General features: G+C 57.1%; 154 protein-coding genes, 2 tRNA genes and 1 pseudogene (1 of these 157 only partly in view). 85 read left to right on the top strand and 72 right to left on the bottom strand.

Going from position 1 to position 163,961, the window contains the following annotated elements; genetic code table 11:
* From AB5Y82_RS12515 to AB5Y82_RS12450, 14 genes are all read left to right on the top strand, one after another.
* A partial coding sequence (locus AB5Y82_RS12515; RefSeq protein WP_368174036.1) for a DUF932 domain-containing protein occupies positions 1 to 729 on the top strand: 729 nt, incomplete at its 5' end.
* 94 nt (positions 730 to 823) lie between these two features.
* Positions 824 to 1,813, top strand: a complete 990-nt coding sequence (locus AB5Y82_RS12510; RefSeq protein ID WP_368174035.1) for a YqaJ viral recombinase family protein — start codon at positions 824 to 826, stop codon at positions 1,811 to 1,813.
* Complete coding sequence (locus AB5Y82_RS12505; RefSeq protein WP_368174034.1) at positions 1,810 to 2,793, top strand: hypothetical protein; 984 nt, start codon at positions 1,810 to 1,812, stop codon at positions 2,791 to 2,793. The genes AB5Y82_RS12510 and AB5Y82_RS12505 overlap by 4 nt, the downstream gene beginning before the upstream one ends.
* A 289-nt stretch (positions 2,794 to 3,082) precedes the next feature.
* Entirely contained in the window at positions 3,083 to 3,634 is a 552-nt protein-coding gene (locus tag AB5Y82_RS12500; RefSeq protein ID WP_368174033.1) for a recombinase family protein, read from the top strand.
* Between the two features lie 68 nt (positions 3,635 to 3,702).
* Positions 3,703 to 4,038, top strand: a complete 336-nt coding sequence (locus AB5Y82_RS12495; RefSeq protein ID WP_101531667.1) for a hypothetical protein — start codon at positions 3,703 to 3,705, stop codon at positions 4,036 to 4,038.
* Positions 4,039 to 4,090: 52 nt separating this feature from the next.
* Entirely contained in the window at positions 4,091 to 5,254 is a 1,164-nt protein-coding gene (locus AB5Y82_RS12490) for a hypothetical protein (protein WP_368174032.1), read from the top strand.
* 41 nt (positions 5,255 to 5,295) lie between these two features.
* Positions 5,296 to 5,745, top strand: a complete 450-nt coding sequence (locus AB5Y82_RS12485; RefSeq protein ID WP_368174031.1) for a hypothetical protein — start codon at positions 5,296 to 5,298, stop codon at positions 5,743 to 5,745.
* Between the two features lie 83 nt (positions 5,746 to 5,828).
* Entirely contained in the window at positions 5,829 to 6,176 is a 348-nt protein-coding gene (locus AB5Y82_RS12480; protein ID WP_368174030.1) for a YkvA family protein, read from the top strand.
* A gap of 19 nt (positions 6,177 to 6,195) precedes the next feature.
* Complete coding sequence (locus AB5Y82_RS12475) at positions 6,196 to 6,621, top strand: DUF2787 domain-containing protein (RefSeq protein WP_368174029.1); 426 nt, start codon at positions 6,196 to 6,198, stop codon at positions 6,619 to 6,621.
* 9 nt (positions 6,622 to 6,630) lie between these two features.
* Positions 6,631 to 7,041 carry a hypothetical protein gene (locus AB5Y82_RS12470; RefSeq protein WP_368174028.1) on the top strand — a complete coding sequence of 137 codons (411 nt, stop codon included), beginning with the start codon at positions 6,631 to 6,633 and terminating at the stop codon, positions 7,039 to 7,041.
* A complete protein-coding gene (locus AB5Y82_RS12465; protein ID WP_368174027.1) occupies positions 7,034 to 7,291 on the top strand; it encodes a hypothetical protein in 258 nt (85 codons plus the stop codon). Before AB5Y82_RS12470 ends, AB5Y82_RS12465 begins: the two co-directional genes overlap by 8 nt.
* Positions 7,292 to 7,402: 111 nt before the next feature.
* Complete coding sequence (gene radC / locus AB5Y82_RS12460; protein WP_368174026.1) at positions 7,403 to 7,900, top strand: DNA repair protein RadC; 498 nt, start codon at positions 7,403 to 7,405, stop codon at positions 7,898 to 7,900.
* A 27-nt stretch (positions 7,901 to 7,927) separates the two neighbouring features.
* The gene (locus tag AB5Y82_RS12455; RefSeq protein ID WP_368174025.1) at positions 7,928 to 8,167 is read left to right on the top strand and encodes an L-rhamnose mutarotase; all 240 of its coding nucleotides are present in this window, start codon (positions 7,928 to 7,930) and stop codon (positions 8,165 to 8,167) included.
* Positions 8,168 to 8,509: 342 nt separating this feature from the next.
* Positions 8,510 to 8,767: a hypothetical protein gene (locus AB5Y82_RS12450; protein ID WP_368174024.1), complete on the top strand. Its 258-nt coding sequence runs from the start codon at positions 8,510 to 8,512 to the stop codon at positions 8,765 to 8,767.
* 99 nt (positions 8,768 to 8,866) lie between these two features.
* On the opposite strand, the gene AB5Y82_RS12445 is transcribed toward AB5Y82_RS12450, so the two are convergent.
* From AB5Y82_RS12445 to AB5Y82_RS12425, 5 genes are all read right to left on the bottom strand, one after another.
* Positions 8,867 to 9,451, bottom strand: a complete 585-nt coding sequence (locus AB5Y82_RS12445) for a hypothetical protein (RefSeq protein WP_368174023.1) — start codon at positions 9,449 to 9,451, stop codon at positions 8,867 to 8,869.
* Between the two features lie 186 nt (positions 9,452 to 9,637).
* Complete coding sequence (locus AB5Y82_RS12440; RefSeq protein ID WP_368174022.1) at positions 9,638 to 11,302, bottom strand: DUF2357 domain-containing protein; 1,665 nt, start codon at positions 11,300 to 11,302, stop codon at positions 9,638 to 9,640.
* Positions 11,303 to 11,305: 3 nt separating this feature from the next.
* Positions 11,306 to 12,985 (bottom strand): McrB family protein, encoded by a 1,680-nt coding sequence (locus tag AB5Y82_RS12435; RefSeq protein WP_368174021.1) that lies wholly within the window; start codon positions 12,983 to 12,985, stop codon positions 11,306 to 11,308.
* Positions 12,951 to 14,456 carry a DNA cytosine methyltransferase gene (locus AB5Y82_RS12430; RefSeq protein WP_368174020.1) on the bottom strand — a complete coding sequence of 502 codons (1,506 nt, stop codon included), beginning with the start codon at positions 14,454 to 14,456 and terminating at the stop codon, positions 12,951 to 12,953. The genes AB5Y82_RS12435 and AB5Y82_RS12430 overlap by 35 nt, the downstream gene beginning before the upstream one ends.
* The gene (locus tag AB5Y82_RS12425) at positions 14,453 to 14,617 is read right to left on the bottom strand and encodes a hypothetical protein (RefSeq protein WP_368174019.1); all 165 of its coding nucleotides are present in this window, start codon (positions 14,615 to 14,617) and stop codon (positions 14,453 to 14,455) included. The genes AB5Y82_RS12430 and AB5Y82_RS12425 overlap by 4 nt, the downstream gene beginning before the upstream one ends.
* An 851-nt stretch (positions 14,618 to 15,468) precedes the next feature.
* On the opposite strand from AB5Y82_RS12425, the pseudogene AB5Y82_RS12420 reads away from it, so the two are divergent.
* A pseudogene (locus AB5Y82_RS12420) lies at positions 15,469 to 15,875 on the top strand (ATP-binding protein); the annotation flags it as partial.
* 56 nt (positions 15,876 to 15,931) lie between these two features.
* On the opposite strand, the gene AB5Y82_RS12415 reads toward AB5Y82_RS12420, so the two are convergent.
* Positions 15,932 to 17,176, bottom strand: coding sequence for a hypothetical protein (locus tag AB5Y82_RS12415; RefSeq protein WP_368174018.1), 1,245 nt, complete (start codon positions 17,174 to 17,176; stop codon positions 15,932 to 15,934).
* A gap of 381 nt (positions 17,177 to 17,557) precedes the next feature.
* Between AB5Y82_RS12415 and AB5Y82_RS12410 the strand changes: the two genes are divergently transcribed.
* Positions 17,558 to 18,484, top strand: coding sequence for a WYL domain-containing protein (locus tag AB5Y82_RS12410; RefSeq protein ID WP_368174017.1), 927 nt, complete (start codon positions 17,558 to 17,560; stop codon positions 18,482 to 18,484).
* 35 nt (positions 18,485 to 18,519) lie between these two features.
* Here the strand turns inward: AB5Y82_RS12410 and AB5Y82_RS12405 are convergent, their stop codons facing one another.
* Positions 18,520 to 18,708: a DUF3283 family protein gene (locus AB5Y82_RS12405; RefSeq protein ID WP_010634570.1), complete on the bottom strand. Its 189-nt coding sequence runs from the start codon at positions 18,706 to 18,708 to the stop codon at positions 18,520 to 18,522.
* A gap of 115 nt (positions 18,709 to 18,823) precedes the next feature.
* On the opposite strand from AB5Y82_RS12405, the gene umuD reads away from it, so the two are divergent.
* The 7 genes from umuD (at position 18,824) to AB5Y82_RS12370 (ending at position 27,306) form a co-directional block, all read left to right on the top strand.
* A complete protein-coding gene (gene umuD / locus AB5Y82_RS12400) occupies positions 18,824 to 19,267 on the top strand; it encodes a translesion error-prone DNA polymerase V autoproteolytic subunit (protein WP_024945037.1) in 444 nt (147 codons plus the stop codon).
* On the top strand, positions 19,248 to 20,507 hold the full coding sequence (umuC, locus tag AB5Y82_RS12395; protein ID WP_368174016.1) for a translesion error-prone DNA polymerase V subunit UmuC: 1,260 nt from the start codon (positions 19,248 to 19,250) through the stop codon (positions 20,505 to 20,507). Before umuD ends, umuC begins: the two co-directional genes overlap by 20 nt.
* A 651-nt stretch (positions 20,508 to 21,158) precedes the next feature.
* Positions 21,159 to 22,133, top strand: coding sequence for an autoinducer 2 ABC transporter substrate-binding protein (locus tag AB5Y82_RS12390; RefSeq protein WP_368174015.1), 975 nt, complete (start codon positions 21,159 to 21,161; stop codon positions 22,131 to 22,133).
* Between the two features lie 97 nt (positions 22,134 to 22,230).
* The gene (locus tag AB5Y82_RS12385; RefSeq protein ID WP_368174014.1) at positions 22,231 to 23,727 is read left to right on the top strand and encodes a sugar ABC transporter ATP-binding protein; all 1,497 of its coding nucleotides are present in this window, start codon (positions 22,231 to 22,233) and stop codon (positions 23,725 to 23,727) included.
* Positions 23,720 to 24,703: an ABC transporter permease gene (locus AB5Y82_RS12380; protein ID WP_368174013.1), complete on the top strand. Its 984-nt coding sequence runs from the start codon at positions 23,720 to 23,722 to the stop codon at positions 24,701 to 24,703. The genes AB5Y82_RS12385 and AB5Y82_RS12380 overlap by 8 nt, the downstream gene beginning before the upstream one ends.
* Positions 24,703 to 25,662, top strand: coding sequence for an ABC transporter permease (locus tag AB5Y82_RS12375; RefSeq protein ID WP_368174012.1), 960 nt, complete (start codon positions 24,703 to 24,705; stop codon positions 25,660 to 25,662). Before AB5Y82_RS12380 ends, AB5Y82_RS12375 begins: the two co-directional genes overlap by 1 nt.
* A 9-nt stretch (positions 25,663 to 25,671) precedes the next feature.
* Entirely contained in the window at positions 25,672 to 27,306 is a 1,635-nt protein-coding gene (locus tag AB5Y82_RS12370) for an FGGY-family carbohydrate kinase (protein WP_368174011.1), read from the top strand.
* A gap of 194 nt (positions 27,307 to 27,500) precedes the next feature.
* Here the strand turns inward: AB5Y82_RS12370 and AB5Y82_RS12365 are convergent, their stop codons facing one another.
* The 3 genes from AB5Y82_RS12365 to AB5Y82_RS12355 form a co-directional block, all read right to left on the bottom strand.
* Positions 27,501 to 28,478 carry a Fic family protein gene (locus AB5Y82_RS12365; RefSeq protein ID WP_368174010.1) on the bottom strand — a complete coding sequence of 326 codons (978 nt, stop codon included), beginning with the start codon at positions 28,476 to 28,478 and terminating at the stop codon, positions 27,501 to 27,503.
* 173 nt (positions 28,479 to 28,651) lie between these two features.
* Positions 28,652 to 29,335 carry an inovirus Gp2 family protein gene (locus AB5Y82_RS12360; RefSeq protein WP_368174009.1) on the bottom strand — a complete coding sequence of 228 codons (684 nt, stop codon included), beginning with the start codon at positions 29,333 to 29,335 and terminating at the stop codon, positions 28,652 to 28,654.
* A gap of 503 nt (positions 29,336 to 29,838) precedes the next feature.
* On the bottom strand, positions 29,839 to 30,015 hold the full coding sequence (locus AB5Y82_RS12355; RefSeq protein WP_270797021.1) for an AlpA family transcriptional regulator: 177 nt from the start codon (positions 30,013 to 30,015) through the stop codon (positions 29,839 to 29,841).
* A 298-nt stretch (positions 30,016 to 30,313) separates the two neighbouring features.
* Here AB5Y82_RS12355 and AB5Y82_RS12350 point away from each other — a divergent pair, with 298 nt between their 5' ends.
* Entirely contained in the window at positions 30,314 to 31,282 is a 969-nt protein-coding gene (locus AB5Y82_RS12350) for a hypothetical protein (protein ID WP_368174008.1), read from the top strand.
* Positions 31,283 to 31,340: 58 nt separating this feature from the next.
* On the opposite strand, the gene AB5Y82_RS12345 is transcribed toward AB5Y82_RS12350, so the two are convergent.
* The gene (locus AB5Y82_RS12345) at positions 31,341 to 32,666 is read right to left on the bottom strand and encodes a tyrosine-type recombinase/integrase (protein ID WP_368174007.1); all 1,326 of its coding nucleotides are present in this window, start codon (positions 32,664 to 32,666) and stop codon (positions 31,341 to 31,343) included.
* A 388-nt stretch (positions 32,667 to 33,054) separates the two neighbouring features.
* Between AB5Y82_RS12345 and AB5Y82_RS12340 the strand changes: the two genes are divergently transcribed.
* The 4 genes from AB5Y82_RS12340 (at position 33,055) to AB5Y82_RS12325 (ending at position 38,861) form a co-directional block, all read left to right on the top strand.
* Positions 33,055 to 33,939, top strand: a complete 885-nt coding sequence (locus tag AB5Y82_RS12340; RefSeq protein WP_150995875.1) for a DMT family transporter — start codon at positions 33,055 to 33,057, stop codon at positions 33,937 to 33,939.
* Positions 33,940 to 34,044: 105 nt separating this feature from the next.
* Positions 34,045 to 35,982, top strand: coding sequence for a methyl-accepting chemotaxis protein (locus AB5Y82_RS12335; protein WP_368174006.1), 1,938 nt, complete (start codon positions 34,045 to 34,047; stop codon positions 35,980 to 35,982).
* Between the two features lie 503 nt (positions 35,983 to 36,485).
* Entirely contained in the window at positions 36,486 to 37,892 is a 1,407-nt protein-coding gene (locus AB5Y82_RS12330; RefSeq protein ID WP_040068554.1) for an OprD family outer membrane porin, read from the top strand.
* Between the two features lie 141 nt (positions 37,893 to 38,033).
* Positions 38,034 to 38,861, top strand: a complete 828-nt coding sequence (locus AB5Y82_RS12325; RefSeq protein WP_368174005.1) for an SDR family oxidoreductase — start codon at positions 38,034 to 38,036, stop codon at positions 38,859 to 38,861.
* Between the two features lie 91 nt (positions 38,862 to 38,952).
* Here AB5Y82_RS12325 and AB5Y82_RS12320 read toward each other — a convergent pair whose 3' ends face one another.
* Entirely contained in the window at positions 38,953 to 39,285 is a 333-nt protein-coding gene (locus AB5Y82_RS12320; RefSeq protein WP_368174004.1) for a DUF1904 family protein, read from the bottom strand.
* A gap of 88 nt (positions 39,286 to 39,373) precedes the next feature.
* Here AB5Y82_RS12320 and AB5Y82_RS12315 point away from each other — a divergent pair, with 88 nt between their 5' ends.
* From AB5Y82_RS12315 to AB5Y82_RS12300, 4 genes are all read left to right on the top strand, one after another.
* On the top strand, positions 39,374 to 40,261 hold the full coding sequence (locus AB5Y82_RS12315) for a TraB/GumN family protein (protein WP_368174003.1): 888 nt from the start codon (positions 39,374 to 39,376) through the stop codon (positions 40,259 to 40,261).
* A 136-nt stretch (positions 40,262 to 40,397) separates the two neighbouring features.
* Complete coding sequence (locus AB5Y82_RS12310; protein ID WP_005338733.1) at positions 40,398 to 40,577, top strand: DUF3149 domain-containing protein; 180 nt, start codon at positions 40,398 to 40,400, stop codon at positions 40,575 to 40,577.
* 187 nt (positions 40,578 to 40,764) lie between these two features.
* Complete coding sequence (gene smrA, locus AB5Y82_RS12305) at positions 40,765 to 41,346, top strand: DNA endonuclease SmrA (RefSeq protein WP_368174002.1); 582 nt, start codon at positions 40,765 to 40,767, stop codon at positions 41,344 to 41,346.
* 138 nt (positions 41,347 to 41,484) lie between these two features.
* Positions 41,485 to 42,963, top strand: a complete 1,479-nt coding sequence (locus AB5Y82_RS12300) for a carboxypeptidase M32 (protein ID WP_368174001.1) — start codon at positions 41,485 to 41,487, stop codon at positions 42,961 to 42,963.
* 106 nt (positions 42,964 to 43,069) lie between these two features.
* On the opposite strand, the gene AB5Y82_RS12295 is transcribed toward AB5Y82_RS12300, so the two are convergent.
* The 6 genes from AB5Y82_RS12295 to AB5Y82_RS12270 form a co-directional block, all read right to left on the bottom strand.
* Positions 43,070 to 43,471 carry a VOC family protein gene (locus AB5Y82_RS12295; RefSeq protein WP_005343580.1) on the bottom strand — a complete coding sequence of 134 codons (402 nt, stop codon included), beginning with the start codon at positions 43,469 to 43,471 and terminating at the stop codon, positions 43,070 to 43,072.
* Between the two features lie 94 nt (positions 43,472 to 43,565).
* On the bottom strand, positions 43,566 to 45,185 hold the full coding sequence (locus AB5Y82_RS12290) for a hypothetical protein (RefSeq protein ID WP_368174000.1): 1,620 nt from the start codon (positions 45,183 to 45,185) through the stop codon (positions 43,566 to 43,568).
* On the bottom strand, positions 45,182 to 45,742 hold the full coding sequence (locus tag AB5Y82_RS12285) for a PilW family protein (protein ID WP_204484026.1): 561 nt from the start codon (positions 45,740 to 45,742) through the stop codon (positions 45,182 to 45,184). The genes AB5Y82_RS12290 and AB5Y82_RS12285 overlap by 4 nt, the downstream gene beginning before the upstream one ends.
* Positions 45,736 to 46,128 carry a prepilin-type N-terminal cleavage/methylation domain-containing protein gene (locus AB5Y82_RS12280; RefSeq protein ID WP_204484027.1) on the bottom strand — a complete coding sequence of 131 codons (393 nt, stop codon included), beginning with the start codon at positions 46,126 to 46,128 and terminating at the stop codon, positions 45,736 to 45,738. Before AB5Y82_RS12280 ends, AB5Y82_RS12285 begins: the two co-directional genes overlap by 7 nt.
* Positions 46,125 to 46,544, bottom strand: coding sequence for a GspH/FimT family pseudopilin (locus AB5Y82_RS12275; protein ID WP_005338751.1), 420 nt, complete (start codon positions 46,542 to 46,544; stop codon positions 46,125 to 46,127). Before AB5Y82_RS12275 ends, AB5Y82_RS12280 begins: the two co-directional genes overlap by 4 nt.
* A 1-nt stretch (position 46,545) precedes the next feature.
* Positions 46,546 to 46,935 (bottom strand): type IV pilin protein, encoded by a 390-nt coding sequence (locus AB5Y82_RS12270; protein WP_005343572.1) that lies wholly within the window; start codon positions 46,933 to 46,935, stop codon positions 46,546 to 46,548.
* 411 nt (positions 46,936 to 47,346) lie between these two features.
* On the opposite strand from AB5Y82_RS12270, the gene AB5Y82_RS12265 reads away from it, so the two are divergent.
* Both AB5Y82_RS12265 and AB5Y82_RS12260 read left to right on the top strand, forming a co-directional pair.
* Positions 47,347 to 48,891 carry an AlkA N-terminal domain-containing protein gene (locus AB5Y82_RS12265; RefSeq protein WP_368173999.1) on the top strand — a complete coding sequence of 515 codons (1,545 nt, stop codon included), beginning with the start codon at positions 47,347 to 47,349 and terminating at the stop codon, positions 48,889 to 48,891.
* Complete coding sequence (locus AB5Y82_RS12260; RefSeq protein ID WP_139461154.1) at positions 48,888 to 49,361, top strand: methylated-DNA--[protein]-cysteine S-methyltransferase; 474 nt, start codon at positions 48,888 to 48,890, stop codon at positions 49,359 to 49,361. The genes AB5Y82_RS12265 and AB5Y82_RS12260 overlap by 4 nt, the downstream gene beginning before the upstream one ends.
* A 66-nt stretch (positions 49,362 to 49,427) precedes the next feature.
* Here the strand turns inward: AB5Y82_RS12260 and AB5Y82_RS12255 are convergent, their stop codons facing one another.
* From AB5Y82_RS12255 to AB5Y82_RS12245, 3 genes are all read right to left on the bottom strand, one after another.
* A complete protein-coding gene (locus tag AB5Y82_RS12255; protein WP_368173998.1) occupies positions 49,428 to 51,287 on the bottom strand; it encodes a U32 family peptidase in 1,860 nt (619 codons plus the stop codon).
* Between the two features lie 97 nt (positions 51,288 to 51,384).
* The gene (locus AB5Y82_RS12250) at positions 51,385 to 51,993 is read right to left on the bottom strand and encodes a LysE family translocator (protein WP_236292127.1); all 609 of its coding nucleotides are present in this window, start codon (positions 51,991 to 51,993) and stop codon (positions 51,385 to 51,387) included.
* A 128-nt stretch (positions 51,994 to 52,121) separates the two neighbouring features.
* Positions 52,122 to 53,063, bottom strand: a complete 942-nt coding sequence (locus tag AB5Y82_RS12245) for a LysR family transcriptional regulator (protein ID WP_236292129.1) — start codon at positions 53,061 to 53,063, stop codon at positions 52,122 to 52,124.
* 226 nt (positions 53,064 to 53,289) lie between these two features.
* Here AB5Y82_RS12245 and AB5Y82_RS12240 point away from each other — a divergent pair, with 226 nt between their 5' ends.
* The 11 genes from AB5Y82_RS12240 (at position 53,290) to AB5Y82_RS12190 (ending at position 65,523) form a co-directional block, all read left to right on the top strand.
* A complete protein-coding gene (locus AB5Y82_RS12240; protein ID WP_201937368.1) occupies positions 53,290 to 54,378 on the top strand; it encodes a ketoacyl-ACP synthase III in 1,089 nt (362 codons plus the stop codon).
* Between the two features lie 253 nt (positions 54,379 to 54,631).
* Positions 54,632 to 55,846, top strand: a complete 1,215-nt coding sequence (locus tag AB5Y82_RS12235; protein WP_139439992.1) for a methyl-accepting chemotaxis protein — start codon at positions 54,632 to 54,634, stop codon at positions 55,844 to 55,846.
* A gap of 9 nt (positions 55,847 to 55,855) precedes the next feature.
* A complete protein-coding gene (locus tag AB5Y82_RS12230) occupies positions 55,856 to 56,224 on the top strand; it encodes a response regulator (RefSeq protein ID WP_005338778.1) in 369 nt (122 codons plus the stop codon).
* A 13-nt stretch (positions 56,225 to 56,237) separates the two neighbouring features.
* Positions 56,238 to 56,564 carry an STAS domain-containing protein gene (locus tag AB5Y82_RS12225; protein WP_005358513.1) on the top strand — a complete coding sequence of 109 codons (327 nt, stop codon included), beginning with the start codon at positions 56,238 to 56,240 and terminating at the stop codon, positions 56,562 to 56,564.
* Between the two features lie 22 nt (positions 56,565 to 56,586).
* Positions 56,587 to 58,797 (top strand): chemotaxis protein CheA, encoded by a 2,211-nt coding sequence (locus tag AB5Y82_RS12220; protein ID WP_368173997.1) that lies wholly within the window; start codon positions 56,587 to 56,589, stop codon positions 58,795 to 58,797.
* Between the two features lie 10 nt (positions 58,798 to 58,807).
* Complete coding sequence (locus AB5Y82_RS12215; protein WP_368173996.1) at positions 58,808 to 60,733, top strand: methyl-accepting chemotaxis protein; 1,926 nt, start codon at positions 58,808 to 58,810, stop codon at positions 60,731 to 60,733.
* Positions 60,734 to 60,745: 12 nt separating this feature from the next.
* Positions 60,746 to 61,315 (top strand): chemotaxis protein CheW, encoded by a 570-nt coding sequence (locus AB5Y82_RS12210; protein ID WP_111899904.1) that lies wholly within the window; start codon positions 60,746 to 60,748, stop codon positions 61,313 to 61,315.
* A 43-nt stretch (positions 61,316 to 61,358) separates the two neighbouring features.
* Positions 61,359 to 63,113 (top strand): methyl-accepting chemotaxis protein, encoded by a 1,755-nt coding sequence (locus AB5Y82_RS12205; RefSeq protein ID WP_111899903.1) that lies wholly within the window; start codon positions 61,359 to 61,361, stop codon positions 63,111 to 63,113.
* A gap of 56 nt (positions 63,114 to 63,169) precedes the next feature.
* A complete protein-coding gene (locus AB5Y82_RS12200) occupies positions 63,170 to 63,973 on the top strand; it encodes a protein-glutamate O-methyltransferase CheR (protein ID WP_040068586.1) in 804 nt (267 codons plus the stop codon).
* A 3-nt stretch (positions 63,974 to 63,976) separates the two neighbouring features.
* Positions 63,977 to 64,468: a chemoreceptor glutamine deamidase CheD gene (cheD, locus tag AB5Y82_RS12195; protein ID WP_058059429.1), complete on the top strand. Its 492-nt coding sequence runs from the start codon at positions 63,977 to 63,979 to the stop codon at positions 64,466 to 64,468.
* Complete coding sequence (locus tag AB5Y82_RS12190; RefSeq protein ID WP_111899902.1) at positions 64,465 to 65,523, top strand: chemotaxis response regulator protein-glutamate methylesterase; 1,059 nt, start codon at positions 64,465 to 64,467, stop codon at positions 65,521 to 65,523. Before cheD ends, AB5Y82_RS12190 begins: the two co-directional genes overlap by 4 nt.
* Positions 65,524 to 65,621: 98 nt before the next feature.
* Here the strand turns inward: AB5Y82_RS12190 and pnp are convergent, their stop codons facing one another.
* From pnp to rlmE, 15 genes are all read right to left on the bottom strand, one after another.
* A complete protein-coding gene (gene pnp, locus AB5Y82_RS12185) occupies positions 65,622 to 67,769 on the bottom strand; it encodes a polyribonucleotide nucleotidyltransferase (RefSeq protein WP_040068589.1) in 2,148 nt (715 codons plus the stop codon).
* 167 nt (positions 67,770 to 67,936) lie between these two features.
* On the bottom strand, positions 67,937 to 68,206 hold the full coding sequence (rpsO, locus tag AB5Y82_RS12180) for a 30S ribosomal protein S15 (RefSeq protein WP_005338797.1): 270 nt from the start codon (positions 68,204 to 68,206) through the stop codon (positions 67,937 to 67,939).
* A 144-nt stretch (positions 68,207 to 68,350) separates the two neighbouring features.
* On the bottom strand, positions 68,351 to 69,301 hold the full coding sequence (gene truB / locus AB5Y82_RS12175) for a tRNA pseudouridine(55) synthase TruB (protein WP_368173995.1): 951 nt from the start codon (positions 69,299 to 69,301) through the stop codon (positions 68,351 to 68,353).
* Between the two features lies 1 nt (position 69,302).
* A complete protein-coding gene (gene rbfA / locus AB5Y82_RS12170; RefSeq protein WP_005338799.1) occupies positions 69,303 to 69,740 on the bottom strand; it encodes a 30S ribosome-binding factor RbfA in 438 nt (145 codons plus the stop codon).
* 55 nt (positions 69,741 to 69,795) lie between these two features.
* Positions 69,796 to 72,489: a translation initiation factor IF-2 gene (gene infB / locus AB5Y82_RS12165; RefSeq protein ID WP_005338806.1), complete on the bottom strand. Its 2,694-nt coding sequence runs from the start codon at positions 72,487 to 72,489 to the stop codon at positions 69,796 to 69,798.
* Positions 72,490 to 72,509: 20 nt separating this feature from the next.
* Positions 72,510 to 74,012 (bottom strand): transcription termination factor NusA, encoded by a 1,503-nt coding sequence (gene nusA, locus AB5Y82_RS12160; RefSeq protein WP_005338808.1) that lies wholly within the window; start codon positions 74,010 to 74,012, stop codon positions 72,510 to 72,512.
* 14 nt (positions 74,013 to 74,026) lie between these two features.
* Positions 74,027 to 74,485, bottom strand: a complete 459-nt coding sequence (gene rimP, locus AB5Y82_RS12155; RefSeq protein WP_005338809.1) for a ribosome maturation factor RimP — start codon at positions 74,483 to 74,485, stop codon at positions 74,027 to 74,029.
* 166 nt (positions 74,486 to 74,651) lie between these two features.
* Positions 74,652 to 74,728 (bottom strand) — tRNA-Met (locus AB5Y82_RS12150).
* A gap of 92 nt (positions 74,729 to 74,820) precedes the next feature.
* Positions 74,821 to 74,905, bottom strand: a tRNA-Leu gene (locus tag AB5Y82_RS12145).
* Between the two features lie 7 nt (positions 74,906 to 74,912).
* Positions 74,913 to 75,239 (bottom strand): preprotein translocase subunit SecG, encoded by a 327-nt coding sequence (gene secG / locus AB5Y82_RS12140; protein WP_005338811.1) that lies wholly within the window; start codon positions 75,237 to 75,239, stop codon positions 74,913 to 74,915.
* Complete coding sequence (tpiA, locus tag AB5Y82_RS12135) at positions 75,240 to 76,004, bottom strand: triose-phosphate isomerase (RefSeq protein ID WP_043822828.1); 765 nt, start codon at positions 76,002 to 76,004, stop codon at positions 75,240 to 75,242.
* A 131-nt stretch (positions 76,005 to 76,135) separates the two neighbouring features.
* A complete protein-coding gene (gene glmM / locus AB5Y82_RS12130) occupies positions 76,136 to 77,470 on the bottom strand; it encodes a phosphoglucosamine mutase (protein WP_005338823.1) in 1,335 nt (444 codons plus the stop codon).
* Positions 77,471 to 77,485: 15 nt separating this feature from the next.
* Positions 77,486 to 78,331, bottom strand: a complete 846-nt coding sequence (folP, locus tag AB5Y82_RS12125) for a dihydropteroate synthase (protein ID WP_159143102.1) — start codon at positions 78,329 to 78,331, stop codon at positions 77,486 to 77,488.
* A gap of 59 nt (positions 78,332 to 78,390) precedes the next feature.
* Positions 78,391 to 80,337 carry an ATP-dependent zinc metalloprotease FtsH gene (ftsH, locus tag AB5Y82_RS12120; RefSeq protein WP_201955140.1) on the bottom strand — a complete coding sequence of 649 codons (1,947 nt, stop codon included), beginning with the start codon at positions 80,335 to 80,337 and terminating at the stop codon, positions 78,391 to 78,393.
* Positions 80,338 to 80,382: 45 nt separating this feature from the next.
* Positions 80,383 to 81,012 carry a 23S rRNA (uridine(2552)-2'-O)-methyltransferase RlmE gene (rlmE, locus tag AB5Y82_RS12115; RefSeq protein WP_005338828.1) on the bottom strand — a complete coding sequence of 210 codons (630 nt, stop codon included), beginning with the start codon at positions 81,010 to 81,012 and terminating at the stop codon, positions 80,383 to 80,385.
* Positions 81,013 to 81,109: 97 nt separating this feature from the next.
* Here rlmE and yhbY point away from each other — a divergent pair, with 97 nt between their 5' ends.
* Positions 81,110 to 81,406 carry a ribosome assembly RNA-binding protein YhbY gene (gene yhbY, locus AB5Y82_RS12110; RefSeq protein WP_005338829.1) on the top strand — a complete coding sequence of 99 codons (297 nt, stop codon included), beginning with the start codon at positions 81,110 to 81,112 and terminating at the stop codon, positions 81,404 to 81,406.
* A 103-nt stretch (positions 81,407 to 81,509) separates the two neighbouring features.
* Positions 81,510 to 82,091 carry a PilZ domain-containing protein gene (locus AB5Y82_RS12105; protein WP_236348438.1) on the top strand — a complete coding sequence of 194 codons (582 nt, stop codon included), beginning with the start codon at positions 81,510 to 81,512 and terminating at the stop codon, positions 82,089 to 82,091.
* 76 nt (positions 82,092 to 82,167) lie between these two features.
* Here AB5Y82_RS12105 and greA read toward each other — a convergent pair whose 3' ends face one another.
* The 3 genes from greA to pomA all read right to left on the bottom strand — a co-directional run bounded on the left by greA (position 82,168) and on the right by pomA (position 84,458).
* Positions 82,168 to 82,644 carry a transcription elongation factor GreA gene (gene greA, locus AB5Y82_RS12100; RefSeq protein ID WP_005343528.1) on the bottom strand — a complete coding sequence of 159 codons (477 nt, stop codon included), beginning with the start codon at positions 82,642 to 82,644 and terminating at the stop codon, positions 82,168 to 82,170.
* A gap of 156 nt (positions 82,645 to 82,800) precedes the next feature.
* On the bottom strand, positions 82,801 to 83,694 hold the full coding sequence (locus tag AB5Y82_RS12095; protein WP_368173994.1) for a flagellar motor protein MotB: 894 nt from the start codon (positions 83,692 to 83,694) through the stop codon (positions 82,801 to 82,803).
* A 5-nt stretch (positions 83,695 to 83,699) separates the two neighbouring features.
* Positions 83,700 to 84,458 (bottom strand): flagellar motor protein PomA, encoded by a 759-nt coding sequence (pomA, locus tag AB5Y82_RS12090; RefSeq protein WP_005338837.1) that lies wholly within the window; start codon positions 84,456 to 84,458, stop codon positions 83,700 to 83,702.
* A gap of 211 nt (positions 84,459 to 84,669) precedes the next feature.
* Between pomA and xseB the strand changes: the two genes are divergently transcribed.
* The 3 genes from xseB to dxs are packed head-to-tail and all read left to right on the top strand — an operon-like array spanning position 84,670 to position 87,702.
* Entirely contained in the window at positions 84,670 to 84,921 is a 252-nt protein-coding gene (gene xseB / locus AB5Y82_RS12085) for an exodeoxyribonuclease VII small subunit (protein ID WP_005338838.1), read from the top strand.
* A complete protein-coding gene (gene ispA, locus AB5Y82_RS12080; protein ID WP_042080637.1) occupies positions 84,922 to 85,812 on the top strand; it encodes a (2E,6E)-farnesyl diphosphate synthase in 891 nt (296 codons plus the stop codon).
* A gap of 21 nt (positions 85,813 to 85,833) precedes the next feature.
* Complete coding sequence (gene dxs, locus AB5Y82_RS12075) at positions 85,834 to 87,702, top strand: 1-deoxy-D-xylulose-5-phosphate synthase (RefSeq protein ID WP_368173993.1); 1,869 nt, start codon at positions 85,834 to 85,836, stop codon at positions 87,700 to 87,702.
* 132 nt (positions 87,703 to 87,834) lie between these two features.
* On the opposite strand, the gene ushA is transcribed toward dxs, so the two are convergent.
* Positions 87,835 to 89,559 (bottom strand): bifunctional UDP-sugar hydrolase/5'-nucleotidase UshA, encoded by a 1,725-nt coding sequence (ushA, locus tag AB5Y82_RS12070; protein WP_005335278.1) that lies wholly within the window; start codon positions 89,557 to 89,559, stop codon positions 87,835 to 87,837.
* Between the two features lie 268 nt (positions 89,560 to 89,827).
* Here ushA and AB5Y82_RS12065 point away from each other — a divergent pair, with 268 nt between their 5' ends.
* From AB5Y82_RS12065 to AB5Y82_RS12055, 3 genes are all read left to right on the top strand, one after another.
* On the top strand, positions 89,828 to 90,172 hold the full coding sequence (locus AB5Y82_RS12065; RefSeq protein WP_064338659.1) for a DUF2956 domain-containing protein: 345 nt from the start codon (positions 89,828 to 89,830) through the stop codon (positions 90,170 to 90,172).
* A gap of 143 nt (positions 90,173 to 90,315) precedes the next feature.
* On the top strand, positions 90,316 to 90,651 hold the full coding sequence (locus AB5Y82_RS12060; RefSeq protein WP_005335280.1) for a hypothetical protein: 336 nt from the start codon (positions 90,316 to 90,318) through the stop codon (positions 90,649 to 90,651).
* Between the two features lie 113 nt (positions 90,652 to 90,764).
* On the top strand, positions 90,765 to 91,634 hold the full coding sequence (locus tag AB5Y82_RS12055) for a hypothetical protein (protein ID WP_111899895.1): 870 nt from the start codon (positions 90,765 to 90,767) through the stop codon (positions 91,632 to 91,634).
* 54 nt (positions 91,635 to 91,688) lie between these two features.
* Here the strand turns inward: AB5Y82_RS12055 and AB5Y82_RS12050 are convergent, their stop codons facing one another.
* Positions 91,689 to 93,095, bottom strand: a complete 1,407-nt coding sequence (locus tag AB5Y82_RS12050; protein WP_368173992.1) for a sigma-54-dependent transcriptional regulator — start codon at positions 93,093 to 93,095, stop codon at positions 91,689 to 91,691.
* Between the two features lie 151 nt (positions 93,096 to 93,246).
* Entirely contained in the window at positions 93,247 to 94,050 is an 804-nt protein-coding gene (gene fkpA / locus AB5Y82_RS12045) for an FKBP-type peptidyl-prolyl cis-trans isomerase (protein WP_005335283.1), read from the bottom strand.
* Positions 94,051 to 94,168: 118 nt separating this feature from the next.
* Here fkpA and AB5Y82_RS12040 point away from each other — a divergent pair, with 118 nt between their 5' ends.
* Both AB5Y82_RS12040 and AB5Y82_RS12035 read left to right on the top strand, forming a co-directional pair.
* A complete protein-coding gene (locus AB5Y82_RS12040) occupies positions 94,169 to 95,137 on the top strand; it encodes a vegetatible incompatibility protein HET-E-1 (protein ID WP_043820853.1) in 969 nt (322 codons plus the stop codon).
* Positions 95,138 to 95,151: 14 nt separating this feature from the next.
* Positions 95,152 to 95,367 carry a SlyX family protein gene (locus AB5Y82_RS12035; protein ID WP_005335285.1) on the top strand — a complete coding sequence of 72 codons (216 nt, stop codon included), beginning with the start codon at positions 95,152 to 95,154 and terminating at the stop codon, positions 95,365 to 95,367.
* Between the two features lie 126 nt (positions 95,368 to 95,493).
* Here AB5Y82_RS12035 and AB5Y82_RS12030 read toward each other — a convergent pair whose 3' ends face one another.
* The 13 genes from AB5Y82_RS12030 to glyA form a co-directional block, all read right to left on the bottom strand.
* Entirely contained in the window at positions 95,494 to 96,435 is a 942-nt protein-coding gene (locus tag AB5Y82_RS12030) for an ABC transporter permease (protein ID WP_019445927.1), read from the bottom strand.
* 4 nt (positions 96,436 to 96,439) lie between these two features.
* Positions 96,440 to 97,414 (bottom strand): ABC transporter permease, encoded by a 975-nt coding sequence (locus AB5Y82_RS12025; protein ID WP_042080630.1) that lies wholly within the window; start codon positions 97,412 to 97,414, stop codon positions 96,440 to 96,442.
* A 100-nt stretch (positions 97,415 to 97,514) separates the two neighbouring features.
* Positions 97,515 to 99,071, bottom strand: a complete 1,557-nt coding sequence (locus tag AB5Y82_RS12020) for an ABC transporter substrate-binding protein (protein ID WP_368173991.1) — start codon at positions 99,069 to 99,071, stop codon at positions 97,515 to 97,517.
* Between the two features lie 70 nt (positions 99,072 to 99,141).
* Positions 99,142 to 100,866 carry an ABC transporter ATP-binding protein gene (locus tag AB5Y82_RS12015; RefSeq protein ID WP_005358467.1) on the bottom strand — a complete coding sequence of 575 codons (1,725 nt, stop codon included), beginning with the start codon at positions 100,864 to 100,866 and terminating at the stop codon, positions 99,142 to 99,144.
* A 487-nt stretch (positions 100,867 to 101,353) separates the two neighbouring features.
* Complete coding sequence (locus tag AB5Y82_RS12010; protein ID WP_368173990.1) at positions 101,354 to 101,848, bottom strand: phosphatidylglycerophosphatase A; 495 nt, start codon at positions 101,846 to 101,848, stop codon at positions 101,354 to 101,356.
* Entirely contained in the window at positions 101,845 to 102,804 is a 960-nt protein-coding gene (gene thiL / locus AB5Y82_RS12005) for a thiamine-phosphate kinase (RefSeq protein WP_368173989.1), read from the bottom strand. Before thiL ends, AB5Y82_RS12010 begins: the two co-directional genes overlap by 4 nt.
* Positions 102,805 to 102,861: 57 nt before the next feature.
* Positions 102,862 to 103,275, bottom strand: a complete 414-nt coding sequence (nusB, locus tag AB5Y82_RS12000; protein ID WP_005343514.1) for a transcription antitermination factor NusB — start codon at positions 103,273 to 103,275, stop codon at positions 102,862 to 102,864.
* A 14-nt stretch (positions 103,276 to 103,289) separates the two neighbouring features.
* The gene (gene ribE / locus AB5Y82_RS11995) at positions 103,290 to 103,760 is read right to left on the bottom strand and encodes a 6,7-dimethyl-8-ribityllumazine synthase (RefSeq protein WP_005338866.1); all 471 of its coding nucleotides are present in this window, start codon (positions 103,758 to 103,760) and stop codon (positions 103,290 to 103,292) included.
* Between the two features lie 276 nt (positions 103,761 to 104,036).
* Positions 104,037 to 105,146 (bottom strand): bifunctional 3,4-dihydroxy-2-butanone-4-phosphate synthase/GTP cyclohydrolase II, encoded by a 1,110-nt coding sequence (gene ribBA, locus AB5Y82_RS11990; protein ID WP_005358461.1) that lies wholly within the window; start codon positions 105,144 to 105,146, stop codon positions 104,037 to 104,039.
* A 149-nt stretch (positions 105,147 to 105,295) separates the two neighbouring features.
* Complete coding sequence (locus AB5Y82_RS11985; RefSeq protein ID WP_111899892.1) at positions 105,296 to 105,949, bottom strand: riboflavin synthase; 654 nt, start codon at positions 105,947 to 105,949, stop codon at positions 105,296 to 105,298.
* A 55-nt stretch (positions 105,950 to 106,004) separates the two neighbouring features.
* Positions 106,005 to 107,114 carry a bifunctional diaminohydroxyphosphoribosylaminopyrimidine deaminase/5-amino-6-(5-phosphoribosylamino)uracil reductase RibD gene (gene ribD / locus AB5Y82_RS11980; RefSeq protein ID WP_111899891.1) on the bottom strand — a complete coding sequence of 370 codons (1,110 nt, stop codon included), beginning with the start codon at positions 107,112 to 107,114 and terminating at the stop codon, positions 106,005 to 106,007.
* Between the two features lie 97 nt (positions 107,115 to 107,211).
* Entirely contained in the window at positions 107,212 to 107,661 is a 450-nt protein-coding gene (nrdR, locus tag AB5Y82_RS11975) for a transcriptional regulator NrdR (RefSeq protein ID WP_005338880.1), read from the bottom strand.
* A 150-nt stretch (positions 107,662 to 107,811) separates the two neighbouring features.
* Positions 107,812 to 109,065 carry a serine hydroxymethyltransferase gene (glyA, locus tag AB5Y82_RS11970; RefSeq protein ID WP_005338884.1) on the bottom strand — a complete coding sequence of 418 codons (1,254 nt, stop codon included), beginning with the start codon at positions 109,063 to 109,065 and terminating at the stop codon, positions 107,812 to 107,814.
* 324 nt (positions 109,066 to 109,389) lie between these two features.
* On the opposite strand from glyA, the gene AB5Y82_RS11965 reads away from it, so the two are divergent.
* Positions 109,390 to 109,674, top strand: coding sequence for a hypothetical protein (locus tag AB5Y82_RS11965; protein WP_111899890.1), 285 nt, complete (start codon positions 109,390 to 109,392; stop codon positions 109,672 to 109,674).
* A gap of 51 nt (positions 109,675 to 109,725) precedes the next feature.
* Here AB5Y82_RS11965 and torS read toward each other — a convergent pair whose 3' ends face one another.
* Positions 109,726 to 112,551 (bottom strand): TMAO reductase system sensor histidine kinase/response regulator TorS, encoded by a 2,826-nt coding sequence (gene torS / locus AB5Y82_RS11960; RefSeq protein ID WP_368173988.1) that lies wholly within the window; start codon positions 112,549 to 112,551, stop codon positions 109,726 to 109,728.
* A 70-nt stretch (positions 112,552 to 112,621) separates the two neighbouring features.
* On the opposite strand from torS, the gene torT reads away from it, so the two are divergent.
* Together torT and AB5Y82_RS11950 are read left to right on the top strand one after the other, a co-directional pair.
* A complete protein-coding gene (gene torT / locus AB5Y82_RS11955; RefSeq protein ID WP_368173987.1) occupies positions 112,622 to 113,668 on the top strand; it encodes a TMAO reductase system periplasmic protein TorT in 1,047 nt (348 codons plus the stop codon).
* A 37-nt stretch (positions 113,669 to 113,705) separates the two neighbouring features.
* Positions 113,706 to 114,110 carry a GFA family protein gene (locus AB5Y82_RS11950; RefSeq protein WP_040095811.1) on the top strand — a complete coding sequence of 135 codons (405 nt, stop codon included), beginning with the start codon at positions 113,706 to 113,708 and terminating at the stop codon, positions 114,108 to 114,110.
* Between the two features lie 35 nt (positions 114,111 to 114,145).
* On the opposite strand, the gene torR is transcribed toward AB5Y82_RS11950, so the two are convergent.
* The gene (gene torR, locus AB5Y82_RS11945; protein WP_108542599.1) at positions 114,146 to 114,859 is read right to left on the bottom strand and encodes a two-component system response regulator TorR; all 714 of its coding nucleotides are present in this window, start codon (positions 114,857 to 114,859) and stop codon (positions 114,146 to 114,148) included.
* Between the two features lie 145 nt (positions 114,860 to 115,004).
* On the opposite strand from torR, the gene torC reads away from it, so the two are divergent.
* The 5 genes from torC (at position 115,005) to AB5Y82_RS11920 (ending at position 122,432) form a co-directional block, all read left to right on the top strand.
* Positions 115,005 to 116,171 carry a pentaheme c-type cytochrome TorC gene (gene torC / locus AB5Y82_RS11940; RefSeq protein ID WP_083243727.1) on the top strand — a complete coding sequence of 389 codons (1,167 nt, stop codon included), beginning with the start codon at positions 115,005 to 115,007 and terminating at the stop codon, positions 116,169 to 116,171.
* Between the two features lie 27 nt (positions 116,172 to 116,198).
* Positions 116,199 to 118,691, top strand: coding sequence for a trimethylamine-N-oxide reductase TorA (torA, locus tag AB5Y82_RS11935; protein WP_107682549.1), 2,493 nt, complete (start codon positions 116,199 to 116,201; stop codon positions 118,689 to 118,691).
* A gap of 99 nt (positions 118,692 to 118,790) precedes the next feature.
* A complete protein-coding gene (torD, locus tag AB5Y82_RS11930; RefSeq protein ID WP_005358423.1) occupies positions 118,791 to 119,459 on the top strand; it encodes a molecular chaperone TorD in 669 nt (222 codons plus the stop codon).
* Positions 119,460 to 119,466: 7 nt separating this feature from the next.
* Positions 119,467 to 119,835, top strand: a complete 369-nt coding sequence (locus tag AB5Y82_RS11925) for a hypothetical protein (RefSeq protein WP_042080620.1) — start codon at positions 119,467 to 119,469, stop codon at positions 119,833 to 119,835.
* Positions 119,836 to 120,023: 188 nt separating this feature from the next.
* Positions 120,024 to 122,432, top strand: coding sequence for an EAL domain-containing protein (locus tag AB5Y82_RS11920; protein ID WP_228023491.1), 2,409 nt, complete (start codon positions 120,024 to 120,026; stop codon positions 122,430 to 122,432).
* A 57-nt stretch (positions 122,433 to 122,489) separates the two neighbouring features.
* On the opposite strand, the gene AB5Y82_RS11915 is transcribed toward AB5Y82_RS11920, so the two are convergent.
* Positions 122,490 to 122,771, bottom strand: a complete 282-nt coding sequence (locus AB5Y82_RS11915) for a hypothetical protein (protein WP_231719491.1) — start codon at positions 122,769 to 122,771, stop codon at positions 122,490 to 122,492.
* A 168-nt stretch (positions 122,772 to 122,939) separates the two neighbouring features.
* On the opposite strand from AB5Y82_RS11915, the gene acs reads away from it, so the two are divergent.
* From acs to AB5Y82_RS11880, 7 genes are all read left to right on the top strand, one after another.
* Positions 122,940 to 124,886, top strand: coding sequence for an acetate--CoA ligase (gene acs, locus AB5Y82_RS11910; RefSeq protein WP_368173986.1), 1,947 nt, complete (start codon positions 122,940 to 122,942; stop codon positions 124,884 to 124,886).
* Between the two features lie 288 nt (positions 124,887 to 125,174).
* Positions 125,175 to 125,624, top strand: coding sequence for a type II 3-dehydroquinate dehydratase (aroQ, locus tag AB5Y82_RS11905; RefSeq protein ID WP_005338907.1), 450 nt, complete (start codon positions 125,175 to 125,177; stop codon positions 125,622 to 125,624).
* A 36-nt stretch (positions 125,625 to 125,660) separates the two neighbouring features.
* Positions 125,661 to 126,119 (top strand): acetyl-CoA carboxylase biotin carboxyl carrier protein, encoded by a 459-nt coding sequence (accB, locus tag AB5Y82_RS11900; RefSeq protein ID WP_005338908.1) that lies wholly within the window; start codon positions 125,661 to 125,663, stop codon positions 126,117 to 126,119.
* Positions 126,120 to 126,134: 15 nt separating this feature from the next.
* Positions 126,135 to 127,475, top strand: a complete 1,341-nt coding sequence (accC, locus tag AB5Y82_RS11895) for an acetyl-CoA carboxylase biotin carboxylase subunit (protein WP_005338910.1) — start codon at positions 126,135 to 126,137, stop codon at positions 127,473 to 127,475.
* Between the two features lie 207 nt (positions 127,476 to 127,682).
* The gene (locus tag AB5Y82_RS11890) at positions 127,683 to 127,946 is read left to right on the top strand and encodes a YhdT family protein (RefSeq protein WP_111899885.1); all 264 of its coding nucleotides are present in this window, start codon (positions 127,683 to 127,685) and stop codon (positions 127,944 to 127,946) included.
* The gene (panF, locus tag AB5Y82_RS11885) at positions 127,936 to 129,393 is read left to right on the top strand and encodes a sodium/pantothenate symporter (RefSeq protein WP_368173985.1); all 1,458 of its coding nucleotides are present in this window, start codon (positions 127,936 to 127,938) and stop codon (positions 129,391 to 129,393) included. The genes AB5Y82_RS11890 and panF overlap by 11 nt, the downstream gene beginning before the upstream one ends.
* Positions 129,394 to 129,482: 89 nt before the next feature.
* A complete protein-coding gene (locus tag AB5Y82_RS11880; protein WP_120414876.1) occupies positions 129,483 to 130,910 on the top strand; it encodes a PTS transporter subunit EIIC in 1,428 nt (475 codons plus the stop codon).
* 1 nt (position 130,911) lies between these two features.
* Here the strand turns inward: AB5Y82_RS11880 and AB5Y82_RS11875 are convergent, their stop codons facing one another.
* Positions 130,912 to 131,784 carry a LysR family transcriptional regulator gene (locus AB5Y82_RS11875; RefSeq protein WP_162504381.1) on the bottom strand — a complete coding sequence of 291 codons (873 nt, stop codon included), beginning with the start codon at positions 131,782 to 131,784 and terminating at the stop codon, positions 130,912 to 130,914.
* Positions 131,785 to 131,884: 100 nt separating this feature from the next.
* On the opposite strand from AB5Y82_RS11875, the gene AB5Y82_RS11870 reads away from it, so the two are divergent.
* The 4 genes from AB5Y82_RS11870 (at position 131,885) to AB5Y82_RS11855 (ending at position 136,117) form a co-directional block, all read left to right on the top strand.
* Positions 131,885 to 132,901, top strand: coding sequence for a zinc-binding alcohol dehydrogenase family protein (locus AB5Y82_RS11870; RefSeq protein ID WP_323924042.1), 1,017 nt, complete (start codon positions 131,885 to 131,887; stop codon positions 132,899 to 132,901).
* 536 nt (positions 132,902 to 133,437) lie between these two features.
* A complete protein-coding gene (gene prmA / locus AB5Y82_RS11865) occupies positions 133,438 to 134,316 on the top strand; it encodes a 50S ribosomal protein L11 methyltransferase (RefSeq protein ID WP_323924043.1) in 879 nt (292 codons plus the stop codon).
* Between the two features lie 202 nt (positions 134,317 to 134,518).
* Positions 134,519 to 135,496, top strand: a complete 978-nt coding sequence (locus AB5Y82_RS11860; RefSeq protein WP_368173984.1) for a D-2-hydroxyacid dehydrogenase family protein — start codon at positions 134,519 to 134,521, stop codon at positions 135,494 to 135,496.
* Positions 135,497 to 135,562: 66 nt separating this feature from the next.
* A complete protein-coding gene (locus AB5Y82_RS11855; RefSeq protein ID WP_368173983.1) occupies positions 135,563 to 136,117 on the top strand; it encodes a sugar O-acetyltransferase in 555 nt (184 codons plus the stop codon).
* Positions 136,118 to 136,498: 381 nt separating this feature from the next.
* Here AB5Y82_RS11855 and AB5Y82_RS11850 read toward each other — a convergent pair whose 3' ends face one another.
* Together AB5Y82_RS11850 and AB5Y82_RS11845 are read right to left on the bottom strand one after the other, a co-directional pair.
* Positions 136,499 to 137,047, bottom strand: coding sequence for an NAD(P)H nitroreductase (locus AB5Y82_RS11850; RefSeq protein WP_005338924.1), 549 nt, complete (start codon positions 137,045 to 137,047; stop codon positions 136,499 to 136,501).
* A gap of 114 nt (positions 137,048 to 137,161) precedes the next feature.
* Complete coding sequence (locus AB5Y82_RS11845) at positions 137,162 to 139,201, bottom strand: FAD-dependent oxidoreductase (protein ID WP_368173982.1); 2,040 nt, start codon at positions 139,199 to 139,201, stop codon at positions 137,162 to 137,164.
* 208 nt (positions 139,202 to 139,409) lie between these two features.
* Here AB5Y82_RS11845 and sppA point away from each other — a divergent pair, with 208 nt between their 5' ends.
* On the top strand, positions 139,410 to 141,254 hold the full coding sequence (sppA, locus tag AB5Y82_RS11840; protein ID WP_368173981.1) for a signal peptide peptidase SppA: 1,845 nt from the start codon (positions 139,410 to 139,412) through the stop codon (positions 141,252 to 141,254).
* A 91-nt stretch (positions 141,255 to 141,345) separates the two neighbouring features.
* On the opposite strand, the gene AB5Y82_RS11835 is transcribed toward sppA, so the two are convergent.
* The 8 genes from AB5Y82_RS11835 to AB5Y82_RS11800 all read right to left on the bottom strand — a co-directional run bounded on the left by AB5Y82_RS11835 (position 141,346) and on the right by AB5Y82_RS11800 (position 150,569).
* Positions 141,346 to 142,266: a L,D-transpeptidase family protein gene (locus AB5Y82_RS11835; protein WP_005338927.1), complete on the bottom strand. Its 921-nt coding sequence runs from the start codon at positions 142,264 to 142,266 to the stop codon at positions 141,346 to 141,348.
* A 511-nt stretch (positions 142,267 to 142,777) separates the two neighbouring features.
* The gene (locus tag AB5Y82_RS11830; protein WP_111901747.1) at positions 142,778 to 144,019 is read right to left on the bottom strand and encodes a lipopolysaccharide assembly protein LapB; all 1,242 of its coding nucleotides are present in this window, start codon (positions 144,017 to 144,019) and stop codon (positions 142,778 to 142,780) included.
* An 11-nt stretch (positions 144,020 to 144,030) separates the two neighbouring features.
* Complete coding sequence (locus tag AB5Y82_RS11825) at positions 144,031 to 144,666, bottom strand: energy transducer TonB (RefSeq protein WP_005343441.1); 636 nt, start codon at positions 144,664 to 144,666, stop codon at positions 144,031 to 144,033.
* A gap of 16 nt (positions 144,667 to 144,682) precedes the next feature.
* Positions 144,683 to 145,090, bottom strand: coding sequence for a biopolymer transporter ExbD (locus AB5Y82_RS11820; RefSeq protein WP_005338933.1), 408 nt, complete (start codon positions 145,088 to 145,090; stop codon positions 144,683 to 144,685).
* A 67-nt stretch (positions 145,091 to 145,157) separates the two neighbouring features.
* Positions 145,158 to 145,685, bottom strand: a complete 528-nt coding sequence (locus AB5Y82_RS11815; RefSeq protein WP_005338936.1) for a MotA/TolQ/ExbB proton channel family protein — start codon at positions 145,683 to 145,685, stop codon at positions 145,158 to 145,160.
* A gap of 10 nt (positions 145,686 to 145,695) precedes the next feature.
* Positions 145,696 to 147,069 (bottom strand): MotA/TolQ/ExbB proton channel family protein, encoded by a 1,374-nt coding sequence (locus tag AB5Y82_RS11810; protein ID WP_005338937.1) that lies wholly within the window; start codon positions 147,067 to 147,069, stop codon positions 145,696 to 145,698.
* The gene (locus AB5Y82_RS11805) at positions 147,066 to 147,830 is read right to left on the bottom strand and encodes a DUF3450 domain-containing protein (protein WP_069526538.1); all 765 of its coding nucleotides are present in this window, start codon (positions 147,828 to 147,830) and stop codon (positions 147,066 to 147,068) included. Before AB5Y82_RS11805 ends, AB5Y82_RS11810 begins: the two co-directional genes overlap by 4 nt.
* 108 nt (positions 147,831 to 147,938) lie before the next feature.
* Positions 147,939 to 150,569, bottom strand: a complete 2,631-nt coding sequence (locus AB5Y82_RS11800) for a TonB-dependent receptor (RefSeq protein ID WP_368173980.1) — start codon at positions 150,567 to 150,569, stop codon at positions 147,939 to 147,941.
* Between the two features lie 739 nt (positions 150,570 to 151,308).
* Here AB5Y82_RS11800 and AB5Y82_RS11795 point away from each other — a divergent pair.
* From AB5Y82_RS11795 to AB5Y82_RS11775, 5 genes are all read left to right on the top strand, one after another.
* Positions 151,309 to 152,334 carry an ABC transporter permease subunit gene (locus AB5Y82_RS11795; protein ID WP_031227629.1) on the top strand — a complete coding sequence of 342 codons (1,026 nt, stop codon included), beginning with the start codon at positions 151,309 to 151,311 and terminating at the stop codon, positions 152,332 to 152,334.
* Positions 152,335 to 152,443: 109 nt separating this feature from the next.
* The gene (locus AB5Y82_RS11790) at positions 152,444 to 153,487 is read left to right on the top strand and encodes an ABC transporter permease (RefSeq protein ID WP_111901611.1); all 1,044 of its coding nucleotides are present in this window, start codon (positions 152,444 to 152,446) and stop codon (positions 153,485 to 153,487) included.
* A 151-nt stretch (positions 153,488 to 153,638) separates the two neighbouring features.
* Positions 153,639 to 155,456, top strand: a complete 1,818-nt coding sequence (locus AB5Y82_RS11785) for an extracellular solute-binding protein (protein WP_368173979.1) — start codon at positions 153,639 to 153,641, stop codon at positions 155,454 to 155,456.
* Between the two features lie 31 nt (positions 155,457 to 155,487).
* Positions 155,488 to 156,546, top strand: a complete 1,059-nt coding sequence (locus tag AB5Y82_RS11780; protein ID WP_111901613.1) for an ABC transporter ATP-binding protein — start codon at positions 155,488 to 155,490, stop codon at positions 156,544 to 156,546.
* Positions 156,543 to 157,589, top strand: coding sequence for an ABC transporter ATP-binding protein (locus AB5Y82_RS11775; RefSeq protein WP_111901614.1), 1,047 nt, complete (start codon positions 156,543 to 156,545; stop codon positions 157,587 to 157,589). The genes AB5Y82_RS11780 and AB5Y82_RS11775 overlap by 4 nt, the downstream gene beginning before the upstream one ends.
* 101 nt (positions 157,590 to 157,690) lie before the next feature.
* Here AB5Y82_RS11775 and AB5Y82_RS11770 read toward each other — a convergent pair whose 3' ends face one another.
* A complete protein-coding gene (locus tag AB5Y82_RS11770; protein ID WP_005349421.1) occupies positions 157,691 to 158,302 on the bottom strand; it encodes a YitT family protein in 612 nt (203 codons plus the stop codon).
* Positions 158,303 to 158,545: 243 nt separating this feature from the next.
* On the opposite strand from AB5Y82_RS11770, the gene AB5Y82_RS11765 reads away from it, so the two are divergent.
* The 5 genes from AB5Y82_RS11765 (at position 158,546) to AB5Y82_RS11745 (ending at position 163,057) form a co-directional block, all read left to right on the top strand.
* Positions 158,546 to 159,925 (top strand): UDP-glucose/GDP-mannose dehydrogenase family protein, encoded by a 1,380-nt coding sequence (locus tag AB5Y82_RS11765; RefSeq protein ID WP_111901616.1) that lies wholly within the window; start codon positions 158,546 to 158,548, stop codon positions 159,923 to 159,925.
* Entirely contained in the window at positions 159,922 to 160,935 is a 1,014-nt protein-coding gene (locus AB5Y82_RS11760) for an NAD-dependent epimerase (RefSeq protein WP_111901617.1), read from the top strand. The genes AB5Y82_RS11765 and AB5Y82_RS11760 overlap by 4 nt, the downstream gene beginning before the upstream one ends.
* 110 nt (positions 160,936 to 161,045) lie before the next feature.
* Positions 161,046 to 161,651 (top strand): DUF2076 domain-containing protein, encoded by a 606-nt coding sequence (locus tag AB5Y82_RS11755; RefSeq protein WP_111901618.1) that lies wholly within the window; start codon positions 161,046 to 161,048, stop codon positions 161,649 to 161,651.
* 204 nt (positions 161,652 to 161,855) lie between these two features.
* The gene (locus AB5Y82_RS11750) at positions 161,856 to 162,044 is read left to right on the top strand and encodes a hypothetical protein (RefSeq protein ID WP_111901619.1); all 189 of its coding nucleotides are present in this window, start codon (positions 161,856 to 161,858) and stop codon (positions 162,042 to 162,044) included.
* A 155-nt stretch (positions 162,045 to 162,199) separates the two neighbouring features.
* The gene (locus tag AB5Y82_RS11745; protein WP_368173978.1) at positions 162,200 to 163,057 is read left to right on the top strand and encodes a lytic transglycosylase domain-containing protein; all 858 of its coding nucleotides are present in this window, start codon (positions 162,200 to 162,202) and stop codon (positions 163,055 to 163,057) included.
* An 8-nt stretch (positions 163,058 to 163,065) separates the two neighbouring features.
* On the opposite strand, the gene AB5Y82_RS11740 is transcribed toward AB5Y82_RS11745, so the two are convergent.
* Both AB5Y82_RS11740 and AB5Y82_RS11735 read right to left on the bottom strand, forming a co-directional pair.
* A complete protein-coding gene (locus AB5Y82_RS11740; protein WP_368173977.1) occupies positions 163,066 to 163,629 on the bottom strand; it encodes a YgjV family protein in 564 nt (187 codons plus the stop codon).
* A gap of 57 nt (positions 163,630 to 163,686) precedes the next feature.
* Positions 163,687 to 163,961: the end of a Crp/Fnr family transcriptional regulator gene (locus AB5Y82_RS11735; RefSeq protein ID WP_368173976.1), read on the bottom strand. 301 nt of this gene lie beyond the right edge of the window; only the last 275 of its 576 coding nucleotides appear in the window; its start codon lies off the right edge, out of view; its stop codon occupies positions 163,687 to 163,689.

Raw genomic sequence — 163,961 nt, 5'->3', positions numbered from 1 at the left:
CCTCTGTCGGTGGTCTCAAGCCGCTACAACGTGGTACAGCCTCACGAGGTGCTGCACTTCTATCAAGACCTAGTGGAAGCCGGTGGCTTTGAGCTAGAAACCGCAGGCTCGCTCAAAGGTGGCCGCAAACTGTGGGCACTGGCTAAGACCGGCCAGGATCTAAAACTCAAAGGTAATGACTTGGTAAAATCCTATCTGCTGCTGGCAACCAGCTGCGACGGCACGCTCTGCACCACGGCGCAGTTCACTTCGCTTCGTGTGGTGTGCAATAACACCTTGCAGATGGCACTGCGCGGCGCTACCGGCGCCATCAAGGTGCCCCACTCCACTCAGTTCGATGCCGCTGCCGTCAAAGAGTCGCTTGGGCTCGGGCTCTCCCATTGGGATGAGTTCAAAGTCCAGAGCAAGGCACTGGCACAGCGGCCCGTGGCCCCTGAAGAGGCGCTACGCTTTTTCAGCGACTTGCTGGCGCAACCGCTGGACGAGGAGAACATTATCCTCACCAAGCCGGTACAACGGCTGCATGAGCTCTATCAAGGCGCAGGCATGGGCTCAGAACTTGCGAGCTCCCGCAATACAGCCTGGGGGCTGGTCAATGCGGTCACCGAATACGTGGATCACCACCGTCGTGCCCGCAGCCAAGATCACCGGCTCGATTCCGCTTGGTTCGGTCAGGGGGCCCAACTCAAATCCCAAGCCCTGAATCAGGCACTCACTCTGCTGCAGTAATTCCTCGTCCCCATTCAAACCGCATAACGACCTCACCCGGACTGGCACAAGCCAATCCGGGCGTCGCCATTTATGCCGTCAACAAGGACTAGTCATGAAAGCAAAAGCCAAATACGGCCAAGCCCTGCGGCTGGCCTCTACTACCCAATTAACCCGCGAGCAGTGGCTCGCTATCCGCAAACTCGGCATTGGCTCCTCCGATGCCGCCGTGGCAGTGGGGCTCTCTCCCTACAAATGTCCGCTCAGCCTGTGGTTGGAGAAGACTGGTCGTAAGGAGCCGGAAGATATCTCCCACAAAGAAGCGGTGCTGTGGGGCATTGAGCTAGAGCCGGTCTTGGCGCAGGTCTATGCCAAACGCACCGGCTACAAGGTGCGCCGGGTCAATGCGGTGCTGCAACACCCCGAGCATCCTTTCATGCTCGCCAACCTCGACCGGGAGGTAATCGGCCATCCCGATGGGCCGGGCATTCTGGAGATCAAGACCGCCAGCTATCACAGCGCCCCCCAGTGGGAGGAAGGGGTGCCGGTGGCTTACCAGTGTCAGGTACTGCATCAACTGGCCGTCACCGGCCATGCCTGGGCCGAAGTGGCAGTGCTGATCGGCGGCCAGGATTTTCGGATTTATCGCATCGAGCGCGATGAGGAGAAGATCCAGGATCTCACCGAGCGGGAAGCGCAGTTCTGGCAGATGGTGCAACAAGATCAGCAACCTGAACCTGACGGCTCCAGCGATGCCGCCCATGCCCTGAGTTGGCTCTTTCCCCGCGATGATGGTCAGACGCTGGATCTCTCGGATTCTCCCGAGTTCAACCAGCTGTTTGGGGAGCTACTGCGCTTACGTCAGCAAAAGGAAGCTGTCGAGCAACAAGAGTCACAACTCAAACAGCGGCTGCAAGCCACCTTGGGTGAAGCGACAGCCGGGTTGTTTGCCGATGGCAAGATCACCTGGAAGCGCAGTAAAGACCGGCTAGCACCGGATCTGGATAAGCTCGGTCAGGATCATCCCGACCTGCTCACCCGTTACGTCAAACCGGTACCCGGCGTGCGCCGTTTCACCATTCAACCCTTGAGGCAAACACCATGATCAAAGGACTGGCGATCACCCCGCCCGTGATCGGGCGGATCTGCATCGGCAAGCTGGTGCAAAAACAGGATAAGTGGGTGCCGGAGAAGGACGACAGCTTCACCCTCACCACCCAGGTACAACAAAAAGGGGGATGGTTGCTCCATCCCCTGCATCAACACTACTCATCGCAAAAGAATAACCAAGGGCAGGAGCAGACCAAGATCCGCGCCATTCCGGTGCGGGTGCTGTTCAACGACAGCGACTTGAATCTACGGGCGGAATACAGCGCGTTTGACCGGCAAACCGGCAGGCCGCTCTGTGTCGGGAATGGGGAGGTGGCAAGACGTGTAGGGGCACAAGGCATGGAGGAGGTCAGCTGCCCTGGACCTGAGCGCTGCGCCTTTGCAGGCCAACAGGGTTGCAAGCTGTACGGACGACTGAACCTGTTTGTGGAGGGGCAAGGGGATGAGTTGGGTAGCTTTATCTTCCGCACCACCGGCTACAACTCGGTGCGCACTCTGGCTGCTCGGCTGAAGTACCTGGAGGCTTTGAGCGGGGGCCATACCCGCTATCTGCCGCTCACCCTACGGTTGCGGGCCAAGAGCACTACCCAGTCCTACCGCACACCGGTCTACTACGTGGATTTGACCTTGCGGGAAGAAACCAACCTGACTGAGGCAGTCAGGCAAGCACTGGAGGCCGCCCGGCGTGATCAAGAGGCGGGGCTCGCCATCGACCAGATGGAGCAGGCCGCTCGCGACCTGCTGCGCAATGGCCAATTTGAGGATATCGATGAAGAGGTGCCGATGCTGCTGGAGGAGTTCTATCCCGAAGCCAAGAGCGACGAGACGGAAAATGGTCTCAATGGCGCTGTGGCGACAACAGCACTTAACGCCCCGCTAGGCCAAGCGACCAGAGCACCGCAGAAACCGCAACCACGAAGGAGCCCACTCACCAACAAATTGGGGAAAGGGACCCCATCCCCTTCCCCCGGTTAACTGCTGATGTCCCTCTGGAATGGGCAAGCGGTTCTACTGAATCATGAGGCCCTCCCTATAGGGCCCAGTTCACGACTTCCAGTCCGATTGCATTAGCAAATCGATATCCACGGCAATCACAGAACGGCTCATTACTGGATCCAACTGCTGGCGCTGGGTCAATAGCTCAGGCCCTAGTGACATGCACGAATACGCACTAAAAAGGCACTGTTTTCAAGTCAATAGGGTTGGTTTCAGGCTTTTGACTTGTGCCGTCATTGTACCCTGCCCTATTGACCAGGAGGAGACCATGGCACTGGTGGGTTATGCACGCGTGAGTACCGTCGGGCAGAGCCTGGACACCCAGCTTCAGGCACTGGCTGAGTGCAGCACGATTTTTCAGGAGAAAGTCAGTGGGGCAAGGGACGACCGCCCCCAATTGGCCCTGTTACTGAACTTTGTACGTGAAGGGGATGTGGTGTTGGTCACCAAGCTGGATCGCTTGGCCCGCAACACCCGTCACCTGTTGGAGATCTCGGAATACCTGCAAAGCAAGCAGGTAGCACTGAGGATCTTGAATCTGGGGATCAATACCTCGACCCCTACCGGCAAGCTGATGCTCACCATGATTGGTGCTATAGCCACCTTCGAGCGGGAGCTGATGCTGGAGCGGCAGGCGGAGGGCATTGAGTTGGCCAAACAACGTGGCGTGTACAAAGGCCGCAAACCTACCGCGATGGCAAGAGGAGAAGAAGTGCTGGCTCTTGCCGACCGGGGACTTGCCAAAACAGAGATAGCAAGACAAACGGGGATCAGCCTCTCCAGTGTGCAACGCATTCTCAAAACCGCCGCGACGAGTTAAAGCACAAGCCCCCAGCCGCAGTATTTGAGCTGGGGGCTCTATCACTCACCAAGGAGCAATGACCTTCGATGGAAATACTGCAATATGATGATTTTCGTACCGAAAAAATAGCAGCCCTTATTAATACCCGAAGCACCTTTGAGATTGTGGGTGTCTCCGGAAACATGGGCAGTACCGTTCGAATTCTTGAGACAACGATAGAATCAGCCGGATTGAAATGCAGGGTATACACCCAAGGGCGTATTGCCGCAGCAGGAGCAACATTTTTAGGTGGCGCAACCGGGGTTGCAGGTATGTTCGCAACCCTTGGTATCGCAGCGCATAACCTGGCTACGTATAACCCTGACTATGAAATAGTGAAACATGTCGTGGATGGTTCCATCAGCGTGCGTTACAAAAAATAACCATCATTCAGACCGTTCTTTTTAAGATGAAGAACGTTGGGGAGTAATAAAAATGAATAAACTTTTAATTTCGTCAGTCACCGCATTGCTGTGTAGCAACGCTTTGGCCTATGGTGAGGCAGGCCAATGGTCGAGTAGAAAAACACAGGATGGCATGGAGTATGCTGCTGTGATTGATGACCAGAATAAGCTCATCATCTCTTGCGATAAAAATGGTAAAGATATCGCTATGTATGCCACGATTGAAGGTGTCCAAGTTGGCACTGATGTATACGATAGAACCTTTGATATAAAAACCAGCGAATCGTATTACTTCACACCTTACGTGATAAATGGAGATAGCAGCATATCGAATTTCTTTAAGTTATGGGATGAAATAAGATCCGGGCATTCTATTATGTTGGACCAACGTGGCCCCGAATTGCCAACAGCAAATGCCAGTCAAGTTTTGCCAGCACGTGACAGCAGTGAATTCATCTGCTTGACGAAAGGGATAAAAAAGAAAAACTATCAGGCGCCCGCCCAAGTTACACATACCAAAGTGGGTAATGAACATCGCTACTCGGTTGTCGCTGACGATAAGCATGCGTTGTACTTCTCTTGTGACAACACCAATAAAATGACCATGCGAGCAATCCTGGATGGTGACAAGTATGACGTTGAAAAGGATTCGTTTTACGTCAGTGTCGGAGACAAGGCTGAACCTGCAAGCGTAATAACCAACAACAAGACGTACCTTGATAAATTTTGGGATGACTTGCGTGAAAATAAAACCCTTTATCTCATCTCTCAACCAGACAATATTACCTACGTGCTGACCCCACAGGGGGGAGCCTCTGCACTACCTGACAGAACATCTTCAGATTTTACCTGCCTCACTGCTGATACCATCTCACATAAAAAGAATGATGCACTGTTAGCCCAGCAGGGGCCGACAACAGCCTCCACATTTTCGGTCAATGTGCGGCCAATTATCCCCAACAAGGGGTTGCCATCAAAAGTAATAACTGTTGTTTCTCACAGCGACCGGGTGAAGATAACGAAAGCTGTCGTTAACAGAGGCCAGTGTCAAGTAAAGTCAATTTCCCCATTACCTCTAACGTTAGCTTTTGGTAAGGAACTCATGCTTTACACGGGCTATGACTGCAACGTGTTAGAATTGAATTTATCAACTACCAATGGTGATGTGGAATACCAGTTCCAACCACAAAATTAATCTGTACGTTGTGTTTAACAAAAATGAGTGAGGCTTGGAATATGAAATGGTTAATTGTATTGCCTGGTTTGCTTATTTCATCCAGCGTAGCCTTTGCCTATGGCGAGGCCGGACGCTGGAACAGTGGCTGGGGTCAGGGCACCAGCGAATACACGGCGGTGGTCAACGAGCAGAACCATCTCTATATCGCCTGTAGTGACACCCGCAAGGTCAGCATGACGGCCACCGTGCAGGGCAAGGAGTTCGGCTCTTATGCTGGGCAGGCTTTCTCCATCATCGTCGATGGCAACCAATACGATGCGCCCTATGAGACCGAGTCCCGTGTCGGTGAGAACAATTTCTTCGACATGTGGGGCAAGCTGCGCAAGGCCAAGTCGATCAGAATTTTGACGGCTGACGGCAAGCAGCTCGCACTGCCGACCCAAGAGGTGGCATCAGTTCTGCCCGCCACCAATACCCCCGAGTTTGACTGCTTGATGTGGGACCAATAGGTCACGCCCATTCCCATCCAAGAGGAGGCATTTGCCTCCTCTTTTTATTTCTGCCATTCACCCACTCTTGAAGGAGACGCACTATGCCCCCCTGCATTCCCCCTGAATGCGAGCCGTTCGATCACCAAGGCTTTTGGCACAAACTCTGGGCCTTTGCCAAACGTGCCGGTCGGCCCTTTATCGAGACCTGCCTGTTGCTCTACTACACCAGCCAAAAGGATGATCTGCCGCTTTGGGCCAAGCTCCTGATTTACAGTGCGCTGGCCTACTTTATATCGCCCATTGATGCGATCCCGGATGTGTTGCCGATGGGACTCACCGATGACATCGCGGTACTGAGTGCAGCTCTCGCCAGCATTGCCGCCTTTATTGATGAACAGATCCGTGCCCGTGTGGCCAAAAAATTGCGCGAGCTGTTCGACCAAGATTAACCCCCACAAGGAGTACACCATGACCATTCCCTTTTTCCGGGAGGGCTTTGCCCTGCCCGTTACCCAAGCTTTGCTGGTTCTGCTCAACCAAGAAGTCGCTAAAACCGAGCTCGACATCGAGCGCTTAACCCAACTGACCTTCAACTTTCGTAACCCCGGCTGCAGCGCCGAGCTAGGTGGCGTACACCCGGTCGAGATCCGCCTGATCCGTGGACTAGATGGCTGGCTATTCGATTACGTCACCGACTTCAGTTATCAAGGGCTGGGGCAGGATGCCGAGCTCTGCAAAGAGCTCGATTTCAACTTCCTCGATGGGGAACACACCATGTTGGGCTGGGGACCGTTGCGACTGGCCGAAGCGCGGGAGTTGTTCGATATCTGGCAAAGCAACTTCATTGCATACTGCCGGTTGGAATGCTTCAGCGTCACGGTCGCAGGAGATTAGGAGGATACAATGATCCAAGAATTAGCGCTTTCCCACTACTCCCGTCAGTGGCTGGGACACGTCGCGGCGGGCGCCAAGTTAACCCCCACCCGAAGTAGTCAGCGATGGCTGCTCCACCTGACACCGGATAGTCCACACATCCGCACAGTCACCCTGCAGGTCCGTTGGTCAGGCGTGCAGTGGCAACTGCTCACCATCAGCAATGCCGAGGACTGGCACACCATGAGCCAGCCGAGAGATGAGATCTGCATCGACCCCAAACGTCGCTGTTTCTGGCGCAGTCAGGCAGGCCCCGTGCCACTCACCGACCAACCTCGCGTGCTTGCAAGCTTCTTGGCTGACCTGCAGCGCATCTGCACCCATCGCGGCTATGTCGTGGAGAGTGACCCCATCGCCGACAAGGAGAGCGAAGATGATTAACGCCGTGATCGCCATCGAGCTGGAGGCTTATCTTGAGCACGATGGTCAGATTGAAGCCGTGCATGACCGAGGCCAACCGGTGGACGGTTACGCCCTCTACCTGCGCTATGAAAACGAACGGGGTGACGCACTGGCGCAATGGCTGTGCGACCACACGGATCACCGCTTGCTAACCCAGTTAGGCACCTTGCTCGCCACCAGTTACTACATTCCGCTATACGACCACACCCCGCACACCTTGGCGGCCTGAACACAGCCAACCAAGCCTGCGGTCCACCCCCATTCAGTAACCCATTAACCAAATAGCTCGCCTCCCCTGCCGCACCCCACGCGGTGGGGCGATGGCGTATGGAGCCTAATCATGTTGCATCACAAACTGATCGCCGGGGAGCAACCCGGCACCTATCGGGTAACTGACCTTGTCACCGACAATGACCTGCTCACCATCGCCCAAGCTGTTACCCGCCAGAAATTGGCCAAGGGAGAAGCTATTACCGACAAACACTTGGCTCAGCAGGCACTACAAACCCTGTTGCAGAGCAGAGAGCATGAAGTATTTGCCATACTGTTCTTGGACAACCAGCATCGGGTCCTGGCATATGAGGAGCTGTTTCGCGGCACACTCAGCAGTGCCTCCGTCTACCCACGGGAAGTTGTTAAACGTGCGTTGGCGCTCAATGCAGCAGCTCTGATGCTGGTGCATAACCACCCCTCCGGCCACCCGGAACCCAGTAGAGCGGATATCGAGATCACCCAACGATTGCAAAGCGCCTTGGCACTGGTGGATATCCGGATTTTAGATCATCTGGTCGTCGGTACTGAGGGAGTGGTGTCGCTGGCAGAACGAGGCAATTTGTAACTGCCACATCGGTCAGGTGGCCCGCTCATGGAGGAAGAAGGCATGGCCAGCAGTGAGCTCTACAACGGCTTACCATCATTAGGAGTACACAGAAAATGGGATCAACTATTTGCCTATGTAGAAATTGAGAGCGAAGCGCACTGGAATGCAGTCGCCGATACCGCCATCTGCAAGCAGTGGTGGGCCTATATGAAAGAGATCATGCCCTCCAACCCGGACAACAGCCCGGTCAGCCACGAGCTGGTTGAGGTGTTCCATCTGGCGTAAATACTTGTTGAGATAGTTTGAGCAGGCCGCTGGCCTGCTTCCCGCTAAAAACGTGCATGCACAGAGGTAGTCATTTATTAATCTATAGTTGATGCATTGTTGGTGGGACATACTCACCAACAATAAAACACATGAGTATAACCCACATAGGCTTATAATAAGCAAAACCCAATGAGCACGTGATGTGTCAATTAGATTTAAGTTATAATCCTTAGGATGTCATTCTTTAACCAAAACTAATTATTCACACTATAAAACCAGCAGCATACATAAACTTGACTTTATGTTTAAGACGGTATAGCGTATTAAAAGTCATGAAAAATTAACACTCGAGAGTTAAATATGTACAACTCTGACCACGCTACCACACTAAGCTCAAAATTTACAATGATTGGGTTATCCGCAGATTGGATTTTTCAAACATGGTTAATACTTGGAACTGTTGAAAAAGGAATTGTTATATTTGAAAATGAAGACAACTCTAATTATGAACTCATCGAATTTTACTATAAAGGAGAGGAGCGGATTGAAATAACACTGTTGTCTGGCTCACTAAATCAAATAATGCAACACATCAAGAAACTAAAAGCATTGCCTTAAATAACTTCTTTACCAGACTACATTAGGCCAAGAAGTAGTTTACATGGAAGTATTTCAATATATTCCATGCAAAAAAGCCTCTGACTCTGAGTGGAGTAGTTAGGTTATAGCATCTATAAGTTCGACTGAACTGACTACAGTTGGTTTAATCTCACTCAGAGAAGCATGTATGTCTTGGCTTACAGGTTTGGGATAAATCTGCCGCCCCGAGTTTAAAGCACGGTTGGAACGGACGACATACCATGCTTGCATTCTAATATCCCAGCTACGAACCTCACAAAACTGTTTCCAATCGAATTCCACTATGCGCTCTAATGTAAAATCTTCATGAATTATCACAATAAGGATAAACTCAAATAACTGCCGTTCTTTATTGGATTTATCTGGGTATATTGTCCCAGATTTTTTTGCCCTTTGTAGGGTCTTAATAGAATACCTATTTCCTTCACGAGAAATTGCATCTATGTTTTTTGTACCTCGAGGAGATGGAGCTAAAACAGGAAGATCTGTGCGTTCTTTAAAGAGATTAATAGCGATTTTTTCACCGATTTCGCCGACATTGAAGTTCAACCCACGGCTTCTTGCCTCACTTGCAACTGCTGCATGCAGCGCTAGAAGCTTGATATCATCAAGGCCTTTCAAGTCTACTGAAATTTCAGTTAGCAAATTGCTATTTTTTTTCATGTTCCCTCACAACTCCAAAGATATTGTTCTTCTTATCGCCCTCTGATTGTAGGGCTACTTTAAATTTATAGATTGTGGACCTGCAAGTCCTGAGGCTATATTTTCATGCATTCATAGCCGATGGTTTGATATCACCTCCTACAGATCCGGCTCATACTGAAGTAATTCTTTACCTGAATCAGTAAATCAGTTATCAGAACTCCTAGCAGCATCGGCAACAATCGCTTTCAAGCTGCTTCTCAATTCATCACAGCTCATTCCTGGACGTAGGGTGATAGCACCGAAGCGGAACTTGTCCCTGTACTGAGGATGAAAAAATCGCCCTGGTACAGGGGTAGTCTTAAAATCAGATCTAGTGACGGGAGCATACGGCGTTAGTAGGTAGGCGGCCGTAACAATCCCTTCGACTTCGCCACTCTTAGCCTCTTGTACTAACGCGTCACGATATGTGTGAATAGAAGTCAACGCGTCATTCAGACCATCATTAATCCGGTACTTCGCATCTAGGACTATGACCTGCTTCCCAAGACTGCCGAAATCACTACCGGCAAGAACCATGTCAGGTACCATAACTCTACTGAAGCTACCTTCACCGCTTGGCTCTATCCAGTACTCACGGTATTGACGTTGAAAACACAGGGTCTTATCAGGACCGACAGACACAATTACTGCACCTGCGGATATGGTTACACCACCAACAGCATCAGTTACGAACAAATTGCCTAAATCAACACCAGTTGAACCGTACTCTTGAATAGCTGCTCTAAGAAGGCGTAGAAAGCACCATAGTTCGTACAGTTCATACGTTCTTGCCAATGGCATCTGTAAGAAATCGCCGAAAAGGGCTGCGAGGCCCAAGTTCATATCTTGCCATAAACGGTAGAAGCGGTGGTAAACAGGGTCATTGCGAAACAACGAAGACATCTGCAGCATTCCCGGACTGTCGCTAACCTCTGTCATAAAACCTGAGCTAGCAGCATCGTTTAACTGGCGCGCAATATGTCGTGTACGGACCGCCCAACTACCAGCGGTAGTGAGCATATCTGGATCTTCGTTACGGCTTATCTTTGCAAGTACATCTGCAACACTTGACAACCAAGCTGCCCACGACCGTAGGCATGTTTTGATCTGCCTGTGCTCCGGGATATCTACGCTGTTACACCGTTTCTGTGTTGTAATCTGTGCAGGCAATCGTCCTCGGAGCACTGCTGGCAATCGTGACGGCTGGTTGGATTCCATCCGAACAAGTCCAGTGCGGAACGACTTGATAATTTCCGGCCCTGTAGCACGTACCGCGCGGTGAGAAGGTACTGTGATCTGTTCTGCACGCAGGAAATGCCTAGGTGAGCGGTTGATTGTCGCAATAGTCTGCGTGATATCCTCAGCTCGCGAGCGCAGGAACTCTAGTCGGGCTAGAGGAGGTGGCTTATTCCCAGGCTGGCGGGCGACGCTCTTACGAAAAGCACTCAGTGAGAAAAGCGCAAAGGTGTCTTCTAATACCTCACGCACCATTGCGTCAAAGTCGTTACGAGTGAGTTTACGAAGATCCGGGTCTGTTGTGATCTCGAATCGGCGTATTCCGATACCGGAAAGCCTTAACGCTACTTGCACAGTTCCAGCATGAAAACCCGGTGCCCAGCGCCAACGCGCAACGCGTGGCTGGCGCGAACGCAAAGCCTCAACAGGGACATCATCAATCAAGAGATCGGCTGCAAGAGCATCATCGCAATCGCGTAGCTCAAACAGATAGGAAGAAGCCTCCCTGATTGAGCCACTAGGAATGACATCCTGTTTAGGCCAGACCTGCCATTCAGACTCCCCATTTTCTCCCTGTATATATAGCGCAGTCATTTATCAACGCATCGCCTGAAAGGAGCCATATTCATCCAGGTCATTCAGTAGCCTCTGGATATACTTCTGTGCATGTGGGAGCCCCTTACAAGCCTTTTCTAGGGCATTGAGTAGTGGACGTTGACGCTCTGCTCCACGTAACTTGACCAGGACCTTTTGTACCAGCAACTGGTCAGTAACGCTGTCAGCCTGATTTTGCAAGTGCTTGGCATCGAAGGCATGGTATCGCACAAACTCCTCAATTACTCGGTAACCAAACCCTAAGCCATAGTTCTCTAAGAGACCGTGGATTTCGGCTAGTTTTGGTTTGGAAGCATTTATTGCAATCTGTAACTCTGGATGGCGGGCTGCCAATGAATCCATAAAACCAATTACGTTTACCGTTGACATATCGATCACAGAAGCCCGATCAAGTACTTTATCGCTGACTGGGTTGGTTGTCTCATCGATGTTAATTGTACCGATAATAAACAAGTTAGAGGGTAACGGAATCTCGGCACGGACACTGGCGCCAGTGGTTCCCTCCAGCGGTACACCATTAGAGTGCAGTTGCAAAGATCCACCAGTCTCGATGGCAGACAATATGTCCGACAAATAGTATTCAACACGTGCAAGATTCATCTCATCGAGAATGACAAATACTGGAGAATCTCGGTGGGCTGTTGCAACTAATACAGCTTCCAAAAAAGTCGGCACAACATATCGGTTCGTCAAGACATCGTAATAGCCCGTCAATCCCGTGGGGTCGGTCCATTCTGGACGAACCGGACACTCGAAAAGTAGTGGATCAGAAGCTGTATTTGTACTCAAACCATGTACTGCACGAGCATACTTTAGTGCCAGTTGAGTTTTTCCAGTACCTGAGAGCCCCGACAAGATCACGAAATGCTTGTGGTCCAGGAAATTCAGAGCGGCATGAAATCTCCGGACCTCTCTATTTGGATAGTACCCACCAAGAGCCCTGATAGAATCTTCGATTTCGCTGATTGGAATTGCTGCCGGCAGACGACACATCTTCTGGCTGAGTGTTGCAGTATCAGTCCATACGGGGAGTTCGTGTATTTTTTCCCTACCAACCAAGCTACCCAACCAACCTATGAACTCACGGGCAAGAAGGCTACGCCTTGCGGACGCCGTCGGCGGATACAGCGCAACAACAATTTTGTCTGGTTCAGTGGAGGGCCCGAAAGGTGTGAGGTCGAAAGCCAAACTATCCCAAAATTTGGCGTTTCGCAGCCAAAGGCGTCCATCTCTTGCCAGATAGATCGGCACGAGATTGTTCCTGGCGCTGTACTTGATCGTGGTATCAGGCGATTCTGACGACTCGTCACTATCTACAGCAACCTCTAGAGCAAGCTCCGAACCATCCCCCACACTTTTTGTAATCGTGCCGAGACATTTCATCTCTGCCAGACGCTTCAGGAAGTTAGCTTTGTCCTTGCGAACCAGAACAGCAAAATAAACCTCATCTTCCGGGGGAAACCGAAGAACACAGCCAAATATTAGGGCTTCGACATCTTCTTTGACATTATCCAGATTGACAACCCCAAGCTGGATACCGCCCTCGACGACCTTCGCGCTGTTCGACACACCAAACAGCTCTCTTGGTCGAACGGCCTTTGACGTACCGAAGTCCTTCTGGACAGCTTCAAGAAATTGTCGTTGCCGCTCGACAAGATTCATCTGTCATATCCTTTTGTGTAATTGCTTGCTTGATAGTCTGCATCATGTGGGTAGCTAGAGCCTTTGCTAACAGAGGCGGAACTGCATTTCCGATCTGTTTAAACGCTGGATTCATCGTGCCGCTGAAACGAAAACCATCAGGAAAAGACTGAAGCCGTGCAGCTTCACGTACGGAAATTGTTCGTGCCTGCTTGCTATCGTAATGGATATGGCTATACCCATCTTTACCCAAATGGGCCAACAGTGTACGCGCTGGTTGATCACGCCACATCTTTCGCCATTTGTTAGGGAACTTCGTTGCATCATAAGGCGGTACTATCGAGTTCTTCAGGCTAAGATACTCTTTTGATCCCTCCTCTAAGTGTTCCCCTCTGGCTTGCGCAAAAGCTAGGCGCTCCTGAAACAGGTCGATAGCATGCGCATACGCTTCCGGATACTGATCGCCTGGATTCATACGGGCAAATAGTTCGTAGTCCCGCGGCAAATAACGGATAACATGGTCCGTCAATCCGTCTTGAGGTGCTTCATGACTAGGCCAAGTGCGCATCAGTTCTGCGTATGCTGAAGGCTTCCTGTTACTGTAATCGATTGGTTTGTCAAATCGCCGCGCACCACGGGAAATCTTTCCAGCAGCTAGTAGCTCTCTAGCATTGATTGCAGGCAAGTCTTGTAGAGCCTCCTCAGCCGTCACTGCTGGGGGAAGGTCAGGACTTGCAGATGGGGGAGCAACGTAAGAATGAGCATTATCATCCAAGCTACGCAGTGACTTCAGAGCTACAGATCGAGATCCTTCATAACCAGGGGGGAGTATCAACCAGTGGCTTGGAGAAGGGAACGAAACTGTCACCCCCAACTCACGGCGGTATGCGATCAGGAACATTCGTTCCCGCATCTGTGGGACGCCGTAGAATGCTGCGTTAAGTAATGTGTAGGCACAGACATAGCCTTTGGCTTCCAGAACCTCGCAGGTTTCTTCGGCAATGTTCTGCCCACCGTGGTTAAGAATGTCAGGCACATTTTCCATAAGCACTGCAAGTGGCTGAAAAGCATCTACATATTCCAGATACTTCTTGTAGAGTTGCGCACGTGGATCATGAATAAATGCTTCTGGGTGTTCTTCTATTTCACGCAGCTTTGATCTGCCGACGCGAGCAAATGCTTGGCAAGGAGGCCCACCAACAACAACGTCAAAAGCATCTTCAACATTACCCAGCTCAAGCCGATGACATAATTCAACTGGAGTCGTCTTTGTTATGTCGATCGGTTGACAATGAGCATCCGCACCACCATGGAAATTCAGACCATGGGATCTCGCAGCATCAGGGTCAAACTCAACAGCGCCCCGCATCTCAAAGCCGGCAGATTCAAAGCCTAATGAGATACCACCACAGCCAGAGAAAAGATCGAGTACACGAGGCTTATCTGAAGCTTGAAGACGTGCCAGTTTACGGAGAATAACATCTTTATTCATGAACCATGACCCTGCCGTGCAGACGGACGAAAAGTGAGCTCCAAACGCCCCTCGCTTTCATCTAGGAAACGCTGCACCGCCATGCGGATGATCCATGCGGACGATACCTGATTTGCATCAGCCAGAGCTTGTATCTGAAAATGCACGTCCTCAGGTAGCATGACTGAAGTCCTGACGCTTTTGCGATCAGACGTAATAGGGGAACGAGCCATAAATTTGAAACCTATAGTAGAAGTGGTGTCATTGTGCACCAAATTACATATAATTACACCAACAGGTTAATGTTGTTTAGTACATTGCGTCACAGCATAGCGTCCATAACGGGGCACGTTTGACAGACAACGTTCTGAATCGCCCCAGGTAGCGCAGAATACACCACTGTATATTAATACAGTCTTTTTTGCCATAGTCCGCCACAGCACCGATGCAGCACTCGCAGAACTTCCCCCTGTATATCACCTCTGCCACTAGTCAGTTATCTCTAAATCTGTTGATCAGCGCGCAAAAATGACTAGGTTTCCGGGGTTTTCAGCGTCTAATTTTGCCCCCCCTGAGAGTGTGCAACTATCCGCTCTTTGGATCGGAGAACCTGGAGTGTTAATCATGGAAACCGTATTGAAGATCCGGTGTATGTACTAGGTGGACGGCCAGTCCATCAGCGCCATCACTAAAGTCACAGGGCTATCTCGCAATACCGTTCGCAAGTACCTTCGCCAACCGTCCTCCGAACCGCCCAAATATCGACGCCAGCAGCCTGCCAGACCCAAGCTCGGCGAGTTCGAGCCGACTCTGACCCAGTGGCTGGACCTCGATGCCAAGCGGCCCAAGCGACAAACCGTTGTGCAAGACAACTCTACAACGCCTTGACTACCGGGGCGCCTACGACAGCGTCCAGCGCTTCGCCCGTGACTATAAACAGCTGCCGGCCAACGTGGCCGCCTTTGTCCCTCTGACATTCGCGGCTGGTGAGGCCTATCAGTTTGACTGGAGCGAGGAAGAGGTGAAGAGCAGCGGAACCGGGACGGGTCAAACCCACCTAGCCATCGCCCTGGGACTCAATACCGTACGCAGGGCAAACGAGTGAGTTTCTACGGCGTGGTGGTTCTGGTCAACCAACTGGAACAGGAAAAGGCATCAGGCAAAGCTGGGCAGCTTGCCAACCGGCGGGTCAATATTGATGCGGTGGTCCTAGACGAACTGGGCTACCTGCCGTTTGCCGAAAGCGGTGGAGCCCAGCTGTTTCACCTGCTCTGCAAGTTGTACGAGCGCACCAACCTGAGCTTCAGCAAATGGGGCTAGGTATTTACGGATTAGAAAATGACAACAGCGATGCTGGATAGGATCACCTATCACTGCGAAATCATCGAGACGGGAAATGATTCGTACCGCGTCAAACAGAGGATGAAATCAGCCAGCTAACCCTGGTCAATTTTGGACGCTGATCCCTGGTCATTTTTCGATGCTGATTGACAGGGTTATTTACATATCTCACACCACCAGCCATTCGGGCCGTTGCCTCTATCTCCCCCACAGTGAGGGCAGGAACCCGGTTTGATAGAGGAGTACCACTGGCGTTGCATGTCGCTCACGGGTTGCGGACTAGCAACGGGGTTGGTCTGTTTCTGGGGAGTGCTGTTTACATTTGCGCCACCTCGCATGCTGGCGTAGGAATACCGTGTAGACGCTTCTGCCTTTTCTGTTCTTGCCATTCGTTTCGCACGAGATCTGATGCAAACCTCGCGATAGCAGTAGCCGTCAGCATCAAGACGTTGGTGCTGTAGTTGGCAATTACGACACGCGGTCGGCGTAGATCGTGGATACTGCCCCCCATTGCTGGTCTTGTCGCTGTCTTGCGCAGCCCGTGCGGCATAGTCCCGTGCTCTCTGGGCGGCGCGCTCCTGTTCAGCCAATCTCATCTGAGCCGTAATCGCCGCTTGGTGCTCGCGTTGCATCCTTTGCTTTACCTCAAATTGACGCCGCGCTTCCTCCAGTTGTTCTTGTTTTAGTTGCTGCAGTCTGGCTTTCTCCTCTGCTTCTTGCCGTCGCTGTTCGGCAAGCTGCTCCAGGGCGATCAGCGCCATCTCCTCGCGTGGGTGATAGAGCCAATGTAGACAGTTGGGATTTTCGCTGAGAATCGTCAGCATCAAAGTCGTCGTGTCCATCCCTGCCGGGCGAGACTTATCGAACATCCGGTCGCCAAATTGGTTATAACGAACAGCCAAAACGCCTGTTTTAGGGTGTTTGGCAATGAATCGCCCCAGCCACAGCGGGTACAATCCTACAGGCTCGTGCGCGGCAGGAAAGTGTAAGGCAAGGTGGAAGTCTGGTCGGGACATCAACTGAAATAGCCCTGCCGGAACACCATGGGTCTCTGCTTGCGGAACAAATTGAACGCCAATGTCAGCATGGGCCTTAGCAACCAGTTCCTTGACCCCATCAAACGAGGTGTAATGGGCAGGGGTATTGAGCTTCACTACACTTTCCAGCTTAGAGAGCAGCATCAACCGAACACTGGTTTCAAAGGCGTAGAAGCATTTTTCCTTGCTGTCACGGTAATGCGCGAAGCAGTGGCGGTTTTGCTCACCTTTTCTGGCAACGAGCAATCCTTTACAACTGGGACAATGACAACCGGCTGCAAGTCCTCTTTCAACATCATCGACCGAGACAATTGCACCGGTCTCGGTCTTAATTGCGAAGGGTATTTTATTCTGAAAGTCCATCAATCGGTCACCTGAATAAGCTCAACCTTCATTTCTGGTAAGCCGCAGAATAGAGTGGCAACGTCCTCTGCCTTATCCCTTTACCTGCCCCCTTTGAATCTCCACCACGTTCATCTGCTTGGTACCCTTGCACTAAATAAATACACCTAATCGTACTACACCATCCCGAAAGCCTTGAGGTATAGGGCCTGGCGGCAAAGCCTGGCATGACCTTGTGATTGTGAGAGCAACCGAAGTTGAGCTGCACTTCGGCAATATGCTGGTAGAACGTGGTACAGACAGCACCATCTTTTTTCATCACACTGTGATTAATTCAGTATATGTCGCCTGTATACTCATGCCGATACTGGTTACATACACATGTCGCATTTTGGAGCACATATGACCCCCAGAGAGCTCACTTGGGATCAGACCCTACGCTTTCGCCTGCTAGAGATCGTGTTGCAATGGGAAGGTCGGCTGACCACCAATCACCTAATGACAGCCTTCAATATCGGCCGCCAGCAAGCATCACGGGATATCAATCACTACCTGACCTACTACTCACCAGAAGGGTTGATCTATGACCGAAGCCTGAAGGGATACAAGCCCACCGAGCAATTCGTGCCGCGATTTAGTGAAGGAAAAGTAGATGAGTACCTGATGCTATTACATCGTGAAAAACAGCACCAACGCCAACATGAAGCGGGGCTGTTGACCCTGCCGCTGATGGATTTGCGCTACGGCCATATCGAGATCTTGGATGTACCCAACCGCCATATCGACCCCAAGATTGTGCGGGGTCTGGTGCAAGCGGCTCGCGGTCAGTTGCGGGTCGATGTCGATTACGTATCCCTCAGCTCAGAGGAGCAAAGCGGCCGCAATATCGTGCCCCATACCCTGGTCTATGACGGGATCCGCTGGCACGTGCGCGCTTACTGCGAGAAGAAAGGGGTATATCTGGATTTTGTGATGAGCCGGTTTCGTGGGGAACCAGAGCTACTTGATACCTCTCCTCACGGCCGAGATCAGGATCTTGAGTGGAACACTCAAGCCACTGCGGTGGTCATACCCAATCCAACCCTCAGCGCAGGACAACAGGCCATCATTGCCAGTGACTATGCCATGCCAGATGGCAAGCTGCTGCTCAACCAGCGCATCCCTTTGATGCATTACGCGCTGGAGCGCATGCAAGTGAGCTATAACGGCGATCATGAACAGCATCCGCTGCTCTACCCGCTGGTGCTGGCAAACCGGGACGAGTTGGTAGCCAAGGGCTGCATCTTCAAGCTCCGAAGCCCGGATTCGCGCGAGAGTAAAGGAACTTAAGGTGTTCCCAAAATAAAAACAGGGCTACAAGAAGGCTAGCCCCGTTTGTACCTACTTACTTGCTCAAGAAAGTAGCTGCCCAGCTCACCCTTATGCTGGCTTGCTTCGCTTTCTGCGCTGGCCAAGTAACCGTTGCGCTCCTTCCATACCGCATACGCGGCGGCCTTCTCGACCTCGACCCGTTCTTGCTGCTCTTTCGGTAGGGCACACAGATTGTGACTCATACTGACCTCTTTGTTATTTGTTGGCGCCATGGTACGCCATCACTGGCATGCGGGACTTGCGCTGGTTCAAAGGTGGTGCGCTATAATGGCTGTATATAAATACAGGTGTTTTGCCATGAAGCTGTTAACCCCAGACCCATCACCCGCCGAGGTGACCATCCCGCTGTTCTTGCACCGCGCCTCTTGCGGCTTTCCCAGCCCAGCCAGCGACTATCTGGAAGGGAAGTTGGACCTCAACACCCACTGCGTGCCGCACCCTGCAGCAACCTTCTATCTGCGTGCCGAGGGGGAGAGCATGACCGGGGTCGGCATCTTTCCCGGTGACTTGCTGGTGGTCGATAAGAGCCTCACCCCGCGCCATGGTGATGTGGTGATTGCACTACTCGATGGCGGCTTCACGGTAAAGACCTTGCAGCTCAAGCCGAGGTTGCGGCTGTTGCCAGCCAATCCGGCGTTCGCGCCTATCGACCCTTGTATGAGCCTCTCCCTGGAGTTGTTCGGAGTGGTCACCCATGTGATTGGCAATCTGAGGCAGCGTGATGGCTATAGCGCTCGTTGATGTAAACAACTTCTACGCTAGCTGTGAGCGGCTGTTTCGCCCTGAGCTGCGTGGCCGCCCGATCGTGGTGCTCTCCAACAACGATGGATGCGTGGTGTCGCGCAGCCCCGAAGCCAAGGCGCTGGGTATCAAGATGGCCGGGCCCTACTTCAAGATCCGCGAGCAGTTCGAGGCGCATGGCGGTGTGGCATTCAGCTCCAACTACGCGCTCTATGGAGACATGTCTGGCAGGGTGATGAGCACGTTGGAGACCATGGCCCCCGAGCTGGAGGTCTACTCCATCGATGAAGCATTCCTGTCACTGTCGGAGTCGTTTGCCGGGGACCTGACAGCCTATGGACAACAGATCCGGCAGCGAGTGTGGCAGTGGACCGGCCTAACGGTAGGGGTTGGGATCGGCCCCACCAAGACCCTCGCCAAGCTGGCCAACTATGCAGCCAAGAAGTGGCCTGCCACTGGCGGCGTCGTGGACTTGCGTGACGAGCTGCGCCGCGCCCGGCTGATGGCTATCACCCCGGTGGACGAGGTGTGGGGCATAGGACGGCGCTTGGGAGCCAAGTTGGTGGCACAAGGCATCAACACCGTGGCTGACCTGGTGGCTAGCGACGCCAAAGGGTTACGTGCCCAATACGGCGTGGTGGTCGAGCGGATCGTACAGGAGCTGCGTGGCCTGCCTTGCGCAGAGCTGACCGTTGAATCGGCGGCGAAGCTGCAGATCCTCTCGAGCCGTTCCTTTGGTGAGCGCGTGACTGACCGTGGAGAAATGGCCCAAGCGTTGTCGGGCTTTATGGCTCGCGCAGCCGAGAAGCTGCGGGCCGAGGGGATGTGTTGCCAGCGGGTGTACCTGTTCGTGCGAACCAGCCCCTTTGACGAACGAGCGTCTTACTACAGTGAGCAGGCTGGCGTCCGGCTGGTCTGCCCTAGCGATGATACCCGGTTGCTGCTGCAGCAAGTGAACGTGCTGCTACCGCAGATTTGGCGCGACGGTTACCGCTATCAGAAGGGGGGCGTCATGCTGAGTGAGTTCACCCCCAAGGGGCAGCAACAGGCCGATCTGTTTGCCCCGTCCTCCGCTCAATCAGATGCGCTGATGGCAGTGATGGACCAGATCAAAGCCAAGGGATTGGGGCGCGTAGGCTTTGCCAGCCAAGGTACGGGGTCGCCTGAGTGGATGATGCGACAAGAGCACCTGAGCCCCTGCTACACCACCCGCTGGGAGGACCTGCCGGTAGCGAGATAGTCCCTGAGTTCGCAGACCTGAGGTTGAGTCAACCCAAGTGATGACACTAGGTTGCTGTAGATCAAAACCGTCGCTTGCCATAAACGCATCCTCAGTTCAGCCGGGATGCCTGATTCACCAAGGGTGCCATTACATTAACCGCTCACCTCGAAAGATCCCCCTAAAGATAAACCACGTTGAGCAGGCTGACTCGACATTAGTTCCGTAATTTAATTACGCAATATAAAAACAACATCGACTAAATACCTCACCCCAAGCCACTGCTTTATAGGTGACAAATAAAAAATAATATCTTAACACCTCTGATTAATATGCTTTATTTGTGACGGATGTTCAATTTTTAACATTTTACAGCGATTGAACTCACTGCAACTTACTGATTCTGGTTAGTGACAAAAAACACACGTTAAGGTGGTGTGATTTATTTGCATCTAAATTGCTTCTCTTTAGCGCGCTTTTAGTGGTTAACTTACCACATTACTCAATAGAAACGAAAAATTAACAATATCAGTTACATAAATAAACGTTTTTGTGCGTAGCTCACAGTTTTTAAGCGATGGAGGGATTTCGTATATTGCAAATTTTATATTGGCACAGCTAGGTAGGATGAATACCAGCACTCTCCCCCTACGTCCAAAAAGGTGAGCCAAGGTGAAACATTCCATTTTCAAAGTCGGTGCACTCTCTCTGGCAATGCTATCTGCCGGCGTGATGGCCAAAGAGTACGAGATCGTTAACGTAGTGAAGGTGTCCGGGATCCCATGGTTCAACCAGATGAACAAAGGGATTGAGCTGGCGGCTAATGACTTAGGGGTGAATGCCCGTCAAGTAGGACCTTCAACGCCAGATCCTGCTCAGCAGGTAAAAATAATTGAAGATTTAATTGCCAAAGGTGTTGATGCAATCACTGTCGTCCCTAACGACGTTACAGTATTAGAACCTGTATTTAAGAAAGCTCGAGAAAAAGGGATTGTAGTATTAACTCACGAGTCTCCTGATAAGCACAACGCCGACTGGGACATCGAGACCTTGGACAACACCGTATATGCCAAGGCAACAATGGATGAACTAGCCAAGCATATGGGTAAAAAAGGAGGCTATGTAGTGTATGTCGGCTCCTTGACTGTACCACTGCATAACAACTGGGCAGACCTCGCCATTGCGTACCAGAAACAGGTTTATCCTGAGATGCATGAAGTGACTAGCCGTATGCCTGTCGCCGAAAGTGTGGATGCTTCTTATGCCACGACTAATGACTTAATGAAAGCTCACCCAGATATGAAGGGGATTGTTTCTTACGGTTCTTTAGGGCTGATCGGTGCCGGTGAGGCGCTCAAAAAGAAACGCGCCAAAGATAAGATAAGCGCGGTAGGTATCTTGATGCCAAGCCAAGCGGCTCCTTATCTGATCCGTGGGGAAATTGATAAAGGTTTCTTATGGGATCCTGCAGATGCTGGTTATGCATTAGTTTCCGTTGCCAAAATGATACTTGATGGTAAAGAAATTAAAGGTGGGCTAGAAATCCAGAATCTGGGCAAGGCTGAAGTAAACGCAGAGACTAAAGTCATCAAATTTAACAAGATCTTAGAAGTAGATAAAACTAACGCAAGCAGCTTGGGATTCTAAGTCCACTATCCCTTATGGTGAGTCAGTATAACTCTACACCTGACTCACCATTTTTAGAGGCCTGTGGCCGCACATCTGGTTACCTGGCAGGATATTTATGTCCAACGAATTCATTACCCTCAAAAACGTCTCAAAACATTTTGGTTCTGTAAAAGCTCTGAGCAATGTAAATATCAGCTTCAATCGTGGCGAAGTACACTGTTTGGCAGGAAAAAATGGCTGTGGCAAGAGCACTCTATTCAAGGTTATCTCTGGCGTTCACGCGCCAGAAAAAGGCGCCAGTATAATTATCGAGGGTAAGTCATACAGTCGTCTAACTCCCCAAGAGTCGCTCGAACATGGGGTTCAGGTTATTTATCAAGATCTATCTCTTTTCCCGAACCTTACTGTATTTGAGAACATCGCTATGCAGGACCACATTCCGTGGTACAAGGGGTTTGTCAGTACAGTTCGGCTAAAGGAGATTGCCAAACGCGCAATGAAAATAGTGGGGGTTGACCTGCCACTGGATAAACGGGTGGAACAACTCTCTATCGCACAGTGCCAGTTGGTCGCCATCTGTCGTGCCATGGCTGCTGATGCAAAACTTGTGATCATGGATGAACCTACCGCCTCACTGACCCGTAGCGAAGTGAACAACCTTATAAAGGTTGTGGTGGATCTTAAATCCAGAGGGATTACCGTCGTTTTTGTAAGCCACAAGCTCGATGAGGTGATGGAGATCTCTGATCGAATTACAGTTATCCGTGATGGCGAAACTGTTGGGACCTTCGGTGCTGATGAGGTGAATAGCGATGAATTGGCTTTTCTGATGACTGGCCAACGCTTCGAGTTTACGCCTATAGGTGACTTCACTGCCAAAGCAGATGACAGTGATATCCGTCTATCAACAAACCAACTGTCAAAAAAAGGGCAATATCACAATATCGATCTCACATTGCGCGCAGGGGAAATCGTCTCTATTACCGGCCTTTTAGGCTCGGGGCGTAGCGAACTGTGTCTCTCACTATTTGGCATGACTCGTCCTGATAGTGGCACTATTGCCGTCAACGGAGAACCGGTTTGTTTCAACAACAACCGGGATGCAATTGCCAAGGGGATCGGCTATGTGTCCGAAGATCGTATGTCTACAGGACTGGTGATGGCCCAAAGCATCGCCGATAATACCACTGCAACAGTTCTATCCAAGCTATCAAACAACGGTTTACTAGATCATGACAAAGCCAAATCCTTGGTCAGTAGACTCATCACTTCCCTGGCGATTAAAGTCGCAGATCCCGCACTGCCTGTTACCAGCCTTTCTGGCGGGAATGCACAGCGTATCGCTATTGCTAAGTGGATTGCTGCAGATCCTCAGATACTGATCTTGGATTCACCGACAGTCGGTGTCGATATCGCTAATAAGGAGAGTATCTATCAAATTGCCAAAGATCTGGCTGCTCAAGGCATGGCAATACTAATGGTCAGCGATGAAATTCCCGAGGTTTATTACAACAGCCACAGAGTTATTGTGATGAAAGAAGGTTATTTTACTCATGAGTTTAAACCCTCCTGCTGTACCGAATTAGAAATTATGGAGGCGGTTAATGCTTAATATTAAAAATTATATCAAGCACCACGAGTTTTATCTGGCACTGCTGATCATTGTGTTGATTATTGGCCTGAGTGCCACGACAACAGACTTTATGACTCTGGGTAATATTTTTGATATGACGGTCAGCTCAGCCATTCTTTGCATCATGGCTTGTGGATTGTTTGTTGTTTTGATCGCAGGAGGAATTGATATTTCTTTCCCTGCAACTGCAGCTATTTCCCAGTATGTGATGGCCAGCTATATCCTCGCCAATGGCGGAAATTTCGTTATAGCCTTTGCTATCGCAGCAGCAGTTGGGATAGCGCTGGGCATCCTTAACGCGACCTTAGTTTATCGGCTCAAGGTCCCCGCAATTATCATCACTATAGCAATGCTAAATGTCTATTTTGGTTTGCTGATTTACTTCAGTAATGGCGAATGGCTCTATGGTTTTCCAGACTGGTTTATGGAAGGGGCTGAAGTGCTTAGTTTTAGCGGTAGTGATGGCTATGATTATGGACTTAACCTCCCAATCATGGTGCTGCTTGCCTCCGTAGCATTGACCTCTTTGCTTATGAATAAAACCCGAATTGGTCGCCAGATCTATGCGATGGGTGGTAATAGTGATGCGGCTGGTCGCGTTGGCATCAATTTGTTCGGTCTTAATTTGTTTGTCTATGGCTATATGGGCGCCTTGGCTGGCATTGCTGCTGTGGTACAGACCCAAATTACGCAGTCAGTAGCACCTAACTCGCTAATGGGGTTTGAGTTAACTGTATTGGCCGCAGTGGTATTGGGTGGGGCCAGCATGACTGGCGGAAAAGGCTCCTTGCTCGGCGTTATCCTGGGCGTGGCATTGCTGGCGATCCTCAAGAATGGGTTAACGCTCTTGGGTGTACCTTCCTACTGGCATACGGTGGTCACAGGTCTAATCATCCTTTTGAGTATCAGCATTACTGCACTGAATGAACAACAGCAAGCGAAGCAGGAGGCTTGATGTACACGCTAATTAATACCTTAAAACTGCCGACTGACAGAAACATCCGCTACTTACTGGTGATCATGGTTGCCATTCTGGTTCTGATGGCTGTTAGTTCAGGTAGTGCCTTTTTTTCCTTGGCAAATCTACAGTCCATGTCATCCCAAATGCCACTGCTGGGCATACTGGCACTGGCTATGATGGTGTGTATGCTGACCGGAGGGATCAACCTCTCAATTATCGCAACCACGAATGCTTGCGCATTAGTGATGGCCAGCGTAATCACCCAAAGCCCAGACAGCTATTTAGTACTGATAACCGCACTGGCTGCAGGTTTCGCTACCGCGGTTGTAGTAGGACTGGCCAATGGTTTCCTGATTGCCTATGTGGGCGTCTCTCCTATCCTTGCCACTCTGGGCATGATGACCTTTATCAACGGCCTGAACGTGCTGATCTCCGGAGGCAGCGTGATCTCCGGATTCCCTGATGCTTTGTTGGCACTGGGCAATGGAAATGTGCTCGGGGTTCCCATGCCACTGGTGTTGTTTGGCCTGTTTGCCTTGGGACTGTGGGCAATGCTGGAACACACCCCTCTGGGCAGGGCGATTTATCTGATCGGCTCCAATGAAAAAGCCAGCCGCTTTTCCGGCATCAATACCCAAAAATCCCTGATGTATGTCTATATGGTCTCTTCGATCCTGTGCTGGGTGGCAGCCCTGATCATGATGGCCAAGTTTAACTCTGCCAAAGCAGGCTATGGCGAATCATACCTGCTAGTCGCCATCCTTGCCTCCGTACTGGGGGGGATCAATCCAGATGGGGGATTTGGTCGCATTATCGGCATCAGCCTGGCCTTGGCTGTATTACAGACTCTCGAGAGTGGTCTCAACCTGCTTGGGGTGTCCAGTTATCTGACCATGGCACTGTGGGGGGGCATCCTCATTCTTTTCATCGCCCTGCAAAAGTACAAAGCATAGGAACCAATTATGAGCAGTTTTTTTATCGGTGTGGACGTCGGCAGCGGCAGTGCTCGGGCTGGAGTATTTGATATTTATGGCCGTAAGGTGGGTGAGGCTAAACGCAATATTCAGATCTTCAAACCCAAGGCTAATTTCGTTGAACAGTCGTCCGATGATATTTGGCAATGTGTCTGTATGGCAGTGCGTGACGCAGTCTCCCAAGCCAACATTGAACCTATTCAGGTCAAAGGAGTTGGTTTCGATGCCACTTGCTCCCTGGTAGTCCTGGACCAGCAAGGCCATCCACTGACAGTAAGTCCTACTGGTCGTCGCGAACAGAACATCATTATGTGGATGGATCATCGTGCCATCGCTCAAGCTGACCGAATCAACGCCGGTGAGCACTCGGTACTTGCCTTCGTCGGGAATACCATCTCCCCCGAAATGCAGACACCAAAGTTGTTGTGGCTGAAAGAAAATATGTCATCCACTTGGTCAAAGGCTGGCTATTTCTTCGATCTGCCCGATTTTCTCACTTGGAAGGCCACTGGCGATAATAGTCGCTCCTTATGCTCAACAGTATGCAAATGGACCTACAGAGGGCATGAAGGAAAATGGGATAAAGGATTCTTTGAATCTATCGGCCTAGCGGATTTGCTACAACATGACGCCCGTTCCATTGGCTCTGACATTCTTCCTATGGGACAGCCCGTGGGTAACGGCCTGACACGACAGGCGGCCCAAGAGTTGGGGCTGGTGATCGGCACCCGGGTTGGCACCTCCATCATTGATGCTCATGCTGGTGGTATCGGCGTTTTGGGGGCTGCTGGAATGACTGGGGAGGCTGCTGACTTTAATAAACGTCTGGCATTGATCGGGGGCACCTCTTCTTGCCACATGGCAGTATCTAAAACGGCACGTTTTATCGACGGTATTTGGGGTGCCTATTACAGTGCAATGATCCCGGGTTATTGGCTCAATGAGGGCGGTCAGTCTGCTACCGGTGCGCTCATCGACCACATGATTACCGCTCATCCCTATCATGAGCAGGCCCTCACACAAGCCGAAGCCGCAGGCCTAACTATCTATGAACTGTTGAATGACCAACTGCTTAGTCTTGCTGGCAACAAGGAGGACATTGCCTTCCTGACCAAGGACCGCCATGTCTTGCCCTATTTCCATGGAAACCGCTCACCCCGAGCTAACCCGCATCTGACGGGGTCCATGACGGGGTTAACCATGAACCGGACTCTCGAGGATATGGCATTGCAATATCTGGCCACCATTCAAGCCATTGCCTTAGGTACACGACACATCATTGAAGTCAAAAATGCAGCTGGGTACGAGATCGATACCATCATGGGTTGCGGTGGTGGCACCAAAAACCCGGTATTCATCCAAGAGCACGCAAATGCGACTGGCTGTGCCATGTTGCTACCTGAAGAAAGTGAAGCTGTATTGTTGGGCTCAGCCATGTTGGGGGCTGTTGCGGCAGGCTTTTATACCGATATCCCTGACGCTATGAATGGAATGAGCCGTATCGGCAAGACCGTTACGCCGCAGGCTACCAAGATCAAGCGTTATTACGATGCCAAGTACAGCGTGTTCCAGCAGATGTATGAAGATGATCGTCACTATAAATCGATGATGGCCGACTTCTGAGGAACACCCACGTAAAGCTAAGCAGCAAAGCGGTATCAGCCGCTTTGCTGTTTTTATGCTGATGACTCTGTCACCGTCGATAACAGATTGGTACCGAGTGAAATCTATATCACCGTCATCCATACCATCGGCAGGCAGGGAAGACCTGCCGGTGGAGAGGTAGTCCTGAGTCGGTTAGTTGCGGGGCTAGGTGGTTACACATCAGGATCCAATACTTCCCAACGTCCGTTCTTACGCGGCCCAACAAAACGTAATCGCCCGTCTTTGACCAGCATGGCAACAGCTCTCTCCACGGTACTGGTCGATTTGCCAATCCGCTCTGCGACTTGCTTGAGCGTTATGGTCGGCTCAGCCGTCAGTTCCGCCAAGATGGCATGGGGGGTTTTGAGCCGCTTTTCTACCTGCGTTTCAACCTTCATTTCTACCCGCATTTTCTCCTGATGAGGTGATACTGCTGCAGGTTGAATCGCAATCGCTTGGGCCAGCGCATCGCGCAGTGCTTCCAGTAAAAAGAGGATGAACTCGGTACAATCACTGCGACTATCAGCCTGACTTAGCTGCTGATAGTAGTGATCTTGCCGTGCCTTAATGACCGTCTCCACGGGTAAGAATGCCATTACAGGCTGCCAGCGGTTCAAGGTCACCGTCTGCCATAAACGTCCCATCCGACCATTTCCATCCGCAAAGGGATGAATAAACTCCAACTCATAATGCAAGGCACAGGAAGCGATCAGCGGATGAGCCTCGGTCTCAGCCAGCCAAGTCAATAGCTGTCCCATCAGACGAGGGACCTGGTTCGCAGGGGGAGCCATATGTACTAACTGCTCGCCTCGATAGATACCTACACCACCGCTACGCCAGTGACCCGCATCATCACAGAGTCCACGCATCAGGAGTCTGTGAGCACCGAGTAGATCATCAGCGGAAGCCGGATCCCAATCAGGAATTGCTTCATAGGCCGCAAACGCATTACGGACCTCTTGGATTTCCCGTGGAAGCCCAAGCACCGTCCTCCCCTCAATCACTGCCGTCACCTGCTCGACACTCAGGGTATTGTGCTCTATAGCCAGCGAGGCTTGGATGGTGCGGATCCGGTTCTCTCGACGCAGCATCGGCACCTGGGAGCTCTGAGCAAACCGCCACTGCCCCACCAACTCGGCGATCTCAGCCACTCGACTCAGCAGACGTGGGTCAGGGTGAAGGGAGGTGACAGGCTGCCATGGGTTACTCCAACTAATGCGATAACAAATGAAGGATTAGCTTAACAGATCCGGGAGTAGATTCTCCCGAATTGAATTTAAATGGCCAAGCATCCCCGCTAGGGCCAGTGAATTAAGTGTGAACATTACCTTATCAATTGACTACGCCCAAAATTACGGCTGTTTCGTACTTTCGTGCGTAATTTAAATAAATACGCGGTCCTCTCCAAGAATTTATAAAATTTCTCATTGTGTAGGTCAGCATCTCGGCGATCAAATCGATACTCTGCATCATCAGGGAAATGTACCAAAGACGCATAATCAGGGTATGCGAGCCTCAAGGCACTACACCAAGCTTTACGGATACGCATAGCCATGTTATCTCCATCGAGATTAGAGTAGTCCCCAAGATGTCCGTAATCATCTCGATTAAATAGTAGCACCACGTGATAATGAGGATACTGGCTTGTTACTTGCTCCTTCACCCAGATAAATCCCAAGAAGAATGGTTTACCCGTCTTACCCTTACGGTGACGTGCCGCCTGTATTTGGCTTTTTAGTGAAGCTATAAATCGCTTAATAACCTTTTCCTCCTCTACCTCCGGTGGAAAACTTGTCGGCATGTCCGGATCATCCATAACTGGTATCTGGGGAAAGCGTAGGTCAACACGCACTGCAAACACTCGTGGGTGTTTATTCAAGAAGTTAGCAATTACCTCCACGGATGTTTTCAACTGTTCAAAAGATATTGAACCATACTTAGCCTCAGCCACAACTCGTAAGTTTTCTAGCTCGTCGGCTATTAAATGATACCCGACTTTTGATTTCATATAAGTTCCTATAGCACGCATGGAATACCTATACCCGTTGGTTAGATACTCAGGTGACTTCACTTATCCTAATTAATGAGGATTGCTACGTAAAACTTTACGGACAACTGATACTGTTCTCTCTTATCAAACCACTAGGTTGATATACCAACCTGCATTTAGCACTCTGTGCATTACATATACTTTGCTATGCAGAACAATACAGCCAATGGCTTATATCTGATGTACAAGCCTGATGTGCATCTGATTGGTATACACGATGTGTATATATCACATATTCTCGTTCACATACCCTGTGATACACTCTGATGGTGTATCACTCTCACCCTCGATATATCTCCTGCCCCCTCTACCTTGTTATACACCTTGTGTGTATATGTAATACTATTACCGAACTGAGCGACATTCTAAATCGCCGAGAAAAGCTTGGTTATTTTCGATAAGCGCTCGATAATGCCGAGCATTAAGACAAAGAATTTACTCTGAACTTAGCTCGATACCTCCTATCTGGAAGATGCCTTCAAATCAATCCATTCAATTACTTCACACAGCTTCCAAGCGACCGCACGAGGCCCTAAAGGAATGGCACCTGGAAATTCCCCTTTACTCATCAAGCGATAAATAGTCGCTTTGGATAACGTCGTAATTTCCGTGACTTCTTTGAGTTTTATTAGTTTCACTTTTTTGGTCCAGCTATTTGCTCATAGCTGGACCAGCGATGTTAAAAATTACAAACCACGCTTCACACATTACGCTCCAACAACTGACAAGGTGCATACATGGCATGTGATCATGCCAACCAAATTTAGGTCCAGCCCATTAATAATGGCGCTTCCATCTCATAAACCCCAGTGCTAACATGGCATCACGCCAACATAAGACCACAACAAACACTTGAAAAACGCTACTAAAAAACACACACTAATGCACTAATAAAACCACGATAATAACTACAATGTAGATCAGAGGTAATGTTCCATGGCTGTTACTGAATATGGTGTTGATATAAAAGTTTTAAAGAAATTAGATAGTCCTATTTTTGTGGATTATCTCTGGTATAGAACAGGACAAATTAATCATGCATCACCTGCAGACACTCCACCACACCCCATGTTAATGAAGTATTTAGCGCGCGCTTGCAAAGAACCTAGCGCTGACGTATTTATGCGTAACTACAATCCAAGAGATGAAAATCCTTTTGAGCTTCAAAGGTGGATATGTACTTTAGAAAACGAATTTCATGAAAAATGTCTTACAGAAAAAAATTTTGACTGGCTAGAAAATAAAAACACTCGGTTAAATTGCTTCATATGGAGACTAATTAGTCACATTACTATACGAGATGATAGCAGAGACCAAATATTAGATAAAAACTATGACTTTGTTATCCACCAATCATTGGTTGATGAAAACATAAAAATTCACACCAGCATGGATAGCAAAAAAAACAGCAACGTAAGCATGCAGAATATAATATCAACCATCAATAGACTCCCTTGCAATAAAGCAGCAAAAGAAAAGCTAGCACGAGCTATATCTGGATTTTCTGAATCAATAATGAAAAATGATGAAATTACAGCTTGGTTTAAAAAACACAATAAAGACAAAGTTTCATGGTTACACCATTACCTAGAACATAAAAGAATAGATTACACACCACTAGTGCTAAATAGCACTGCGGCTCAAAAAGATGATCTCATTTCATTTTTTGATGTTTTAAGCGTCGTCAATATAGACAGGTACAAACTTCTAGTTTCCAACATCAAAAAGGCATGGAGCCAAAAAGTATATCGCGATAAAAATTTAGAGAAAAAACAATACAGTATTAACATGAGCAAAGACATAGGCGATATTCTTGACGAACTAAGCCAAGTAGAAAACAAAAATAAAAATGCTATCATAGAAGAATTGATTAGAGAAGCATACGCAAAACAGTGTTCAATATAAATAAAATGGACTAAATGATAAAATCATTTAGTCCATCACTCAACATTATCATAGCCACTTACTTTCTATTAAAACTCAACTTCACAACGTTATTGAATACTGTTTCAGCAACAGGCTCTTGCATCACCTCATCAGCTACCAGTCTCCCCCAATTAATCCAGACAAGTCGGGTTTTCTCGGCATGACGTGAGCGGTGATAAGTTCTAATAAGTTTGTTAATGGGTGTGTGATTCAAGCAAAGCTCAATTACCCTTTCCTCAGTATCCAGTCTTTCCGCCCAGTTAGTTGCAGCACTTCGACGTAAATCATGAATAGTAAATGGCTCCATATCAGATAGAGAGCGAGCAATGAATCGTCTTAGTGCTCGTGTAATTGAATCGACTAATATTGGCTCTATTTCATCTGTTTTTGGCCGATCTGATTCAAATACAAAATCACCATTGGAATACTGTCCCTGAACTTCAATTACTGATCTTGCTTGAGGAGAAATAAAGACTGTATGAGCTCTACCATTTTTCGTTTCTGGAATGGTCCATATATCATCTTTGATCTGTGAAAAACGCATATTGGCGACTTCACTACGCCGACATCCGGTCAGTATCAATAGCTTGATCGCATTCGCTGCAGGCAGAGAAATAGTGGCATGGCGAGAAACGCCCCGTCCCCCAGCAGCCAGGCTGCCGCCGCTCCCCAAGTCCTCATCAATGGCCTTCCATAACCTGCGCAATTCGGGGACAGTCAGCCAACGCTCTCTTGGAGCCCCTGCGCTGGCGCCAAAATCTTTTGGCCGTAATAGCCTTGCCGGGTTAGCTTCAATCAGGCAGTGAACCACCGCATAATCCAACATCTGATTCAGCGTTCCCAACCCCTTACGGGTTTCGTCTTTTGTTGCGCGCCTAGTTATCTCTAACGCTTGTGCCAAGTGGGCACGAGTCAGATCGATTAAGCGAATATTGCCCAGGGTCTTCTTGAGATGACGATTCCAACGATCCTGATGACATTGGAGGGTTTTGGGTTTGACGACCTGAGCAACACGTTGCGCATCGAGCCATCGTCCGAGTAACTCATCCATCGTCAGAGCCGTTTCATTTTTAGCCTTTTCTTGTGCCGCAAACTTGGTGGGGTCAATGCCCCGCTTCACAAGCTGCACGGCTTTCCCATGCTCCTCTCTAGCTTTAGCCAGAGTCAGGGCAGGATAACTCCCCAGCAACAATTCGCCTTCACTACCACCAATCTTGAAGCGATATACAAAACGCTTGAGGCCACTTTCACGGATTTCTATTTTGAGCCCACCACCATGCTTCGATTGAATCGCATAGCGCTTAACTTTAACACCTTCAACTGGCTTGAGTGACGAGACCTCCAAGTCTTTACTTATCGCCATCCGTACCCCTCCTCGTACCCCTCCAACGCAGTGCATTGGAGTGAGACTTCATGAAACCACTGGATACAAACATATTAAGTAACATGCTGTTTTTAATCAAAATATAATCTCAGATAAAACCAACTGATTCTATATGAAACTAATAACATCTAGACTCCTAAGGGACAGGCCACTGGTTCGACTCCAGTCGGGAGCGCCATATAAAACAAGGGGTTAGCATCGCCATGATGCTAACCCCTTGGTCGTTTTTGGCGACAATGAATCCGACCATCCAACCGTAATGACCCTCTCCTTTCTGCGTTCAGAGCATGCGCTCTCTCTGATAGACTGCTTCTCTTTGGCTTGTCTTTGAGGCCAAGCCCTGTTTCATCTTGCAAAGGAGTGTTGGATGTCCGGATGTTCCTGGTGGGATAGGTCCACCGGTTTTGCACTGCTGACCATTGTGCTGTGGGCCTCGCTGGCGGCGCTGACGTCACGGGTCACCAGCGTGTCACCACTGGTGCTGGTCGGGCTGGTGCTGTTTTTCTGCGGGGTTGGGGCTTTGCCGTTTTGGCGCCAATGGCGCGCTCGTCCTATTACCTGGCTGGTGACGGTTACGGCATTGCTGCTCTACCATCTGCTGCTCTTTATGAGCTTTCGCCATGCCCCGGTGCTGGAGGCCAACCTCATCAACTACCTCTGGCCGCTCTGCATCATTCTGTTCACCCCGCTGTTGTTGCCCGGCCATCCACTCCATGCCCATCACCTGCTGGCTGGCGCCTTTGGTCTGGCGGGTTCCATGCTGGTGATGGTCGATGGCGAGCTGCAACTGCAGCAGGCCTATCTGCCGGGATACCTGTTGGCGCTCGGTGCAGCTGTCGTCTGGGGAGCCTACTCGGTATTATCACGCCGTCTGCCGCCAGCCCCCGCCGTGGTCACTGCGGCAGCCTGTCTGCCCGCGGGTTTGCTGGCGCTGCTGCTTGCCCGTCTGCTGGAGGGGCCCCTGCCGCTCGCGCAGATCCCCACCAGTGACTGGAGCCTCATCATTGGGCTGGCGCTGGGCCCTATGGGGGCGGCCTTTGTGACCTGGTATCTGGCACTGCGAGACGGCGATCCACGCCGGATCGGTGCCCTTGCCTACCTGACACCGCTGCTGAGTACCTTGCTGCTGGTGTTGCTCAATGGAGAAACGCTGACTTCGCGCCATCTGCTGGCCGGTGCACTTATCATGGGAGGCGCCCTGCTCGGTATGCTTGGCCAACGCAACAGCGCTCAGGTATCCCCAGCCAGTTAAGCCGGCAAGATAGGACCACCTGACCATGCTGTCATAAAAACGCCATCATCCCTGTTTAGGCTCTGGCCACGCTCCCCCATGGTCTGTGCTGACAGGAATTACCCCGTGAAAATCGCCCATTACGCCACCCTCTCCTCCCTTGTTTTGTTACTGGTCGCGGGAGGACAGGCGCTGGCCCTCTACCACGGCTGGCAACAGCTTGCCCGTACCAATCAGGCCCAGCATCAGCACGAGACGCTGCAACAACTGGTGACAGTGACCCTGCAAAACAGCCTGCGTGACTACCTCAACAGCGGCGATCCACAGCAACTGACCGCTGCGGAGAAGATCCGCCAGCAAGCGCTTTCCTCGCTGACCACTCAGGATGATGCCGTGGCGGCCCCGCTCAGGCAGCAACTCGAACAGATGGGGCAGCGCATCGCACACGACTATCAGGCCGCAGGCAAGCTCTCGGGCAACAGCCAGCTGCTGCTGCAAAATGCGGAGAGTGAGCTGGGCAGCCAGGCCATGGCGCTGATCCGCTATGGGGAGCAAGGCGCCAGCGCGGAACAATCTACCGCGGCACAGCAATATCGCCGCGGTGCGGCCGAAATCCTGGCGGGCCTGCCGCGCCTCGCCCATTTGCGCCAAAGCTATATGGAGCAGGGCAATGAGAAGCTGCTCGAAGGGATCCGCTTTGAGCTGGAGGCACTGCAAAAACAGGCGCAAGCGCTGCAAGCCTTGCCGCTGATCGGCCTGTATGAAGAGGCGCCCGCCGATGAGTTCACGCTGGGGGAGCCGGTACGCAAGGAGCTGGGAGATCAACCGCGCAGCGAATTACGCTCACTGCTGGGCCGCTATCCGCAGGAGCTGGCCAACAGCCGCACGGCGCTACAACAGCAACAGGCTGGCCGCCAGACCGTGCAGCAAGACATCATGGCCATGTTGCAAGCGACCAGACAGATGGGGGAACAACTTGCCCGCGAACGGCAAGCCGTCAATCAGGAGCTGGCCACCATCCTCGGTACGCTGGCGCTTTGCCTGGTGATAGTCGCCCTGCTGTTTGCGCTGGTGCAACGACGTTGGCTGCTCACCCCCTTGTTGCGACTGCGCGGAGCTTTTATGCAACTCGATCAGACGGGGCAGGCCGAGCCGTTGCCTACCGGGCGCGATCGCAACGAGCTGGCCGATATTGTTGCCAGCTACAATCGGCTGATCGGTCGCCTGCAACTGGACCAACAACAAAAAGAGGGGCAGCTGTCAGCGGTATCCCTCAGTCTGCAAGGGATGGTCAGTCAGGTTGACGAGATCCACCACAGCACCCGCACTACCGAACAGGTGGTCGACGAGAGCGGCCAGATGATGGATGAGCTGAACCAGCTGGCCGGAGAGGTCCATCAGGTCGCCGCCGACATCGCCCAGCATGCCCACCATAACGAACAGGCGATGAGCCAGAGCGAAGATCTGGTGGGGAGCATGCTACACGCCACTCATCAGACAGGACTGGCGATTGACGAGAGCGATGAGGCGCTGCAAGCCCTCACCCGCTCGGTTGCCGATGTGACGGCCATTGTCGATGTGATCGGTCATATCGCTCAGCAAACCAACTTGCTGGCCCTCAACGCCGCCATCGAAGCGGCCCGCGCAGGGGAACAGGGACGCGGTTTTGCCGTGGTTGCCGATGAAGTGCGCCACCTCTCGGCCAATACCCAGCAATCCCTCAACCAGATCACCGATATTCTGGGGCGCCTGACCCAATCTGGTGAACAACTTGGCACTGTACTGAACCGGATCACCAGCGAATCAAGCCGCCAGCGGGCGCAGGCGGAACAACTGCGCCAGACTACCCAGGCAGTGAGGGAGATCGCCCGCAACACCGCAGTGATCGCCCTGCAGGGGGCCGACAACGCCAAAAGTCAGGAACACAAACTGGCCAGTTTTGCCGATCTGATCGCCCGTATCCATCAGCATGCCCGTCAGGTGAGTCAGCTCTCGGTGCAGGTCTCCTCCCATATCCACCATCAGGCGCAGCAGATCCCCCGCATCCTCGGCCAGCAAGGCTGACCCCTATTCGCCCCACATCTTTGCCAGATCACTTTCCCTCGACCAGAGGGAAAGTTTTTTTGTAGCACAAAATTATCTGTTATCGGCAGGTTAACTGACACCTCTTCCCCCGTACCGGATGAAAACCCGCACTGGCGCTGGCCGCAGCCTCAAGAAAACGCTCTCATCACCGTGATACCTGCCATGAGGCTGTTTACGACCTTGCCCATGATTATTTGCACTCGGTCATACTTTTGAAACGTTGAGGGAACTTTTCATTGATATTTCGCACCGCGAACGTACTCTTGGGGTTGTCCGATAGCCAAGAATCGGAACATAAAAAAACAACATGTGATGATCAGGACTGCCAACTACAGATGTGCCAAGACATCCGGGTTTGCAGGTAGCCAAGACAAGATTTTTTGCCCTTCGGGGCTTTGATTGCAATGCCAATACCGAGCGGTAGGCCCGATGCCAACTGCCGGAAAAAAAAAGCTAAGTCCATAAAATCAGGAGCAATAAAAATGGAAAAAGTGATCTTCAAGCGCGCCGCTTTGAGTGCCGCTGTGGTAGCCGCTCTGGTCGCCCCCGGTATGGCGTTGGCAGCTCAGGATATGATGAGCCCGGAATACGGCCAGTCCTATGAAACCTTCGTTAAAGACTCCAAACTGACCGGCGGTCTGTTCTACTTCCAGCGTGATCGTCAGCGCATCCAAGGTGGCGCTACTGGCGATGGAAAATATCATTCCAATCTTAGCCATGGTACCGCTCAAGCCGCACTGAACTTTAACTCGGGTTATGCGTGGAACTTTATCGGTCTGGATCTGGGTGGATTTGGTGCCTACGATCTCTCCATCGATGAAAGTAATGGTGTTAACGAAGAAAACGAGTTCAGCTTCATTGGCAGACAATGGGGCGAAAAAATGGATAATTTATCCGAAAATGGATTTAGCTTGTCTAATGCCGCGCTTAAGTTCAATTTTGGTAACACTGGCGTCACCGCAAAAGGTGGTTATACCCAGCTTTACGTTCCCGGAGTGATCGGTGTTAACTGGTCCTATCAACCAGGTACCTATCGTGGTGGCCAAGTCGAAGGCAACTTTGGCGGTCTCTACCTTACTTACGCAATTGCCGATGAATACAAGGCACCGTGGTTTAAAGAGACTGCTGGTTTCTCTAAAAAGACTATGTATGCGGGCAGTTCAGCATTTAGCGATGAAAACAGCATCGACTATATCCACGGTTTAGCTGCTCGTTATACCTTCGAAAATGGCACTGCCGTGACTGGTTCCTTCGGTCAGTCCGAAGGCTATATGGACAGCTACCACTTCAAACTGGCTCACAAGTTTGACGTGCTAGGCGGCCTCTCCACCAGTTATCAATTCTACGGCTCTGAAACCGAAAACAATGACTACGATGGGCTGGCATGGCAGCAAGCTTTGACTGCTGCATGGAACTACGCCCAATATGGCTTCCGCTTGGAAGGGCTGTGGACCAAAGCGGAAGGGGCTTTAGGTAACTACCTGCCTCGCTTGACTACAGGTTACGCAAACTCTCAAGGCGCCAACGAAATTTGGTGGGATTCCCGCTCTGACTGGAACAACCACAACGAGAAGGCATTGTTCGCCGGCGTAACACGTTCTCTGGATGATCTTGTAGGCGCGCCAGGCTGGGCAGTTGGTGTATCCGGTGCCTATGGTTGGGATGCTGAGAATCCCACTACAGGTCTGAAAAATGGGGAAGAGTGGGCTGCCAACTTCGATGTCATGTACACCGTACAAGATGGCAAGTTGAAAGGCACCCTGTTCAAACTGCACTTCACCGACTATAACAACAAGCAAGATGAACTGGGTAGCTGGGCTTATCCCAACATGTTTACCTCCGAGCGTGACGTCAAGTTCCACATAATTGCTCCGTTTACCATCATGTAATCAGGCAATACGATGTCAGCAAACCGGGCCACTTGGCCCGGTTTTCTTTTTGCCGGTTGGCAAGCTAACATGCGAGCCGGATAAGAATTTTACCCGCTCACCTGCCCACACGCTTTTGTCAGCAGTCACAAGGACGCCATCATGCCCCGTTTTGTTCTGATCACCGGTTGTTCCAGCGGTATTGGCCTCGCCGCCGCACAGGCGCTCGGGCAGCACGGTTTTACCGTGATCGCCTCGGCGCGCAAGGCGGAAGATGTGGCCCGTTTGCAGCAACAGGGATTGCTGGCAGTTCAGCTGGATCTGGCGGACCCTGCTTCCATCGAACTGGGGGCCAGTGCGGCGCTCCATCTGGCAGGCGGGCGCCTCTATGGCCTGTTCAACAATGGCGCTTATGGCCAACCCGGGGCGCTGGAAGATCTGCCCACCGAGGCGCTCAGGGAACAATTCAATACCAACCTGTTTGGCTGGCACCATCTGATCCGTCAGGTGCTGCCTCCGATGCTGGAAGCCAAAGAGGGGCGGATAGTGCAGAACAGCTCGGTTCTGGGACTGGTTGCCATGAAGTATCGCGGCGCCTACAACGCCAGCAAATTTGCGCTGGAAGGTTATAGCGACACTCTGCGCCTCGAACTGGCGGGTAGCGGGGTACATATCAGCCTGATTGAACCGGGCCCCATCGATACCTGTTTTCGTGCCAATGCCCGCAGCGCCTTCTTGCGGCACATCGATCCGGCCCAGAGCCGTCATCAGTCGGCCTACCGCCAAACCCTGACGCGGCTGGAAAAAGAGGGGGCCACCAGCGGCTTTACCCTCCCGAGCGAAGCCTGCATCCCGCCGCTGCTCCATGCGCTGACCCACGCCCATCCCAAGGCACGCTATCCGGTGACCACGCCAACCCGGCTGTTTGCCTTCTTGCGACGGGTATTGCCCACTCGCTGGCTCGATAAACTGCTGGCCAAATCGGCCTGATCCCGTGATGGGCGACAAGCATCCTGCCGCCCAGTTTGAGTTAGCTGTATAGCGGCGTAATCCAATCCGCCAACCTTGTTTGTCCCTCTTTTCAATAGTGCTCGCCATTGCTGTAGTAGGCACTCTTGACCAGAGGGATCACCTGCACCACCACATAGGTCTGCTCCCCCAGCACTAGTTTCAAATGGCGCGTGATAAGGCGCGCGGCGGCGTCCTGCATCTCCTGCGGCCGCTCGAACCAGTGCAGCTCGACAAACGGAAAACCCGTCTCTGGCTCACCGTTGCGTATCCAGCAGCTATCAATCCGCTCCATGGTGACAAACTCCGGCTTGCCGCCGGTCAGCTCGCAAAGCTCGGCCAGCAGCGGGCCGCTCACCTGTTGCAGGGTCTCGAGCGTCACGGCGCGAAAACGAAGATGGGGCATGGCAAACCTCTTGGTTATCTGAAATGAGGACTTATCATAGGGGTTATTGTCTGCAAGAGAAGTCACCCGGCGCACATTAAGGATCTCCATGAGTTTTCATCGCACCCTCTTTGTCTTCCTGCTCTGCCTGCTGCTACCGCTGCACGCCTTTGCCGATCCCGCCTTCTATCGGGTGAGCAAGGGCAACCAGCAACACTGGCTGCTGGGCTCCATCCATGCGGGCAAACCAGCCCTCTATCCGCTACCCGAGCCAGTGGAGCGTGCCTGGCTGCAGAGTCGCGCACTGGTGATGGAGGTGGACATGAACAGCATCACGCCGGATCAGTGGCAACAGACCGGCTCCCTCACCCGACTGGTGGATGGCAAACCGCTCAAGGAGCATCTGCCTGCCGAGCTCTATCAACGCACCCTGATGGCGGGCGCCCGCTATGGCATCGACGAGGCGACCCTCGCCACCCTGCGCCCATGGTTTGCCGCCATTACCCTGACCCAGGCCGCCATGGCCCGCTCCGACTTCAAGAGTGAACTCGGGATAGACCAGCACTTTGCCGTCCGGGCCGCCAAAGAGGGCAAACCGGTAGTGGGTTTTGAAACCCTGCTGGAGCAGCTCGGTTATCTGGCCAGCGTGGGTGACAACCAGACCCTGATGCTCGCCAGCACCCTGGATGAGCTACCGATGCTGGAGAGTGGTTTCGCCGCCGTGATGAAGGCGTGGCAGCAGGGAGATGAGGCGACGCTGATCAATCTGCTCAAGGAGGAGATGGCTCCCCCCGCGCTACAGAACTGGATGGAGCAGACCCTGCTGGCCGAGCGCAACCACAACTGGCTGAAGAAATGGTCCACCCTGCCCAACGAGAGCTTTATCGTGGTAGGCGCCCTGCACCTTTACGGCGAACAGGGGTTGCTGACGTTGCTGGAGCAGCAGGGGTGGCGCATTACCCCGCTCACCACACCGGGCCCTGTGCAGGCTCGGTAGCAAGGAGTCCAGTGAGAACGATCACAGAACGCGCTGGTTATTAAACAACCTGCAAGGGAGTTGATCGGGATCATCCCGGACGGGGCAAAGAGGTATTTATCATGCCTGTCATCAACCGGGTGACAGGAGCAATAAAATGGACTTTTGGCTGGACCTGATGTTTGGCAACAGCGTGGGATTGATGTCGATGCTGGTGATTATCGGCACCTTCTTGCTCATCAGCTCTTACGCGGCCTACTTCATCTACAAGGTGATGCACTCGCAACCGCCTCATTCACAGCAACCCCATTCTCAACAGCCCAAAGAGGGAAAATAATCCTCTGACCACAGGCGGCAGCTCACACTGACCGCCTGTGCTGTTTTATGGTTCGCGACTGTGCTTCCCGGGCCAGACTGCACCAGTGTCCATGCTGGTCGCCCCTTATCCCCTGCCCCTTTCCCCGTTTTCTGTGCCGGTTGCGGCCGTTATAATGGCCCCCACTTTTTCTTATGGGGAGCCTGCCGTGTCTCATAACGACGAACTCTCGCTATTCATGAATGAAGTGGCCGACGTGCGGCCCATTCGCAGCAACAACATCCATCCCCATGCGGCCAAATCCGCCCCGACCGAGGCGCAGCTCGCTCGCCGCCAGGCTGCCACTGCCGAACAACTCGCCCTCGACCACCTCACCATGGAGGCCATCGAGATGCTAGATCCGCACGAAATCGTCGGCTTCAAGCGTGATGGGGTGCAGGAGGGGGTCTACAAGAAGCTGCGGCTCGGCAAATACGAGCTGCAGGCAAGCCTGGACTTGCACCAGAAAACCCTCAACGAAGCGCGCCAGACGCTGGTGCAGTTCATTGCGGATTGTGAAGTCCGGGATATCCGCTGCCTGTTGATCCTGCACGGCAAGGGGGAGCGCAGCACCCCGCGCGCCCTGCTGAAAAGCTATGTCAGCGCCTGGTTGCCGCAACTGCCCGCCGTCATGGCGATCCACAGCGCAGAGCGTCGCCACGGCGGCAGCGGTGCTCTATACGTGCTGCTGCGCAAAAGCGAACGCAAAAAAGCGGAAAACCGCGAGCGGCACCAGAAGCGGCTCGGCTAATCCGCCTCTCGCCCCCACGTCTTTTGCCCGCCAGCATGAAGGTGGTCAACTATACAGCGGTGGTGTTAGCATCGAACGGCCCCGATCATGCCAGGTACGGGGCGGCATACCATCAGGGACGATAACAAGGACAATCCCATGTCATATCAAAAGCTTGAACAACATCAGCAGCAGATCCACCGCTTTAGCCACCTCGCCGCCATCTGCGGCTGGGATCAGGCGGCCATGATGCCGGAAGGGGGCAACGATGCCCGCGCCGAAGCGATGGCCGAACTCGGTCTGCTGATCCACCAGAAGCGCACCGCTCCCGAGCTGGGCGACTGGATTGCCAAGGCCGAGAGTGAGCCGCTCGATGAAGTTCAACTCGCCAACCTCCGTGAGATCAAGCGCCAGTGGCAAGATGCCAGCCTGCTGCCCGGTGAGCTGGTCGAAGCGCTGTCGCTCGCTGGCAGCAAGTGCGAGCACGCCTGGCGCAGCCAGCGCAAGAACAACGACTGGGCCGGTTTTGCCCCCAATCTCGAGGAGGTGGTGAAACTCTCCCGTGAAGTGGCGCAATTACGGGCCGATGCGCTTGGCGTGCGCCCCTACGACGCCATGCTGGCCCTCTATGAGCCGGGCATGACCAGCGCGCGGCTCGATCAGATCTTCGGCGATCTGGCCAGCTGGCTGCCGGCTCTTATCCAGACCGTGAGTGAACAGCAGAAGGGCGATGCCCTGCTACTGCCGCAAGGCCCCTTCCCTATCCCCACCCAGCAGGCGCTCGGTCAGGAGGTAATGGGGCTGCTCGGCTTTGATTTCGCCCACGGTCGCCTCGATGTGAGCAGCCACCCCTTCTGTGGCGGCGTGCCGACCGACGTTCGGATCACTACCCGCTATAACGAGCAGGAGTTTGTCTCCAGCCTGATGGGCATAGTGCACGAGACCGGTCACGCCCGTTACGAGCAGGGGCTGCCGCGCCATCTGCTGGGTCAGCCGGTGGCCGAAGCGCGCTCCATGGCGATCCACGAGAGTCAGAGCCTGTTTTGCGAGATGCAGCTGGGGCATCATCCGGCCTTCCTCGCGCTGCTGGCACCACGCATTCGTCACCACTTCGGCGAACAGGCGGCGTTTGCGCCGGACAATCTGGCCAAGCTCTACAGCCGGGTCGAGCCGGGCTTTATCCGGGTCGATGCGGACGAGGTGACCTATCCGGCCCACGTTATCCTGCGCTACGAGCTGGAGCGCGATCTGGTGGAAGGGAAGATCGAGGTGGCCGACATCCCCGAGCTGTGGGATGCCAAGATGCAGCAGTGGCTGGGGCTCTCCACCAAGGGCAACTACCGCAATGGCTGCATGCAGGATATTCACTGGACCGACGGCTCGTTCGGCTACTTCCCGAGCTACACCCTGGGCGCCATGTATGCCGCCCAGCTGCGCTTTGCCCTCGAGAAAGAGCTGGGCAGCATGGGTGAGGTGATCGCGGCGGGCCGCCTGCCGGAGATCTTCGGCTGGCTCGGACGCAACATCTGGTCACAGGGGAGCCTGCACAGCACCGACGAGCTGGTGCGCCGCGCCACCGGTGAAGCGCTCAACCCGCACTGGCTGCGCCAGCATCTGGAACAGCGCTACCTGAAGTAATGAGCGCAGTAAGCTAACAGCAGAACGGGGCCCTTTTTAGTTGACCACTACAGGGCCCCGTTTTTATGGCGATCACCGTCACAGCAATGCTGAACAAAGAGAGGATTCAGAGAGGATCAGGGGAACCCAGCAACTCGCGCAGTTGCAGGATATTGCCCTCCGGGTCGAAGGCGTTGCGCACCACAAAGCCGGGCCCCGTCCACTGCTGTGGCAGCAAACCGCCGCCGAGATCCGCCGCCTTCGCTTCTGCCCAGGCGAGGCTGGAGACGGTGAAGAACAGCTTGATGGCCCCCTCTTCCCGCAATTCCGGCGGCCGCTTGATAACAACTTGCCCGGCATAAGGCTCGGGAATGGCGTGGATCAGCAGCTGGATATCGCTGTTTTCCAGCACCACCAACTGCTCATCCTGACTGCAGACCACCATCTGCAGCAGGGTACGGTAAAAGTGGGTCAGCAGGCCCGGATCCTTGGCATAGATCAGGGCACCGGCGCGAGCGGGGCCTGGCATGAAACACTCCTCAACAGTGAACGGCTGGGTGGACAGATCTCCACCTTCTCACAGTTGCGCGCCCCGTTCGATCCTTTTTAGCGGCTCGCCAGCCTCACTGCACAAAGTGCCACTGCCGCAGTGCCAGCGTTGGAGGCGGCCCCTGATCCTCCCCCAGATCTGCCATGCCCAGCGCCTCGTCATAGTGCACCCCGCCCGCACCGCTCTCGGTCAAGTGTTTTGCACGCACCGCCCCGTACAGACCGCCACTTCCGCTGATCTTCATCTCGGTGAGCGGGGCATAGAGGGCGGCATAGAGCGGGGTATTGCCCGACAGCTTGATCCCATCCTTGCCGCTATACGCGGAATAGATGGAGATAGCGGGCGTACCGCCAGCGGTCAGCCCCTGCTTGACTGCCGTCACCTCGGCACCGGCCCCGAGATCAACCTTGCCGCTGACGATCAGGGTCAGACTGCTCCCCTCGCTCACCGTCAACTTGTTGCTGCCAGTCATGGTGAAATCCTTGTCGATCAGCAGCACCACATCCCCCTTGATGGTGAGACTGGCATCGGCCCCCATATTGAGGCTGTCGAGCTTGTAAACGGTCTGCTCCTTGCCAAACAGCTCCCCCTTGCCGGGTAGCGGTAGCCCGGGCTTGTGCTGGTTGCTGCTGGTGACCGAGCCAGTGGCAGGATCCGTGGTCAGCACCATCTGCTGGGTGGCGCCCAGCGTCAACGGGCCATTCAGCGGCAGATTGGCCAGCTTGGGAGAGTTCGGCAGCGCGGTCACATTGAGCGGGTCACACACCTGCCCGGCCACAGGTGGCAACCTGGGATCGTTGCGGTACTCGGGATCCAGATACTTCTGATTCTCCTGATCTTTAAAAAAACCAGCACCACCATAACTGAGTTTGCCGCTGTCGATGCTGGTACCCCAGTCCATGGAAACATTGCCATTGACCGCCACCTGACCACCGATGCGCCCCCCTTTCAGGGTCAAACTACCGCCACCTTTCACATTGCCGGAGACCCGGACAATCTTGTCCGAAGAGGGGGAGATAATGACGTCACTCCCGGCATTCACGTTGCCTGAGATGGGAGAAGATCCGTTCAGGGTCACGGAGCCGGTCGCCCGTACATCGCCCCAAATTGGCGAATTGCCGTCGAGCACTACATTGGCCTTGTCACTGACGGTCGCCACCTTGGCATTCTGGTTAATGTTGGTGCCGCCATATTTGCCCTTGCGCGAATCGTAGCTGTCGATAAAACCGCTACCGGAAAGGCTTAGCCCTTCGCATGCCACCACCGAATCCTGAAAGATGAGATTGCCGGGCTCGCGCTTGAGGGTAAACAGGGCGTTGAGGCTGGCATTGCCCTCCAGATAGCGGCCATGGCTCTGCAACGCCAGCTTGCTGCCTGTGGAGGCATCCAGCTGATCGATGCTGAAGCGGCTGCCCGCCATGGCTCCTTCCCCCTTGCCAGGCACCTTCTGCACCAGTTGCTCCCACTCTATCCGCGGTTCGGCGCCAAGCGCCTGATGCAGGGCACGATAACTCTCGTTCATCCCCTGCTCGGCACTGAGCTGCGCATTGATCTTCTTGTGAAAATTGCCGCTCAGGCGAGTCTGCAACTGGTTCTCCTGAATGCTGGTAAACACCAGCAGACTCGACAGCAGGCTCACCACCAGCACCACCAGCAGTACGGCTCCCCGCTGCCCCTGCAATCCCTTGTTCATCCCGCTCCCCCTGCAGTGGCGTTGGCACCGGATGTGGCCAACGCTGCTGCCCAGACCGCCTTGCGGCGGGCCACCTGCACCTCTACTCCCGGTGCCAGATAGCTCGGCAGCCCTTCGGGCAAGATGCGGATATTGACCAGTGCACCCTGCTGGCCGAATTCAAGATCCTGAAGATGGGCCAGCAACAGGCGCGGGCCATCTCCGTCATCGCAACTGAGTACCGGCGGAGTGAAGCGGTACTGCTCGGTAAAATCGGCGGTTTTCTGGTTGCCAAGGCAGGAGAGCACCTGACTGCCACCTTCCACCTTGAAAGCCAGCGTCAGACGATCAGGGGTGACGGCTATCAGCTGATCCGCCTGCTTGATGCTGTTGGTAAAGGTGAGGGTGGCAAAGCGCAGCACTTCGTTCGCCTGCTCCAACGCCTTGCTCTGCTCGACCGTGCTCTTGATCGGGGCGTAACCGGCAAAAATCGCCAGCATCAGCATCAGACCGAGCACCATGGAGATCATCAGCTCGACGAGACTGACGCCTCGTTGCCGTGAAAGGACGCTTAGCATAAAGGCGGAAATCCTGCGTTCAGCTCCACCCGCTTGGCGCCGGAGACCCGCTCATCCTGCCACTCGATAGCGACCACAAAGTTGTCGCTATAACGGTTCGGTAGCACCAGCCGGTGGCCATCCTGCAGGGTGAAGCGGGCAAGAAAATCGGCTTGGGTGAACCGCTCGGGCTTGCGCTGCACTTCACACAGCGAGCTCCAGATCTGCTCCACGCTGTTGCTCGCCTCGATCGTGGCCAGCGTGCTCTGCAAGCTGTAATGCGCCTGCTGCAACGAGACCATCTGCCCCTTGGCGAGACCGAGAAACACCATCACAGCCAACACCATGGAGACCATGATCTCCACCAGATTGAAGCCTTGCTGGCGGGCAAGTGCGGCGTATCTCATGAGCAGCTCCCTTGCAGCAGCTGGCCGCTCGGGGCCACGCAGAGCACCCGCTGCTCACCGAGGCGATTGGCCAGAATGATCTCGGCGTGGCTGCTGCTGCCGGTTGGCGCGATCTGGATGGGGTCAAACGGCTTGATCACCACTCCGCCAGCAGGTGCTGCCGCCTGACGCAGCAACTTGCTGTCAGCCATCACCTCCCAGCCACCGTTCTCGGTGCCCTGCAATACCACCGGCAGGGTCAGCTTGACCGCTTCGCTGCGGGCAAAGCGGTAGGCAGACGCGAGTTCGGTCGCACTGCGATCGAGCCGTTCGGCCGCAAGGCGCTGACTCATGGAGGGCAACCCGACCAGTAGCAAGATGGCGGCTATGCCGACCGTGATCATCAACTCAATCAGGGTAAATCCGCGCACATTCATCTTATGATCCCCAGCAGTCATGGCGATTGGCCGCGCGATAACCGGTCTGATCGAGGGTCAGAGTGCCGCACTCATCCTGTTGTCGCGTCGTTGGAATGGCTTTGAGCAGGTAGTCGCCAGCATCTTGCTGGCTGTAGCTGAACTGGTAGAAATCCGTGTTGGAAGGGGTGGCAAACGTGTCGGGATAACGTCCCTGTTGGGTATAGATACGTTCGAGGGCGAGCGCCTGCTCCAGCAATTGCTGCTGCGCTTCGTAACGACGTCCCTGTTGCAGATAACCCTGATACGCTGGCAACGCGATGGCCGCGAGAATGCTGACAACCGTCATGGCGATCAACAACTCGATCAGACTAAAGCCTCGGCAATGGGGCCATGCCTTACAGTCGTTCACTTATCATCCTTGGCAAGTGTTGTTGTTATTGGTCGGCCTAAGGCCGCAGATGTGATGACTTAATAATCATCAAAAATTAACTGACTCGATTGAACAACACAAAATCGCCACACTCAACGTAAAAAAGATAGTTATGTGATCTGTTATTAATTTTTAAGCAGTTTTCGCCGCCACTAATCTCGCTAAGAAAATAAAGCTAGGCCAATCGTGCCTCCGACCCGTCCGTTATGCCCCCTTCTGTCGAGCCGCGATACATGAATAACAGCGTGACGAAGAGTGAAACCCGGCCGTGCAATGAAAGAGCAAAATAACCTTTGGCCAATTTTTGCTATCTCTGTCCGTTTCTGGCTAGTCATGGCCCCCGAGCCCCCTTACTCTCTTGCCATCTATTCCAGCAAAGCCGCCAACACCATGAATGCAAAGCCAAGCCCTGAGTCGTCACCGGATGAGGTGATCAACACCCTCAGCCGCGAACAGTGTCACGCCGCACGGCTCGCCCGCGACGCTCGTTTTGATGGCCGCTTCTTTACCGGCGTGCTCTCGACCGGCATCTACTGCCGGCCAGTCTGCCCGGCACGGCCACCGCACGAGCACAATGTGCGCTACTTCCAAAGCGCCGCGGCCGCCGAGCAGTATGGGCTGCGACCCTGCATGCGCTGCCGCCCCGAGCTGGCCCCCGCCGCCCGTGGCGATCTGCCGGTTGAACTGGCACGTCTGCTGGCGCGCATCGATCGCGGCGAGCTGGCTGACGGCACGCTCGCCGCACTGGCCGCTGAGGCCGGGATCAGCGAACGCACCCTGCGCCGCCAGTTCGAACAGCACCTCGGCGCCTCGCCAAAACAGGTGGAGCAGACGCGCCGCTTGCTGCTCGCAAAAAGGCTGCTGACCGAAACCGGGCTGCCCATTACCGACATCGCGTTTGCCGCCGGTTTTGCCAGCATCCGCCGCTTCAATGACGCTTGGCTCAACGCCTACGGGCTGGCCCCACGCACCCTGCGCCAGCAGGAGCAGCACGGTGACGCGCCAGAGCACATGAGCGATCAGCCGCGCGGCGCAACCCTGACGCTGCAACTGCCCTACCGCCCTCCGTATGACGTGGCGGCCATGCTGGCGTTCTACCGGCTGCGGGCAATCCCGGGGCTGGAGCGGGTAGATGGCGAGGTGTATGAGCGGCGCTATCGGGTCGGCGATCAGGTCGCGCTGGTCCGCATCGCGCAGGGCAAGGGGTACAGCCTGCAGCTCACCGTCCATGACCTGCCGCTCGCTGCGCTGCCCGATCTACTCTATCGGGTGCGTCGGATGTGGGATCTCGATGCCGACATGCAGCGGATCGGTGATCTGCTCGGTCAGGATCCGCTGCTCGCCCGCTTGCAGGCGCGCTGGCCCGGCGTACGGCTGCCGGGAGGCTGGGACGAATACGAGGTGATGCTGCGCGCCATCGTCGGCCAGCAGGTCTCGGTCAAGGGGGCCATCACCATACTCGGGCGACTGGTGGCGCGCACCGAGGCGCAATTCGGGGTGGCGCAACTACCGACTCCCGCCCAGTTGTGCGAACTCGATCTCGACGGCATCGGCATGCCCGGCAGCCGTATTCGTACCCTGCGGGGAGTGGCGAAGGCACTGGCCAGCGGTGAGCTGACCCTCACGACAGCCAGTGATGAGCAGTTGCTGGCGCTGCCGGGCATAGGCCCCTGGACGGTCGCTTACTGGCGGCTGCGTTGCGGGCTGGATACCGATGCCTTCCCCGCCTCCGATCTGGTGCTGCAAAAGGCACTCGGCGGCGGCACCAAGCTGCCGGTGAAAGAGGTGTTAACCCAAAGTGCGGCGTGGCAGCCGTGGCGCAGCTATGCGGCCAGCTGGCTGTGGCACGCCATGAGTGAAGCGCCCGATTTGCTGCTCCGTGCTACCGGCAATGAACAACAGCCAGACACCCAACAACAGGAGATAACACCATGATCCGCTACGATATTCTGCCGACCCGCTGCGGCGATCTGCTGGTCGCCATCAATGAATCCGGTCTGGTGCACGTGGACTTTGTGGCGGGCCTGCGGGCACTGCCCGATATGAGTGGCTGGCAGCAAGATCACGAAGCGCTGGCTCCCTTCCTCGCCGAATTTGACGCCTATTTTGCCGGTCGCTTGCAGCGCTTCTCCCTGCCCCTTGCCGCCCGTGGCACCGCCTTTCAGCAGGCGGTATGGCAAGCGTTGTGCGACATCCCCTACGGCGAGACCCGCAGCTACAGCGATATCGCTCGCACCATCGGCAAACCCGATGCGGTGCGGGCAGTGGGCGCGGCGAATGGCCGCAATCCGCTCTCGATCATCGTCCCCTGCCATCGGGTGATCGGCCAAAACGGCAGCCTGACCGGCTATGCGGGGGGATTGGAGATTAAAAAGGCACTGCTGGCGCTGGAGAGGGGCAATTAAAGGAGGGTAGGCAGAGAACCTGCGATAAAAATTGCCCCTTTCCTGACTGAGAAAGGGGCTCATTGATCAGCGTTTCAGGCTGCCCATCACATGCATTTCGCAGCGGTTGCAGTCAAAACGCAGGCGGAAGGTGTCCTTACCCATCTTGAGCTCCAGCGGCTCGGCCTTGAGACCTGGCACCTCGTTCGGGCAGAGGTTCTGGCTATAGCGGATGCAATGCTTGGTGATCATCAGCACCACTTCCCGCTCCTCCTTGTTCGCCTCATAGGCGGGAGCAATCCGCTCCACCCCGTGTTCGCGGAAGAACTGCTCGGCCGCGCTGTTCAGCACATTGCCAAGGTAGGAGAGACGGTGCTGGGGATAGTTGATATCCCGCAGGGCGATACGTCGCTCGGGGCGCTGGTAGCTGGCCACGCGAGCCGCCTCCAGCGCGGCGATGCCGTCCCGGCGCAAACCGTTGAGCTGTGATGCGGCGATAAATAGCGGCCTCGTTACTACCAACTCAATCTTGCGCGCCACAAACAGGGTATTGCCGAGTTTGCCAAGCTGATCCCGCGCCTGTTGCAGCGCCCGCCCCGGGTTGTCAGCAGGCTGCTTGTCGCAAGGCAGGGTCACCGCAATGCTGATGCCCTGCTCGTCGGTGAGCGTGAGGATCACACCCTCATCGCATTCTGCCAGCACCATATCGACCCGGATGCGGCGATCCGCGCTCGCCTTCTCCAGCATCTTGCTGAACGCCTGATCGTGGTTGCGGTAGATTTCTGTCCCCACCTTTAGCCCTGGCATGCGTTCAGACAGGAGTAACTGCTTACCTTCGACCTTGTTGAGGCGCATCCCCACCAGCTCGTTGTTCGGCTTGAAGAAGCCCAAACCGTCGCCGTTGTTGAGGGTGACCTGTTTGCCGTCGATCTCGATACCGTCACGGGTCACCTTGGTGACACGCCCCAGCGGTTCGCCCACATATTTCGGGCTTTTGGTGGAGTCGATCCCCTGCTGGCGGCCATGGAGGAAGTAGTCGGTGCTGCCGCGGTTGAAGCTCTTCTTGGGGTCAGGCGTGAAGCTGTAGCTGCAACGACCCGCAGAGGCGGCTACCAGATCGGAGCGGCTATCCAGAATGGCGTCCAGCTTCTGGCGATACCAGGCGGTGACGTTCTTGACGTAGTCGAGCCCCTTGAGACGCCCTTCAATTTTGAAGGAGCGGATCCCCGCCTCGATCAAGGCCTCCAGGTTGTCGGTCTGATCCATATCCTTGAGCGACAGCAGGTGGCTGTCGGCCACCAGCACTTCACCGTCCGGCTTTTGCAGCGAGCAGGGCAAGCGACAGAGCTGGGCACACTCGCCACGGTTGGCACTGCGGCCGGTACGGGCATGGCTGATGTTGCACTGGCCGCTGTAGGAGACGCAGAGCGCGCCGTGGATAAAGAACTCCAGCTGCACATTGGTCGCAGCACTGATCTCGCGGATCTGCGCAAGAGACAGTTCGCGCGCCAGCACCACCTGAGAGAAACCCACATCCTGCAGAAACTTCACCTTCTCCGGCGTGCGGTTGTCGGTCTGAGTACTGGCATGGAGCGCGATGGGAGGCAAATCCAGCGCCAGCAGTCCCATATCCTGCACGATGAGCGCATCGGCACCGGCTTCGTAGATCTGGTGGGTCAGCCGCCGGGCCTGCTCCAGCTCGTGATCGTGCAGCAGGGTGTTGAAGGCGACAAAGACCTGGGCGCCGAAACGGTGGGCGTGACGTGCCAGCGCTTCGATATCCTCGATGGAGTTGCCCGCCGCACTGCGGGCGCCAAAGGCAGGGCCGCCCATGTAGACGGCATCGGCACCATGGTTGATGGCCTCGATGCCGTAGGCGAGGTTCTTGGCCGGAGCCAGCAGCTCCAACCGGTTGTTGTGGCTTAACGGGTGCTTGTTCTGGTGCATGGTCTCGGGATCAGGGCGGACAGCAAATGGGCGCTACTCTAGCCCATTCACCACCCGCGTGCCTTGATCCCGCTTAAGGTATCCGCAAAATGCAGGATTAGATAACCACCTTGAGCGCCAGCCCGAGCAGCACCAAGCCGCTCACCTTATCGATCACATAGGATTTGGCTTTGAGCCACGCCAGCACCGGCCCGCGCGAGAGCACCAGTGCCACCAGCACGTACCAGACGGCATCGATCCCGCCCGCGGTGAGCATCATGATGCCCCCTTCGCTCCAGCCGGTATCGGCCCGCACAAACTGGCTGAACAGGGCGATGAAGAAGACCGCCAGCTGGGGGTTAAGGAAGGCCACCATAAAACCTTCAAAGGCCCCTTGCCGACCACGCAGCTGGTGAACTTCTTCACTCGCGTCACCACTGGCTGGTTTTGCCAGCAGGGCTTTCACCCCAAGCCAGGCAAGAAACACAGCACCGCCGTAGCGGATCAGATCAAACAGGATAGGGGTCTGGGTGATCAGAATGGAGAGGCCAAGCGCGGTCACCAGAGCATAGATACCAACCCCGAGGCCGTGTCCGAGCGCGGTGGCGACGCCGTGCCCTTGCCCGCCCTGCACCGTGTTGCGGATGATCAGCGCCAGACTCGGCCCCGGGCTGATGGCGCCCATCACGCAGATTGCGGCCAGTGCCAGCCAACTCGTCAGTTCCATGCATTTCCTCTTTATATGCTCGATATGATGACCTGCATTCAGGGTACGGGCTGAGCCATTATGCCAGTAGTGAAAGTTATGAATAGATTCCATAACCAATGGCTATGGCACCACACAACTGACTGCGGCTAACCGCGGAGATCGAGCAGCTTGCGACTCTCGCCGACGGTACGTTGCAGGTGATCCCGCAGGAATGGGTAGGCCAGCTCGCGAAACCAGCGGTGGGCCGGATCCTGATGGTGGCGCTGGTGCCACAGCAGATGATACTGCTGGTCGCGGGTCGCAAAGGGCAGATCGACAAAGGTGAGCTCAAGGCCGCAGGAAAGCTGCCAGGCGATATGAGCCGGGGTGGTCATCAGGCAATCGGTGCGCAGCAACACCTCCACTGCCGCCTGAAAGAAGGGGACTCTGGCAAACCAGCGCCGACTCAGTCCCTGCGGCGCCAATACCTGCTCCACCGGGCTGTCCTTGTCACCACCGCCACTCACCTGCAGGTGAGGCCAGGCGAGATAGTCATCGAGACTCAGCGCCTTGCCTGCCAGCGGATGGTGACATCCCATCAGCACCGCCAGCCGATCTTCCCCCTGATGCAGACCACGGATCTGCTCCGGTACCAGCTCGGTGATGGTGGAGACCAGATCGAGCTCGGACTGCCACAACTGCGGCAGCTGACGCTTGTCCCACAGGCTGTACTCCAGCGCCGCCAACGGCGCCTCTTTGGCGAGCGCGGCACAGATATCGGGCAGGATATGCTGGGCCACATAATCGGAGGAGGCGAGCCGAAATACCCGCTCGCAGCGGCTTGGGTCAAATCCGGGCGCCTCGTAGAGCCGCTCCAGCGCATCGAGAGAATCCGCCAGCTGGGCGGCCAACAGTTCGGCCCGTGGCGTCAGCAGCCAGCGTTGCCCCTCCCGCACCAGCAACTCGTCGTCAAACTCGCTGCGCAACTGGGCAAGCTGCTTGCTGATGGAGGGCTGACTCAGGTGCAACAGCTCGGCGGCGCGGCTGATATTGCGGGTCTCCAGCAGCACCTTGAGGGTCGGCAACAAGTTGAGATTGGCTCTGAGCAAGGAGATACCCTCATCGGTGGCGAAATGCCTATCTTAGGGCAGAGGAGTCCCGCGCTTTAAGCGAAATTTCCTGCCATGTTCAGCGCGTTGCGGCCCTTTGCGACCAGATGGCACAGCGGATCCCCCCGCACATAACCATGACCACAAGATGACAGTGGTTGTCTCGTACGGCATAATTGCACGATTTTCCGCCCGCGGGCGATCCACTTTGAGAAGCGGTAACAAGATGAAATACGCCAATATCACCGGCTGGGGCAAATGCCTGCCTCCCTCCGTGCTGACCAACGATGACCTCAGCACCATCATGGATACGTCAGACGAGTGGATCTATCCGCGCACCGGCATCAAGGCCCGCCGGATCTCCCATGTCAGCACCTCGGATCTCGCCACCCTGGCCGGTCGCCGCGCGCTGGCCTGCGCCGGTCTGGAAGCGAGCGATCTCGATGGCATCATCCTGGCCACCGCCACCCCGGACAACCTGCTGCCAAGCGCCGCCTCTGCGGTGCAGAAGAAGCTCGGGGCCGTCAACGCCGCCGTGTTTGATCTCAACGCTGCCTGCACTGGTTTCGTCTATTCCCTCTCCGTCGCCACCTCGCTGGTGCAGACCGGCATGATGAAGAAGGTGCTGGTGATCGGCGCCGAACGCCTCACCTACTTGCTGGATTGGGCGCGCCGCGATACCGCCGTGCTGTTTGGCGATGGTGCCGGAGCCGTGGTGATCGAGGCAAGCGAGCAGGAGTGTGGCCTGATCGCCAACAAGCTGGGCTGCGACAGCGAAGCGCGGGAGATCCTGCACGTACCGAACTTCGGTACCGATCGGGTGCGTTTTGCCGACATCGATGGGCTGTTCACCTTCAACTTCGAAGGGCCGGAGATCTTCAAACGCGCCGTGCGCGGCATGGGTGAAGCCACCAACACTGTGCTGGCGCAGGCCGGTATCGCGCCGGAGCAGGTCGACTTGATCGTTCCCCATCAGGCCAATATCCGCATCATCGAGACCCTCGCCAAGCGGATGAATGCGCCGATGGAGAAGGTGATGGTCAACATCGAAAACTACGGCAACACCTCCGCAGCCACTGTGCCCATCGCCCTGTGCGAAGCGCTGGAGCAGGGCCGCGTCAAGCCGAACTCTTATCTGCTGACCGCCGCTTTCGGTGCCGGCCTGACCTGGGGGGCCGCCATCATCAAGTGGGGCGATCGCGTCACCCCTATCAAGGCGTGCGATGCCGAACTGCCCCCGTGTGACAAGAGCGCGCTGGAACTGATTGCCCACGCCGTGGAAGGTTGCCAGAAGGCCCACGCCAACGAGGCTTGATCCTCATCAGGAGCCTGAATCCTCAGGCTCCTTCTCTCCTTTTCATCCCCACCTGGCTCTTCCCCCCATTTCGCAAGCCGCTTGATACGGCAATCGCTGATACAAACAACTCCGATTTGCAGCCAATTAATTTTTTTCCGCTAACCTTATTGTGCCAACTATAAATAAAGAAAAGAGCGTCAAGGGGCACCATGACTGTTTCGGTCCCGCGCCTTTACCTCTTACCAAATAATTGCACAGGGATAAGCTACGTATGGCACAACACAAAAGTGGCGTGAACACACCGCTTTGGGAACCGGTTTGCTGGATTTGCTGCATCGGGCTTGCTCTGCTCAGCTGCCTGTTGCTGCAGCTCGCCGATGCGCTGTCACCTCTCTACCTGCTGCTCAATGTGCTGGTTGGTATTGCCGCCGCGCTCTGGACATCGAGTCACTTCCACCAGCACACACTCCGACATCGTGCAGGAGAGGAACAAACCATCGCGACCGATCCTCTCGCCCACTCCATCATCGGGCTCGAACAGGTGTGCGAGAAGGCTCTACCTATCTGGTCCCAGCAAATTGAAAGCTCTCGTCAACAAACCGAAGCCGCGATGATTGACCTGACCCAACGCTTCAGCGGCTTGGCCAACAAGCTAGAGGAAGCAGTCAATGCTTCTCATCTGGCAGCCGGAGAACTGGGTGATGCCAATTCCCGTGGCATGGCTGGAGTCTTGAGCGAGAGCCAGCAGCAACTCAATGAGGTAGTGGCCATCCTGCACTCCGCCCAGGCCAATCGGGACGCCATGCTGGGTGAGATAAAAAGCCTGACCACCTACACCATAGAGCTCAACACCATGGCCATGGATGTGGCCAAAATCGCCTCCCAGACCAACCTGCTGGCCCTCAACGCAGCCATTGAAGCAGCTCGTGCAGGGGAAGCAGGTCGTGGCTTTGCTGTGGTCGCTGATGAAGTGCGCAACCTCTCCCGCCTCTCCAGCGAAACCGCCCAGAAGATGACCGACAAGGTTGATACCATCAATACTGCTATCGGCCGCGCCTTCCAGATTGCCGAAAATGCTGCCGCACGGGATCACGCCTCGGCGCTCAATTCGGAGCAGACAATTGAGCAGGTACTGGCCCGTTTTCGCCATGCCACTGACAGCCTGGCGGAATCCGCCTCCCTGCTGCAAAACGAGAGCACCGATATCCATCGCGAAATCTCCAGCGTCATTGTCTCGCTGCAATTTCAAGACAGGGTCAGCCAGATCCTCAGCCACGTCAGACAAAACATGGAGAGCCTCTCCAGCCATCTGGTTGCTTCGGAGCAGAGCAGCAATGCGACAGGGCCAATCCAGATCGATGCCAATCGCTGGCTGGCAGAGATGGAGCTCTCATACGCTACCGACGAACAGCGCAATATTCACCATGGTCGCACCACCCGTTCTGTAAACGCGCAACCAAGCAGCGCCGACATCACATTTTTCTAGGAGAGAGATATGGGCAAAACGATCCTGATCGTGGATGACTCGGCAACTATTCGCCAAGTCGTGGGCATGACCCTCAAGGGCGCCGGTTATGAGGTCATGGAAGCCTCTGACGGCAAAGATGCGCTCAACAAACTAGATGGCAAGAAGATCAACCTGATCATCAGTGACGTCAATATGCCGAACATGGATGGCATCACCTTCGTCAAAGAGGCCAAAAAGCTGGCCAACTACAAATTTACCCCTGTCATCATGCTGACCACCGAGTCTCAGGACAGCAAGAAGCAGGAGGGACAAGCTGCAGGAGCCAAGGCCTGGGTGGTCAAACCCTTCCAGCCCGAACAGATGCTGGCCGCAGTCGCCAAGCTCATCATGCCGTGATCCGGAGCACATCATGCAACTACAGAGTGAGCTACTCGACAACAAGGTAGTGGTGACCATGCCGGACGAGATCACCATTTATACAGTCAGCGAGCTGAAAGATGCCCTCTCGCCCTTATTGCATCAGGGGAACGAACTGGAGCTGAATTTGGCGGCGGTATCCGAGATAGACAGCGCAGGGCTGCAATTGCTGCTGGCCGCGAAGAAAACCGCTCTGCAGCAAGGCTCCTCCCTGGCGCTGGTCTGGCACAGCCATGTTGTGCTTGAACTGCTGGAGCTCTGCCAGCTCTCGGCCTTTTTTGGCGACCCCACCCTCATCACCCATGGCGAACGGCCCTGAGCTACCATGACAAGGAGTCACCGTGAGCATCGATCTTGATCAGGCTTTACAAACCTATATCGCCGAGGCACGCGAGTTGCTTGAAGAGATGGAGTCAGCCCTTCTATCACTGGAATCTGACCCTGACAATAGCGAGCTGATTGGTGCCATCTTCCGTGCTGCTCATACCATCAAAGGGTCGGCTGGCCTGTTTGGTCTGCAACCCATCGTCGGGTTTACCCATATCGTCGAGGATCTGCTAGACCAGATCCGCAATCAGCAGCTCACCGTCACCTCTCCTCTGATCAAGGATCTGCTGGAGAGCTGTGACCATATCCAGACGCTCATCAGTGTCGTTGCAGAACAGGGCAGCACGTTAAGCGAGGGCGATGCCAACCAGGATGAACGGCTGAGGCTCACCCTCACCCGTCATCAGTGCGTCCCCCATGCCACGCTGCCAGATACTGTACATACGCCGGAACCCAAGATCGAAAAAGAGGGAGGGATTACCAGCTCCGCCTCCCTGTGGCATATCTCACTGCGTTTTGGTCCCGATGTACTGCGCAATGGCATGGATCCGGCCGCATTTCTGCGCTATCTCGGCACACTAGGAACCATATGCTCGGTGGAGACCATCCATCAGGCGCTACCGGATTGGGAACAGTTCGATCCGGTGAATTGCTACCTCGGCTACGAGATAGACTTCGACTCGCAGGCAGACAAGACGGCCATCAGCGATGTCTTTGAATTTGTCAGAGATGACTGTCAGATCACCATCTTGCCGCCCCACAGCAAGATCGCCGAGTTCATCAACCTGATCGAGTCGCTACCGGAAGATAGCACCATGCTGGGCCAGTTGTTGGTCAACACCGGCGCCCTCACCGCAGAGGAGTTAGCCAGCGGTCTGCAGGCACAACAAGCGACCTCGGCAGAACAAGCGCCCAAACTCGGGGAGATCCTGATTGCGCAGGGTGCTGTCAACGAAGCCGTCGTCGATGCCGCCCTGAAAAAACAGAACCAGACCAAGGAGAGCAAGAGCAAAGAGGGCCGTTACGTCAGGGTGCATGCCGACAAGCTGGACGATCTGATCAATCTGGTCGGGGAGTTGGTAGTCGCCAGTTCAGGAGCCAATCTGCTGGCCCAACGCACCCGCGAAAGCCAACTGCAGGAAGCCACCTCGGTCATTGCCATGCTGGTGGAAGAGATCCGCGACAGTGCACTGCGCCTGCGAATGGTGCCTATCGGCGATACCTTCAACCGCTTCCAGCGGGTGGTGCGCGATGTCAGTCAGGAACTGAACAAGGATATCACTCTGGTGATCTCCGGAGCCGAGACCGAACTGGACAAATCGGTGGTAGAGAAGATCGGCGATCCGCTGATGCATCTGGTCAGAAACTCGATGGATCACGGCATCGAATCGGCAGAGCAACGGCTGCTGGCAGGCAAATCCCCCCGTGGCACCCTGAATCTTAATGCCTATCACGACTCCAACAGTATCGTCATCGAAATTCGGGATGATGGAGCTGGTCTCAACAAAGCCAGGATCCAGCAAAAAGCCATCGAGCGCGGTCTGATCAGCCCAACCACCACGCTGACTGATCAGGAGATATACAACCTGATCTTCGAGCCGGGATTCTCTACCGCCGAGGCGATAACCAACCTCTCCGGTCGCGGGGTGGGCATGGATGTCGTCAAACGTAACATCACTGCCCTGCGCGGCACGGTCGATCTGGACAGCATCCCGGGAAAAGGAACCCGTGTGCAGATCCGCCTGCCGCTTACCCTTGCCATCATCGACGGCTTCCTGGTGCGAGTCTGCGATACCCACTACGTCATTCCCCTCGATATGGTGATCGAGTGCGTTGAATTGACCCAGAGTGCACTGGCCGATACCCAAGGTCGTAATTACATCAATTTGCGTGGCGAGGTGCTGCCCTTTATCCGCCTGCAACACTACTTCGATACCAATGGCAGCAAGGGGCGGCGCGAGAACATTGTCGTGGTCAGCCACGCAGGCAAAAAATCCGGACTGGTGGTGGATGAACTGCTGGGAGAATTCCAGACCGTCATCAAACCGTTGGGAAAATTGTTCCAGCGCCTGCAGGGCATCAGTGGCTCAACCATTCTGGGGGGGGGAGAGGTCGCCCTGATCCTCGACATTCCTTCGCTGATCCAGCACGCAATAACTCAGGAATCCTGTCAGCTCAACAGGTTGACAGTGTCGCGCAACCTGCCTCAATCCAGCATCAACTGAGGGGACCATCATGTTAAAAAATTCCACCATCAAATTGCGTCTTATTGTACTGCTCTGCATGCTCTGCCTGCTGCTGCTGGCCGTTGGCAGCCTCGGGTTATACAACATGCAGAGCAGTAATACCGGGTTGCAGCGCGTTTACAACGACAGGGTGGTTCCCCTCAAGCAGCTGAAGACCATCTCCGACAGCTATGCCGTCTCGATCATCGACAACCTCAACAAGGCCAATGCGGGGCTGATCCCGGCAGAAGAGGCTTTGAAGCAGATACAACAGGCCCAGCAGACAATCAAAAACGAGTGGCATCACTACCAGTCCACCACCCTCACACCGGATGAACAACGCTTGTCAGCCGAGGCGACAACCCTGTTCAACGCGGCCGATACCGATATTGGCAAGCTGGAGAAATACCTCGCCACCCAGCACGGCATGATTACTGGCATGCTGAACACTTTTGACGGTGCCCTCTATGGCTCCATCGACCCGATAGGCAACAAAATCACCGAGCTGGTCAACCTGCAGCTCAATGTGGCCAAGTCGGAATATACCGCAGCGCAATCCTGGTATGACGTCATGCTGATAACCATGGCGGTGGTTATCGCGGTCGGCATCGCACTCGCAGCCTGGTTTGGCACCTTGCTGATCAAAAGCATCATCACCCCCATCGAACAGGCTCTGCGCGTGGCCAATAGTCTGGCCGATGGCAATCTGGATGTATCGATCCGGATAGAGTCCAACGATGAAGCGGGTCAGCTCTTGATGGCGATGGATAACATGGTCAAGAAACTGGGTGCCTTGATCACGGATATCGAGACCTTGGTCACCGCAGCTGTCGAACAGGGCGACTTCAGCCACAAGATTGCGCTGGAGGATCGTCAGGGATATATCAAGCGGGTATCCGAGCTGCTGAATCGCCTCTCCCATGTGACAGATACCAGCCTGGAAGATGTGATGCGCATCGCCACCGCGCTCTCCAAGGGGGACCTGACCCAACGGATCGATGAGCCCTACCCAGGAATTTTTGGCCAGACCAAAGACGGCCTCAACCGGACCATAACAGCGCTGACCAATATCATCGAAGAGGTACGCAACGCCGCCGACAACCTGACCAATGCCTCCAATCAGGTGAGCAACACGGCGCAGGCATTGAGCCAGGCCACCAGCGAGCAAGCCGCCAGCGTTGAAGAGACCAGCGCCTCTATCGAGCAGATGAGCGCCAGCATCAATCAGAACACCGAGAACGCCAAGATCACCGACAGCATGGCCAGCAACTCGGTACTGGAGGCCACCGAAGGGGGCCAATCCGTTCAACAAACGGTGACCGCCATGCAGCAAATCGCCAAGAAAGTCAGCATCATCGACGACATTGCCTACCAGACCAACCTGCTTGCCCTCAACGCCGCCATCGAGGCGGCTCGCGCCGGAGAGCATGGCAAAGGCTTCGCGGTGGTTGCTGCCGAGGTGAGAAAACTGGCAGAGCGCAGCCAGATCGCAGCACAAGAGATTGGTGAGCTCTCCTCCGACAGCGTCAGCAAGGCAGAGCGGGCTGGCAACCTGCTGGAGAGGATCGTCCCCTCCATTCGCAAGACCTCTGACCTGGTACAAGAGATCAATGCCGCCTCAGGCGAACAGGCCAGTGCAGCCAACCAGATCAGTCTGGCCATGAACCAGCTTAATCAGGTGACACAGCAGAATGCAGCCAGCAGCGAGGAGCTGGCAGCCACGGCCGAAGAGATGAGTTCACAAGCCAGCGAACTGCAGCAAACCATGGCCTTTTTTGCTCTGGAGAAAAGTGCACAGCTCAACACCAGGCCCCATGAAACCGGCCACAAGGGCATGCCTCCCAGAGGCAGTTTCATCGCCCCTCCACAACGGGCCAGCCAGCCCAATCAACCATCATCCCATTCCATTGATGACGCGGATTTTGTCCGCTTTTAACCGGAGGCGACCATGCATACATCCACCGACATCACGGTGCCATCAGCGGCCGCTGACGAGAGTAGTGGCGATGCCCAGTACCTGACATTTCTGATCAACAACGAGATGTTCGCCATCAATATTCTGGGGGTCAAAGAGATCATCGAATACGGCAATATCACTCCGGTTCCTATGATGCCGGGTTTTATTCGCGGCGTAATCAACCTCAGAGGAGCGGTAGTGTCGGTCGTAGACTTGAATGCCCGCTTTGGCAATGCACCTTCGGTCATCACTCGCCGCAGTTGCATCGTCATTATTGAGGGAATGGCCCCGCAGGGCGATGAACCTGTAGGTCAGGATATTGGCGTTGTGGTGGATTCCGTATCGGAAGTACTGGGTATCCCACAAGCAGATATCGAGCCCCCACCCAGTTTTGGTGCCCGCATCCGGGCCGATTTCATCAGCGGCATGGGCAAGGTCAACGGCAAATTCGTCATCCTCATCGATACCGGGAAAGTGTTGTCACTCGATGAGATGGCTCAACTCAGCGAACTGGCCCAGCCACAGGCAAGGTTGCCACAAGGCAACCTGCAACCCTCCTGAACAGGCCTCCATACACCACGACATGCAGCATAAGGAAACGCTCATGACCCAATCACTCTTAGGAAAACTCTTCGGAGACAATACCACCGAAGTGAGGCAGCGGACCCAGTTACTCGACGCAATCGGCCAGCTGCAACACGCAGTCCTGGCAGAGCAGGTTCCAGCACCACTCGATCTTTCCGGTATGGACAGTCCCTTCCGTGAAGTAGGACATGCCATCAACGAGGTGGTCACCTTGCTCAGCGACAAGCTGGAACAGAGCCGCAACGACATTAAAAAGAGCCAGGTGCTGCTCCATGAGAACCAGCTGGTTCGCAAAGCACTCGACTGCGCCAGCACCAACGTGATGATTGCCGATACCAACCTCGACATTATCTATATGAACGAAGCAGTGACCGGCATGCTCAATCAGGCTGAGACCGACATCAAGAAAGAGCTATACAGCTTCAACGCCAATCAGCTGATGGGCGCCAACATCGACAGCTTTCATAAAAATCCCGGCCATCAGCGCGCCATGCTGGCCAAACTCAACAGCACCTACCGCACCCAGATACAGCTGGGGGGGCGCACCTTCTCCCTGATCGCCAATCCGGTCTTCAACGATACCGGTGAACGGTTGGGGTCCGTGGTCGAATGGGCCGACAGAACCAAGGAGGTGATGATAGAGAAAGAGATGTCCGACATCGTGCAGGCCGTGATTAATGGCGAGCTGCACCGCAGGATGGAACTTGCTGGCAAGAGCGGCTTCTTTCAGGCGATGGGAGAAGGGATCAACCAGATTGCCGAAGTGATCGACAGCACCCTCAACGACGTCATCCGGGTCGTGCAATGTTTGGCAAAAGGTGATCTGACCCAACAGATTGAGGCGGACTACCCTGGCGTGTTTGGCACCACCAAGGATGCGCTCAACAAGACCATCGCTTCGCTCACCAACATCGTCACCGAAGTGCGCGGCGCCTCTGACAACCTCTCCAGTGCCGCCGAGCAGGTAAGCGCGACCGCCCAGTCGATCAGCCAATCCAGCAGTGAACAAGCCTCCAGCATGGAGGAGACCAGCGCTTCCATCGAGCAGATGAGCGCCAGCATCAACCAGAATACCGACAATGCCCAGGTCACCGATGGCATGGCCAGCAAAGCAGCCAAAGAGGCCGTAGAGGGAGGAGAAGCGGTCAAACTGACAGTGGATGCAATGAAACAGATCGCCAGACGGATTGGCATCATCGATGACATCGCCTACCAGACCAATCTGCTGGCACTCAACGCGGCTATCGAAGCGGCGCGGGCAGGCGATCACGGCAAAGGCTTTGCCGTAGTGGCGGCAGAAGTGCGCAAACTGGCCGAACGCAGCCAGGTGGCAGCACAGGAGATTGGCGAGCTGGCCTCCAGCAGTGTCGAGATGGCGGAAAAAGCAGGTCGCCTGCTCGATCAAATGGTGCCCTCAATCAACAAGACCTCGGATCTGGTTCAGGAGATCAGTGCCGCTTCGGTTGAGCAATCCACCGGTGTCAGCCAGATCAATCAGGCCATGAACCAGCTGAGTCAGGTTACCCAGCAGAACGCCTCTTGCAGCGAAGAGCTGGCTGCCACAGCAGAAGAGATGAGCAGCCAGGCTGAACAGCTGCAGCTGGCCATGGAGTTCTTTACCCTGGAGGCCCACACCAAAGAAGGTAAAGCAGCCACCTCGCATCTTCACCCCAATACCCGAGGTCGCTTTATGAACGAGAGCACGGCCAACAGTCGGGAACGAGCCGCCACAGTCCAACGCCCCACGGGCGATGGCGATTTTGTCCGGTTCTAGTCACGGGAGAGGCGTTGCCTCTCCCATCTCCGACAACACAGGTAGAGGGATAGTTTTTGTATCAAACCCAGCTGCATGATGATGAGTTCTCCCGTTTCCAACGCTGGCTTCATCAAACGGCGGGGATAGAGCTGTCTCCTGCCAAGAAGGCGCTGGTAGCCAGCCGCCTGGCGAAACGCCTCTGCCACTATGAGCTGGATAGTTATGACGACTATTTCCAACTCATCATGAACGATCGCAGCAGCGAACTGCAGCTGGCGCTTGATCTCCTTACCACCAACGAAACCTACTTTTTCAGGGAGCCCAAACACTTCGAGTTTCTGACGCGGGAGATAGTCTCAGCGCTCCCGCCCGAGCAACCACTGCGGGTCTGGAGCGCTGCCAGCTCATCCGGCGAGGAGCCCTACAGTCTGGCCATGACCCTCGCGGAAAAACGCAGCACCTTCAACTGGGAGATCCTGGCCTCCGATATCTCGTCCAGGGTGCTGGAACAGGCGATGAGCGGTCGCTACCCCATCGAGCGGGCGCAAAATATTCCACTGCCCTTTTTGATGAAATATTGCCTCAAGGGTGTGGGCCTGCAGGAGGGCATCTTCATCATCGATCGCAAGTTGCGGGACAAGGTGCAGTTCATGCAGATCAACCTCAATCAGGATCTACCGGACATCGGCATGTTTGACGTCATCTTCATCAGAAACGTGATGATCTACTTCAACAAGGAGACCAAAGGGCAAGTATTGCAGCGGCTGGTACCCAGACTCAAACCCGGTGGCTACCTGCTGGTGAGCCACGCCGAGAGCCTGCATGGCCTGCACCACGGCCTGCAGCTTGTCTCGCCTTCCATCTATCAGAAGAGATAAGTCATGACTCGGGAGGTGATCCTGCAACCGGGAGAGCTCTTTTTTGGCAAGGAGGATGTGGTGGTCAGAACCGTACTGGGCTCCTGTATTGCCATCACCTTGTGGCATCCGGAGCAGAAACAGGGAGGAATGTGTCACTACATGCTGCCAAGTCGGCGCAATCCCTCTGCCAAGCTGGATGGGCGCTATGCCGATGAGGCCCTCGCCTTGCTGCTGCAAGCGGCCAGTCACTATCCCGCCCCCATCCATGAATATGAGGCCAAGTTGTTCGGGGGTGGCAACATGTTTACCGAGCCTCAATACGCACAGAGCGACAACAATGTCGCCACCAAAAATATTCAGGCAGCCTGGCAGCTGACCCGACACCTTGGCCTTGATATCAAGGCTCATCATCTTGGCCATAGCGGCCACCGAAGCTTGCTCTTTGAGCTCAGCAACGGCAGTGTCTGGCTCCGCCATCATCGTCTGCCACATCAACGGGAGTCGCGAGAATGAAGCAGATCCGGGTCATGCTGGTGGATGATTCCGCCGTGGTCAGACAGGTATTGCAAGCGGTGCTGGAGCAGGAGCCTGATATCCGGGTGATCGCCACAGCATCGGATCCCCTGTTTGCCCAGGAAAAACTGAAGAAAGAGTGGCCTGACGTCATCGTGCTCGATGTGGAGATGCCCCGTATGGATGGCATCACCTTTCTCACCAAGATCATGGCAGAGCATCCAACCCCGGTGGTGATCTGCTCCTCCCTCACCGAAAAGGGGGCCGAGACAACCTTGCAGGCAATGGCTGCCGGCGCAGTGGACATCATCACCAAGCCGACCATGGGGATAAAAAGCTTTCTGCAAGAATCTGCCCACGACCTGGCTATGGCGGTACGTGCTGCGGCCCAGGCCAATCTCAAGCGCGTGGGCAAGCCATCCTCTGTGCCGGTCAGCACCAAACTCAACGCAGATGCCATGCTGGCGCCCAACCAGCACGCCATGGCACAAACCACCGAGCGGCTCATCGCCATCGGCACCTCGACCGGCGGCACCCAGGCGCTGGAAGCCGTGCTGACAGCCTTGCCCCGAGTCAGCCCCGGCATTGTCATCGTGCAGCACATGCCAGAGAAATTTACCGCCATGTTTGCAGAACGCCTGAACGGGGTCTGCCAGATAGAAGTGCGGGAGGCGAAGAACAATGACCGGGTGATCCCGGGTCTGGCGCTGATTGCCCCCGGAGGCAAGCATATGCTGCTCAAACGCAGCGGTGCCTACTATCACGTCGAGGTAGTCGACGGGCCGCTTATCAACCGCCATCGCCCTTCGGTGGATGTGCTGTTTCGCTCCGTCGCCAAATATGCCGGCAAGAATGCCACCGGCATCATCATGACCGGCATGGGGGATGACGGTGCCCGGGGATTGCGCGAGATGCTGGATGCGGGTGCCAACACCTATGCCCAGGATGAGGCATCCTGCGTGGTCTTTGGCATGCCCAAGGAGGCGATCAAGCTGGGAGCCGCCCGACATGTGCTCCCCTTACAAGAGATGCAGTACGCCATCCTCGGCAAGTAATCCCTTATCGCGCGTTTTGCCCATAAAAAAGTCCGGCTCCCATTGGGGAGCCGGACTTTTTACATCAACCGGAACCAATCCGGTATCAGGCGAGTAGATTACTCTGCAGCAGGCGCTTCTTCAGCGGCCGGAGCGGCGTCAACAGCAGGTGCAGCTGCTTCGGTCGGGGCGTTCGCTTCCTTGATGGAGAGACGTACACGGCCCTGACGGTCCACTTCCAGTACCTTCACCTTGACCACGTCACCGATTGTCAGGTGGTCAGCCACGTTCTGCACGCGAGCGTCGGTGATCTGGGAGATGTGTACCAGACCATCTTTGCCCGGCAGAATGTTGACGAATGCACCGAAATCGGCCAGACGAACAACTTTACCTTCATAGATGCGGTTCACTTCGATCTCGGCGGTGATGGCCTCGATGCGACGGATCGCTTCCATGGCGGCTTCGTTGGCCACGGCGGAGATACGTACAGTACCGTCATCATCCAGCTCGATGTTGGTGCCGGTCTCTTCGGTCAGCGCACGGATCACGGAACCACCCTTACCGATCACGTCCTTGATCTTCTCAGGATTGATCTTGATGGTGTGGATACGCGGTGCAAAATCGGAGATCTGGGCACGGGGAGCCTGGATAGCTTCATCCATCACTTTCAGGATGTGCAGACGAGCGCCACGAGCTTGCTTCAGCGCAATCTCCATGATCTCTTTGGTGATGCCTTCGATCTTAATGTCCATCTGCAGCGCGGTCACACCTTCGGTGGTACCGGCTACTTTGAAGTCCATGTCGCCCAGGTGATCTTCGTCACCCAGGATGTCGGACAGCACGACGAAACCTTCTTCTTCCTTCACCAGACCCATGGCGATACCGGCAACGGAGGCCTTGATCGGCACACCGGCATCCATCAGCGCCAGAGAGGAACCACAGACAGACGCCATGGATGAGGAACCGTTGGATTCGGTAATTTCAGAGACCACGCGCACCACGTACGGGAACTCGGCGGCGCTCGGCATCACGGCAGCAACGCCGCGCTTGGCCAGACGGCCGTGACCGATTTCACGACGCTTCGGGCTACCCATCATGCCGGTCTCACCGACACAGTATGGCGGGAAGTTGTAGTGCAGCATGAAGCGATCGGCACGGTTGCCGGTCAGCTCGTCGATGTTCTGGGCATCACGCTCGGTACCCAGAGTGGCGACCACGATGGCCTGAGTTTCACCACGGGTGAACAGGGCAGAGCCGTGAGCACGGGGCAGAATACCGGTACCTACGCTCAGGGCGCGGATCATTTCCGGATCGCGACCATCGATACGCGGCTCACCACGTACTACGCGACCACGAACGATGCGGCTTTCCAGGCTGTGGAACTCTTCGCCGATCTTCTTGGCATCTTCTTCCACGCCGGAAGCGATAACTTGCTCAACCACACGACCCTTGATGGCCGCGATGGTTTCGTAACGAACTGCCTTCTCGGTGATGCGGTAGGCTTCACCCAGTTCGGCGCTCGCCAGCTCGGCAACCTTGGCTTTCAGCGCTTCGTTGACGGCAGGCGGAGTCCAGTCCCACGGCTTGGTGCCGACAGCAGCGGCAAACTCGTTGATCGCATTGATCACGGTCTGCATCTGCTCGTGACCATATACCACGGCGCCCAGCATTACCTCTTCGGAAAGGATGGCCGCTTCGGACTCAACCATCAGTACCGCGTTGGCAGTACCGGCAACCACCAGATCCAAGTCGCTCTGCGGCAGTTCGGTGGTGGTCGGGTTCAGCACATACTGACCGTTCATGTAACCCACGCGAGCAGCACCGATCGGGCCGCCAAACGGGATACCGGAGATGGCCAGTGCAGCAGAGGCACCGATCATGGCAACGATGTCGGGGGATACGGCCGGATTCACGGACATTACGGTCGCAACGACCTGAACCTCATTGAGGAAGCCTTCCGGGAACAGCGGACGAATAGGACGGTCGATCAGACGGGAGATGAGGGTCTCGCCTTCGCTCGGACGGCCTTCACGACGGAAGAAACCACCCGGGATACGACCAGCAGCATAGGTACGCTCCTGGTAGTTGACGGTCAGCGGGAAGAAATCACGGCCGTGATCGGCCTCTTTCTTGCCGACTACGGTCACAAATACGCAGGTATCGTCCATGCTGACCATAACGGCCGCAGTGGCTTGACGGGCCATCACACCGGTCTCCAGAGTGACGGTGTGTTGACCGTACTGGAATGACTTTACAATAGGATTCACGTGAATTTCCTTTTTACAATTTGGCTCTTTAAATTCGCGCACAAGTATACTTGATTCGATGCAAAAGGTAAGCGGCGACGTGAATTCTGTGAGGCAGGCAACGGCTTGAAGAGCAATAAAAAAGGGGAACCTGACGGTTCCCCTTTTTCGCGAAATCTGATGGTCGATTAACGACGCAGACCCAGCTTGGCGATCAGAGCAGCATAACGCTCGGAATCTTTACGCTTCAGGTAGTCCAGCAGCTTACGACGCTGGGAAACCATGCGCAGCAGACCGCGACGACCGTGGTGGTCCTTGGAGTGCTCTTTGAAGTGACCTTGCAGATGGTTGATCTGGGCAGTCAGCAGGGCAACTTGCACTTCGGGGGAACCGGTGTCGTTGGCGCAACGAGCGTTGTCAGCAACGATTTGAGCTTTGATCTCAGCATTTAGAGACATGGTAATACTCCAGTAGAGTGTTTAAAGGTTCACAGCCAATCTCTAATTCAGCCGTGAAATGAGGGCGGTATCATAATCGTCCCCGCCCCTTTTCGCAACGATAAAGAGGCGAAACGGGAAAGACGCGCTGATACCGCCTGAGGATCACTCCTCGTCGTGATAACGCACCAGTCGCTTGGGAGCGACGCGGCCATCATCATCAATCTCGCCAACCCCGATGAACTCGCGCTCCGGGCCGACCGTCATGCGAACCTGACCGCTTTGCGGCGCACCTGCCACCTGCACGGCCTGGCCCTGATTCACATAGGCAGCCACAACCGCCAGCATGTTCACCTCGGGCAAGCTTGCTACGGCGGTGTCCATCGGCAGCAACAAAGGATCCAGCTGCTCGCGCGGCGGGATGCTCTCGGCCTTGGCCTGCTCGAAGATGCACTCGAGTTGCTCCAGAGTCAGCATCCGTTCATACGGATAGCTGGCCACCTGGGTACGGCGCAGCTGAGTCACGTGGGCACCACAGCCCAGCACTTCCCCCAGATCATCCACCAGAGAGCGTATGTAGGTGCCCTTGCTGCAGTGCACTTCAAGGCGCACTTCATCACCTTCAAAGCTCAGCAGTTTGAGCTCGAATACGGTGATGGGACGGGCTTCTCGCTCGATCTCGATGCCTTCGCGGGCATATTCGTAGAGCGGACGGCCGTTGTGCTTGAGCGCGGAGTACATGGAGGGCACCTGCATGATGGGGCCACGGAACTGGTCCAGCGCCTCGATCAGGGTACCGACAGCCACGTTCACCGGACGAGTAGAGACAACCTCACCATCGGAGTCGCTGGTGTTGGTGCGCTCGCCCAGTTTGGCGGTCACCTCATAGCGCTTCTCCGCTTCCAGCAGATACTGGGAGAACTTGGTGGCCTCGCCGAGGCAGATCGGCAGCATGCCGGTCGCCAGCGGATCCAGTGCGCCGGTGTGACCGGCCTTGGCGGCGTTGTAGATGCGCTTGACCTTCTGCAACACATCGTTGGAGGTCAGGCCGGTCGGCTTGTCCAGCAGCAGAATGCCGTGCACATCACGGCCCTTGAAACGACGTCTTCGGGTCATCTCAGGCTTTATCCTCAGTCGTGTCATCCGGTGCGGATTCAGCTTCTTCGTCACGGCCGGATTCGGCCATGCGACGCTTGTCTTCACGCACAGTGTTGGTCACCAGGTTGGAGAGACGCATCCCCTCGACCAGGGTCTGGTCGTAGTAGAAACGCAGCTCGGGCACCACGCGCAGACGCATGGCACTGCCCAGCAGACTACGGATATATCCGGCTGCTTCGGTCAGACCCTGCAAGCCTTCCTTGATGCGCTCGGCATCATTTTCCAGCTGCAAGAAGGTGACGTAAATCTTGGCATAGTTGAGGTCACGGGACACTTCCACATCGGAAACGGTCACCATGCCGATGCGCGGGTCTTTCACCTCGCGCTGCAGGATCAGCGCAATTTCACGCTGGATCTGCTGTCCGACCCGACGGGTCCGGCTGAATTCTCTGGCCATATTCTATCCTGCGATAAAAGGGGGCCGCGGCCCCCTATTTTGTCTAACTCTCGGCTTACAGAGTCCGTTGGATTTCAACAGTCTCGTAAACTTCGATCTGGTCGCCTTCGCGCACGTCGTTGTAGTTCTTGACCGCGATACCACACTCGTAGCCGTTGCGAACTTCGTTGACGTCATCCTTGAAGCGGCGCAGGGATTCCAGCTCACCTTCATAGATAACCACGTTGTCACGCAGAACGCGGATACGGTTGGAACGCTTGACCACACCTTCGGTAACCATACAGCCGGCAACGGCGCCGAACTTCGGAGACTTGAAGACGCTACGCACTTCAGCCAGACCGATGATTTCCTGACGATACTCAGGGGCCAGCTTGCCGCTCATGGCCTGCTTCACTTCGTCGATCAGGTCATAGATGACGGAGTAGTAACGCAGATCCAGGCTCTCGGATTCGATGACCTTGCGCGCAGATGCGTCGGCACGGACGTTGAAACCAACCAGGATGGCGCTGGAAGCAGCAGCCAGGGTCGCGTCGGTTTCGGTGATACCACCTACGCCGGAACCCACGATCTTCACCTTCACTTCGTCGGTGGAGAGTTTGACCAGCGCATCGCAGATCGCTTCCACAGAACCTTGTACGTCGGCCTTGATCACCACGTTCACTTCGGACACTTCGCCCTCGGTCATGTTGGCGAACATGTTTTCCAGCTTGGCCTTCTGCTGGCGAGCCAGCTTGACTTCGCGGAACTTGCCCTGACGATAGAGCGCCACTTCACGGGCTTTCTTCTCGTCACGGACAACGGTGGCTTCGTCACCGGCAGAGGGAACGCCGGACAGACCCAGGATTTCCACCGGCAGGGACGGACCCGCTTCCTTGATCTCGCGACCCAATTCGTCACGCATGGCGCGAACACGGCCGTACTCGAGACCACACAGAACGATGTCGCCCTGACGCAGGGTACCTTCTTGTACCAGTACGGTAGCAACCGGACCACGACCTTTATCCAGGAAGGATTCGATCACGACGCCGTTGGCCATGCCGTCAACCACCGCTTTCAGCTCCAGTACTTCAGCCTGGATCAGGATGGCTTCCAGCAGGTCGTCGATGCCTTCGCCAGACTTGGCGGATACGTGCACGAATTGGCAGTCTCCACCCCAATCTTCGGACATGACGTTGTAACGGGCCAGTTCGGTCTTGACGCGATCCGGATCCGCTTCCGGCTTGTCGATCTTGTTGACTGCAACAACCAGCGGTACACCGGCCGCCTTGGCGTGCTGGATAGCTTCGATGGTTTGCGGCATTACGCCGTCGTCAGCTGCAACAACCAGAACAACGATATCGGTCGCCTTGGCACCACGAGCACGCATGGAGGTAAACGCCGCGTGACCCGGAGTATCCAGGAAGGTGATCATGCCACTGTCAGTCTGGACGTGGTAAGCACCGATATGCTGGGTAATACCACCGGCTTCGCCAGCAGCAACCTTGGCTTTACGAATGTAGTCGAGCAGCGAGGTCTTACCGTGGTCAACGTGACCCATGATGGTAACGACCGGTGCGCGCGGCTTGGCTTCGGAGGTCTCGTCACGATCGGACAGTACCGCCTCTTCCAGCTCGTTCTCACGACGCAGCACAACCTTGTGACCCATCTCCTCGGCGACCAGCTGAGCGGTCTCCTGGTCGATCACCTGGTTGATGGTGGCCATGGCACCCATCTTCATCATCACCTTGATGACTTCAACGCCCTTGACGGCCATCTTGTTGGCCAGCTCGGCCACAGTGATGGTCTCGCCGATGACGACGTCGCGGTTCACCACGGCAGCCGGCTTGTTGAAGCCGTGCTTCATGGCGTTCGGCATGGCGACCTTGCCGCGCTTGCCTTTGCGGGCACGCGGGTTGCGAGAGTCGCGATCATCTTCACGACGACCGGCTTTCTTCGGTGCCTTGGCAGCTGCGGCAGTGCGGCGGCTGGTCTCTTCTTTCCGATCCAACTCGTCTTCTGCGGCTTGCGCATGCTTGTTGGTGGTCAGATGGTAGTCGCTGCTCTCTTTGGCGCGAGCGGCCTCTTCTTCAGCCCAGCGGGCTGCGTTCTGTTCCGCCATGAGACGAGCCTCTTCGGCTTTCTTCGCGGCGAGTTCTTCAGCTTTTTTCAAAGCTGTTTGTTCCTGTTGGCGCTTCAGTTCTTCTGCTTCGCGCTTGGCCATCTTTTCTGCCTCTTGCTGAGCTGTGCTACTGGCTGCTTTGGCGGGCTGTGAAGCCTGTCGAGCCTTTGATTGTGCCTCGATCCGCGCCTTTTCCTCAGCTTCACGACGAGCTTGCTCAGCCTCACGGCGAGCCTTCTCTTCAGCTTCGAGGCGAGCCTTCTCTTCGGCCTCGCGACGAGCTTTTTCTTCTGCTTCCAAACGCGCTGTTTCCTCGGCTTCCGCCTGACGCTGTTCATCTTCCAGCGCCGAGCGTCTTACATAGGTGCGAGACTTGCGCACTTCTACCTGCACTTCCTTGTTCTTGCCGCCAGTCCCCTGAACACTGATGGTGCTCTTGGTCTTGCGCTGCAAGGTCATGCGGGCAGGAGCGGCGACCTCGTCACCTCCATGCTGTTTCTTCAGGTGTGCCAGCAGAGCCTGTTTCTCAGACTCGCTGACCATGTCGTCGGCCTTGCTCTTGCTGATACCGGCATCGACAAACTGCTGGAGAAGACGATCAACCGGTGTGTCGATGTCAGTGGCAAGTTGTTTGACTGATACTTCTGCCATTCATTTTCCTCCGTTTGATCTTACTCGGACTGCTCTTCTCCGAACCAACAGATATTGCGAGCAGCCATAATGAGCTCACCTGCCTTCTCGGCAGTCAGCCCTTCAATATCAGCAAGGTCATCGATACCTTGCTCAGCCAAATCTTCCAGGGTGCCCACGCCACGGCCCGCCAGAGCGTAAGCCAGTTCGCGGCTCAGACCGTTCAGATTGAGCAGCTCTTCGGACGGCTCAACACCATCGAAAGACTCTTCTTTGGCCAGTGCCTTGGTAGTGAGGGCATCTTTGGCGCGCTTGCGCAGCTCTTCGACCATGTCTTCATCCAGACCGTCGATAGCCAGCAGCTCGTTGACCGGTACAAAGGCGATCTCTTCCAGAGTAGAGAAGCCCTCTTCCATCAGCAGACCGGCGAAATCGTCGTCGATATCCAGAGTGCTGGTGAACAGGTTCATGATGCGGTCGTTTTCGGCCTGGTGCTTGGCACGCATGTCCTCAACAGTCATCACGTTCAGCTCCCACCCGGTCAGCTGGGAGGCCAGACGCACGTTCTGACCATTGCGACCGATGGCCTGAGCCAGGTTGGCAGCTTCCACGGCGATATCCATGGTGTGGTTGTCTTCATCAACGATGATGGAGGCCACATCGGCAGGTGCCATGGCATTGATCACGTACTGGGCCGGGTTGTCATCGTACAGCACGATGTCGGCACGCTCACCGCTCAGCTCGGCGGAGACTGCTTGCACACGGGCACCACGCATACCGATACAGGCACCGATCGGGTCGATACGACGATCGTTGGTCTTCACCGCGATCTTGGCGCGGGAACCCGGATCACGGGCAGCGCCCATGATTTCGATCATCTCTTCACCGATCTCCGGTACTTCGATACGGAACAGCTCTTTCAGGAAGTCCGGGCTGGAACGGCTGACAAACAGCTGGGAACCACGGGCTTCCGGGCGTACTGCGTAGAGCAGGCCACGGACACGGTCGCCCGGGCGGAAGGTTTCACGCGGCAGCATGTCATCACGGAAGATCACGGCTTCAGCATTGCTGCCCAGATCCAGGATGACGTTGTCGCGGTTGCTCTTCTTGACCACACCACTGATGATGGTGCCTTCTTTATCTTTAAACTGATCAACTACTTGTGAACGCTCGGCTTCGCGCACTTTCTGCACGATAACCTGCTTGGCGGTCTGGGTAGTGATACGGTCGAAGGTCACAGAGTCGATCTGGTCTTCAACATACTCACCGATCTGGATTTCCGGCTGATCAATTTGTGCCGCTTCCAGGGTGATTTCAGCATAGGGGTTCTCCATCGCGGCTTGATCCGCAATGACTACCCAGCGGCGATAAGTGTCGTAGTCACCGGTCTTGCGATCGATTTCGACCCGAACTTCAATCTCGCCTTCATATTTCTTCTTGGTCGCAGTCGCCAGCGCGGTTTCCAGAGCCTGGAAGATCTTCTCGCGGGGTACCGCTTTCTCGTTGGATACTGCGTCAACGACCAGCAAAATCTCTTTATTCATATCCGATAGCCTCGTTAACCAAAGTTCGGCACTATGTTCGCTTTTTGGATATTGGTGAAAGCCAACACGTCGTCCTTACCATCTACTGTCAGGGTGATCATGTCGCCTTGCACAGCTTTGATTACGCCTTTGAACTTGCGGCGGTTGTTTGTTGCCATCCGAAGCGTTACCGCCGCCTCTTGGCCAACGTATTTTTCGAAATGGGCAACCTTGAACAGGGGACGATCCAGGCCTGGGGAGGACACCTCGAGGTAGTACTCCTCGGTGATGGGATCTTCGACGTCCATGATGGCGCCAACCTGATGGCTGACCTCAGCACAGTTCTCGACAGTCACACCCTGCTCGCCGTCGATATAGACACGCAAGGTGGAGTGTTTACCCGCACGGATAAACTCAATACCCCAAAGTTCAAAACCCAAGGCAACGACCGGAGCCTCGAGCAGATCGGTCAAACGTTGTTCCAACGTAGCCAAAGTCACCCTCCGAAAAACAAAAAAAGGGCATAAAGCCCAGATAGATATCGATTCAGAGTAAATTGCACATAACAAAAAGCCCCGATGTCAAATCGGGGCTTGGCGCTTTACCCTGATTGTCGCCTCGCAGCGACCGCCTTCCTGAGCGTAGGAAATGCGTGAAATTTGGTTGCGGGGGCCGGATTTGAACCGACGACCTTCGGGTTATGAGCCCGACGAGCTACCATGCTGCTCCACCCCGCGTCCGAAATCGTGCGAGATTATAGCCACTTCACTCTCTCGATACAAGACTGATTGGCTATAATACACTCGGTTTCCCGAGCTCACTGCTTAATTGGTGCCGTGGGCGGGACTCGAACCCGCACACCCTAGAGCACTACCCCCTCAAGATAGCGTGTCTACCAATTCCACCACCACGGCAAAACTCTTACTCGGGAACGTCAGTATCTTTCTTCACTGGCGCTTTGGTCTGCTCAACCTGTTGGGTTTGTTGCAGATTTTCCCATTCACTACCCTGCTTTACCTTGTTGCTGGACATAGATCCGAGCACCAGGCTGATAACGAAAAAGAGAGTAGCCAAAATTGCTGTTGTTCGGGTCAGGAAACTGCCTGAACCACCGGAGCCGAATACTGTGTTCGATGCCCCTGCGCCGAAGGAGGCGCCCATATCAGCCCCTTTACCTTGCTGAATCATCACCAGACCAATCAGAGCCAGTGAAACCAGCAGATAAACGACTAAAAGAATCTCGTACATTTAACTTGCACCCTTTGCCGCTTCAACAATTCCTAAAAACGCATCGCTATCGAGGCTTGCTCCGCCAATCAGTCCGCCATCGATGTCGGGCTGTGCAAACAAATCTCTCGCGTTGCTCGGCGTTACGCTCCCACCATAGATGATTCTAACTTTCTCACCTATTACCGGAGTATCCTCCGCCAAGCGACCGCGTATAAAGGAATGAACCTCTTGTGCCTGCTCGGGTGTGGCGCATTTACCTGTACCTACAGCCCAAATCGGCTCGTAGGCGATGATAGCATTATCGAAAGCCATCGCGCCATTTTTCTCTATGACGATATCCAGCTCTTCAGCGATTACCTCGAAGGCTCTTCTCGCCTGCCTAGCCGCACCTGATTCACCTAAACAGAGGATGGGAATCAAGCCTGCCGCTCTGGCTGCCGCAAACTTCTCTGCGACGATAAAACTAGTCTCACCAAATAGACGCCTGCGCTCGGAGTGCCCTACCAATACGTAACGACACCCAGCCTCAACCAGCATCTGACACGAGATTTCTCCAGTGTAAGCGCCAGTAGCGTGCTGACTCACATTCTGAGCCCCCAACTTTATTACTTTCTGCTCATTGAGCAGTGAAGCGCTAAAGTCGAGATGCACATGGGAAGGACAGAGAACCACATCTACTTTTCCGTCAACGCCGTTTAGGCACTGACTCGTAAACTGCTCTAACTGCGACCTACTACCGTGCAACTTCCAGTTGGCTGCTACAAACGGCTTGCGATGTCCCATCGGCAACTCCCTTGCGAAAGCGGGGCTGATAATATCCAGAGGATGCTCAGCTGACAAGTGCTATTTTTAAATTTTTGAATCGTTTGAACAAGATACAACCAGGGCGGCTAAAAAGCCGCCCTGGTTGTTCATTAAAACGCCGATTCAACCTGCTTGGCGATGCGCTGAGCCATGTCACGTACCTGCTGTTCATGCTCCCCTTCGACCATGACCCGGATCAGCGGTTCGGTACCTGATTTACGCAACAGTACGCGACCACGACCAGCAAGCTCCTGTTCCACCTTGGCAACCTCAGCCATGACAGCATCAGCGGCCAGCGGATCCTTGCCTTCGGCAAAGCGAACATTCACCAGCACCTGCGGGAACTTGCTCATGCCGGAGCGCAGCTTGGCAAGCGGCATCTCGGCACTGCGCATGGCGGTAAGTACCTGCAAGGCGGCCACGATGCCATCACCCGTAGTGGTTTGATCAAGACAGATAATGTGGCCGGAGTTCTCGCCACCGATGCGCCAGCCCTTCTCTTCCATCATCTCCAGCACATAGCGGTCACCCACCTTGGCACGGGCAAACGGAATACCCAGGGTTTGCAGCGCCAGCTCCAGACCCATGTTGGCCATCAGGGTGCCGACGACACCGCCTTTGAGTCGACCATTGCGCAGGGCATCGCGCGCGATGATATAGAGCACTTCATCACCGTCGATGAGATAGCCGGTATGGTCAACCATGATCAGACGGTCGCCGTCACCATCAAAGGCAACCCCCAGATCGGCCTTGCACTCCAGTACCTTGGCAACCAGAGCGTCAGGTGCAGTCGAACCGACACCATCGTTGATGTTGAGACCATCCGGGGCGCAGCCCATGGTGATCACTTCGGCACCCAGCTCGCGGAAAACCGACGGCGCAATGTGGTAAGTAGCGCCGTGGCCACAGTCGACCACCATTTTCACCCCATCCAGATTCATGTGGGAAGGGAAGGTGCTCTTGCAGAATTCGATATAACGACCGGCGGCATCATCAATGCGCACCGCTTTGCCTAGTTCGGCAGACTCGACACACTTGAGCTCGTGATCCAGCTCGGCTTCGATAGCCAACTCGACATCATCGGGCAGCTTGGTGCCATCGGCGGAGAAAAACTTGATACCGTTGTCGTAGAAGGGGTTGTGGGAAGCGCTGATGACAATGCCAGCTTCGGCACGGAAAGTGCGAGTCAGGTAGGCAACCGCCGGCGTGGGCATGGGCCCCATCAGAATGGCTTTAAGGCCTGCCGCGGAGAGCCCCGCTTCCAGCGCGGATTCCAGCATGTAACCGGAGATGCGGGTATCTTTGCCAATCAGCACCTTTTTGGTGCCCTTCTTGGAGAGCACTTTGCCGGCAGCCCAACCCAATTTCATTACAAAATCAGGGGTGATCGGGTATTCGCCAACCTTGCCGCGCACACCATCGGTACCGAAATACTTTCTTGCCATTGTCTGTTCTCTTTTTTATCTGGAAATGAAATCTTGTCCCGTCATGGCCTGCCAGCCAACCCGCAACGCATCCATGGTCTCCCGCACATCGTGAACCCTGATGATCCTGGCTCCGTGCTGCATGCCGATAAGGGCACAAGCCAGACTGCCAGCAAGACGTTCACCCACAGGGCAGTTCAGCAGGTTGCCTATCATAGACTTTCGCGACATTCCCACCAAGAGCGGAAGACCGTAGTCAAGCAACGCTCGCTGGGCGGCCAGCAGCTGATAGTTGTGTGCCAGCGTCTTGCCAAAACCGTAGCCCGGATCCAGCAACAGCTCTTCACGCCGGATCCCGACCGCCAGACAAGCCGCAATGCGCTCATCAAAAAAGGCGCGAACCTCCCCGACCAGATCGTCATAGTGGGGCTCGACCTGCATGGTTCTCGGCTGCCCCTGCATATGCATCAGACAGACCGGAACCCGCGCTTCGGCCGCGGCCTGCAGTGCTCCAGGTGCTTGCAGTGCCCGCACATCGTTGATCAGATGGGCACCCGCCTTGCAACCCTCCCGCATCACAGCCGCTTTGGAGGTATCGAGGGAGATCATCACATCCAGCTCACGGACCATCTGCTCCACAACAGGAATGACCCTGTCCAGCTCCTCCTGCTCGTTCACATCGGGCGCACCAGGGCGGGTTGACTCGCCACCGATGTCGATGAGGGTCGCACCGTCAGAGACCATCTGGCGCGCATGGGCCATTGCCCGTTCAAACTGGTTGAAATTACCGCCATCGGAGAAGGAGTCGGGCGTCACATTGAGGATCCCCATCACATGGGGACGATCGAGGGAGAGGCTGAGCCCCTTGCTGGTTAACTGCATTTTCACATCCATCTGATAAAGAAAAACCCCGGGCAAGCCCGGGGTTTGGATAGTCACGATTATTTGGCCGGAGCGTCGTTGGCTTTGTCGATAGTGACATCCGCCACCGGTGCAGCCTCATCGGCAGACTTGGCCTCGGCAGCCACAGTGGAACCGCCTTGCGGGGTATCACCGTGCTCGTCATGCCAGTTGCTCGGAGCACGTACCTCGCGACGCGCCATCAGATCATCGATCTGTTTGGCGTCAATGGTCTCGTACTTCATCAGCGCATCTTTCATGCTGTGCAACACGTCCATGTTATCCAGCAGGATCTGCTTGGAACGGGCGTAGTTGCGGTCGATGACCTGCTTGACCTCGGCATCGATCACGCGAGCGGTATCGTCGGACATATGCTTGGCCTTGGCCATGCTGCGACCGAGGAACACCTCGCCATCTTCTTCCGCGTAGAGCATCGGGCCGAGACGCTCGGACATACCCCACTGGGTCACCATCTTGCGGGCGATGTCGGTGGCACGCTCGATATCGTTGGATGCACCAGTCGATACCTTCTCGGCACCGTAGATCAGCTCTTCTGCCAGGCGACCGCCATACAGGCTGGAGATCATTGACTCCAGATGCTGCTTGGAGTGGCTCCAGCGATCCTGCTCCGGCAGATACATGGTCACACCCAGCGCACGACCGCGCGGAATGATGGAGACCTTGTAAACCGGGTCATGGTCAGGAACGAGACGACCAATGATGGCGTGACCAGCTTCATGATACGCAGTCATCTCTTTTTCGGACTCTTTCATCACCATGGAGCGGCGTTCCGCACCCATCATGATCTTGTCCTTGGCCTTCTCGAACTCAGCCATGGAGACCACTCGGCGGCTCTCGCGGGCAGAGAAGAGGGCTGCTTCGTTGACCAGGTTGGCCAAATCCGCACCGGAGAAACCGGGGGTACCACGGGCAATCAGCGCCGGATTGACATCATCTGCCAACGGAACTTTGCGCATGTGCACTTTCAGGATCTGCTCGCGACCACGGACATCCGGCAGACCGACCACAACCTGACGGTCGAAACGGCCCGGACGCAGCAGTGCCGGATCCAGTACGTCAGGACGGTTGGTGGCTGCGATGACGATGATGCCTTCATTGCCTTCAAAACCATCCATCTCGACCAGCATCTGGTTAAGGGTCTGCTCACGTTCATCGTGACCACCACCCAGACCGGCGCCACGCTGGCGACCGACCGCATCAATTTCGTCGATGAAGATGATGCAGGGAGAAGATTTCTTGGCCTGTTCGAACATGTCACGCACCCGGGAGGCACCAACACCGACGAACATCTCCACGAAATCGGAACCTGAGATGGTGAAGAACGGCACCTTGGCCTCGCCCGCAATAGCCTTGGCCAGCAAGGTCTTACCGGTACCGGGAGGACCAACCAGCAGCACACCGGTCGGGATCTTGCCACCCAGTTTCTGGAATTTGCTCGGGTCGCGCAGATAGTCGACCAGCTCCTTCACCTCTTCCTTGGCTTCATCACAACCTGCAACGTCAGCAAAGGTAGTCTTGATCTGATCTTCGCTCATCAGGCGAGCCTTGCTCTTGCCGAACGACATGGCACCTTTGCCACCGCCGCCCTGCATCTGACGCATGAAGAAGACCCAGACACCGATCAGCAGCAGCATCGGGAACCAGGAGATGAAGATAGAGGTCAACAGAGACGGCTCTTCCGGCTTCTCGCCCATCACTTTGACATTATGATTGAGCATGTCGTTGAGCAGCTGGGGATCCGGCGCAGGGATTATGGTGGTGAATCGTTCACCAGTACGCTTGACGCCATTAATGACCTTACCGTCCATCCGCACTTCACGGATCTGCTCTTGGGTCACCTCTTTAACGAAGCTGGAATAGTCCAGCTGGCGACTGGTGGTATCGCTGGGGCTGAAGCTATTGAACACCGACATCAAAACGACGGCGATGACCAGCCACAGGATTAAGTTTTTCGCCATGTCACTCAAATCAGTAACCTCGCAGACTGACAGTTAACGATGAAGGTTAGGGTACTACAGTTTAAAACCGGTAGCCACAATGTAGACTTCCCGTGATCTGGCGCGGGATGAGTCTGGTTTACGAATTTTGACGGCGGAGAAAAGTTTACGAATTTCATTGAGATAGGCATCAAAGCCCTCTCCCTGAAACACCTTCACTACGAAACTGCCGTCACTACGCAATACCTGATTGCACATGTCCAGCGCCAGCTCGACCAGATACATGGCGCGAGCCTGATCCACCTGCTGGGTACCGCTCATGTTGGGCGCCATATCAGACATCACGACATCGACCTTGTCGGGGCCCACTCGTTCCAGCAAGGCGCCGAGTACAGTTTCCTCCCGAAAGTCCCCTTGCAGGAAATCGACACCAGCAATGGGATCCATCGGCAAAATGTCACATGCGATGACGCGACCCGAATCACCAACCTGTTCAACCGCGAACTGGGACCAACCACCGGGGGCTGCACCCAAATCCACTACGGTCATGCCATGTTTCAGCAAGCGATCCTTGCCCTGGATCTCGTCAATCTTGAAAACAGCACGAGAACGCAGGCCCATTTTCTGGGCTTTTTTGACGTATTGATCGTCGAAATGTTCTTTTAACCAGCGAGTTGAACTGGGGGAACGTTTTTTCTGGGTCATGATAATCGACTTTAAAAAACCACAAGGGTTATTAGTATTAAGGGCTAAGTGGGGGTAGAATACGCCCCTTTCAACCCTGACTTATGAAGAAATTGCGATGATTCTCAACAATAAACAGAAACAGTACCTCAAGGGCCTTGCCCATAGCCTCAAGCCTGTCGTCCTGCTGGGTCAGCATGGTCTGACCGAAGGTGTACTGGCCGAGATCGATCTGGCACTGAACCATCACGAGCTGATCAAGGTTAAGGTTGCCTCTGAAGATCGCGAAATGAAACAACTGGTTATGGATGCTATCGTCCGTGAAACCGGTTCAATCAAGGTGCAAAGCATGGGTCATGTGCTGACCATTTATCGTCAAGCCAACGAACCCAAAATCCAGCTGCCCCGCAAGTAAAAGGAAAGAGCATCGCTCTTTCCTTATTCCACTTCTTCCCGAGTCGCTTGCCAAAGTAGTCGCAAAGCCCTTAACCTGCGATGAATACTTCCGGACACGCATTATGGCTCACCATCCTATTCTGACCGACGATGAGCTGGCCATGCTGCGGGACTTGGGGAGCAATCAGGACACCCATGTTCTGAGTGGTCACCTCGATGCCCCCATGCTTGGCTTGCTGCAAAAAGCCGAACACCTCGTACTCGAAGCCCGCTTCGCAGGCCATCAGCTGCGTTTTCCCCTGAGCTTTACCCAAGGGGAAGATGGCTTCGTCGAGCCCCGGTTATCTGCACCGGTCATCAGAGAGCTAGGATTTGCGCAACCGCGCGCCTGGCGTCTCACCCAAAAAGCCAAGCTATGCAGCGAGCGGGGCCTGTTTCAGGTACTCAGCCTCTCCCTCAACGGCCTCATCGTGGAAAATTTGCCAATCGACATGGTGGCCGATACCCCCATCAACGGCGAGCTCTGCATCGAGCAAGAGCCCCCTCTTCCACTACAGGGACGACTGGTTCGGCGCATTAAAGCCAATGCCGACCATGCCACCTGGGCACTGAGCTTTCAGATGAGCGAGAGCAACATCGAACGGCTGCGCCACTGGTTGTTTCAGCGTCATCAGGACGCCTTTACCGAGGCGTATCTGTCCTGATTTTTATCAATAATCATATAGATAAAGACAAACAGGGGAGCACAAGCCCCCCTGTTTCATCGTCTGTAGCATTCGCTTAGATATAAGCGACTTCCAGTACTTCGTATTCCACATCGCCAGCAGGGGTCTTGACGATAGCGACATCGTCCACTTCCTTGCCAATCAGGGCGCGGGCAATGGGGGAGTTGACAGAGATGAGGTTCTGTTTGATATCAGCCTCATCGTCACCCACGATGCGGTAGACCACCTCTTCCTCTGTCTCGCTCTTGAGCAGAGTCACAGTCGCGCCAAAAATAACGCGGCCGTTGTTGGTCATCTTGGTGACATCGATCACCTGCGCATTGGAGAGCTTGGCTTCAATCTCCTGAATGCGGCCTTCACAGAACCCCTGCTGCTCGCGAGCGGCATGGTATTCGGCGTTTTCCTTCAGATCACCGTGCTCACGGGCATCGGCAATCGCTTCGATAATCTGGGGACGAAGCTCGGTCTTGAGATAATCGAGCTCTTCGCGCAGCTTCTCAGCACCGCGAACAGTCATCGGAGTATGATTCATAGTCGAAACCTGGGTTGCTTGAAAATAGAAACTGCGGCCATCTGCAAGGAGGCCGCAGCAATCGGTTCGGATGAGGCATCTTAATATGAAGCCAACACAAAATCCACGTCAGCCCCCTGATGCAGATCCCACTTGCGTCATCGACATTCCCTTCGCTTACTTCCCTTCCGGTACGGAAATGGGGGCCGAAACAGTCGGTTTGCCCTGCATGATGGCGATCTCCACCCGCCGGTTCATCCGACGATTTTCCGGAGTGGTATTGGGCACCAATGGTTGGGAGTCCGCCATCCCCTGCACCACCAGTCGCCCCTTATCAAAACCGGGAACCTTCAGCATCTGGTGCGCCACCGCCACCGCCCGTTGCGACGACAACTCCCAGTTGGACTGGAACAGCTCATCTTCGGTCGCCACGTTGTCGGTGTGACCGGAGATGGTGATTTCACCCGGCACATCCTTGAGCAGGGTCGCGACCTTGCGAATGACCGGCCAGAACTGGGGTTGCAGAAATGCCGAACCGGCCGGGAACGACGCTTTTTCCCTGATCCGGATGATGATCTGCTGGCCCAGCGCCTCAATCTCGATAGCGCCATCCTGGATCTGATCTTTCATCTGCTCGGCGAGGGCTTTGGCCAGGGTATTGGACTGTTCTTGCGCCTTCTTCGCATCCTGCGCGGTATCGCCCCCCGTCTGCTTGCCATCACTCTTATCCTGACCACCTGCCTGATCCGCCTCACCGGGCAGAAACTCCAGCTCGGTCTGGGTCATATCGATGGTCTGCTGCATCACGGTATCAATCGGCGTGGGCTCAGGACGACCGGGCCTGAACTCTTGGGCAATCACCGAGGTTCCCTTGGGAATATCTTTCACCTCAAGGATGTTCTGCACTCCGAAAGCATTCTTCATAGAGCCCGCGATCTGCTTGAACTTGAGTACGTCCATCTCGGCAAAGGAGAGCAGCAGCACGAAGAAGCACATCAGCAGCGACATCAGGTCGGCAAAGGTGCCCATATAGGCAGGAAGACCGGGGGGGGGGCATTTACAATCAGACATGGTGCCTACTCCGCGCCGGTATTGCGTTTGGACTGGCTCAGATAGTTCTGCAGCATGGACTGGATCACCCGCGGGTTCTGGCCATCCTGAATACCCATAATGGCATCAAGGATCAGGGTACGACTGAGCTTCTCCTCCCCGCTGCGCAGCTCCAGCTTGTCAGCAATAGGAATAGCGATCATGTTGGCCTCAATCGCTCCGTACAGGGTGGTCAGCAAGGCCACCGCCATTGCCGGACCGATCGACTTGGGGTCACTCATATTTGACAACATGGCCACCAGGCCCACCAACGTACCTATCATCCCCATGGCTGGGCCCAGATCCCCAAGGGTACGAAAGACCTTGATGGCAATGACATGGCGCTCGGCTGTCAGGTCGATATCCTTTTCCATCACGGCGCGCACCACTTCGGCATCGTGACCATCCACCAGCATATCGATCCCTTTTTTCATAAATGCATTTGGGATCTCTGCTGCCTCCAGCGCCAGAAACCCCCCTTTGCGAGCCGCATCAGCCAGTTCAACGGCTTTGGCGATCAGGTCGTCGAGCTTGTCGCCCTTGTACATAAAGGCTTTGCCCGCCACCTTGAAAGCCAAAAAAAACTGCCCGATATTGAACTTCATCATGGCGATGAAGATTGAGCCAAGAATAGTGATATAGACCGATGGCATATCGATAAACATGCTCAACGAGCCACCGAGGATCATGCCGTAAATCACGACACCGAATCCTAAAACGATACCTAACAAGCTCCCTAGATCCACGTCCCTACTCCTGTCACCGGTTCTTATGCCTAATTATAGTTTGTTGAATTTTCTGCTATTGCGACCCTAGCGGCAAGCATGCATCCACTGAGAATGATGGCTCATTATCGGCCAGTTTAGCGAGAGTTTGAGGGGGCGATGCTTTTCTGCCTCCCCCCTGTGGGCGGTCGATGTTAATATAAGCCGTTTTTTTCAATCCCCGAGGATGGACATGGCCAGTAAAAAAATCGACCGTCTGAGTTTTGATGCCACTCTGGAAGAGCTGGAAACCATCGTTCATCAGCTGGAACAAGGTTCCCTACCCCTGGAAGAGGCACTCAAGCAGTTCGAGCAGGGCGTTCATCTGGTTCGGGCCGGTCAGCAGAAGCTGGAACTGGCCGAACAGAAGATTCAGATCCTGCTCAGTCAAGCCGATGGCAGTGACCAGCTCGCCCCCTTCCAGCCAGAACAAGGAGAGGAGTGAGTGGCGCTGGACCATTTTTCCCGTCTGCATCGTCAGCGTATTGACGACTGTCTGTCAGCACAACTTGAATCCTTGCCCGCCATGGCACCGCGCCTGCGCGATGCCATGAGTTATGGCCTGCTGCTGGGCGGCAAGCGGGTTCGCCCGTTTCTGGTCTACGCGGTCGGCGAGATGCTGGGCGTCAAGAGCGAACTGCTGGATGGCCCCGCGGCTGCCGTGGAGTGCATCCACGCCTACTCCCTGCTGCACGATGACCTGCCCGCCATGGATAACGACGACCTGCGTCGTGGTCAGCCAACCGTTCACAAGGCGTTTGACGAAGGCACCGCCATTCTGGCCGGTGATGCGCTGCAGACCCTGGCTTTCTCCATTCTGGCCGATCACCCCATGCCCGATACCTTGATGGCCAACCGGGTGCGAATGCTGAGTACCCTCGCCCGCGCCTCCGGCTATCTGGGTATGTGTGGTGGTCAGGCGCTGGATCTGCAGGCCGAAGGGCGCCAGATCACGCTTGCCGAACTGGAGCAGGTACACCGCCACAAGACCGGTGCGCTTATTGAATGCGCCGTGGCGCTCGGCGCCCTGTGCAAAGCCGATGTCGATGACGCCACGCTGGCTGCCCTGCAAACCTATGCCGCCGCGATTGGCCTCGCCTTTCAGGTGCAGGATGACATCCTTGACATCACAGGTGATACCGCCACCTTGGGCAAGCCGCAAGGTTCTGACCTGGCGCTGGAGAAAAGTACCTATCCAGCCCTGCTCGGACTCGAAAATGCCCGTGAGCTGGCTCGCGAACTGCATGGGAAAGCCTTAACAGCCCTGCAATCCTTGCCCTACAATACCGACATTCTGGAAGCGTTTGCCGATTACATCATCGAGCGAACCCACTAAACGCTGGATAACAGTAACAATATGAGCGTTGATATTAGCAATTTCCCCAACCTGGCCCTCGCGGACACTCCGGTCGAGCTGCGTTCCTTACCCAAAGATCGGCTGCCGGTGCTGTGCAACGAGCTGCGCGAATATCTGCTGCGCTCTGTCAGCCGCTCCAGCGGACACTTTGCCTCCGGTCTCGGTACGGTCGAACTGACCGTGGCCCTGCACTACGTCTACAACACCCCGTTCGATCGGCTGATCTGGGATGTGGGCCATCAGGCCTATCCCCACAAGATCCTGACCGGGCGCCGTGATCAGATCCACACCATCCGGCAGAAGGATGGCCTGCACCCCTTCCCCTGGCGTGGCGAGAGCGAGTACGACGTGCTCTCCGTCGGCCACTCCAGCACCTCCATCGGTGCCGCCCTTGGCATGGCGGTCGCCGCCGAGAGCGAAGGGCTGGGTCGCAAGGTGGTAGCAGTGATTGGTGATGGTGCCATTACCGCTGGGATGGCCTTTGAAGCGCTCAACCACGCTGGCGATGTTCACAAGGACATGCTGGTGATCCTCAACGACAACGAGATGTCCATCTCCGAAAATGTCGGTGCGCTCAACAACCATCTGGCCCGGGTCATGTCCGGCAAGCTCTACACCACCATCCGCGAAGGAGGCAAGAAGGTGCTGGCAGGTCTGCCACCGGTTAAGGAGCTGGCCAAGCGGGCCGAAGAGCACCTCAAGGGGATGGTGGTGCCCGGCACCCTGTTCGAGGAGTTCGGCTTCAACTATATCGGCCCCATCGACGGTCACGATATCGAGGCACTGGTCGAGACCCTGCGCAACATGCGCAACCTCAAGGGCCCACAACTGCTGCACGTCAAGACCAAGAAGGGCAAGGGTTACGAGCCGGCGGAGAAAGACCCCATCGGTTATCACGCCGTGCCCAAGTTCAATCCTGACGAGTGTTCCCTGCCGAAAGCGAGCGCCGCCAAACCCACCTTCTCCGCCATCTTTGGCCAGTGGCTGTGCGACATGGCTGCCAAAGACGAGAAGCTGGTCGGCATCACCCCTGCCATGCGCGAAGGCTCCGGTCTGGTGAAATTCAGCCAGCAATATCCGGATCGCTACTTCGATGTGGCCATTGCCGAGCAGCATGCGGTCACGTTCGCCGCGGGTCTTGCCATCGCCGACAAGAAGCCGGTGGTGGCCATCTATTCGAGCTTCCTGCAGCGCGCCTACGATCAGGTGATCCACGACGTAGCGCTGCAAGATCTGCCGGTGCTGTTCGCCATCGACCGGGCCGGTCTGGTGGGCGCCGATGGCCCGACCCATCAGGGGGCGTTCGACATCAGCTTCCTGCGCACCGTGCCCAACATGGTGGTGATGACGCCATCTGATGAGAATGAGTGCCGCCAGATGCTCTATACCGGCTATCTCCATCAGGGCCCTGCCGCAGTGCGCTATCCGCGCGGCAGCAGCCTGAGCGATGCCCCCATCTCGTCAGAGATGCAGGCGCTGGCGCTTGGCAAGGGACGTATCCTGCGAGATGGCAAGGGCACAGCTATTCTGGCCTTTGGTACTCTGCTGCACAACGCCAAAGCGGCCGCAGAGGCACTGGATGCCACCCTGGTGGACATGCGCTTCGTCAAACCGATGGATGAGGCGCTGGTGCTGTCGCTGGCGGCCAGCCACGATAACTTCGTCACCATTGAAGACAACGCCATCATGGGCGGTGCCGGTTCGGCGGTGAACGAGTTGCTGATGCGCAGCAAGCAGTGCAAGCCGGTGCTCAACCTCGGCCTGCCGGATCGCTTCGTCGAACAGGGCACCCAGCAGGAGATCTATGCCCTGCTCGGTCTGGACGATGCTGGCATCCAGCGCAGCATCGAAAGCTGGCTGCAAGCCTGACGAGACACGATGTGATGCAATGACTGGAAAATTCAGTAACGGTTCGAAAAAATCCCCAGGTAATGCCTGGGGATTTTTTTAAGAAGACAGCAGAGTGTGACTACTGTTGTGACGATACCGAATCGACAGCGCTTAGTTACACCCTTCGGTAGAGGCTGAGTTCAGGTAGCTCACCTCATTGCCTGGCTGATAATCGGCCACGTTGATGGTCTTCTTGATCTCGATGTACTCCTTCAGCACGGCAGCATCCACCAACCCGGCGTTGATGGTATCGATCTTCGGATAGCCGTCACCACCGGAGGCGCTGAAACTCGGGATCGCGAAGCTGTAGGTTGCTGCCGGATCAAACGCCTTGCCACCGATACTGGTGATATTGACGCTCTTGGCCTGACAATCCACCGCCATGTTGATACCGCCAAACTGGGCATAACCACCGGTATTGCGGGTCTTGCTTGCCACCTGGCCCAGATAGGTCGCCAGATCGCTTCCCTTCATGACAGCCTTGTTGACCGTGTTGCCAAACGGGTGTACCAGCAGCACGCTGCGGTAGGTGATATCACCGGCCGGGATGCTGTCACGGACGCCGCCAGAGTTGACGATACCAAAGTCGACACCCAGCTTGCTGCTGGTCGCCGTGGTGATGAGGCGACCCAGGTTGGTCTGCTTGTTGCGAACCGAGTTGCGATCACCAACCAGCAAGCCATCTGCCGAGCCAATGACGACATTCAGCTCTTGCTGACCTTTCTCCTGATAACCCAGCAGGGTGTTATACAGCTCGGGATCCTTGGTGATCTCGTCCTGTACGAACTGCATCTTGGCCGGATCCTTGGTTACGGCGCCGTTGGCATCGATCGCCTCGCCCTTGGCGTTGCGCTTGATCAGGTTGACCGGGATCAGGTCATAGCTGGTCAGGGTCAATTTGCCATTCTGGTACTCAAACTGGGCACGGCCCACATACTTGCCCCACTCGTGGGCCTGCATGATCCAAGTGCCGTTTTGCTGGTCCGGTTGGCAGTTATCACCCGGTTTGAAATTGGCGTACTTGTTGGTGGTACCCGGTTCCATACAGACCGGATTCTGGGAGTGGCCACCAATGATGGCATCCAGAGTCCCTGCCGGCAGTGCACGAGCCATCTCTACATCGCCCGGCGCATTGCTGCCGTGCTGACCATTCTCGTAATGGCCCATGTGAGTGATGGCGAAGACCAGATTGGCCTCCTTGTTGCTGCGGATCTGCTGGCCCAGTTTGGCCGCCTCGCTGGTCGGATCGCGGAACTCCAGGGTCTGCACGTTGTTGGGATCAACCAGCTGGGCGGTATCCTCGGTGGTCAGACCCAGTACGGCAACCTTGAGACCGCTCTCCAGCTTGAACACCTTGTAGGGGTCAAAGTAGTGTTTGCCACTGGCCTTGTCATAGATGTTGGCCGAGAGCATGGGGAACTGGGCCCACTTGCGCTGCTTCTCCAGTACGCTGAGGGGGTTGTCGAATTCATGGTTGCCCACTGCCATGGCATCGTAGCGAATGTTGTTCATCGCCATGAAGTCAGGCTCAGCATCCTGCAGATCGGACTCCGGCACCCCGGTATTCACATCACCACCGGAAAGAACCAGTACGTCACTGCCAGCAGCCTTGGCATCGGCACGCAGCTGCTCGACCAGAGTCTTCTGGGCAGCCATACCATACTCATTTTCAGCGTTGTGCCAGAAACGGCCGTGGGTATCGTTGGTGTGCAGGATGGTCAGTTTGCAGACATTTTCGGTGCAGGGTGCAACGGTGTCATTGCTCGAGGTATTACAGCCAGTCAGTGCAGCAAGCACGGCCAGTGCCACGCCGCCTTTGATAAAGTTATTATTCATTTCCATATCACCTTGATTGTTTTGTTATTTATCAACCCTGTCCAGCGGGTCGGGCGCCAATATAACAAACAACAGATGACCGTTTTTCATCGATGACTCACAAATTCTGCTAATTGTGATCTTCGGCCCAACATCCGGCTTCCTGCTGATTTATCAGGTTTTTTGTTGAGCAGTCACTCACTTGCTCCCCTCCCGCACCAAGGAGGCGCCACCCGGACGCGCCTTTATGGCATACTCCCCAGCCAGCCATGCCCGAGGAGATGATTTGATGGCCAAGTACGACAAGATTTCCCCCGAGACCCAGCAGGAGGCGATGAAAATTGCCCGTGCCAACCAGAAGCCGGGGCAGACCAAGGAACAGACCCAGCTTATCGCGCAAGGGATCCAGAAAGGCATCGACGAATACAAGAAACAGATGAAGGCGCGGGCCCGCGAAGCGAGCCGCCAGAAAAAATTGCAGGCCAAAGCCAGGCAGCCACAGGGCGCGCCCCAAACCGAAGAGCAAGACGCTCAGCTGGAGCTGGTTGAAGTAAGCCATCAGCATCCCCTGCCCTGGATCTTGCTGGTGCTGAGCTGGCTGGGATTTGCAGCAGCCTGGTTCTGGTTGCATTAAGACGCGCTAGCAAACCTTTATCCGGGATCCTCTTCACAGCCCGGGCCCGGGCTGCTGGTGATTACCTGCGAAGAGTGATTAAATTCCGCGCCTCTTGCACCGGACAACCGGTTTTTTGACGATCAGTTTTCAGGAAAGATGTTATGAACCCCGCTCCGCTCTATCTGCTGGCCCCTTTTGTTCTGTTCCTTGTGACCATGCTGCTCTATCGCATTTCGCCGCTGCGGGCGGTCGCCGCCGGTGGGGTACGCTGGTTTATCCTGCCGGCCTTCACCCTGTTTATTTTGCTGATCATCATCAATGGAGCCGCCGATCCCACCCTGCGCGATCCGGCATTCCACTGGTTGATGCCGGGCCTTGGCTTTGCCCTGAGCCTGTTTCCGGCCCTGCCCAAGGCGCTGGTGCCACGGCTCGCCATCAAGGAGGGGGCCTTTGCCGCCCTCGGTCTGATGCTGATGAGCCTAGCTATGGTCTACTAAGCAACTGGCCACAGCCGTTAACATGACTCAAGGGGCGCTCTGTGACGGGCGCCCCTTGTACAAACAATGGCCTGCAGGCATCTTGGTGACAGGATAACCAGCAAGGAGGCCAAATGGACAATCCGCCCGATTTCATGGCGCTGTGGGATTATCAGGATCCCGCCGCCAGCGCCCTGCGTTTTCACACCCTTCTTCCCGAAGCGCGCACCGCCGACGACCTGCAACTCGAACTGGAGTTGCTGACCCAAATTGCCCGTACCCATTCACTGCAGCGCCAATTTGCCGAAGCCCATCAGCTGCTCGACGAGATAGAGCCTCGCCTCACCGACACAACCCCCAGAGCGCGGATCAGGGCCCTGCTGGAACGAGGCCGCACCTTTAACTCGGCGGGCGACAAAGCCAGTGCCAAACCGCTGTTTGAACAAGCCTGGCAATGGGGGCTCAAGGAGAAAGAAACCTATCTCGCCATCGACGCCGCTCACATGATCGCCATCGCCGCACCACTGGAAGAGCAGAGCCGCTGGCATCAACTGGCGATGGAGCTGGCGGAACGCAGCAGTGACGAGAAGGTGCGTGGCTGGCTGGCCCCCCTTTACAACAATCAGGGCTGGACCCTGTTCGAATTGGGCCGCTTTGATGAGGCGAAAATCCAGCAGCAGAAGTGTCTGGCCTGGCATCTGCAACATAACCAGCCGGCCAAGGCGTTTATCGCTCGCTGGAGTCTGGCTCGCCTGACCCGGGCCCAGGGTCAGCACCAGCAGGCGCAGGCAGAGCTGCACCAACTCAAGGCCGATATGGCCGAGGCAGGCGAACCTGAGGATGGTTATCTGTTCGAGGAGCTGGGGGAGAATGCCTTGGTGCTGGACGATCCGCTGGCCGCGGAATACTTCTCCCGTGCCTGGTTTCTGTTGTCGCAGGACCGCTGGTTCAGCGCCAACGAGGGGGAGCGACTGGCCCGCCTCAAGCGCCTCGCCAAACTCTGATCCCCAAAATAGCAAGGGCGGCACACTAGCCGCCCTTTCTGCTGGCAAGATGGTTCAGGCCCGATTGGACTCTTCCCACCCCTGCTTTTTACGGTAAATGGTGGAGGGGCTGATCTCGAGCAGGGCCGCCGCCTTGGGAATATTGCCGTCACAGCTGGCGATGGCCTGTTCGATCACCTCTTTTTCCACCAGCCAGAGCGGACGAATTGGCCCGTTAGCCACCGCGGTGGCGGCCGGAGCCGATGCCACCGCGGCCGCAATCGCAGCCGGCAGCTGGGGACGAACTCCATTGAGTGGTGGCGGCAGAATATCCGGGCTCACCAACTCCTTATCGTTGAGCACCACAATATTGCGCACCACGTTTTGCAGCTCGCGTACGTTGCCAGGCCAGGGGTAGTCGAGCAGCACTCGCGCCGCCTCGACATCGAAATCCTTGAAGCGTTTGTTCTCCTCCTTGGCGTAGCTTTGCAGCAGGGTGCGCGCCAGCAGCAGGATATCCTCACCCCGCTCCCGCAGCGGCGGCAGGGTAAGCGGAATGACGTGGAGCCGATAGTAAAGATCCTCGCGAAAACGGCCTGCTTTCACCTCCACCAGCGGATCCCGGTTGGTGGCGCAGATAAAGCGCACATCCACCGTCTCGAGCTTGCCGCTACCGACCCGCTGCACTGTGCCAGTCTGGATAAAGCGCAGCAGCTTGCTCTGCAGATCCAGGTCCATCTCGCAGATCTCGTCGAGAAACAGGGTACCGCCATCAGCCAGACTGGCCGCCCCCTTGCGATCCCCCTGGGCGCCAGTAAAAGAGCCCTTCACATGGCCGAAGATCTCGCTCTCCATCAAATCGTGGGGAATGGCGGCGCAGTTGAGGGCAATAAAGGGCTGCTCGCTGCGGGGACTGCACTGGTGAATCGCCTCGGCACACACCTCTTTGCCGGTGCCGCTCTCGCCAGTGATAAAGACGGTCGCCTTGCTGGGCGCCGCGCTCTCGATGATGCGATAAACCGCCTGCATCGACATGGAGGCACCGATAAAACCGAAGAAGGAGCTGCGCTCGAAGTTCTCCCGATAGTGGGCAACCAGCGAGCTCAACTGCTGGTGTTTCAAGGCATTGCGAACGGTGGCGCAGAGCCGCTTGCTGTCAAACGGCTTGGTCAGAAAATCGAAGGCACCGAGGCGCATCGCCTCCACTGCCACATCCACCGAGCCGTGAGCGGTGATCACCACCACAGAGCAAGGCAACTGCTGTTCGGTGATCATTTGCAGAATATCCATACCGGACATATCCGGCAGCTCCAGATCCAGCAGCACCAAGGGGGGAGGACTTGCCAGCAACTGCGCCAACGCCTGTTGACCGCAGTCGGCCAGCACCACCTCGTACCCCTCCTGGCGCAGGTACTGTTCATAGACCACCGCCAGACTACGGGTATCTTCCACCAGCAGGACACGCGATTTATTTTCAGCCACTGGACTCATCCTTGTATTTGATTCTGCGATCTATTTTGCCTTATTTTCGCGCGCAAACCCAACGCCAAGACAGCTCTGTTATCCCGCGATTGTAGGGAATACACAAGTAAAAACGGCTCCTTAAGGAGCCGTTTTTAAATACAAGAAGGGATTACTTCTTGGCGTCGTCAGCAGTCGGCTTCTCGATAGCCAGCAGCTCAACGTCAAACACCAGCACGGCGTTCGCCGGGATGGAGCCTGCACCGTGCTCGCCATAGGCCAGCTTGGACGGCAGGAAGAACTTGAACTTGGAACCAACCGGCATCAGCTGCACACCTTCAGTCCAACCCGGGATAACCTGATTGAGCGGGAAGGTAGCCGGCTCGCCGCGATCGACGGAGCTGTCGAACTTGGTGCCGTCGGTCAGGGTACCGGTGTAGTGAACCTTGACGATATCGGTAGATTTCGGCTTGGCGCCAGTGCCCATCTTCTCGACCACGTATTGCAGGCCGGATTCAGTGCTCTTAACACCCTCTTTCTTGGCGTTGGCAGCCAGGAACTCTTCGCCCTTCTTCAGATTCTCAACGGCGTCTTTCTCGGCCTTGGCCTTGGTCAGCTCGTTGATCTTGGCGTCGTAATCCTGCAGTACCTTCTGGATCTCTTCATCAGTCATCTTGGCTTCTTTGCCTAGACCGTCAGTCACCCCTTTCAGGATCACGGCGTTGTCCAGTTTGATGCCCAGTTCCTGCTGACGCTCCAGGGTATTGGCGATGTAACGACCCATGGAGAGGCCAATTGCGTAGCCAGATTGCTCTTCAAAGCTCTTGGCTTCGGCCTTGGTCGCCTCTGCCGGCTTGCTGGCTTCTGCCTTCACTTCGGCGGTATTGGCCGCAGCAGGCTTCTCGTCTTTTTGGCAAGCAGTCAGACCGACGGCAACGGCCGCCGCCAACAGGGACACCTTCAGAAATTTGTTCATCAGTTTCTCCAAACTCCAAATACCGCTCTCGGTTCCATCGTGAAATGAGAGGTTTATCGTGATAAGCGCCTTATACTAACGCCGTGATCGCAGGTAACAAAAGCGTGAGACCGCAAAAATGATAAAAAGTGCCATTTATCTGGTGAGCCTCTGTTTAATGCTCACCGGTTGCGAGCAAAGCTCCCAACCCAACCAGCAAATGACCCTCGCCAGCACGGGTCTGCTGACAGCAGATCTCTCCAGTGATGGCAAGCAGGCCATCGTCTCCAGCATCAGCCAGGGCATCATCGTCTGGGATCTGGAACAGAACCGTCAACGCTGGCGCTGGAAGCAATCCGACTCGGCGGATGATCTGGTATTCATTACCCGCTTTTCCGAAGGCAACAGCCATGCCGTCACCGCCACCCCCGACACCTTTGCAACCTGGCGGCTGAGCGACGGGCAATCACAAGGCTACTACTCACTTCCTGAATCCAGGCTGAGGGACATCGCGCTCTCTGCCGACGGTCGTTATGTGCTGATCGGGCGGGAAGATGGCAAAGCTGAGTGGCTCGACACCCGAAGCGGCCGTCGCCTGCAGTTTCTGGGGCACACCGAACAGGTCAATACGGTGGATCTCTCCGCCAACGGTCGCTACGCCCTGACCGGCGGCAACGACTACAGCGCCTATCTGTGGGATACCCGTAGCGGGCAGGTGATCTGGCGCTTCAACCATGGTGGCCGGGTGATCATGGCCAGACTGGAGCCGAGCGGCCGCTACGCCTTCACCGCCGACAGCAGCCGGGCCAGCATCTGGGATCTGAAAACCGGCAAGGAGGTGAGTCAGCTGCAATATGATCACCGCTTCGAGGTCTACACCAGCGCCCGCTTTGCCAACGATGGCAAGTGGCTCATCACCGGCGCCCCTTCCCGTCAGCTCTCCCTGTGGCAAGTGAGCGATGGTGCCCTGCTGCAGAGCTGGCGCGTCTCGCCGCAACCCAAGGTGAAACCGCCCAGCGCAGTGGTCTACGGCGTCGCTTTGCGCGACAATAGCCACCTTGTCAGTGCCAGCTCCAGTGGTCTGGCCGAAATCTGGACAATCAAGTAAGGACCCGAAGGCCCATGAGTCAGCAACTTAACGATCGCATCGAAACCCTGGAAACCCGTCTCGCCTATGCGGAGTACACCATAGAGCAGCTCAACGACGAGGTGACCACCCAGGGCCGTGAACTCGATCGGCTCAAATACCAGATCCAGCTGCTGATCGACAAACTACAAAGCGTACAGCCCAGCCAGATTGCCAGCATGGCCGAAGAGACCCCGCCGCCGCACTACTGATGGGTGTGCAATCAACAAGCTGTCTGCTCAATACAATAAAAATCCGAAACCGGCCAAACCGGTTTCGGATTTTTTTCATCCAAATGACCTGATAGCTGCGACTCGGCGCCTCAGAGTCGGCCCGCGTTAACCTTTGTAGATCTTGGGGTTAAATACATCCCGTAGCCAGTCGCCCAGCAGGTTGATGACCAGCACCAGCACCACCAGACAGATGCCCGGGAAGGCGGTGATCCACCAGGAGCCGGAGAAGATGTAGTTGAAGCCGACGCTGATAAGCGAACCGAGCGAGGGCTGATCAACCGGCATCCCCAGACCGAGGAAGGAGAGTGCAGCTTCACTCATGATGGCGTTGGCCACCTGCACAGTGGAGATGACCAGAATGGGCGACAAACAGTTGGGCAGAATGTGGCGGAACATGATGCGCGGGGCGCGGAACCCCATCACCTTGGCCGCTTCCACATACTCCTTCTTCTTCTCCGCCAGCACAGAGGCGCGCACGGTACGGGCGTACTGCGGCCACTCGGCGATACCGATGATCACCACCAGCATCATGATGGCGAACTTCGAGTAAAACTCGGAGCCAAAGGTTGCCTGAAAGATGGCGGAGATGATGATCGCCACCATCATGGTGGAGAACGACAGCTGCACATCGGCAAAGCGCATCAGCAGGTTGTCGATTCGACCACCGAAATAACCGGCAATCAGACCGATGACGATACCCAGCACCAGCTGCAGCGCCACCGCAAACAGGCCGATGGTGAGGGAGATACGGGCGCCATAGAGGATGGTGCTCCAGATATCCCGCCCCTGGTTGTCGGTACCGAGCCAGAAACGCTCCTCGCCGCCTTCGAGCCAGGAGGGGGGCAACTCGGCATCCATCAGATCAAAACTGGTCTGGTCATAGACGTTGTGCGGGGCGAGCCAGGGCGCCAGCAGCGCCGCCAGCACAAATACCACAAACACCGCAAAGCTGAACATGGCTACCTTGTCCCGCAGGAAGTAGTAGACGATGTCAGAGTTCTTGAATCGTGCCCAACGGCTTGGGCTTGCAGTTACAGCATTAGTCATGCGCTTACCCCTTGGCAGTCAGGTTAACGGTAGGGTTAATCAACCCGTAGAGCAGGTCGACCAGGGTATTGGTCACCACGAAGATCAGTCCCACGAAGATGACGTAGGCGGTGATGAGGGGCGTATCGACCCGGTGGATCGCCTCAAGGAACAGGAATCCGGTGCCCGGCCACTGGAACACGCTCTCGGTCAGGATGGTGTAAGCCACCATGGTGCCGATCTGCACCCCACCGACGGTAATGACCGGCAGCATGGTGTTCTTCAGAGCGTGGCTGTAGTAGACCTTGTTGTTGTCCAGCCCCTTGGCGCGGGCGAACTTGACGTATTCGGAGGAGAGCTGCTCCAGCATCTCGGAGCGCACCAGCCGGATAAACAGCGGCAACATGATGGAGGAGAGAGACACCGCCGGCAGGATCAGGTGCAGGATGCCGTCCCAGGTGAAGAAGCCCGACTCCCAGCCCAGCAGGTTACGGGTCTCGCCGCGGCCATAGGCAGGCAGCCAGCCCAGCTGGATGGAGAAGAGGTACATCAGCATGATGGCGGTCAAAAATACCGGGATCGAGATACCGATACTGCTCCCCGCCATGATGATCTTGGTGGGAATGCTGCGCGGGCGGATCGCCGAATAAACACCGAGTGGAATGGAAACCACCACGATGATGAGCGCGGCAGCAAACACCAGCTCAAGGGTAGCCACCAGCTTGTCGAGGATCACCTCGAGAGCAGGTCGCTTGAAGAAATAGGAGGTGCCCAAATCCCCATGCACCGCATTTTTCAGAAAGCGGCTGTATTTGATGAGGAAGGGATCGTTAAGGCCCATCTTCTCGCGCAACTCGTGACGCTGGGCTTCGGAGACGGATTGTCCCACCAGCTCGCGCAACGGGTCACCCAGGTTGTCCTGGATGGAGAAGGCGACCAGGCTGATGACGAACATCACTATCACGGCCTGATAGAACCGTTTCAGCAGGAATGTAAACATGCTTGTCCTTCTACGTGGCCTGTGTCGTGGCACAGGCTTCTGTTAGTGGGCGGAGTGGCCAGCTGACCACCCCGCCCCCGTCCTTCCTTGCGACGTTCTCTTACTTGCTGACCACCAGGTCACCCAGGTAAGGGAAGTTCATCACGTTGACCACCGGCTTGATGTCGACGTTCTTCTTGGCGCCATAGGCCAGATCTTCCCAGTGCAACGGCACGTAGGCAGCATCTTCGATCAGCATGGCTTCGACCTTTTTCAGCATCTCGGCACGCTTGGCCGGATCGGTCTCGGCATTGGCATCCATCACCAGCTTGTCAGCTTCGGCGTTGGCGTAACCGGCGCAGTTGTACTGGCCCATACCGGTCTTGGCATCCTTGGTGAAGGTCAGGAACTCGAAGAAGTTCGCGGTATCTTCGGTGTCGGAGTGCCAGCCGATCAGCTGCATGTCCGCGGCACACTTGTCAAACTCGGGCCAGTACTGGGCCACCGGCATGGTCTTCAGATCCACCTTGATGTTGATCTTGGCCAGCATGGCGGAGACAGCCTGGGCAATCTTGACGTCGTTGACGTAGCGGGCTGCCGGGGAGATGAAGGTCATCTTGAAGCCTTTCTCGTAACCGGCCTCTTTCATCAGCTCCTTGGCCTTGCCCAGATCATACTGGGGCACCAGCGCCTCGTTGTGACCGGCATAGCCTTTCGGGCTCAACTGGCCAGCAGGTGTACCGAAGCCCTTGTTGATCTTCTCGACAATGCCCACCTGGTTGATGGCGTAGTTGATCGCCTGACGCACGCGCTTGTCTTTCAGTGCCGGGTTGGTGTTCTGGTTCAGCTCGATGATGATGGCGCGGGTACCGGACAGGGTGACCAGCTGGGAGTCCTTGCCATTCTTCACGCGCTCCAGATCGTTCGGCGCAACCGGATAGATCATGTCCACGTCGCCACCCAGCAGGGCTGCAACACGGGTCGCATCTTCCTTGATCGGCACCACGGTCAGGTTCTCGACGTTACCCTTGGAGGCTTTATCCCAGTAGTTGGCGTTGCGGGCATAATCCAGCTTCACACCCTGCTCGCGGAACTTGACGGTGAACGGGCCAGTACCGGAGACATTGGTCGAGGCAAAGGAGTCACCATTCTTGACGATCTCGGCCTTGTCTTTGCCCGCTTCGGTCTTGCCGGTGTAGAACTTGGAGTCCATCGGGAAGATGTAGGTGACGGTCTGCAGCACCAGCGGGAACGGCTTGGCGGTGACGAGATCCACGGTGTAGTCATCGACTTTCTTCACTTCGCTGATGGGATCGAAGATCGCCTTGAAGTCGACGGAGGATTTCAGGCGGTTGACGGTCCACACCACGTCGTCAGCGGTGAAGTCGTTACCGGAGTGGAACTTGACCCCTTTGCGCAGGTGGAAGCGGACGGTCTTGTCATCGACACGCTCGAACTTCTCGGCCAGACGAGGCTCGAACTGCAAGTCCTGGGTGTAACGCATCAGGGGATCGAATACCAGGTGCGACATCTCCAGGGTCTGACCGGAGAGCTGCTCCTGCGGATCCAGCGAAGTGGCGTCAGAAGCGACACCCACCTTGATATCAGCGGCTGAGACACTGAAGGCGAAACCGGCGGCAAACAGCGCCAGGGCAATCTTGGACAATCCTTTCTTCATCTTGTTCTCCATGCTTTTGGCTTTCTTATGACACTTTTTTTGACAAGCAGACCGGCGCACCGGCGCTCTCCTAGCTTGCGATTTCCAGCCCCTCGCGGGACATTCCCTTGAACTCCGGCATGAGGGAGATCAGCTTGCGGCTGTACTCATGCTCGGCATTGGTAAAGAGTTTCTCGGTCTCGGCCACTTCCACCAGATGGCCGTGCTGCATCACCCCGATGCGGTCGCACATCTGGCGGATCACCGGCAGATCGTGGCTGATAAACAGCATGGTGAGCTTGAGCTCCTGCTGCAGATCCTTGAGCAGGTTGAGGATCTGGGCCTGCACCGACACATCCAGCGCCGAGGTCGGCTCGTCGCAGATAAGGAAGCGCGGGCGAGTGGCCAGGGCGCGGGCAATGGAGATGCGCTGGCGCTGGCCGCCAGAGAACTCGTGGGGATACTTGACCCCGGCACCACGACCGAGACCCACGTGATCCAGCAGATCGCCGACGATCCCCTCGATCTGGCTCTCGCTGCTCGCCAGCTGATGGAAGCGGATCGGCTCGGCAATGATGTCGCGCACCTTCATCCGTGGGTTCATCGAGGAATAGGGGTTCTGAAACACCATCTGCATCTGGCGACGCAGCGGGCGACGCTCGCGCTCGCTCTTGAGGGCGGTCAGATCGATCCCCTCGAAGAAAATCTTGCCGGTATCAGGCGGATAGAGACCGGTGATGGCACGGGCAATGGTCGATTTACCGGAGCCCGACTCCCCCACCAGACCGAAGGTTTCACCCTCGAAGATCTCGAAGCTGATGTTGTTGCAGGCGCGTACATACTGGCGGCGGCTCGGGAAGATGGAGTCCTTGGTGACGAACTTCAGATCGACGTTCTCCACCCGCAGCAGCGCCCCTTCATAGGCACGCTCGTCCTGACTCTGGCCGAGCCAGTGGGTCTTGAGGTCGATATTGGTATCCGGCGCACTGGCATCCTCGATATAGGAGACCAGCGGGAAACGCACCAGCTTCACATCGGAACGAGGGACCGCCGAGATGAGGCTGCGGGTATAGGGGTGATTGGGGCTGCCCAGCACCTGTTCGGTCAGGCCGAACTCCACCAGATCGCCGCGATACATCACCGCCACCTTGTCGGTAACGTTGGAGACCACGCCCATGTCGTGGGTCACCAGCATGCAGCCCACCTGACGCTCTTTGCAGAGGGCGCGGATAAGCTGGAGGATCTGATCCTGAATGGAGACGTCGAGCGCCGTGGTCGGCTCATCGGCGATGATCAGCTCCGGATCGCAGGAGAGCGCGATGGCGATAACCACCCGCTGACGCATGCCACCGGAGAACTGGTGCGGATACTGCTTGATGCGCAGCTCCGGCTGCGGAATACCCACCGCCCCCATCAGCTCCAGCGCCTTGGCAAAAGCGGCTTCGCGAGAGAGGTCGGTATTGGCCAGAATGGTCTCCACCAGCTGATGCTCAACGGTGAACAGCGGGTTGAGGGAGGTCATGGGGTCCTGGAAGATGAACCCGATACGGGAACCACGGATGGCCCGCATCTCGTTCTGGCTCTTGCCGGAGATGAGCTCGCCATTGAGATAGATATCGCCACGGGCGATGCGACCCGGCGGGCTCAGGAGATCGATAACGGCGTTGCCGATGGTGGACTTGCCGGCGCCGGATTCACCGACCACCCCGACAATCTCACCCTTTTCGATAGAGAAAGAGAGATCCTTCACCGCGGCCAGTACCCCGTAGCGGGAGGGGTACTCGATCCGCAAGTTCTTTACTTCGAGCAAGGACATGTTTACCTCTGCGGGGGACATCCGTCCCAAATAATTCGTCCGTAAATCAGCCGCAGATGCCGGTTGTTACCTTGGGCAATATTTGCTCAATCCATGAGGCAGCGAAACCAGCGATCCGGGCGGGTTTTTTGCATTTTTTTGGAATAACCCGCGAGTAACTTAGACGGTTTGACCACGGGTGTAAATGATTGAGTTATACAATTCCGCAATGTTTTGTGCAGATAACCACCAATTCAGCAGAGATAAATGATGATTTTCATCACACAAATGGCCGGTGCGTCCGTACATCTATTGGTATCATTACTTTAATTTCAACAACAACGCAACAAGCAGCATTTATCACTATTTCCAAAACAATCACGAGCCCCGAATGAGTAGTGAATATTTATGTGAAATGGATGATAAACGGCAGCATATGCCGATGAATGAAAATTAAGCAGATATAAATCGGGGGATGTCAGAACGATCATCCCCCGGAAGGTGGCTCTCAACCGAGCCAGAATGCCAGTAATTGCATACAAAACAGGGCGAACAGGCCGGCGATAAGATCGTCCAGCATGATGCCCAGGCCACCGTGGATCCGGCGATCAAACCAGGAGATGGGCCAGGGCTTGAGCACGTCAAACAACCGGAACAGCGCAAAGCCCGCCACCACCCACTCCCAGCCGGCAGGCGCGGCGATCATGGTAACGCCAAAACCGATCACCTCATCCCAGACGATGCCGCCGTGATCCGGCATACCGATGGCATCGGTGGCGCTCTGGCAGATACGAATACCGACCACAAACCCCACCGCCAGCAGGGCGATAAACCAATAGGTCGGCAGCCCGCTCACCAGCAGGTAGAGCGGAATGGCCGCCAGGGTGCCCATGGTGCCCGGCGCCTTGGGGCTGAGACCGGAACCAAACCCCACCGCCAAAAAATGAAGCGGATTTTTCAGATCCAGTCGTGTCAGCTCGGGCTTTATCCTGAACAAACTCATGCGAAGTGATCCCACCCTTTCAGTTGCAGCTCGACCGCTTGGTCGGCACGCAGGTAGTCGATGCCCGGCTCGCCCGCCACGATGCGGCCGATGCGGCTAAACTTGACCCCGCTGTGGGCCAGCGCCGTATCGAGCGCGCCGCGGTGCTCCTCCGGTACGGTGAAGCAGAGCTCGTAGTCATCGCCACCGGCCAGCGCCAGTTGCCACGCCTCCTGCTCGCTCACCGCATCCTGCAGCACCGGCGAGCGCGGCAGCAGATCGAGATCGATCTGGGCCCGCACGCCGGAGGCCTTGAGGATATGGCCGAGATCCGATGCCAGACCATCGGAGAGATCCAGCGCACTGCCCGCCAGCCCGCGCAGCGCCTGACCGGCCAGAATGCGGGGATGGGGGTGGTCGAGCCGTGGCAGCACGGCTGCCAGCTGGTTCTCGTTGAGGCTACGTTTGCCCAGCAGGTGGGAGAGCGCCAGCGCAGCATCTCCCAGGGTACCGGTGACATAGATGCCGTCACCGGCTTTGGCGCCGCTGCGCATCAGGGCGCGCCCGGCAGGCACCGACCCCTTCACCGAGATGGTGATGGAGAGCGGCCCGCGGGTCATGTCTCCGCCCACCAGCGCCACGTTGTAGTACTCGGCCAGCTCCAGAAACCCTTCGGCAAAACCGGCGACCCAACCTTCGTTGATGGCAGGCAGGGTCAGCGCCAGCGACACCCAGCGCGGCTCAGCCCCCATGGCGGCGAGATCGGAGAGATTGACCGCCAGCGCCTTGTAGCCGAGATCCACCGGATCCATGTCGGGAAAGAAGTGTACGCCGCTCACCAGAGTGTCGGTGCTCACCGCCAGCTGGGTATCGGGGGGCAGGGTCAGCAGGGCACAGTCATCTCCAGGGCCCATCACCACGTCCTTGCGGGCGTGGGGGACCTTGAAGTACTTATCAATCAGCTCAAATTCACCCATACAGTAAAAAGCCAGCAATAAGCTGGCTCCTCTCTTAGATGCTGACGGACAGCAGGATCAACGCTTGTTCAGCGACTTGATCACCTTGTCCAGTACACCGTTGACAAACTTGTGGCTGTCATCGGCAGCAAAAGCTTTGGCCAGCTCGATCGCTTCGTTGATGACCACGCGCGGCGGTACATCATCACGACGGGTCAGCTCGTAGGTCGCCAGACGCAGGATCGCCTTGTCCACCATGTCCACTTCTTCCAGCGGACGGGAGAGGAAAGGTGCAAACACCTTGTCCAGCTCGCTGCAGTGGAGGGCTACCCCGAACAGCAGATCGCGGAAATAGTTCAGGTCTACACCCTTGGTGTCCTGATCGATCTTGAACTGCTCTTCGATGTCACCCACGTTAGCCTTGGTCATCTGCCACTGGTAGATGGCCTGGGTGGCGCAATGGCGGGCTTTACGGCGCTCAGACGGTTTCAATGTACTTCTCCTCGTTACACGTCCAGTTCTTTCAGGACGTTGATCATTTCGAGCGCTGCCAGTGCAGCCTCTGCACCCTTGTTACCCGCCTTGGTACCTGCACGCTCGATGGCTTGTTCAATGTTTTCAGTGGTCAGCACACCGAAGGCAACGGGAATTTCATATTCCATCATTACCTGGGCCATGCCCTTGCTGTTCTCGTTTGCCACCAGGTCGAAGTGGTAGGTGCCGCCACGGATGACAGTACCGACCGCCACGATGGCGTCGTATTGACCACTCTTGGCCAGCTTCTTGATGACCAATGGCATTTCAACCGCGCCCGGCACTTTTACCAGTGTCAGGTTGCTGTCCTGCACTTGACCTTGACGCTTCAGTACGTCCACCGCGCCGTTCACCAGACTGTCGTTGATGAAGCTGTTGAAACGGGCAACAACAATAGCAACGCGCGCCTCAGGAGCGGCGATATTTCCTTCGATAACCTTCATTGGAAATCCTGTATCTGTGCAATCAAAAGGGCCGGAGTCAAAAGTGCGCACATTCTAGCACAACAGACCCACGACAAAAACCATGGCCGCAATAGACGGCCATGATCGCGATTTAACCAGTCCGACGCGCTAACTCGCCGGTAAATTCCACGACTTCCAGACCGAAACCGCCCGGAAGGAGATGGTACTTCTCTGGTAGTACATTACTCGCCTACGTACTCAACCACTTCCAGACCGACACCACCCGGAAGGGGATGGTACTTCTCTGGTGGAGCTTTACTCGCCGACGTACTCAACCACTTCCAGACCGAAACCACCGAGGGCATGGTACTTCTTCGGCGAGCTCAACAGGCGCATCTTGCTCACGCCAAGGGCCTTGAGGATCTGGGAACCGACACCCACCCGGCGCGAGGTGCCCTGCCACTTGGCTCCTTCCGGTGCCAACCCCTTGTCGGCGGCTTCAAAACCCTTGACCCTAGCCAGCAGCTCGGCGCCATGGGATTCCGCCCCCAAAATCACCAGCACGCCGCCCTCGTCAGCGATGCGGGCCATGGATTTGGGCAGTGGCCAGCTTCGGGCTGCATGGCGGTCGGTCAGCAGCAGATCGCTCAGCACATCGTGCAGATGAACCCGCACCAGCGTCGGCTGGTCGGCCTGTACCTCACCCTTTTTCAGGGCGAAGTGAACCTGATTGTCGATGGTGTCGCGGAAGGTGATGAGGTCGAACTCGCCAAACTCGGTGGGCAGCTTGCACTCGGCCACTTTCTCGACCGTGGTCTCGTGCTGGTTGCGGTACTCGATAAGGTCGGCGATGGTGCCGAGCTTGATGCCGTGCTCCTCGGCGAACACCTCCAGATCCGGACGGCGCGCCATGGTGCCATCTTCGTTGAGGATCTCGACGATGACGGCCGCAGGCTCGAAACCAGCCAGACGGGCCAGATCGCAACCCGCTTCGGTGTGACCGGCGCGGGTCAGCACGCCGCCATCCTGTGCCATCAGCGGGAAGATGTGGCCCGGCTGCACCAGATCGGCCGCCTTGGCATTGGGCGCCACAGCCGCCTGCACGGTCACCGCACGATCGGCGGCGGAGATACCTGTGGTCACCCCTTCAGCCGCCTCGATGGAGACGGTAAAGGCGGTGGAGAACTGGGCATTGTTGCGATCCACCATCAGCGGCAGCGCCAATTGCTTGCAGCGATCCCGGGTCAGGGTCAGGCAGATGAGGCCACGGCCGTAGCGGGCCATGAAGTTGATATCCTCCGGACGGACGCAGGAGGCGGCCATGATGAGGTCCCCTTCGTTCTCCCTGTCTTCGTCATCCATCAGGATCACCATCTTGCCAGCCTTGATGTCGGCAATGATTTCCTGGGTTGTGCTCAGCGCCATGGGCTACTCCATCAGTGTGCTTGGGGGTTGAGCCCGCAGGCTCAACGCAAATGCGTGTGTATGTTGCTCTAGATTGGGGCTAGCGGCTCCATTTCAATCAGAGCGGGATCACAGAAAATCGTTTTGGTGGGCCGATATAGCGCACACCGTCAGAGAAAACCGGCCTTGGCCAGCGTCTCGATGGTCAGGGTCGAGGCGCTGCTCTCCTGACTTTTCCCCATCATCAGCCGCTCCAGATAGCGGGCGATCTGATCCACCTCGAGGTTGACCTTGTGACCCGGCTTCCAGCTGGCGATGGTGGTCTCCTGCGCGGTGTGGGGCACGATAGTCAGGCGGAAAAGGTCCCCCTGCACCGCGTTGACGGTGAGGCTGATGCCATCCACCGCAATGGAGCCTTTCTCGGCGATGTAGCGGGAGAGTTCCCCCGGCGCCTTGATCCAGTACTCGATGGCGCGGCCGCTGCTGGAGACGCTTTTCACCTCCCCTACCCCATCCACATGGCCGGAGACCAGATGGCCGCCGAGGCGGGAGGTGGGCATCAGCGCCTTCTCGAGGTTGACCCGATCGCCCACTCTGGCGGCGGCAAAACCGGTACGGGAGAGGGTTTCCAGCGACACGTCGGCGGTATAACTCTTGTCGCCCAGCGCCACCACGGTGAGGCAGACGCCGTTGGTGGCGATGGAGTCGCCCAGTTTGACGTCGCTAAAATCCAGGCTCGGCGCGTGCACGGTGAGGGCCATGTCATCGCCCTGACGGCGCAGCTCGGCCAGGGTTCCCACCGCTTCGATAATTCCGGTAAACATGCAGATCACCTTGCTGATGACGGGGGCAGACTATGCCCCCTTTAACATTGATAAATCAGGCTATTTTGGCGGTAATGCGAATATCCTGCCCCACCATGCGCACATCCTTGATGGCGAGCTTGGGCGCCTGGAACAGCCGGGTCAGGCCGGGCAGATGGAACAGGCCACGCCCCTCGTCACCCATCAATTTTGGAGCCTGATAGAGCACCAGCTCATCCACCAGCCCTTTTTCCAGCAGAGCGCCGCACAACCGCGGGCCCGCCTCAATCAGTACCGAGTTGACGTTCTGCTTGGCCAGCAGCATGAACAGGCTGACCAGATCGAGCTTGCCATCGAGCAGCGGCAGCTCCAGCTGCTGCACCCACTCGGGCCACTCGCCGGATGCCTTGTGGCGGGCCAGCAGCACCGGACTCTCGCTCTGGAACAGCGGCAGGTCGGGGGTGAGCCGGTTTTGCGAATCGACGATGACCCGCAGCGGCTGGCGCAGGGTCTCTTTGGGGTAGACGGCCTTGACCGAGGGGGGCAACTCGTCCCAGCGCACGGTCAGGGAGGCGTTATCGGCCAGCACGGTTTCGGCGCTGGAGAGCACCGCATCGTGACGGGCCCGCAGCCGCTGCACATCGCGGCGCGCATCGGGAGAGGTGATCCACTGGCTCTCGCCGCTCGCCATGGCGGTGCGGCCATCGAGGCTGGCCCCCAGCTTGACGGTCACCCGCGGGAAGGCGGTACGCATCCGCTTGAAAAAGCCCGGGTTGAGCGCCTCGGCTTCGCTCGCCAGCAGGCCGAAATCTGTCTTGATCCCCGCTTCGGAGAGCATCCGCAGGCCACGTCCGCCCACCTGAGGATTGGGATCGACCATGGCCGCCACTACCCGGGCCACGCCAGCGTTGATCAGCGCCTCGGCGCAGGGGGGAGTACGACCGTGGTGGGAGCAGGGTTCGAGGGTCACATAGGCGGTGGCGCCACGGGCGTTGTCACCGGCGGCGCGCAGGGCGTAGACCTCGGCATGGGGCTCGCCCGCCTTCTGATGCCACCCTTCGCCAACCACCACGCCATCTTTGACCAGCACGGCGCCGACGCAGGGGTTGGGGGCCGTGGTGTAGCGGCCGCGGCGGGCCAGTTCGAGGGCCCGACTCATCCATTGGTAATCATCTTGACTAAACATTCGGGCTCCTTTGACAACACATCTCGACTTTACGCAGTATCGTAGGTTCGATTAGCGCAGCGTAATCGGACGCGGCAACATGGGTGAGCATGGAGGTTTACTTCTCCAGCTTGGCGATCTCTTCACCGAACTCGCGAATATCTTCGAAGCTGCGATAGACGGAGGCAAAGCGGATATAGGCCACCTTGTCGAGACTCTTGAGCTCATCCATCACCAGATTGCCTACCAGCTCGGAGGCGACTTCGCGCTCGCCGGTGGCACGCAGGCGGGATTTGATATGGTTGACCGCTTTTTCGATGGCCTCCATGCTCACCGGCCGCTTCTCCAGCGCCCGCAGGATGCCGGCGCGCAGCTTGTCTTCATTGAACGGCTCGCGGGAACCGTTGGACTTGATGACGCGGGGCATCACCAGCTCGGCCATCTCGAAGGTGGTAAAACGCTCGTGACAGAGCAGACACTCACGACGGCGGCGCACCTGATGGCCTTCTGCCACCAGACGGGAATCGATCACCTTGGTATCAACCGCACTACAGAATGGGCAATGCATCGGACCTCCGGCGTTAATGGAACAGGGACCGGCCCGGCGGGCCAGGATCTAGGTCGGCCAGTGTAGCACGGCCATCCAAAACCGGTAAAAGCCAGAAAAAACAATGCCACCCGCAGGTGGCATTGGTCTCAAACCGGATGGTCTGGCTTATCAGCCATAAACCGGGAAGCGGCGGCAGATATCCAGCACCTTCTCGCGTACGGTGGCCAGCACGGCATCGTTGTCGTGGTTGTCCAGTACGTCGCAGATCCAGTGGGTCAGCTCGATGGACTCGGCTTCCTTGAAACCACGGCGGGTGATGGCCGGGGTACCGATCCGCACACCGGAGGTGACGAACGGGGAGCGCGGGTCGTTGGGCACGGAGTTCTTGTTGACGGTGATGTTGGCTTTGCCCAGCGCAGCGTCAGCATCCTTACCGGTCAGCTCGCGACCGATCAGGTCAACCAGCATCAGGTGGTTGTCGGTACCGCCGGAGACGATCTTGTAACCGCGCTCGATAAAGGTGGCGGCCATCGCCTTGGCGTTTTTCACGACCTGAGCCTGATAGGTCTTGAACTCCGGCTCCAGCGCCTCTTTGAAGGCAACGGCTTTACCGGCGATGACGTGCATCAGCGGGCCGCCCTGACCACCCGGGAAGACGGCAGAGTTGAGCTTCTTGTAGAGCTCCTCGTCGTCAGCAGCGGAGAGAATAAGACCACCGCGCGGACCGGCCAGGGTCTTGTGAGTGGTGGAGGTGACCACGTGAGCGTGGGGAACCGGGTTCGGGTAGACGCCAGCGGCGATCAGGCCAGCCACGTGAGCCATGTCGACGAACAGGTAGGCACCGACCTTGTCGGCGATTTCGCGCATGCGGGCCCAGTCAACGATGCCGGAGTAGGCGGAGAAGCCACCGATCATCATCTTCGGCTTGTGCTCGACAGCCTGACGTTCCATGTCGTCGTAGTCGATCTTGCCGGACTCATCGATACCGTAAGGCACGATGTTGTAAAGCTTGCCGGAGAAGTTGACCGGAGAGCCGTGGGTCAGGTGACCGCCGTGTGCCAGGTTCATGCCCAGTACGGTGTCGCCCGGCTGCAGCAGAGCCATATAAACGGCGCTGTTGGCCTGAGAGCCGGAGTGCGGCTGCACGTTGGCGTAAGTGGCACCGAACAGCTCTTTGGCGCGCTCGATAGCCAGGGTTTCGACCACATCCACATACTCGCAACCACCGTAGTAACGCTTGGAGGGGTAACCTTCAGCGTACTTGTTGGTCAGCTGGGAGCCCTGGGCTTCCATGACACGGGGGCTGGTGTAGTTCTCAGACGCAATCAGCTCGATATGCTCTTCCTGACGACGGGTTTCGTCTGTGATGGCCTGCCACAATTGCGGATCATAATTGGCGATGGTCATGTCACGTTTCAACATCCGTTTCTCTCCTGAAAATCGTTTGCGCGTTAGGTGAAGTGGGCGCGGGCATTGTAACGTGAGCTGGATCAAAGAGACAGTCCAACCACCTAAAAAAATGTTGAATTTATGTTGTAAAAAGCAAGATTCCCTCCCCGTTCAATACCCTGGCCGCTCCGCCAAACGATACATTTTTCATCCCGCGGCGGGCGGGCAAAACCCGAAGGGGATCACAACGCCCTCTTTATCCATCCTGTAACATATTCATTCGAAACAAATTTAATGATGATGGAGCTGATTGCAGCCATGCATCCGAGGGGCTGCACCTAACCGGAGGAGTTCAAGATGGACCATCTGCTGACATTCGTGATCCTGGCTGTCTTTTTTCTGTTCTACTGGGTCTACTACACCAGCCAACGCAAACATCTCCCCACCACCTCGTGGGATCAACTCCCCACCAAAGCCGACTATCTGGCGGCCCACCCTGAATCAGTCGATGGCGACATCATCTTCTGTTATCACTGCGGCCACCACGAGTTGCTGGAGGTGGGCATGGTGCACCTGACCGATTTTCGCCGGGAATGGGTCTGTGCCAAGTGCAAGCAGGTGCTGTTTCGCGAGATCGAATAACGGCGCAGGGGCTGGCCACCCTCCCTAAACCCCGTACATAGCCAGCAGGGATCAGAACGGCGCATCCCTGTTGGCCGTCAGCCACTGCTGCAACCCGCTCACCGCCGCGTCAAATTGCGCCCCGATTGTCGCAGGCTCCCCGCCTCCCGCCTCAAGAGCCGCACAGTGGCTGGCAAATTCGGTCAACCCAAGCGCCAGCGCACTCCCCTTGAGCTTGTGCGCCAGCTGACGTTGCTCACTTCCCTCACCCTGAGCCAACTTATCCACCAACACCCGCCCTTGCGACTCAAACAGCGCGACCAGCTGGCGGATCCGCGCCATGCCGAGCAGGGGCAGATCGGCGTCCAGCACCGGATTGGCCCACCCGGGCTGGTTAGTTGGGGGCACGGCTACTGATAACTGCACCCGCGGCTCGATAGAGGCCCCTTCTTGCCGAAACAGCTGAACGATGGCATTGGCCAGCACCGCCAGCCGCACCGGCTTGCCGACAAAATCGACGAAGCCGGCGGCAAGGCAGTGGCGGATATCCTCCGGATACATCTGGGCCGAGATGGCGATGGCGGGCAGCGACCGCTCATGCATCTCCTCGCTGATGGCGGCCAGATCCTCGCGCAGGGTCATGCCGTCCATATCGGGCAGATTGATATCGAGCAGCGCCAGCTCGAAGGGGCGCTCGGTTACCCGCGCCAGCGCGCTGCGACCATCCTCCGCCAGGGTGACGCGATGGCCGAGGCGGGTCAGCATGCCTTGCGCCACCAGCCGGTTGATCTCGTTATCCTCCACCAGCAGGATGTCGCGGGACTGACCAAGGTGCAGCGGCTGTGCCTCGGCAGGCAGCTGGGCACTCGAGCGCTGCAACGGCAGGCTGAAGCTGAATTCACACCCCTTGCCCGGTTCGCTGGCAAGGATAAGCTCGCCCCCCATGGCGGCCACCAGCTTGCGGCTGATCGCCAGTCCCAGCCCGGTGCCGCCCTGATGGCCTATATCACGCTTGCGCTGGCGAAACGCCTCGAACACCGCCTCCTGCTCATCGGCCGGAATGCCGGGGCCAGTATCGCGCACCACGAAGCGGATGCAGGGCTCGGCGCAAGGGCCTTGGCAGGCAAGAGGCGCCACCGTCAGGGTAATCTGGCCACGGGCGGTAAACTTGACCGCATTGCCGAGCAAGTTGCCGAGCACCTGGCGCAGCTTGCCCAGATCTCCCTCAACCACAGGCGCCAGCCCGGGCGCATATTCCAGCGCCAGGGTGACCCCCTTGGCCGCTGCCTTTGGCCGAAACAACGCGCTCAGCTCATCCACCAGCTGGAACAGGGGGAAGGGTTCGCGGCGCGCCTCCACATGGCCCGCCTCTATCTTGGAGTAGTCGAGAATGTCGTTGAGGATCTCCAGCAGGGATTCGCCACTGTGCTCGATTGCGGCCAGATAGCGCTGCTGGGTGTCGCTGAGGTGGGTATCTTCCAGCAGCGTCAGACCGCCCAGAATGCCGTTCATGGGGGTGCGGATCTCGTGACTCATGGTGGCGAGAAACACCGACTTGGCCCGGTTGGCCTGCTCGGCCTCGGCGCGGGCTTGCCGCTGCTTCTCCACCTCCTCATTGAGCCGCTCGTTGGCGTGGCTGAGCTGGCCGGTGCGCTCCTCGACCCGCGACTCCAGCTCGCGCTGATAGCGGCCCAGCTCCACCGCATTGTCACGAAACACCTGCAAGGCCCGGCCTAGCTCCGCCAGCTCATCGCGCCCGGTGCTGGCGATCGGCTCAAGAGGGGCCAGATCCCCGCGCGCCAACCGGCTCATCCCCGCCACCGCCCGTTGCAACGGCCAGACGATCCGGCCGTAAACCATGCGCCACATCAACAGCATCAGCAGTAGCAGCGTGAGCAGGCCAATGGCCATCAGCGCCTGCTCCAGCAGCCTGAGACGCTGGCTTAGCGCCTGCTGGCTCTGCCCCAACGAATCGCGGGCAAGGCTGACCAGCTCACCGACCTGCTGGTTGAGGCTGCTCATCAGGGCTTCGTTGGCATTGGCCAGCACCCGCAGCGCCTCCCCCTTGCCGAGCCAGTCGCTGCGCAGTTGCACCAGCTTGTCGCTTTGCGCCAGCACGGTCAGCGCCTGCTCCACCGCCTGCCGGCGGGCCGGATCGGTCACTGCCCCGGCCCGCAGTTGCAAGATAGCCAGCTCCCGCTGCCCCTCTTGCAATAGCGTTTGCAACTGTTCCTGCCGTTCGCTGCGCCACATCTCCTCGATGCGCTGCTGCTGCATCAGGGTACGATGACGCAGCTCGGTCATCTGCTCCAGCCAGTCGAGGTCCTGCTCCAGCAGGCGGTCCAGCGTCCGGGTCGCCTGCGCACCTTGCTGTTGGTAGAGGGAACCCAACCCCGCCACCATCACGGTTTCGGCGTTCTCCATCTGGCTTCTCGCCAGCTCGGCGATCTGCCCGGCCGCCGCCACCAGACGGGCCCGCTGCGCCTCGCCCTGCGCCATCAGGGTCAGTCGCTCTCCCACCAGCCAGCCCTGCTGACCCAGATTGCCGATGATGCTCTGACTGAGCTGATCGAGGCTTGTTGAACCCTGCCCACGGCCGAGTTGCGCCAGTACCTGTTGTAGCTGTTGCCCCTGCAGGGTGAGCAGGCGTCCCTGATGCTCCCGCTCCTGCTCGCTGGTTGCGGTGGCCAGCAGCCGTGACGCGCTCTGGATCTCGCCGCTGAGGCGAGAGAGCGTGCGGGCCCGCTCCTGATCGGCGAGAGTCTGCTGTACCCCTTGCTCCAGCTGGCGCAGATGGCTAAGCCCCATCCAGCCCAGCAGGGAGGCACTCAGGGTCAACAACGCCATCAGGGAGAAGGCCAGCAGCAACTTGCCACCCAGGCCGGAAAAGATTCTCACGGGAAGTCCCTTGGTTGTGGTCGGCTTTGACCGGATAATATGGCCCAACACTTTAACAAAACCCCTGGCCATGCGAAGCGTCTATCTCTCCCCGTTGTTGCTCATGTGGTTGCTCACGCTGCCTCGCGCCGCCCTCGCCTTTGCGGTCGATATCTGGCCCGGCGGCGAATTCAGCGGCCAGCCGCTGCGCCAGCAGTGGCCGGAACCCGCCGCCGCAACCAAACCGCTGACCCTCTGTGCCCTCTACCCCCATCTGCGCGACGCCTACTGGCTTTCGGTCAATCAGGGCATGGTGGACGAAGCGAAGCGGCTGGGAGTCAAGTTGCAGATCCACGAAGCGGGGGGCTATGGCGCCCTCGCCGAGCAGCGCCAGCAGTTGCAGCGTTGCGTGCAGGAAGGGAGCGACGCCATCTTGCTCGGCTCGGTGAGCTATCAGGGCTTGCGCGAGGCCATCAAGGTCACGCCGTTGCCGCTCTTTGGGCTGGTCAACGATCTGCCCAGCGGTCTGGTGCACGCCAAAGTGGGGGTCTCCTGGTACCAGATGGGCTGGCAGATTGGCTACTGGCTGGCGCAGCGTCACCCCGCCGGCAGCAAGCCGGTCTCGGTCGCCCTCTTCCCCGGCCCGCAGGCAAGTGGCGGCAACAACTTCGTCGAGCCGGGCTTTGCCGATGCCATCAAGGGGAGCGCCATCAAGCTGGTCACCACCGAGCGCGGCGACAACAGCCGGGAAATCCAGCGCACACTGGTACAGCAGACGCTAGCCCGCTATCCCGAACTCGACTATTTGGTGGGGGGCGCCATCGCCGCCGAAGTGGCGGTCAACGAGCTTGCGCAGCGCCATCTCGACAGACCCCGGGTGCTGAGCACCTACTTCAGCCACGGGGTACAGCGGGGCCTGCGCCGGGGCAAGATCCTCGCCGCCAACAGCGATCAGATGCGGCTGCAGGGGCGCCTTGCGGTCGCTCAGGCGGTCTGCCTGCTGCAGCACCCTGATGCCAATGCCGAGCAGTGCCCTCGGGTGATGGGGCCGCCCATTCTGACGCTGTCTGCACCGCTGGCCGACCCCGCCGATTCCCTCTCGGATGGCGCTTTTCGTCCCGTCTATCGGGTCGAATAGCCGTTCCAAATCCGATCAGCCCACTCAAGGAGAAGAGATGAAAGAGTTACATGCCAGCTGCCTGTGCGGCGCCATCGCCCTGACCCTGCCGGATCAGTTCGACTATATGGGGAACTGCCACTGCAGCGAATGCCGCAAGTTTTCAGGGGGAGATTACGCCTCGGTCGGCGGACTTGATGGCAACAAGGTCACCATAGTGAAGGGGGAAGAGGCCATCGGCCGCTACCGGAAATCGGCAGAGACCACCCTGGCCTTCTGCCGTCACTGCGGCTCCAGCCTGTTCAGCCAGAAGAGCAGCAGCGGCAAGATCAATCTGCGGTTGGGGGTACTGGACGACGTGCCGAGCCAGCGACCCGCGTTTCACATCTTTGTCGGCTCCAAGGCGCCCTGGCACCAGATTGGCGACGACTGCCCGCAATTTGATACCCGCCCGCCGGTCTGATACCTCTCAAACAGGTCAAGGCCACCGCAACGGGGTCAGGAGGCTATCTCGCCGGCAAACAGATAGCCTTCACCATGGACGGTGACAAACAGCTGGGGATCCCGCGGATCCGGCTCCATCTTGCCGCGCAGCCGCCGGATCAACACGTCTATGGTGCGATCGCTCGGGCCATCGCCGCGATGGCTGATGAGGGTCAGGATCCGCTCCCGACTGAGCACCCGCCCGGCATGGGCGACAAAAGCCACCAGCACTTCATATTCGGCCTTGGTCAGGCGCACCGGCACTCCGTCCTTGCTGAGCTGGCGGCGGGGGATGTCAAAACGCCAAGGGCCGAAGCGCACCGCATCGTCAGCCACCGCAGGCTCGCTCGGCGCGGCGGCCGCCAGCGAGATCCGCCACAGCAGATTCTTGACCCGCACCAGCAACTCCCGTAGCTCGAACGGCTTGGTGACATAGTCATCGGCCCCCATCTCGAGGCCGACTATCCGGTCTACCGCATCACTGCGGCCAGTCACCAGGATGATCCCCACCGTGCTGCGCGCCCGCAGTTCACGGGTCAGCAGCAGACCATCTTCTCCCGGTAGGTTGATATCCAGCATCACCAGATCGACCGTCTGTTCCGCCAGCACGGCGCGCATCTCCTGGCCATTTTCGACCGCCGTCACCCGATAGCCCTCCCGCTCGAAATAGCCGGTCAGCTTCTCGCGGGTAACCGCATCATCTTCAACAACCAGAATGTGGTAGCTCATGGGCAGGGTTCACGATGGTCGACAAGGGAGGATTATTCTATTCACATTTTGTCATAAATACCCCTATTTCATTAATTTGTGGCGGCAGCCCTGTTCACAACGCCTCCCTATCATGGCTCCCATCAAAAAAGTGATGTGAGAGAGCATGATGAAAAAACTGTGGCACTTCCTGCGCACCCCCAGCCGTCGCTGGTCGGTACTGGCGCTGCTTCTGGTGGGCGTCGGCGTCACCCTCGCGGGCACCGTCGGCCTGCACTACGGCTTTGAGAAAACCAGCAGCCTCGAATTCTGTATCTCCTGCCACTCCATGAAAGACACCGTCTATCCGGAGTACAAGGAGTCCATCCACTTCAAGAATGCCTCCGGGGTACAGGCGGTCTGTACCGACTGTCATCAACCGAAGGATTTCGTCGGCAAGGTGGCCCGCAAGATGGAGGCGGCCAACGACCTCTATCAGGAGTACATAGGCCACAGCATCGACACCCAGGAAAAGTTCGAGGACCGGCGCCTGCATCTGGCCGAGAAGGTGTGGGCACGGATGAGCAGCCAGAACTCCAAGACCTGCAAGTCCTGCCACAGCTACGACAACATGGATCACGCCAAGCAGTCCCCGGCGGCAGCGCTGGCGATGAAAGATGCGGCGGCGAAGAACATGAACTGCATCGAGTGCCACAAGGGCATCGCCCACGAACTTCCCAACATGGCGGGCGGCTTCCGGGCCACTTACGCCACCCTGGTCAACGACGCACAAGAGGCGCCAGCCACCGAGACCCTCTACAACCTGGGTGAAAAAGATCTCTATGCCAGCGAACAGAGCAGCGACCCGGTCGGCAAACTGCTGCCCGCCTCCCGTATCGACGTGGTGGACCGCAGCGGCGATCGCCTCAAGGTGACCATCGAAGGGTGGCGCGAGAGCGATGGCAAGGGCCGGGTGCTGAGCGAATACATGGGCAAGCGGGTCTTCGTCGCCACCATCCGTGACGAACTGAAAGCGAGCGAGAAAGTGCTCAAACAGGAGACCGACAGCGCCACCCATATCAAGTGGGAACAGGTTCAGGTGCAGGCCTGGGTCGATGGCAAGGGCTTTGAGTCCTCGCTCAAGCCGATCTGGGATTACGCCGGCGAGATGTACAAATCCACCTGCAACTCCTGCCACGGCGCGCCGGATCCCGCTCACTTCACTGCCAACGGCTGGATCTCGGGGCTCAAGGCGATGTCTGCCTACTATCGCCTGAGCAAGGAAGAGGAGCGCACCCTGCTCAAATACCTGCAAAACCATGCCGCCGATACCGGTGGTCAGGGCAGCCACTAAGTCCGGATTCGAAAGAGGAATAACAAGATGATCAATATTTCCCGTCGTGGTTTTCTGGGTGGCTTGCTGGCCAGCGGTGCCTCTGCCCTGATCGGCCCCTCCCTGCTCGGTCGCGCCGTGATGGCCGCCGAGTCTGGCGACAAGCTGGTGCAGTCCGGCTCCCACTGGGGCGCCTTCCGTGCCCGGGTGGTCGATGGGCGCTGGGTCGAGACCCAGCCGTTCGAGCATGACAAGCACCCCACCGACATGCTCAAGGCCTTGAGTGAGGTGGTCTACAACCCCTCCCGCATCCGCTACCCCATGGTGCGGCTGGACTGGCTGCGCAAGGGGCACCAGTCCGACACCAGCGAACGTGGCCAGAACCGCTTCGTGCGGGTGACCTGGTCCCAGGCGCTGGACTTCTTCTATCACGAGCTGGAGCGGGTGCAGAAGATCTATGGCCCGAGCGCCCTCTATGCCGGTCACTCCGGCTGGCAGTCGGTAGGCAAACTGCACTCCGCTGGTGCCATGCTGGGGCGCGCCATGAACCTGCACGGCACCTATCTGGCCAAGGCCGGTGACTACTCCACCGGTGCCGCCCAGGTGATCCTGCCCCACGTGGCGGGCGCCATGGAGGTATACGAGCAGCAGACCTCCTGGCCGCTGGTGCTGGAGCACAGCAAAACCATCGTCATCTGGGGCTCCGATCCCATCAAGAACCTGCAGGTGGGCTGGCTGGTGCCGGATCACAGCGTCTACGACTACTGGGCACAGCTGAAAGAGAAGGTGGCCAAGGGCGAGATCCGAGTGATCAGTGTCGACCCGGTCAAATCCAAGACCCAGAAGTACCTCAATTGCGATCAGGTGACCCTGAATCCGCAGACCGACGTACCGCTGATGCTGGGCATCGCCCACACCCTCTACAGCGAGAAGCGCCACGACGAGAAGTTCCTGAAAGACTACACCACCGGTTTTGACAAGTTCCTGCCCTACCTGCTGGGCACCAGCGATGGTCAGGTGAAGGACGCAGAGTGGGCCGCCGCCATCTGTGGCGTACCAGCCGAAACCATCCGCGAGCTGGCCCGCACCATGAGCAGCGGCCGTACCCAGCTTATCGGCGGCTGGTGCGTGCAGCGTATGCACCACGGCGAACAGTACGCCTGGATGCTGGTGGTACTGGCCTCGATGATTGGCCAGATCGGCCTGCCGGGGGGCGGTTACGGCTTTGGCTGGCACTACAACGGGGCGGGCACCATCACCTCCAGCGGCCCCATCATGTCAGGTTTCAGCTCGGTCATTCCCGGCGTTAAACCACTCCATGACGGCGACTGGAAGGGCTACTCCAAATACATTCCGGTGGCCCGCTTCGTCGACTGCATCCTCAATCCGGGCAAGCAGATCGCCTTCAACGGCCAGACCATCACCTACCCCCACATGAAGATGGCGGTGTTCTGCGGCAACAACCCGTTCCACCACCAGCAGGATCGCAACAAGATGGTCGCCGCCTGGCGCAAGCTGGAAACCGTGGTCAGCATCGATCACCAGTGGACGGCCAGCTGCCGTTTCGCCGATATCGTGCTGCCCGCCACCACCACCTATGAGCGGGACGACATCGAGCAGTGGGGTTCTCACTCCAACGCGGGCATTCTGGCCATGTACAAGGTGGTGGAGCCGCTGTTCGAGGCGCGCGATGACTATGACATCTTCGCCGATCTCTGCCGTCGCTTCGGTCGCGAGGTCGAATTCACCGGCGGCAAGAGCAAGCTGGAGTGGATCCAGAGCATCTATGACGATGCCCGCCTGCAGGGCCGCGGCATCGGCATCCGTCTGCCCCGTTTCAGCCAGTTCTGGCACGGCGAAGGCTTCGTCACCTTCCCGGCAGGCCAGCCCTGGGTGCGTCACGAGTCGTTCCGTCAGGAGCCGGATCTGGAACCCCTCGGTACCCCGTCTGGCCTTATCGAGATCTACTCCAAGACCATTGCCGACTACGGCTATGGGGATTGCCCGGGCCATCCGGTCTGGATCGAGCCCTACGAGCGCTCACACGGCGGGCCGGGCAGCAAGCAGTACCCGCTGCACCTGCAATCCTGCCACCCGGACAAGCGGCTGCACAGCCAGCTCTGCTCCTCCGACAACTATCGCGCCACCTATACAGTGCAGGGTCGCGAGCCTGTCTACATGAATCCGCAGGATGCCAAATCCCGCGGCCTCAAGGACGGCGATCTGGTGCGGGTGTTCAACGGCCGCGGTCAGGTATTGGCCGGGCTGGTGGTGAGCGATGACTACGCCCCCGGCGTGGTGCGCATTCAGGAAGGAGCCTGGTATGGCCCGCAAGAGGGCGGCAAGGTGGGTACGCTCTGTACCTACGGCGATCCCAACGTGCTGACCGCCGACATCGGCTCCTCCAGCCTGGCGCAGGCCACCACGGCCCATACCGCGCTGGTGGAGATCGAGAAGTTCCGCGGACAGGCGCCCGCCGTCACTGCCTTCGGCGCGCCGGAATCGGCCAAGGGCATCGACCCCATGTTCCCGGCACTCTGACCCCAGGGGGACAAAAGCGCCCCCTTGAGTTTCCTTTATTTTTAAAGTCGTTAGAATCGGGAGCCATCAAGGCTCCCGATTGCCATCCACGGAGGAAAAATGCAGGAATTTATGGCTACCAGCGAACGCCGGGCCGAACTCTACTGGTGGTTCTCCACCCTGTTCGCCGCCGAACTCAGTGATGAGCAGATCGCCGAATATGACACCTATGATGTGCGAAGCTTCCTGAAAAGCCTCTCCACCCTGGATCCGATGCGCGAAGCCGTGGCCGAGCTCAACGATGCCATCGCTCGCCTGCTGGTGCGCCCGGATCGCCAGCTGGAACTGGCCGCCGACTTCGCAGGGCTGTTTCTGGTGGATCCCAAACAGGGCGCCCTGCCCTACGAATCGCTCTACCGCGGCGATGCCAAGCTGCTGATGCAGGCCCCGATGGCCGAGATGCAGGCCCGCCTCGATCGCCTCGGCATCAATGTCAGCGACAAATATAAAGAGCCAGCCGACCATCTGGCCATCGAGCTGGACCTGATGGGCAATCTCATCATCCGCGCGGCGGAAGCCAAGAGCGCAGCCGAGCGGGAACGCTGGCTCGACGAGCAGGAAGCGCTGCTGCACGGCCATCTGCTGGGGTGGTTTGACAAGTTCGAAAGCGCCTGTCGCGCCGCCGACCGGTTTGGCTTCTACGGCGCCAGTGCCCGCCTGCTGGGGGTCTTCCTCAAGATGGATGCCAACTACCTCTCTCTGGTCAAACCGGCACCGTCCGCCGACTGAGTCCGCGATGAAGACAGCCCTGCTTCTGATTGCATGCTGGCTGCTGGCCCTGATCCCACTGGATCAGGGCATTACTCCCCTGATTGCGCTGCTGTTCAACCCGGATCGCGAGCTCTACGGCACCGCCCAGCTCACCGGCTTTGCCGGCATCCTGCTCACCCTCTACCTTGCCAATCTCGGCGTCGAGGTGGTGTTGCGCCGCCGCTTCCAGATTGCCGGCATGCTGGCGCTGCTGGCCGCCTGGATCGACTTCATCAACAGCAGTGGCAGCGAGTCGCACTTCCTGCTGCTCTATCTGCTTGCCCTCCCGTTCCATCTGCTCGGCTGGCTGGTATTTGTGCGCGGTATTCAGGCGTTTGGTCGCCAGAAGGGATAACCACTCGCCCCTTTTTCCATCCTTTTTATCAGGTTTTTCTGCCTATTCTTGCCGTCAAAACAACCAGATAACTCCGCTTGACTCCCGGCCAAACAGTTCGTGCCATACTGACAACTGATGCAAGTGATAAAACAATCAATGCCGAGGTCATCATGGATGGGAAGCTTTTCAACGCCGACACCGAGGCAATGTTGACCCAGCTGTCAGATCACACCGTCCTGGAACAGCTGATGGATAATGCCCCTCTGGGCATCGGCGTCTTTGACTGCGAATTTCGCTACCGTAAAGTCAATCAGGTGCTGGCCGACATCAATGGCAAAAGCATCGAGGAGCATCAGGGCAAGCATCTCCGAGAGGTGGTTCCCAAGCTGGCACCGACTCTGGAGCCCATGTTTCAGCAGATCATGCGAAGCGGCATGCCCTACGTGGATATCGCCATCACGGGCCAAACCGCGGCGTACGACAGCAGCTCCCGCCGCTTTCAGGCCACCTACAGCCCGATGCGTGATGAGAAAGGGGAGCTGAACGGTATCCTCGCCATCGTGCGGGACATCACCGAGCAGTACGAAACCGAACAACGGCTGCAACTGGCAATGCGAGCGGCCCAAATCGGGGTGTGGGAGTGGCACGTTGCGGAGGACAGATTACTGTTCGACGGCCAGATTGAGCCGCTGCTGGGCATTGAGGCCAACCAGTTCCACGGCGGGCTGCAAGCGTTCGTCGACTGTTTTGAACCGGAATCCGGCAGCCAGCTCAAGGCCGCCCTGCAAAGTCATGACCCCATCCATCTCACCCTGAGCTACCTCACCGCTCTCAACGAGCGCCACTGGGTCGATATTCATGCCGACCATGTCCCCGCCACCGAGTCGGTCGGCCACCGGGTCATGGGGGTCATTCACAATGCCACCGCCCGCCGCCGTCAGGAGGAGCGACTCCATCAGGCCAACGTGGTATTCGATACCACTGCCGAGGGGATCATCATCCTCGACAGCGAACACCATATTCTGTCGGTCAACCCGGCCTTCACCATGCTGACCCAATACAATGCCGAGGAGGTGATAGGCCGTACCCCGGATATCATCATGCATCCCAGGCGCTACACCGACCTCGACTATCCCTGGTATCACCTGCGCCCCGGCAACAACGCCTGGCATGGCGAGATGGTTTGTCTGCGCAAGGATGGCAGCTACTTCTCCTCCTGGCAGCAGATCAGCGCTGTCTATGACAACTTCAACAACACTACTCACTATGTGATCGCCCTTTCCGACATCAGCGCCATTCGCAAGGTGGAGGCCGAACTGAATCACCTTGCCTATCACGATCCCCTGACCGAGCTGGGCAATCGTCATCTGTTGCAGGAGCGGCTGGCCCTTGAGCTGAAAACCGCGCAGCTCAATCGCAAACGGTTGGGGCTGCTCTTTATCGATCTGGATGGCTTCAAGCTGATCAACGACAGCCTGGGCCACGGAGTTGGCGATGAGCTGCTCAAGCGGCTGGCAGAGCGGATCCGCGGCTGCCTGCAGCACAACGATCTGGCGACCCGCCTCGGGGGAGACGAGTTTCTGGTGCTGATCCCCTATCTGGAGGAGCCTGACGAGCTGGCAACCCTGGCCAATACCCTGCTGACCGTGTTGCGTGAACCGGTTGAGCTGGCCCATGAGCTGGTGGCAATCTCGGCAAGTATCGGTATCGCCATCTATCCGGATCATGCAGACAGCCCGGAAACCCTGGTCAGCGCCGCCGACAGCGCCATGTACGAGGCGAAAAGTCAGGGGCGCAATGGATTCCAGTTCTATACCCCCTGCATGGCGGCTCGAGCCCGCGAGCGGATGCAGATTGAGCAGGGTCTGCTCAAGGCCCTGGAGCTCGAACAGCTCTGCATCTTCTATCAACCCATGACCAATCTGGCCAACGGCCACCTGAGTGGACTGGAAGCCCTGCTGCGCTGGCAGCATCCCAATGAGGGGATGATAGCGCCGACCCGCTTTATTCCGGTGGCAGAGGAGTGCGGCCTGATAGAGAAAATTGGGGAATGGGTGATGCGCAACGCCTGCGAGCAGGGACAAAACTGGCTGGCCGCCGGACTGCCGGTGCCCCGCTTGTCGGTCAATGTGTCGGTGCGGGAGATGCGCTCCCCGGGCTATGTTGAACGGGTCGCCGCTATTCTGGCCGAGACCGGATTTCCGCCAGAACGGCTCGAGATCGAGGTGACGGAGAGCATCATCCAGCGGGTCGAACAGAGTCTGGATCTCTTTACCCGCCTGAAAAATCTCGGCGTGCAGATTGCCATCGATGACTTTGGTACCGGCTTCTCGTCACTGAGTCTGCTCAAGACCCTGCCGATCGATCGCATCAAGATAGACCGGGCGTTTGTGCAGGCATTACCGGAAGACAAGAACAGTCGGGAGCTCTGCCGCACCATCATCAATCTGGCCGACAGTCTGGATATGGAGGTCACCGCCGAAGGGATTGAAACCAAGGCACAACACGCCTTCTTGCAGTCACTCAACTGCGGCGAAGGACAGGGCTATCTGTTCAGCAAACCACTGCATGTCGAGCACATGGGAGATCGCCTGCATCAACGCTACGTCTCATAGCGGCAGGCAATCATCATCACCAGCCGGGAGGCATCCGCCTCCTGGCTGCCGACCGGATTACCACTCGATCTGCAAGCGGGATTCCCAACCATCATCACGATCATTGAGCATACGCGTCAGAGGTGATTCGCCAGCATAACGGGGAGCTGGCTCGCTGAAGGTAAGTCTGGTACCAGGCTCTTTGGCCTGCCATGCATGACCAAGCTGATCGGCAACCCGCTCCCGCAGCGCGGGTGAGACCTCCTGATGGGTGATCGCAAACTCTTTCGGAGGTTCGCCAGCGGGCACTGGCGCATCAAACTGCCAAAGGGATGCACAGAGCAACAGAGAAAACATCATGACCTCCAATTAATCGACACGGCCCCCTTTTACCCACTCGCCGATTAATTGTCACTCTTTGTCCTGTAACCAACTGTTGCCGCCTATCCAAAAGTCTAATTGCCCCCATCAGCCAAAGGTATAAGTTGTTACTTAATTATTAAAAGTATGTATTCAAAGGAGTGAGTGATGAGCGAGAGCAAGGTCTACCCGGTCAAACCCCACATCAGCAGCAATGCACTGCTCGACAAGGGCGACTATGCCGCCATGTATCAGGCTTCCGTCGAGGATCCCGATACCTTCTGGGGAGAGCAGGGAAAAATTCTCGACTGGATGAAACCCTATACCAAGGTCAAGAACACCTCCTACGATCCGGGCCATGTTTCCATCAAATGGTTTGAAGATGGCCAGCTCAACGTCTCGGCCAACTGTCTCGATCGCCATCTCGCCGAGCGTGGCGACAAGGTTGCCATCATCTGGGAAGGGGATAACCCCACCGAAGATCGCAAACTCACTTACCGCGAACTGCACAGCGAAGTGTGCAAGTTTGCCAACGTATTGAAAGCACAAGGGGTTCACCGCGGCGATGTGGTCTGCCTCTATATGCCCATGGTGCCCGAAGCCGCCATCGCCATGCTGGCCTGTACCCGCATCGGCGCGGTACACAGCATTGTCTTCGGCGGCTTCTCGCCGGAAGCGCTGGCCGGCCGCATCATCGACTCCGGCTCGCGCATCGTCATCACCGCCGACGAGGGGCTGCGCGGTGGCCGTCCGGTGCCGCTCAAGAAGAATGTGGATGAAGCGCTCACCAACCCGGAAACCCAGGTCAACAAGGTGATCGTGCTCAAGCGCACCGGCGGCAATGTCGCCTGGCACAACCACCGCGACATCTGGTGGCACGAAGCGACCGCCACCGTCAGCAGCAATTGCCCGCCCGAGGCGATGAACGCCGAAGATCCGCTCTTTATCCTCTATACCTCCGGCTCCACCGGCAAACCCAAGGGGGTGCTCCACACCACCGGCGGCTATCTGGTTTACGCCACCCTCACCTTCAAATATGTGTTCGACTACCACGAAGAGGATATCTACTGGTGTACCGCCGATGTGGGCTGGGTCACCGGCCACTCCTATCTGGTCTACGGGCCGCTTGCCAACGGTGCCACCACCATCATGTTCGAAGGGGTGCCCAACTACCCGGCCACCAACCGCATGAGTCAGGTGGTGGACAAGCATAAGGTCACCATCCTTTATACTGCACCAACCGCCATCCGTGCCCTGATGGCCAAGGGTAACGAAGCGGTCACCGGCACGTCACGCCAGAGCCTGCGCATCATGGGTTCGGTGGGTGAACCCATCAACCCGGAAGCCTGGGAGTGGTACTACCGCACCATTGGCGATGAGCGCTGCCCCATTGTCGATACCTGGTGGCAAACCGAAACCGGCGGCATCCTGATTACGCCGCTGCCCGGCGTCACCGACCTGAAACCCGGCTCTGCCACCAAACCCTTCTTCGGGGTGCAACCTGCGCTGGTCGACAACATGGGCGAACCGCTGGAGGGGGCTACCGAGGGCAACCTGGTGATCACCGACTCCTGGCCGGGTCAGATGCGCACCGTATTCGGCGATCACGAGCGCTTCGAGCAGACCTACTTCTCCACCTTCCCGGGCCGCTACTTCACCGGCGACGGTGCCCGTCGCGACGAGGACGGCTACTACTGGATCACCGGTCGGGTGGATGATGTACTGAACGTCTCTGGCCACCGCATGGGTACCGCCGAAATTGAATCGGCGCTGGTGGCCCATCCCAAGATCGCTGAAGCCGCGGTGGTGGGGGTTCCTCACGAGATCAAGGGTCAGGGCATCTATGCCTATGTCACCCTGATCGCCGGGGAAGAGCCAAGCCGCGAGCTGCATAAAGAGGTGAAGGAGTGGGTGCGCAAAGAGATCGGCGCCATCGCAACGCCAGATGTCATTCACTGGGCAGAGGGGCTGCCGAAGACCCGTTCCGGCAAGATTATGCGCCGCATCTTGCGCAAGATCGCCACCGGAGAGACCGACAGTCTGGGGGATATCTCCACCCTGGCGGATCCGGGGGTAGTAGACAAACTCATCCGCGAGAAGTCGGAAGCTGCCTGATCCCGCTTCGTTTGTTGCTCAATAAAGCCGGCCCTGTGCCGGCTTTGTCGTTTCTCATCCGCCAGCAAACAGCAAGGCGGTAGCTACGGAGCCTTGCCGACCAAAATGTGCAATAAATAGCCAGATGTAGAGATTAGACCAGTAAAATGCTGCTAATTTTCACGAAATCAATATAATTGCGAAATCTGTGTGCCAGGGCACACCGATTTGCGCAGAAAATGGCTAGATTTCTGGTAGTCCACAAGATAGCTGATAGATAGCAGCATTATCATCGAGGATGTACTCAATATGTCGCAAAATCACCGCATTCTCCTGCTCAACGGACCAAACCTGAATCTGCTGGGCAAACGGGAACCGGGTATCTACGGCAGCAAGACGCTTGATGAGATCGTCGCCGATCTGAAGCTTAACGCCAGCGAACTCGGTGTCACTCTGGAACATCTGCAATCCAACGCCGAACATGAGTTGGTCGGCCGCATCCATCAGGCCATGGGCCAGGTGGATTTTATCATCATCAATCCGGCCGCCTTCACCCACACCAGCGTCGCCATTCGCGATGCGCTGCTGGGCGTTGCCATCCCTTTTATCGAGGTTCACCTGTCAAACGTCCATGCCAGGGAGCCGTTCCGTCATCACTCCTATCTGTCTGATGTCGCCAAAGGGGTCATTTGTGGTCTGGGGGCCGATGGCTACCAATTCGCTTTAACCGCGGCCGTGCACCATCTGCGCGCGGCTTGATAATCACTGATCAGATAAAGAAGAAAGAGAATGCTAATGGATATCCGCAAAATCAAGAAGCTGATTGAACTGGTTGAAGAGTCCGGCATCGCCGAACTGGAGATCTCCGAAGGTGAAGAGTCCGTTCGCATCAGCCGCAACTTCTCCGGTCAGGTGACCACCGCCATGCCGCAGATGATGATGCAGCAAGCCGCTCCGGTTGCCGCACCTGCCGCTGCCGCCCCGGTTGCCGCCGCACCGGCCGCAGATGCCGCCCCGAGCGGTCACCTGATGCGCTCCCCGATGGTTGGCTCCTTCTACCGCTCCTCCAGCCCGGATGCCAAGCCGTTCGCGGAAGTGGGTCAGCAAGTCAATGTCGGCGACACCCTGTGCATCGTCGAAGCCATGAAAATGATGAACCAAATCGAGTCTGACAAGGCCGGTGTGATCAAAGCGATCCTGGTTGAAAATGGTCAGGCCGTCGAATTTGACGAGCCGCTGTTCATCATCGAATAAGGGAAATCGCCACCCATGTTGGACAAAGTAGTCATCGCCAACCGCGGTGAAATTGCCCTGCGGATCCTGCGCGCCTGTAAAGAGCTCGGGATCAAGACAGTGGCCGTTCACTCCACCGCCGACCGGGAGCTCAAACATGTGCTGCTGGCCGACGAATCCATCTGTATCGGCAGACCGGCCAGTACTGAATCCTACCTCAACGTCCCGGCGATCATCGCCGCCGCCGAGGTAACCGGTGCCGTGGCCATCCACCCGGGTTACGGCTTCCTCTCCGAGAACGCCGATTTCGCCGAAGTGGTCGAAAAATCCGGCTTCATCTTCATCGGCCCGCGCGCCGAGACCATTCGCCTGATGGGTGACAAGGTCTCCGCCATCGAAGCGATGAAGAAAGCGGGCGTACCGTGTGTGCCGGGCTCTGACGGCCCCGTCGACAACGACGCCAAGCACAACGCCGCCATTGCCAAGCGCATCGGCTATCCGGTGATCATCAAGGCCGCCGGTGGCGGTGGTGGTCGCGGTATGCGCGTGGTGCGCAATGAAGCGGAACTGGCGGGCGCCATCGCGCTGACCAAATCCGAAGCAGGCCAGTTCTTCAAGAACGACATGGTCTACATGGAGAAGTACCTGGAAAACCCGCGCCACATCGAAATTCAGGTGTTGGCAGACGGCCAGGGCAACGCCCTCTATCTGGGCGAGCGTGACTGCTCCATGCAGCGTCGCCACCAGAAAGTGGTGGAAGAGGCGCCGGCACCGGGCATCACCGCCGAAATGCGCAAGTTCATCGGCGAGCGCTGTGTGCGCGCCTGTATCGAGATCGGCTACCGCGGTGCGGGTACTTTCGAGTTCCTGTACGAGAACGGCGAGTTCTATTTCATCGAAATGAACACCCGTATTCAGGTTGAGCATCCGGTCACCGAGATGGTAACCGGTATCGATCTGATCAAGGAGCAGCTGCGCATCGCCGCCGGCCAGCCCCTGTCGATCACCCAGCAGGATATCCGCATCCGTGGCCATGCCATCGAGTGCCGGATCAACGCCGAAGATCCGGCCACCTTCATGCCCTCTCCGGGTTTGGTGCAGCGCTTCCACGCGCCGGGTGGTCTGGGCGTGCGTTGGGACTCCCACATTTATGCAGGTTACAAGGTACCGCCCCACTACGATTCAATGATCGGCAAGCTGATCTGCTACGGCGAGAATCGTGACATTGCCATCGCCCGCATGCGCCATGCGCTGGACGAGCTGGTGGTGGAAGGGATCAAGACCAACGTACCGCTGCAAAAAGAGATCATGAAAGACGAAAACTTCCAGCACGGTGGCACCAATATCCACTACCTGCACAAGAAGTTAGGTCTGTAAGGATCGCTGATAGAGACCCGATGACATTGCACGGTGGCAGTACCAACGCCCACTACCTGCACAAGAAGTTGGGTCTGTAAGGATCGCTGATAGAGACCGGACTTCCGATGGAAGTCTGCTCCGCAAGGAGCCTCTGCTGAAAAAGGGCCATGGCGACATGGCCCTTTTTTGTTATCCTTGCGCCCCTCAAATTTGTCGGAGGCCAAGGTGAACCGTTTTGCTCTCGCCCGCCGGGAAGCAGCTTTCTGCCTGCTGCTGACCCTGCTCTACTTCTTTGCTTGGTATAGCACCGCCTATTTCATCCCGCTCCAGCTGGAATTGTGGGGGCTGCCACTGTGGTTCCTGCTCAGCTGCATGGTGATGCCACTGCTGTTCATTCTGCTCTGCGCCCTGATGGTGAACCGGCTGTTTGTGGAGATCCCCCTCGATACCCACTCCCCTTCCGGCAAGGAGTCATCCCATGAATCTTGAGCTGATGCTGCCGCTCGTCATCTATCTGGTGCTGGTGCTGGGGGTGGGTTTTTGGGCCAGCCGCCATCGCGCGCAAGGCAACTTCGTGCAGGAGTACTTCATCGGCAACCGCAGCATGGGCGGGCTGGTGCTGGCGATGACGCTAGTGGCCACCTACACCTCGGCCTCCTCCTTTATCGGCGGGCCGGGCGCGGCCTACAAGATTGGTCTGGGCTGGGTGTTGCTGGCGATGATCCAGCTACCCACCGTCTGGCTCACTCTGGGGGTGCTTGGCAAGAAGTTCGCCATCATCGCCCGCCGGGTCAATGCGGTGACCATCAACGACATGCTGTGGGCCCGCTACCAGAGCAAGGCGGTGGTGATCCTCGGCTCCGTTACTATCATCCTCGCCTTTATCGCGACCATGGTGGTGCAGTTTATCGGCGGCGCCCGCCTGCTGGAGACCGCCACCGGCCTCTCCTACCAGCAGGGGTTGATGCTGTTTGCCAGCTGTGTGCTGCTCTACACCATCATCGGCGGCTTCCGCGCTGTGGTGATGACCGATGCCCTGCAGGGGATCATCATGCTGATCGGCACCGGCGCCCTGCTGGCAGGAATTTTGATTGCCGGTGACGGCCTGCCAAACCTTATCCACCAGCTCAGGGAGATCGATCCCAAGCTGGTGAGCCCGCAGGGAGCCGGCGACATGCTGACCCAGCCCTTTATGTTGAGCTTCTGGATCCTGGTCTGTGTCGGGGTGGTGGGGCTGCCCCACTCGGCGCTGCGCTGCTTTGGCTATCGCGACAGCAAGGCGCTTCACCGCGGCATCCTGATCGGTACAGTGGTCAGCGCCCTGCTGATGTTTGGCATGCATCTGGCGGGCGCCCTTGGCCGCGCCATCCTGCCCGGCATGGACAGCCCGGACAAGATCATGCCCTCCCTGATGATGGAAGTGCTGCCCCCTTGGCTGGCCGGGGTCTTTCTGGCGGCGCCGATGGCAGCCATCATGTCCACCATCGACTCCCAGCTGATCCAGGCTTCCGCCACTCTGGTGAAGGATCTCTACCTCAACTATCTCAATCCAAAGCAGGAGAAGCTGGAAGTGCGCATTCCCCGCCTCTCCCTGCTCTGCACCCTGATCTTGGGCACCCTGGTACTGCTGGCGGCGCTGCAACCGCCGGAGATGATCATCTGGCTCAACCTGCTCGCCTTTGGCGGTCTGCAGGCGGTGTTCCTCTGGCCGCTGGTGCTCGGCCTCTACTGGTCACGGGCCAACGGCCCGGGCGCACTGGCCAGCATGGTCAGCGGCATCGTCAGCTATGGGGTACTCAGTCAGTGGGGGATCAAGCTGGCTGGCCTGCACGCCATCGTGCCAAGCCTCACGCTGGCGCTGGTGGTCTTTATCACGATCAGCCTGCTGACGGCACCGCCCTCGCGGGAAGTGCGCGAGCTTTTCGGGCAGAAATAATAAAAATATAAATTAGGGGTTCCAAAACTATCCCCAAATAGGTGTTTTCCGGTTAAACTGTGCGCCAAGTCACAGAACGTAGCCGCTGTATGCCCGTTAAAGCCACTCGACAAGTCGTTACTCAAGCCCTGCAGCGGCTCGGTTATGCCCTGCTGCTGCCCGTCTCCATCCTGCCGATGGCGGCGTTGATCTACCGGCTTGGGCAACCCGACGTGCTCGATTTGGCGGTGCTCTCCCTCACCGGTCAGGCGATCTTCAGCCAGATGCCGCTCATCTATGCGGTGGCGATCGCCTTTGGTCTGAGTCGACAGGAGCTGGGCGGACAGACGCTGGCGGGGGCGGTCAACTTCCTGCTGCTCAGCACAGCTTTCAATACGCTAGCCCCCAACCTGCACGCCGACATGATCTGCGGTCTGCTGGCGGGGCTCACCACCGCCATCATCTATCCCTGGGTTCACCAGCAAACGCTGCCCCGCTGGCTGCAGGTCGCCAGGGGGGAGTTTCCCAGCCTGCTGGTGTCGGCCCTGGCCTGCCTGCTGATCGCCATCCCCCTCTCGCTGCTGTGGCCGCCACTGGAGCGCGGGCTGACCCTGCTCACCTCCGAGCTGCTCACCACGCCGTTTGGCGCCTTCTGCTACGGCACACTCAACCGACTGCTGATCCCACTCGGGCTGCATCAGGTATTGGGCAGCGTCATCGGCCTTGGCGAGAGCAACCTGCAGGCGCTGGCCACCGCCCAGCCCCTTCATGAAGGGTATGTGGCCGGTCTCTACCCCATCATCATGTTCGGCCTGCCGGGCGCCTGTTTTGCCATCTGGCTGCACCGCCAGCGGATGCAGCGGCTGCCGCAGGGCGGGCTGCTGCTCACCCTGGCGCTCACCTCGGCACTGGTGGGTATCACAGAGCCTATCGAATTTCTGTTCGCCTTTACCGCCCCCTGGCTGTTTCTCGCCCACGCCCTGCTGACCGGACTGTCGCTGGCGGTCTGTAGCGGGCTGGGGATCAAGGTGGGCAGTTACTTCTCCGCCGGTCTGCTGGATCTGGTGCTGAGCTATCAGGCTGGGGAGCACAGCTTCTGGCTCATTCCGGTCGGTATCCTGTTCTTCGTCGCCTACACCCTGCTGTTCTATCAACTGCTGGAGCGTGCCCCCCTCAGCATGCCGAGCAAGCCCATCGCGGTGGAGCATCCGCGCCTTGCCAGCGTTGCCCCCTCAGACCCGCAGATGCTGGCGATCCAGTATCTCAAGGTACTGGGCGGAATGGACAATCTGGTGGCGATGAGTGTCTGCATCACCCGCCTCAGCCTGCGGGTGCGCGATATTTCACTGGTGGATGAATCCCGCCTGCTGGGCCTGGGCTGCCTCTCCTGGATCCAGCTCAACGACCACCAGCTGGTGCTGGTGCTGGGCCCCAGTGCCAGCCTGATTGAAGGGCAGATCCGCATGCTGGCGGAGCGCCAGTCGGTCCCGCTCGGCCTCAAACCCAATCAGGAGTCGGCCAGCCAGAGCAGCTGGTAACTCAGGCAAACGGCAACCGCTCGGCCACGAAATCCATCAGGGTGCGCAGGGCGGGAGCCAGATGCTCCCGACTCGGATAGATAAGGTAAAACGGGTTGGCCGGAATGGGCTGATCCGGCAACACCTTCTGCAGCCGCCCCGCCGCCAAATCCCCTTCACAGACATGGTGGGGCAACAGGGCAATCCCCCCGTCATGAAGCGCCATCTCCCGCAGCGCCAGCAAGCTGTTGCTGACACAGGCCCCCTGCGGCCGCCAGCCCCCCTCCTGCAATGGCCACACCGGCATGGCCGAATGCACCAGACAGGCATAACGGCCCAGCTCGCTCAACTGCTGCGGCATGCCGTGGGCCGCCAGATAGGCGGGCGCTGCCACCAGATGACGCGCCACCTGACCGATACGCCGACAGATGAGGCTGGAGTCTTTCAGCGGTGCCGCCCGCAGCGCCAAATCATAACCTTCCCCCACCAGATCGAGCTGATCGTCACTCAGGGTCAGCTCCAGCACCACCTCGGGATAGAGGGCGCGAAACTCGGCGAGGATCCGGCCAAGCAATAGAGTACCGGTCGCCTCGGGGGCAGTGATCCGCACCCGCCCCGCCGGGGCCGAGCGCAGCCGTGCCATCGCCAGATTGGCACTGCGGGCCAGTGCCAGCAGCCCCTGACAGTGCTCCACATAGAGTTCACCCTGCGGGGTCAGGCTCAACCTGCGGGTGGTGCGCTGCAACAGCCGCACCCCGAGCTGGGATTCGAGCCGCGAGATCTTCTGGCTCACCGATGACTTGGGCATACCAAGCAGCTCGGCGGCCCGGGTAAAGCTCCCCTGCTCCACCACGGTGGCGAACAGCCCCATCAACTCCAGATCGACATTGTTCATATATTCAAACAGTCTTTACCGATTACCCATCTTAATCTTGATAATCAACCAGACTAGAGTGAGTGGCAATCCCGAACACAGCGATTTGAAAGGAAAAACCATGAAAGCCATAGCCCTGACTCACTATCTGCCAAGCGACCACCCCGACTGCTTCATCGCCGCCAACCTGCCCGATCCGGTTCCGGGTCCGCGGGATCTGCTGGTGCGGGTCACCGCCACCTCCGTCAATCCGGTGGATACCAAGGTGCGTTCCCCCAAGGCCAAAATTGAAAGTTCGCCCCGGGTACTGGGCTGGGATGCGGTGGGGGAAGTGATCGCCACCGGCAGCGAAGTCACCCTGTTCAAGGCGGGCGACCGAGTCTGGTATGCCGGCGATATCAGCCGCCCGGGCAGCAACAGCGCCCTGCAACTGGTGGATGAGCGCATCGCCGCCATCGCCCCCACCAGCTTGAGCGATGTGGAGGCCGCCGCCCTGCCGCTCACCGCCATCACCGCCTGGGAGACCCTGTTCGAGCGCTTCGCTCTTACCCGCGAAAGCCGTGGCAAACTGCTGATCATCGGCGGCGCCGGTGGCGTGGGCTCCATCGCCATCCAGCTGGCCCGCCAGCTCACCGGTATGGAGGTGATTGCGACCGCCTCCCGCCCCGAGAGCCGCGAGTGGTGCCTCGAAATGGGCGCCCATCAGGTTGTGAACCACCACAAGTTGCAGGAGGAGCTGACCGCCCTTGGCATCACCCAGGTCGATGCCATCTTCTGCACCAACGCCACCGCCGAGCACTGGGCCACCATGGCAGGGCTGATCCGCCCGTTTGGCCATATCTGTACCATCGCCGAATCGAGCGAGCCGTGGGATCTCTCCCTGCTCAAGAGCAAGAGCGTCACCTTCAGCCAGGAGTTCATGTTCACCCGCTCCCTGTTCCAGACGCCGGACATGATCGAACAGCACCGCTTGCTCGGCCGGGTGGCGGCACTGGTCGATGAAGGGGTATTGCAGACCACCCTGACCAGAACCATCCACTCACTGACCCCGGTCACGCTGGCTCAGGCCCACGCAGAAGTGGAAGCGGGACGCATGGTGGGCAAACTGGTGATCGACATGAGCGGCTTTGCCAACTAAGCCCTCCAACGCACCATGATGGGATAAGTTCACCAAGGAGATGCCCCAAACGGGCACAACCAGCGGCACTCATGACTGCCTGTGGCAGGCCAACGTCCGACAATCAGCCAAAAAAGAGGCCATTTCGCGAGAAATGGCCTGAATACCTGAACATTGGGGTAACAATCACACACATATCCTTATGCAGGACATATTAGTCTTTGCATCTGGCGTGCCAACAGCAGCATGAATGCGCCAAAACGGCGTCAGCCCGTCCTTGAGCAAGGTGCCGACCTTGCTCTTTTTTGTCTGGCAGACTGTTTACCAGGCAAACAAGTGCAGATAAAAAAATGCCACCCGAGGGTGGCAGTGAAAGATGACGGAACTTGAGCAAAGCGTTCAGCGAAAACCGGTCGTCTTCGCCTGCATAGAGCAATACAGGAACCGTGCCAATCCGGCAAAAGCCCCCGAATCCCTCCACGTCATGGGCAAACCACGACAGCACTGCCCCATGATGGTAGAATCTCGCGGTTTCACATTTATGAAGAGTCGACGCCATGCCCTGGATACAAATTCGAATCAACGCCACTGCCAAGACCGCAGACAAGGTGAGCAACATGCTGCTGGGGCGTGGAGCCCAGGCGGTGACCTTTATGGATGCCAAGGATGTGCCCGTCTATGAACCCATGCCCGGTGAAACCCCGCTCTGGGGCGAGACCGAAGTGATGGGTCTGTTCGATGCCGAAACCGATCCGGCTCCCACCATCGCCTTCTTCCAGCAGATCTTCGGCGAAAATGTCGGCTACAAGGTCGAGCTGCTGGAAGACAAGGATTGGGTGCGCGAGTGGATGGATCACTTCCACCCCATGCAGTTTGGCGAGCGCCTCTGGATCTGCCCGAGCTGGCGCGACGTGCCGAACCCCGATGCGGTCAACGTAATGCTGGATCCGGGCCTGGCCTTCGGTACCGGTACCCACCCCACCACGGCACTTTGCCTGCAGTGGCTGGACGGGCTGGATCTGAGCGGTAAAACCGTGGTCGATTTTGGCTGTGGCTCCGGCATTCTCGGCATCGCCGCCCTGAAACTGGGTGCTGCCCGCGTTATCGGCATCGACATCGACCCGCAGGCCATTCAGGCCAGCCGCGACAACGCCGCGCGCAACGGCGTCGCCGACCAGATTGAGCTCTATCTGCCGGCCGACCAGCCGCAAGATGTCGAAGCGGACGTGGTGGTCGCCAACATCCTGGCCGGCCCGCTGCGCGAACTGGCTCCACTTATCGCCGGCCACGGCAAGCCGGGCAGCCTGATGGCCCTCTCCGGCGTGCTGGAAAGTCAGGCCCCGGAGCTGGAAACCATCTACGGTCAGTGGTTCGAGATGGACCCGACCGCCGTCAAGGAGGAGTGGTGCCGCCTCTCCGGCCGCAAGCACGGCTAAGCGCGGGCAACATAGACGCCAACCTCATGCCATCAGGGCTCCCATTCGGGGGCCCTGATTGTTTTGGCCTGTCAGGCTCTTCCCGGTCCGTGGACATGGGCTTGATTGCACTCCCTTCTGATTGTGTTCGTTTGAAAACAACAGACACCTTTTATTCCGGTAAGATAGTGGTCCGAGCCAACGCAATCGAGAAGGATTTCTTATGCGGATTGCCATTCTGGATGACCATCAGGATCAGGTGCGCCACCTCCCCTGCTTTGCCCTGCTGGCGGGTCATGACGTCACCATCCTCAACCAGAGCGAACCCGATACAACGCGCCTTGCCGCCCTGCTGGAAGGAATGGAAGCACTGGTGCTGACCCGCGAGCGTACCCGCATCGACGAACAGCTGCTGATACAGCTTCCCACCCTTAAACTCATCAGCCAGACTGGCAAAGTCAGCCAGCACATCGACCCGGCACTATGCCAACGGTACGGCGTTGCCGTGGCAGAAGGGATCGGCAGCCCTATTGCTCCCGCCGAGCTCTGCTGGGCGCTCATCATGGCAGCCTCCCGCCATATACCTGCTTACAGCCAGGCGTTAAGCCAAGGCCAATGGCAGCATTCTGGTGACCTCGGTTTGGGACGCACGCTGCATGGGCTGACGCTCGGCATCTGGGGCTACGGCAAGATAGGCCAGCGGATCGCCCGCTATGGCAAGGCATTTGGCATGTCGTTACTGATATGGGGCAGTGAGGCTTCGCGCAGGCAGGCCGAGCTGGATGGCTATGCCTGCGCCTCCAGCAAGGAGGCGCTTTTCAGTCAAGCCGATATCCTCACGCTGCATCTGCGCCTGAGCGAGGCAACCCGCGGCGCTGTTACCCGCGCAGACCTGGCTCGCATGAAAGTTGACTCTCTGCTGGTCAATACCAGCCGTGCCGAACTTATCGAGCCGGGCGCCCTCTATGCAGAGCTCAGTAACCATCCTGAGAAACGGGCCGCGCTCGATGTATTTGACATCGAGCCGGCGACACAGGAAAGCGAGCCCCTGCTGCGTCTGCCCAACGTATTGGCGACGCCTCATCTCGGCTATGTGGAGCAAAACAGCTACGAACTCTACTTTCGCGTGGCGTTCGAGAATGTGCTGGCCTTTGCCGAAGGCAGACCTGCCAACCTGGTTCTGCCCATATCGGGTGGATGATCACGTTACTTCTGCCGTATTGGCGCCAATATCCAAATCCCTGGCAGATAAAGGAAAGCAACCTTCATGAGCGAATACCAGAAGATGATTAGCAGCCAACCGTACAACTGCATGGCACCCGAGCTGGCCCTGTTGCGCCGGGAGGCGGCCCAGCGCTATCGCCGTTTCAATCAGGCGGAAGAGGAAGCAGAGCAGCGGGCACTACTGGCGGAGCTGATTGGCGAACTGGCAGAAAACGCCTTTATCTGCCCGCCCCTCTACTGTACCTATGGCCGCCACATCCACCTGGGCAAGGACTCCTACATCAATATGGGAGCGACCCTGCTGGACAATGCCCCCATCCGCATCGGCGCCCATGTGATGATTGGGCCAAATGTGCAGATCTATACCGCAGCCCATGCACTGGAGGCCGACAAACGGATTCAGGGCACAGAGACGGCGCTGCCGGTCACCATTGAAGACAAGGTCTGGATTGGGGGCGGCGCCATCTTGCTGCCCGGCGTCACCATAGGGCGGGAGGCGATCGTCGGCGCGGGCGCCGTAGTCACCAAAGATGTACCGGCTGGAGCTCGGGTAGTCGGCAATCCAGCCCGGATCCTGCCAGCCAAAAACAGGGCATAAGGCTGCCAACCGGGCTGCATCTTGATGCCGCCATCAACTCACAACAACCCCGACACCCCATAAAAAATAAAGCCCAATGTCACGAAGACGTTGGGCTGTTAAAAGGTGCTACGGAATTGCGACTCTCATCGCAGAAAAATTAGAAGGAGTGCCCTTCTAAACTGGCAGGGAGATATTAGCGAATGCGCAAACGTTTTACATAGTGAAATACAACAGGATTGCGAGGTACATCGCACTATTTAAATAATTACCTGCTATGGCGCGCGAAGCCTCTTTGACCCATTTATTTTCCCCAATTTCTCTGGTTACTATTCACGGTTAAACAGAAAAGCCCCGATTTCTCGAGGCTTTGCTTCTCTTAACCGCAACATGGCCGAGGAGTCAGAAACGGCGGACAAACTCATCGAGTGGCAGCTCGCGCAGTTTGCGTGCTTCCAGCATGGGAGTACCGAGGTAGAGGAAACCCACCAGCTGATCCTCTGCCGCCAGTCCCAATCCCTTGTTGATCTGCTCATCGAAGATAAACCAGCCGGAGCGCCAGATACCGTTGAAGCCCTGCGCCTGCGCCGCCATCTGCATCGCCATCAGGGCACACCCGGCTGAGAGCTCCTGCTCCAGTTTCGGCACCTTGGGGTGATCCTGATAACGGGTTGCCACGGCGACGACCAAGGGCGCCCGCAGCGGCGCTTCGCTGCACTTCTTGATGCTCTCTTCATCTTCGCCACGAGCACGGGCCGCCTCGGCCAGCAGCTTGCCCAGCCGCTCGCGCCCCTCTCCTTCAAACAGAATGAACTGCCAAGGGGTCAGGGTGCCGTGATCCGGCGCGCGCAGGCCCGCCTTGAGGATATTGTCGAGCACCTCACCGCTCGGGGCGGGATCGGCGAGACGGCCACAGGAGTGGCGATTGAGCAACAGGGTGAGGGCATCCATGGGCAATTCCTTCTCTGGGGCAATGATGGCGCTACCTTAGCACAGCACCGAATGAAGAAAACCCCTGAGGCTCAGGGGTTTATCGCACTATAAAGGACAAGAGGGCACAGTTGGCTAGATGATCGCAGCCAGTTCGGCGCCCTGTCTGATCGCTCGCTTGGCATCCAGCTCGGCAGCCACGTCGGCTCCGCCGATGATGTGCACCGGCTTGCCTGCCGCCTGCAACCCGGCCTGCAGTTCTTTAAGGGGCTCCTGCCCGGCGCAGACGATCACCTGATCCACCGGCAGACACTGCTTGCTCTCGCCCACCTGAATGTGCAAGCCCTCGTCATCGATCCCCAGATATTGCACCCCGGAGAGCATCTGAACCTTGCGGTTCTTGAGCACGGTACGGTGGATCCAGCCGGTGGTCTTGCCAAGTCCGTCACCCACCTTGCTCTCCTTGCGCTGGAGCAGCCAGATCTGGCGCTCGGGGGCGTCGATTTCAGGAGCCGTGAGGCCACCGCGCTCGCCAAGCTGTTTGTCGATGCCCCACTCCTTGAGCCAGTGATCACGGTGCCCATCGGCATCCATCTCCACTTTCTTCTCGACCCTTTTCTCCACAAGGAATTCGGCCACATCGAAACCGATGCCGCCGGCACCGATCACCGCCACCTTCTCGCCGACCGGCTTGTGATCCCGCAATACATCGAGGTAGTTCAATACCTTGGGATGCTCGATCCCCGGGATATTGGGGGTGCGCGGACGAATACCGGTAGCGAGGATCACCTCGTCAAAACCGCCGCCGAGCAGGCTCTCGGCACTCTGGCGCTGGCCCAGATAGAGCTCGACGCCGCACTTCTCCAGCCGTTTGGCGAAGTAGCGCAGGGTTTCGTGAAACTCCTCCTTGCCCGGGATCTGCTTGGCGAAGTTGAACTGGCCGCCGATTTCGCTGGCCTGATCGAACAGGCTCACCTGATGACCGCGCTCGGCAGCGTAGCAGGCAAACGCCAGCCCGGCCGGGCCCGCCCCCACCACCGCCAGCTTCTTGGGCTGGGGCACGCGGCCAAACGTCAATTCGGTCTCGAAACAGGCTCGAGGATTGACCAGACAGGAGGCCCGCTTCTGCTTGAACACATGGTCAAGGCAGGCCTGGTTGCAGGCGATGCAGGTGTTGATCTCGTCCGCCCGGTTCTCGGCCGCCTTGATGACAAATTCGGGATCAGCCAGGAAAGGGCGCGCCATGGAGACCATATCCGCCTCGCCCCCCGCCAGAATCCGCTCTGCCACCTCCGGGGTGTTAATCCGGTTGGTAGTGATAAGCGGCACCTTGAGATGCTTTTTCAGCTCGGCGGTCACCCAGCTGAAGGCGCCGCGCGGCACGCTGGTGGCGATGGTGGGAATACGCGCCTCGTGCCAACCGATACCGGTGTTGATGAGGGTCACCCCCACCGCTTCCAGCGCTTTGCCAAGGGCAATCACCTCTTCCAGGGTCGAGCCCTGTTCCACCAGATCCAGCATGGAGAGGCGGAAGATAATGATGAAGTCGGTGCCGACCCGCTCGCGGATGGCACGGACAATCTCCACCGGGAAGCGCATCCGGTTTTCGCTGCTGCCGCCCCAGCCATCGGTACGTTTGTTGGTACGCTCACAGATGAACTGGTTGATGAGATAGCCTTCCGAGCCCATCACCTCGACGCCGTCATAACCGGCCGCCTTGGCCAACGCTGCTGTAGCCGCGAAGTCGCGAATGGTGCCGCGGATCTGCCGCTCGCTCATGGCGCGCGGTTTGAACGGGGAGATGGGGGCCTTGAGGGCGCTCGGCGCCAGACTGAACGGATGATAGGCGTAACGACCGGCATGGAGGATCTGCAGCGCTATCTTGCCCCCCTCCTGATGCACGGCGCTGGTCACCTTCTTGTGCTTGCTCACCTGCCAGGGGAAGCTCAGCTGGGAACCGTGAGGCACCAGCCGCCCGCGCAGATTGGGGGCGATACCGCCGGTGACGATAAGGCCAACGCCACCACGGGCGCGCTCGGCGTAAAAGGCGGCCAGCTTGTCAAAACCGCCCTTCTCCTCTTCGAGGCCGGTATGCATGGAGCCCATCAACACACGGTTGCGCAGCTGGGTAAAACCAAGGTCGAGCGGGGTCAGCAGGGTCGGATAGCGGCTCACGATGCCTCCAGTTAATTTTTTGTTATCAAACTGAGGCTAGAGTAAAGAATCGAAAATTCTTTTTCAAACAAATGTTTGGACAATTTTTCAGCGAACAGCCGTGCCCTGAACGAAGATAGGCGGGATCCGCCAGTCGGAAATGGCAATTTCGCCCGCAACTGGTTAATAATGGCTCTTCTCTACCCATTAACAGGGCGATAACGCGACTATGTCTATTTTCAAAGGTCTGGGTTGGTTGTTCCGCAGCCTGTGGCGCCTGCTCAATTTCACCCGGCTGATGCTGGTCAATCTGCTGTTTCTCATCGTAGTGCTGGTCATCGTCTTCAGCGTCAGCCAGAAAGAGGCCCCCAAGGTGCCCATCGAAGGGGCGCTGACCCTCAATCTCAACGGCGTGCTGGTGGATCAACGCTCCCAGACAGATCCCACCGTACAACTGCTGCGCCAGATGGACAGCAGCGACGAGCAGCCGAGCGAGATCGTCCTCTCCGACCTGCTGTGGGCCATCAAGAGTGCCAAGGATGACGAGCGCATCAAGGCGCTGGTGATCAAGCCGCAAGGGCTGCAAGGAGCCAACTTCACCAAACTGCAGGAGGTGGCGAGTGCCATCGACTCCTTCCGGGAGAGCGGCAAACCGGTGATCGCCATGGCCGACTTCTACACTCAGGGGCAATACCTGCTGGCGGCCCACGCCGATCACGTGCTGCTCAACCAGAGCGGCGCCGTGGTGATCGAGGGGCTTGGGGTCTACCAGACCTACTTCAAGTCGGCGCTGGAGAAGCTCAACATCACCCCGCACGTGTTCAAGGTCGGCACCTACAAATCCTTCGTCGAGCCCTATACCCGCGACGAGATGTCCCCCGAGAGCAAAGAAGCGAACCAGCGCTGGCTGGATCAGCTGTGGCAATCCTATGTGGCTGACGTAGCCGAGCAACGGGAGATCGAACCGGATGCCGTGGCACCGGGCAAGGAGCGCTTCCTCGAGCTGCTGCGCAAGGCCGGTGGCAATGCCGCCAACTACGCCCTCGACAACGGTCTGGTGGATCAGCTGGCCACCCGCGACGAGATGACCCAGGCGGTCATTAAAGAGGTGGGTGAAGCGGACGACCACGGCTGGAAAGGGGTCGGCCTGAAAGAGTATCTGGCTGCCATTCCGGAACAATATCCCCAGAGCGGCAAGGATGAGGTGGGTCTGGTGGTCGCCAGCGGCGCCATCATGGATGGCGTCCAGCCTGCCGGTACCATCGGCGGTGATAGCCTCTCCGACCTGCTGGCCGATGCCCGCCGCGATGACAAGGTCAAAGCCGTGGTCCTGCGGGTCGACAGCCCGGGCGGCAGCGCCTTCGCCGCCGAGCAGATCCGCGCCGAGCTGCTGGCCCTGAAACAGGCAGGCAAGCCGGTAGTGGTCTCCATGGGCAGCTATGCCGCCTCCGGTGGCTACTGGATCTCCGCCGATGCGGACAAGATCTTCGCCTCCCCGACAACCCTCACCGGCTCCATCGGGGTATTCGGCATGTTCGCCACCATCGACAAGGCGTTGGCCCAGTTCGGTGTCCATACCGATGGGGTCGGCACCACAGATTACGTCGGCGTAGGCCCGACCCGCGCCCTGCCGGATCACGTCGGTCAGGCTATCCAGCTGAGCGTGGAAGATACCTACCAGCGCTTCATCGGTCTGGTCAGCAAGGGCCGCGGCCTGAGCCCGGAAGAGGCCGAAAAAGCGGCCGAAGGCCGAGTCTGGACCGGCGAAGATGCCAAGGCCCTGGGGCTGGTGGACGAGTTCGGCAATCTGGATGACGCCATCAAGGCAGCTGCCGAACTGGCCAACCTCAAAGAGTGGCAGGTGACCCCCATCGAGCAGGAGGAGTCCACCAAGGACAAGTTCCTGCGCCAGCTGTTTGACAGCAGTGCCCAAGTGCTGGCCCCCCAGTTGCAAAGCTGGCTGCCGGCTGGATTTGGCAAGGCTCTGGTGGAAGTGAACCGCAGTCTCGACCCGCTCACCCGCTTCAACGATCCGCAAGGCACCTACGCCTTCTGCCCGGTCTGCGTGCAGTAAGCAAGCGGTGACTCCCCCATAAAAAACGGCGACCAGATGGTCGCCGTTTTCTTTATTCAGCCAGTGCGCGCGGCACCGCCAACTTTCTCAATCAGGGATTGAGGCGGGTCGGCATACCGGTACGCTGTTCCAGCACCTGCTTGACCACGTTGGAGTCAGACTCGGCGTGAGCGATGAAGCGGGTGATGGCCGGTGTCATCGGGAGCGGCACGGAGGCGGTGGAGTTGAACTCCTCCTCGGTGCGCGACAGCGGCTCGTGTACTTCCATGTAGCGACCGCCATCCGGCTCGACCGTGGTCTTGACCGGCTGGTTGACGAACTGGACGCGGGTGCCGACCGGCACGTTGTCGAACAGATACTTGATGTCGTCAGCGCGCAGACGCACGCAACCGCTGCTCACCCGCAGACCGATACCGAAGGTAGCATTGGTGCCGTGGATGGCATAGAGGTTGCCAATGTAGAGGGCGTGCAGACCCATGGGGTTATCCGGACCGGCTGGCCATACTGCCGGCAGAGTCTTGCCCTGGGCGGCATAGCGGCGACGGATGTTCTCGGTCGGGGTCCAGGTCGGGTTGGCGCGCTTGCGCTCTACCTTGGTGATCCAGTTCTCCGGGGTGTTTACCCCCAGCTGACCGATGCCGATGGGCAGTACTTCCACCACGTTCTTCCCTTTCGGGTAGTAGTAGAGACGCATCTCGGCAACGTTGATGACGATCCCTTCGCGGGGCGCGTTGGGCAGGATCAGCTGGTGGGGGATGATCAGGGTGCTACCCGCTTTCGGCAGATAGGGATCAACGCCCGGGTTGGCTTCCATGATGTTGGTCAGACCCAGCTGGAAGTCAGCAGCGATCTGCTCCAGCGGACGGTTGTCCGCAGGCACCACGTATTCCTGATTTTCACCGATCAGGCGGCTGTTGGCCGCAGGCAGACGGTACTCGACGGCGGCAGCCTGCTGGCTGACCAGCGCAAAAGTGCATAAAAGGGCCGAAGCGGCAGTGCGAAGGGGATTCATAAAATTCCTGTGTGGTTTCCTGTACCAAATGGGCCGGGGGCCGTCTCATCCTCGGTCTGCCGGTGGCGGGTCAACCTGCCCCACGACGCCAATAACCGAGCGCGCATTCTTTCCTGAGTCGGCCAAAATTTCAACTTCCATATGTTGCTTTTCTTGTTAAAAGTAGCCGTTTTCGATGTGACGCTTATCAACAGGGCAAAAGCCACACTAGCAAGTCGCAGCAAAGAGAAAGATGAATGGCACTGCCCGCCTGTCAGCGAGCCACACGAGCCCCCGTCAACCACAGCGCTGCGCCACCTTGCTTCACGGTTGCAGCCCTAGCTAAAACGTTTGTCGCATCCGGGGAGATAAACCAATGTCGACGGAGGCTCTTTATTGGCATGAAGAGGGATAAAACCGTGCATCGGCCACCCGCCGGTGCTGGCAGCTACCATAAAAAAACCGCTCCGAAGAGCGGTTAATGGAGCCACCAGGCAACCATAAAAGGGACTACAGGTAGTTGTCATTGGAATTACTGGACGGCTGCCTCTCCGGTGCCACTCTGCTCCTTGAGGAAGCTGATCCACGGAGATGCCCGACCGCTGACGTTGCCATTCTGAGCCGCCTGGGTGAAGGCGTTGAGGGCCTCCTTCGGCTTTTGTTGCTCAAAATAGGCGACCCCGGTCAGGAACTTGAGATCAGCACGCTGTTCACCATTGGCATTGGCGGCCGGTTTGGCGGCCAGCGCCACCAGATCCTGATAGCGTTTGCTCTGGATCATCATGCGTGCCATTTTCAGCTGCAATTCGGCGCTCGGGGCCAGCTGGTAGGATTTGGCCAGGGTATCGATGGCCGGATCCAGCTCCTTGGCCTGATGCCAGTAGTTGGCCAGGGTCTTGTAGTTGCCGGCGCTCGGCTCAATCAGCCCATCCTTCATCCCCTTCTCCATCACCCGGGCGGCGCGATGGGGAATGCCGGTGAAGGCGAGGTAGTTGGCGAGGCGCTGCAGCTCGGCGGCCTCGGTCAACATGCCGAGGTTGTAGGCCGACTCCAGCGCCGCCAGCGCCTTGGCATCGTTGCCTGCCTGCATATGCATGGCCGACAGCTGGGTCCAGTACTTCTTCTTCTCCGGGAACATGTTGACCAGAGAGGTCAGCACCTCGGTCGCCGGTTTGTACTGTTTCAGCTCGTAGTGAGCGCCCATCTTCAGCAGATACCAGGACTCCGGCGCTTTACCTGCCGACAGCTTGATCGCCTGATCCACCGCCGGAATCGCGTCACGGTACTGCTTGAGCTGCACGTGTGCGTTGGCCAGCGTGATATAGGCATGGGAGTTGGGCTTGTCATCCTTGCCCTGGTTGGCAAACCACTCCTTCATGGTCTTGATCGAGCCCTGATAATTACCCTCCGCCATATAGAGCTGGGCCAGGTTGTAGCGCACCTGCTGGGCCACAGGTGGCGGCAGGCCGCCTGTCGCGATGGCATCAGCAAAGTACTTGGTCGCCTGACCGTATTTCTCCTGCTGGGCGGCCACAAAACCGAGAGTCTGCAATATGACCCCCTTGTCGTAGACCCGCTCGCCCGCGCCTGAAAGCGCATCTTGCAGCTTGGCATTGGCCTCACCGTATTTCTTCTCGGTGATCAGCTCCTGCGCCTTGTTGACCGCCCGATAGGCCCGATCCGACAGGGCCGGCTGCTCGGCGGCCCAACTGGCGGTGCTGAGCAGCACCGCCATGGCGACCGGGGCGAGGATCATCTTGTGTAACTTGTTCATCGCCACCTTCCTTAGTTGACCGCAAACTCGATCTCTTGCTGCATCCGGCTCGCCTGCGGCTTGCCATCCACCATGGCCGGTTTGAACGTCCACTTGGCGATGGTTTTGCGCGCCTCTTTGCCGAGGTCATAGCTGCGCGGCTCTTCCTTGACGATCCGCACGTTGCTGACGGTGCCGCGCTCGGTGACGGTGAACTCCACCAGCACCTTGCCGGAGGCCAGCCCCGCCAGCGCCGCCTTGCGGGGCATCATGGGCTCGAAGGTTGCCAGCGGAATGGCACCATTGTTGCCACCGACGCCGCCACCACCGCCGCCGGTGCTATAAGCACCCAGCGCGTTGCCACCACCGATGTTGACCGGGATGTCGAGCTTGGGCATGTCCATCGGCGCGCTCTCCATCTTCGGCCGATCCGTGCTGGCCACTTCCATCTCGGGAGGAGGTGGCGGACGCTTGGGCGGCGGCGGTTTGGGCAGCTCCCGCTGTTTCTCTTGCAGGGTCTCCTGGGGCTTGAGGCGGATGAAATCGGTCATGGTGACGTCATCCTTCTCCACCAGCTCCCGGTGATCCGGTGTGATCAGCTTGTTCATTCCCAGAAACAGAAAGAACACCACCACACAGGAGACCGCCAACGATATCAGGTATCTCATAGGTCTCTCTCCGGCATCAGCTGCTCTTGTCTGCCGCGATGGAGATGTTCTGGACACCGGCCATGCGGATCTGATCCATGACCTGCACCACCAGACCGGAACGGGATTCGTTATCGGCCTGGATCACCACGGCGCTCTCCGGGTTTTCGGCCCGCAGCCGCTCGATGTTGGCGCGCACCGCCCCCACCTCGACCACCCGCTTGTCGACCCAGACCTGACCGTTTTCGCGCACCGCGACCATGATATTGCCCTTCTTCACCGTCTCGGCCGTGCTGGCACTGGGACGGTTGATCTCGACACCGGACTCCTTGACGAAGGAGGTGGTGACGATGAAGAAGATCAGCATGATGAACACTATGTCCAGCATGGGGGTCAAATCGATAGCCGCCTCGTCAGCACCGCTGTCGCTGTAACGTTTTCTCATAGCAGAAACTCCTTGCTTGTTCTGTGCCCCCGGCAGGCCATGCCTCACCAGGGGTATGCATCCTGCATCAACCGTGTTTCAGGTTGTCTTCCAGCTTTTGCACCGCCAGTTTGGCCTTGTGATCGAGCTGGTTGACAAAAAACAGGCCGGAAAGGGCGGCGATCATGCCCGCCATGGTCGGTACCGTTGCCTTGGAGATCCCCGATGCCATCGCCCGCGGCGAACCGGTGCCGGTGATGGCCAGGGTGTCAAACACCTGCACCATCCCCACCACGGTGCCGAGCAGCCCCATCAACGGGCAGAGAGCGATCAGCACCTTGATGACCGGCATCCCCTTGTCTACCGCCATGGCGACCCGTGAGACCAGCTCGCGCCGGATCTGCTTGGCAGACCAGGAGAGATGATCGGTGCGGGCCAGCCAGGTGGCCTTGGTCTGCTTCACCTGCTTGGGGTAAACCGCCATGAAGTAGAACCAGCGCTCCAGCAACAGGGCCCACATCATCAGGGTCAGGAAGAACAGGGCGACCAGTACATCGCCCCCCAATCCCAAAAACCGGCGGACCGACTCGACTTCTTCAATCAACCAGAACCACATGGGTGACTCCTTACGCTGCGGCTTTGGAGGCGTGCAGACGTTCCTGATAACGGGCGACGAAACCGGCGCTCTGCTCTTCCAGCACCTGGATCAGACGACGGCTCTGGGTCTGCACAATGGTGTAGAGGAACAGCATGGGCACCGCGACGACCAGACCCTGCATGGTGGTCACCAGCGCCTCGGAGATACCGCCCGCCATCAGCTTGGGATCGCCGGTACCGAACAGGGTGATGGCCTGGAAGGTGGCAATCATCCCCACTACGGTGCCGAGCAGGCCCAACAGCGGTGCGACGGAGGCGATCAGCTTGATGAGGCTGATGCCCTTCTCGAACTTGGGCACGTTGCGCAGGATGATCTCGTCGAGCTTGGACTCCAGATCCTCGATGTTGTCACCGCGATGATTCTGGTAGGCCCCCAGCATGTCACCAATGGGGTTTCCCTTGATGATCTGATCAGATTTCAGCTGCTTGCGCATGGACGAGCCGATCAGCGACAGGCGGATACCACAGAAGATGGCCAGCAGGGTACCTATGACCCCCAATGCCAGGATCACATAGCCCACGGAACCCCCCTGATCGATACGCTCCTTGAGGGTCGGTGACTGCACCAGCAGGGAGAGGATCACGCCGCGAGACGGGTCGATGAAGATGGGCTTGACCCCGTCACCGCCCTGTTCAAACTCGGCGATGGGAGCCAGCACGCTCTTCTCCGGTTGACGGGAGAGCTGCTCGAACTTGCCGGTCTCCGGCACGAAGGTGAGGTACTTGCCTTCGGAGACAGTGTTGAACTCACCGATCTGGGTGACCGTCTTCTCGGCCTGGTTGCCTTCGCCGTAGACTACAGTCGCCGGGATCTGGCTCACCTTGCCACCGTCCACCATGCGGCTGAGGGTGGTGGTCCAGAACGCTTCCAGATCGTCGCTGGAGGGGAGCTCTTTACTCTCGGCCAGACGGGTCAACAGGGCGGATTGCTCCGGATGCTCGACCCGACGAGCGGAGGCGTTGAAGATCCCCTTGAACTCACCGGCGAACTGACGCAGTACGCCGAACATCTCGCCCATGTTGCCGGAACGCTGGCGCAGGGTTTCGGTCAGTTCGGTCAGCTGCTTGTCGTTGGCATCAAAGGTCGCCTTGAGCTGCTCGCCCTTGGCGGTTTCGGCAGCCAGCTCGGCCTTGGCCTTGGCCAGCAGCGCCCCCTGCTCGTTCTTGTCAGCCAGGAAGCGGGCTTCCCGCTCCTTGTTGAGTTGGGATTCGCTCAGGCTGGAGGCCTTGACCTGATTCAGCAGCGCATTGAGATCAACAGGTTTTTCGGCGGCGGTCACCGGCAGGGTGACCAGGGTTGCTCCCGCAATCAGGGAGGCAATCGCAAGTTTGATTCCTTTCATGATGCTTTCTCCGCAGTTTGAACCGGCAGCTTGATCAGCGCGGGAGGCGCCTGTTTCTTGGCGATGCGAAGGCCCTGTTCAACCGCACTGCGATACTCCTGGGGCAACTCTTCCCACTGGCGAGTCTTCTTGTTCCACATCCCGGTCTCATTGCCATCCGGGGATTGATAGAGCAGCGCGATGCGACCAACGCGCAGGAACTCGTAGGTCTTCTCGCTGCCATCCTTGTCCAGGCTCGCCTTGTAGGCCTCGATGGTGCGACTGAAGCCCTCCTCGATCTGGTAAGCCTCCAGGATCTTGCGGTACTTCTCGGAGATGGTGACATCGGCCCTGTTCATCAGGTCGGTCAGGGCCGCCACGCGGTCCTCGCGCTCGACCTTCTGGAACGGCAGATCCAGCGCCACAAACTGCTCGAGGGAGTCGATCATCTTGAGCATCAGGGGCACCACTTCGGTGCTGGTCTGGTCGATCTGGGCGATCTGCTTTTGCATCGACGCCAGCTCGGCACTCTGGGACTCGACCATCTTGCTCACCTGCTCGTTGTAGGTGCGCAGACTGTCGACCTGACGCAGGGCGGCCTTGTACTGGGCCAATGCGGATTCGGCAGATTCGGCATAGCTGTCGATTTTCTGCTGGGAAACTTTGGATGCGTTGTCGGTGGCGGCTTGAGCGTCCACGGCCTGACCGGCAGTGGCTGCACTCAGATTGAAGCTGGTCAACAAGGCGGCCGAAACCAGGCTGCCAAGGAGCGCTTTCTTCATTGTAATGGTCCTTGTCTTCATAGGATTACCCTATCTCCGTAACTTCCTTGGACGTTGGGCACAGCCGGCCCGACCGGGCCGGCTGAGGTTGTATATCAACGGGGTTGATTAGAACTTGTAGTTCGCTCTCAGGTAATAAGTTCTACCGAGCACATCATAAGTAACGGTATCTGTATTCGCTGACAGCGCATTCAAGATAAGTGGTGGTGTTTTGTCAAATACGTTATTAATCCCAGTGGTCAAACGCAAGGATTTAGTCACCTGATAACGCGCATTCAAATCATGGTAAACCATACTCGGGACATTAAAATCTATGTCATCTGCCGTATAAGTAACACCTTTAATATAACGAGCAGACCAACTCCCTCCCACTTTTTCATTAAACAGATCCAGTGACATTGTTGAGCGCCACTTTGAATAGTTGCCAATTTGGTCGCTAACAAATGTGCCCGCATAATCCAGTGTTTCACCATTTGGCTGAGTCACCTCATATTTCTTTAAATATGAGTTTTCCCAGTTAGCAGCAAGCATTGCAAAATCGAAATCGTAGGCATATTTAACATTAAAATCTACGCCATTGGTTTCCAACGAATTCAAATTTGCATAGGTGGCATCGATCCCCATTATTTTTCCATCTGGCGCGCGATCTATCTTGTCGCAGAACTGGCCACTAGAAAAACACTGATCCAACATATACTGAGGATTAACAACATCAATGACGTCATCCAGTTTAACCGACCAGAGATCGACTGTCAGAGATGCATTTTCTATATACGAAGGGGAATATACCGCCCCCAAAGAGGTACTATATCCTTGCTCTGGTTTTAGCTCGCTATTACCACCGTAGTAAACTGGTTTTTGCGGGTCATCATCTTGCCCTGTAGGATCAGTTAATGGATCAAAGCTCTGTGATTTACCGCTATACAGATCAGAGATTGTCGGCGCTCTGAACACATCAGAATAAGTACCACGCAACATCAGGTCACTATATGGACGATAGGTAATGCTATAACCCATTGCGATATTGTCACCAAATGAGCTGTAATTATCATAGCGTGAAGAGACACTCGCTTCCAAGGACTCTACAAAAGGCTTATCTGACAACAGTGGAACGATCAACTCGCCATACAAAGAGTTAACATCATAGCTCCCCTTGGTGGCGGTTTCTGCATTACCAGTTGCATTACCCAGGGATACCAATGCATCTGGATTAGTTTCACCACTTTCCTTGCGTACCTGATAGCCGGTAGCAAATCCGATAGTGCCTGCTTGCCACTCTAGCAAATCACCAGACAAGTTAAACTCCAATGACTGCTGCTCATTTGAGCCATTGTCATTACGGGTAAAACTCGCATACTTGAGCGCTTCCTGGCTTAAGCCACCACCAAACAAGTTCCAAGGCACACAACCAGCTATTACTTTTCCTCCGGAGTCAAGGCACTGCTTGCCATCAGCAGATGTTGCACCAATGGCATTATTAATGCGGTCCTTCATGAACACATTTTGTTCAGACTCAGTCGTTTTAGTCTTGCCATAAACAAACGCAGTATCCCAAGTCCAGGAGTTTTCAAGTTGCCCATCAAAACCTAATACCAATCGGCTAGTCGATGAGTCAAACATCCGATTTCGACCACCGGCTTCAATAGTGCGATACCGCCAGTCAGATATATCTTCACCGGTTGTATTAAATGCATTATCTTTCGAAATTGGATTCAAACCATCAGTACCTGAAGCCAATGGTGTCGCGGCCAACAAATAATCTGATTGACGATTTAAATAAGATGCTTCAGAGAAAAACCTTGTTTCACCCAGCCCCCCCAATTGTCCCAGAGAGCGATCTCCAAAGAAGGACGTATACCAACGTTTGCTTGGTGTCTTTAAGTAGTTTGCCGGAGCATAATTATATGCGTCAGCAACAGAATCATATGGCCGAAGGGTTGCACTGCCTTCAGGCCCCTTTGTCAGAACCCCTTGACTGGTTTTGAAATAGCCCCAAGGGACACGGCTACTGCCTCCAATATATTGGCCACCCTCACCATCATGCTCATAATCGACATTTGAAAAAGAGCGGGATCCGGCCATTGCTTCTTTTTCTTCCACGAGACCAGCAGAGAACACATAGTTGGAAACATCAGTTGAACCGCCGACAACCATGTTCACATCGTGAGCTTCTGCATCGGATTTACTGGTTTGACCAATTTGACCATTCAGCTCAAACCCATCAAATCCAGTCTTGGTGATAATGTTAACCACACCGCCCACTGCATCAGCACCATAGATGGAGGATGCTCCGTTCTTAAGGATCTCAACACGCTCAATGATTGCAACAGGAATAGTATTCAGGTCAACAGATGAGTTCGCGCCAGAGCCGCCATACACCATTCGTCTGCCATTCACCAATACCAACGTTCTTTGCGTACCCAAACCTCGCAGGTTTACGGTAACCGTACCATTGCCACCGTTGTTAACAGATGTACTTTGTGCCTGACCTGAAATAGCTGGAATACGCTGCAGAATATCACCAACAGAAGTTAAACCACTTCTTTCGATATCAGCTTTGCTCATCACCTGCACAGGTTGTGCAGTCTCAACTTCAACCCGAGAGATACGAGAGCCAGTGACTTTGATTTTCTGCAGTTTTTCGACGTTCTGCCCTTCTTCGGCAGATACGGATGGGGCCGCTGCAAGGCTCGCCAAGGCGAACGCAATCGCAGCAGAGATTCTGCTCTTCCTAAGCATCGCTTATATCCTTCCTGGTTGTTTATTGTTTGCTTCCTGATACCGCCCTCTTTGGAGCGATGTGTAAGGCTTATCAATCTTTGACTAGCGACGTCAATGGAGCAGGGGTGTGGTGAGGTCAGGCGTAGAATAAGCGGAGTGTATTAATTTTGACCGGCATAATTAGTGAATAATTCTGCCAAAAACAACCTGCGCAATGTAAAAACATTGTTAAATGGCATAAATGGCGCTGAATTAAAATTTGATGAACTTATTAGTTAACGTGCTGTCAGTTTATATCTTATTTTGATTTATTGGCATTAATAAGAATAAAACACTAACTTCATGAGGGTTGCACCTGACCGTTCTCATGGGGATAACAGATAAAATTGTCGAGATGACATCGTTTTCCTTCAATTTTACCACCAAAGAAAAAACATTACAAATCAACAAGTTAAAGTAGCCTAAAACTCAAACAAACAGCTGTTTATATTTTTTAAAATAATGTTGAGTAGTAGCGTTTTGTTTTGATTTTCACTTTTCAGATAAAAAACGTCATTTTTCGGTGCTTTTGGTCTCAGCGGGTCATTTGTCCCAGTTTTCCATTTCCTTGTACTTGATTTTTGTTGCAGAGCTTTTACAGTGGCCAAGCGGATTGTCTGCTGTTTGGCAACCAATCCAGCGCGTAATGCCAGGAAGGACAGGCCCGTCACCGGATTTGACTGGCCGCAAAAAAGAACAACAAGGACGAGGTTCCACCATGCTGTCGTATTTCCTACGCCGGATGCTTTTGATCATTCCGACGTTTCTCGGTATCACCCTGCTCGTCTTCACCATCACCCGTTTCGTGCCGGGCGGACCGGTCGAACGCATGCTGCTGCAAGCCCAGGTTTCCCAGAATGAATCCGGCCGCTCCAGCGGCAGCAAGGGGGCGCAAGCCCTCTCCGATGAACAGATCGAGGAGCTCAAGGCCTTCTATGGCCTCGACAAGCCCATGCTGGTCGCCTACTGGGAGTGGCTGCAGAAGCTGGCGGTGCTGGATCTGGGCGAATCGACCCGCTACTACGAACCGGTGTGGGATCTCATCAAGGAGCGGCTCCCGGTCACCGCCTTCTTCGGGCTGGCAACCTTTCTGCTGAGCTATGCGGTCTCCATTCCGCTCGGGGTGGCCAAGGCGCTCAGGCACAACAGCCGCTTCGACTCGTTAAGCTCCATGCTTATCTACATGGCCTATGCCCTGCCCGCCTACGTGGTGGGGATCTTCCTCATCACCGTCTTCGCCTTCCATCTGGAGTGGCTGCCGATGGGCGGTTTTCCGGGGGATGACTTTGAATACATGGAGAGCAGCTGGGATCAGATCCGCACTGTCTTTGCCCACGCCCTGCTGCCGCTTATCGCCTACGCCATCGGCGATTTCGCCATCCTCACCATGACCATGAAAAACAGCCTGATGGAGAACCTGTCGGCCGATTATGTGCGTACCGCAGTGGCCAAGGGGTTACCGTTTCGCAAGGCGGTCACCGACCATGCCATGCGCAACAGCCTGATCCCCATCGCCAGTCACCTGGGGTCTGTGCTCACCGTTTTCTTTGGCGGCTCCTTCCTCATCGAGACCATCTTCAACATCGACGGCATCGGCCTGCTCGGTTACGAGGCTATCGTCGAGCGGGATTACCCCACCGTCATGGGCATTCTGGCCATCACCTCCATGCTGATGCTGATAGGCAATATCGTCTCCGATATCTGCGTTGCCCTTGTTGATCCGCGCGTGCGGTTTGGAGACTGACCATGAACCAGACCTCTATTGCCATGCCGATGCTGATATCACGCCATATCGTCTCCGATATTTGTGTTGCACCCTCTGTTTACCCCCGCGTGCGGTTTGGAGACTGACCATGAAGCTCAATCCGGTTACCTTGAAAAAACTCAAGCGCTTCAAGTCGATCAAGCGCGGTTACTACTCCTTCATCATCTTCACCACCCTGGTGCTGCTCTCCCTGCTGGCGGAGCTGCTGGTCAACAGCCGGGCACTGATAGTGAGCTATCAGGGCCAGCTGCACTTCCCCACCTATGGCGATGTGATCCCCGGTCAGCAGTTCGGGCTCGATTACGAGTACGAAACCAACTACCGCCAGCTCAAGGCCAAATTTGCCGCAGAGGGCCAGGGCGACTGGGTGCTGCTGCCGCTAGTCCCTTGGAATCCCTACGAGCAGGATTTCAAGGAGGATGCCTACCCACCCTACGCCCCCAGCGCGGCTGAGCGCCACTTCCTCGGCACCGACACCAGCGGCCGAGACGTGCTGGCGCGACTGGTTTACGGCTTTCGCATCGCCATCGGCTTTGCCTTTATCGCGCTGGCGGCCAGTTACGCCATCGGGGTCACCATCGGCTGTCTGATGGGCTTTCTCGGCGGCCGCTTTGACCTCATCCTGCAACGCTTTATCGAGATCTGGTCCCAGGTGCCGTTTCTCTACGTCATCATGATCCTGGTGTCGCTGGCCAAGCCCAACTTCGGCCTGTTTGTCGCCATCAACGTCCTGTTCGGCTGGATGGGGATCACCTGGTATATGCGCACCCTCACCTACAAGGAGCGGGCGCGGGACTATGTGATGGCGGCGCGGGCACAAGGGGCGACCACCGGGCGGATCATCTTCAACCACATCCTGCCCAACACCCTGATGATGATCGTCACCCTGGCGCCGTTCGCCGTGGTGGGCAATATCTCCACCCTGACGGCACTCGACTATCTGGGCTTCGGGCTGGCACCGCCGACCCCGAGCTGGGGGGAGCTGCTCTCCCAGGGCATCAACAATCTGGATGCCATCTGGATCGTCAGCTCGGTGGTGGCCGCGGTGAGTCTGGTGCTGATCATGGTCTCCTTTATCGGTGAGGCGATCCGCGAGGCGTTCGATCCGCGCAAATTTACCCGTTACCAATAAGCCAGACGGTACCAGCGCGCATCGGCAGGCGTCGGGTAACGAACAGTGATAAATGAAGGACGGGCCGCCGCCATCGGCGGTCCCGGGAGCAAGGGATAATCCCGTTATCAATCAAGACCCCCAGTGCAGGGGCCAGACCTGGAAGTCAAACATGAAAAATAAAATCAAATGGATAGGTGCTCTCTTTGTGCTGGTAAACGGATCCTGGGTCTGGGCGGCCAGCCTGCCCGCGGATCTCAAATGGGAGACCAACGACACGGATCCTGTGTTCGCCTCCCCCAAGGCGCTGCCGGGCGGCAGCCTCAATATGTTTGTGGAGAGCTTTCCGCTGACGTTCCGCACCGTGGGGCCTGACTCCAACGGATCGTTCCGCTCCTTTATTCTCGATAACCAGTTGCGACTCATCAGCTTCCACCCCAATACCGGCAACCCCATCCCCTCGCTCGCGACCCACTGGGCCATAGCGCCAGACAGCCAGACCGTCTACTTCAAGCTGGATCCGCGCGCCAAATGGTCGGATGGCAAGCCGGTCAATGCTGACGACTACACCTTCGGCTACGAGATGATGCGCTCCAAACACATCAAGGGGCCCTGGTTCAACAACTACTACACCACTGAAGTGGTCGCGGTAGAGAAGATCGATGATCACACCATTATGGTCAAAGCGGGCAACCGCAAGGCCAAGATGGACCTGCTCAACACCACCGAGCTGTGGCCCCAGCCCAAACACTACTACAAGCTGACCCCCAACTGGGTGAAGCAGTACAACTGGACCGTGGTGCCCACCACAGGTCCCTACGTGATCAGCGACGTCAAGAAGGGCAAGTCGGTCACCTTCAGCAAGCAGAAGGATTGGTGGGCAAAGGATGATCGCTACAACCAGTACAGATTCAACATCGACACCATCAAGGTGCAGGTGATCCGCGACCACAACATCGCCTTCCGCCACTTCCTGAAAGGGGAGATCGATACCTTCGAGATGATCCTGCCCAACTGGTGGCATGAAAAAGCGGTCACCCCGGAGTACAAAAAAGGCTACGTGCAGAAGGTGATGGCCATGACCGATACCAAACAGGGCGGTCAGGGGGTTCACCTCAATGTGGCCAACCCCAAGCTGGCGGACGTGAACGTGCGCCTCGGCATTCAGCACGCCTTCAACATCGACAAGATGATCGAGACCGTGCTGCGCGGCGACTACGACAGAGCCACCACCTTTGACTCGGGTTTTGGCGAGTTCACTGACATCACGTTGCCTGAGCGGGCTTATGACATCGGCAAGGCGCGGGAGTACTTTGCCAAGGGCGGCTACAACAAGCCGGGGCCGGACGGCATCCTGCAAAATGAGAAGGGTGAGCGGCTGACGCTTGCGCTCACCTACACCAGTCAGGAGCACTCCAAGCGGCTGACCGTGCTGAAAGAGGAGGCCAAGAAGGCGGGTCTCGATCTGGAGCTTAACCTAGTGGATGGCGCCACCGGCTTCAAGGTAATGCTGGAGAAGAAACACGAAGCGGCCTGGCTCGGCTGGGGCGGAGGCGGTCTCTATCCGCAATATTGGGAGTTTTTCCACTCCGCCAACGCCAACAAGCCGCAGACCAACAACCTGTTCAACGTAGCGGACAAGGAGCTCGACACGCTGATCGACGCCTACAACGTCGAATTCGACATGACCAAACGGGCCAAGCTCTCCCAGCAGATCCAGCAGCGCATCTATGACCTCGCCATCTTCGTGCCCGGGGTGCAGCTCAACTATGTGCGGGCCAGCAGCTGGCGTTATGTGATGCTGCCGGAAGTGCCTGCCACCAAGAACACGCCGGATCTGCTCTACTGGCCGATGGACGGTTATCCTCACAGTAGTGGCGGTCTGCTCTGGCTCGATCCCAAGGTGAAGGAAGAGACCCGCAACGCCAAGGAGGCAGGGGAGGCGCTGGCGCCCATCAACCTGCTCGACAAGACCTATGCACGTCATTGATATTCAGGCCATTGCGAAGGGAGCAGCCGTTATGCCCAACACTCAGGCCCCCATTCTTGACGTACCGGATAACGAGGGGGAGTTCGCCGTTGATAACGGCCAGCACCAGGCCCCAATCCTCGAAGTACGCGATCTTGAGGTGGAGTTCGCCGTCGATGACGGCAAGATCAAGGTGCTCGACGGGGTCAGCTTCAAGGTGGCCCCGGGTCAGACGCTGGGGATCGTCGGCGAGTCCGGCTGTGGCAAAAGTGTCACTTCACTCGCCATCATGGGGCTCTTGCCCAAGCCCCACGGTCAGGTGGTGGCCGGTTCCATCCGCTTTCAGGGGGAGGAGCTGCTGTCGCTTGCGCCGGATCAGATGTACAAGGTGCGCGGCAACCGCATCTCGATGATCTTTCAGGAGCCGATGACGGCCCTCAACCCGGTGCAGACGGTCGGTGAGCAACTGATGGAGGTGTTTCGCCTCCACCGCCCCGAGTATGACAAGGCCCAGCGCAAAGCCGCGGCCATTGCCATGCTGCAGAAGGTGGGGATCCCTGAGCCAGCCCAGCGCTTTGCGGTCTATCCCCACAACCTCTCCGGCGGCATGCGCCAGCGGGTGATGATCGCCATGGCGCTCTCCTGCGAGCCAGACCTGCTTATCTGCGACGAGCCGACCACGGCGCTGGATGTCACCATTCAGGCCCAGATCCTCGAACTGATGAAAGAGCTACAGGCCCAGACCGGGATGGCCATCATCTTTATCACCCACGATCTGGGGGTGGTTGCAGAGCTGTGTGACGAAGTGGTGGTGATGTATGCCGGGCGGGCGGTAGAGCAGGCCGACGTGTTCGAACTGTTTGACCACCCCCGTCACCCCTATACCCACGGCTTGATGAGCTCGATCCCGCGGCTCGAGGATGAGCCCAAGAGCCTGCTCAAGACCATCAAGGGACAGGTGCCAGCCCTGCACGAGATGCCCGCTGGCTGCCGCTTCTCCAACCGCTGCCCCCATGCGACCGATCTCTGCATCAGCGCCATTCCGGCGGTGGAGCAACTCAATCCGCGCCACCATGTCGCCTGTCACTACTGGAAGGAGTTGACCGCATGAGCACTCTGTTATCGGTCAGGGATCTGAAACAGCACTTCCGGCTGGGAGGGGGTTTCCTGCGCAAGCAATATACGGTTCATGCTGTGGATGGCATCAGCTTCGACCTGAAACAGGGGGAGACGCTGGGGCTGGTGGGTGAGTCGGGCTGCGGCAAGTCCACCCTCGGACGCAGCCTGCTCAAGCTGTTCGAGCCGACCGCGGGCACCATCACCTTCGAGGGGCGCGACATCACCGCCCTCAGCCCGAAGGAGATGCGATCCCTGCGCCAGGAGATGCAGATGGTGTTTCAGGACCCTGCAGAATCCCTCAACAGCCGCCATACCGTGGGCCAGATCCTGGAGGAGCCCTTTATCATCCACGGTAAAGGCAACACTGAGCAGCGCCGCGGCTGGGTGCAAGAGCTGCTGGCAAAAGTGGGCCTGCCGGGAAGTGCGGTGGATCGCTACCCCCACGAGTTTTCCGGCGGTCAGCGCCAGCGGATCGGCATCGCCCGCGCCATCGCCCTCAAGCCCAAGCTGCTGGTGTGCGACGAGGCAGTCTCGGCCCTCGATGTCTCGGTGCAGTCGCAGATCGTCAACCTGCTGCTCAGCCTGCAGCGGGAGATGAACCTCTCCATCATCTTCATCGCCCACGATCTGTCGGTGGTCAAACACATCTCGGATCGGATTGCGGTGATGTATCTGGGACGGATCGTCGAGCTGGCGGATGCCCAGTCGCTCTATCTAGCGCCGCGCCACCCTTACACCCAGGCGCTGATCTCCGCCATTCCGGTGCCGGATCCACGCAGACGCAGCCAGCGCATTCTGCTGACTGGCGATGTGCCCTCCCCCATCTCGCCGCCAAGCGGCTGCCACTTCCACCAGCGCTGCCCCCATGCGACCGATCTGTGCAAAAGCAAGGCGCCCAAGCTTGAGGCGTATGATGAGGCCCATCATCAGGTGGCCTGCCACACCCCGCTCGCCGTCGGTGGTCACGCTATCAGCGGCAGCGCCATCAGTGGCAACGCCATGAGCGGCGACAGCAGGCTGGAACAGGCGAGCTAGGCGCAGCGAACAAACCCCAGGGTAGAAACAGACGAGGCGGCCATCAGGCCGCCTCGTGCTATCGGGTCACTCTTGTCTTATAGGGTCACGGCTGCCGCTTGTCAGGCAATCTGGTAGCGGCCCGGCTTGTGGTTGAGTGTCAACACCAGATTACAGATAACCGCCGCCACGATGGAGAGCGCCAGGATCCAGGGCTGCACCACGAAAAACGAGGCAACAACAATGGCGCAATCGAGCCCCATCTGCAGCTTGCCCGCCCGGATGCCAAAGCGATCCTGAATAAAGAGCGCCAGAATGTTGAAGCCCCCCAGACTCGACTTGTGACGGAACATGATGAGCAGACCCATGCCAATCAGGGTGCCGCCGATCAGCGCCGCATAGAGAGGCTCTATCTTGCCGATCTGCAATACACCGTTGAGGTGATCGGTCATGTAGGAGACCGCCGCCACCGAGACAAAGGTGTTGAAGGTAAAACGTGGCCCCATCCGCAACCATGCCAACGCATAGAAGGGCAGGTTTATGCCGAAGAAGAGCAGGCCGAAGCTGATGCCGGTCACCTTTTGCAGCAGCAGCGCCAGCCCGGCGGTGCCGCCAGTGAGCAGGCCAACCTGATGAAACAGAAAGATGCCGAGGGAAACAAAGCCGGCCGCCGTCAGCAGGGCCAGCACATCCTCATAAATAGGATGGGCAGTGCGAATCGAGGTGTTGTCCATAACCTGTATCCAAGCGAAGTAAAGAGAGAGTGTCTGTCGCCTGCCGTTGCGGGCGGGCTGCGAGCCCTGTCCACAGGGCTTCGTTATGGGGTCCAGTCTATTTTTTGTGAAAAGGATCACAACAGTCAGGCTGAACGCCCCATTCTGGTGCCTGTCATCTGGCATTGACACCCGCTGCACCAAGATGCAGCATGCCGCGGTTTAAGCGCGCTATCCCCCCATTCACAGCACGAGGCACTTTTCATGAAGGTCACCATTTTTGGCACAGGCTATGTCGGGCTGGTGCAGGCCGCCGTTCTGGCTGAGGTGGGCCATCAGGTCTGCTGCGTGGATGTGGATGATGAGAGGATCGCCGCCCTCAGGCTGGGGCAGATCCCCTTCTATGAGCCAGGGCTGGCCCCGCTGGTCGAGAGCCATCTGGCCAACGGCCGCCTGAGCTTCACGGTCGATCCCGCCATTGCCGTGGCACACGCCGACCTGCTGCTGATCGCCGTGGGCACCCCGGCTGACGAGGATGGCTCGGCCGACCTGCAACATGTGCTGGCGGTGGCCGACACCATAGGCCGACTGATGAGCCGCCCCAAGCTGGTAGTGACCAAAAGCACTGTGCCGGTCGGCACAACGCAGCAAGTAAGGGAACACATTGAGCTACAGTTGGCCGAACGTGGGCTGACCCTCGCCTGCGAGGTGGCGGCCAATCCCGAGTTTCTCAAGGAGGGAGCGGCGGTCAACGACTGCATGCGGCCGGACCGCATCATCATCGGCTGTGACAACGAGCGTGCGCTTGAGCAGTTGCGCGCCCTCTACACCCCCTTCAACCGCAATCACGACCGGATCGTGGTGATGGATCTGCGCAGCGCCGAGCTCACCAAATACGCCGCCAACGCCATGCTGGCCACCAAGATCTCCTTTATGAACGAGATGGCGGCCCTCGCCGAGGACCTGGGGGCAGATATCGAGGCGGTGCGCCAGGGGATGGGGGCCGATCCCCGCATCGGTTACCACTTTATCTACCCGGGCTGCGGCTACGGCGGTTCCTGCTTCCCCAAGGATATCAAGTCGTTGCGCCATACCGCGGCGAGTGTCGGCTACGACGCCCCGCTGCTGGCAGCGGTCGAGCAGGTCAATCAGCGCCAGCAACAGAAGATGGCGCAAACCCTGCTGACCCGCTTTGGCCCGGACCTGCGCGGCCGCACCTTCGCCCTGTGGGGGCTGGCGTTCAAACCCGGCACCGACGATATGCGCGATGCGCCGAGCCGCCCGCTACTGGCAGCCATCTGGGCTGCCGGTGGCCGAGTGCAGGCCTTTGATCCCAAGGCGATGGAGCGCGCCCGCCAGATCTACGGCCAGCGGCCGGATCTGCTGCTCAGCCCCACTCAGGAGGCCGCACTGGAAGGGGCCGATGCCCTGCTGATCTGCACCGAGTGGCAGGCGTTTCGCGCCCCCGATTTCCAGCAGCTGAAGGCCCTGCTCAACCAGCCCGTCATCATTGATGGCCGCAACCTCTATGATCCGCGCCAGCTCAGCGAGCTCGGGTTTGACTATCACGCCATCGGGCGACCACATCTTCCCGCCAAAAAGCAGCCTGCCAACACCAGTTGCAACCCGGAGACTCAACCATGACCTATCTGGTCACCGGCGTCGCCGGTTTTATCGGTTTTCATGTAGCCAGCCAGCTGTGCGCCGCAGGTCATCGGGTGGTGGGGATCGACAACCTCAACGACTACTACGAGGTGAGTCTGAAAGAGGCGCGGCTGGCCCAGCTAGCCAGTTTCCCCCATTTTCACTTCGAGCGGCTGGATCTGGCGGATCGCGAAGCGATGGCGACCCTGTTTGCCAGCAACCGTTTCGAGCGGGTGATCCATCTGGGGGCGCAGGCGGGGGTGCGTTACTCCATCGAAAATCCGTTCGCCTATGCCGACAGTAACCTCACCGGCATGCTGACGGTGCTGGAAGGGTGTCGTCACCACAGGATCCAGCACCTCATCTACGCCTCCTCCAGCTCGGTCTATGGCATGGGGGATCAGATGCCCTACTCCACCGCGCAGCAGGTGGATCACCCGGTCTCCCTCTACGCCGCCACCAAGAAGAGCGGCGAGCTGATGGCCCACGCCTATTCGGCGCTCTATGGCCTGCCCACCACAGGGCTGCGCTTTTTTACCGTCTACGGCCCCTGGGGCCGGCCTGACATGGCCATAATCAAGTTCACCCGCGCCATCCTCGCGGGCGAGCCAATCGACGTATACAACCACGGCGATCTCAGCCGCGACTTCACCTACATAGACGACATAGTCGCGGGGATCCTCACCGTGGCCGACCAGCCGCCCCGCCCCAATCCCGATTGGCACGCCAGCGAGCAGAGCGCGGCCGAGAGCGCCGCCCCCTACCGCATCCTCAATATCGGCAACGGCCAGCCGGTGCGGCTGCTCGATTTTATCGAGGCGCTGGAAGAGGCCATCGGCAAGCCCGCCATCAAGCGGATGCTGCCGATGCAGGCAGGCGACATGCACGCCACCTGGGCTGACAGCGAGCCGCTGCACACCCTCACCGGCCTGCGCCCCGCTACGCCCCTCAAGCAAGGTGTTGCCGAGTTTGTCCGCTGGTTTCTCGACTACTACCGACCCGCCCGCTGACGAGCGTGGGTAGCCCCTCAGTCATTGATGAGTTAATCAGATACCACTGATGCGCCGCGGGTTTTAGGATGGCTGAACGCACTGTCTGCGCACCATAGCGAGGATTTGAGATGCAATCACAGGAACAGGGTCTGATCGATGGACTGTTCGACCGCCTCAAGCAAGCGCAAGCCAGGGATAGCAAGCGAGACCCACAAGCGGATCAGCTGATCCGCCAGCATCTGGCCCAGCAGCCCGATGCCCCCTACTACATGGCCCAGGCGCTGCTGATCCAGCAGGCAGCCCTTACTCGCCTCAACGAGCGGGTCAAGGAGCTGGAAGCCAGCCAGAGCGCCCCAAGTGGTGGCAGTTTTCTCTCCGGCCTGTTTGGTAGCGAAAGCAGCCCGCCTCCGCGCTTTACGCCGCCACCGGCATCCGCGCCTGCCCAGCCAGCATCCCGTACCAGCTCCTTTTTGGGCGGCGCCCTGCAAACCGCCGCCGGTGTGACCGGTGGCGTCATGTTGGCCGATATGATCGGCGGACTGTTTCACAACAACCGGCCCGAGGAGATCATCGACATCATTGAACCGGCGGCCATTGCCAATCCGGTCGATGCGGAACCGGTGCGCTGGGACGGCTGGGATTCGCCTCCCGATGTTGGCAGCAATTTTCTCGACGACGATAGCCAGAGTAGCGGCTGGGTCGACAGTGACGATAACAACGGCGGTTTCTTCTGACCGTCAAACCATTACTGGCCCCGCATCTGGCGGGGCTCAACTCGATACGAACCCCATGACTATGGAAAGTGTGATGACACCACGGATCGGCAGCGGCATGACGCGATATACTCAGCGCGCTTCGTGCCACCCGGGAACTACTCCCGACCCCAGGCGCTCTGTCCGTGGCCACGCAACACCCCCATGACGACAAGGAGCCACTTCATGATCCGAACCCTGCTTTTGACCGGTGCCGCCATTGCGGCCTATGCCCTGACCCAGAGCCACTCTCTGCTTCCCCTGCTCAGCCTGCTGGCCCTGCTTTCGCTCTGGGTTGTCAGCGAAATTGGCAGCTTCTATCACACGCTTCCTCCCACGGTGCAGGATGAGCAGGAGTATCACCACGACTTCTAACCGGATGAAAAATGGTGTGAAAAGGTCGAGATACCGTTAGTTCCATACCGTTTTGCTCTCTGAAATCCCCCCGCTATAACAACAGGATCCACTGGGTTCGTGGCGATAGCAGCCATGTTCCTCTATATCTTCTGTACTCAAACAGGAGATAACCCATGAGGTACATCAGCGAAAACGGACTGTTTTTGCTGCTTTTTTTGTCGTTGTTACTGGCAGGTACGCCGCGGGCGATGGCACAAGGCAGGGATTTCAGACAGGCCCCCAAGGCGCTGACGGCGATCAAGCAGGGTCAAGTGGCCCAGCAACACGGCAATCTGCAAAAAGCCAGCGCCTTCTACTGTGTCGCCGCCAGCACAGGCAATCCCGAAGGTTATTTCCGGATCGGCCGTCTGCTCGCCACCGGCCCCACCTCGATACGCAGCGCCAAGCTGGCCAACAGCTACCTCGCCATGGCAATGCGCCTTGGTAACCGACAGGCTGCCCGCTACTACAGCGCTCGCATCGGCAATGCCCCCATGGGTGATCAGTGCGGCATCGGGATCCGTGGCGGTCAGGGTGGCTATCTGGCCGGGCTCCCCTCCACCCCCTTCAATGTCGACACCTGGGTTGCCCGCCAGCCTCCTGCCAAGCAAAAGCTGGTTACCATGCTGCGCCACGCCGCCAAACACCATAAGGTGGATGCACGGCTGGTGCTGGCGATTGCCATCGCCGAATCCAATCTCGAAAGCCGCGCCGTTTCACCCAAGAATGCTCAGGGGCTGATGCAGCTGATCCCCGAAACCCAGCAACGATTCGGGGTGACCCGACCATTCGATCCAGCCCAGAACATCAAGGGTGGCGTCAGTTATCTCAAATGGCTGGATCGCCGCTTCGATGGCGACTGGGTACTGATCTCGGCAGCCTACAATGCCGGGGAAAAAGCGGTGGAACGCTATGGCGGGATCCCACCCTATGACGAGACGCAGGAGTATGTGAAACGGGTGCTCTACTTCGCTGGCCACAAGCAGCCCTGAGCGGGAGGTCAGGAGCTCGCCCGATCGGAAGGCGGCACACGCCTCTTTCTGCGGCCACTGTGGCGGCCACGACCCCAATAATTGAAGCCATAGTGGCGGTAGTAGCCCACCATATTGCTGACCAGAAACAGCCCCTCCATCAGTGCGGCGACTGGTGAGCCCACCAGCAGGTTATTGCCAAACCAGCAGAGGGTACCGAGCAGCATCCAGCGCCGCAAAAGGCGATCATCCGGGCAAAACGCGGCCCGGGTTTGCAGCAGGCTCGCCAGCAGCCCGATCAATGAGAGTGCGCCCTGATAGGTCGCCAGCGCCGCCGCACAGGCCAACCCCATGAAAAACCACATCAAGATGCGGCGAACCAGCCAGATGCTCACCAGAAAGCGCAAGCTGGCCAGCAGCAACAGGCTGGCGGCAGACCACTGCCCGAGCAGGGCAAAGTGACCGGCATTGAGGGCGCAGGAGAGGGCCAGACAGGCCAGGATCCTGCGGCGATCCCGCAACTGAAACGACAACAGATCGAGCAACAAGGCCAGACTCACCACCAGCTGCGACCACAGAAACAGCGACATCATCCACACCTCATCCGTCATTTGGATGGCGCAGCTTGAGGGGATGGTCGGAGAGCGGCATTAACCCGTGTTAATGCGCCTGCGGATCCGTGACAGAGTGACCGGACTGATACCGATATAGTTGGCGAGCTGCACCTGAGTGAGCCGCGCAGGCCAGTGAGGGAAGGTGTGGCAGAGCTCCCGATAACGCTCCTCGGGAGAGTGAAGCAGCAAAAACGCCTCCTTGCGCTCCTTGTAACCGAGCTGCAGGCGTAGCAGGGCCATGCAAACCGGCTGCCAAGCGGGCTCATCCAGCAGGGTGAGCGGCACCCGCACCACCTGCAACTCCGTCAGCG

It is taken from the genome of Aeromonas sp. s13 (assembly GCF_040907905.1).
Classification (GTDB): Bacteria; Pseudomonadota; Gammaproteobacteria; order Enterobacterales; family Aeromonadaceae; genus Aeromonas; species Aeromonas veronii.
This window is presented reverse-complemented; position numbering and strand designations above follow the sequence as displayed.

What these genes read in the sequence shown, in the direction of transcription:
- AB5Y82_RS12510 (WP_368174035.1), top strand. Translation starts at nt 824, where the DNA reads ATGAAAGCAAAAGCCAAATACGGCCAAGCCCTGCGGCTGGCCTCTACT.
- AB5Y82_RS12505 (WP_368174034.1), top strand. Translation starts at nt 1,810, where the DNA reads ATGATCAAAGGACTGGCGATCACCCCGCCCGTGATCGGGCGGATCTGC.
- AB5Y82_RS12500 (WP_368174033.1), top strand. Translation starts at nt 3,083, where the DNA reads ATGGCACTGGTGGGTTATGCACGCGTGAGTACCGTCGGGCAGAGCCTG.
- AB5Y82_RS12495 (WP_101531667.1), top strand. Translation starts at nt 3,703, where the DNA reads ATGGAAATACTGCAATATGATGATTTTCGTACCGAAAAAATAGCAGCC.
- AB5Y82_RS12490 (WP_368174032.1), top strand. Translation starts at nt 4,091, where the DNA reads ATGAATAAACTTTTAATTTCGTCAGTCACCGCATTGCTGTGTAGCAAC.
- AB5Y82_RS12485 (WP_368174031.1), top strand. Translation starts at nt 5,296, where the DNA reads ATGAAATGGTTAATTGTATTGCCTGGTTTGCTTATTTCATCCAGCGTA.
- AB5Y82_RS12480 (WP_368174030.1), top strand. Translation starts at nt 5,829, where the DNA reads ATGCCCCCCTGCATTCCCCCTGAATGCGAGCCGTTCGATCACCAAGGC.
- AB5Y82_RS12475 (WP_368174029.1), top strand. Translation starts at nt 6,196, where the DNA reads ATGACCATTCCCTTTTTCCGGGAGGGCTTTGCCCTGCCCGTTACCCAA.
- AB5Y82_RS12470 (WP_368174028.1), top strand. Translation starts at nt 6,631, where the DNA reads ATGATCCAAGAATTAGCGCTTTCCCACTACTCCCGTCAGTGGCTGGGA.
- AB5Y82_RS12465 (WP_368174027.1), top strand. Translation starts at nt 7,034, where the DNA reads ATGATTAACGCCGTGATCGCCATCGAGCTGGAGGCTTATCTTGAGCAC.
- radC (WP_368174026.1), top strand. Translation starts at nt 7,403, where the DNA reads ATGTTGCATCACAAACTGATCGCCGGGGAGCAACCCGGCACCTATCGG.
- AB5Y82_RS12455 (WP_368174025.1), top strand. Translation starts at nt 7,928, where the DNA reads ATGGAGGAAGAAGGCATGGCCAGCAGTGAGCTCTACAACGGCTTACCA.
- AB5Y82_RS12450 (WP_368174024.1), top strand. Translation starts at nt 8,510, where the DNA reads ATGTACAACTCTGACCACGCTACCACACTAAGCTCAAAATTTACAATG.
- AB5Y82_RS12445 (WP_368174023.1), bottom strand. Translation starts at nt 9,451, where the DNA reads ATGAAAAAAAATAGCAATTTGCTAACTGAAATTTCAGTAGACTTGAAA.
- AB5Y82_RS12440 (WP_368174022.1), bottom strand. Translation starts at nt 11,302, where the DNA reads ATGACTGCGCTATATATACAGGGAGAAAATGGGGAGTCTGAATGGCAG.
- AB5Y82_RS12435 (WP_368174021.1), bottom strand. Translation starts at nt 12,985, where the DNA reads ATGAATCTTGTCGAGCGGCAACGACAATTTCTTGAAGCTGTCCAGAAG.
- AB5Y82_RS12430 (WP_368174020.1), bottom strand. Translation starts at nt 14,456, where the DNA reads ATGAATAAAGATGTTATTCTCCGTAAACTGGCACGTCTTCAAGCTTCA.
- AB5Y82_RS12425 (WP_368174019.1), bottom strand. Translation starts at nt 14,617, where the DNA reads ATGCTACCTGAGGACGTGCATTTTCAGATACAAGCTCTGGCTGATGCA.
- AB5Y82_RS12415 (WP_368174018.1), bottom strand. Translation starts at nt 17,176, where the DNA reads ATGGACTTTCAGAATAAAATACCCTTCGCAATTAAGACCGAGACCGGT.
- AB5Y82_RS12410 (WP_368174017.1), top strand. Translation starts at nt 17,558, where the DNA reads ATGACCCCCAGAGAGCTCACTTGGGATCAGACCCTACGCTTTCGCCTG.
- AB5Y82_RS12405 (WP_010634570.1), bottom strand. Translation starts at nt 18,708, where the DNA reads ATGAGTCACAATCTGTGTGCCCTACCGAAAGAGCAGCAAGAACGGGTC.
- umuD (WP_024945037.1), top strand. Translation starts at nt 18,824, where the DNA reads ATGAAGCTGTTAACCCCAGACCCATCACCCGCCGAGGTGACCATCCCG.
- umuC (WP_368174016.1), top strand. Translation starts at nt 19,248, where the DNA reads ATGGCTATAGCGCTCGTTGATGTAAACAACTTCTACGCTAGCTGTGAG.
- AB5Y82_RS12385 (WP_368174014.1), top strand. Translation starts at nt 22,231, where the DNA reads ATGTCCAACGAATTCATTACCCTCAAAAACGTCTCAAAACATTTTGGT.
- AB5Y82_RS12380 (WP_368174013.1), top strand. Translation starts at nt 23,720, where the DNA reads ATGCTTAATATTAAAAATTATATCAAGCACCACGAGTTTTATCTGGCA.
- AB5Y82_RS12375 (WP_368174012.1), top strand. Translation starts at nt 24,703, where the DNA reads ATGTACACGCTAATTAATACCTTAAAACTGCCGACTGACAGAAACATC.
- AB5Y82_RS12370 (WP_368174011.1), top strand. Translation starts at nt 25,672, where the DNA reads ATGAGCAGTTTTTTTATCGGTGTGGACGTCGGCAGCGGCAGTGCTCGG.
- AB5Y82_RS12360 (WP_368174009.1), bottom strand. Translation starts at nt 29,335, where the DNA reads ATGAAATCAAAAGTCGGGTATCATTTAATAGCCGACGAGCTAGAAAAC.
- AB5Y82_RS12350 (WP_368174008.1), top strand. Translation starts at nt 30,314, where the DNA reads ATGGCTGTTACTGAATATGGTGTTGATATAAAAGTTTTAAAGAAATTA.
- AB5Y82_RS12345 (WP_368174007.1), bottom strand. Translation starts at nt 32,666, where the DNA reads ATGGCGATAAGTAAAGACTTGGAGGTCTCGTCACTCAAGCCAGTTGAA.
- AB5Y82_RS12340 (WP_150995875.1), top strand. Translation starts at nt 33,055, where the DNA reads ATGTCCGGATGTTCCTGGTGGGATAGGTCCACCGGTTTTGCACTGCTG.
- AB5Y82_RS12330 (WP_040068554.1), top strand. Translation starts at nt 36,486, where the DNA reads ATGGAAAAAGTGATCTTCAAGCGCGCCGCTTTGAGTGCCGCTGTGGTA.
- AB5Y82_RS12325 (WP_368174005.1), top strand. Translation starts at nt 38,034, where the DNA reads ATGCCCCGTTTTGTTCTGATCACCGGTTGTTCCAGCGGTATTGGCCTC.
- AB5Y82_RS12320 (WP_368174004.1), bottom strand. Translation starts at nt 39,285, where the DNA reads ATGCCCCATCTTCGTTTTCGCGCCGTGACGCTCGAGACCCTGCAACAG.
- AB5Y82_RS12315 (WP_368174003.1), top strand. Translation starts at nt 39,374, where the DNA reads ATGAGTTTTCATCGCACCCTCTTTGTCTTCCTGCTCTGCCTGCTGCTA.
- AB5Y82_RS12310 (WP_005338733.1), top strand. Translation starts at nt 40,398, where the DNA reads ATGGACTTTTGGCTGGACCTGATGTTTGGCAACAGCGTGGGATTGATG.
- AB5Y82_RS12300 (WP_368174001.1), top strand. Translation starts at nt 41,485, where the DNA reads ATGTCATATCAAAAGCTTGAACAACATCAGCAGCAGATCCACCGCTTT.
- AB5Y82_RS12295 (WP_005343580.1), bottom strand. Translation starts at nt 43,471, where the DNA reads ATGCCAGGCCCCGCTCGCGCCGGTGCCCTGATCTATGCCAAGGATCCG.
- AB5Y82_RS12290 (WP_368174000.1), bottom strand. Translation starts at nt 45,185, where the DNA reads ATGAACAAGGGATTGCAGGGGCAGCGGGGAGCCGTACTGCTGGTGGTG.
- AB5Y82_RS12285 (WP_204484026.1), bottom strand. Translation starts at nt 45,742, where the DNA reads ATGCTAAGCGTCCTTTCACGGCAACGAGGCGTCAGTCTCGTCGAGCTG.
- AB5Y82_RS12280 (WP_204484027.1), bottom strand. Translation starts at nt 46,128, where the DNA reads ATGAGATACGCCGCACTTGCCCGCCAGCAAGGCTTCAATCTGGTGGAG.
- AB5Y82_RS12275 (WP_005338751.1), bottom strand. Translation starts at nt 46,544, where the DNA reads ATGAATGTGCGCGGATTTACCCTGATTGAGTTGATGATCACGGTCGGC.
- AB5Y82_RS12265 (WP_368173999.1), top strand. Translation starts at nt 47,347, where the DNA reads ATGAATGCAAAGCCAAGCCCTGAGTCGTCACCGGATGAGGTGATCAAC.
- AB5Y82_RS12260 (WP_139461154.1), top strand. Translation starts at nt 48,888, where the DNA reads ATGATCCGCTACGATATTCTGCCGACCCGCTGCGGCGATCTGCTGGTC.
- AB5Y82_RS12255 (WP_368173998.1), bottom strand. Translation starts at nt 51,287, where the DNA reads ATGCACCAGAACAAGCACCCGTTAAGCCACAACAACCGGTTGGAGCTG.
- AB5Y82_RS12250 (WP_236292127.1), bottom strand. Translation starts at nt 51,993, where the DNA reads ATGGAACTGACGAGTTGGCTGGCACTGGCCGCAATCTGCGTGATGGGC.
- AB5Y82_RS12240 (WP_201937368.1), top strand. Translation starts at nt 53,290, where the DNA reads ATGAAATACGCCAATATCACCGGCTGGGGCAAATGCCTGCCTCCCTCC.
- AB5Y82_RS12235 (WP_139439992.1), top strand. Translation starts at nt 54,632, where the DNA reads ATGGCACAACACAAAAGTGGCGTGAACACACCGCTTTGGGAACCGGTT.
- AB5Y82_RS12230 (WP_005338778.1), top strand. Translation starts at nt 55,856, where the DNA reads ATGGGCAAAACGATCCTGATCGTGGATGACTCGGCAACTATTCGCCAA.
- AB5Y82_RS12225 (WP_005358513.1), top strand. Translation starts at nt 56,238, where the DNA reads ATGCAACTACAGAGTGAGCTACTCGACAACAAGGTAGTGGTGACCATG.
- AB5Y82_RS12215 (WP_368173996.1), top strand. Translation starts at nt 58,808, where the DNA reads ATGTTAAAAAATTCCACCATCAAATTGCGTCTTATTGTACTGCTCTGC.
- AB5Y82_RS12210 (WP_111899904.1), top strand. Translation starts at nt 60,746, where the DNA reads ATGCATACATCCACCGACATCACGGTGCCATCAGCGGCCGCTGACGAG.
- AB5Y82_RS12205 (WP_111899903.1), top strand. Translation starts at nt 61,359, where the DNA reads ATGACCCAATCACTCTTAGGAAAACTCTTCGGAGACAATACCACCGAA.
- cheD (WP_058059429.1), top strand. Translation starts at nt 63,977, where the DNA reads ATGACTCGGGAGGTGATCCTGCAACCGGGAGAGCTCTTTTTTGGCAAG.
- AB5Y82_RS12190 (WP_111899902.1), top strand. Translation starts at nt 64,465, where the DNA reads ATGAAGCAGATCCGGGTCATGCTGGTGGATGATTCCGCCGTGGTCAGA.
- rpsO (WP_005338797.1), bottom strand. Translation starts at nt 68,206, where the DNA reads ATGTCTCTAAATGCTGAGATCAAAGCTCAAATCGTTGCTGACAACGCT.
- truB (WP_368173995.1), bottom strand. Translation starts at nt 69,301, where the DNA reads ATGACCCGAAGACGTCGTTTCAAGGGCCGTGATGTGCACGGCATTCTG.
- rbfA (WP_005338799.1), bottom strand. Translation starts at nt 69,740, where the DNA reads ATGGCCAGAGAATTCAGCCGGACCCGTCGGGTCGGACAGCAGATCCAG.
- infB (WP_005338806.1), bottom strand. Translation starts at nt 72,489, where the DNA reads ATGGCAGAAGTATCAGTCAAACAACTTGCCACTGACATCGACACACCG.
- nusA (WP_005338808.1), bottom strand. Translation starts at nt 74,012, where the DNA reads ATGAATAAAGAGATTTTGCTGGTCGTTGACGCAGTATCCAACGAGAAA.
- secG (WP_005338811.1), bottom strand. Translation starts at nt 75,239, where the DNA reads ATGTACGAGATTCTTTTAGTCGTTTATCTGCTGGTTTCACTGGCTCTG.
- tpiA (WP_043822828.1), bottom strand. Translation starts at nt 76,004, where the DNA reads ATGGGACATCGCAAGCCGTTTGTAGCAGCCAACTGGAAGTTGCACGGT.
- glmM (WP_005338823.1), bottom strand. Translation starts at nt 77,470, where the DNA reads ATGGCAAGAAAGTATTTCGGTACCGATGGTGTGCGCGGCAAGGTTGGC.
- folP (WP_159143102.1), bottom strand. Translation starts at nt 78,331, where the DNA reads ATGCAGTTAACCAGCAAGGGGCTCAGCCTCTCCCTCGATCGTCCCCAT.
- rlmE (WP_005338828.1), bottom strand. Translation starts at nt 81,012, where the DNA reads ATGACCCAGAAAAAACGTTCCCCCAGTTCAACTCGCTGGTTAAAAGAA.
- yhbY (WP_005338829.1), top strand. Translation starts at nt 81,110, where the DNA reads ATGATTCTCAACAATAAACAGAAACAGTACCTCAAGGGCCTTGCCCAT.
- AB5Y82_RS12105 (WP_236348438.1), top strand. Translation starts at nt 81,510, where the DNA reads ATGGCTCACCATCCTATTCTGACCGACGATGAGCTGGCCATGCTGCGG.
- greA (WP_005343528.1), bottom strand. Translation starts at nt 82,644, where the DNA reads ATGAATCATACTCCGATGACTGTTCGCGGTGCTGAGAAGCTGCGCGAA.
- AB5Y82_RS12095 (WP_368173994.1), bottom strand. Translation starts at nt 83,694, where the DNA reads ATGTCTGATTGTAAATGCCCCCCCCCCGGTCTTCCTGCCTATATGGGC.
- xseB (WP_005338838.1), top strand. Translation starts at nt 84,670, where the DNA reads ATGGCCAGTAAAAAAATCGACCGTCTGAGTTTTGATGCCACTCTGGAA.
- dxs (WP_368173993.1), top strand. Translation starts at nt 85,834, where the DNA reads ATGAGCGTTGATATTAGCAATTTCCCCAACCTGGCCCTCGCGGACACT.
- ushA (WP_005335278.1), bottom strand. Translation starts at nt 89,559, where the DNA reads ATGAATAATAACTTTATCAAAGGCGGCGTGGCACTGGCCGTGCTTGCT.
- AB5Y82_RS12065 (WP_064338659.1), top strand. Translation starts at nt 89,828, where the DNA reads ATGGCCAAGTACGACAAGATTTCCCCCGAGACCCAGCAGGAGGCGATG.
- AB5Y82_RS12060 (WP_005335280.1), top strand. Translation starts at nt 90,316, where the DNA reads ATGAACCCCGCTCCGCTCTATCTGCTGGCCCCTTTTGTTCTGTTCCTT.
- AB5Y82_RS12055 (WP_111899895.1), top strand. Translation starts at nt 90,765, where the DNA reads ATGGACAATCCGCCCGATTTCATGGCGCTGTGGGATTATCAGGATCCC.
- fkpA (WP_005335283.1), bottom strand. Translation starts at nt 94,050, where the DNA reads ATGAACAAATTTCTGAAGGTGTCCCTGTTGGCGGCGGCCGTTGCCGTC.
- AB5Y82_RS12040 (WP_043820853.1), top strand. Translation starts at nt 94,169, where the DNA reads ATGATAAAAAGTGCCATTTATCTGGTGAGCCTCTGTTTAATGCTCACC.
- AB5Y82_RS12035 (WP_005335285.1), top strand. Translation starts at nt 95,152, where the DNA reads ATGAGTCAGCAACTTAACGATCGCATCGAAACCCTGGAAACCCGTCTC.
- AB5Y82_RS12030 (WP_019445927.1), bottom strand. Translation starts at nt 96,435, where the DNA reads ATGACTAATGCTGTAACTGCAAGCCCAAGCCGTTGGGCACGATTCAAG.
- AB5Y82_RS12025 (WP_042080630.1), bottom strand. Translation starts at nt 97,414, where the DNA reads ATGTTTACATTCCTGCTGAAACGGTTCTATCAGGCCGTGATAGTGATG.
- AB5Y82_RS12020 (WP_368173991.1), bottom strand. Translation starts at nt 99,071, where the DNA reads ATGAAGAAAGGATTGTCCAAGATTGCCCTGGCGCTGTTTGCCGCCGGT.
- AB5Y82_RS12015 (WP_005358467.1), bottom strand. Translation starts at nt 100,866, where the DNA reads ATGTCCTTGCTCGAAGTAAAGAACTTGCGGATCGAGTACCCCTCCCGC.
- AB5Y82_RS12010 (WP_368173990.1), bottom strand. Translation starts at nt 101,848, where the DNA reads ATGAGTTTGTTCAGGATAAAGCCCGAGCTGACACGACTGGATCTGAAA.
- thiL (WP_368173989.1), bottom strand. Translation starts at nt 102,804, where the DNA reads ATGGGTGAATTTGAGCTGATTGATAAGTACTTCAAGGTCCCCCACGCC.
- ribE (WP_005338866.1), bottom strand. Translation starts at nt 103,760, where the DNA reads ATGAAGGTTATCGAAGGAAATATCGCCGCTCCTGAGGCGCGCGTTGCT.
- ribBA (WP_005358461.1), bottom strand. Translation starts at nt 105,146, where the DNA reads ATGGCGCTGAGCACAACCCAGGAAATCATTGCCGACATCAAGGCTGGC.
- AB5Y82_RS11985 (WP_111899892.1), bottom strand. Translation starts at nt 105,949, where the DNA reads ATGTTTACCGGAATTATCGAAGCGGTGGGAACCCTGGCCGAGCTGCGC.
- ribD (WP_111899891.1), bottom strand. Translation starts at nt 107,114, where the DNA reads ATGTTTAGTCAAGATGATTACCAATGGATGAGTCGGGCCCTCGAACTG.
- nrdR (WP_005338880.1), bottom strand. Translation starts at nt 107,661, where the DNA reads ATGCATTGCCCATTCTGTAGTGCGGTTGATACCAAGGTGATCGATTCC.
- glyA (WP_005338884.1), bottom strand. Translation starts at nt 109,065, where the DNA reads ATGTTGAAACGTGACATGACCATCGCCAATTATGATCCGCAATTGTGG.
- AB5Y82_RS11965 (WP_111899890.1), top strand. Translation starts at nt 109,390, where the DNA reads ATGGACCATCTGCTGACATTCGTGATCCTGGCTGTCTTTTTTCTGTTC.
- torT (WP_368173987.1), top strand. Translation starts at nt 112,622, where the DNA reads ATGCGAAGCGTCTATCTCTCCCCGTTGTTGCTCATGTGGTTGCTCACG.
- AB5Y82_RS11950 (WP_040095811.1), top strand. Translation starts at nt 113,706, where the DNA reads ATGAAAGAGTTACATGCCAGCTGCCTGTGCGGCGCCATCGCCCTGACC.
- torR (WP_108542599.1), bottom strand. Translation starts at nt 114,859, where the DNA reads ATGAGCTACCACATTCTGGTTGTTGAAGATGATGCGGTTACCCGCGAG.
- torC (WP_083243727.1), top strand. Translation starts at nt 115,005, where the DNA reads ATGATGAAAAAACTGTGGCACTTCCTGCGCACCCCCAGCCGTCGCTGG.
- torA (WP_107682549.1), top strand. Translation starts at nt 116,199, where the DNA reads ATGATCAATATTTCCCGTCGTGGTTTTCTGGGTGGCTTGCTGGCCAGC.
- torD (WP_005358423.1), top strand. Translation starts at nt 118,791, where the DNA reads ATGCAGGAATTTATGGCTACCAGCGAACGCCGGGCCGAACTCTACTGG.
- AB5Y82_RS11925 (WP_042080620.1), top strand. Translation starts at nt 119,467, where the DNA reads ATGAAGACAGCCCTGCTTCTGATTGCATGCTGGCTGCTGGCCCTGATC.
- AB5Y82_RS11920 (WP_228023491.1), top strand. Translation starts at nt 120,024, where the DNA reads ATGTTGACCCAGCTGTCAGATCACACCGTCCTGGAACAGCTGATGGAT.
- AB5Y82_RS11915 (WP_231719491.1), bottom strand. Translation starts at nt 122,771, where the DNA reads ATGATGTTTTCTCTGTTGCTCTGTGCATCCCTTTGGCAGTTTGATGCG.
- acs (WP_368173986.1), top strand. Translation starts at nt 122,940, where the DNA reads ATGAGCGAGAGCAAGGTCTACCCGGTCAAACCCCACATCAGCAGCAAT.
- aroQ (WP_005338907.1), top strand. Translation starts at nt 125,175, where the DNA reads ATGTCGCAAAATCACCGCATTCTCCTGCTCAACGGACCAAACCTGAAT.
- accB (WP_005338908.1), top strand. Translation starts at nt 125,661, where the DNA reads ATGGATATCCGCAAAATCAAGAAGCTGATTGAACTGGTTGAAGAGTCC.
- accC (WP_005338910.1), top strand. Translation starts at nt 126,135, where the DNA reads ATGTTGGACAAAGTAGTCATCGCCAACCGCGGTGAAATTGCCCTGCGG.
- panF (WP_368173985.1), top strand. Translation starts at nt 127,936, where the DNA reads ATGAATCTTGAGCTGATGCTGCCGCTCGTCATCTATCTGGTGCTGGTG.
- AB5Y82_RS11880 (WP_120414876.1), top strand. Translation starts at nt 129,483, where the DNA reads ATGCCCGTTAAAGCCACTCGACAAGTCGTTACTCAAGCCCTGCAGCGG.
- AB5Y82_RS11875 (WP_162504381.1), bottom strand. Translation starts at nt 131,784, where the DNA reads ATGAACAATGTCGATCTGGAGTTGATGGGGCTGTTCGCCACCGTGGTG.
- AB5Y82_RS11870 (WP_323924042.1), top strand. Translation starts at nt 131,885, where the DNA reads ATGAAAGCCATAGCCCTGACTCACTATCTGCCAAGCGACCACCCCGAC.
- prmA (WP_323924043.1), top strand. Translation starts at nt 133,438, where the DNA reads ATGCCCTGGATACAAATTCGAATCAACGCCACTGCCAAGACCGCAGAC.
- AB5Y82_RS11860 (WP_368173984.1), top strand. Translation starts at nt 134,519, where the DNA reads ATGCGGATTGCCATTCTGGATGACCATCAGGATCAGGTGCGCCACCTC.
- AB5Y82_RS11855 (WP_368173983.1), top strand. Translation starts at nt 135,563, where the DNA reads ATGAGCGAATACCAGAAGATGATTAGCAGCCAACCGTACAACTGCATG.
- AB5Y82_RS11850 (WP_005338924.1), bottom strand. Translation starts at nt 137,047, where the DNA reads ATGGATGCCCTCACCCTGTTGCTCAATCGCCACTCCTGTGGCCGTCTC.
- sppA (WP_368173981.1), top strand. Translation starts at nt 139,410, where the DNA reads ATGTCTATTTTCAAAGGTCTGGGTTGGTTGTTCCGCAGCCTGTGGCGC.
- AB5Y82_RS11835 (WP_005338927.1), bottom strand. Translation starts at nt 142,266, where the DNA reads ATGAATCCCCTTCGCACTGCCGCTTCGGCCCTTTTATGCACTTTTGCG.
- AB5Y82_RS11830 (WP_111901747.1), bottom strand. Translation starts at nt 144,019, where the DNA reads ATGAACAAGTTACACAAGATGATCCTCGCCCCGGTCGCCATGGCGGTG.
- AB5Y82_RS11825 (WP_005343441.1), bottom strand. Translation starts at nt 144,666, where the DNA reads ATGAGATACCTGATATCGTTGGCGGTCTCCTGTGTGGTGGTGTTCTTT.
- AB5Y82_RS11820 (WP_005338933.1), bottom strand. Translation starts at nt 145,090, where the DNA reads ATGAGAAAACGTTACAGCGACAGCGGTGCTGACGAGGCGGCTATCGAT.
- AB5Y82_RS11815 (WP_005338936.1), bottom strand. Translation starts at nt 145,685, where the DNA reads ATGTGGTTCTGGTTGATTGAAGAAGTCGAGTCGGTCCGCCGGTTTTTG.
- AB5Y82_RS11810 (WP_005338937.1), bottom strand. Translation starts at nt 147,069, where the DNA reads ATGAAAGGAATCAAACTTGCGATTGCCTCCCTGATTGCGGGAGCAACC.
- AB5Y82_RS11805 (WP_069526538.1), bottom strand. Translation starts at nt 147,830, where the DNA reads ATGAAGAAAGCGCTCCTTGGCAGCCTGGTTTCGGCCGCCTTGTTGACC.
- AB5Y82_RS11800 (WP_368173980.1), bottom strand. Translation starts at nt 150,569, where the DNA reads ATGCTTAGGAAGAGCAGAATCTCTGCTGCGATTGCGTTCGCCTTGGCG.
- AB5Y82_RS11795 (WP_031227629.1), top strand. Translation starts at nt 151,309, where the DNA reads ATGCTGTCGTATTTCCTACGCCGGATGCTTTTGATCATTCCGACGTTT.
- AB5Y82_RS11790 (WP_111901611.1), top strand. Translation starts at nt 152,444, where the DNA reads ATGAAGCTCAATCCGGTTACCTTGAAAAAACTCAAGCGCTTCAAGTCG.
- AB5Y82_RS11785 (WP_368173979.1), top strand. Translation starts at nt 153,639, where the DNA reads ATGAAAAATAAAATCAAATGGATAGGTGCTCTCTTTGTGCTGGTAAAC.
- AB5Y82_RS11780 (WP_111901613.1), top strand. Translation starts at nt 155,488, where the DNA reads ATGCCCAACACTCAGGCCCCCATTCTTGACGTACCGGATAACGAGGGG.
- AB5Y82_RS11775 (WP_111901614.1), top strand. Translation starts at nt 156,543, where the DNA reads ATGAGCACTCTGTTATCGGTCAGGGATCTGAAACAGCACTTCCGGCTG.
- AB5Y82_RS11770 (WP_005349421.1), bottom strand. Translation starts at nt 158,302, where the DNA reads ATGGACAACACCTCGATTCGCACTGCCCATCCTATTTATGAGGATGTG.
- AB5Y82_RS11765 (WP_111901616.1), top strand. Translation starts at nt 158,546, where the DNA reads ATGAAGGTCACCATTTTTGGCACAGGCTATGTCGGGCTGGTGCAGGCC.
- AB5Y82_RS11760 (WP_111901617.1), top strand. Translation starts at nt 159,922, where the DNA reads ATGACCTATCTGGTCACCGGCGTCGCCGGTTTTATCGGTTTTCATGTA.
- AB5Y82_RS11755 (WP_111901618.1), top strand. Translation starts at nt 161,046, where the DNA reads ATGCAATCACAGGAACAGGGTCTGATCGATGGACTGTTCGACCGCCTC.
- AB5Y82_RS11750 (WP_111901619.1), top strand. Translation starts at nt 161,856, where the DNA reads ATGATCCGAACCCTGCTTTTGACCGGTGCCGCCATTGCGGCCTATGCC.
- AB5Y82_RS11745 (WP_368173978.1), top strand. Translation starts at nt 162,200, where the DNA reads ATGAGGTACATCAGCGAAAACGGACTGTTTTTGCTGCTTTTTTTGTCG.
- AB5Y82_RS11740 (WP_368173977.1), bottom strand. Translation starts at nt 163,629, where the DNA reads ATGATGTCGCTGTTTCTGTGGTCGCAGCTGGTGGTGAGTCTGGCCTTG.